Origin of the sequence: Pseudocitrobacter vendiensis (assembly GCF_943590815.1) — a bacterium.
GTDB classification, from domain to species: domain Bacteria; phylum Pseudomonadota; class Gammaproteobacteria; order Enterobacterales; family Enterobacteriaceae; genus Pseudocitrobacter; species Pseudocitrobacter vendiensis.
On the sequence record NZ_CALSBS010000002.1, the window covers coordinates 57,672 to 286,681 of the forward strand.

General features: G+C 53.7%; 224 protein-coding genes, 2 tRNA genes, 2 pseudogenes and 1 riboswitch (2 of these 229 cut by a window edge). Of the genes and pseudogenes, 137 read left to right on the plus strand and 91 right to left on the minus strand.

Going from position 1 to position 229,010, the window contains the following annotated elements:
• Positions 1–151 carry the 5' portion of a YmjA family protein gene (locus NMC31_RS02590; protein ID WP_149461614.1) on the minus strand. The gene continues 95 nt to the left of window position 1, outside the view, so 151 of the gene's 246 nt are visible here — the first part of the coding sequence; the start codon lies at positions 149–151; the stop codon falls past the left edge of the window.
• Positions 152–197: 46 nt separating this feature from the next.
• Positions 198–1,091: a LysR family transcriptional regulator gene (locus NMC31_RS02595; RefSeq protein ID WP_253896863.1), complete on the minus strand. Its 894-nt coding sequence runs from the start codon at positions 1,089–1,091 to the stop codon at positions 198–200.
• Between the two features lie 91 nt (positions 1,092–1,182).
• Here NMC31_RS02595 and NMC31_RS02600 point away from each other — a divergent pair, with 91 nt between their 5' ends.
• Positions 1,183–1,923: a pirin family protein gene (locus tag NMC31_RS02600; RefSeq protein ID WP_253896864.1), complete on the plus strand. Its 741-nt coding sequence runs from the start codon at positions 1,183–1,185 to the stop codon at positions 1,921–1,923.
• 77 nt (positions 1,924–2,000) lie between these two features.
• On the plus strand, positions 2,001–2,639 hold the full coding sequence (locus tag NMC31_RS02605) for an ECs1377 family protein (RefSeq protein WP_253896865.1): 639 nt from the start codon (positions 2,001–2,003) through the stop codon (positions 2,637–2,639).
• Between the two features lie 90 nt (positions 2,640–2,729).
• Here NMC31_RS02605 and puuP read toward each other — a convergent pair whose 3' ends face one another.
• From puuP to puuA, 3 genes are all read right to left on the minus strand, one after another.
• On the minus strand, positions 2,730–4,115 hold the full coding sequence (puuP, locus tag NMC31_RS02610; protein ID WP_253896866.1) for a putrescine/proton symporter PuuP: 1,386 nt from the start codon (positions 4,113–4,115) through the stop codon (positions 2,730–2,732).
• Positions 4,105–4,269, minus strand: a complete 165-nt coding sequence (locus NMC31_RS02615; protein ID WP_253897114.1) for a YmjE family protein — start codon at positions 4,267–4,269, stop codon at positions 4,105–4,107. The genes puuP and NMC31_RS02615 overlap by 11 nt, the downstream gene beginning before the upstream one ends.
• A gap of 150 nt (positions 4,270–4,419) precedes the next feature.
• Complete coding sequence (gene puuA, locus NMC31_RS02620; RefSeq protein ID WP_088542052.1) at positions 4,420–5,838, minus strand: glutamate-putrescine ligase; 1,419 nt, start codon at positions 5,836–5,838, stop codon at positions 4,420–4,422.
• A 212-nt stretch (positions 5,839–6,050) separates the two neighbouring features.
• Between puuA and puuD the strand changes: the two genes are divergently transcribed.
• The 5 genes from puuD to puuE all read left to right on the plus strand — a co-directional run bounded on the left by puuD (position 6,051) and on the right by puuE (position 11,634).
• A complete protein-coding gene (gene puuD, locus NMC31_RS02625) occupies positions 6,051–6,815 on the plus strand; it encodes a gamma-glutamyl-gamma-aminobutyrate hydrolase (RefSeq protein WP_088542051.1) in 765 nt (254 codons plus the stop codon).
• Between the two features lie 25 nt (positions 6,816–6,840).
• Positions 6,841–7,398, plus strand: a complete 558-nt coding sequence (gene puuR, locus NMC31_RS02630) for an HTH-type transcriptional regulator PuuR (RefSeq protein ID WP_253896867.1) — start codon at positions 6,841–6,843, stop codon at positions 7,396–7,398.
• Between the two features lie 163 nt (positions 7,399–7,561).
• Positions 7,562–9,049 carry an aldehyde dehydrogenase PuuC gene (gene puuC / locus NMC31_RS02635; RefSeq protein ID WP_253896868.1) on the plus strand — a complete coding sequence of 496 codons (1,488 nt, stop codon included), beginning with the start codon at positions 7,562–7,564 and terminating at the stop codon, positions 9,047–9,049.
• Position 9,050: 1 nt separating this feature from the next.
• Complete coding sequence (puuB, locus tag NMC31_RS02640) at positions 9,051–10,331, plus strand: gamma-glutamylputrescine oxidase (RefSeq protein ID WP_253896869.1); 1,281 nt, start codon at positions 9,051–9,053, stop codon at positions 10,329–10,331.
• A 37-nt stretch (positions 10,332–10,368) separates the two neighbouring features.
• Complete coding sequence (gene puuE, locus NMC31_RS02645) at positions 10,369–11,634, plus strand: 4-aminobutyrate transaminase (RefSeq protein WP_253896870.1); 1,266 nt, start codon at positions 10,369–10,371, stop codon at positions 11,632–11,634.
• 34 nt (positions 11,635–11,668) lie between these two features.
• Here puuE and NMC31_RS02650 read toward each other — a convergent pair whose 3' ends face one another.
• Together NMC31_RS02650 and NMC31_RS02655 are read right to left on the minus strand one after the other, a co-directional pair.
• Positions 11,669–12,103: a universal stress protein gene (locus tag NMC31_RS02650; RefSeq protein WP_149461623.1), complete on the minus strand. Its 435-nt coding sequence runs from the start codon at positions 12,101–12,103 to the stop codon at positions 11,669–11,671.
• Positions 12,104–12,396: 293 nt separating this feature from the next.
• Positions 12,397–12,714, minus strand: a complete 318-nt coding sequence (locus NMC31_RS02655) for a putative quinol monooxygenase (RefSeq protein ID WP_015964967.1) — start codon at positions 12,712–12,714, stop codon at positions 12,397–12,399.
• Between the two features lie 200 nt (positions 12,715–12,914).
• On the opposite strand from NMC31_RS02655, the gene NMC31_RS02660 reads away from it, so the two are divergent.
• From NMC31_RS02660 to uca, 7 genes are all read left to right on the plus strand, one after another.
• Positions 12,915–14,015, plus strand: coding sequence for an alkene reductase (locus NMC31_RS02660; RefSeq protein WP_253896871.1), 1,101 nt, complete (start codon positions 12,915–12,917; stop codon positions 14,013–14,015).
• 189 nt (positions 14,016–14,204) lie between these two features.
• Positions 14,205–14,303, plus strand: a riboswitch (guanidine-I (ykkC/yxkD leader).
• Between the two features lie 57 nt (positions 14,304–14,360).
• Positions 14,361–15,419, plus strand: a complete 1,059-nt coding sequence (locus tag NMC31_RS02665) for a putative urea ABC transporter substrate-binding protein (RefSeq protein WP_253897115.1) — start codon at positions 14,361–14,363, stop codon at positions 15,417–15,419.
• Positions 15,420–15,443: 24 nt separating this feature from the next.
• Positions 15,444–16,259, plus strand: a complete 816-nt coding sequence (locus NMC31_RS02670; RefSeq protein ID WP_253896872.1) for an ABC transporter permease — start codon at positions 15,444–15,446, stop codon at positions 16,257–16,259.
• Entirely contained in the window at positions 16,256–17,077 is an 822-nt protein-coding gene (locus tag NMC31_RS02675; protein WP_253896873.1) for an ABC transporter ATP-binding protein, read from the plus strand. The genes NMC31_RS02670 and NMC31_RS02675 overlap by 4 nt, the downstream gene beginning before the upstream one ends.
• Entirely contained in the window at positions 17,040–17,768 is a 729-nt protein-coding gene (locus NMC31_RS02680) for an urea amidolyase associated protein UAAP1 (protein ID WP_253896874.1), read from the plus strand. The genes NMC31_RS02675 and NMC31_RS02680 overlap by 38 nt, the downstream gene beginning before the upstream one ends.
• Positions 17,769–17,778: 10 nt before the next feature.
• On the plus strand, positions 17,779–18,414 hold the full coding sequence (locus tag NMC31_RS02685; RefSeq protein ID WP_149461629.1) for an urea amidolyase associated protein UAAP2: 636 nt from the start codon (positions 17,779–17,781) through the stop codon (positions 18,412–18,414).
• A 163-nt stretch (positions 18,415–18,577) separates the two neighbouring features.
• Positions 18,578–22,180, plus strand: a complete 3,603-nt coding sequence (uca, locus tag NMC31_RS02690) for an urea carboxylase (protein ID WP_253896875.1) — start codon at positions 18,578–18,580, stop codon at positions 22,178–22,180.
• Between the two features lie 22 nt (positions 22,181–22,202).
• Here uca and NMC31_RS02695 read toward each other — a convergent pair whose 3' ends face one another.
• Positions 22,203–22,394, minus strand: coding sequence for a hypothetical protein (locus NMC31_RS02695; protein ID WP_436649357.1), 192 nt, complete (start codon positions 22,392–22,394; stop codon positions 22,203–22,205).
• A 255-nt stretch (positions 22,395–22,649) separates the two neighbouring features.
• On the opposite strand from NMC31_RS02695, the gene NMC31_RS02700 reads away from it, so the two are divergent.
• From NMC31_RS02700 to NMC31_RS02715, 4 genes are all read left to right on the plus strand, one after another.
• The gene (locus NMC31_RS02700) at positions 22,650–23,648 is read left to right on the plus strand and encodes a Csu type fimbrial protein (protein WP_253896876.1); all 999 of its coding nucleotides are present in this window, start codon (positions 22,650–22,652) and stop codon (positions 23,646–23,648) included.
• Between the two features lie 343 nt (positions 23,649–23,991).
• Entirely contained in the window at positions 23,992–24,477 is a 486-nt protein-coding gene (locus tag NMC31_RS02705; RefSeq protein ID WP_149461634.1) for a Csu type fimbrial protein, read from the plus strand.
• A 2-nt stretch (positions 24,478–24,479) separates the two neighbouring features.
• Positions 24,480–25,244 carry a fimbrial biogenesis chaperone gene (locus tag NMC31_RS02710; protein ID WP_253896877.1) on the plus strand — a complete coding sequence of 255 codons (765 nt, stop codon included), beginning with the start codon at positions 24,480–24,482 and terminating at the stop codon, positions 25,242–25,244.
• Entirely contained in the window at positions 25,168–27,465 is a 2,298-nt protein-coding gene (locus NMC31_RS02715; RefSeq protein WP_253896878.1) for a fimbria/pilus outer membrane usher protein, read from the plus strand. The genes NMC31_RS02710 and NMC31_RS02715 overlap by 77 nt, the downstream gene beginning before the upstream one ends.
• Positions 27,466–27,486: 21 nt before the next feature.
• Here the strand turns inward: NMC31_RS02715 and NMC31_RS02720 are convergent, their stop codons facing one another.
• Together NMC31_RS02720 and NMC31_RS02725 are read right to left on the minus strand one after the other, a co-directional pair.
• On the minus strand, positions 27,487–28,377 hold the full coding sequence (locus NMC31_RS02720) for a LysR family transcriptional regulator (protein WP_253896879.1): 891 nt from the start codon (positions 28,375–28,377) through the stop codon (positions 27,487–27,489).
• Between the two features lie 563 nt (positions 28,378–28,940).
• A complete protein-coding gene (locus NMC31_RS02725) occupies positions 28,941–29,180 on the minus strand; it encodes a DinI family protein (protein WP_015964953.1) in 240 nt (79 codons plus the stop codon).
• A 214-nt stretch (positions 29,181–29,394) separates the two neighbouring features.
• Here NMC31_RS02725 and NMC31_RS02730 point away from each other — a divergent pair, with 214 nt between their 5' ends.
• From NMC31_RS02730 to NMC31_RS02750, 5 genes are read left to right on the plus strand one after another with little or no spacing between them, the layout of a single operon-like run.
• Positions 29,395–30,369, plus strand: coding sequence for an aliphatic sulfonate ABC transporter substrate-binding protein (locus tag NMC31_RS02730; RefSeq protein ID WP_253896880.1), 975 nt, complete (start codon positions 29,395–29,397; stop codon positions 30,367–30,369).
• A 4-nt stretch (positions 30,370–30,373) separates the two neighbouring features.
• On the plus strand, positions 30,374–31,186 hold the full coding sequence (locus tag NMC31_RS02735; protein ID WP_253896881.1) for an ABC transporter permease: 813 nt from the start codon (positions 30,374–30,376) through the stop codon (positions 31,184–31,186).
• A gap of 2 nt (positions 31,187–31,188) precedes the next feature.
• Positions 31,189–31,422 (plus strand): ATP-binding cassette domain-containing protein, encoded by a 234-nt coding sequence (locus NMC31_RS02740; protein ID WP_253896882.1) that lies wholly within the window; start codon positions 31,189–31,191, stop codon positions 31,420–31,422.
• A gap of 55 nt (positions 31,423–31,477) precedes the next feature.
• Positions 31,478–32,875 carry an LLM class flavin-dependent oxidoreductase gene (locus NMC31_RS02745; protein WP_253896883.1) on the plus strand — a complete coding sequence of 466 codons (1,398 nt, stop codon included), beginning with the start codon at positions 31,478–31,480 and terminating at the stop codon, positions 32,873–32,875.
• Positions 32,872–34,089 (plus strand): acyl-CoA dehydrogenase family protein, encoded by a 1,218-nt coding sequence (locus tag NMC31_RS02750; RefSeq protein ID WP_253896884.1) that lies wholly within the window; start codon positions 32,872–32,874, stop codon positions 34,087–34,089. Before NMC31_RS02745 ends, NMC31_RS02750 begins: the two co-directional genes overlap by 4 nt.
• Positions 34,090–34,938: 849 nt before the next feature.
• On the opposite strand, the gene NMC31_RS02755 is transcribed toward NMC31_RS02750, so the two are convergent.
• Positions 34,939–35,106 carry a hypothetical protein gene (locus NMC31_RS02755; RefSeq protein ID WP_253896885.1) on the minus strand — a complete coding sequence of 56 codons (168 nt, stop codon included), beginning with the start codon at positions 35,104–35,106 and terminating at the stop codon, positions 34,939–34,941.
• 250 nt (positions 35,107–35,356) lie between these two features.
• Between NMC31_RS02755 and NMC31_RS02760 the strand changes: the two genes are divergently transcribed.
• The 5 genes from NMC31_RS02760 (at position 35,357) to agp (ending at position 39,813) form a co-directional block, all read left to right on the plus strand.
• On the plus strand, positions 35,357–36,184 hold the full coding sequence (locus NMC31_RS02760; RefSeq protein ID WP_253896886.1) for an ABC transporter substrate-binding protein: 828 nt from the start codon (positions 35,357–35,359) through the stop codon (positions 36,182–36,184).
• Between the two features lies 1 nt (position 36,185).
• Entirely contained in the window at positions 36,186–37,004 is an 819-nt protein-coding gene (locus NMC31_RS02765; RefSeq protein WP_253896887.1) for an amino acid ABC transporter ATP-binding protein, read from the plus strand.
• Positions 37,001–37,789 carry an amino acid ABC transporter permease gene (locus NMC31_RS02770; protein ID WP_253896888.1) on the plus strand — a complete coding sequence of 263 codons (789 nt, stop codon included), beginning with the start codon at positions 37,001–37,003 and terminating at the stop codon, positions 37,787–37,789. The genes NMC31_RS02765 and NMC31_RS02770 overlap by 4 nt, the downstream gene beginning before the upstream one ends.
• Positions 37,779–38,468 carry an amino acid ABC transporter permease gene (locus NMC31_RS02775; protein ID WP_149461644.1) on the plus strand — a complete coding sequence of 230 codons (690 nt, stop codon included), beginning with the start codon at positions 37,779–37,781 and terminating at the stop codon, positions 38,466–38,468. The genes NMC31_RS02770 and NMC31_RS02775 overlap by 11 nt, the downstream gene beginning before the upstream one ends.
• A 103-nt stretch (positions 38,469–38,571) precedes the next feature.
• A complete protein-coding gene (agp, locus tag NMC31_RS02780; RefSeq protein ID WP_253896889.1) occupies positions 38,572–39,813 on the plus strand; it encodes a bifunctional glucose-1-phosphatase/inositol phosphatase in 1,242 nt (413 codons plus the stop codon).
• A 173-nt stretch (positions 39,814–39,986) separates the two neighbouring features.
• Here the strand turns inward: agp and NMC31_RS02785 are convergent, their stop codons facing one another.
• From NMC31_RS02785 to NMC31_RS02800, 4 genes are all read right to left on the minus strand, one after another.
• Positions 39,987–40,214, minus strand: a complete 228-nt coding sequence (locus tag NMC31_RS02785) for a YccJ family protein (protein ID WP_015964936.1) — start codon at positions 40,212–40,214, stop codon at positions 39,987–39,989.
• 20 nt (positions 40,215–40,234) lie between these two features.
• Positions 40,235–40,831, minus strand: coding sequence for an NAD(P)H:quinone oxidoreductase (gene wrbA, locus NMC31_RS02790; protein WP_015964935.1), 597 nt, complete (start codon positions 40,829–40,831; stop codon positions 40,235–40,237).
• 529 nt (positions 40,832–41,360) lie between these two features.
• Positions 41,361–42,863, minus strand: a complete 1,503-nt coding sequence (gene lysS, locus NMC31_RS02795) for a lysine--tRNA ligase (protein WP_301544320.1) — start codon at positions 42,861–42,863, stop codon at positions 41,361–41,363.
• A 110-nt stretch (positions 42,864–42,973) separates the two neighbouring features.
• Positions 42,974–43,504: a helix-turn-helix domain-containing protein gene (locus NMC31_RS02800; RefSeq protein WP_253896890.1), complete on the minus strand. Its 531-nt coding sequence runs from the start codon at positions 43,502–43,504 to the stop codon at positions 42,974–42,976.
• A 192-nt stretch (positions 43,505–43,696) separates the two neighbouring features.
• Between NMC31_RS02800 and NMC31_RS02805 the strand changes: the two genes are divergently transcribed.
• From NMC31_RS02805 to rutR, 6 genes and pseudogenes are all read left to right on the plus strand, one after another.
• Positions 43,697–43,957, plus strand: coding sequence for a helix-turn-helix domain-containing protein (locus NMC31_RS02805; protein WP_149461678.1), 261 nt, complete (start codon positions 43,697–43,699; stop codon positions 43,955–43,957).
• A gap of 103 nt (positions 43,958–44,060) precedes the next feature.
• Complete coding sequence (gene potE / locus NMC31_RS02810; RefSeq protein ID WP_253896891.1) at positions 44,061–45,386, plus strand: putrescine-ornithine antiporter; 1,326 nt, start codon at positions 44,061–44,063, stop codon at positions 45,384–45,386.
• A 4-nt stretch (positions 45,387–45,390) separates the two neighbouring features.
• Positions 45,391–47,535 (plus strand): annotated as a pseudogene (gene cadA / locus NMC31_RS02815) (lysine decarboxylase).
• Positions 47,536–47,828: 293 nt separating this feature from the next.
• The gene (locus NMC31_RS02820; protein WP_015964929.1) at positions 47,829–48,005 is read left to right on the plus strand and encodes a con-10 family general stress protein; all 177 of its coding nucleotides are present in this window, start codon (positions 47,829–47,831) and stop codon (positions 48,003–48,005) included.
• Positions 48,006–48,165: 160 nt separating this feature from the next.
• Positions 48,166–49,089, plus strand: coding sequence for a DMT family transporter (locus tag NMC31_RS02825; protein ID WP_253896892.1), 924 nt, complete (start codon positions 48,166–48,168; stop codon positions 49,087–49,089).
• Positions 49,090–49,154: 65 nt separating this feature from the next.
• A complete protein-coding gene (rutR, locus tag NMC31_RS02830) occupies positions 49,155–49,793 on the plus strand; it encodes an HTH-type transcriptional regulator RutR (protein WP_253896893.1) in 639 nt (212 codons plus the stop codon).
• Here rutR and NMC31_RS02835 read toward each other — a convergent pair.
• The gene (locus NMC31_RS02835; RefSeq protein WP_253896894.1) at positions 49,790–50,191 is read right to left on the minus strand and encodes a lysozyme inhibitor LprI family protein; all 402 of its coding nucleotides are present in this window, start codon (positions 50,189–50,191) and stop codon (positions 49,790–49,792) included. The two genes, rutR and NMC31_RS02835, sit on opposite strands and share 4 nt — an antisense overlap.
• A gap of 209 nt (positions 50,192–50,400) precedes the next feature.
• On the opposite strand from NMC31_RS02835, the gene NMC31_RS02840 reads away from it, so the two are divergent.
• On the plus strand, positions 50,401–51,741 hold the full coding sequence (locus tag NMC31_RS02840) for an MATE family efflux transporter (RefSeq protein ID WP_253896895.1): 1,341 nt from the start codon (positions 50,401–50,403) through the stop codon (positions 51,739–51,741).
• Positions 51,742–51,848: 107 nt separating this feature from the next.
• A complete protein-coding gene (locus tag NMC31_RS02845) occupies positions 51,849–52,586 on the plus strand; it encodes a C40 family peptidase (protein WP_253896896.1) in 738 nt (245 codons plus the stop codon).
• A 161-nt stretch (positions 52,587–52,747) separates the two neighbouring features.
• Here NMC31_RS02845 and flhA read toward each other — a convergent pair whose 3' ends face one another.
• The 7 genes from flhA to NMC31_RS02880 are packed head-to-tail and all read right to left on the minus strand — an operon-like array spanning position 52,748 to position 58,977.
• Positions 52,748–54,841, minus strand: a complete 2,094-nt coding sequence (flhA, locus tag NMC31_RS02850) for a flagellar biosynthesis protein FlhA (protein WP_253896897.1) — start codon at positions 54,839–54,841, stop codon at positions 52,748–52,750.
• Positions 54,825–55,964: a flagellar type III secretion system protein FlhB gene (gene flhB / locus NMC31_RS02855; RefSeq protein WP_253896898.1), complete on the minus strand. Its 1,140-nt coding sequence runs from the start codon at positions 55,962–55,964 to the stop codon at positions 54,825–54,827. The genes flhA and flhB overlap by 17 nt, the downstream gene beginning before the upstream one ends.
• Positions 55,954–56,736, minus strand: coding sequence for a flagellar biosynthetic protein FliR (gene fliR / locus NMC31_RS02860; protein WP_253896899.1), 783 nt, complete (start codon positions 56,734–56,736; stop codon positions 55,954–55,956). The genes flhB and fliR overlap by 11 nt, the downstream gene beginning before the upstream one ends.
• A 1-nt stretch (position 56,737) precedes the next feature.
• Complete coding sequence (locus NMC31_RS02865; RefSeq protein ID WP_000958538.1) at positions 56,738–57,010, minus strand: flagellar biosynthetic protein FliQ; 273 nt, start codon at positions 57,008–57,010, stop codon at positions 56,738–56,740.
• A gap of 2 nt (positions 57,011–57,012) precedes the next feature.
• Complete coding sequence (gene fliP / locus NMC31_RS02870) at positions 57,013–57,765, minus strand: flagellar type III secretion system pore protein FliP (protein WP_160530001.1); 753 nt, start codon at positions 57,763–57,765, stop codon at positions 57,013–57,015.
• On the minus strand, positions 57,762–58,133 hold the full coding sequence (locus tag NMC31_RS02875; RefSeq protein WP_253896900.1) for a FliM/FliN family flagellar motor switch protein: 372 nt from the start codon (positions 58,131–58,133) through the stop codon (positions 57,762–57,764). Before NMC31_RS02875 ends, fliP begins: the two co-directional genes overlap by 4 nt.
• A complete protein-coding gene (locus tag NMC31_RS02880; RefSeq protein WP_253896901.1) occupies positions 58,126–58,977 on the minus strand; it encodes a FliM/FliN family flagellar motor switch protein in 852 nt (283 codons plus the stop codon). Before NMC31_RS02880 ends, NMC31_RS02875 begins: the two co-directional genes overlap by 8 nt.
• A gap of 386 nt (positions 58,978–59,363) precedes the next feature.
• On the opposite strand from NMC31_RS02880, the gene NMC31_RS02885 reads away from it, so the two are divergent.
• Genes NMC31_RS02885 through NMC31_RS02920 form a run of 8 tightly spaced genes read left to right on the plus strand, consistent with a single transcriptional unit; the run spans position 59,364 to position 66,272 of the window.
• Positions 59,364–60,350 carry a sigma-54 interaction domain-containing protein gene (locus NMC31_RS02885; protein ID WP_253896902.1) on the plus strand — a complete coding sequence of 329 codons (987 nt, stop codon included), beginning with the start codon at positions 59,364–59,366 and terminating at the stop codon, positions 60,348–60,350.
• 14 nt (positions 60,351–60,364) lie between these two features.
• Positions 60,365–60,706 (plus strand): flagellar hook-basal body complex protein FliE, encoded by a 342-nt coding sequence (gene fliE / locus NMC31_RS02890; protein WP_000029088.1) that lies wholly within the window; start codon positions 60,365–60,367, stop codon positions 60,704–60,706.
• A gap of 4 nt (positions 60,707–60,710) precedes the next feature.
• A complete protein-coding gene (gene fliF, locus NMC31_RS02895) occupies positions 60,711–62,357 on the plus strand; it encodes a flagellar basal-body MS-ring/collar protein FliF (RefSeq protein WP_253896903.1) in 1,647 nt (548 codons plus the stop codon).
• Positions 62,335–63,345: a flagellar motor switch protein FliG gene (locus NMC31_RS02900; RefSeq protein WP_001293121.1), complete on the plus strand. Its 1,011-nt coding sequence runs from the start codon at positions 62,335–62,337 to the stop codon at positions 63,343–63,345. The genes fliF and NMC31_RS02900 overlap by 23 nt, the downstream gene beginning before the upstream one ends.
• Positions 63,346–63,348: 3 nt before the next feature.
• Positions 63,349–64,059: a flagellar assembly protein FliH gene (gene fliH / locus NMC31_RS02905; RefSeq protein ID WP_253896904.1), complete on the plus strand. Its 711-nt coding sequence runs from the start codon at positions 63,349–63,351 to the stop codon at positions 64,057–64,059.
• Positions 64,052–65,389, plus strand: coding sequence for a flagellar protein export ATPase FliI (gene fliI / locus NMC31_RS02910; RefSeq protein ID WP_001279401.1), 1,338 nt, complete (start codon positions 64,052–64,054; stop codon positions 65,387–65,389). Before fliH ends, fliI begins: the two co-directional genes overlap by 8 nt.
• Before the next feature lie 2 nt (positions 65,390–65,391).
• Positions 65,392–65,826 carry a flagellar export protein FliJ gene (gene fliJ, locus NMC31_RS02915; RefSeq protein ID WP_001248921.1) on the plus strand — a complete coding sequence of 145 codons (435 nt, stop codon included), beginning with the start codon at positions 65,392–65,394 and terminating at the stop codon, positions 65,824–65,826.
• A 2-nt stretch (positions 65,827–65,828) separates the two neighbouring features.
• Entirely contained in the window at positions 65,829–66,272 is a 444-nt protein-coding gene (locus tag NMC31_RS02920) for an FAD synthase family protein (protein WP_253896905.1), read from the plus strand.
• A 1-nt stretch (position 66,273) separates the two neighbouring features.
• Here NMC31_RS02920 and NMC31_RS02925 read toward each other — a convergent pair whose 3' ends face one another.
• The 8 genes and pseudogenes from NMC31_RS02925 to flgA (NMC31_RS02960) form a co-directional block, all read right to left on the minus strand.
• Complete coding sequence (locus NMC31_RS02925) at positions 66,274–66,717, minus strand: hypothetical protein (RefSeq protein ID WP_253896906.1); 444 nt, start codon at positions 66,715–66,717, stop codon at positions 66,274–66,276.
• Between the two features lie 86 nt (positions 66,718–66,803).
• The gene (locus NMC31_RS02930; protein WP_253896907.1) at positions 66,804–67,370 is read right to left on the minus strand and encodes a hypothetical protein; all 567 of its coding nucleotides are present in this window, start codon (positions 67,368–67,370) and stop codon (positions 66,804–66,806) included.
• A gap of 114 nt (positions 67,371–67,484) precedes the next feature.
• Positions 67,485–68,621: pseudogene (locus tag NMC31_RS02935) on the minus strand (ISAs1 family transposase).
• A gap of 545 nt (positions 68,622–69,166) precedes the next feature.
• The gene (locus NMC31_RS02940) at positions 69,167–71,611 is read right to left on the minus strand and encodes a glycosyltransferase (protein ID WP_253896908.1); all 2,445 of its coding nucleotides are present in this window, start codon (positions 71,609–71,611) and stop codon (positions 69,167–69,169) included.
• A 190-nt stretch (positions 71,612–71,801) separates the two neighbouring features.
• The gene (locus NMC31_RS02945; protein ID WP_253896909.1) at positions 71,802–72,731 is read right to left on the minus strand and encodes a lysine-N-methylase; all 930 of its coding nucleotides are present in this window, start codon (positions 72,729–72,731) and stop codon (positions 71,802–71,804) included.
• Between the two features lie 127 nt (positions 72,732–72,858).
• Complete coding sequence (flgN, locus tag NMC31_RS02950; protein WP_104917912.1) at positions 72,859–73,287, minus strand: flagellar protein FlgN; 429 nt, start codon at positions 73,285–73,287, stop codon at positions 72,859–72,861.
• 12 nt (positions 73,288–73,299) lie between these two features.
• Positions 73,300–73,578, minus strand: a complete 279-nt coding sequence (gene flgM, locus NMC31_RS02955; RefSeq protein ID WP_000705397.1) for a flagellar biosynthesis anti-sigma factor FlgM — start codon at positions 73,576–73,578, stop codon at positions 73,300–73,302.
• 79 nt (positions 73,579–73,657) lie between these two features.
• Complete coding sequence (gene flgA, locus NMC31_RS02960) at positions 73,658–74,395, minus strand: flagellar basal body P-ring formation chaperone FlgA (protein ID WP_253896910.1); 738 nt, start codon at positions 74,393–74,395, stop codon at positions 73,658–73,660.
• An 81-nt stretch (positions 74,396–74,476) separates the two neighbouring features.
• Here flgA (NMC31_RS02960) and NMC31_RS02965 point away from each other — a divergent pair, with 81 nt between their 5' ends.
• The 12 genes from NMC31_RS02965 to NMC31_RS03020 all read left to right on the plus strand — a co-directional run bounded on the left by NMC31_RS02965 (position 74,477) and on the right by NMC31_RS03020 (position 85,171).
• Positions 74,477–74,812: a flagellar basal body protein gene (locus NMC31_RS02965; RefSeq protein ID WP_000512950.1), complete on the plus strand. Its 336-nt coding sequence runs from the start codon at positions 74,477–74,479 to the stop codon at positions 74,810–74,812.
• Between the two features lie 2 nt (positions 74,813–74,814).
• Positions 74,815–75,246, plus strand: coding sequence for a flagellar basal body rod protein FlgC (gene flgC, locus NMC31_RS02970; RefSeq protein WP_000010945.1), 432 nt, complete (start codon positions 74,815–74,817; stop codon positions 75,244–75,246).
• Positions 75,246–75,959, plus strand: a complete 714-nt coding sequence (locus NMC31_RS02975; RefSeq protein ID WP_253896911.1) for a flagellar hook capping FlgD N-terminal domain-containing protein — start codon at positions 75,246–75,248, stop codon at positions 75,957–75,959. Before flgC (NMC31_RS02970) ends, NMC31_RS02975 begins: the two co-directional genes overlap by 1 nt.
• Positions 75,960–76,338: 379 nt before the next feature.
• The gene (flgE, locus tag NMC31_RS02980) at positions 76,339–77,541 is read left to right on the plus strand and encodes a flagellar hook protein FlgE (protein ID WP_253896912.1); all 1,203 of its coding nucleotides are present in this window, start codon (positions 76,339–76,341) and stop codon (positions 77,539–77,541) included.
• A complete protein-coding gene (locus NMC31_RS02985; protein WP_253896913.1) occupies positions 77,541–78,278 on the plus strand; it encodes a flagellar basal body rod protein FlgF in 738 nt (245 codons plus the stop codon). Before flgE (NMC31_RS02980) ends, NMC31_RS02985 begins: the two co-directional genes overlap by 1 nt.
• 178 nt (positions 78,279–78,456) lie before the next feature.
• Complete coding sequence (flgG, locus tag NMC31_RS02990) at positions 78,457–79,242, plus strand: flagellar basal-body rod protein FlgG (protein WP_000990540.1); 786 nt, start codon at positions 78,457–78,459, stop codon at positions 79,240–79,242.
• 330 nt (positions 79,243–79,572) lie between these two features.
• A complete protein-coding gene (gene flgH, locus NMC31_RS02995) occupies positions 79,573–80,238 on the plus strand; it encodes a flagellar basal body L-ring protein FlgH (RefSeq protein WP_253896914.1) in 666 nt (221 codons plus the stop codon).
• Between the two features lie 14 nt (positions 80,239–80,252).
• Positions 80,253–81,353, plus strand: coding sequence for a flagellar basal body P-ring protein FlgI (locus tag NMC31_RS03000; RefSeq protein ID WP_253896915.1), 1,101 nt, complete (start codon positions 80,253–80,255; stop codon positions 81,351–81,353).
• Positions 81,353–81,652, plus strand: a complete 300-nt coding sequence (locus tag NMC31_RS03005; RefSeq protein ID WP_253896916.1) for a rod-binding protein — start codon at positions 81,353–81,355, stop codon at positions 81,650–81,652. The genes NMC31_RS03000 and NMC31_RS03005 overlap by 1 nt, the downstream gene beginning before the upstream one ends.
• A gap of 204 nt (positions 81,653–81,856) precedes the next feature.
• Entirely contained in the window at positions 81,857–83,233 is a 1,377-nt protein-coding gene (gene flgK, locus NMC31_RS03010; RefSeq protein WP_253896917.1) for a flagellar hook-associated protein FlgK, read from the plus strand.
• Positions 83,234–83,247: 14 nt separating this feature from the next.
• The gene (gene flgL / locus NMC31_RS03015; RefSeq protein WP_088542296.1) at positions 83,248–84,177 is read left to right on the plus strand and encodes a flagellar hook-associated protein FlgL; all 930 of its coding nucleotides are present in this window, start codon (positions 83,248–83,250) and stop codon (positions 84,175–84,177) included.
• 16 nt (positions 84,178–84,193) lie between these two features.
• Positions 84,194–85,171 (plus strand): flagellar biosynthesis protein FlhF, encoded by a 978-nt coding sequence (locus NMC31_RS03020; protein ID WP_253896918.1) that lies wholly within the window; start codon positions 84,194–84,196, stop codon positions 85,169–85,171.
• A gap of 58 nt (positions 85,172–85,229) precedes the next feature.
• Here NMC31_RS03020 and NMC31_RS03025 read toward each other — a convergent pair whose 3' ends face one another.
• Positions 85,230–86,078 (minus strand): winged helix-turn-helix domain-containing protein, encoded by an 849-nt coding sequence (locus NMC31_RS03025; protein WP_253896919.1) that lies wholly within the window; start codon positions 86,076–86,078, stop codon positions 85,230–85,232.
• 459 nt (positions 86,079–86,537) lie between these two features.
• Here NMC31_RS03025 and lafA point away from each other — a divergent pair, with 459 nt between their 5' ends.
• The 9 genes from lafA to lafU all read left to right on the plus strand — a co-directional run bounded on the left by lafA (position 86,538) and on the right by lafU (position 93,739).
• On the plus strand, positions 86,538–87,452 hold the full coding sequence (gene lafA / locus NMC31_RS03030) for a lateral flagellin LafA (protein ID WP_113858560.1): 915 nt from the start codon (positions 86,538–86,540) through the stop codon (positions 87,450–87,452).
• Positions 87,453–87,626: 174 nt separating this feature from the next.
• On the plus strand, positions 87,627–88,943 hold the full coding sequence (gene fliD, locus NMC31_RS03035; RefSeq protein ID WP_000609687.1) for a flagellar filament capping protein FliD: 1,317 nt from the start codon (positions 87,627–87,629) through the stop codon (positions 88,941–88,943).
• Positions 88,944–88,965: 22 nt separating this feature from the next.
• The gene (gene fliS / locus NMC31_RS03040) at positions 88,966–89,358 is read left to right on the plus strand and encodes a flagellar export chaperone FliS (protein ID WP_000285319.1); all 393 of its coding nucleotides are present in this window, start codon (positions 88,966–88,968) and stop codon (positions 89,356–89,358) included.
• 4 nt (positions 89,359–89,362) lie between these two features.
• A complete protein-coding gene (locus tag NMC31_RS03045) occupies positions 89,363–89,674 on the plus strand; it encodes a flagellar protein FliT (RefSeq protein ID WP_253896920.1) in 312 nt (103 codons plus the stop codon).
• Positions 89,671–90,735, plus strand: a complete 1,065-nt coding sequence (locus tag NMC31_RS03050; RefSeq protein ID WP_253896921.1) for a flagellar hook-length control protein FliK — start codon at positions 89,671–89,673, stop codon at positions 90,733–90,735. Before NMC31_RS03045 ends, NMC31_RS03050 begins: the two co-directional genes overlap by 4 nt.
• 7 nt (positions 90,736–90,742) lie before the next feature.
• The gene (locus NMC31_RS03055) at positions 90,743–91,210 is read left to right on the plus strand and encodes a flagellar basal body-associated FliL family protein (protein ID WP_000725253.1); all 468 of its coding nucleotides are present in this window, start codon (positions 90,743–90,745) and stop codon (positions 91,208–91,210) included.
• A 19-nt stretch (positions 91,211–91,229) separates the two neighbouring features.
• The gene (locus tag NMC31_RS03060; protein WP_000938717.1) at positions 91,230–91,946 is read left to right on the plus strand and encodes a FliA/WhiG family RNA polymerase sigma factor; all 717 of its coding nucleotides are present in this window, start codon (positions 91,230–91,232) and stop codon (positions 91,944–91,946) included.
• Positions 91,947–91,958: 12 nt separating this feature from the next.
• The gene (gene motA, locus NMC31_RS03065) at positions 91,959–92,822 is read left to right on the plus strand and encodes a flagellar motor stator protein MotA (protein ID WP_001169517.1); all 864 of its coding nucleotides are present in this window, start codon (positions 91,959–91,961) and stop codon (positions 92,820–92,822) included.
• Between the two features lie 2 nt (positions 92,823–92,824).
• On the plus strand, positions 92,825–93,739 hold the full coding sequence (lafU, locus tag NMC31_RS03070) for a putative lateral flagellar export/assembly protein LafU (RefSeq protein WP_253896922.1): 915 nt from the start codon (positions 92,825–92,827) through the stop codon (positions 93,737–93,739).
• A gap of 148 nt (positions 93,740–93,887) precedes the next feature.
• Here lafU and putA read toward each other — a convergent pair whose 3' ends face one another.
• On the minus strand, positions 93,888–97,850 hold the full coding sequence (putA, locus tag NMC31_RS03075; protein WP_253896923.1) for a trifunctional transcriptional regulator/proline dehydrogenase/L-glutamate gamma-semialdehyde dehydrogenase: 3,963 nt from the start codon (positions 97,848–97,850) through the stop codon (positions 93,888–93,890).
• Positions 97,851–98,269: 419 nt separating this feature from the next.
• Here putA and putP point away from each other — a divergent pair, with 419 nt between their 5' ends.
• The 5 genes from putP to phoH all read left to right on the plus strand — a co-directional run bounded on the left by putP (position 98,270) and on the right by phoH (position 104,693).
• The gene (gene putP / locus NMC31_RS03080) at positions 98,270–99,778 is read left to right on the plus strand and encodes a sodium/proline symporter PutP (protein ID WP_253896924.1); all 1,509 of its coding nucleotides are present in this window, start codon (positions 98,270–98,272) and stop codon (positions 99,776–99,778) included.
• A gap of 246 nt (positions 99,779–100,024) precedes the next feature.
• Positions 100,025–100,858, plus strand: coding sequence for an iron uptake transporter permease EfeU (efeU, locus tag NMC31_RS03085; protein WP_149461658.1), 834 nt, complete (start codon positions 100,025–100,027; stop codon positions 100,856–100,858).
• A 35-nt stretch (positions 100,859–100,893) separates the two neighbouring features.
• Positions 100,894–102,009, plus strand: a complete 1,116-nt coding sequence (gene efeO, locus NMC31_RS03090; RefSeq protein ID WP_253896925.1) for an iron uptake system protein EfeO — start codon at positions 100,894–100,896, stop codon at positions 102,007–102,009.
• Positions 102,010–102,014: 5 nt separating this feature from the next.
• Positions 102,015–103,274 carry an iron uptake transporter deferrochelatase/peroxidase subunit gene (gene efeB / locus NMC31_RS03095; RefSeq protein ID WP_253896926.1) on the plus strand — a complete coding sequence of 420 codons (1,260 nt, stop codon included), beginning with the start codon at positions 102,015–102,017 and terminating at the stop codon, positions 103,272–103,274.
• A gap of 630 nt (positions 103,275–103,904) precedes the next feature.
• Entirely contained in the window at positions 103,905–104,693 is a 789-nt protein-coding gene (gene phoH / locus NMC31_RS03100; protein WP_253896927.1) for a phosphate starvation-inducible protein PhoH, read from the plus strand.
• A 69-nt stretch (positions 104,694–104,762) separates the two neighbouring features.
• Here the strand turns inward: phoH and NMC31_RS03105 are convergent, their stop codons facing one another.
• The 3 genes from NMC31_RS03105 to NMC31_RS03115 form a co-directional block, all read right to left on the minus strand.
• Complete coding sequence (locus NMC31_RS03105; protein WP_253896928.1) at positions 104,763–105,422, minus strand: hypothetical protein; 660 nt, start codon at positions 105,420–105,422, stop codon at positions 104,763–104,765.
• 556 nt (positions 105,423–105,978) lie between these two features.
• A tRNA-Ser gene (locus NMC31_RS03110) sits at positions 105,979–106,066 on the minus strand.
• Between the two features lie 171 nt (positions 106,067–106,237).
• Entirely contained in the window at positions 106,238–107,098 is an 861-nt protein-coding gene (locus tag NMC31_RS03115) for a pirin family protein (RefSeq protein WP_253896929.1), read from the minus strand.
• Positions 107,099–107,212: 114 nt separating this feature from the next.
• On the opposite strand from NMC31_RS03115, the gene NMC31_RS03120 reads away from it, so the two are divergent.
• Positions 107,213–108,115 (plus strand): LysR family transcriptional regulator, encoded by a 903-nt coding sequence (locus NMC31_RS03120; RefSeq protein WP_253896930.1) that lies wholly within the window; start codon positions 107,213–107,215, stop codon positions 108,113–108,115.
• Between the two features lie 261 nt (positions 108,116–108,376).
• Here the strand turns inward: NMC31_RS03120 and NMC31_RS03125 are convergent.
• Positions 108,377–108,464 (minus strand) — tRNA-Ser (locus tag NMC31_RS03125).
• Between the two features lie 267 nt (positions 108,465–108,731).
• Here NMC31_RS03125 and ghrA point away from each other — a divergent pair.
• The 4 genes from ghrA (at position 108,732) to NMC31_RS03145 (ending at position 111,655) form a co-directional block, all read left to right on the plus strand.
• A complete protein-coding gene (gene ghrA / locus NMC31_RS03130; protein WP_149465117.1) occupies positions 108,732–109,670 on the plus strand; it encodes a glyoxylate/hydroxypyruvate reductase GhrA in 939 nt (312 codons plus the stop codon).
• A gap of 93 nt (positions 109,671–109,763) precedes the next feature.
• Positions 109,764–110,501: a phosphatase gene (locus NMC31_RS03135; protein WP_188016912.1), complete on the plus strand. Its 738-nt coding sequence runs from the start codon at positions 109,764–109,766 to the stop codon at positions 110,499–110,501.
• Positions 110,502–110,521: 20 nt separating this feature from the next.
• Positions 110,522–111,076 (plus strand): TorD/DmsD family molecular chaperone, encoded by a 555-nt coding sequence (locus tag NMC31_RS03140; RefSeq protein WP_253896931.1) that lies wholly within the window; start codon positions 110,522–110,524, stop codon positions 111,074–111,076.
• A 96-nt stretch (positions 111,077–111,172) separates the two neighbouring features.
• On the plus strand, positions 111,173–111,655 hold the full coding sequence (locus NMC31_RS03145) for a DUF1097 domain-containing protein (RefSeq protein WP_149465120.1): 483 nt from the start codon (positions 111,173–111,175) through the stop codon (positions 111,653–111,655).
• Positions 111,656–111,699: 44 nt separating this feature from the next.
• Here NMC31_RS03145 and NMC31_RS03150 read toward each other — a convergent pair whose 3' ends face one another.
• Positions 111,700–112,104, minus strand: coding sequence for a curli assembly protein CsgF (locus NMC31_RS03150; RefSeq protein WP_253896932.1), 405 nt, complete (start codon positions 112,102–112,104; stop codon positions 111,700–111,702).
• A gap of 381 nt (positions 112,105–112,485) precedes the next feature.
• Here NMC31_RS03150 and NMC31_RS03155 point away from each other — a divergent pair, with 381 nt between their 5' ends.
• Positions 112,486–112,983, plus strand: a complete 498-nt coding sequence (locus NMC31_RS03155) for a hypothetical protein (RefSeq protein ID WP_253896933.1) — start codon at positions 112,486–112,488, stop codon at positions 112,981–112,983.
• Between the two features lie 41 nt (positions 112,984–113,024).
• The gene (locus NMC31_RS03160; RefSeq protein WP_253896934.1) at positions 113,025–114,290 is read left to right on the plus strand and encodes a hypothetical protein; all 1,266 of its coding nucleotides are present in this window, start codon (positions 113,025–113,027) and stop codon (positions 114,288–114,290) included.
• A gap of 105 nt (positions 114,291–114,395) precedes the next feature.
• On the opposite strand, the gene NMC31_RS03165 is transcribed toward NMC31_RS03160, so the two are convergent.
• The 3 genes from NMC31_RS03165 to csgD form a co-directional block, all read right to left on the minus strand.
• Positions 114,396–115,358 (minus strand): CsgG/HfaB family protein, encoded by a 963-nt coding sequence (locus NMC31_RS03165; protein WP_253896935.1) that lies wholly within the window; start codon positions 115,356–115,358, stop codon positions 114,396–114,398.
• 164 nt (positions 115,359–115,522) lie between these two features.
• Positions 115,523–115,906 carry a CsgE family curli-type amyloid fiber assembly protein gene (locus NMC31_RS03170; RefSeq protein WP_253896936.1) on the minus strand — a complete coding sequence of 128 codons (384 nt, stop codon included), beginning with the start codon at positions 115,904–115,906 and terminating at the stop codon, positions 115,523–115,525.
• Between the two features lie 2 nt (positions 115,907–115,908).
• Positions 115,909–116,559 carry a biofilm master transcriptional regulator CsgD gene (gene csgD / locus NMC31_RS03175; protein WP_015964902.1) on the minus strand — a complete coding sequence of 217 codons (651 nt, stop codon included), beginning with the start codon at positions 116,557–116,559 and terminating at the stop codon, positions 115,909–115,911.
• A gap of 513 nt (positions 116,560–117,072) precedes the next feature.
• Between csgD and csgC the strand changes: the two genes are divergently transcribed.
• The 3 genes from csgC to ymdB all read left to right on the plus strand — a co-directional run bounded on the left by csgC (position 117,073) and on the right by ymdB (position 118,614).
• Positions 117,073–117,405, plus strand: a complete 333-nt coding sequence (gene csgC, locus NMC31_RS03180; protein WP_253896937.1) for a curli assembly chaperone CsgC — start codon at positions 117,073–117,075, stop codon at positions 117,403–117,405.
• A 248-nt stretch (positions 117,406–117,653) separates the two neighbouring features.
• Positions 117,654–117,977: a YmdA family protein gene (locus NMC31_RS03185; protein WP_253896938.1), complete on the plus strand. Its 324-nt coding sequence runs from the start codon at positions 117,654–117,656 to the stop codon at positions 117,975–117,977.
• 94 nt (positions 117,978–118,071) lie between these two features.
• Positions 118,072–118,614, plus strand: a complete 543-nt coding sequence (gene ymdB, locus NMC31_RS03190) for an O-acetyl-ADP-ribose deacetylase (RefSeq protein ID WP_253896939.1) — start codon at positions 118,072–118,074, stop codon at positions 118,612–118,614.
• Positions 118,615–118,659: 45 nt separating this feature from the next.
• Here the strand turns inward: ymdB and mdoC are convergent, their stop codons facing one another.
• Positions 118,660–119,811: a glucans biosynthesis protein MdoC gene (gene mdoC, locus NMC31_RS03195; RefSeq protein ID WP_253896940.1), complete on the minus strand. Its 1,152-nt coding sequence runs from the start codon at positions 119,809–119,811 to the stop codon at positions 118,660–118,662.
• A 252-nt stretch (positions 119,812–120,063) separates the two neighbouring features.
• Here mdoC and mdoG point away from each other — a divergent pair, with 252 nt between their 5' ends.
• The 3 genes from mdoG (at position 120,064) to NMC31_RS03210 (ending at position 124,431) form a co-directional block, all read left to right on the plus strand.
• Positions 120,064–121,617, plus strand: a complete 1,554-nt coding sequence (gene mdoG, locus NMC31_RS03200; protein ID WP_188016900.1) for a glucans biosynthesis protein MdoG — start codon at positions 120,064–120,066, stop codon at positions 121,615–121,617.
• Complete coding sequence (gene mdoH / locus NMC31_RS03205) at positions 121,610–124,138, plus strand: glucans biosynthesis glucosyltransferase MdoH (protein WP_253896941.1); 2,529 nt, start codon at positions 121,610–121,612, stop codon at positions 124,136–124,138. The genes mdoG and mdoH overlap by 8 nt, the downstream gene beginning before the upstream one ends.
• 65 nt (positions 124,139–124,203) lie before the next feature.
• The gene (locus NMC31_RS03210) at positions 124,204–124,431 is read left to right on the plus strand and encodes a YceK/YidQ family lipoprotein (protein WP_149464665.1); all 228 of its coding nucleotides are present in this window, start codon (positions 124,204–124,206) and stop codon (positions 124,429–124,431) included.
• Here the strand turns inward: NMC31_RS03210 and NMC31_RS03215 are convergent, their stop codons facing one another.
• The 3 genes from NMC31_RS03215 to NMC31_RS03225 all read right to left on the minus strand — a co-directional run bounded on the left by NMC31_RS03215 (position 124,432) and on the right by NMC31_RS03225 (position 127,193).
• Positions 124,432–124,806, minus strand: coding sequence for a MysB family protein (locus NMC31_RS03215; protein ID WP_253896942.1), 375 nt, complete (start codon positions 124,804–124,806; stop codon positions 124,432–124,434).
• Between the two features lie 121 nt (positions 124,807–124,927).
• Positions 124,928–126,154, minus strand: a complete 1,227-nt coding sequence (mdtG, locus tag NMC31_RS03220) for a multidrug efflux MFS transporter MdtG (RefSeq protein WP_253896943.1) — start codon at positions 126,152–126,154, stop codon at positions 124,928–124,930.
• Between the two features lie 118 nt (positions 126,155–126,272).
• Entirely contained in the window at positions 126,273–127,193 is a 921-nt protein-coding gene (locus NMC31_RS03225) for a Kdo(2)-lipid IV(A) acyltransferase (protein WP_149464668.1), read from the minus strand.
• Positions 127,194–127,414: 221 nt separating this feature from the next.
• Between NMC31_RS03225 and trhO the strand changes: the two genes are divergently transcribed.
• A complete protein-coding gene (gene trhO / locus NMC31_RS03230; RefSeq protein ID WP_149464669.1) occupies positions 127,415–128,464 on the plus strand; it encodes an oxygen-dependent tRNA uridine(34) hydroxylase TrhO in 1,050 nt (349 codons plus the stop codon).
• Here trhO and NMC31_RS03235 read toward each other — a convergent pair whose 3' ends face one another.
• From NMC31_RS03235 to mdtH, 7 genes are all read right to left on the minus strand, one after another.
• The gene (locus NMC31_RS03235; protein ID WP_015964890.1) at positions 128,465–128,578 is read right to left on the minus strand and encodes a DUF2770 family protein; all 114 of its coding nucleotides are present in this window, start codon (positions 128,576–128,578) and stop codon (positions 128,465–128,467) included. It abuts the gene before it with no gap.
• Positions 128,579–128,709: 131 nt separating this feature from the next.
• Complete coding sequence (gene solA, locus NMC31_RS03240; protein WP_253896944.1) at positions 128,710–129,828, minus strand: N-methyl-L-tryptophan oxidase; 1,119 nt, start codon at positions 129,826–129,828, stop codon at positions 128,710–128,712.
• Positions 129,829–130,097: 269 nt separating this feature from the next.
• Positions 130,098–130,352 (minus strand): biofilm formation regulator BssS, encoded by a 255-nt coding sequence (bssS, locus tag NMC31_RS03245; protein WP_015964888.1) that lies wholly within the window; start codon positions 130,350–130,352, stop codon positions 130,098–130,100.
• 399 nt (positions 130,353–130,751) lie between these two features.
• On the minus strand, positions 130,752–130,994 hold the full coding sequence (gene dinI, locus NMC31_RS03250) for a DNA damage-inducible protein I (RefSeq protein ID WP_253896945.1): 243 nt from the start codon (positions 130,992–130,994) through the stop codon (positions 130,752–130,754).
• A 71-nt stretch (positions 130,995–131,065) separates the two neighbouring features.
• Positions 131,066–132,112, minus strand: a complete 1,047-nt coding sequence (gene pyrC / locus NMC31_RS03255) for a dihydroorotase (protein ID WP_253896946.1) — start codon at positions 132,110–132,112, stop codon at positions 131,066–131,068.
• Positions 132,113–132,258: 146 nt separating this feature from the next.
• The gene (locus NMC31_RS03260) at positions 132,259–132,819 is read right to left on the minus strand and encodes a lipoprotein (protein WP_149464674.1); all 561 of its coding nucleotides are present in this window, start codon (positions 132,817–132,819) and stop codon (positions 132,259–132,261) included.
• A 171-nt stretch (positions 132,820–132,990) separates the two neighbouring features.
• Positions 132,991–134,199, minus strand: coding sequence for a multidrug efflux MFS transporter MdtH (gene mdtH / locus NMC31_RS03265; RefSeq protein WP_253896947.1), 1,209 nt, complete (start codon positions 134,197–134,199; stop codon positions 132,991–132,993).
• Positions 134,200–134,429: 230 nt separating this feature from the next.
• On the opposite strand from mdtH, the gene rimJ reads away from it, so the two are divergent.
• The 4 genes from rimJ (at position 134,430) to murJ (ending at position 138,275) form a co-directional block, all read left to right on the plus strand.
• Positions 134,430–135,014: a ribosomal protein S5-alanine N-acetyltransferase gene (gene rimJ / locus NMC31_RS03270; RefSeq protein WP_108475757.1), complete on the plus strand. Its 585-nt coding sequence runs from the start codon at positions 134,430–134,432 to the stop codon at positions 135,012–135,014.
• 9 nt (positions 135,015–135,023) lie between these two features.
• Positions 135,024–135,671, plus strand: coding sequence for a YceH family protein (locus tag NMC31_RS03275; RefSeq protein WP_253896948.1), 648 nt, complete (start codon positions 135,024–135,026; stop codon positions 135,669–135,671).
• 2 nt (positions 135,672–135,673) lie between these two features.
• Positions 135,674–136,597: a Gfo/Idh/MocA family protein gene (locus NMC31_RS03280; RefSeq protein ID WP_253896949.1), complete on the plus strand. Its 924-nt coding sequence runs from the start codon at positions 135,674–135,676 to the stop codon at positions 136,595–136,597.
• A gap of 142 nt (positions 136,598–136,739) precedes the next feature.
• Complete coding sequence (murJ, locus tag NMC31_RS03285; protein ID WP_253896950.1) at positions 136,740–138,275, plus strand: murein biosynthesis integral membrane protein MurJ; 1,536 nt, start codon at positions 136,740–136,742, stop codon at positions 138,273–138,275.
• A gap of 48 nt (positions 138,276–138,323) precedes the next feature.
• Here the strand turns inward: murJ and flgN (NMC31_RS03290) are convergent, their stop codons facing one another.
• The 3 genes from flgN (NMC31_RS03290) to flgA (NMC31_RS03300) all read right to left on the minus strand — a co-directional run bounded on the left by flgN (NMC31_RS03290) (position 138,324) and on the right by flgA (NMC31_RS03300) (position 139,800).
• Entirely contained in the window at positions 138,324–138,749 is a 426-nt protein-coding gene (gene flgN / locus NMC31_RS03290) for a flagella biosynthesis chaperone FlgN (RefSeq protein WP_253896951.1), read from the minus strand.
• 4 nt (positions 138,750–138,753) lie between these two features.
• Complete coding sequence (gene flgM / locus NMC31_RS03295) at positions 138,754–139,047, minus strand: flagellar biosynthesis anti-sigma factor FlgM (RefSeq protein WP_149464680.1); 294 nt, start codon at positions 139,045–139,047, stop codon at positions 138,754–138,756.
• A gap of 93 nt (positions 139,048–139,140) precedes the next feature.
• Positions 139,141–139,800: a flagellar basal body P-ring formation chaperone FlgA gene (flgA, locus tag NMC31_RS03300; protein ID WP_149464681.1), complete on the minus strand. Its 660-nt coding sequence runs from the start codon at positions 139,798–139,800 to the stop codon at positions 139,141–139,143.
• A gap of 157 nt (positions 139,801–139,957) precedes the next feature.
• Here flgA (NMC31_RS03300) and flgB point away from each other — a divergent pair, with 157 nt between their 5' ends.
• The 11 genes from flgB (at position 139,958) to flgL (NMC31_RS03355) (ending at position 149,872) form a co-directional block, all read left to right on the plus strand.
• Positions 139,958–140,374, plus strand: a complete 417-nt coding sequence (flgB, locus tag NMC31_RS03305) for a flagellar basal body rod protein FlgB (protein WP_253896952.1) — start codon at positions 139,958–139,960, stop codon at positions 140,372–140,374.
• Between the two features lie 3 nt (positions 140,375–140,377).
• Positions 140,378–140,782: a flagellar basal body rod protein FlgC gene (gene flgC, locus NMC31_RS03310; protein WP_149464683.1), complete on the plus strand. Its 405-nt coding sequence runs from the start codon at positions 140,378–140,380 to the stop codon at positions 140,780–140,782.
• 11 nt (positions 140,783–140,793) lie between these two features.
• Complete coding sequence (flgD, locus tag NMC31_RS03315) at positions 140,794–141,483, plus strand: flagellar hook assembly protein FlgD (RefSeq protein ID WP_108475748.1); 690 nt, start codon at positions 140,794–140,796, stop codon at positions 141,481–141,483.
• A gap of 14 nt (positions 141,484–141,497) precedes the next feature.
• On the plus strand, positions 141,498–142,751 hold the full coding sequence (gene flgE / locus NMC31_RS03320) for a flagellar hook protein FlgE (protein ID WP_253896953.1): 1,254 nt from the start codon (positions 141,498–141,500) through the stop codon (positions 142,749–142,751).
• A gap of 18 nt (positions 142,752–142,769) precedes the next feature.
• Positions 142,770–143,525, plus strand: coding sequence for a flagellar basal body rod protein FlgF (locus NMC31_RS03325; protein WP_253896954.1), 756 nt, complete (start codon positions 142,770–142,772; stop codon positions 143,523–143,525).
• A gap of 8 nt (positions 143,526–143,533) precedes the next feature.
• Positions 143,534–144,316: a flagellar basal-body rod protein FlgG gene (gene flgG, locus NMC31_RS03330; RefSeq protein WP_015964871.1), complete on the plus strand. Its 783-nt coding sequence runs from the start codon at positions 143,534–143,536 to the stop codon at positions 144,314–144,316.
• 136 nt (positions 144,317–144,452) lie between these two features.
• A complete protein-coding gene (gene flgH / locus NMC31_RS03335) occupies positions 144,453–145,151 on the plus strand; it encodes a flagellar basal body L-ring protein FlgH (RefSeq protein WP_149464686.1) in 699 nt (232 codons plus the stop codon).
• 11 nt (positions 145,152–145,162) lie between these two features.
• Entirely contained in the window at positions 145,163–146,260 is a 1,098-nt protein-coding gene (locus NMC31_RS03340; RefSeq protein WP_253896955.1) for a flagellar basal body P-ring protein FlgI, read from the plus strand.
• Complete coding sequence (gene flgJ, locus NMC31_RS03345; RefSeq protein WP_253896956.1) at positions 146,260–147,207, plus strand: flagellar assembly peptidoglycan hydrolase FlgJ; 948 nt, start codon at positions 146,260–146,262, stop codon at positions 147,205–147,207. The genes NMC31_RS03340 and flgJ overlap by 1 nt, the downstream gene beginning before the upstream one ends.
• Before the next feature lie 73 nt (positions 147,208–147,280).
• On the plus strand, positions 147,281–148,921 hold the full coding sequence (gene flgK / locus NMC31_RS03350; protein ID WP_253896957.1) for a flagellar hook-associated protein FlgK: 1,641 nt from the start codon (positions 147,281–147,283) through the stop codon (positions 148,919–148,921).
• A 15-nt stretch (positions 148,922–148,936) separates the two neighbouring features.
• The gene (gene flgL / locus NMC31_RS03355; protein ID WP_253896958.1) at positions 148,937–149,872 is read left to right on the plus strand and encodes a flagellar hook-associated protein FlgL; all 936 of its coding nucleotides are present in this window, start codon (positions 148,937–148,939) and stop codon (positions 149,870–149,872) included.
• 43 nt (positions 149,873–149,915) lie between these two features.
• Here flgL (NMC31_RS03355) and NMC31_RS03360 read toward each other — a convergent pair whose 3' ends face one another.
• Positions 149,916–151,118: an MFS transporter gene (locus NMC31_RS03360; protein WP_253896959.1), complete on the minus strand. Its 1,203-nt coding sequence runs from the start codon at positions 151,116–151,118 to the stop codon at positions 149,916–149,918.
• Between the two features lie 109 nt (positions 151,119–151,227).
• Between NMC31_RS03360 and NMC31_RS03365 the strand changes: the two genes are divergently transcribed.
• Positions 151,228–152,157, plus strand: coding sequence for a LysR family transcriptional regulator (locus tag NMC31_RS03365; RefSeq protein ID WP_253896960.1), 930 nt, complete (start codon positions 151,228–151,230; stop codon positions 152,155–152,157).
• 42 nt (positions 152,158–152,199) lie between these two features.
• Here the strand turns inward: NMC31_RS03365 and rne are convergent, their stop codons facing one another.
• Positions 152,200–155,421, minus strand: a complete 3,222-nt coding sequence (gene rne, locus NMC31_RS03370; RefSeq protein WP_253896961.1) for a ribonuclease E — start codon at positions 155,419–155,421, stop codon at positions 152,200–152,202.
• A gap of 820 nt (positions 155,422–156,241) precedes the next feature.
• On the opposite strand from rne, the gene rluC reads away from it, so the two are divergent.
• Positions 156,242–157,201, plus strand: a complete 960-nt coding sequence (rluC, locus tag NMC31_RS03375) for a 23S rRNA pseudouridine(955/2504/2580) synthase RluC (RefSeq protein WP_253896962.1) — start codon at positions 156,242–156,244, stop codon at positions 157,199–157,201.
• Positions 157,202–157,246: 45 nt separating this feature from the next.
• Here the strand turns inward: rluC and NMC31_RS03380 are convergent, their stop codons facing one another.
• Complete coding sequence (locus NMC31_RS03380) at positions 157,247–157,831, minus strand: Maf family protein (RefSeq protein WP_253896963.1); 585 nt, start codon at positions 157,829–157,831, stop codon at positions 157,247–157,249.
• A 142-nt stretch (positions 157,832–157,973) separates the two neighbouring features.
• Here NMC31_RS03380 and yceD point away from each other — a divergent pair, with 142 nt between their 5' ends.
• The 14 genes from yceD (at position 157,974) to ptsG (ending at position 170,533) form a co-directional block, all read left to right on the plus strand.
• Entirely contained in the window at positions 157,974–158,495 is a 522-nt protein-coding gene (gene yceD / locus NMC31_RS03385; protein WP_253896964.1) for a 23S rRNA accumulation protein YceD, read from the plus strand.
• A gap of 16 nt (positions 158,496–158,511) precedes the next feature.
• Entirely contained in the window at positions 158,512–158,685 is a 174-nt protein-coding gene (gene rpmF / locus NMC31_RS03390; RefSeq protein ID WP_002440227.1) for a 50S ribosomal protein L32, read from the plus strand.
• Positions 158,686–158,765: 80 nt separating this feature from the next.
• Positions 158,766–159,824: a phosphate acyltransferase PlsX gene (gene plsX / locus NMC31_RS03395; protein ID WP_253896965.1), complete on the plus strand. Its 1,059-nt coding sequence runs from the start codon at positions 158,766–158,768 to the stop codon at positions 159,822–159,824.
• 60 nt (positions 159,825–159,884) lie between these two features.
• Complete coding sequence (locus tag NMC31_RS03400) at positions 159,885–160,838, plus strand: beta-ketoacyl-ACP synthase III (protein ID WP_253896966.1); 954 nt, start codon at positions 159,885–159,887, stop codon at positions 160,836–160,838.
• 16 nt (positions 160,839–160,854) lie between these two features.
• A complete protein-coding gene (fabD, locus tag NMC31_RS03405) occupies positions 160,855–161,784 on the plus strand; it encodes an ACP S-malonyltransferase (protein WP_149464702.1) in 930 nt (309 codons plus the stop codon).
• An 11-nt stretch (positions 161,785–161,795) separates the two neighbouring features.
• On the plus strand, positions 161,796–162,530 hold the full coding sequence (gene fabG, locus NMC31_RS03410; RefSeq protein WP_149464703.1) for a 3-oxoacyl-ACP reductase FabG: 735 nt from the start codon (positions 161,796–161,798) through the stop codon (positions 162,528–162,530).
• Between the two features lie 209 nt (positions 162,531–162,739).
• On the plus strand, positions 162,740–162,976 hold the full coding sequence (gene acpP / locus NMC31_RS03415) for an acyl carrier protein (protein ID WP_003857954.1): 237 nt from the start codon (positions 162,740–162,742) through the stop codon (positions 162,974–162,976).
• A gap of 88 nt (positions 162,977–163,064) precedes the next feature.
• Entirely contained in the window at positions 163,065–164,306 is a 1,242-nt protein-coding gene (gene fabF, locus NMC31_RS03420) for a beta-ketoacyl-ACP synthase II (protein ID WP_253896967.1), read from the plus strand.
• A 141-nt stretch (positions 164,307–164,447) separates the two neighbouring features.
• Positions 164,448–165,257 (plus strand): aminodeoxychorismate lyase, encoded by an 810-nt coding sequence (pabC, locus tag NMC31_RS03425; RefSeq protein ID WP_253896968.1) that lies wholly within the window; start codon positions 164,448–164,450, stop codon positions 165,255–165,257.
• Position 165,258: 1 nt separating this feature from the next.
• Positions 165,259–166,281: a cell division protein YceG gene (gene yceG, locus NMC31_RS03430; RefSeq protein ID WP_253896969.1), complete on the plus strand. Its 1,023-nt coding sequence runs from the start codon at positions 165,259–165,261 to the stop codon at positions 166,279–166,281.
• Entirely contained in the window at positions 166,271–166,912 is a 642-nt protein-coding gene (gene tmk / locus NMC31_RS03435) for a dTMP kinase (RefSeq protein WP_253896970.1), read from the plus strand. Before yceG ends, tmk begins: the two co-directional genes overlap by 11 nt.
• Entirely contained in the window at positions 166,909–167,913 is a 1,005-nt protein-coding gene (gene holB / locus NMC31_RS03440) for a DNA polymerase III subunit delta' (RefSeq protein WP_253896971.1), read from the plus strand. Before tmk ends, holB begins: the two co-directional genes overlap by 4 nt.
• A gap of 10 nt (positions 167,914–167,923) precedes the next feature.
• Positions 167,924–168,718 carry a metal-dependent hydrolase gene (locus tag NMC31_RS03445; RefSeq protein ID WP_253896972.1) on the plus strand — a complete coding sequence of 265 codons (795 nt, stop codon included), beginning with the start codon at positions 167,924–167,926 and terminating at the stop codon, positions 168,716–168,718.
• 381 nt (positions 168,719–169,099) lie between these two features.
• Complete coding sequence (gene ptsG, locus NMC31_RS03450) at positions 169,100–170,533, plus strand: PTS glucose transporter subunit IIBC (RefSeq protein WP_253896973.1); 1,434 nt, start codon at positions 169,100–169,102, stop codon at positions 170,531–170,533.
• Positions 170,534–170,639: 106 nt separating this feature from the next.
• On the opposite strand, the gene mfd is transcribed toward ptsG, so the two are convergent.
• Both mfd and NMC31_RS03460 read right to left on the minus strand, forming a co-directional pair.
• Positions 170,640–174,086: a transcription-repair coupling factor gene (mfd, locus tag NMC31_RS03455; protein WP_253896974.1), complete on the minus strand. Its 3,447-nt coding sequence runs from the start codon at positions 174,084–174,086 to the stop codon at positions 170,640–170,642.
• A 143-nt stretch (positions 174,087–174,229) separates the two neighbouring features.
• The gene (locus NMC31_RS03460) at positions 174,230–175,297 is read right to left on the minus strand and encodes an acyltransferase family protein (protein WP_253896975.1); all 1,068 of its coding nucleotides are present in this window, start codon (positions 175,295–175,297) and stop codon (positions 174,230–174,232) included.
• Positions 175,298–175,596: 299 nt separating this feature from the next.
• On the opposite strand from NMC31_RS03460, the gene lolC reads away from it, so the two are divergent.
• From lolC to cobB, 5 genes are read left to right on the plus strand one after another with little or no spacing between them, the layout of a single operon-like run.
• Complete coding sequence (lolC, locus tag NMC31_RS03465; RefSeq protein WP_253896976.1) at positions 175,597–176,796, plus strand: lipoprotein-releasing ABC transporter permease subunit LolC; 1,200 nt, start codon at positions 175,597–175,599, stop codon at positions 176,794–176,796.
• Positions 176,789–177,490 (plus strand): lipoprotein-releasing ABC transporter ATP-binding protein LolD, encoded by a 702-nt coding sequence (gene lolD / locus NMC31_RS03470; protein WP_253896977.1) that lies wholly within the window; start codon positions 176,789–176,791, stop codon positions 177,488–177,490. Before lolC ends, lolD begins: the two co-directional genes overlap by 8 nt.
• Positions 177,490–178,734, plus strand: a complete 1,245-nt coding sequence (gene lolE, locus NMC31_RS03475) for a lipoprotein-releasing ABC transporter permease subunit LolE (protein ID WP_253896978.1) — start codon at positions 177,490–177,492, stop codon at positions 178,732–178,734. Before lolD ends, lolE begins: the two co-directional genes overlap by 1 nt.
• A 60-nt stretch (positions 178,735–178,794) precedes the next feature.
• Positions 178,795–179,706 (plus strand): N-acetylglucosamine kinase, encoded by a 912-nt coding sequence (gene nagK, locus NMC31_RS03480; protein WP_253897117.1) that lies wholly within the window; start codon positions 178,795–178,797, stop codon positions 179,704–179,706.
• Positions 179,707–179,720: 14 nt separating this feature from the next.
• Positions 179,721–180,542, plus strand: a complete 822-nt coding sequence (gene cobB, locus NMC31_RS03485; protein ID WP_149464716.1) for a Sir2 family NAD+-dependent deacetylase — start codon at positions 179,721–179,723, stop codon at positions 180,540–180,542.
• A 38-nt stretch (positions 180,543–180,580) separates the two neighbouring features.
• Here the strand turns inward: cobB and bglX are convergent, their stop codons facing one another.
• Together bglX and NMC31_RS03495 are read right to left on the minus strand one after the other, a co-directional pair.
• Positions 180,581–182,800, minus strand: a complete 2,220-nt coding sequence (bglX, locus tag NMC31_RS03490; RefSeq protein WP_253896979.1) for a beta-glucosidase BglX — start codon at positions 182,798–182,800, stop codon at positions 180,581–180,583.
• Complete coding sequence (locus NMC31_RS03495; protein ID WP_253896980.1) at positions 182,800–184,068, minus strand: PTS sugar transporter subunit IIC; 1,269 nt, start codon at positions 184,066–184,068, stop codon at positions 182,800–182,802. Before NMC31_RS03495 ends, bglX begins: the two co-directional genes overlap by 1 nt.
• A 214-nt stretch (positions 184,069–184,282) precedes the next feature.
• Here NMC31_RS03495 and NMC31_RS03500 point away from each other — a divergent pair, with 214 nt between their 5' ends.
• Positions 184,283–184,996, plus strand: a complete 714-nt coding sequence (locus NMC31_RS03500) for a GntR family transcriptional regulator (protein WP_253896981.1) — start codon at positions 184,283–184,285, stop codon at positions 184,994–184,996.
• Positions 184,997–185,030: 34 nt separating this feature from the next.
• Here NMC31_RS03500 and potD read toward each other — a convergent pair whose 3' ends face one another.
• The 4 genes from potD to potA form a co-directional block, all read right to left on the minus strand.
• Positions 185,031–186,077 carry a spermidine/putrescine ABC transporter substrate-binding protein PotD gene (gene potD / locus NMC31_RS03505; protein ID WP_253896982.1) on the minus strand — a complete coding sequence of 349 codons (1,047 nt, stop codon included), beginning with the start codon at positions 186,075–186,077 and terminating at the stop codon, positions 185,031–185,033.
• A gap of 67 nt (positions 186,078–186,144) precedes the next feature.
• Positions 186,145–186,936, minus strand: a complete 792-nt coding sequence (potC, locus tag NMC31_RS03510; RefSeq protein ID WP_231827651.1) for a spermidine/putrescine ABC transporter permease PotC — start codon at positions 186,934–186,936, stop codon at positions 186,145–186,147.
• Positions 186,933–187,790 (minus strand): spermidine/putrescine ABC transporter permease PotB, encoded by an 858-nt coding sequence (gene potB / locus NMC31_RS03515; RefSeq protein ID WP_149464722.1) that lies wholly within the window; start codon positions 187,788–187,790, stop codon positions 186,933–186,935. The genes potC and potB overlap by 4 nt, the downstream gene beginning before the upstream one ends.
• Positions 187,774–188,910 carry a spermidine/putrescine ABC transporter ATP-binding protein PotA gene (gene potA / locus NMC31_RS03520; RefSeq protein ID WP_149464723.1) on the minus strand — a complete coding sequence of 379 codons (1,137 nt, stop codon included), beginning with the start codon at positions 188,908–188,910 and terminating at the stop codon, positions 187,774–187,776. The genes potB and potA overlap by 17 nt, the downstream gene beginning before the upstream one ends.
• 263 nt (positions 188,911–189,173) lie before the next feature.
• Between potA and pepT the strand changes: the two genes are divergently transcribed.
• Positions 189,174–190,403 carry a peptidase T gene (pepT, locus tag NMC31_RS03525; protein ID WP_188016901.1) on the plus strand — a complete coding sequence of 410 codons (1,230 nt, stop codon included), beginning with the start codon at positions 189,174–189,176 and terminating at the stop codon, positions 190,401–190,403.
• A 129-nt stretch (positions 190,404–190,532) separates the two neighbouring features.
• Here pepT and NMC31_RS03530 read toward each other — a convergent pair whose 3' ends face one another.
• From NMC31_RS03530 to rluE, 9 genes are all read right to left on the minus strand, one after another.
• Positions 190,533–191,654, minus strand: a complete 1,122-nt coding sequence (locus tag NMC31_RS03530; RefSeq protein WP_149464725.1) for a ribosomal protein uL16 3-hydroxylase — start codon at positions 191,652–191,654, stop codon at positions 190,533–190,535.
• Between the two features lie 75 nt (positions 191,655–191,729).
• The gene (phoQ, locus tag NMC31_RS03535) at positions 191,730–193,193 is read right to left on the minus strand and encodes a two-component system sensor histidine kinase PhoQ (protein ID WP_253896983.1); all 1,464 of its coding nucleotides are present in this window, start codon (positions 193,191–193,193) and stop codon (positions 191,730–191,732) included.
• Positions 193,190–193,864, minus strand: coding sequence for a two-component system response regulator PhoP (gene phoP, locus NMC31_RS03540; RefSeq protein WP_015964830.1), 675 nt, complete (start codon positions 193,862–193,864; stop codon positions 193,190–193,192). Before phoP ends, phoQ begins: the two co-directional genes overlap by 4 nt.
• A 101-nt stretch (positions 193,865–193,965) precedes the next feature.
• Positions 193,966–195,498, minus strand: a complete 1,533-nt coding sequence (locus NMC31_RS03545) for a cyclic di-3',5'-guanosine monophosphate phosphodiesterase PdeG (protein ID WP_253896984.1) — start codon at positions 195,496–195,498, stop codon at positions 193,966–193,968.
• 140 nt (positions 195,499–195,638) lie between these two features.
• Positions 195,639–197,009, minus strand: coding sequence for an adenylosuccinate lyase (purB, locus tag NMC31_RS03550; protein WP_149464728.1), 1,371 nt, complete (start codon positions 197,007–197,009; stop codon positions 195,639–195,641).
• 3 nt (positions 197,010–197,012) lie between these two features.
• Positions 197,013–197,654, minus strand: coding sequence for a high frequency lysogenization protein HflD (gene hflD / locus NMC31_RS03555; protein WP_253896985.1), 642 nt, complete (start codon positions 197,652–197,654; stop codon positions 197,013–197,015).
• Positions 197,655–197,735: 81 nt separating this feature from the next.
• Positions 197,736–198,842, minus strand: coding sequence for a tRNA 2-thiouridine(34) synthase MnmA (mnmA, locus tag NMC31_RS03560; RefSeq protein WP_149464730.1), 1,107 nt, complete (start codon positions 198,840–198,842; stop codon positions 197,736–197,738).
• Positions 198,843–198,895: 53 nt separating this feature from the next.
• On the minus strand, positions 198,896–199,357 hold the full coding sequence (locus NMC31_RS03565; RefSeq protein ID WP_253896986.1) for an NUDIX hydrolase: 462 nt from the start codon (positions 199,355–199,357) through the stop codon (positions 198,896–198,898).
• Between the two features lie 12 nt (positions 199,358–199,369).
• Complete coding sequence (gene rluE / locus NMC31_RS03570) at positions 199,370–200,020, minus strand: 23S rRNA pseudouridine(2457) synthase RluE (protein WP_253896987.1); 651 nt, start codon at positions 200,018–200,020, stop codon at positions 199,370–199,372.
• A gap of 214 nt (positions 200,021–200,234) precedes the next feature.
• On the opposite strand from rluE, the gene icd reads away from it, so the two are divergent.
• Together icd and NMC31_RS03580 are read left to right on the plus strand one after the other, a co-directional pair.
• Positions 200,235–201,485 carry an NADP-dependent isocitrate dehydrogenase gene (gene icd / locus NMC31_RS03575; RefSeq protein WP_253896988.1) on the plus strand — a complete coding sequence of 417 codons (1,251 nt, stop codon included), beginning with the start codon at positions 200,235–200,237 and terminating at the stop codon, positions 201,483–201,485.
• Positions 201,486–201,532: 47 nt separating this feature from the next.
• Positions 201,533–202,234, plus strand: coding sequence for a serine acetyltransferase (locus NMC31_RS03580; protein WP_253896989.1), 702 nt, complete (start codon positions 201,533–201,535; stop codon positions 202,232–202,234).
• A gap of 283 nt (positions 202,235–202,517) precedes the next feature.
• On the opposite strand, the gene NMC31_RS03585 is transcribed toward NMC31_RS03580, so the two are convergent.
• From NMC31_RS03585 to NMC31_RS03595, 3 genes are read right to left on the minus strand one after another with little or no spacing between them, the layout of a single operon-like run.
• Positions 202,518–202,700 carry a DUF1869 domain-containing protein gene (locus tag NMC31_RS03585; protein WP_015964818.1) on the minus strand — a complete coding sequence of 61 codons (183 nt, stop codon included), beginning with the start codon at positions 202,698–202,700 and terminating at the stop codon, positions 202,518–202,520.
• Between the two features lie 5 nt (positions 202,701–202,705).
• Positions 202,706–203,059, minus strand: a complete 354-nt coding sequence (locus NMC31_RS03590) for a TehB family protein (RefSeq protein WP_253896990.1) — start codon at positions 203,057–203,059, stop codon at positions 202,706–202,708.
• 31 nt (positions 203,060–203,090) lie between these two features.
• The gene (locus NMC31_RS03595) at positions 203,091–203,417 is read right to left on the minus strand and encodes a TehB family protein (RefSeq protein ID WP_253896991.1); all 327 of its coding nucleotides are present in this window, start codon (positions 203,415–203,417) and stop codon (positions 203,091–203,093) included.
• Positions 203,418–203,601: 184 nt separating this feature from the next.
• On the opposite strand from NMC31_RS03595, the gene NMC31_RS03600 reads away from it, so the two are divergent.
• Both NMC31_RS03600 and NMC31_RS03610 read left to right on the plus strand, forming a co-directional pair.
• Entirely contained in the window at positions 203,602–203,865 is a 264-nt protein-coding gene (locus NMC31_RS03600; RefSeq protein ID WP_015964815.1) for a DUF2534 family protein, read from the plus strand.
• Positions 203,866–204,315: 450 nt separating this feature from the next.
• Positions 204,316–205,800, plus strand: a complete 1,485-nt coding sequence (locus NMC31_RS03610; protein WP_253896993.1) for a GGDEF domain-containing protein — start codon at positions 204,316–204,318, stop codon at positions 205,798–205,800.
• Between the two features lie 88 nt (positions 205,801–205,888).
• Here the strand turns inward: NMC31_RS03610 and NMC31_RS03615 are convergent, their stop codons facing one another.
• Together NMC31_RS03615 and NMC31_RS03620 are read right to left on the minus strand one after the other, a co-directional pair.
• Positions 205,889–205,993, minus strand: a complete 105-nt coding sequence (locus tag NMC31_RS03615; RefSeq protein ID WP_149464738.1) for a YoaK family small membrane protein — start codon at positions 205,991–205,993, stop codon at positions 205,889–205,891.
• 44 nt (positions 205,994–206,037) lie between these two features.
• Positions 206,038–207,054, minus strand: a complete 1,017-nt coding sequence (locus tag NMC31_RS03620) for a GGDEF domain-containing protein (protein ID WP_253896994.1) — start codon at positions 207,052–207,054, stop codon at positions 206,038–206,040.
• Between the two features lie 292 nt (positions 207,055–207,346).
• Between NMC31_RS03620 and NMC31_RS03625 the strand changes: the two genes are divergently transcribed.
• Both NMC31_RS03625 and NMC31_RS03630 read left to right on the plus strand, forming a co-directional pair.
• A complete protein-coding gene (locus NMC31_RS03625; RefSeq protein WP_253896995.1) occupies positions 207,347–207,595 on the plus strand; it encodes a putative hemolysin in 249 nt (82 codons plus the stop codon).
• Between the two features lie 71 nt (positions 207,596–207,666).
• The gene (locus tag NMC31_RS03630) at positions 207,667–207,972 is read left to right on the plus strand and encodes a hypothetical protein (protein ID WP_253896996.1); all 306 of its coding nucleotides are present in this window, start codon (positions 207,667–207,669) and stop codon (positions 207,970–207,972) included.
• 32 nt (positions 207,973–208,004) lie between these two features.
• Here the strand turns inward: NMC31_RS03630 and NMC31_RS03635 are convergent, their stop codons facing one another.
• Complete coding sequence (locus tag NMC31_RS03635) at positions 208,005–208,349, minus strand: DUF488 domain-containing protein (protein ID WP_149464741.1); 345 nt, start codon at positions 208,347–208,349, stop codon at positions 208,005–208,007.
• Positions 208,350–208,488: 139 nt separating this feature from the next.
• On the opposite strand from NMC31_RS03635, the gene NMC31_RS03640 reads away from it, so the two are divergent.
• Positions 208,489–209,196: a CTP synthase C-terminal region-related (seleno)protein gene (locus tag NMC31_RS03640; RefSeq protein ID WP_253896997.1), complete on the plus strand. Its 708-nt coding sequence runs from the start codon at positions 208,489–208,491 to the stop codon at positions 209,194–209,196.
• Between the two features lie 4 nt (positions 209,197–209,200).
• Here NMC31_RS03640 and NMC31_RS03645 read toward each other — a convergent pair whose 3' ends face one another.
• The gene (locus NMC31_RS03645) at positions 209,201–210,382 is read right to left on the minus strand and encodes a CynX/NimT family MFS transporter (protein WP_253896998.1); all 1,182 of its coding nucleotides are present in this window, start codon (positions 210,380–210,382) and stop codon (positions 209,201–209,203) included.
• A gap of 99 nt (positions 210,383–210,481) precedes the next feature.
• Between NMC31_RS03645 and NMC31_RS03650 the strand changes: the two genes are divergently transcribed.
• Positions 210,482–211,270, plus strand: coding sequence for an AraC family transcriptional regulator (locus tag NMC31_RS03650; RefSeq protein ID WP_253896999.1), 789 nt, complete (start codon positions 210,482–210,484; stop codon positions 211,268–211,270).
• Here the strand turns inward: NMC31_RS03650 and NMC31_RS03655 are convergent.
• The 6 genes from NMC31_RS03655 to yeaG all read right to left on the minus strand — a co-directional run bounded on the left by NMC31_RS03655 (position 211,254) and on the right by yeaG (position 217,944).
• Positions 211,254–211,700 (minus strand): DUF441 domain-containing protein, encoded by a 447-nt coding sequence (locus NMC31_RS03655; RefSeq protein ID WP_015964805.1) that lies wholly within the window; start codon positions 211,698–211,700, stop codon positions 211,254–211,256. The two genes, NMC31_RS03650 and NMC31_RS03655, sit on opposite strands and share 17 nt — an antisense overlap.
• Before the next feature lie 122 nt (positions 211,701–211,822).
• Entirely contained in the window at positions 211,823–212,326 is a 504-nt protein-coding gene (locus tag NMC31_RS03660) for a YbaK/prolyl-tRNA synthetase associated domain-containing protein (RefSeq protein ID WP_188016903.1), read from the minus strand.
• A gap of 69 nt (positions 212,327–212,395) precedes the next feature.
• On the minus strand, positions 212,396–213,895 hold the full coding sequence (gene dgcJ / locus NMC31_RS03665) for a diguanylate cyclase DgcJ (RefSeq protein ID WP_253897000.1): 1,500 nt from the start codon (positions 213,893–213,895) through the stop codon (positions 212,396–212,398).
• Positions 213,896–213,997: 102 nt separating this feature from the next.
• Positions 213,998–214,432 (minus strand): universal stress protein UspF, encoded by a 435-nt coding sequence (uspF, locus tag NMC31_RS03670; RefSeq protein ID WP_149464746.1) that lies wholly within the window; start codon positions 214,430–214,432, stop codon positions 213,998–214,000.
• A 188-nt stretch (positions 214,433–214,620) separates the two neighbouring features.
• On the minus strand, positions 214,621–215,892 hold the full coding sequence (locus NMC31_RS03675; RefSeq protein ID WP_149464747.1) for a YeaH/YhbH family protein: 1,272 nt from the start codon (positions 215,890–215,892) through the stop codon (positions 214,621–214,623).
• Between the two features lie 117 nt (positions 215,893–216,009).
• The gene (yeaG, locus tag NMC31_RS03680) at positions 216,010–217,944 is read right to left on the minus strand and encodes a protein kinase YeaG (protein ID WP_015964800.1); all 1,935 of its coding nucleotides are present in this window, start codon (positions 217,942–217,944) and stop codon (positions 216,010–216,012) included.
• A 439-nt stretch (positions 217,945–218,383) separates the two neighbouring features.
• Between yeaG and NMC31_RS03685 the strand changes: the two genes are divergently transcribed.
• Together NMC31_RS03685 and NMC31_RS03690 are read left to right on the plus strand one after the other, a co-directional pair.
• Positions 218,384–219,130 carry a MipA/OmpV family protein gene (locus tag NMC31_RS03685; protein ID WP_149464748.1) on the plus strand — a complete coding sequence of 249 codons (747 nt, stop codon included), beginning with the start codon at positions 218,384–218,386 and terminating at the stop codon, positions 219,128–219,130.
• Positions 219,131–219,272: 142 nt separating this feature from the next.
• A complete protein-coding gene (locus NMC31_RS03690; protein ID WP_253897001.1) occupies positions 219,273–220,124 on the plus strand; it encodes an aldo/keto reductase in 852 nt (283 codons plus the stop codon).
• Between the two features lie 129 nt (positions 220,125–220,253).
• On the opposite strand, the gene NMC31_RS03695 is transcribed toward NMC31_RS03690, so the two are convergent.
• Together NMC31_RS03695 and gapA are read right to left on the minus strand one after the other, a co-directional pair.
• Positions 220,254–221,138: a D-hexose-6-phosphate mutarotase gene (locus tag NMC31_RS03695; RefSeq protein WP_253897002.1), complete on the minus strand. Its 885-nt coding sequence runs from the start codon at positions 221,136–221,138 to the stop codon at positions 220,254–220,256.
• A 73-nt stretch (positions 221,139–221,211) separates the two neighbouring features.
• Positions 221,212–222,207, minus strand: a complete 996-nt coding sequence (gene gapA, locus NMC31_RS03700) for a glyceraldehyde-3-phosphate dehydrogenase (protein WP_149464751.1) — start codon at positions 222,205–222,207, stop codon at positions 221,212–221,214.
• Positions 222,208–222,546: 339 nt separating this feature from the next.
• Here gapA and msrB point away from each other — a divergent pair, with 339 nt between their 5' ends.
• A complete protein-coding gene (gene msrB / locus NMC31_RS03705) occupies positions 222,547–222,960 on the plus strand; it encodes a peptide-methionine (R)-S-oxide reductase MsrB (RefSeq protein WP_015964795.1) in 414 nt (137 codons plus the stop codon).
• A gap of 43 nt (positions 222,961–223,003) precedes the next feature.
• Positions 223,004–223,282, plus strand: a complete 279-nt coding sequence (locus tag NMC31_RS03710; RefSeq protein WP_015964794.1) for a YeaC family protein — start codon at positions 223,004–223,006, stop codon at positions 223,280–223,282.
• A gap of 6 nt (positions 223,283–223,288) precedes the next feature.
• Here the strand turns inward: NMC31_RS03710 and NMC31_RS03715 are convergent, their stop codons facing one another.
• Positions 223,289–225,211: a sigma-54-dependent Fis family transcriptional regulator gene (locus NMC31_RS03715; protein ID WP_253897003.1), complete on the minus strand. Its 1,923-nt coding sequence runs from the start codon at positions 225,209–225,211 to the stop codon at positions 223,289–223,291.
• 275 nt (positions 225,212–225,486) lie between these two features.
• Here NMC31_RS03715 and ssuD point away from each other — a divergent pair, with 275 nt between their 5' ends.
• From ssuD to NMC31_RS03730, 3 genes are all read left to right on the plus strand, one after another.
• Positions 225,487–226,659, plus strand: coding sequence for an FMNH2-dependent alkanesulfonate monooxygenase (gene ssuD, locus NMC31_RS03720; RefSeq protein ID WP_253897004.1), 1,173 nt, complete (start codon positions 225,487–225,489; stop codon positions 226,657–226,659).
• Between the two features lie 22 nt (positions 226,660–226,681).
• Positions 226,682–228,064: an FAD/NAD(P)-binding protein gene (locus tag NMC31_RS03725; RefSeq protein WP_253897005.1), complete on the plus strand. Its 1,383-nt coding sequence runs from the start codon at positions 226,682–226,684 to the stop codon at positions 228,062–228,064.
• Between the two features lie 71 nt (positions 228,065–228,135).
• Positions 228,136–229,010: the 5' portion of an LLM class flavin-dependent oxidoreductase gene (locus NMC31_RS03730; RefSeq protein WP_253897006.1), read on the plus strand. 532 nt of this gene lie beyond the right edge of the window; the window shows 875 of its 1,407 coding nt (coding positions 1–875); the start codon lies at positions 228,136–228,138; its stop codon lies beyond the right edge, outside the window.

Here is a 229,010-nt window from a genome sequence, read left to right on the forward strand (position 1 = left end):
CGCTGATCTCTTCGTTATTCATCAGGCGGGTTAGTAGCAGTTGAAAATAGTGCGCCAGCGGGGTGCGTTCAGACTCGGCAACCGGCTCTGCGCATTCCGTCGCGTATTCATCGGCAATATCGTAATACTTCAATGGGATATCGTTGTTCATAAAAAGCCTCTGGTTAAGGTTACGCGGGTGTCTGGCCGGAATAGTATCACTCAATTGATGTACACAACACTTCGCGCAGCCACGCCATAAACGTGGTGACGCGCACAGGGGTATAGTGGCGAGTAGGGCGGATGAGCGAAAGGGGGAGTGCAGACGGCGCATGATCCTGCATTACCGGCACCAGCGTGCCTGCATGCAGGGCATCTTCGACGATAAACCACGGTAGCATAGCAATTCCCATTCCCTGGATTGCCGCTTCCCGCAGCACGTCGCCGTTATCGGTGATAAGCGGAGTATTCATTTCAGGCAGCTCTTTGCCTTCAGTAATCCCCCACTCATCTCGCGCGGAAAGCAACGAGTAGCGCAGACAGTTGTGCCCGGCAAGGTCAGCCGGTGATGCCGGGACGCCTTTTCGCGCAAGGTAAGCCGGCGAGGCGCAAAACAGCCGCGGAAGGTCTGCCAGGTGCGCGCAAACCAGCGACGAATCATTCAATGCACTGATGCGTAATGCCAAATCCAGGCCTTCTCCCACCAGATCCGACAGTCGGTCTTCCAGTTGTAACTGTACGGTAATTTGCGGATATTTCGCCATAAACACCGGCAGCAGCGGCGCCAGCTTTTTCACCCCGAAGGTTAACGGCGCCGATAGACGAATTACGCCGCTCAGCGTCTCCTGAAAGCAGTTAAGCCGCTCTTCCGCCTGTTCCAGCGATTCAAGGATCCCTTTCACATCCTTGTAAAACTGCTCCCCGGCGGTGGTGAGTTCCAGGTGTCGCGTGGTGCGGTTGAGCAGACGCACGCCCAGACTCTGTTCCAGCGAAGAGACGCGGCGGCTGATGGAGGCGCTGCTGGTTTCCAGTTGCACGGCGGCGTTATAAAAACTGCCTGTTTCGATCACGGCGACAAAACTGCGCAGGGCGATGAAATCGTATTCTTTCATTTTTCGTAACGGTGAATTGTGTGTAGCCCCATTTATCGTGGGGGGAATGGTAATTACTCTGTCCGCATTATATGAACACCGGAGAGAAACAATGACAACCCAATACCGCGTAAAAAAAGGCGAATCCCTGCATTATCTGCCAGCAAGTGATTATCACCCGGCCGATACGTACTTCCATTTTTCTTTTGCCAATTATTACGATCCTGACAACATGAATTATGGCGTATTGCGTGTGGTGAATGATGACAATGTGAAACCGCACAACGGTTTTGGTCGCCACCCGCATCAAAATATGGAAATTGTCAGCTATGTGATTGATGGTCAACTGACCCACTGGGACAGCGCAACGCAAACGGAAGAGACGCTGGGGCGCGGGCATGTGCAGGCGATTACCGCCGGAAACGGCGTTTGGCACTCAGAGTTGAACAAGCATGACGAGTGGTGCCGCTTCCTGCAAATCTGGATCCTGCCGCCAAAACAGGGGCTGGAGGTGCGTTACAACCAGCGTAAATATCAGGCGGAAGAGCGTGAAAATAAGCTCCTGCATATTGTGGGTAGCCTGAAAAATGACGATGCGCCGCTGATGCTCAATCAGGATGTGAACATGTACGTCAGCGAACTGACCAACCCGACGGCGGAAGTTGAGTATCAACTGCAGGCCGGACGCCAGGCCTATATCAATAACTTTGAAGGTGAAGTGAACGTAAAAGGTATCGCGACATTAGGTCTTAAAGATACGCTGGAAATTACCGGGCCGGCGACCCTGAAATTCAGTGCCGCTAAAGAACAGAGCCATTTTATTATTATCGAAATGCCTCAGTCTCACGCCTGATTTTTAACGCATGACGCTGTCGATTTTTCCGGACACTTGCTAAAGTAACCTGCTGATCGCAAAGGAAGGAACGCGCTGTGGCCGGAAGAATCGATTACCAAATTGAAAAGTACAGCTTTACCGAAGCGGGCGAGTCGCCGAGGCTCGCTCAACAGTGGGCGGAAGTGATTGAAGAGTGCCGTCAGTCCGGCGCGGGCGCGCAGGAGCGTTTACGCATTGCGCTGCTGAACGTTGACTACGTCACCAGCTTCGAATTGCCCTTTCGTCTGCTGTTAATCCGCGCGCCACAGCTGATCGCCGCCGTGCGTGACGAACTTCAGCTTAGTCAAAAAAATGTCCTCTTTAACGGCAAACGTTTCGGCTGTGTTTACAGCCTGAAAGCCAACATCGACACCATTCCCGATGAATACCAATACCGCTTATCCAACCGTATCCGGCGAATGGATGGCTCGCTATCAACCGCCTCGCCGTACCAGGACATTGCCAAACAGATTAAACAGCCGCGCGAGCGTTTAAAGCTGGCGCTGGAGAATGATTTGCAGGTTACCGCGCTGGATGGGCTTTTTTGGTTTGGTATTCAACGTATTGCGGCAGATGTGCAGAAGCTGCGGAAAACGGGGATGAAAATCAGCACCGCAGAGGTGGATGTGTTTGATAACCTGACCGGCACCACGCGGCGTGTGCCGTATTATCAGCAGGTTAAAAGCGGCGCGTAATGCGCCGCTTTTTGCCCGATGGCGCTACGCTTATCGGGCCTACAATTGGTGATGAGTCGTAGGTTGGATAAGCGCAGCGCCATCCAACAATTACGTCTCGCTCACCGGCGTTCTGTCACCCTCATACAACGGCACTTTGCGATAACGACGTACCAGATACCACAGATACGCGCCACCCAGCGCTGCCCATACCAGCCCCAGCGTCAGCGAGGTCGATTCGAGGTTAACCCACAGCACGCCCACCGTCAGCGCGCCAACCAGCGGCATCAGTAAATAGTGGAAGTGTTCCTTCCAGCATTTATTCATTCCTTTGCGACGCCAGAAGTGGTTGAACACCGACAAATTGACGAAGGTAAACGCGACCAGCGCACCGAAGTTAATCAGTGCCGTGGCGGTGACTAAATCGAAGAACAGCGCCGACAACGCGACAATTCCGACCATAATGACATTCAGTGCCGGAGTCCGCCATTTCGGGTGCACATAGCCAAACACGCGTTCCGGAAACACATTGTCGCGCCCCATCACATACAGCAGACGCGACACGCTGGCATGTGACGCCAGGCCAGACGCTAACGTGTTCACAAACGTCGTGCAGAGGAAAATCGACTGGAACAACTTGCCGCCAACGTACAGTGCGATTTCCGGCAGTGCGGCGTCCGGATCTTTAAAGCGGCTGATATCCGGGAAGAACAGCTGCATAAAGAACGACGCCGCGATAAAGATCACGCCGCCGTACACCGCCGTCAGGAAGATGGCTTTCGGGATAACACGCGCGGCATCCGGTGTCTCTTCCGAAAGCGTGGTCACCGCATCAAAACCGAGGAACGAGAAACAGACAATCGTCGCCCCGGTAATAATCGGGATCAGATGCGCGTTCTCGCTGATAAACGGCTGAAGCGACCAGACGGTGCCAACGCCTTCTCCTTTATGCAGCCCCTGAACCACCAGGAAGATAAACACCAACATGATGGATATCTGCACCAGCACAAACAGGGTATTGAAGTTAGCCACCAGATTGACGCTCTTCAGGTTCGCGGCAGTTAAAATGGCGACGAAGGTTACCACCCACACCCACGGCGGCACGTCGGGGAAGAGGGCGGAGAGATAGATCTTCGCCAACAGCACGTTGATCATCGGCAAAAAGAGATAATCCAGCAGCGATGACCAGCCGACCATAAATCCGACGTGCGGGTTAATTGACTTTTGCGCGTAGGTATAGGCCGAGCCCGCCTCCGGGAACTGGCGAACCAGTTTGCCGTAGCTGACAGCGGTAAACAGCACGCCCGCCAGCGCCAGCAAATAGGATGCCGGAACGTGGCCGTCGCTGATGCCGGAAACGATGCCAAAGGTATCGAACACAGTCATCGGCGTGAGATAGGCGAGGCCCATCATGACGACCTGCCACAGCTTCAGCGACTTACGCAGTTTGGTTTTGCCGGGTTGTGCGGCGATATCCAGTGAGGAATTAAAGGCCATGTTGCGAGCCTCCCCTGCGTAATCGGGTTTGCGGTCGCGTCGACCTGAAATCAAACCTGTTTAGCAGGGGAAGCAAGGGGAGCGGAGTACACTCGGTCGTGGGGAGGGCGCAAACGCAGCCTCCCTCGCCATGCGGGTATTTCATCATCGGCATCATCTCATTTCCTCGTCACAGTCTGTATCGTTAACGGAAGCCCGTTGCCGCCTGCGTTCCATAACGCGACATACGGGAAATGTCTGGATTACCAGCAAATGTCAGGCCAGGCTCCGCTCAGGCCGGTGATACATACCCCGCAAGGGGCCACTACGCGTTTTTCAACATCCACTCAATTTCGGTTTCTGTGATAAGTCTTTCAAACTGCAGCAGTTCATCGTTTTTACAGGCGTGGTACACATGGCAGAAACGCTCGCCCAAATAGTGGCGCAGGTCGTCGTTTTGCATAAACTCCCACAGCGCATCGCTCTGGCGAATCGGGAAGGGTAATCCTTCCTGTTCCAGCCCGTTGCCTTCCACTTCTTCCTGCAACGGCAACTCGTTATCAAGGCCGTGCAGAATACCGGCAAAAATCGCCGCCATTACCAGATACGGGTTGGCATCGGCTCCTGCCACGCGGTATTCCACGCGGTGGTTATGACGATCGCCGCATGGAATCCGCAGGGCGACGGTGCGGTTGTTATGGCCCCACGACGCCTGCGTCGGCACATACATCCCCGGCTGGAAGCGGCGATACGAGTTCACGTTCGGCGCCAGCAACGCCATTGATGACGGCATCAGGTCAATCATCCCGGCGAGCATCTTTTTCAGCAGCGGCGAATCTTCGCCTTCTGCGTCAGAAAGCACGTTCTCACCCCGGTTATTTTGCATACTGATATGGATGTGCATCCCGCTGCCCGCGTGCTCTTCATACGGCTTCGCCATAAAAGTGGCGTGCATCTTATGCTTTTCCGCCATCAGACGCACCAGGCGTTTCAGGGCTAATGCGTCATCGCAGGCATCCAGCACGTTATCAGTGTGGTACAGGTTGATCTCAAACTGGCCCGGCGAGGCTTCGGCGACCGCGCCATCTGCCGGGATCAGCTGTAACTGTGCCAGTTCATCAATATCATTGAGCACGTCGGCGAAATGGTTGAGGTTATCAACGGAGTAAACCTGGCTTTGCGTATTGCGGTCATCGGTGCCGGGAGCGCAGGGCGGTTGTAGGTAGCCTTCGGCGTCACGTTTGCGATCCAGTAAATAGAACTCCAGCTCTACCGCTACGACCGGGAACAAGCCGCGCTGGCGTAGCTGCTGCCACAGGCGGTTGAGAACGTTCCGCGGCTCAACGTCAAAGGGAGCGCCATCTTCATCGACCATGGTCAGGAGCATCTGACCGATATATTCCGGGTCGGCGGCGGAAGGGGTTAAGGAACCGAGTACCGGCACGCAGGTACGATCCGGTTCGCCCATATCCTGACCCAGGCCCGCTTCTTCTACGACGTTACCCAGAATATCCATCGCAAAGACGGAGGCCGGGAAGTAACACCCTTTCTCCAGCTTCTTCAGGCTGGAGACCGGGACGCGTTTTCCGCGGAAGCAGCCATTCAGGTCGGTAAGCAGTACATCAACATATTGCGTATTCGGGTAGCGCTCCAGGTAGCGTTTCACTTCCTGCGTAAAGGCGCTACCCCGCCTCTCTTCTGACTGCTGAACAAAGTTCTCTACTTCAACGATATTGGTTTCCATGATTCTTCGCCTTTGGTTTTGTTTTCCGCTCGCTATGAAAGCGTAAAATATAATGACCACTCTTCGAATTTGTATGCAAACTAAATGTTTGTCAAATGTTAAATTAAGTTTGCAAAACAGAAAATCCACTGCTAGATTGAAAAAATATTGAACAGAAAGGTCATTTTAACCGCAGTAATGGCGATAATTTAGTCCACTTTGTGAGATCGATCATGGAAAATATAATGTACAAGCCGGTTATCGGTATCGTGATGTGCAGGAACAGGCTTAAGGGTCATGAGACCCAGACCCTGCAAGAAAAGTACCTGAATGCCATTATTCACGCGGGCGGTTTGCCGATTGCGCTGCCACATGCGCTGGCGGAGCCTGAGTTACTCGCAGAACTTCTGCCGAAACTCGATGGCATTTATCTGCCAGGAAGCCCCAGCAATGTGCAGCCGCACCTATATGGTGAAAACGGCGATGAGCCTGACGCCGATCCCGGGCGTGATCTTCTGAGCATGGCGTTAATTAATGCCGCACTCGAAAGGCGCATCCCCATTTTCGCCATCTGCCGTGGGTTACAGGAACTGGTGGTGGCCACCGGCGGGGCATTGCATCGCAAGCTGTGCGAGCAGCCAGAACTGCTGGAACATCGTGAAGATCCTGAGTTGCCGGTCGAACAGCAGTATGCGCCATCGCACGAAGTGCAGGTTGAAGAGGGCGGATTATTGTCCGCATTGTTACCTGACTGTAGCAACTTTTGGGTAAACTCCCTGCACGGGCAAGGGGCGAAAGTTGTGAGCCCGCGATTGCGCGTCGAAGCCCGTTCACCGGATGGGCTGGTGGAGGCGGTGAGCGTTAATAATCACCCCTTCGCGCTGGGCGTGCAGTGGCACCCGGAATGGAACAGTAGCGAGTATGCGCTTTCGCGTATATTGTTTGAGGGCTTTATCACCGCTTGTCAGAACCATATCGCTGAAAAACAGCGGCTCTGACCCCTACAGTTAAGGAAATGCAATTATGAGTGATGACGGACTGGCACCGGGTAAACGCTTGTCGGAAATCCGCCAGCAGCAGGGACTTTCACAACGTCGTGCCGCCGAACTCTCCGGGCTGACTCACAGTGCTATCAGTACGATAGAGCAAGATAAAGTCAGCCCAGCTATCAGTACGCTGCAAAAGCTGCTGAAGGTGTATGGTCTGTCACTCTCGGAATTCTTTTCCGAGCCGGAAAAACCTGATGAACCGCAGGTCGTCATTAATCAGGACGACTTAATTGAGATGGGCAGTCAGGGTGTGTCAATGAAGCTGGTGCATAACGGTAACCCGAATCGCACACTGGCGATGATCTTTGAAACGTACCAGCCGGGCACAACCACTGGGGAAAGAATTAAGCATCAGGGTGAGGAAATAGGCACAGTACTGGAAGGTGAAATTGTTCTGACGATTAATGGTCAGGACTATCACCTCGTTGCGGGGCAAAGTTATGCCATTAATACCGGCATCCCGCACAGTTTCAGTAATACGTCGGCAGGTGTTTGCCGAATTATCAGCGCCCATACCCCCACCACGTTTTAATCTTTTGGTTTTTGTAGGCCGGGTAAGCGAAGCGCCACCCGGCTTGCTATAAAGGCTGTCATAAAGAACGTCACTGGAAATAAACGGGCTTATCGCCCGGGGATCTCTGCGCCCTGACGTTCACAAATTGCATATATCTGATAGACGTGAAACAGGAGTCATAATGAATTTTCATCATCTGGCTTACTGGCAGGATAAAGCGTTAAGTCTCGCCATTGAAACCCGCTTATTTATTAACGGTGAATATTCCGCTGCGGCGGAAAATGAAACCTTTGAAACGGTTGATCCGGTCACCCAGGCACCGCTGGCGGATATTGCGCGCGGTAAGAGCGCCGATATTGATCGTGCGGTGAGTGCGGCGCGTAGCGTATTTGAACGCGGCGACTGGTCGCAGGCTGCCCCGGCAAAACGTAAAGCGGTGCTGAACAAACTCGCTGATTTAATGGAAGCCCACGCCGAAGAGCTGGCGCTGCTGGAAACGCTCGACACCGGCAAACCAATTCGTCACAGCCTGCGTGATGATATTCCCGGCGCGGCGCGCGCCATTCGCTGGTACGCCGAAGCCATCGACAAAGTGTATGGCGAAGTGGCGACCACCAGTAGCAATGACCTGGCGATGATCGTGCGTGAACCGGTGGGCGTGATTGCTGCCATTGTACCGTGGAACTTCCCGCTGCTGCTGACCTGCTGGAAACTCGGCCCGGCGCTGGCGTCAGGGAACAGTGTCGTCCTGAAGCCGTCGGAAAAATCACCGCTTAGCGCGATTCGTCTCGCCGGGCTGGCGAAAGAAGCGGGTCTGCCGGATGGCGTGCTGAACGTGGTGACCGGTTTTGGTCATGAAGCGGGCCAGGCGCTGTCGCGTCATAACGATATCGATGCCATCGCCTTTACCGGTTCGACCCGTACCGGGAAACAGCTGCTGAAAGATGCAGGCGACAGCAACATGAAACGCGTCTGGCTGGAAGCGGGCGGCAAAAGCGCCAACATCGTTTTCGCTGACTGCCCGGATCTGCAAAAAGCCGCGAGTGCCACCGCTGCAGGTATCTTCTATAACCAGGGCCAGGTGTGCATCGCCGGAACGCGTTTGTTGCTGGAAGAGAGCATTGCCGATGAGTTCTTAGCCCTGTTAAAACAGCAGGCGCAAAACTGGCAGCCGGGCCATCCACTTGATCCCGCAACCACCATGGGCACCTTAATCGACTGCGCCCACGCCGACTCGGTCCATAGCTTTATTCGGGAAGGCGAAAGCAAAGGGCAACTGCTGCTGGATGGCCGTAACGCCGAGCTGGCTGCCGCCATCGGCCCGACCATCTTTGTAGATGTAGACCCGAATGCGTCCTTAAGCCGCGAAGAGATTTTCGGTCCGGTGCTGGTGGTCACGCGTTTCACATCAGAAGAACAGGCGCTACAGCTTGCCAACGACAGCCAGTACGGACTTGGCGCGGCGGTATGGACACGCGACCTCTCCCGCGCGCACCGCATGAGTCGCCGCCTGAAAGCCGGTTCCGTCTTCGTCAATAACTACAACGACGGTGATATGACCGTGCCGTTTGGCGGCTATAAGCAGAGCGGCAACGGTCGCGACAAATCCCTGCACGCCCTTGAAAAATTCACCGAACTGAAAACCATCTGGATAAGCCTGGAGGCCTGAAATGACCGAACATACCAGCAGTTATTACGCCGCCAGTGCGAATAAATACGCGCCATTCGACACGCTGAATGAGTCGATTTCCTGCGACGTTTGCGTGGTCGGCGGCGGCTATACCGGGCTTTCCTCCGCGCTGCATCTGGCGGAAGCGGGCTTTGACGTGGTGGTTCTTGAAGCCTCACGCATCGGCTTCGGCGCAAGCGGACGCAACGGCGGGCAGCTTGTGAACTCCTACAGCCGCGACATCGACGTTATCGAAAAAAGCTACGGCATGGATACCGCCCGTATGCTCGGCAGCATGATGTTCGAGGGTGGCGAGATCATCCGCGAACGTATCAAACGTTATCAGATTGACTGCGACTATCGCCCCGGCGGCCTGTTTGTGGCGATGAATGATAAACAACTCGCCACACTCGAAGAGCAGAAAGAGAACTGGGAACGCTACGGCAATAAACAGCTGGAGCTGCTGGACGCCAACGCTATTCGCCGCGAGGTCGCCAGCGATCGCTACACGGGTGCGCTGCTGGATCACAGCGGTGGACATATTCATCCGCTAAACCTCGCCATTGGTGAAGCCGATGCCATCCGCCTGAACGGCGGGCGCGTGTATGAGCTTTCCGCCGTGACGCAGATCCAGCACACCACGCCAGCCGTGGTGCGGACTGCCAATGGTCAGGTGACGGCGAAGTATGTGATTGTCGCCGGGAATGCGTATCTGGGCGATAAAGTAGAGCCGGATCTGGCGAAACGCAGCATGCCGTGCGGCACGCAGGTGATCACCACTGAACCACTGTCGGAAGATTTAGCCCGTTCGCTGATCCCGAAAAACTACTGTGTGGAAGACTGTAACTATCTTCTTGATTACTACCGCCTGACTGCCGATAACCGCTTGCTGTACGGCGGCGGCGTGGTCTACGGCGCGCGCGACCCGGATGACGTTGAGCGCCTTGTTGTGCCGAAACTGCTGAAAACCTTCCCGCAGTTGAAGGGCGTGAAAATTGATTACCGCTGGACGGGCAACTTCCTGCTGACCTTGTCGCGTATGCCGCAGTTCGGTCGCCTTGATACCAACATCTATTACATGCAGGGTTACAGCGGCCACGGCGTCACCTGTACCCATCTTGCCGGGCGTTTGATTGCTGAACTGCTGCGCGGTGACGCCGAACGCTTCGACGCCTTCGCCAATCTGCCGCATTACCCGTTCCCCGGCGGGCGCACGCTGCGCGTGCCATTTACCGCGATGGGCGCGGCTTATTACAGCCTGCGCGATCGTCTGGGCGTTTAATTTCCGATTAACAGTGAAGAGTCAAAAGGTGTGAAACATGAGCAACAATGAATTCCATCAGCGTCGTCTTTCTGCTACCCCACGCGGGGTTGGCGTGATGTGTAACTTCTTCGCCCAGTCGGCAGAAAACGCCACGCTGAAGGATGTAGAGGGCAACGAATATATCGATTTCGCCGCAGGCATTGCGGTGCTGAATACCGGGCATCGCCACCCTGATCTGGCCGCGGCGGTGGAGCAGCAATTGCAACAGTTTACCCACACGGCGTATCAGATTGTGCCGTACGAAAGCTACGTCACCCTGGCGGAGAAAATCAACGCCCTTGCCCCGGTGAGCGGGCAGGCTAAAACTGCGTTCTTCACCACCGGTGCGGAAGCGGTGGAGAACGCGGTGAAAATCGCCCGCGCCCATACCGGACGCCCTGGCGTGATTGCGTTTAGCGGCGGCTTCCACGGTCGTACATATATGACCATGGCGCTGACCGGAAAGGTCGCGCCGTACAAAATCGGCTTCGGCCCGTTCCCCGGTTCGGTGTATCACGTACCTTATCCGTCAGATTTACATGGCGTTTCAACGCAGGACTCCCTCGATGCCATCGAACGCTTGTTTAAATCGGACATTGAAGCGAAGCAGGTGGCGGCGATTATTTTCGAACCGGTGCAGGGCGAAGGCGGTTTCAACGTTGCGCCAAAAGAGCTGGTTGCCGCCATTCGCCGCCTGTGCGACGAGCACGGTATTGTGATGATTGCCGATGAAGTGCAAAGCGGCTTTGCGCGTACCGGTAAACTGTTTGCCATGGATCACTACGCCGATAAGCCGGACTTAATGACGATGGCGAAAAGCCTCGCGGGCGGGATGCCGCTTTCAGGTGTGGTTGGGAACGCGAATATAATGGACGCACCCGCGCCGGGCGGACTTGGCGGCACCTACGCCGGGAACCCGCTGGCGGTCGCTGCCGCGCATGCGGTGCTCAACATTATTGACAAAGAATTCCTTTGCGAACGCGCGAATCAACTGGGCCAGCGCCTGACGCAAACGCTGATAGATGCTAAAGAAAGCGTTCCGGCTATTGCTGCGGTACGCGGTCTGGGGTCGATGATTGCGGCGGAGTTTAACGACCCGCAAACGGGCGAGCCTTCCGCCGCCATTGCGCAGAAAATTCAGCAGCGCGCGCTGGCGCAGGGATTGTTATTGCTGACCTGCGGCGCGTACGGCAACGTGATTCGTTTCCTGTACCCGCTGACCATCCCGGACGCGCAGTTCGATGCGGCAATGAAAATTTTGCAGGATGCGCTGCACGACTAACGGTTATTCCCCCTGCATCCCTGCAGGGGGCCCTTTACAGGCGAATCACAAACACCGGCACACGGGCATGGCGTAAAATCCCCGAGGCTTCAGACCCCAGCAGATGCGACTGCTTTGCCGGATTGCGCGAACCAATCACCACCACATCCGCTTTCAGCTCATCTGCCAGCGTCGCGACGGCGTCACGCACTTTCCCGCTACGAATATGGTGATGAATACGGTTCTGAGGGAATGAGAGACTTCTTGCCAGTTGGGCCATTTTCTCTTCGCTGGCACACTGTAGGTATTGCTGCATTTTCTTCGCGTCGGCGATAAAACCACGGGTAAGCATGGGTGAAAATTCCGGCAGCACGTGCAGAAGGTGAATATCACCGCCAGCTTTCTCGGCCAGATATTGCGCGTGTGTTAAGGCGTTGTCGGCGAGGTCAGACTCAAAGACATCAACGGGAACCAAAATCGTTTTATACATAGTTGAAATCCCTTCATATCAATCATTTGCTGAAATAATCTTTATTGTGGATAACAACGCATAAAGGGGCCAGCGATCGCGGTCACTGATTAAGAAATATCAACAAATCAGATGGTTAATTTACAGTTTGTGACTGACGTTTGCCCGGCCTCCAGATCCCGTAGGCCTGATAAGCGAAGCGCATCAGGCAACTGCGCAGTCTCCTGCCGGGGGCGCTGCGCTTGCCCGGCCTACAAGGCTGAAGATCCGGTAGGCCTGATAAGCGAAGCGCCATCAGGCGTTATGGCACACGCCTACAGCTTGTTCAGCCGCTGAACGCTAATGTTATCCAGCTTGCCATCTAATATTTCCAGAAAGTCATCGTGATACGGCATGGCGACGTGTTTTTTCAAATCGTCCTCAGACTTCCAGCGCTCAATAAACACAAATGACACCGCGCCTTCCACCGCCAGATTACGCACGTCCGGAATGGCGCGGCTTTCGTGCAAATCATATTGCAGGCAACCCGCTTCCAGCTGCGTTGGGCCGACCATCGCCTGCGCGGCGGTGCGGATGGTATCGACATACTCTTTGCGCGGGGTCAGGGTGGCGACAATTTTCACTTCACTCATAGTGATATCCTTTTTGTTATCAATGATTAGACGAATATTAGACGCATGATCATTGAGAGTAGTGGTGAATCTGCACAATTGCCACTATTAGCAGTAATGATCTTTGCTTAAATCGCAAAAATCATTTGCCGCTATGCCCCTTAATGCAATGCGACAGCAGCGTTATCCTGCCGCCAGTGACATTAACCGGGAGAACCTCAATGTCTGACTCATTATTTGATACCTTTGCTTTTGGCGACACACAACTTGCGAACCGCATCGCGATGGCGCCGATGACCCGTTCCCGCACCTCTCAGCCGGGCGATGTGCCGAATGCGATGATGGCGACCTACTATCAGCAGCGCGCCGATGCCGGGCTTATCATCACCGAAGGAACGCCAATTTCTGCCGTGGCGCGCGGTTACTCCATGACACCGGGCATCTATACGCAAGCGCATATCGACGGCTGGAAAAAAGTCACTCAGGCTATCCACGCGGCGGGCAGCAAAGTGTTTGTTCAGCTCTGGCACGTTGGGCGTCGTAGCCACGCCAGCATTGCGGGCGAGCAGCCCGTCTCGGCTTCCGCACTGAAAGATCCGGACCAGGTATTTGGCCCGCTACCGGAAGGTGGCTTTGGCATGATTGAAACGCAAACCCCGCGCGCCATGACGCAAAAGGATATCGATAACACTATTGCTGACTTTGTGCAGGCGGCGCGTAATGCGCTGGAAGCAGGCTTTGATGGTGTAGAGATCCACGCGGCACACGGGTATTTATTTGATACTTTCCTGCGCACTTCCAGCAATCAGCGCACAGACCAGTATGGCGGTAGCCAGGAAAACCGGATGCGTTTCCTGCTGGAAACCTTACAGGCGGTGAGTGATGAGATTGGCGGACATCGCGTCGCGGTGCGCGTGTCGCCGCACGTCATGGAAGGGTTTGCAGAAAGCGACCCGGAAATTGTTGAAGTGGTGCTGAAAGCGCTGGAAAAAATGGCGCCAATGAAGCTTGCCTATGTGCACTTCTCGGAAAATATCTCACGCCATGTTGAGGTACCGGAAACGTTCCGTCAACAGGTGCGTAAAGTGTGTGATTTGCCGGTCATGGTTGCCGGGAAACTGACGCCAGAAAGTGCCCAACAGATGCTGGATAAAGGCTATGCCGACCTGTTTGCCTTTGGCACGCCATATGTCACTAACCCGGACCTGGCAACCCTATTCCGCCACGGCTGGCCGCTGGAAGGGTTTGACGCCGACGCGCGTCTGACGCTTTACGGTGGCGCCGAGCACGGCTATATCGACTACCCGGCTTACTCTGCGTAAACCACTCCCCGCGCTTTCCCGCGCGGGGTTTTTCATGACGCCCCAAATCGATGCAATGCACCGCTTTGGTTCCCCAAACAGGTGTTACTTGCCGTCTGTTTATCCCATCTTACTGATTTAAAAGCTTCTTTCTTTCTGGCATGTAGATTGCAACATTCAAGGCAGAAGGCAGCGTAAGACAATCTGGCATCAATGGCTGGCTAGGGTTCCGGTTCACGAAGGTGAGCGTCAGGTCCGAGAGCTGGCGACCTCGACGAGGTTACACGGCGGGACAAAAGCCCGGGAGACAGCAGCACCATAGGGTGTCGCGCTGCCCCCACTTTTTGTGCCAAACCGAGGTCCATGATGAAGAGATTGCCGTTTGTTCGCTCACTTGCTCTAACGCTTGCGCTGTTCGCCTGCGCACCCTCATTTGCCGCCGTCAAAAAAGAGTTCAACATCTGCTGGACTATCTACGCAGGCTGGATGCCCTGGGGCACCATCAGTAACGAAAAAATCATTGATAAATGGGCCAGCAAATATGGCATTAAAATCAACATCGTCCAGCTTAACGATTATATCGAATCCATAAATCAGTACACCGCAGGTCAGTTTGATGGCTGCACCATGACCAACATGGATGCGTTGACTATCCCCGCGGCGGGCGGCGTTGACACCACGGCGCTGATTACCGGGAGCTACTCTGACGGCAATGACGGTGTGGTGCTGAAAGGTGCGTATAAAAAGCTGAGCGACCTGAAAGGCTTGTCGGTGTATCTGCCTGAGCTGTCTGTTTCCCATTATCTGTTGGTGCGCGGGTTGGAAAAAGCGGGCCTGGCGGAACGAGATGTGAAAGTGGTCAACACTTCGGATGCGGATATCGTCTCGGCATTTTCTACCGATAACGTGCGCGCCGCCGTGGCGTGGAATCCACAGCTTTCTGTGATTAAGCAGACGCCGCAAACCACGGAAGTGTTTAGCTCTTCGCAGGTACCGGGTGAACTGATTGACATGCTGGTGGTGAACAGTGAAACCCTGCATGACAATCCGGCGCTGGGTAAAGCATTGACCGGCGCATGGTTTGAAATGATGGCAAAAATGCAGGCGGGCGATACGCAGGTTCTGAGCGCAATGGCCGCCGATTCTGGAACCGATCTCGCCGGTTATCAGGCACAACTCAAAACAACTCATCTGTTCTGGACACCCGCCGACGCGCTGGCTTTCATCACCGCGCCTGAGCTTGCAAAAACCATGCAGCGCGTGGCGCAGTTCTCTTTTGATAAAGGTTTATTGGGCGAAGGCGCAGCGAGTGCAGATTTCATCGGTATGGCGTTTCCGGGTAACACCACCCTGGGGGATACCGCTAACACCAAACTGCGTTTTGATGACCGCTATCTGAAGATGGCCGTTGCAGGCCAGCTGTGATAATTGACGATGGGAGCCTTCACCATGCGCCAGATTAACCGCCACCCCCAGCATGGCATGCGAATCATGTTAATGCTGCTGCCTTTCGTGCTGCTTATTGCCGCCTGGTTTGTGGGCTCGACCCTGCGTCTGGAGGCCAACCCGCACGACAAACTGTTGCCTGGCTTATCGCAAATGCTGTCGGCCATCGATCGGATGGCCTTCACGCCGGATCGCCGCAGCGGCGAGTATTTACTGTGGGCCGATACGCTCATTAGCCTGACGCGTTTGCTGCTTGGGTTGGCCATAGCGTCGCTCATTGGGCTCAGTATCGGCATTATCGCAGGCGTTTTCCCGATGTACAGCGCGGCGCTGTCGCCGCTGATGACCGTGCTTTCTATGGTGCCGCCGCTGGCTATCCTGCCGATTCTGTTCATCGTCTTTGGCCTGGATGAGCTTTCAAAAGTCATGCTTATCGTCATTGGCATCACGCCGATGCTGGCACGCGATCTCGAACAGCGAGCAAAAGAGATCCCGGCGGAGTTGTTCATTAAGGCGCAGACGCTCGGTGCCAATAGCTGGACAGTGGTGCTGCGGGTGGTATTGCCACAGTTGCTTTCCCGGTTAATCACCTCACTGCGCTTAATGCTTGGCTCGGCATGGCTGTTTCTGATCTCGGCGGAAGCCATTTCCGCGACCGCGGGTCTGGGCTATCGCATCTTCCTTGTTCGTCGCTATATGGCGATGGACGTCATTATTCCCTACGTCATCTGGATAACCCTGCTGGCGTGGCTGATGGATCTGGCACTACGCCAGTTACACAAACGCTGCTTCCCGTGGGCAGAAGGGGGACGGGCATGAGTTTCATCGCGGTGAACAATATCTGGCAAGAATATGGCGACCACGTCGTGCTGGAACGCATCAATCTGACGGTAAAAGAGGGCGAGTTTTGTTCGATGGTTGGCGCGTCCGGCTGCGGAAAATCGACTTTTCTACGCCTGCTGTTGGGCCAGGAGCGACCCAGCCGTGGCGAGATTTTGCTCGATGGCAAACCGCTGCCCGGTGAACCCGGCAGCAGTCGGGGCGTGGTATTCCAGCGCTATTCCGTTTTTCCGCATCTTAACGTGCTGGATAACGTTGCCGTTGGGCTGGAACTCCCTGTATCGCCGGTGCTGGGGCGACTGTTTGGCGCACGCAAACGCGCAGCCCGTGAACAGGCCGCGCAGATGCTGGAAAAAGTCGGTTTGAGCCATGCGCTGGATAAATACCCGGCGCAACTGTCGGGCGGGATGCAGCAGCGTCTCGCCATCGCCCAGGCGTTCATCATGCAACCGCGCGTCCTGCTGCTGGATGAACCCTTCGGCGCACTGGACCCCGGTATCCGCAAAGATATGCATGCCTTGCTGCTGGCGCTATGGCGTGAGACCGGGATGACCGTGTTTATGGTTACCCATGACCTGACGGAAGGTTTCAACCTCGGCACCCGTTTACTGGTGTTTGACAAGGTACGCATCGATCCGCAGGCCCCCAACGCCTACGGTGCGCGAGTGACCTACGACATTCCGCTCAATGAATCGCGGCTTTCGCAGCGTCAGGGGGCGGGGGCAGAAAACAACGTATTTTCCATAAGGAGAGAATCGGATGAAGCCATTACTTCACACTACATCGAGCCTGCGTGAAGAGCAGGTGCCGGGCGGCGGACAAGCGTCGTTTATTCTGCGGCGCGGGCAGATCCTGCGCCTGACCGATATCGACGGCGAGGCCAACGTCAGCATGATGATGCTCAACCCACATGAGAAAAGTGAGCGGCTCAATCTGCCCGATACCCTGAAAGGGCAGCACACTGCGCGTCTTACTACCGGACACTGTTTCTATTCTGATATGGGGCGCGTGCTGACGGGTATTGTGGCGGATACCTGCGGCTGGCATGACCCTTTTGGTGGCGTCTTAAATGCCGGTGAAACGGCAGAAAAATATGGTGCAGGGCGCTATCAGGAACTGCGCAACGCCTTTTATCGCAACGGCGTCGATAACCTGCTGGTGGAGCTGGGAAAATGGGACCTCGGTCTGGAAGATTTGCTGATGGTGGTGAATTTCTTCAGCAAAGTGACAGTGGATGAAAATGGTGACTTTCGTTTTGTGCGCGGGCATTCGAAGGCAGGTCAGTATGTCGAACTTTTCGCCCCGATGGACGTGTTGATCGTATTGACGGCACTGCCGCATCCGCAAAATCCTGCCACCGATTATGCCCCGCGCCCGGTTCAACTGAGCTGGTATCAGGCCGACGATGAGCAGGCTGCAACAGCCGCGCTGTTCACGCGCGATGAAAATCAGCGCGCGTTTTTGAATACGCAACTTTTCACCTGTTAAGGAGCCCGTGATGACAATGACGACCAGCCCACGCCATCCGCAAGACGCGGTGTTCCGCCACGTGATCCCGGCGGGCGAGCCCTATTTGTTTGAAGTGAAAAAAGGGCAGACCTTACGTTTGCTCGATCTCGAAGGTAATCAGGCTATCGACACACTGTTCTACAACGCGGATAACCCGCGTGAGCGCTATGACGTGCAGCGGACATTGCGCCGCCAGGGGAATGCCTATTTGACCACCGGCAGCGTGCTTTACTCTAACCTCGGTAACCCGTTGTTAACGATAGTGGCGGATACCTGCGGGCGTCATGACACCCTTGGCGGCGCTTGCGCTCAGGAGAGTAATACCGTGCGCTATTCGCTGGACAAACGCTATATGCACAGTTGTCGCGATAACTTTCTGTGCGCCTGCCTGCACGATGGCCGCCTGCATAAGCGCGACATCAGCGCCAACATCAACTTCTTTATGAACGTACCGGTGACCCCTGAAGGGGGGCTGACCTTTGAAGACGGTATCTCGGCGGCCGGGAAGTATGTGGAGCTTGTTGCTGAATGCAACGCAATGGTGCTTATTTCCAATTGCCCTCAGCTTAACAACCCATGTAATGGCTGGAACCCAACGCCTGCTGAGGTATTGGTATGGAATTGACCCGTTGGCAACGCTGGCGCAAGGTGATTTTTCACCTGTTTGCCACCCGGGCCGATCGCCTGAATCACACGCCGACGCCGAAAGCGTAAGCGCGTGCACCCTGAGGACGACCTCAGGGGAATGACTTTATCGCGGGACGACCCGCCTGAAATGAGTCATCACCATGTTTACATCACTCCTCATTGCCAATCGCGGCGCTATCGCCTGTCGAATTTTACGAACGTTGCGCACCATGCACATTAAGGGCGTGGCGGTCTATTCTGATGCTGACCTCAGCAGCCTGCATATCCGGGAAGCCGATGAGGCGATAAGCCTTGGCGAAGGCCCGGCGGCACAAACGTACCTGGTTATTGACAACATTATCGCCGCCGCCAAAAACAGCGGGGCCGGCGCGATTCACCCAGGCTACGGTTTTCTGTCGGAGAACGCGACGTTTGCTGAAGCCTGCGAGGCCGCCGGGTTGGCGTTTATTGGCCCTACGCCTGCGCAGTTACGTACTTTTGGTCTGAAGCATACAGCACGCGCGCTGGCGAAAGCGCAGGGCGTGCCGATGCTGGAAGGAACGGAACTGCTGGCGGATGCGCAGGAAGCCTGCCAGCAGGCCGCATTGATAGGATATCCGGTGATGCTGAAAAGTACGGCGGGCGGCGGTGGAATCGGGATGCGTGTGTGCCGTGATGCGCGAGAACTCAGTGAGTCGTTCGACGCAGTTGTGCGTTTGGGGCAGAACAACTTTAGCGATGCTGGCGTCTTTCTGGAGAAGTATATCGAACGCGCCCGCCATCTGGAGGTGCAGATTTTTGGTGACGGAAAAGGTGATGTCATCGCACTCGGTGTGCGCGATTGTTCCGTTCAACGTCGTAACCAAAAAGTGATTGAAGAAACGCCAGCGCCGAATCTGCCTGATGGCATGAGTGAAGCGTTGTGTGAGGCTGCGATCGCGCTTGGAAAAGCGGTGAACTACCGCAGCGCAGGCACGGTGGAGTTTGTGTATGACAGCCTGACCGCGCAGTTCTATTTCCTCGAAGTAAATACCCGTTTGCAGGTGGAGCACGGGGTCACTGAACAGGTATGGGGTGTGGATCTGGTACGCTGGATGATTGAACTGGCCGCCGGGGAACTTCCGCCCTTATCGACGCTTTATCGCCAATTAACGCCGCGCGGCCACGCTATTCAGGCACGTATTTATGCGGAAGATCCGGGGCGTCAATTTCAGCCATCGCCAGGTCTACTGACTGAGGTGGTCTTCCCACCTGCCGATGGCGCGACGCTGCGTATTGACCGCTGGATTGAAGCTGGATGTGAGGTACCGCCGTTCTTCGACCCGATGCTGGCCAAGATGATTAGCTGGCGCGACAACCGGGCAGAGGCAATCACGGTACTGAGCGATGCCCTTGCCGAAACCCGTTTATATGGGGTAGAAACTAATCGCCTTTATCTCCAGCAAATTCTGGCGTTCGAACCGTTCAGCAAAGGCGAACCCTGGACTCGCTGCCTGGACGCGTTGCAGTATCGGGCGAATACCGTTGAGGTGGTGAGCGCCGGAACGCAAACCAGCGTGCAGGATTACCCTGGTCGGCTGGGATACTGGGCCGTCGGCGTACCGCCATCGGGCCCCATGGATAACCGGGCGCTGCGTCTGGGCAATCGCCTGGTCGGTAACCCGGAAGGGGAAGCCGCGCTGGAGATAACCCTCAGCGGCCCCACCCTGAAATTTAATACGGCGACTGTCGCGGTTGTCGGCGGTGCATCCATTCCCGTCACGCTTGATGGTGTGGCACAGGAGATGAACCGAACGTTCACCATCCCCGCAGGGGCGACGCTGAAAATCGGAGAAATCAGCGGAACTGGCGTGCGAAGCTACCTGTGTCTGCGTGGCGGCATCCAGGTACCAATGTATCTCGGCAGCAAAAGTACCTTTACCCTCGGCCAGTTCGGCGGGCATGCCGGACGCGCGTTGCGCGCGGGCGATGTGCTGCATCTGGGCGATTGCCATGACGCGCAGCCGGCGACGCTGCCCGCATCGCTGGAAACGCACTTGCCGGATGTGCGCACGTTGCGCGTGATCTACGGCCCACACGGTGCGCCGGAATTCTTTGCTGAAAGCTATATCGACACGTTTTTCGCCACTGACTGGGAAGTGCATTTTAACTCCAGCCGTACAGGTGTGCGATTGATTGGCCCGAAGCCTCTTTGGGCACGTGAAAGTGGCGGAGAAGCGGGGCTGCATCCGTCGAATATTCACGATAATCCTTATGCGGTGGGGGCGGTTGATTTTACCGGCGATATGCCCGTCATTCTTGGGCCGGATGGCCCGAGCCTGGGCGGATTTGTTTGCCCGGTCACCGTTATCGAAGCCGATCTCTGGCAGCTTGGTCAGCTAAAGGCGGGAGATAAAATACGCTTTGTTGCTGTGAGTCTGGCAACGGCGCGTCAGCTTGCGCAGTCGCAGGATGCAGAGATAGACACTCTGCAAGCCATTGCGAAGGAATGGCAACCTGCCGCGTTAAACTCGCCGATCGTGATGAACGGCGGCGAGGGTGACAAGCGGTTGATTGCACGTGTATCAGGCGACACGCATTTGCTGCTGGAAGCCGGAGAACCCGAGCTGGATCTGGTGCTGCGTTTTCGCATTCACGCCCTGATGCAGGCGCTGGAGCGCGCATCACGGCCTGGCGTGATTGACCTGACGCCGGGCATTCGAACGTTACAGGTGCATTTTAATCCGGAAGCCTTGCCGCTTGATGACCTGCTGGCGTGGGTGCAAGGCGAATGGCATTCCGTCTGCGGCAGTGATGATTTACAGGTGCCCACGCGAGTGGTGCATCTTCCGCTCTCCTGGGATGATCCGGCCTGCCGTAAGGCGATTGATAAATACATGACCACGGTGCGTCCTGATGCACCCTGGTGCCCGAGCAACCTCGAATTCATCCGTCGGATAAACGATCTGCCCGATGAGCAGGCAGTCTGGAATACGGTGTTTGACGCCAGTTATCTGGTGATGGGATTAGGTGATGTGTATTTGGGCGCGCCGGTAGCGACGCCGCTGGATCCTCGCCACCGTCTGGTGACCACCAAATACAACCCGGCGCGGACGTGGACTGCGGAGAACTCGGTAGGCATCGGCGGCGCGTACCTCTGCGTGTACGGCATGGAAGGGCCGGGCGGTTACCAGTTTGTCGGACGAACCCTTCAGATGTGGAATCGCTATCATCACGTAGCCGATTTCGACGGCAAACCGTGGCTGCTGCGCTTTTTTGACCAGATTCGTTTTTATCCCGTTTCGGGGGAGGAATTGCTGCAAATTCGTCGTGATTTCCCCCTCGGGCGCTATCCGTTACGCATCGAGCACAGCACGCTGCGGCTTGCAGAGTATCAGCAGTTTCTTGAGCGGGAAGCGCAGGAGATTGACGCTTTCCGAGAGCATCAGCAGCGGGCGTTTAACGAGGAGCGTGACCGCTGGATCGCCAGCGGACAGGCGCATTTCGATAGCCAGGAGAGCGTGACGCAAGACGACGATGATATGCCACTCGGGATGGGGGAGCAGGGTGTGGAGAGCCCCATCTCCGGGAACCTCTGGCAGGTGCAAGCCGCCGCAGGAAGCCGCGTTCGTGCCGGTGACGTGCTGGTGGTTCTGGAATCGATGAAAATGGAGATCCCACTGCTGGCGCCATGTGATGGCGTGGTCCAGCATATGAGCGTACAACCCGGCTCGTCAGTGCGCGCCGGGCAGCGTGTGGCCGTGATTCTTGAGGAGATCGAGTAACCGTTACCTGAGCGAGGTCTGATTACTGCAGGTTTCCGGCAGTCAAATTTTCTGCATCAAAAGCGTGGCTGACATCGATATGATTCTGTCCAACTGAGGTATCGATGTTTGAGCCCGCTTCCACGCGGGTATTGTCGGCAGCCAGCGCATTGGTGGATAACACAGAAGCCAGTGACAGCGTCGCGATAAGGGCAAATGATTTGATAGATTTCATGATAAGACTCCTTCATACAACCAGAGGGTAAGGTCGTTGTTGTTTTGATAACCCTAAGGATAAAGTGTGACGGCGATCATGAAAATCGGAATGTTTTGCTGTTCTTGTTCAAAAAAATAGAATGACTCAGGGTCATCTTTTTCAGCAGAAATTTGACGTCTCTGGCTGACGCGTGTAAAACCCACCTACCTTATTACTTACTTTTATTTTCCTCGCCCGATAGCGATGATTATCGTGGCAGCGAAAAGTATTCCCATGCGCATTATTATATTTTTAATTTTCACCGGGTTATTATTACCGATAATGACCACGCCTGCGACAGTTCATGCCGCCAGTGGTGCAATAAGCTGTGAGTTTTCCGGCGGAAATAGTTTTTCCTTTGGCTCGCTGGCAATTGGTTCGACCGCCACGACAATCGCCAGCGCCAAATACACATGCCACCTTCAGGATTACACGCCAGGGGTTAATCACTATGCGAATATTTGTCTCAGCAGTGAAGATGCGCCGCCCTTTAAAATGCACTCAAACGGCGACGGCCAGGGTAATGTGTATACGCTGCTTTTTCGCGTCTATAACCTGAGCGATCCTGCGCAGGAATTGCAGCAAAATGATAATTTGATGCAGCAAACCATCATGCTGAACACCAATAATACAACGGTGGGGGGAACCTTTAATCTCAGGGGAATTGTTCCGGCCGGGCAGAATGATATTCCCGCTTATGCCTATTATAACTACAGCATGACGATGCGTATTCGCTGGAACACCGAGACCAGTGCGGATGCGCTGGCATCCTGTCAGTCCGGGCAGGCGCAAAATAGCGCCACCAACGGCGGTAATACGCAAAGTTCTGCGTCTGTTTCTGACAGTTGCGCGATTCAAAGCGTCTCGAATCTGGATTTTGGCCTGCTGGAGGCTTCGACGCTGCGCCAGCAACCCCTTAAAACCAGCGCGCAGGTCCAGGTACGATGCCCGTTGGGAACGGCATTTTCCCTGGGTATTGATAACGGCAGTCATGCCAATGGCGATAGCAGGCAGATGTGTAACGGTAATAACCGTTGCCTGACGTACACGCTTTGGCAGGACAGCGCTGCATCAATGCCGTGGGGCAATATCGCCAACGTCAATCGCGTGGATGTCTCCAGTGCCAGCGGATCGGCGCAATCCTTTGTTGTATACGGTGAAGTGCCCTCCGGGCAAGCGGTGAACGGGGATGGCATATTTAGTGATGATGTGGTGATAACGCTGACGTATTAATGGGGTGACTCATAAAAAGCATCAAATAATCCGCGTTTAATAATTCCTTAATAATATTAATCTGCATATCTGAATAATATTGGATTATTCATCACATGCCGATTTTTTCAACGGGAAACAGGCGTTTTTTTACGGGGGTGTTAAAGGTGTGTGTTTTTACCTGGCACCTTTTTATAACATGCAACCCAATTTGTGTGCATTTTCTTTTTCTGCTTGCTGACTCACTTTAAGATTAATCAAAATATAGCATGAAATTTATTTAGTCACGCCTTGAAACGGCAAAATAGAATGCATAACAAATCAAACTATCACTCCTGGTGATAACCCAATACGGTGCTGTATTATGAATGCGAAGCGAATCTCTTTTATTTTTGCCTTAGTGATGCCAGTGGCGTTGAGCGCACATGCGCAAGACGGCAGTACATCGGCAAATATGCACGTTACGCTGGAAGTCCTCAAATCCTGCGCAGTCTCTGCAGAAGATATGAATTTTGGTGAACATGCCTCATCAGAAACAGCCGAACTCACGGCCGATTCCACCGTGACGGTCACCTGTACCAGCGGAACGGAATATAAACTGAATGCAACCAGCGCCAATGGTGGGTCGGATAACTTTACCCTGGTGTCCGGAAGCAGCAGCGTGGCATATAACCTGTACGCGGATGACGCTAAAACGCAGCAGGTAACCTCTACCACGCCAATTGAAAATATGACCGGCACGGGCAACGAACAAGAAATAACCCTGTACGGCAAGATTGCCAGCGGCGCGCTGGCGCAGGTACCCGCAGGAACGTACGAAGACGATGTCACGTTGCAAGTGACTTACTAACGATGCTACGTCACCTCCCGTATTGTTTCACGTTATGGTTGCTGGCCGGGCTGAGTGTCAGCGCCAGCGCTGCTACGTTACAGGTCGCCCCGGTGCTTCTCACCCTGAAACCGGGCGAACAGGCCGCCGCGCTTTATCTTTCTAATACCGGGCGAGAGCCGATTCAGGCACAAGTTCGCGTCGCGTCGTGGACGCAGGTCAACGGCAAAGATACGCTCACACCCACGACAGACGTCGCCAGCAGCCCCGCAATGACGCGGATTGCTCCTGGAAATCGCCAACTGGTGCGAGTGGTGATTTTGAATCCGCATACGGACAACCGCCAGCACAGCTACCGCTTACTGATTGATGAACTGCCTGACCTGCAGGCTTCGCATGCCGAAGAGAATGCGGTCCACTTCCTGCTGCGCTACTCGATCCCGGTTTTTATCGCGGGGGAAGAAGGCACGAACCGCGAGCCGCTGACCTGCGCCTGGGATGCCCGCCGTCGCGTGCTGAGTTTCGCCAACCCAGGGCAGCAGTACGCGCGATTGAGTGACATCGCGATTCTCTCCGCCTCAGGAACGCAAATTGCCGATATCCGCGGGCTTGCCGGCTACGTGCTGGCCGGAAGCCGGGTCGACATTCCGGTTAAATATCGCGGTAACACGCCGCCTGCCACTTTGAATCTGCATCTGAACAGCCATAACGATGACTGCGTACTCTCCTCAGGCATATCGGTTTCTGCCACTGGTATGTCTTCTTCTGCCTCTTTGCGCAGAGGCTGACGAGCAGCGCGAATGGCTGGAGATCTCCCTCAATCAGGCGGTGTATTCGCGCCTGGTTGAAGTGGATATCCGCGATGGCGCATATTGGATTTCGTCACAGGATGCCAAAAAAATAGGACTCAAGCCTGCTGACTCGCCATCGGCTTGGATAGCGCTGGCTTCGCTGAAGGGCGTTGAGGTGGCCTATGACGCCATGAACCAACGGCTCAATATCCATGCGGCGCAGGAAGCCCTGGGAGGTAAGCAAAGGCTTCACCCGCAGGCGCAAGACCCGCTGACCTATGCGCAGGCTCAGCCACTCAGCTCCCTGATGATGGCGTATACCCTCAATTACGCCACAAGTCAGGAGGTTAAACAGACCAGCGCACAAACCCGTTTCAGCGCTTCAGGCTGGCTACCCGGTACGCTGACCAGCAGTTTTAATGCGCTGCATCGGCAAACCGCGACGGCATCGACCCGCCGCAATACACGCTTAATGAGCACCTGGCAGTTCGACAGTCCGACACATCTGGCGTCATTGAGCGTGGGCGATAACATCACAACGGGCGTTGGCTGGAGCCGTCAGGTGCGCTTTGGCGGTGTTCATCTGGCGCGAAATTTCGGCCTTGACCCGCAGCTCAACACCCTGCCGCGCCAGACGTTCAGCGACACCGTGGCGCTGCCTTCGACGGTGGATCTCTACGTTGATGGCCTGAAGCAGAGTTCCGGCCACGTCACGCCGGGGCAATACATCCTGGAAACGACGCCGACATTTACCGGAATGGGGCAGGCGCAGGTGGTGGTAACCGATATTAACGGCAATCGCAAAACCGTTTCCCTCGATCTCTACGGCACGCCGCGCATGCTGGCGCAGGGGCTCAGTAGCGGTTCGCTGGATATGGGCTGGATGCGCAAGCACTACGGTACGCGCTCTGCCGATTATGAATCACCGTTGCTGACTGACGCAGGCTGGCGTTACGGCGCCACGCAGCAGCTTACGCTGGAGGCCCACGCCGAACAGCAGCAGGCTATGTACAACGGTGGGCTCGGCGCATACTGGATGCCGATAATGGGGCTGGGGGTGATAAATGGTTTTGCTGTCGCCAGCCAGGGCCCGGACGGCGCAGGGACAAAATATGGCGGAGGCTACCAGTGGAGCGGCTACGGTGTCTCTTTTGCAGCAACGAGCACCATCAACAGCGCACGTTTTGCGGATAACGCATCGTTAAGCGGTTCCACTCCGCTGCGGCGTAGCGACGCTGTTTGGCTTAGCGGCAACGTACCGCAACTGGGCACTTTCGGCGCGGGCCTGGTCCGTCAGAGTGCCGATTCACTACAAAGCCGTTATCTTAATCTCTCCTGGTCGAAAAGTCTGGGGCGAGGCTATTTCACCAGCCTCAGCTATACCCGGGAGCTAAGGGATCATGCTCAGCAGTTGACCTTCACGCTGACCGTTCCCTTCGGCCGCGAGGATCTGGTGAACGTGCAGGCTCAGGCGCAAAACCGCCAGTGGAACTATCGCCACCAAACGGAAAATAATAACGATGGCTGGCGCTGGCAGGTAGGGCAAAGTAGCGGCAGTTCCGGCACACGTTACGCTGATATCGGCAATGTTAGCCCCAGGGGAGAATGGCATATTGGAACCAATCAGTATGGTTCTGACAAGAGTTGGTACGCCAGTAATGAAGGCAGTATTGCACTGCTCGGCAAGCAGTTCTTTCTGCTACGTCGCACTGATTCCGGCTTAGCGCTGGTGTCGACCGACGGGTTTGCTCATGTCCCGGTGCATCTGGAAAATCGTCTGGTGGGGGAAACCGATGATAAGGGCTATCTCTTGCTGACGGATATTCCTGTGTGGAACAACAGTAAAATCACGATCGATCCCTTAGGCCTGCCGCCATCTGTGCCTGCTACCAATGTCGATATGAACGCGCTGCCGGGCAAAACGCAGGCGGTGCTGGCCGATTTTGGCCTGAAAGCGACGGTCTCGGCGGTGGTTTATCTGCATGATGAACAGGGAAATGCTGTGCCAATGGGCAGCCGGGTTGCCATTAAAGGCATGGCGGGTTATCAGATGGTCGGGCGGGAAGGCGGGGTATGGCTGGAAAACCCGCCGTTACCGGCCGATATTACCGTCTTTATGGGGCGCGAGTCGTGCCATCTTAGGCTGCCACCGATTACCGGTAAGCAATATATTCAATATGGCGTAAAAATCTGTAGCCGTACTCACAAAGGCCCTTAATCGATAAGGGCCCCGTTGGCGCTACACTGTCTGATGGGTATTTTCGTGAATAAAATTGATAAAGGTGGATAACGCTTGAGAGGTGTTATTTTTCATCCAGTTAATCATGATATCGAGCTTAAATGACGGGACGTTAATATCTTTCATCACCACCCGATTCGCCGGTAAAATTGAGCGAAAAGAATCCGGTACAATCGCAATTCCTAAACCCGCACTGACCAACGAGGGGAGCAATAGCGGGTGCGATGTTTGATGATGCACATCTGGAGTAAATCCGCATAACGTTTTGATGGCATCGCTGGTGGTATAATCTGCTGTTGCATAAACGATAAAGGGCTCTCCCGCCAGTTGCGTAAAACTCAGTGATGATTTATCAGCCAGACGATGGTTGCGTGGCATAATCACTTTTAACGGATCGGAGGACAACCATAAGCAAGACGTTTCGACATCATGCGGAACATCCAGATTAGTGAAAAACCCAACGTCGATTTCGCCCTCAATCAGCCGTTTACTTTGGTGGAAGTCACTGTGCTCAATCATATTGATATTAATTTCCGGATACCTTATCTGGAACCGGCTAATTAATCGGCCCATAATATCGCTGTGCGCGGTAATACTGGAATAAAATATATTTAATGTCCCAGAGATCCCTTCCGCCAGATCGCTTGCTGCTTCAAGAAAGCTTTCTGACGCCGTTAAGGCAGTGCGAGCCTTGCCCAGCAATAATGCGCCCTGTGTGGTGAGCTGCACGCTGCGTGTGGTACGGATAAAAAGCGGCGTGCCTACTTGTTCTTCAAGTGACTTTATCAATGCGCTTAATAGTGGTTGGCTAATGTTGAGTTTCTCTGCAGTTCGTCGAAAATGTAATTCTTCAGCGAGGCAAACGAAAGCACGTAAATATTTCGTATCCATTGTTTAACATTTCATCATTATAATAACTAATTGCGTGAATGTATGTTGCAAGCGTTGAATGTGTGCTAGAAGAGAATATGACTCGGTATAATAAGGAAACAACATTATCTGTTTTTTATTTTACTGTCTATTCAATAATAAAAGATATTCTAATAACCGTTAAAATATATTATAAAAAGTTAATAAATGTCAATATAGGTTTTTTCTGTGTTTTGCATTAACAGGAGTTGGAAAACGCTGTAGGGTGTTGTAATTCGGAGGAAAAAAGACTTTATTTGTAATGTCTGATCAATCCAATATTATTAATTAAATAGTACCAATAATAAATAAAAGAATCATATCAAATGTGTCTTTGAACGCATTATGGCAAAAACCAGCATGAACAGAAGATAGCGTTTAATGGCTAACGGAGAAAGTGAAGAAGGTATGTTGATAGATCAAATTAAATGCCCGACGGAGTGGTGTGAATACGAGTACCATAAGCCGGAGATCAAATTTTCCCGTTTCCGCGTTGGGTTTCACAGACAGAGCCCGCAGGGCTCTGCCCGTCGAATGCCGGGGCTTTATTCTGCCACCATCCACATATCGGCTTCTTCAAACATCTCTTCCAGCATTCGGTTAAGTTTTTCACGATCGCTTTTGCTGGCGTCGCTGTTCAGGCCATTGGCCTGCATCGGTTTTACGCGCACATCGGCATCAGGGAAGAGGCGATGTACCCGTTTAGTCAGCTCCGCTAAGATGATTTCACGCGCATCAGGTAAACCTGCAACGTTACGTTTATCGTAAACCAGTTCTACAAACATACTGTCTCCAAATACTGAATGTTTATACAGTATTATGCGCTATAACCGGGGGCGGACGTCAACAGATTTGTCACGCGTATCCCGCAAATCGCGCACCATATTTCAAAAATGTTAATAACCTTCTGCGTAATTGTTATTTTGTGGCTCTAAGGCTTTCCCCTACAGTGGCGAAACAGAAACAACAATAATCACATCGCACATTTGGGGCCGCACCATGCACGTTAAAAAAACCTTTTTCGCCAGAACCGCATCTGCGCTGGTGCTAACGTTCGCCGCGTTTTACAGCCAGTCAGAAGCGTTACCGACATTAAGCCTTGATTATGCTTACTACGCCCCGGAAAGCCTGATTGTGAAGAAAAATCACTGGCTGGAAGATGAATTAAAACCGCAGGGGACGGAAGTGCGCTGGGTATTATCGCGTGGCTCGAATAACTCGCTGGAGTTCCTGAACAGCGGCTCAACGCAGTTTGCGCTCACCTCCAGTATTTCGGCGTTTGTCAGCCGCACCAACGGCCAGCCGGTGAAAGCGGTATACAGCTATCTCTGGTACGTTCCGAGCCTACTGCTCATTCTAAAAGATTCACCGCTGAAATCGATCGATGAACTGAAAGGCAAGAAAATAGCGGCGACCAAAGGTACCGATCCCTATTTCTTCCTGCTGCGCGCACTGGAAGCCAACCAACTGAAACCGAGCGATGTGAACATTGTTCATCTTCAGCATCCTGATGGTCGTACCGCTCTGGAGCAGGGGCGCGTTGACGCCTGGGCCGGGCTGGACCCGCATATGGCGGCGGGGCAACTGGCAGGAGATAAAGTGCTCTACAGCAACGACACATTTGGCGTTGCGGCATTCCTTAATACCAACGAGAAATTCCTTGCGGAACATCCTGACACGGTAAAACAAGTGATTGCCGCTTACGACAAAGCGCGCCAGTGGATCATCGCCAATCCGGACGAAGCAGTGAAAGTGATTGCCGCAGAAACCAAACTGCCGGAGCCGGTTATCAAGCTGCAGCTCAGCCGTTATGACCTGACCAAACCGATCCCTGGCGAAGCACATCTGAATGCTATCAAACCGGTGATTCCTCTGCTACAGCAGGACAAAATTTTGCGTTCCGGCACCGATCCTGAAAAAGCGTTGAACACGCTGGTGGATAGCACGCAGGCCAGGCAGGTAGTGGGGGAATAAGCCTATGTCCGATATCTTGCGGGGGACGAAGGTTAAACCGCCACGACGATTTACTATTAAGCGCTATAACCTGCGCGGTTGGGCGCTGCCGATTCTGGCGGCGCTGGCCGTGGAGGTAATCGTGCGGCTGGGGATTATCCCGGCATGGGTGATGCCGCCCCCGGAAGAGCTTTTCTACAGCTTTGTCGAGCTGGCGCAAGGAGAACTCTGGCAGCATATTCTGGCCAGTTCTCTGCGTGTACTGGCAGGCTTTACCCTCGGTGCGTCGTTGGGCGTTCTGGTGGGATCGCTGGTGGGATTGAGCCGCAGCCTCGAAAGCTGGCTTGACCCAACATTTCAGGCGTTGCGCGCGGTCCCAAGCCTCGCATGGGTGCCGTTGCTGCTTATCTGGATGGGCATCGACGAAAGCGCCAAAATCACGCTGATTGCCATTGGCGCATTTTTCCCGGTATATCTCAACCTGGTGGCGGGTATTCGCAACGTTGACCGCAAACTGATTGAGCTCGGCACACTCTATCGCCTGAGCGGGGCGCAGCTAATCCGCCGTATTATCCTTCCCGCCGCACGGCCTTACCTGTTTACCGGGCTGCGCAGTGGGCTTTCAATGTCCTGGCTTTGCGTGGTGGCGGCAGAATTGCTGGCGGCGACGCAGGGTGTCGGCTATCTGCTGACCGATGGTCGCGAAAATTCGCGTCCGGACCTGGTGCTGGTGGCGATAATTACGCTTGCGATGATGGGCAAACTTTCCGATAGCCTGCTGAAAAAACTGGAAAACCGCATGATGGCCTGGCGGGATAACTATGAAGGAGGTCGTTAATCATGGGGGCAATTTTACGGCTGGCGTACATTGAGAAAAGCTTTGCCGAACGCACAATTCTGCGCGATATCCACATTCGCCTGGACGAGGGCGAAATCGTCAGCCTGTTGGGTGCCAGCGGCTGCGGCAAAAGTACGCTGCTGCGCATCGCAGCCGGGCTGGACACCGATTATCGCGGGCGTTGCCTGTACGGCGAAGAGCAGAGCACCCGCCAGGATCACCACGCCGTTTCCTGAATTCTTTTCATGCATTTTTTACCTTTTATCGCCGCGTGGCGAGGGGAGCCCCTTGATGAAAAAACAGATACGACTGAACGCCTTTGAGATGAATTGCGTCGGGCATCAGGCTTCCGGGCTGTGGCGACACCCGCGCGATCGCTCATGGCAATATAAGGATTTGTCCTACTGGACTGAGCTTGCCCGTTTGTTGGAGCGCGGGCTTTTTGACGGCCTGTTTATCGCTGATGTGATTGGTTATTACGATGTTTACGGCGGCAATACAGAAGCAGCGCTGCGCGATGCCGCACAGATCCCGCTTAACGATCCCTTACAACTGATAGCGCCTGTTGCAATGGTCACCGAACATCTCGGGATTGGCGTAACTATTTCCACCAGTTATGAGCATCCGTACACCTTTGCCCGACGTCTGGCGACGGCCGATCATCTTTCCGGGGGGCGCGTGGGGTGGAATATCGTGACCTCTTATCTCGACAGCGGGGCGCGCAACACCGGGCAACAGGCCCTGCTGGAGCACGATGCGCGTTACCAGCGCGCCGCAGAATACATGGAAGTGGTGTATAAGCTGCTGGAAGGCAGCTGGGAGCAGGCTGCGGTAGTGCGCGACAAGGAAAAGGGCATTTTTGCCCATCCCGAAAAAGTGCATCCCATTCGCCACCACGGTGAACATTTCCGCGTGCCGGGCGTGCAGATGAGTGAACCCTCGCCCCAGCGCACGCCGCTGCTCTTTCAGGCGGGGTCGTCCGGAGCGGGCGTTAACTTTGCATCTCGCCACGCCGAGAGCGTGTTTGTGAACTCTCACACCCTGAGCGGTTTGAAGAGTTATGTCGCGTCCCTGCGCGAACAGGTTATCGCCAACGGGCGGCAGGGAAGCGATGTGCTGGTCTACACCCTGGTGACGGTGATTGTGGAAGAGACCGATGAAAAAGCACAGCAAAAATATGAGGAGTATCAGCGCTATATCTCTCGCCCCGGCGCGCTGGCGTTAATCTCGGGCTGGACGGGGCTTGATCTCGCTGCGCTACCGCATGATGTGCCGTATCCACAATTACCGGAACCGGCATCCGGGCTGGTGGCGCGTTTTGCGGCGGGCGATACCTCGTGGACGCTGAACGATCTTGCTGATTATGGCGCCATTGGTGGCCTGGGCCAGGTGTTTGTGGGATCGGCCTCAACCGTCGCGGACAAGCTTCAGCAATGGGTAGAGGAGAGCGACGTGGACGGCTTCAACCTTTCGTATGTTGTGGCGCATGAAACCTTTAATGATGTGGTGAAGTGGCTGGTGCCGGAACTGCAACGGCGCGGCGTTTACCGAACCCATTATCCACAGGGAAAAACGCTGCGTGAAAAAATGTTTGGCCGGGGGCCGCTGCTGCCGGAAAGCCATCCGGCGAACGCGTACCGCGATCCTGCCCGCTATACCGACGATTTCAAACAAGAGGTAAAACTATGACCGCAGTCTGGGCGCTACACAGCAATGATAACGATCTGCAATATACCGCGCTGGCAGAAACCTTTCGCCCTGTGTTTGCGCGCATCCGTGAAGGCGCGCAGGCCCGTGAGCAGCAGCGAGAACTGCTTTTTGAACCGCTCCAGTGGCTTAAAGCTGCGCGATTCGGTGCGCTGCGCGTGCCGGTTGCGGCAGGTGGCTATGGTGCCAGTTTGCCGCACTTTTTTGCGCTACTGACCGAGCTTTCTGCCGCTGATTCCAATATCACCCAGGCGTTGCGTGGTCACTTTGGTTTTGTCGAAAGCGTACTGGCGTCTGCGGATGTCGAAAAGCAATCGCGCTGGTTTGCCCGACTCGCCGAGGGGGATTGGGTAGGCAATGCGTGGAGCGAACCGGGGGACGCGAAGCAGGGAACGTTTACCTCACAGATCGTGCGCGAAGGGGAACACTATCGACTAAACGGTAAAAAATATTATACCACCGGGTCGCTGTATGCCGACTGGATCAACACTGGCGTCAGCGATGAACAGGGGGTATGGGTCAATGTGGTGGTGAATCGCTACGCTGAAGGGGTAACGGTAGAAGATGACTGGGACGGATTCGGTCAGCGCCTGACAGCCAGCGGCACGACGCTGTTTGTTGATGCGCCTGTGCAGGCGGAAGAGTTGACGCGCCATGAATCAGCGACGTCCTACGATCCTGCGTTCTATCAACTGGTGCATCTTGCGACCTTAACTGGCATTGGTCTTGCCGCGGCACAGGATGTGGCACAGGCGGTGCGGACCCGCACGCGCAGCTACTCCCACGGCAACGGACCGCGCGCGGCGCACGACCCGCAAATCTTACAGGTCGTAGGTGAGGTCTACAGCGCGGTGTATGGCGCGAATGCGATTGTGGAGCAGGGTGCCCGTACCTTGCAGCAGGCGTTTGACGCTATCGGCCAGGCCGAGGCGGCGGATCGCGCCAATCAACAGGCGGAACTGGCTATTGCCCAGGGGCAAACCGTGGTGTCAGCGTTAATTCTGGATGCGGTGACGCGTCTTTTTGATGCCCTTGGCGCATCGGCCACGTCCTCTGCGCAGGGATTGGATCGCTACTGGCGCAATGCCCGCACACTGGTCTCGCATAACCCACGCGTTTACAAGGCGCGCATCGTGGGGGATTACGCCGTGAACGGCACGCCGCCGGGATATCAGTGGCGAATTGGTACGGTGTGATTGATTGCCGGTGGCGCGGCTCAAACCCGTAGGCCTGATAAGCGCAGCGCATCAGGCAAAGTTTGGCACCGATGCCGGGGGCGCTTCGCTTGCCCGGCCTACAGGGCTCAAAACCCGTAGGCCTGATAAGCGCAGCGCCATCAGGCGAAGTTTGTCACCGATGCCGGGGGCGCTTCGCTTGCCCAGCCTACAGGGCTCAAAACCCGTAGGCCTGATAAGCGCAGCGCATCAGGCGCAGTTCGGCGGCATTGCCGGGGGCGCTTCGCTTGCCCGGCCTACAGGGCTCAAAACCCGTAGGCCTGATAAGCGCAGCGCCATCAGGCGCAGTTCGGCGGCATTGCCGGGGGCGCTTCGCTTGCCCGGCCTACAGGGTTCAAAACCCGTAGGCCTGATAAGCGCAGCGCATCAGGCGCAGTTCGGCGCCATTGCCGGGGGCGCTTCGCTTGCCCGGCCTACAGGGTTCAAAACCCGTAGGCCTGATAAGCGCAGCGCATCAGGCGAAGTTTGTCACCAATGCCGGGGGCGCTTCGCTTGCCCAGCCTACAGGGCTCAAAACCCGTAGGCCTGATAAGCGCAGCGCATCAGGCGACGTTCGGCGCCATTGCCGGGGGCGCTTCGCTTGCCCGGCCTACAGGGCTCAAAACCCGTAGGCCTGATAAGCGCAGCGCATCAGGCGCAGTTCGGCGCCGATGACGCGGGAGCTGTTGCGTCTGGCGGAGCAAGTAGCGGACAGGATTGCTATTCACGAATAGCGCGAAATTGACCGTCGTCTCAGGAGGAGGCGCGGTTAATCAGTTAGCATGGTGAGCGCACAGTTCATTCCAGTAGGTTTCGCGGATAAGACGTTTCTCAGCGTGCCTGGTCACGGAACCACTCCGGCTCAATATTGGCGACATCCACACCATACAGGCTGGCGACGGGTAACACAGACTCGATAACGCGTTCAGCACTATGTTCATCCGTCCCCAGCCATATTTGTTGCAGACGTTTTAAAAGCGCAGTCAGCATCGTTTTCATTCTTTACCCCAGACTATTTTTGACGGAATAAAATCAGTAAAACCGCTTCTGAATAAAAGATGAAATAACAATATTGGCTGACCTTTTGCAAAAACTGGCATTAGGCTTTGTTAATTTATTCACCTTCATACAACAATGTTTTCACTAATATTTTTTTGCTCTTGATAATAAAGATTCGTTATTTGGTGAGAACGAAAGCTTATGGGAGCGTAACAGCACACAACAAAAACAGGGATATCGGAGAAAAACTATGGCACTGAAATTATACACCGCACAGAAGCTGGCAATATTCGTGGGGCTGGCCGTTAGTACGCTGGCGGTTATTCCGGCGCAGGCCGATCAACTGGCGGATATTAAAGCCAAAGGCGTGGTGAAAGTGGCAACTTTCGACGCCAATCCGCCGTTTGGCTCAGTCGATGCCAAAACGCATGAGCTGGTGGGGTATGACATTGACTTTGCTAAAGCCCTGGCAAAATCACTGGGCGTGAAACTGGAACTGGTGGCGACCAACCCGGCTAACCGCATTCCGCTACTGCAATCGGGCAAGGCGGACCTTATCGTCGCGGATATCACCATCACCCCGGAGCGTGCTCAGGTAATTGATTTCTCGACGCCTTATTTTGTGACCGGGCAGCAGTTCCTGGTGCCAGCGGCGTCTGGCGATAAACTGGATGATTACAGCAAAGCGCGCATTGGGGCGGTAAAAGGCACCACCGGCGAACAGACGCTACATCAGCGTTATCCGCAGGCGCGGGTGCTCTCCTATGACGATATCCCGCTGGCGCTCACCGCCTTGCGTAATGGCAACGTGCAGGCGATAACCCAGGACAGTACCATTCTGGCCGGCCTGCTTGGCGAAGCGCCGGATAAAGCGAAATTCAAAATCATCCCGGATTTACTGAGTAAAGAAGAAATTGGCGTCGGTGTGAAAAAAGGCGAACCCGCACTATTAAAAGCGGTGAATGATGAACTGGTAAGCCTGGAAAAAACGGGCGAAGCAGCAAAAATTTACGACGCCTGGTTTGGCCCCGCGACCAAAGCGCCGCAGCCACGTTCATTCACCATTGAAGCAAAATAGTATGTTGTCGGCATTATTTCCGCGTTCCGCGGCAAAGGCCGCGGATTTCTCCCATCTTCAGCAGGCGAGCGTGCAATTTCGTCATGCAGTGAAAAGCTATGGCGACCATCGCGTGCTGAACGGTATCAATTTGACGATTCACTCCGGTGAAGTGGTGGCGATCCTGGGCCCATCGGGTTCAGGGAAATCCACGTTGATTCGCCTGATTAATCAGCTGGAAAGCCTGAGCGAGGGTGAAATTCTGATTGACGGTAAAGCGACTTCTCAACTTACGGGTAACGCGCTAAGGCAGTTACGTAGTCGTATTGGCTTTGTTTTTCAGCAATTTAATCTCTACGCGCACCTAACGGCTCGACAAAATATCATGCTGGCGCTGGAGAAAGTTCATGGCTGGACACACGCTAAAGCCGAAATCAGGGCGCTGGAGCTGTTGCGTAAGGTCGGGCTGGAAGAGAAAGCTGACCATATGCCCTCGCAGCTTTCCGGCGGCCAGCAACAACGCGTTGCGATTGCCCGCGCGCTCTCATCCTCACCGCAGATAATTTTGTTCGACGAGCCTACGTCGGCGCTGGATCCTGAAATGATCGGCGAAGTGTTACAGGTCATGCAGACGTTAGCGCACAGCGGCATCACGATGATTGTGGTGACGCACGAAATGCAGTTTGCGCGTGAAATCGCCGACCGGGTGGTGTTTATCGACGGCGGTGATGTGCTGGAAGTTGCGCCGCCTGCGACGTTCTTTACGAGGCCGCAGCATCCCCGCGCCGTGCGGTTCTTGCAAAAAGTGCTCGACCCGCTGCATCAGGAGCGTGCTGAGTGACACACTTATTTGACTGGCAGGGCGTGCTGAGCGGGCAGCCGTTGCAATGGATCTTCTCAGGGTTCCTGACCACGCTGTGGGTAACGCTGGCAGGTATTGTGCTGGCGAGTCTGCTGGCGATTCTTTTTCTGGCGCTACGTCTGGCGGGCGGACGCGTGGGGCGAGGCTTCACCGCCGCGTGGGTGTCTTTGTTTCGCAATACGCCACTGCTGGTGCAGCTTCTGTTCTGGTATTTCGCCGCGTGGAATCTGCTGCCGCAGGGCGTGCGGGATTTCGTCAATGACGACCACGGCTGGTCTATTCTGCCGGGCGATGTCTGGTGGCTAACGCCGGAGTTTCTCTGTTCTGCATGGGGGCTCGGCGTGTTTACCTCGGCGTTCTTGATTGAAGAAGCGGCCTCGGGCCTGCATAGCGTCTCGAAGGGTCAGCGGGAAGCGGCGCTGGCACAGGGTTTTAGCACGTGGGGAATGTTGCGACATATTTTGCTACCACAGGGGCTGGCGAACGCCTGGCAACCGATCGTGGGGCAGTATCTCAATCTGATGAAACTCTCCTCCCTCGCAAGCGGTATTGGTTTCGCCGAGCTGACCTATCAGGTGCGCCAGATTGAAAGTTATAACGCCCATGCGCTGGAAGCCTTTGCGGTCGGCACGGGGCTGTATCTTCTCACCGGGATCGTGTTGGGTTTACTGTTCACGCGCTTCGGCCCATCGCCAGTGGGCAGCGCGAAACGGGTGAAAAACGTCACGCTGAAGAGAGCAAGGAGCGTTGAAGATGGACGCTAATCTGGCGGTCATTATTGATAACCTGGATTATTTACTCTGGGGCCGCCTGATGGACGGCGAACCCGGCGGCGTAGTATTGACGCTGATGATGGCATTAGGGGCTGGGGCGCTGGCGCTGCCTGGCGGTATTGTTCTCGCCTGCCTGGCCTGGCGCTACGACGGTGTGGTACGCAAGCTACTCTATTTGTGGGCGGAAATTATTCGCGGTATTCCGCTGATTTTCGTCATCTTCTGGCTCTGGTATCTGTTGCCGATGTTGACCGGCAGTGATTTACCCGGCGCATTGACGGTCACGCTGGCCCTGGCCTGGTTCACGGCCGCATCGGTGATGCATTCGGTACTGGCGGGGCTGCGTTCCCTCTCCGAAGGGCAATATGAAGCTGCACTGACGCAAGGTTTTAGCGCCGGGCAGAGCCTGCGTTTTATCCTGCTGCCGCAGGTGCTGAAAAACGTCATGCCGTCGCTACTGGGGATATTCATCGGCCTGCTGAAAGATACCTCGCTGGCGTTTATCGTCAACGTGCCGGAACTGACCACCGTCGCCGGGCAGGTGAACAATCGGGTGCAAATCTATCCGATGGCGATATTTATCTTTGTCGGCCTGGTGTACTACCTGTTGTGCGCCGCGCTGGGGCTGCTGGCGAAACGCTGGCAGCCTGGTCGTTATTCATCAACGTGATGAAATTACGCGCTTAATCCCAGCTTTGCGAGCTAACCCCCGGAAAATTGTCACATCACTGTCACAATCAAGCGGTGGGTTATCACGCAAAGAGGATTGAGGGATGAAAAAAGCCGTACTGGCCGTCGCGGTGGCGACGACACTATTAACCTCCATTGCCGCACAGGCGGAGACCTCCCCGGAGGGATACAAGCTCCAGCAAGTGTTGATTATGAGTCGGCACAACCTGCGCGCACCGCTCGCCAATAATGGCAGCGTGCTGGAACAATCCACTCCGCAAAGCTGGCCGGAATGGGATGTCCCTGGTGGGCAACTCACCACCAAAGGCGGCGTGCTGGAAATCTATATGGGCCATTACATGCGTGAATGGCTGGCGCAGCAGGGGATGGTGACCTCTGGCGAGTGCCCAACAGATAACACGGTTTATGCGTATGCAAATAGTCTGCAGCGTACGGTGGCGACGGCGCAATTCTTTATCACGGGTGCGTTTCCGGGGTGTGATATCCCGGTTCATCATCAGGCTGAAATGGGGACCATGGACCCGACTTTTAACCCGGTGATCACCGTCGATTCTGCGCAGTTCAGCCAGCAGGCCGTACAGGCGATGGAAAAAGAGCGCCAGCAGATGCATCTCGACGAGAGCTATAAGCTGCTGGAGCAAATCGCCGATTACCGCCAGTCTCCGAGCTGCAAAGAAAAACAGCAATGCGACCTGAATGGAGCGAAAGACAGTTTCAGCGCGCAATACCAGAAAGAGCCGGGCGTTTCCGGGCCGTTGAAGGTGGGTAACTCGCTGGTGGACGCCTTTACGTTGCAGTACTACGAGGGCTTCCCGCAAGATCAGGTGGCGTGGGGTAAAATCAAAACCGACCAGCAGTGGCGCGTGTTGTCGCAGCTGAAGAATGGTTATCAGGACAGCCTCTTTACCTCTAAAGAGGTGGCGCAAAATGTCGCTGCGCCGCTGGTGAAATATATCAATAACGCGCTGGTTGCGGATGCGGACAAATCCGCCAAAGTGACGCTGATGGTGGGGCATGACTCCAATATCGCCTCGCTACTGACTGCGCTCGATTTCAAACCTTACCAGTTGCACGATCAGTATGAACGCACGCCGATTGGCGGAAAGATTGTTTTCCAGCGTTGGCATGACGCGAAGGGCAATCGTGATTTGATGAAGATTGAGTATCTGTACCAAAGCACGAAACAAATTCGCGACGCGCAGGCATTAACGCTGCAATCGCCACCACAGCGCGTGACGTTGGCGCTGAACGGTTGCCCGGTCGATGCCAACGGTTTCTGCCCGATGGAGACGTTTAAAGCGGTGATGAAGGACGCGGTGAAGTAGGGCGTTCGGTTGTTTTCCCCTCTCCCCGAAGGGGCCAGGGGACTTCCCGCGCGCTCCAGATTTTCTCCCTCTCCCTGTGGGAGAGGACTGGGGTGAGGGCATCAGCACGAACGCACTCACCTATAACGAAAAGGCTCCCATCGGGAGCCTTTGTCATTCACACTGCAATTTCATTAAACGTTTTTACGTTCAATGGTTTGCTCGCCCCAAAAGAGGGAATCTTTATCGGTTTTACTGAACGCCAGGGCGAGGACTTCATCACTGCCTTCTTCCCAGATCTGTTCGGCCAGTTTTTCATCATATTTGGCCACCTCAAAAATCGCCTGAGCGATTTCCGGTGAGGTGTTGCGCAAGCTCGCCCATTCGTTTACGTGATGAGCTTTTGCTTCTTGTGTAGGCATAGAAATCCTCCTGCTGAAGATTAACCTTTTAACTTAACCGCAAGCCCGGCGACATGTTCACCCTGATAGCGGGCAATCGCGAGTTCTTCTTCGCTCGGCTGACGTGAGCCGTCGCCGCCCGCGATGGTGGTCGCGCCATATGGCGTACCGCCGCGAACCTGGGAGACATCAAACAGTTCCTGCGCGCCGTAGCCGATAGGAACAATCACCATCCCATGATGAGCAAGAGTAGTCCATGTTGAGGTAATCGTCTGCTCCTGACCGCCGCCGGTACCCGTAGAGCTGAATACGCTACCGATTTTGCCGTACAGCGCACCAGAGGCCCAAAGGCCGCCAGTTTGATCAAGGAAAGTTCTCATCTGCCCGGACATATTACCGAAGCGAGTCGGGGTACCAAAGATGATGGCATCGTACTCTGCCAGTTCTTGTGGCGTGGCAACCGGTGCGGTGTGCGTTTTACCGCCCGCTTTAGCGAAAGCTTCCGGTGACATGGTTTCCGGTACGCGTTTGACGACAACCTCTGCACCCGAAACCTTATTTGCACCCTCTGCGACGGCTTTGGCCATCGTCTCAATGTGTCCATACATGGAATAATAAAGCACCAGAACTTTTGCCATCTGCAACACTCCTCGGTTTATCGTTACACAGCTTTTCGCTGTCCTCCTTTAAAGATAAGCCGTGTCGACAGGAGTGCAAACTTTAGAGCCATTTCTTTGATTTGTAACAATGACGCATGTGATTGAATGTAAAATAAAGATTCTCTGTTAATGTTTTGAAATCTTCTGTTTAATAGATGTGCAACAAGAGCACCCGAACCTGACTGTCAGAGTCGATTCGCGGGCAAAAATGCCCGCGTTTTTGTTAGAGTGTTACACCGCGTGTTTTAAGCCAGTGACGGGCGCACACTTCCGAGCAAGTACGAAAGTGAATATCCATTGTGAACCTGCTGTCCCGGGTGACGTTGAACACACGGGCAGGCCCATTGGCGTTATGATCGCTGACCAACAGATCGCCCGAAACGGGTTTTTCACCGGATATCAATGTGCCAATGATGAACTCTCCATGCTCGTTAAGGCTGCAAATACACCCGGTTCTGGCGCTGAAATGCAATACCACATTGCACAATTCGCATCCTCCTGCGACAGCTCAGTTAACTGGACGCAGGGTAGGGAAGAGAATGACATCGCGGATAGTTGGCGAGTCTGTGAAGAGCATTACCATCCTGTCGATACCAATCCCCAGCCCTGCCGTGGGCGGTAATCCATATTCCAGTGCCGTGACATAATCCGCGTCGTAGTACATCGCTTCATCATCGCCTGCATCGCGTGATGCAACCTGCGCCATAAAACGTTCAGCCTGATCTTCAGCATCATTCAGTTCCGAGAAGCCATTGCCAATTTCTCGCCCACCGATAAAGAATTCGAAGCGATCGGTAATCTCGGGATCGCTATCGTTACGCCGCGCCAGTGGTGAAACTTCGGCCGGATATTCGGTAATGAAGGTGGGTTGAATCAGATGGCTTTCCGCCACCACGTCAAAGATTTCCGTGATGATGCGCCCGTGTCCCCAACTCGCCTCGGGTGTAATCCCCAGACGTTGCGCCAGCGCACGCGTTGACTCAGGTGAATCCAGTGCTTCAGCCTGGATATCGCTGCCATATTTCACGATAGCTTCTTTCATCGTCAAACGGGTAAACGGTTTGCCAAAGTCAAAGGACCACTCGCCATACGTCACTTCTGTGCCGCCCGTAACGTCCTTTGCAATCTGGCGGAACAGCGCTTCTGTCAGCGCTATCAGATCGTTGTAATCGGCATAAGCCATGTAGAGTTCCATCATCGTGAACTCAGGGTTATGGCGCGGTGAAATACCCTCGTTGCGGAAGTTTCGGTTGATTTCGAATACGCGCTCAAAGCCGCCTACCACCAGGCGTTTGAGGTAAAGTTCGGGAGAAATACGCAGGAACATATCCTGGTTTAACGCATTATGACGCGTAATAAATGGCCGAGCCGATGCGCCGCCTGGAATGAGCTGCATCATGGGCGTTTCGACTTCCATAAAATGGTGCGCATTCATAAAGTCGCGAATCACGGACATGATTTGTGAACGCACTTTGAAAGTATTGCGCGTTTTTTCATTGGCGATCAGATCCAGATAACGTTGACGATAGCGACGCTCCTGGTCAGTGAGGCCATGAAATTTATCCGGTAAGGGTTTAACGGCCTTGGTGAGGAGGCGTAAGTCTTTGCAGTCGAGGGTAAGCTCACCGGTTTGGGTTTTAAACAACACGCCCGATGCACCAAGGATATCACCCTGATCGATGAGTTTGAGAAGCGCGTCGTAGCGGTCGGCGTTAAGGCCCTTAGCGCTTATATAGAGTTGAATTCTTCCCCCCATATCTTGCAGCGTAAGGAATGCCGCCTTTCCCATCACCCGGCGGGTCATCAGCCGCCCTGCGACAGAAACGCTTATTTTATGTTCGGTAAGTGCTTCTGCGCTGAATGCATCATAAAGATGATGCAGAGATTGCGATGTCGCATCACGGCGAAAGTCGTTAGGAAAAGCATTCCCGGATTGACGAAGCTGTGCGAGCTTCTGTGATCGAACGCTAAATTCATCTTGTAGTGTTTGCTCGTTATCTGAAGTTTCCATACTCGTAGCCTCCTGGGCAGTGGTCGCTATCGCGTACTGTACTGCCAGGGTGAGCGTTATTGCAAGTGAAATGATCTCCATAGAGATCATTTCACTTTTAATCTTCTCTGCTACTTTTCAGATTTTAGTGCTGTCGCCAATGCGAGTGCCTGAGTATAGAAATCGTTTCGTTGGGCCTCGTCGAGTTGGGAGATGGCCTGCGCCAGAGAATGACGTTGATCCGACTCACGCAAAATGCCTTTTATCCCCTCTTTGTGAATCAGTCTTAACAGCGCTTCTTGCTCAACATTGTCGAGCGAATTGAACACCATCATCCAGGCCATCTGGAGCGGTTCATTTCGTGCTTGTTCAGGCCTGTTGACGTGGTAAATAGCCGGTTTTTCTTCTGTTTGCACTGAGGCGTCTTCACGGTATCCCCAGGCAAGCCATTCTATCGAAACGCCCTCAAGCTCGGCAATTTTGGCCGCCACACTGAGAGAAGGTTCTGTGCCGCGTGTCATGTAGTTGTTAAGCGTAGAGTAGGAGAGTTGCCAGGCCTTTGCTGCAGCACGGGTGCTTCGATTGCCAATCAGGTACCGCAACCTGTCTGCTAAAGAAATCAGGTCATCCTTCTCATCAATATGCCGCTCTTCATTACTCATTTTTATCCGTCCATCGTCATTGAGCTCTGCGAATGACTCATATAGAGATCAGTAAAGTACGATTTAACTCACAAAAATCGCGTTTAGTCCTTTCTGTTATCTCAAAAGAGATCAATGCTAGTGCCAGCATCATCATATTGAATTCACCTCATGGGGTTAACCCATGGGGTAATAGAAGAGGGTAATCCAAATATGGTCACAAATGAAGATCGTGCTGACTGGCACAGGGTAGATATTGTTGCAGCACTTCATAAACAGGGCGTTTCTATTCGCGAACTTTCTGTTCGCTCAGGCCTCAAGCCAGACACCCTTAAGAACGCGCTCTCACGTGCCTATCCCAAAGCGGAACGCATTATCGCCGACGCGTTGGGTCTTACGCCGGAAAAAATCTGGCCCAGTCGCTATCCCAATACCGTGAACACTGCCGCGAATCCCCCTTCCTTAATGAATTAATCCCTTCTCACAAGGAGCGTTTTATGACGTAGCGAAACTGTTGGCGTAAATAAAATGTGTCGTATTCAAGGAAATTATAATTTCATTATAAAGAGAAGTCATTATGAGTAATCCCGGGAATAAAATGGGTGTAATGCATCTGACCATATTAACCGCAGTGAACATGCTGGGGTCAGGCATCATTATGTTACCGACAAAGCTTGCGGAAGTGGGGACAATGTCAATATTGTCCTGGCTGGTAACGGCGTTTGGTTCGCTTGCTCTCGCATGGGCATTTTCGAAGTGTGGTTTATTTAGTACGAAAAGTGGTGGGATGGGAGGATACGCCGAATATGCGTTTGGGAAATCGGGTAACTTTATTGCTAACTATACCTACGCAATAAGTCTATTAATTGCCAATATTGCAATTGCTATCTCTGCTGTAGGTTATGGGACGGTTTTATTTGGTGTTGAGCTTACGCCTGTCCAGGTTTGCATTGCGACCATTGCCGTACTGTGGATTACCACCGTGCTTAATTTCGGCGGGGCAAAAATTACGGGGCAGATTGGTTCCATTACCGTGTGGGGCGTCATTATTCCTGTTGTTGGGCTATGTGTGATCGGTTGGTTCTGGTTTAGTCCATCACTTTATATTAGCGCCTGGAATCCTAATAATATGGATTTCTTTTCTGCAATATCAACGTCAATCTCCATGACGCTGTGGGCATTTCTTGGCCTTGAGTCAGCCTGCGCGAATATGGATGCCGTTGAAAATCCGCAGAAAAACGTGCCTATCGCCGTATTTGGCGGTACGTTGGTTTGTGCCGTAATCTATATTTTATCTACAAACGTTATCGCCGGAATTGTTCCAAACCTTGATCTCCTGCACTCGACGGCGCCGTTTGGTTTGGCCTATGCCTCGATGTTTACGCCCGTAGTTGGAAGTGTGGTGATGTTCCTGATGGCGCTGGCCTGTATTGGTTCGCTATTGGGGTGGCAGTTTACCGTCGCTCAGGTCTTTAAATCTTCCGCAGATATTGGTTATTTCCCGGGGGTGTTCTCGCGTGTAACGGCGAAAGATGCGCCAGTTATTGGCATGATTATCTTAGGGGGTGTGCAAACACTATTAGCATTAATGACGATTAGCCCTTCGTTGAATAAACAATTTAATAGCTTAGTTAACCTGGCGGTAGTAACAAATTTAGTGCCTTATGTACTCTCAATGGCCGCATTAATACCGATGCAAAAGCTGGCCGGTATTCATGGTGGGCAGATGAAAACCAATACTATCATTGCACTGCTGGGCACCATTTATAGCTTTTACGCACTCTATGCCTCGGGGGAAGAGGCCATGATGTTAGGTGCGTTAGTGACATTCTCCGGCTGGACATTCTGGGGAATGTTTATACAGAAAAAGGATGAAAGTTCAGTAACGGCTTATCAGGGATAAGAAAATGAAAATAATCGCGATTATGAATCATTTTGGCGTGTTGGCAAAAGAAGCACCTGTAGAAGAATTACATAAAAAACTCGTGTCAAAAGATTATCGTATTATCTACCCAGAAGATGTAGATGATCTCATGGAACTGGTCGAAAATAATGCAAAGGTTTGTGGCATTATTTTTGACTGAGATACCTGGTCAGTACTCTTACCCAAAAATATTTCTGGCTTAAACGAGCAGCTGCCGATGTATGCATTTTCGAGTCAGCGCAACCCGTTCGAAATAGATGTGGATGCTCTTGGCCTTAATCTTCATTTCTTCGAGTACGCCTTTGATGCCGTCGAAGAGATTGCTGCCCGTATTCAGCGAGGCACTGATGCCTATTTTGACGCGATTCTTCCGCCTTTTACTAAAGCGCTATTCCGCTACGTTGACGAAGGGAAATACACGTTTTGTACGCCAGGCCATATGGGCGGAACGGCTTTCCAGCAAAGCCCGGTAGGCAGCCTGTTTTACGACTTCTTTGGCGCAAATACCATGAAGTCAGATATCTCGGTCTCCGTCTCTGAACTCGGTTCGCTTCTTGATCACTCAGGCCCACACCGCGAGGCAGAGAATTATATCGCTGATGCCTTTAACGCGGACCGTAGCTACATGGTGACAAATGGCACATCGACGGCTAATAAGATTGTAGGCATGTACGCCGCACCTGCGGGCAGCACTATTTTAGTTGACCGCAATTGCCATAAATCACTGACCCATTTAATGATTATGAGCGATGTCACGCCAATCTATTTCCGTCCAGCGCGAAATGCGTGGGGGATATTAGGTGGGATACCGCGCAGTGAATTTACACGTGAAACGATTGAAGCGCGTGTAAAACAAACCCCCGGCGCCACCTGGCTGGTGCATGCAGTCATCACAAACTCCACCTATGACGGCTTGCTTTATAACACCGACTACATCAAACAGACCCTGGATGTAAAATCCATCCACTTCGATTCAGCCTGGGTACCCTATACCAACTTTAGCCCCATCTACAAAGGCCTCTGTGGTATGAGCGGCGAGCGCGTACCAGGTAAAGTGATATACGAAACGCAGTCTACACACAAATTGCTGGCCGCCTTTTCCCAGGCATCCATGATTCACATTAAAGGTGAAGTGGAAGAAGAAACCTTCAACGAAACATTTATGATGCATACGTCCACGTCACCTCATTATGGCATCGTGGCGTCTATTGAAACTTCTGCGGCAATGATGAAAGGAAATGCGGGAAAACGGTTGATGGAAAATTCTATCCTGCGCGCAGTTCGCTTCCGTAAAGAGATTAAAAAGATTAAAGCGTCCTCCGAGAGCTGGTTCTTCGACGTCTGGCAGCCAGAAGGAGAAGCATTAGCACCATGCTGTTGGAATCTTACGCCTGGTGCAGAGTGGCATGGTTATAAAAATATCGATGAAGGGCATATGTTCCTCGACCCCATCAAAGTCACTCTGTTAACGCCGGGAATGGATAAACAGGGCAAAATGGAAGAGCGGGGGATTCCGGCATCCATCGTGGCGAAATATCTCGATCAGCATGGCATTATTGTAGAGAAAACCGGGCCCTATAACCTGTTATTCCTCTTCAGTATTGGCATCAATAAAACCAAAGCGTTGAGCCTGCTCCGGGCACTGAATGATTTCAAACGCGACTACGATAGTAATGCGTTCGTTAAAGATATGCTGCCATCCGTCTATGAGCAGCAGCCTGGTTTCTACGCAGGTATGCGTATTCAGGAACTCTCGAACGGTATTCATCAGCTTATTCGCCAGCATCAATTGCCGGAACTGATGTTCCGCGCTTTTGAAACCTTACCGACAATGGCGATGAACCCTCATGCAGCTTTCCAGAAAGAACTGCATGGTGAAATTGAGGAGGTTTATCTCGACGAGATGATTGGCCGAGTTAGCGCAAACATGATCCTGCCTTATCCTCCTGGCGTGCCGTTAGTGATGCCTGGAGAGATGCTGACTGAAGAGAATCGCCCTACGCTCGAGTTTATTCAGATGCTTTGCGAAATTGGTGCCTGGTACCCGGGTTTCGAAACAGATATCCACGGCGCTTATCGACAGGCCGATGGGCGTTATACGGTTAAAGTGATTAAGAACATGCAGTAAGTTTATCTGGCAACCTGCCCCTTATCTTTGAGGGGCAGGCAGAAGCATCGTGACACACTTTCAGTTATGCATTTTTCTTCTGCGATAAGAGTTAATTATGGCCCGCACCCATCGTGACGGTACGCTTCGGCCATAAACCCATTACAAAATGTTACCTTCCTGCCCATAACTGAGCGTAGTCCACTAAGCTTAATCCCACGCAGCATAAAAAATGGTCAACGCCAGTGCTGCGGGGGAATGACTCCCTGATTTCACGTAATGCAATATGATGTCTAATCAACTGGAGGTCAGAAATGGCAAATCATCGTGGTGGTTCAGGTAACTTTGCTGAAGACCGGGACAGAGCATCAGAAGCAGGTCGTAAAGGTGGCCAGCATAGCGGCGGTAATTTTAAAAATGACCCGCAGCGCGCCTCCGAAGCAGGTAAAAAGGGAGGGAAAAACAGCCATGGTAGCAATCGCAACAGCTAACCTCTTACAGGGCTGAGTTAATCCGTAGCGAGTGTTTATACACTCTGTAACCCCTCTCCGCCGCCGATGGATTCGGCGGCTTTTTATTTTCCCTTCATTGGGTTGAACTGTGACCTTGCTCACTGCACACTGTGAGGCTGTTTGATTTTCGGGCGGCATCATGTCTCTTTTCTCACGCTACGCATTTTCGGTTAAACCTCAGGAAGCTATCCTGATCCTCATCACCATGTTCTGGGGCGGAACCTTTCTCGCAGTACAGTACGCCGTCACCCTTAGTGGCCCATTCTTCTTCGTGGGCGTGCGCTTTGCGATGGCTGCGGTCGCTGTTGGGCTACTTTGTGCCCGCTCATTGCGCGGCCTGACCCGGCTTGAACTGAAAGCGGGCGTCGTGATTGGTGTCGCCATTGCGCTGGGCTACAGCCTGCAAACCTGGGGGTTACAGTCGATTCCCAGCAGTAAATCCGCGTTTATTACCGCGATGTATGTGCCGCTAGTGCCGCTGTTGCAGTGGCTTTGTTTAGGGAGAATGCCGGGGCTGATGTCCTGCGTGGGCATTGTACTGGCTTTCATCGGGCTGATTTTTCTTGCCGGGCCAAATGGCGATTTGCTGGCGCTCGGGCAGGGGGAGCTGATTACGCTTGCCAGCGCGGTGGCGATTGCGGCTGAAATTATTCTTATCAGCGCCTGGGCGGGGAAAGTCGATGTGCGGCGAGTCACCGTTGTTCAACTGGCGACGGCGTCGATTGTGGCATTTGCCATGATGGTACCTGCCGGTGAAAGTGTGCCACCGGTATCGCCTGGCTTGCTGATAGTGGCCCTGGGGTTGGGGATTTTCAGCGCCATTATTCAGGTGACCATGAACTGGGCGCAGCGTAGCGTGTCGCCGACGCGCGCGACGGTTATCTACACCGGTGAACCGGTATGGGCAGGGATTTTTGGCCGACTGGCTGGAGAACGCTTACCGGCGCTGGCACTGCTGGGCGCGGCCTTTATCGTGGTTGGCGTGTTGGTCAGTGAACTTAAGTTTAAGCGTAAAAAAAAGTCACAACTGACTACGGAAGCATCACTTAATCATGAGCCGTAAGTATCACGCCTGTGTATGCCTCCCGCTTTTGCTATGCTGTGGAGGCTAATAACAGGAGAGGGCGTATGGCTCAGGACGCAACAAAGAAAAGCGGAAAACGCTCGCAGGCAGTCAGTGCAAAAAAACAAGCCATTCTCTCGGCTGCGCTCAATACTTTTTCCCAGTACGGCATTCACGGTACGCGCCTTGAGCAGGTCGCAGAGCTTGCCGGCGTGTCAAAAACCAATCTGCTTTACTACTATCCGTCGAAAGAAGTCCTTTATGTTGCCGTGATGCGGCAAATTCTGGCTATCTGGCTGGCGCCATTGAAAGCGTTTCGCGAAGATCTCGCCCCGCTGGTGGCGATTAGAGAGTACATCAGGCTGAAACTTGAGGTCTCGCGCGACTATCCACAGGCTTCGCGACTCTTCTGCCTTGAGATGCTGCAAGGCGCGCCGTTGCTGATGAACGAACTGACAGGCGATCTTAAAGCGCTGGTCGAGGCAAAATCTGCGATTATCGCCGCGTGGGTGAATGCGGGAAAACTCGCGCCGGTTGACCCGCATCACCTCATTTTTATGATTTGGGCGACCACCCAGCACTATGCGGATTTTGCCACCCAGGTGGAAGCGGTTACGGGCGCGACATTGCAGGATGAAGCCTTCTTTCAGCGCACGGTCGACAATGTGCAGCAGATGATTATCGAAGGCATTCGCATCCGTTAATTAGTATTGGCTGGCGGCAGCGGGCAGCTCAGGTCACCCTCTTCGCACTGTAAAAGGGAAGAGAGAAAGGCTTCGCGCTCGGCGGTTTTATCCGTCAGGCATTGGTTATGCACCATTGGTTGAACGCTACCGCCTTCGCTGCTGGAGCTGAGCAGTTCGCAATCGGCGTCACGGGAAGCAATCCATGCTGTCTGCGCTTTTTTCAGCTGCTCACGCTGCGGTTCCTGTGCCCGCTTTTGTGCCGCCTGATATGTCTCGTTTAACTTTTTGTCCGCCGCCTGATACTGAGCAGCAGTGCATTGATTCAGCTCGCTTTGGGTGCTGGCGTCTTTGCATTCATCCGCCAGCGCCAGGCCACTCATTGTCAGGGCGATCATTGCCAGCAAGGTACGTTTCATCTGTTCACTCCCTTAAAAAAGATGTCGTTGAATATAGTACGAATCGCCGTCTGTGTGAAAGGATCGTTATTGCTCTGTACGGACACTTATCTCCTCCAACCAGCGTTCGCTTTTCTGATTTTTGACCCTGCCGTAGACCGCGCCAACAAAGATGGTTGATCATCATCTACTGCTAATTAAAAAATGTTCAATAACAGGGATGGCGGACGATGTCAGGCGAGGAAAATACCTTCAGGCTCGGGCTATATACATTGGCCTGGCCGATATTTATCGAACAGTTGCTGCGATTGCTGATGAACTACGTCAGCGTGTTTATGCTGGGGCATTACTCGGATGAAGCGGTGGCCGCCACCGGTGTTGCCAGTCAGATTTTGGCTATCTCGGTTATCTTTTACGGCTTTTTAACGGTGGGTGTACAAATTGTCGTGGCGCAGCTTATCGGCGCGCAAAAATTTCATCGCGTGGAGTACGTCATCACTAACGGACTGGTGGTGGCGTTTATCATTGGCGTAGTGATGAGTTTTATCTTCATCATTTTTGGAGAGGGGTTCCTGCGCGCACTGGGGTTGAGTGAACAGTTGGTCAGCGTGGGTGCACCGTTTATTCAGATTATCGGCGGCAGTTCGGTGATTATTGCGCTTTATTCCTCAATGCTGCCGATTCTGCGTACCCACGGTCACGTGCGTCAGGCGATGGTCGTGCCGATTACCGTGAGCGTGATTAACGTGATCCTCAACTACATGTTCCTCTACGGGCCGCTCAGCTTTCTGGATATGGGCGTTACCGGCGTGGGGATCGCCAGCAGCATCGCCAACATTGTGGGGATGGCGCTGAGCGTCTGGTTGCTGAATAAGTACATTGGTTATCGATTCCGCTGGCAGAAACTGAAACAGTGCTCACGCAAAATGCTCGGTTCTATTTTGCAATATGGCCTACCGTCCGCGGGAGAGAACTTATCCTATGCGGGTTCCCAACTGGTGGTAACCGCCATTATCGCATTGCTAGGCACCGAAGCGCTGACCACCAAAATCTACGCCTCCAGCATCAGCCAGTTTGTGGCGCTGTTTGCCATATCGATAGGCCAGGCTTCGCAAATCATCATTGGCCGGGCAATTGGCGCGCGGGAACTGGATACCGCGTATCGCCAGGGCATCCGCAGCTGGCGAATAGGCTTGTTGATTGCCTTGCTGGTCAGTGCGCTGCTGGCGACGTTTGCCAGGCCGATTATGGCGCTGTTTACACCCAGCGAAACGATTATTGAAATGGCCAGGGTGCTGTTTATGTACTCCATTTTGCTGGAACTGGGGCGTGCCACCAATATCATCGTGATCAGCTCGTTAAACGCGACCGGGGATGTGCGTTTCCCGTTTATCTGCGGGATTATTGTGATGTGGGTTGTCAGCCTGCCGTTTTCGTATGTGCTGGGGATCTCCGCCGGGCTGGGGCTGGTGGGGGTATGGCTGGCGTACATTATTGATGAGGGCGTGAGGGCCGCGTTGATGTACCGCCGCTGGCAGAGCCGAATCTGGACGACGAAATCGCTGTTTTAATCGTCGGCGAACTGGGGTTAATAATGTATTAATAAGCCATTATTAACCCCGCCTTCTGTATTGGTTGGGTAAACTCAGCGCCTGTTTTTTACCCGGTTTTGCTTGCTATGTCTTCGGTCTCCCTCCCGCAATGGCTTTTTACGTTGTGTATTCTGCTGCCTGCTGTTTCGTTTGCTGGTGCACAACATACCTCTCTCAGCTACGCCGCCCGCCAGCGTATGCAAAACCGTGCCAGACTGCTAAAACAGTACCAGGTGCATCTAAAAAAACAGGCGAGCTACATTGTGGAAGGCAATGCCAAAAGCAGAAGGGCGCTGCGCCAGCACAACCGGGAGCAGATAAAACAGCATCCTGAATGGTTCCCTGCACCGTTGAAGTTGAGCGATAAACATTGGCAGGCGCTGGCGGAAAACAACCATTTCTTAAGCAGCGACCATCTGCATAACATCACCGAAGTAGCGATTCACCGTCTGGAGCAGCAGCTTGGTAAGCCTTACGTCTGGGGAGGTACGCGGCCTGATAAAGGCTTCGACTGTAGCGGGTTGGTTTTTTATGCCTACAACAAGATCCTCGAGGCGAAGCTCCCGCGTACGGCCAATGAGATGTACCACTACCGCCGGGCAACGATTGTGGCGAACAACGACCTGCGCCGGGGCGATTTGCTGTTTTTCCATATCCACAGCCGCGAGATTGCCGATCATATGGGGGTTTATCTGGGCGACGGACAGTTTATCGAGTCACCACGCACGGGGGAAACCATTCGGATAAGCCAATTAGCCGAACCTTTCTGGCAGGATCACTTTTTGGGCGCACGCAGGATTTTGACGGAAGAGACGATTTTGTAGGGCGGCAATACTGCGAAAAAGTTAAAGTCGTACACGTTTTTCTCCCTCGCCCCTTTGGGGAGAGGGCCGGGGTGAGGGGCTCAGCGCGCACTTTCCCCTCACCCTAACCCTCTCCCCAAAGGGGCGAGGGGACAGTCCGAGACCTTATATAGTCTCCCCCATCAACTCAACGCCCCCATAATCTTCAACTCCAGCTCGTCCGGCACTTCGTTATACGACAGCACATGCAACCCCGGCGCAAACAACTTCGCATAACGCGCCAGCAACGGGCGCAGCTGCGGCGGCACCAGCAGCACCGGGTCTTTACCTGCGGCTTTCATCTGCTCCTTCACCTGCGGCATCGTGTTCTGGAACTGGTTGAGCATATTCGGGTCCACCGGCACGCTATCGAGCATCACTTTGCCAGCCTGTTGCGCCTGATTCACCACGTTGGTCAGCAGGTTTTCCAGCTCATTATTCAGCGTATACACCGTCAGCTCCTGCTTGCGAACGAACGGATGGGTAATGCTCCGCCGCAATGCCAGGCGCACATCGGCCGCCAGCAGAATATGATCTTTGGTGACGGTGCTACTGGCGACCAGCACGGTGGCGATGGTGACGATATCGCGCAGGGAAACGCCTTCGGTCAGTAGCGCCCGGTACACTTTCAGCAACTGGCTGTAATTCAGCGCCGCACTCAAATCCTCTGCCAGGCGCGGTGCCATTGACGACAAACGGTTATGCAACTGCGTGATGTCGTCATAGTTAAACAAATCAGGAATATAGCTGCGCACAATCTTATTAACATGGGTAGCAATCACGCTGGCGCTGTCGATCACCTGATACCCCATATTCAGCGCCTTCGCCTTCTGCGCGGGCTGAATCCAGGTGACCGGCATCCCGTACGCCGGGTCGTTCCCCAGCACGCCGTCTATCTCGCCGTAGGTTTCGCTGGAGGGCAACGCCATCAGTTTATCCGCCGGAATATCAGCTTCATCAGCCTTAATGCCGTTGATGAAAATGGCGTACTGGCTGGGCTTGAGGCGGAAGTTTTCGCGAATACGGATTTCCGGCAGCAGCACGCCGTTGCCGTCGGAAATCACCTGCCGCACGCCGCGAATCCGCTGGGTGAGCGGATTACCCTGCGCTTTGTCCACCAGCGCCACCAGCTTGTAACCGAGGCTTAAACTGATGGGCTCGATCAGCGGAATGGTTTCCCAACTGACCTGTTGCTCGCTGGTTTCGGTGATGGTGCGGGTCAGCGTTTCGAGGCTTTTCTCTTCCGCCTCCGCCGCCTGCGGGCGTTTGCTCATTCGCCAGCCGGTAAAACCAAGCAGGGCGCTGAACATCAGGAACGGGAAGTGCGGCATTCCCGGCACCACCGCCAGCACGAACATAATCCCGGTGGCGGTGTAGAGCACCGACGGGCTTGCCAGCAGCTGGTGGCGCACGTCATGGGCGATATCGCCGTTATCGCTGACGCGGGTGACGATAATCGCGGCCGCGGTGGAGAGCAGCAGGGAAGGGATCTGCGCCACCAGGCCGTCGCCGATGGTCATCAGCACATACTGCTGGAAGGCGGCATCGGCGCTCAGGTTATATTTGAAGATCCCGATACAGACGCCGCCGATCAGGTTGATCGCCAGAATCATCATCCCGGCGATGGCATCCCCGCGCACAAACTTCGACGCCCCGTCCATAGCGCCGTAGAAATCGGCCTCGCTGGCAACATCTTTACGCCTGGTCTGCGCCTGCGCCTGATTGATCAATCCGGCGTTAAGATCGGCGTCAATCGCCATCTGTTTGCCGGGCATCGCGTCCAGGGTAAAGCGGGCAGAAACCTCGGAGATACGCTCGGCCCCTTTGGTGACGACAATAAAGTTGATGATCATCAGGATGATAAACACCACGAAACCGACGACAAAGTTGCCGCCAATCACCACCTGACCAAACGACTCAATCACCTTACCCGCCGCGCCCGCGCCGAGATGCCCGTGCAGCAGCACCACGCGCGTAGAAGCAACGTTGAGCGTCAGGCGCATTAAGGTGGTGATCAGTAAAATGGTCGGGAACAGGCTAAATTCCAGCGGTCGTTTCGCCGACACCGCCACCAGCAGCACCATCACCGCCAGCACAATGTTGAAGGTGAACAGAATATCCAGCAGCGCAGGCGGCAGCGGCAAAATAACCATCGCCAGAATACAAAGTATAACCAGCGGCACGCCGAGATTGCCGCCGCGCAGCAGCGCGAGGAACGATTTAGTTGTTTTCGCCATCCAGTTTAAGCACCTCTTTGGGAATGGAAATATGTCTGTTCAGAGCCGGGCGCGGCTGTGCGCCGTCGCGCCAGTGTTTCATTTGCAGGACGTAGGTCAGAACGTGGGCGATGGCCCGGTAAAGCTGAAACGGAATTTGCTGATTCACCTGGGTGGTGTAGTAAACCGAGCGCGCCAGTCGCGGGAACTCGACCACTTCCACCTGATTTTCAGTAGCGACCTGGCGAATATAGAGGGCGATTTCATCGGTACCTTTTGCCACCACAAACGGCGCGGCGGCGCGCGACTGGTCATACTGCAACGCCACGGCGTAGTGGGTCGGGTTGGTGATCACCACGTTGGCTTTCGGCACCACTTTGCGAATTTGCCCCATCGCCAGTTGCCGTTGCAGACGCCGCACGCGCGCCTTCACTTCCGGCTTGCCTTCCTGATTTTTGTACTCTTCTTTCAGCTCTTGTTTGGTCATTTTTAGCCCTTTGGTGAACAGGGCTTTCGCCAGCGGCACGTCGATAAGCGCGAAGAAAATAAACAGGATGACAAAGTTGCGCATCACGCTGGCGTAGAGCGACAAACCCTCATTCATCGCCAGTTTGAACGGCAGCGCCTGCAGGCCGAGGAAGGCGGCAAAGTTATTGCGCAGGCTAATCCACAGCATCACCAGCACCACCACCGACTTCACTGTCATCTTGCCTGTTTCCGCCAGATGTTCACTGGAAAACAGCCGCCCAATCCCTTTTAACGGACTGATTTTGCTGAAATCCGGGAGGATTTTTTTCGGCAAGAACAGCCAGCCGCCAGGCACCAGTGAGGAGAGCAGTGCGGCGGCGGGCATCGGCAGCAAGGTGAGAATAAACTTGCCGAGAATTAACAGGTGATGGCGCAGAAACTGGCCGATAACGTCCGGGTTATTAATCTCCTGCGCGTACTGATGCACGCTGATAAAACTCTCGCGCACAAAATCGGCATACCACGGGAAGCTGCTGGAGATCACCACAAACGCCGCAAACAGGCTCGCCGCCAGCCCCATATCCTTCGAGCGCGGCAGTTGCCCCTCTTCACGCGCTTTACGCAGCTTTTGCGCCGAGGGTTTCTCTGTTTTTTCTTCGCTGCTGCTATCCGCCATAGTGACCTTTCAGCGCGTCGAGCTGCTGCAACACAAAATTCGCCAGATGCAGATAGTGATCCGGCAGGTTGTAGAGCAGGGTGGCAAAACAGACCAGCCCTGCCAGCATGTTGATGGGAAAGCCAAGTGAAAAGAGATTCAGCGGCGGCGCAATGCGGTTGAGCAGGCCAAAGCAGCCCTGCACAATCAGCATGATAAAAGTGGTCGGCAGCGCCAGCAGCGATGCCGACGCCAGCACCCAGCTAAAGGCCAGCGCGATGGTGCGCAGGGTTTGCGGATGTAGCGCGTTGCCAATCGGCCAGTAGGTGAAGCCCTTATACAACACGCTCACCAGCAGCAGATGTCCGTCCATGGCAAAAAACAGCAGGATCGCGTAGACGTTGATAAGCTCCGCCAGCACGGTGGTCGATGCGCCGCTGCTCGGGTCGTTCATCACCGCCATGCTCATCCCCATATTGAACGAGAGAATTTGCCCGGCGAGTTGCAGCGCCAGAAACAGAAACTGAAACATCAGCCCGAATAACATGCCCCATAAGATTTGCTCCACCGTCAGGATCAAACTGTTGAGCGAGAGCAAATCATGGGGAATGGGATGGGGGATCAACGGCGTGATAATGATTGCCAGCGCCAGCGACAAAATAATCCGCACGCGCATGGTCAGGGCGCTGTTATCCAGCACCGGCACATAGCGCAGAAACGCCATAATGCGCACGAAGGGAAACCACAGCCCCAGCGCCAGATCCATCAGTTGCGTAACGTCGCTTGTGCGCATCTTAATGCACCAGCAACGCGGCCTGGCTAAACAGGTGAATGCACAGGTCATGCAACTGGATAATCATCCATTTGCCGCATATCCCCAGCACCACCAGCGTGACAATCAGCCTCGGCAAAAAGCTCAGGGTCTGTTCGTTAATCTGCGTCACCGCCTGGAACACGCTCACCAGCAGACCAACTAGCAGGCTTGGCACCACCAGCACCGAAACCAGCAAAATCACCACTTTTATGCCGCTGGCGACAATGTCGGCGGCTACATCTACGGTCAACATAATCAGCCCAGCCCCAGCCCGCGAATGCTGGTGGTGAGCGTGCCGATGGTCAGCGACCAGCCGTCGATCAGCACAAACAGCATCAGTTTAAACGGCAGCGAAACGATCAGCGGCGACAGCATCATCATCCCCATCGCCATCAATACGCTGGCGACAATCAGGTCGATAACCAGAAACGGGATGTAAATCATAAAGCCAATCTGGAAAGCGGTTTTCAGCTCGCTCAGCACATAGGCGGGCACCACGATGGAGAGATCCTGGTCGGCGGCATTGCCCTTCGCGCCACCGATGGTCATGATTTGCGCCATCGCTTTTTTGTCGGTCTGCGCCAGCATAAAGCGTTTCAGCGGCGTCGCGGCGGTGCTTAGCGCATCGGTCAGGGTAATCTGATCATTTTCGAACGGCACCACCGCGTGGTCGTAGATATTCAGCCAGACAGGGCGCATCACCAGCAGGGTGAGGGAGAGCGCAATGCCAATCAGAATGCGGTTTGGCGGTGTTTGTTGCAGCCCCAGCGCCTGGCGCAGCAGCGACAACACGATAATAAAGCGCGTAAAGCAGGTCATCATCAGCACCATCGTCGGCAACAAACCGACGAGGGTCATCAGAATCAGTACCTGAATTTTGACGCTGTACTCCTGAGTGTTGCCGTGGGTGACCACGTTAAGCAGCGCAATATCGCCGCCCTGGGCGATTGCCAGCGGCGCGAGCGCCAGCAGTGCCAGGCCCAGCGTCAGTTGAGTGCGGCGTTTCATGGCGCCAGGTCGTTGATATCGCGGGTATTAAACTCCAGCACGCGCAGGCCGTACTTCTCGTTGACCACCACCACTTCCGCTTTGCCCAGCAGGATATTGTTCACTTTGATATCCAGCGGCTCCCCGGCGAGTTTATCCAGTTCAATCACCGTGTCGTCGTCGATGTTCAGCAGGTCGGCTAACATGATTTCCACCGACGACACTTCCAGCGTTAAGGTCACCGGAATGCGTTTCAGCAGCGTCATCGAGTCGGAAAAGCGGTCCTCCAGGCGAGTGACCAGCGTGTCGGCGTCGGCGGGTTTCGTGACAGGCGCAACGTCATCGGTGAGGCCAAAATCCCCGGCTAAAATATCTTCTTGCTTACTCATGGCTATTCTCATTTTTGCCCGCCAGCTCCGACAAAAACAGTTTGTCTTTGTCTTCCACTATCAGGGCGCTAAATAATTCAGATTGCCCAATCGCCACCGGGAATGTTTCTCCCAGCGAGATGGGTAAAATATCTCCGGCTTTTATCTGCGCCAGATCGGCGACATTTAGCGACAGCTCGGCGATTTTGACGTTCAGGGTCAACGGCAGAGAGCGGATGATCTCTTTAATTAATGCCGGTTTATTGACCGATTTCCCCACCTGCTGCGGTTTACTGTGCTCACTGTGGCGAATCAGATTTAAAATAAAATCGGTGTGGGCATCGTCGAGCAAAATACGAAAACGGCTCTCTTCATCGCCCGCGAGGGTAAAGGTTAATTGATACGCCCAGTGGGTAATTACCGTGCTGCTGTCCAGCTTTAACTTCAGCGCAATACCGGAGGTTTGCAGATTAAATATCAGCGTGCAGATATCCAGCGCGAGTCGGTTCTTTAATCGTGTTTCGGTTTTGGTCGGCAGGCCGTTATGCGCTTTCGCCTCTTCAAGAGAAGACTCCAGACCATAAAAATTGCCCAGCAGCATTAACAATAAGGAGCGATCGATATCAAATGCCAGATGCCCGACTTGGGAAACCATCAACTCGGCGTTTTTATTAATAATATCCATTTCGCAGCCAATCTTTTTTAAAGTGATATTGCTGCGATGCTTTTTGAGAAAGTAGCTGCCGAGATGCGAATCAATCACATCAAAATTCCCCGTAAACAGGGTCGGCAGGCGATGGTAGGGGCGTCCGAGCCGATTACCTTCTAATTTAAAGATGCCTGGCGTTTTACTGTACTTCAGCATGGCTTACTTTCTCTGCTGTAATGGTATGGGCGTTTTTGTGCACGCAATTCCGGCAGTGACACAAGGTGAGGTATTAAATAGACGGGGCGTGAAAGGGGCAAATTATTAATAGGGTGAAAAAATAATTAAATTATTAAAGGGTGAGATATCGGGCATCGTCATAAAACATTGCACGCCCTGTAGGCCTGATAAGACGCGCAGCGTCGCATCAGGCACCGGTGCACAATTGCCGGATGCGGCGTAAACGCCTTATCCGGCCTACATGGATAACTCGTTGTTTATAAACAAATAATATTTTTATTATCGTTTAATTCAAACTTGTTAATCCCGCCGGTGATACGCTTCAGAACATCCTGATTATTGTCGCTACTTATATTGTTCACCCTATGTCTGAACTTATTGCAACTGCCGCCTCCAGCATTAACGCTTTTACTCTGGCAAAGCGTGTCGCCGCCTTTAACGTGCCGGTCCTGATTCAGGGCGAAACCGGTGCGGGGAAAGAGTGCGTGGCGAAATATATTCACACCGTAGCCTTTGGTGAAAATGATAACGCGCCCTATATCGGCGTGAACTGCGCGGCGATCCCGGAAAATATGCTGGAATCGACGTTATTTGGCTACGACAAAGGTGCATTTACCGGCGCAATTGCCAGCGTGCCAGGAAAAATGGAACTGGCAAATAACGGCACCTTATTACTCGATGAAATTGGTGAAATGCCGCTGGCGCTACAGGCCAAAATATTACGCGTGTTGCAGGAACAACAGGTTGAGCGATTAGGCAGCAACCGACAAATCAAACTCAATTTTCGCCTGATTGCCTGCACCAATAAAAACCTGGGGCAGGAAGTTGCCGCCGGACGTTTTCGTGAAGATCTCTATTATCGTCTGGCGGTTATTCCTATTACCATGCCGCCACTACGTGAACGCCTGAACGATATTATTCCGCTGGCAGAGTCATTTATTAAAAAATACTCAACGGTACTCGTGAAAAATATCACCCTGTCCGAATCCACCCGCCGCGCGCTGCTTAATTACCGCTGGCCCGGTAACGTGCGTCAACTGGAAAACGCCATTCAGCGGGGAATGATTTTAAATCGCGACGGCGTAATTTACCCGGATGCATTAGGCCTGCCGGACACCGATATTGCTGACCACAGTGAACTGCAATGGCCTGTTCAGCCCGCCGTCCACATTGCCGAAACCGGCGATTTAGGCCAGCACGGACGAAGCGCGCAGTATCAATATATCGCCGACCTGATGCGCAAATATCAGGGCAACCGCAGCAAAATCGCCGACTTGTTAGGCATTACCCCACGCGCCCTGCGCTATCGACTGGCCTCCATGCGCAAGCACGGTATCGAAGTTTTCTCCTGACCCGGAAGTTAAAAATGAGCATTACCACAATCAACAGCACCATGCAGGCGCAAATCATGCAGGACGTGCAGCGGATGCAGGCCAACGCCCAGGCGCCGGTGCTGCCCGCCATGACCTTCAGTTCCACCGACCCGGACGTTTCGTTTAACCGCATTATGTCCGGCGCACTCGGTCACGTTGACCAGTTCCAGCAGGTGGCGGAGCAGCAGCAAACGGCTGTCGATACGGGCAAAAGTGATGACCTCGCCGGGGCGATGATCGCCAGCCAGCAGGCGTCGCTCTCTTTCTCCGCGCTGGTGCAGGTGCGCAACAAAATCGCCACCGGATTTAACGATCTGATGAGTATGTCGATCTAACCCTATGAATGCACAAATAAAGAAGTTAACCCAGGCCTTTCCGGCGTTTCGACTGCGGCTCGCAGATAACAAACGCTGGGCGTTGATGGCGGGAGTGGGGCTTGCCGTTGCGGCGACGGCGATTATCGTCAGCGTGCTATGGACGGGGAATCGCGGCTACGTCTCGCTCTACGGACGCCAGGAAAATCTGCCCGTGTCGCAGATTGTCACCGTGCTGGACGGCGAAAAGCTCACCTACCGCATCGACCCGCAAAGCGGGCAGATACTGGTGCCGGAAGACGAACTGTCGAAAACGCGCATGACCCTTGCCGCGAAAGGCGTGCAGGCGATATTGCCCAGCGGTTACGAGCTGATGGACAAAGACGAAATGCTCGGCAGCAGTCAGTTCGTGCAGAACGTGCGCTATAAACGCAGCCTCGAAGGGGAGCTGGCGCAGAGCATCATGTCGCTGGACGCGGTGGAGAGCGCGCGGGTGCATCTGGCGCTCGACGAAGAAAGCTCGTTTGTGGTCAGCGATGAGCCGCAAAACAGTGCCTCGGTGGTGGTGCGCTTGCATTACGGCGCGAAACTGAATATGGACCAGGTGAACGCCATTGTGCATCTGGTGTCCGGCAGTATTCCGGGGCTACAGGCCAGCAAAGTCAGCGTCGTCGATCAGGCGGGAAATCTGCTGACCGACGGCATTGGCGCGGGCGAGGCGGTTTCTGCCGCGACCCGTAAACGCGATCAGATCCTCAAAGATATTCAGGACAAAACCCGTGCCAGCGTGGCGAACGTGTTGGATTCGCTGGTTGGCATGGGGAATTACCGCGTCAGTGTGATGCCGGATCTCGACCTCAGCACCATCGACGAAACCCAGGAACACTACGGTGACGCGCCGAAAATCAACCGCGAAGAGAGCGTGCTGGACAGCGACACCAATCAGGTGGCGATGGGCGTGCCCGGTTCACTCAGTAATCGTCCGCCGATTGCAGCGAATCAGATGACCAATGGTGCGGAAGAAAACCGCTCGCCGGAAGCGCTTTCCAAACACAGCGAAAGCAAGCGCGACTACTCTTACGACCGCAGCGTCCAGCATATTCAGCACCCCGGCTTTGCGGTGAAACGCCTCAACGTGGCGGTGGTGCTCAATCAAAACGCCCCGGCGCTGAAAAACTGGAAGCCGGAGCAAACCACGCAACTGACCGCGTTGCTGAACAATGCCGCCGGAATCGACGCCCAGCGTGGTGACAATCTCACCTTATCACTGCTCAACTTTGTGCCGCAGGCGGTGCCTGTCGAACCGGTTATTCCACTGTGGAAAGATGACAGTGTACTGGCGTGGGGGCGGCTGATTGGCTGCGGCCTGCTGGCGCTGTTGCTGCTGTTCTTTGTGGTGCGCCCGCTGATGAAACGACTGACGGCGGTACGTGCGCCGGTTATCACACCAGAACCGGAAGCCATCAGCGAACCGTGGATCGCCGTGCCGGAAGAGGAGCGTAAAAATGTCGACCTGCCGTCGCTGCCTGGCGATGACAGCCTGCCGTCCCAGAGTTCTGGCCTCGAAGTGAAACTCGAGTTCCTGCAAAAACTGGCCATGAGCGACACCGATCGCGTTGCCGAAGTTCTCAGACAATGGATTACCAGCAATGAGCGAATTGACAATAAATAAGAGCAACAGCTACCTCGAACAGGCGGCGATCCTGCTACTGTGTCTGGGCGAAGAAGCAGCGGCAACGGTGATGCAAAAACTCAGCCGCGAAGAAGTAGTGCGCCTGAGCGAAAACATGGCGAGGCTTTCCGGCGTCAAAACCAGCATGGCGCGCAAGGTGATCAATAACTTCTTTGATGAGTTCCGCGAACAGAGCGGGATCAACGGTGCGTCGCGCTCCATGTTGCAGGGCATTCTTAACAAGGCGTTGGGCACCGAGATCGCCAGCAGCGTGATCAACGGCATCTACGGCGATGAGATCCGCTCGCGGATGGCGCGCCTGCAATGGGTGGAACCGCGCCAGCTGGCGATGCTGATCTCCGAAGAACATCTGCAATTGCAGGCGGTATTCCTCGCGTTTCTGACGCCGGAAATCTCGGCGGCGGTGCTCTCTTATCTCAACGAATCGGTGCAAAACGAAATTCTTTACCGGGTAGCAAAACTCAACGACGTCAACCGCGATGTGGTGGATGAACTGGATCGTCTGATCGAACGCGGCCTGTCGGTGCTTTCAGAGCATGGCTCGAAGGTGAAGGGCATCAAACAGGCGGCGGATATTGTCAACCGCTTCCAGGGAAACCAGCAGGTGATCCTCGACCAGATGCGCGAGCGCGACGAAGACGTGCTGGAGCAGCTCCAGGATGAGATGTACGACTTCTTTATTCTCAGCCGCCAGAACGAAGAGGTGCGCCGTCGCCTGCTCGACGAAGTGCCAATGGAAGACTGGGCGGTGGCGCTGAAAGGCACCGAAGCTCTGCTGCGTCGCTCCATTTACGCGGTGATGCCAAAACGTCAGGTGCAGCAACTGGAAGCAATTACCGCGCGCCTGGGGCCGGTGCCGGTCAGCCGTATCGAACAGATCCGCCGCGAAATCATGGGTATCGCCCGTGAACTGGAAGAGGCGGGCGAACTTCAGCTACAGCTCTTTGCGGAACAGACGGCGGAGTAACCCATGACCATTGAAACACTGCGCGGGCGCTATCGCCTGCACCGTTTCCCGCCGCGTCAGCGTGCGGTGACCGGAGAACCGCTCACTGCCAGCATTAGCGCCGCCGATTACCAGCGCCAGTTAATGGACGGTTTTCAGGAGGGGCTGCAAAAAGGGTTTGCTCAGGGCATGACCGAAGGCCAGGAGCAGGGCTTTAGCGAAGGTCATCAGCAAGGTTTTGCCGAGGGGCGACGTCAGGGCTACACCGAAGGGAGCCTCGCCGGGCAGCAGGAAGGGCGCAAGCAGTTTATTGAGGCGGCGCAGCCGCTGGAAGCCATCACTGGAAAAGTGAACGACTTCCTCGCCCATATCGAACGTAAACAGCGGGAAGATTTGCTGCAACTGGTGGAAAAAGTCACCCGCCAGGTGATCCGCTGCGAACTGGCGCTGCAACCGACGCAGTTACTGGCGCTGGTGGAAGAGGCGCTGGCGGCCTTCCCGGCGATGCCGGAAACCTTGCAAGTGATGTTGAGCACGGAAGAGTTTAACCGCCTGCGCGACGCGGTGCCGGAAAAGGTCAGCGAATGGGGGCTGACGCCTTCGCCAGATTTGCCGCCGGGGGAATGCCGGGTGATCACCGATAAATCAGAACTGGATATCGGCTGCGAGCATCGCCTTGAACAATGCATGACCGCACTGCAAGAGACGCTGACGCCGGAGTCGCAGGGTGAGTGATTTTTCTGCTTTCGATAACGCCCTGCGCTCGCTGGAGTCGATCCCGCTGGCTCGCGTCGCCGGACGGCTGGTGCGCCTTAACGGCATTCTGCTGGAGAGCGTCGGCTGCCCATTAATGACCGGGCAGTTGTGCCGCATCGAAAGCGCTAACCACACGCTAATTGATGCGCAGGCCGTGGGCTTCAATCGCGACATCACCTACTTAATGCCATTCAAACAGCCAGTTGGCCTGATGGCGGGGGCACGTGTCTTCCCGGAAGAAAAAGCCCACGACATCCTGATAGGCGAAAGCTGGTTAGGCCGCGTGGTGAATGGCCTCGGCGAACCGCTGGATGGCAAAGGTCGCCTGAACGGCAACGACCTTCTGCCGCCGCTACCGCCTTCGGTCAATCCCTTAACCCGCCGTTCGGTGGACGAACCCTTAGATGTGGGCGTGAAAGCGATCAACGGCCTGCTGACCATCGGCAAAGGCCAGCGCGTCGGGCTGATGGCGGGTAGCGGCGTCGGGAAAAGCGTGCTGCTGGGGATGATCACCCGCCAGACTAAAGCCGACATCGTGGTGGTTGGGCTGATTGGCGAACGCGGGCGTGAAGTGAAAGAGTTTATCGACCATTCCTTGGGCGCGGACGGGCTGGCGAAGTCTATCGTCGTCGTCGCGCCCGCCGATGAATCGCCGCTGATGCGCCTGAAAGCCACCGAACTGTGCCACTCCATCGCCGCCTGGTTTCGCGACCGCGGGCATCACGTTTTGCTGCTGGTGGATTCCCTGACCCGCTATGCGATGGCGCAGCGTGAAATTGCGCTCTCGCTTGGCGAACCGCCCGCTACCAAAGGCTATCCGCCGTCGGCATTCGGCATGATCCCAAAACTGGTCGAAAGCGCAGGCAACAGCGAAAGCGCGGGATCGATGACTGCCATCTACACCGTGCTGGCGGAAGGCGACGACCAGCAAGATCCCATCGTCGACTGCGCCCGCGCGGTGCTGGACGGGCATATCGTATTAACCCGCAAACTGGCGGAAGCGGGGCACTATCCGGCCATCGATATCGGCCAGTCGATCAGCCGCTGCATGAACCAGGTCACCCGCCCGGAACATCAGCAATCCGCTCGCGCGTTAAAGCAAAACTACGCCGCCTATATGGAGATCAAACCGCTGATCCCACTCGGTGGCTACGTGGCAGGCGCGGATGCCAGCGTCGACAAAGCGGTGAAAATGTTCCCGGCCATCGAGCGGTTTTTACGCCAGGAGATGCGCGAACCCGCCTCCCTCGAACTGGTACAAAGCCGTCTGCAAATCCTCTTTCCTGGTGCCAAAAAGGCAGAACAGTAACTATGCGACAAATCATCGACACCCTCGCGCAATTGCAGCGCCTGCGGGATAAATCGGTCAAAGATAAAACCGTCGAGCTGGCAAAGCAAAAACAGATTTGCGCGGGCTATGACAACAATATCAAAGCGTTAGGCTACCTGGTGGAGAAAACATCTGCGGGCGCGGCGGCGTCGGTGGAATCGCTGAAAAACGTCAGCGGCTACAAAGGCACCTTGCGCAAAGTGATCGCCTGGCAGGAGCAGGAAAAAACGCTGGCTAACATCAAGGCTACGCGAATGCAGAAAAACCTGACGGCGGCGGCGTGCGAAGAGAAAGTGGTGGCCCTGACGCTGGACGACAAACGCCGCGAGCAGCAAGAAAGTGCCACGGCGAAAGCGCAAAAAGCGGTGGATGATATCGCCGTTCAGTGCTGGCTACGGCAAAAATTAGCGGAGTAGACATGAAAACGGTCATCACCTTCGGCACCTTCGATGTGTTCCATGTCGGTCATCTGCGCCTTTTACAACGCGCCCGCACGCTGGGCGAGCGGCTACTGGTTGGCGTGTCGTCCGACGCCTTAAATATTGCCAAAAAGGGCAGGGTACCGGTTTACCCTCAGGATGACCGCATGGCGATTATCGCCGGGCTGGCGTGCGTGGATGGCGTATTTCTCGAGGAATCGCTGGCGCTGAAAGCGGAATATCTGCGCGGTTACAGTGCGGATGTTTTGGTGATGGGCGATGACTGGGCGGGGAAGTTTGACAGCTTCGCGTATATTTGTGAGGTGGTCTATTTCCCCCGCACGCCGTCGGTGTCGACGACGGGAATTATTGAGGTGATTAGGGGTATTCCTGATAACACCCCTTTGAGAACGACAAAAAATAGTGACAAGCATTACGCATAGATTATTTTGTCATTTTCCGGATTGAATATGACAGTGCCGGTATATTTTCAAAAAAAGTCATTAACTCGATAATGTAATCCGTATGTGCATATTCAGGTGCCGGGTCAGCCTTTGTTAAAAAAACTATTCTTCGTGTCATTTTACTGATAGCGATCGCTCTTTCATGATTCACACATTTGTGGGCAATATGTTCAATATCTTGTTTGATATTTTCATTAGTATCAATAGTTTCAAAATAAATACTTATCCACCATGTATCTGACCATCTCAATATCAGAGAATCATAATTGCTACGAGGACCAAAGGGAACACGAGAGTATTCCATGGAAGGTCGTTCACCTAACCATGTTTTTAAATATTCCTTTACCAGTATTTCCTTAAAGCAATAAATATCCATATCCGGGTTGTATTCATTATCTAATAGTATGTGCATATGATATGACATTAAGACTACTCTTTTTTATCTGTATGGTATGAATAATGGACTGAAATTCGATAACTGATATACGAACTCAACAGCAGTAAATTATATTATTTCTCACTACGTAGCAATTCATGATGTATTTCCGTTATGCATTCGTAAGACTCATTTTTATTCGGAAGGTGTGCTATCATGCGAGCATAAGTTGGTTTATCATCTTTGAAATAATTTACCATAATTGGATTATTAAGGATTACCAACAACTGCTGTGGGTCACTACTCTTTTTTTGATAGATCTCAGCTCTTATGGGACTCCTAAATCGATCACCAAGAAATGCAGTTTTTTCTGCTACATTTAGCAACTTCTGAAAGGTTCCTTTAGCGGGAGGCGTTTCATTTAGTCGAACTGTTCCAACACGAATTAAGAGCCTCGAATTATTAGAAGTAAAATTATTATTTTCACACGTACCTAATTCTGTTTGCCAATAATATTCACCAATATCCTCACTCTGATACCACTCCCATATTGGTTTGTTTTTTAAAACTGGGAATGCGGAAAAAACAACGCCCTTAGTGAAAACGGTAAAGCAATCATAATTTTTAGTTTGTATTTCACAATCAGTTATGGCACGAAAACCAATGAACATTACCAGCCAAAAAAACCAATATTTTTTCATTATCTAATACCTTCTGAGATTTATGTGACAAGGAATTTTTCAGTCTAACATCGTAAAGCAGGGCAAGATTACGAAAGCCCTTACCCTGCAAGGACTGATGATACCAGGGAAAGATTACGAAAGCCCGCTCCCCGCAAGGACTGACGCCAGATACTTTCTGTCCATGGCTGCTTTTCGCATCTTACGTCTTAACCCTGCCTTGAATACCTTATCATTCGTCAAAATATTAATAGCGATGTGCCGTATCACTGAAAATAATTCTGCTGCATTTCCTCTTCTTATTTTGCAGTCGTCTTCATTCATTACCACGTCCAGACGCCAGTGCAGCTTATTCTCCACGTGCCAGTGGTTTCGGATTGCTGTGGCGAACTTCCCTACGGTTAAATCAGCAGAACTGATATAATATCTGACCGTCATTTCTGGCTCTTTCTTTTGTTCTGCTATTATTGACCGAAAGGAGACAGCCACGCATAATTTCTTCAGATCTTTCCATTCAAACGTGAAATCAATAAGTTCATCAGGGACATCGCAAACAATGTGAAGACGGATTTCTTCTCTCCTGTGACTCTTTTCACTAATTGCGTAACTGTCATGCTATGGATTATTTAATTCTTTCAGCGGAAATTTTTCCTCGAAGGTTTTATTTAGCCGCCCCTGGTTTCCTTTTACAGCGAATAAATAATCACCTCCCTGTTTTTGTATCTTCTCTGCAATATCTTTCTGGCAACCCATCGCATCAGTTGTGATGATTTTTCCTTTAATATCCAGCATGTTAAGAAGTTCTGGGATAGCTGTAATCTCATTGGATTTCTCATCCGTCCTGATCTGTCCGATGACCAGACTGTGCATTGTTGAGAACGCACTAATGACATGAATCGCTCCCTTGCGGCGACTCTTGTCATAAGAATGCCGGAGTGTTTTTCCATCAATTGCGATGACGTCTTTATCATCTGAAGAATGGCAGTCACGCATCCAGTTAATAAAGCACTCGTGAAATTTTGCAGGACTGATACAGGATACAACTCTGGCAATGGTATCGTGAACAGGAATACCATTATCAAAATCACCATGTTGCTTCAAAAAATCGAGATGTGTTTCCCCAAAATCCTCTATATCTTCCCAGCCTTCTGCACCCGAAATAACGGCACAAATAGTCAACAGTAGAATATCAGATAATTTATGTTCTACTTTTCAGGCTTGTCTGTAATCGGGAATAACAGAAATATGTTCCATCAATTTTTTAAGTTCCATTTTGTTCTCCTTAATTATGTAAGGAGTATTTGATCATGTATAAGCAATAAAAAACAGCTTCAGGTAATGAGGAATATCTCAATTTTTAAACATAAAATGCGAATTGTTTAGTACAAAAAAACAGCGTTACGTGATCTTTCCTTGAGCCCCAGGGTAACCATTAGCTCAGAAATACTGAAACATCCCATATCAGAAATGCTACCGCCCTCCCGTTTCTTATTACGCGGACCTGCAGCCCGTGAAGTGCAACGCCTATTTCACGGGTGTGGTATGTTGCTGCCAATACCGGTAAAAAAGAATGGTTATAGGGGGAAGAAAGGTGCTTTTCGGAATTCATAAAGACCACAATTCCCGCTATTGAAATGTGCAACCTTACCGACTCACCACTCAAGAAGCGGTATGTTTAAAATCAGAGGGTAGATAAGTGCGCTGTTCGTGCCGGATGCGGCGTAAACGCCTTATCCGGCCTACAAATCATCACAGATTCAAACTATTGCAGCGGCGAGTAGGCCTGATAAGCGAAGCGCATCAGGCACTTCTGTGATTTAACCCAATGCCTCCACAATCACCATCGCCGCCCGTTCTCCCGCCTTGCCACCCATAAACGCATCGCAATAGTGATGACGAATCTCAGTAAACTGTGCCTGTACCGCCCCCCAGTCAAACGCCTCTGACAATAAGTGACGCAGCTCAGCCATATCATGAGCCACCGGTAATATTTCGCGGATTCGCTGGTCGGCGCTCTCCGGCGTGGAGTAGCTTTTCTCGCCGTCGAGCAGTTCCGTCATGCCCGGAAAGTCGAGCAGGATCACTCGCTTATCAACGTGGATAGCATCGAAAATAAAGCCGCTGTTATCGGTGAGCACGTAATCGGCCTTTGCCAGCAGCGCCAGTGTGTGCTGGGCTGAGTTGGTGCACTGTTTTAAATGCCTGCGTGCCAGGGTCAGCGATGCGGCTTCTTCCGGGCGCGAGCAGGTACCGTGGTGCAGTTTGCAAATCAGATTCACATCACCGCTTAAGCGCCCCAATTTTTCTGCCCAGTGGGGCAGGGAGCTTAATGCGCCAAACGTTGGGGCGTAGAGCACCGTAGGTTTACGGGAATCGGGTTGGATATTTTCCGGCAGGGCGCGGTCAAACGTGCCGTTATGCCAGGCGTCGAAGCGCGGGTTGCCGACCACTTTTGTGCTGCCGAAATGTTTCAGTGCCTGCTGGCTGTAGTGGCTGTAACACAAAATGCGCTGATAAAAACGGTTCCAGTCGGCGTGGTTCCACGTCTCTTTGGCTAAGCCGTACATGGCGCGAACGTTCACGGGTGAAATGCCATTGAGCGCGGGCGTGTGGTAGGGGCTGACCAGGCATTTCACCCGCTGACCGTGTGCCTGCATCTCAGACAAGCGCATACCTTTGAGCTGCGGATCGTCGATGGTTTTTAGCGTCTCCAGCATTTCATCCAGAAACGGTTTAAACACGCGGTCGTTGATCACCAGCGTGCAGCTCTGCCCCTGCGCCTGTAGAGCGGTGATGATTGGACGATACAGCGCGTAGTGGAATGAGGTTTCCATAAAAAAGCCGATGGTGTCGGCGATGGGTAATGTAGATGGCTTGGTGGCTACGGGTAACTTATTGAAGTAGTGGTTAATGTTATCAGTCGCTTTTTTCTCGATATCACTAAAGCCCGGTCGCTGGTAACAAAGGCTCGGGTAACAGGCCAGCCATTTGTCGGTGCGCAGCAGTGGCTGCCAGCCGTCTTCCAGCGAGTGCTCATCGTTACTCATCTGCTGCGCCAGTTGTGGGTAGTACCGGCTGTTCACCAGATAAGCGCACACTTTGCGGCAGTCCTGCGCGTGCACCAGCCCCGGCAGGCTTTTTAGCATTGTTCCTTGCGAAATTTCGCCTCCGAGGATCATCACCTGCCAGGGAATTTTCGCCAGGCTGCCTAGCAGGGTGTTCAGCACCTGAATATGTTTCTCCTGCTTGAGAATAACCGCGTCATCTTCCAGCAGCAGATAGTTTTGCCAGCCGTGCTGTTGCGCCAGGCGTAGCGCCTGCAAGTGCGACAGGCGGCGGCCCCGTTGACCGTTTTCATCTTCACAGGCGGCAAGGCGGGTAATTTTTTCAGGCGGAATATGCAGCAATGCCAGCTCTTCACGGATCTGCCGTAAACGATCCGGGCGTTTATCCAGATTCACAACAACTATCTGATCGATCGCCTGATGGTTGATCCCCTGGTGATGCGTGGCGTTATGCAGACTCAGATAAGCATTGCGTAGCAGCGGATCGCTGACGATATCGCTCAGTTCGGCATTTACAGGCGTGCTGGCCCCGAGAATAAAGTCTTTATCAAAGGTGTTGTGGCTATGCGAGATACACAAAATGGTGCGTTCGCCGGGCAGTTGCAGCGGGTTAACGCTGAAATTGTCGGTGAAACTTTTCTCTTCGCCTAAATTGCAATCGTCATCGTAACGGTGCTTTTTCAGGTAGTTACGGTGATAACAAAAAGTGCCGTTGAGGATGTTACGCGGGCCAAAACTGCGGCTTTGAAAGATGCGGTTGATATGGCTGTACCAGATGGGGATCTGGTCGGAACCGGAGATTAGCGCCCGGTGTTTTTGCATCATGGCGATGGTGTAAGAGATTTTATCTGCCGGGTAGTAGTCGTCATCGTCCATGCAGAGGATGTATTCGCCGCGCGCCAGTTCGTTGAGCATGTTGCGTTTTTTGCCCAGCGGTAGTTTTTCCGGGTGATGGATGTAGCGGATGTTAAAGGCTTCCGGCGTGCCATTGGTCAGACGGTCGATGATGTGTTGATGGCTTTGCGGCGAGTCGTCGAGGATGACCAGTTCGCGGCGATCTGCCGGGTAATCCTGATAGCGGTACATATAAAGCAGGTACGGCAGGAATGCGGCACGATTCCAGGTTGGCGTGACGACGCTGACGAACGGTTTTTCGCGGTGAGTGGCGAGTGTTTTGATGATGGTTGGTGTTGGCATGGTGTTCAGGTGAGTTAGTGGGTGAATGTGATGGGTTAGGGGGCGCTGTGCGCGCTTTGCCCCTCACCCTAACCCTCTCCCCGAAGGGGCGAGGGGACCGATCGAGCGTGGTGCTGAATTGGGCGCAGGTTTTCTCCCTCTCCCTGTGGGAGAGGGCCGGGGTGAGGGGCATCAGCGCGCACAGAGCGACTCACGTCAGCAGCGAAAACGCTGAAAGCAGCGGGTCGGCGGCACATAACGACTGAATTTGCTGGCGAATCAGCACGGCATTTTCACTCACTCGCCAGCGTTCAAACACCGCGAAGAGGGCGAAAATATCCTCCTGCCGCAGCGGTGAATCATCCAGCGTCCATAAACTGATTAACGTGCGGATGAGGTAAAAATCGCACACAAGCGGGCAATAATCCGCCCCGTCATCCTGCCCGATCGCGTCGTGATAAACCCGGTAAATTAGCCAGTTACGCATCATCCACGGAGCGGTGGCAAAATGCTGTTGCCAGGTAGTTTGCCACTGTGTCTGTAGCTGCTGTTGTAACAGGGCTTCGCTGTTGGCGTCGTGCAGCGTTAGCAAGGTTACCTGCAACGGCAGTGAGGCTTTGCGCGGGCTTTTCGGCAGAATCGACCAGTCAAACGCAAAACTCCCGAGCAGCGTCACCAGTTGGCGCGCCAGCTGGGGCACAGGCGGTAGCTGTGCGAACTGTGCCTGTAACGTGCCTTTTTGTGCGTGATCGGCCAGCGCCTGCGGCAGTGCTGTCAGCCGGGCGAGAGTGTCGCCGTCTCTGCCCGGCATTTTATTGGCGCGGGAGAGCAAAATCCCGACGGCATACAGTGAAAGCTCTGGGGTTAAATCAGGGAGCGTAAGGGTGCTTAAAATGATCTGGTTTACTATCGCATCGCGCGCAGATAGCGCTGCGGCATTTTCTTCCACAGGGCGATAGGTAAGCTGTAATTCAAAGGCCCTGGCATCGTTGAGCACTGCTTTGCAACTGGCAATATCGGTCAATACCAGGCTCTGGCGAATCTCATTTTTCCACGCCTTGCGGACGTATAAAGGCGAATCGGGGTATTGCGCCATAAAATTGCGCACATATTCCGGTTCGTAACATTCAATAAAACTCATAGGTGGCTTCCAGTCTTTAATGCTGTGCAGGATGTGCAATAAGCGTGCCGGGATTTTTTGTAATCAAAAACAAGGGGTTGGAAATCAGGCGGAAAATCCATTTCCGCTATGGGGGAAGGTATTGTCGTTATTCCTGGTACAGAAAATCCGCTTCGTTACCTAAAAACGACTGAATAAATTCATACTGACGAATCAACAGCTCGCCGTTTTTATCGTTATAGGCTTTGCAGCGTTCCGCTTTTTGCTCCAGGCGTTGCCACAACTGTTGTGCTGCCGCTTTTTGTACCGCCGGAAGCCAGGCGAAAACCTGCGCCAGACCGTCACGATTTACGCTGACACCCAGCAGTTGCAGCAGGCTGTGCCGCTGATGGCTATGCCCATGCAACTGCTCATAGTGCTGCGTTATCTCGTCGTTTACCGCCAGCAACTCTTCGCTGGCGCGGCGAATCATGCAGATCCGCTGACGCTGGAGAAGTTCGCGCAGGGAATCGTACAGTGCGTCGTCGTCACGAATGCCCTGCAACAACGCCTTCACCTGTTGTAACCGGATACTCACTTCATCGGCCTCTTAGTTCTGGAAAAAACTCAGCATGTCGCTGGCTAACTGTTCGGTGTCCACTTGCAGGCTGCCGGAGGCCAGCATCGCCTGCATTTGCGCCACTTTGTCGCTGTCGATATCGCTCTCTTGCTGGTCGTTCAGCGTTTGCTGGGCAGACTGCAATCCCGCCTGGGTAATGTCGTCGGCACTCAGCGTCGTGGTGGTGGTCGCCGTACTTTTACGCGGCTGGCTGGAGCCTGCCGTTGTGGCTGTCGGGCGATTGCCTGGCATAGTCGGGGTGATTTTCATCGCAACCTCGTCTCGGTATTGGGTGGGTTACTCCGGTAAAGCGGTTAACAGGCGGCAAAACTTTAATCGCCTGCGCAAATTACTCCGCGCTTACCGTTGTCACCACGCCGCTTTCCGCCACTATTGCGCTAATGACCCGCTGGCTGCTGGCGTTACGTACTTTCACTATTTCCCCTTTGCGACCATTTTTCAGCGCCACGCCGGGCATTGAGGCGGTGATCCCCGCGCTCTGGTAAACAATCATCACCGGCTGATCGCGCTCGATCAGCACTGGCGAAACCAGTTCTTCTTTGGTAAGCGGCCTGCCTGGTTGCAGGGCATGTTTGCTGCTTAAACCAATCGCATCATTGAGATCCATCAGCACATCCCGCCGCTGGGCGCTGACGTTGTAGGGCTTCAGCTCCACATCATTTGCTGTGAGCGGCGTATCGCGGGCAACCAGTGACTTTGCCATAACCACTGGCACCAGTACATCCGGGCGCACCGCGACGTTCATCTGCCAGCTTTGCGGGCAACTGACGGTGAAGTTCATCCGGTTAAGGGCGATTTCCGCAGGCGACGTCAGCGTGACGCCGGGGGCCGTAGCGCAGGGCGAGGCGGTCGCAATCTGCGAGGGAATGTAGACCTTAAAGGTGTAGCGATAGTCATGCCACTGCCGCTGTTGCGCCAGTGATTCAATCTGCTGGCTCGCGGTATTTAGCACCTGGGCGTTGACTTGTTCCCGCGCGCTGTGTTGCACGGGATGGACGGCGGCGTAGCCCGGTAAGGCCAGCGCCAGGAGGAAATAAAACTTCCGCCTGCAAAATTGAAAACTCATAAACCCTTTCTCATCAGTCACTTAAAAATTGGCACAGCGATTGCTTAGCGTATGCGGATTGAAGCGGGAGTGACGCAAGAAATGGGGATCAGTTTTCAACAAGCATTGGGAGTACATCCGCAGGCAGTGAAGTTACGTCTTGAGAGGACCGAGCTACTGACTGCGAATCTGGCGAATGTCGATACGCCAAATTTCAAGGCTAAAGATATTGATTTTGCCAGGGAGATGCAACGGGCAAATAACGCGGCGGTGGATGTCCAGTATCGCGTACCGATGCAGCCGTCGGAAGATGGTAACACCGTGGAACTGAACAGCGAACAGGCGCGGTTTTCACAAAATAGTATGGATTATCAAAGCAGTCTGACCTTTCTGAATCTGCAAATCAGCGGCATCAGAGAGGCCATTGAAGGGAAATAAGCATGTCATTTACTGATATCTATCAGATTTCCGGCTCGGCGATGACGGCGCAAACGCTACGTCTGAATACCGTTGCCAGTAACCTGGCAAATGCCAATGCGCCCGCTGGCAGCGAGGCGCAGGCGTATAAAGCGCGCAGCCCGGTGTTTGCTGCGGTGTATCACCACAGCTTGCTGGCGGGAACGCATCGCCATGCGATCGACGGCGCCAGCGTACAGGTGCAGGACGTGCTGCAAACCGGCGGGGCGGTGAAACGCTATGAACCGCATTCGCCGCTGGCGGATGCCAACGGTGATGTCTGGTATCCCGACGTCAACGTGGTGGAACAGATGGCGGACATGATGTCGGCCTCGCGCGATTTTGAAACCAATGTCGATGTGCTCAACAACGTGAAAAGTATGCAGCAAAGCCTGCTGAAACTGGGAGAAGCCTGATGAATACCCTGGCGCTGAATGCGCAATCGCCGCAGCCGACCGCCACGGCGGAAAGCAACACTGTGGCGGCCAGCGACACGACAAGCAGCAGCGATAGCTCGCCTGTTGATACGTTTCTGACGCTGTTTGTCGCTGAGATCCAAAACCAGGACCCGACCGACCCGACCGACGCCACCGAATATATCGACCAGCTTTCGTCGATGGCGCAGGTGGCGATGATGGAAGAGATGAGCGTGCAGGCCAACACCAACGCGGTGCTGATGAGCAACATTCAGGTGATGGCGCTCGGCAACCTGGTGGGCGACGACATTATGGTGCAGACCACCGCCTTGCAGGTGAGTGACCAGACCATTAACGGTCGCGCCACGCTGGACGACGCTTGTACCACCGCCGATCTCCACTTTACCGATGCTGCGGGCGATGACTACACCGTCTCGCTGATCCCGGAAGGGAGTTCGTCCGTCGGGCCAGGCCAGGTTGATTTCTCGATTAATCCGGCGGATTACGGCATCCCGCCGGGTGATTACGACGTTTCGGTGGTGACCAACACCGGGGAAGAAGAGGTACCGATTGAAGTCTCCGGCGAAGTGGAAGATGTGCGCATCCCGCTCGACGGCAGCTCTCCGGTGCTTAACGTTGCCGGTGTAGGCGAAGTGCCGTTCACCATGATTAGCCAGTTTGGCGTACCCGATGCCGACAGTGATGCGGCGTGATGTCTGGTGCCAAATTGCCTGATGCGCTTCGCTTATCAGGCCTACATGAATCTGCATGGTTTTGTAGGCCGGATAAGGCGTTCACGCCGCATCCGGCGTTCGGTGCACAGTGCCTGATGCGACGCTGGCGCGTCTTATCAGGCCTACGAATTCGCGCATATTTTTGAGTATGTGCCTGTTTGTAGGCCGGATAAGGCGTTTACGCCGCATCCGGCGTTCGGTGCACAGTGCCTGATGCGACTCTGGCGCGTCTTATCAGGCCTACGAGTTCGCGCATATTTTTGAGTATGAGCCCGTTTGTAGGCCGGATAAGGCGTTCACGCCGCATCCGGCAAAACAACGGGCACGCTGTCAAAATTTGAATTAACAGGACGAAACAATGAGTTATGAAATTGCCGCAACGGGGCTGAATGCCGTTAACGAACAACTGGACGGGATCAGTAACAACATCGCTAACGCCGGAACGGTGGGGTATAAGTCGATGACTACCCAGTTTTCAGCCATGTATGCCGGAAGCCAGGCAATGGGCGTCAGCGTGGCGGGCACCGCGCAAAGTATTTCGCGCGGCGGTTCGCTGGTCTCCACCAGTAATGCGCTGGATCTGGCGATTAACGACGACGGCTTTTTTGTGATGTGTGACAGCGCGGGCAACATCTCTTATACCCGCGCCGGATCGTTTGAAACGGACAAAGACGGCTATATCGTCAACGCCTCGGGCGCTTATTTGCAGGGCTATCCGGTCGATGACAGCGGCACCCTGCAAACCGGCACGGTGACGGATATCCAGATCAAAACCGGCAATATCCCGGCGCAGGCCAGCAGCAGCCTGACCTTTACCGCCAACTTCAACGCCAGCGATGCGGCTATCGACCGCACCACCGTACCGTTCGACCCGGCCAATAGTAGCTCGTACACCGACAGCTACACCACCACGGTGTATGACTCATTAGGCAACGAACACTCGGTATGCCAGTACTTCACCAAAACCAGCGATAACACCTGGGAAGTGCAGTACACCTTCGATGGTCAGCAGCAGACCGGCGTTCCGGCGACGACATTAACCTTCGACCCGAACACCGGGAAACTGACTTCGCCCACCACCCCGCAGACCATTGAGTTTCAGACCGACGCCGCCGCGCCCATCGATTTGACCGTCGATTACTCGACCTGTACGCAATACGGTTCTGAATTTTCTGTCACCACCAACGCCGCCGATGGCTACGCCTCCGCGACTCAGAACGGTGTGCAGGTTGATGACGATGGCAAAGTTTACGCCACCTACAGCAACGGCGAGCGCATGTTGCAGGGCCAGGTGGTGCTGGCGACGTTCCCTAACGACGACGGCCTGCAAGCCGTAAGCGGCACCGCGTGGGTACAAACCGGGGAATCCGGCACGCCACTGATTGGTGTTCCCGGTTCCGGCACCTGCGGCACGCTCACGTCGGGAGCGCTTGAGAGCTCTAACGTCGATATCACCAGCGAACTGGTTAACCTGATGACCGCCCAGCGTAACTATCAGGCCAACACCAAAGTGATTGCCACCAGCACGCAGCTCGATGACGCGCTGTTCCAGGCAATGTAATGGATCGCTTGATTTATACCGCCCTGAGCGGGGCTTCTCAGACGTTGTACGAGCAGCAAATTAGCGCCAACAACCTGGCGAACGTCAACACCAACGGTTTTCGCGCCGATATGGCGATGGCGACCAACGACAAGGTGAAAGGCAGCGGCTTCGACACGCGCTATATGGCGCAGGAAGGGGCCAGCGGCGTGAACGACAGCACAGGTGTGGCGGAGAAAACCGAACGCCCGCTGGACGTGGCGATTCAGGGGGCGGGTTACATTGCGGTACAGGATAAAAACGGCAACGAAGTTTATACCCGCAATGGCAACATTCAGCAGGACGACCAGGGGCAACTGACCATCGACGGCAATCTGGTGCTGGGGGATAACGGCCCGATCATTCTGCCGCCGAACGCCATTGCCTCGTTTGGCAGCGACGGCACGCTGTCGGTGACGCCCGATGACGGTGACGTGACCGCCACGATGGATATCGACCGCCTGAAGCTGGTGGATATCCCGGTTGCTAACCTGGCGAAAAATCCTGAAGGGATGCTGGTGACTAGCGACGGCGTTCCGGCCCAGCGTGATGAAAACATCAAAGTCAGCGGCGGTTTTCTCGAGGGCAGCAACGTCTCGGCGGTGAGCGAAATGATGTCGTCCATCGCCATGAACCGCCAGTTTGAAGCGCAGATCAAGATGATGAAAACCGCCGAAGATATCAGCGACGCGGGCAACCGCTTATTGCGCGGCTCGTAACCGCACATCGTAGGCCGGATAAGGCGTTCACGCCGCATCCGGCAACTATGCGGCGGTGCCTGATGCGACGCTTTGCGTCTTATCAGGCCTACAAGTTTGTGCCCAAATCGTAGGCCGGATAAGGCGTTTACGCCGCATCCGGCAACCGCGGCCCAAAAACAACACGGAATTTACCACCATGAACGCAGCATTATGGATCAGCAAAACCGGCCTCTCGGCGCAGGATGCTGAAATGAGCGCGATTGCCAACAACATCGCCAACGTTAACACCACCGGCTTCAAGCGCGACCGGGTGATGTTTCAGGATCTGTTCTACCAGACCCAGGAAGCGCCGGGCGCGATGCTCGACCAGAACAACATCATGCCGACCGGGCTGCAATTCGGTAGCGGCGTGCGCATTGTCGGCACTCAGAAAACCTTTACCGAAGGCAACGTCGAAACCACCGACAACGCAATGAATGTCGCCATTATGGGGCAGGGGTTTTTGCAGGTGCAAAAGGCCAACGGCGATATCGCCTATACCCGCGACGGCAATTTGCAGGTGAATGCCGACGGCGTGCTAACCAACTCGCAGGGCTTGCCATTGCAGCCGGAAATCGACGTTCCGGCGGGGGCGACGAATGTTGCGTTTGGTGAGGACGGTACGGTGACGGCTATCTTACCCGGCGACAGCGACGTGACCGAGTTAGGGCAACTGACGCTGGTGAACTTCGCCAACCCGGCGGGGCTTTCCGCCGAGGGCGACAACCTCTATCTGGAAACCGCCGCCAGCGGTCAGCCGACCGAAGGCGTACCGGGCGAAGATGGGCTTGGCACCTTGCAGGACAATGCGCTCGAAGGCTCGAACGTGGATATTGTCAACGAAATGGTGGCGATGATTACGGTGCAACGCGCGTACGAGATGAACGCCAAAATGGTGTCGGCGGCGGACGATATGTTGCAGTACATCAGCCAGACGCTGTAAGGCGTTAAGGGCGGTGCGGCCTGATGCCCTCACCCCGGCCCTCTCCCACAGGGAGAGGGAGAAAAGCGGAGCACGATGTAAAAACGCGCTCGATCGGTCCCCTCGCCCCTTTGGGGAGAGGGTTAGGGTGAGGGGGAACGTGCGCGCTGATGCCCTCACTCCGGCCCTCTCCCACAGGGAGAGGGAGAAAAGCGGTGCACAATGTAACAACGCGCACAGGTCAGTCCCCTCTCCCTCGAGGGAGAGGGCTAGGGTGAGGGGGAACAAACCCGCTCCAACCCACCAAACAACCGGCCACCCCCGTGGCCTGCAACACTAAACAGGCAGAACGTGAAAAATTATCTCTGGCTGGTGGCGCTGCTTCCCCTGCTTAGCGGGTGTGAATCACAGGCCATTCTGGTCAAAAAAGACGACGCATACTTTGCGCCACCGAAAACCGAAGCGCCGCTTCCGGCAGACGGGCGTGCCGGGGGCGTATTTGAAACTGGATATAACTGGTCGCTAACCGCCGACCGACGCGCTTACCGCGTGGGCGATATCCTGACGGTGATCCTCGAAGAATCCACTCAGTCGAGCAAACAGGCGAAAACCAACTTTGGCAAAAGCAACAGCGTCGATATCACCGCGCCAACGGTATTTGGTCACACCAAAAATAACCTTTCCGGCTCCATCGACGCCAACCGCGATTTTGACGGCAGCGCCACGTCCCAGCAGCAGAACAGCCTGCGCGGGGAGATCACCGTTTCCGTTCATGCGGTGCAGCCCAACGGCATCCTGGAAATTCGCGGCGAGAAATGGCTCACCCTCAATCAGGGCGATGAGTACATCCGCTTAAGCGGCCTGGTGCGCGCCGACGATATCCAGAACGACAACTCGGTTTCTTCCCAGCGGATCGCCGACGCCCGTATCTCCTATGCCGGACGTGGCGCATTAAGCGACGCCAACGCCGCAGGCTGGCTGACCCGGCTGTTTAACCATCCTCTGTTCCCGATTTAATGCCGGAGAGTGCAATGCAAAACTGGATAAAAACGGTGATGATAGCCGTAAGCCTGGCGCTACCCGGCGTGGCGCTGGCGCAATCGCTGGAGTCGCTGGTCAACGTACAGGGCGTGCGTGAAAACCAACTGGTCGGCTACAGCCTGGTGGTCGGCCTCGACGGTACGGGCGATAAAAACCAGGTCAAATTCACCAACCAGACCATCACCAATATGCTGCGCCAGTTTGGCGTGCAGTTGCCGAATAAAATCGACCCGAAGGTGAAAAACGTCGCCGCGGTGGCGGTGAGCGCCACGTTGCCGCCGATGTACTCGCGTGGGCAGACTATTGATGTCACCGTCTCGTCGATTGGCGATGCTAAAAGTATTCGTGGCGGCACCTTGCTGTTGACCCAGTTGCACGGCGCAGATGGCGAAGTGTATGCCCTGGCGCAGGGCAGCGTGGTGGTGGGCGGGATGAACGCTACCGGGGCCAGTGGTTCGAGCGTAACGGTTAATACGCCGACCGCCGGGTTAATCCCCAATGGCGCGACGGTGGAGCGCGAAATTCCCAGCGATTTTCAGATGGGCGACACCATTACGCTCAACCTGAAACGCCCGTCGTTTAAAGACGCCAACAACATTGCGGCGGCGATCAACGCCTCGTTTGGCGGCATTGCCACGGCGCAGAGTTCCACCAACGTCACCGTGCGTGCGCCCACCAGCCCCGGCGCGCGGGTGGCGTTTATGTCACAACTGGATGATGTGCAGGTGCAGGCGGAGAAAATCCGCGCACGCGTGGTGTTTAACTCGCGTACCGGTACGGTGGTGATGGGCGATGGCATCGCGCTGCACGCGGCGGCGGTGTCGCATGGCAGCCTGACTGTCTCAATTAACGAAACCAGCAACGTCAGCCAGCCGAATGCCTTTGCGGGCGGGCGTACGGCAGTAACGCCGCAGAGCAATATCGCGGTGAATCATGCCCGTCCGGGCGTGGTGAGTTTGCCGGAATCGAGCAGCCTGAAAACGCTGGTCAATGCGCTGAACAGTTTAGGCGCAACGCCGGACGACATTATGTCGATTTTGCAGGCGCTGCATGAAGCGGGCGCGCTGGATGCCGACCTGGAGGTGATCTGATGAAAGTCAACGCCAGCGGCGGGATTGACGGCAGCGACGCATTAATGGGGCCAAAAGTTCAGGCCAATGATATCAAGCAGGCCGCAGAGCAGTTTGAGGCGATTTTTTTACGCAACATGCTCAAAGAGATGCGCAAAACCAACGAATTGTTTGATTCGAAAGATAACCCGTTTAACAGCGATTCGGTGCGCATGATGCAGGGGTTTTATGACGATGAGTTGTGTAACACCCTGGCGCAGCAGCATGGGATAGGGATCGCGGCGATGATTGTGAAGCAGTTGTCGCTGAAGCATAGGTGAGGTGCGCGCTGATGCCCTCACCCCGGCCCTCTCCCACAGGGAGAGGGAGAAAACCGGCACCCTGTTCAATACCGCGCTCGATCGGTCCCCTCTCCCTCAGGGAGAGGGTTAGGGTGAGGGGGCAATGCGCGCACTCTCTCCCACTTAAGAATCCCCAACTTCACGCCGCTTTTAACCGGCACGATTTACCGGTAAGGATCCAACATGGACATGATTAACATCGGCTACAGCGGCGCATCAACCGCGCAGGTGGAGCTGAACGTCACGGCGCAAAACACCGCTAACGCCATGACCACGGGCTACACCCGCCAGGTGGCGGAGATCAGCACCATCGGTGCCAGCGGCGGTTCGCCGAACAGCGCCGGAAACGGCGTACAGGTGGACAGCATTCGTCGCGTCTCCAACCAGTATCAGGTGAATCAGGTGTGGTATGCCGCCAGCGATTACGGCTATTACAACACCCAGCAAGGGTATCTCACGCAACTGGAAGCGGTATTGAGTGACGATAACAGCAGCCTGAGCGGCGGCTTCGATAACTTTTTCGCGGCCCTCAACGAAGCGACCACCAGCCCCGATGATTCTGCCCTGCGCGAACAGGTGATCAGCGAAGCCGGGGCGCTGTCGTTGCGTATCGATAACACGCTGGATTACATCGACTCGCAAAGCACAGAAATCATCAGCCAGCAGCAGGCGATGGTGTCGCAAATCAATACGCTCACCAGCGGCATCGCCAGCTATAACCAGCAAATCGCCCAGGCCGAAGCCAACGGCGATAACGCCTCCGCGCTGTATGATGCCCGCGACCAGATGGTGGAAGAACTCAGCGGAATGATGGATGTGCAGGTCAATATCGACGACCAGGGCAATTACAACATCACCCTGCAAAACGGTCAGCCGCTGGTGAGCGGGCAGCAAAGCTCGACCATTGCGCTGGAAACCAACGCCGATGGCACGCCAACGATGACACTGACCTTTGCCGGAACGACCTCGACCATGACCACCGACACCGGCGGTTCATTAGGCGCACTTTTTGATTATCAAAACGACGTCCTGACGCCGCTGACCGACACCATCAACAGCATGGCGTCGCAGTTTGCCGATGCGGTCAACAACCAGCTGGCGCAGGGCTACGATCTCAACGGTAACCCCGGCGAGCCGCTGTTTATTTACGATGCCAGTAATGCCGATGGCCCGCTGACCGTTAACCCGGATATCACCGCCGATGAACTTGCGTTCTCCAGTTCGCCGGACGAAAGCGGCAACAGCGACAACCTGCAGGCGCTGATCAACATCTCCACTGAGCCGCTGGAGATAGACAACATCGGCAGCGTGACGGTCGGGCAAGCGTGCTCGTCAATCATCAGCAATATCGGCATTTACACTCAGCAAAACCAGACCGAAGTGACCGCTGCGTCCAATGTCTATTCTGAGGCGCAAAACCAGCAGAGCAGCGTCAGCGGCGTCAGCATGGACGAAGAGGCGGTGAACCTGATCACCTATCAACAAATTTATGAAGCCAATCTGAAAGTCATTTCCGCCGGGGCCGAGATTTTCGATTCGGTGCTGGAAATGTGCAGCTAAGCGGGAGCGCGAAAATGCGAGTAACCACTCAACAAACCTACGTCTCGATGACGCAAAGCTTTAATAATCTTTCTGGCGAACTGGCGCACGTGGTCGAGCAGATGGCAACCGGCAAGGAAATTTTGCAGCCATCGGATGATCCTATCGCCGCCACACGCATCACCCAGTTGAACCGCCAGCAGTCGGCGATTGAGCAGTATCAGAGCAATATCGACTCCGCGTCGGCGGGCTTAAGCCAGCAGGAGTCGATTCTTGATGGCGTCAACAACAGCCTGCTGGCGGTGCGCGACGACCTGCTGGAAGCAGCGAACGGCACCAATACCGCCGATTCGCTGGCAAGCCTTGGGCAGGATATTGAGTCGCTCACCGAATCGATGGTGGCGGCGCTCAATTATCAGGATGAAGACGGGCATTACGTCTTTGGCGGCACTATCAACGATCAGCCGCCGATTGTGGCGGTGGACGATGACGGTGATGGCGTGACCGATAGCTACAGCTATCAGGGTAACAGCGACCATCGTCAGACGACGGTGTCGAACGGCGTTGAAGTGGATACCAACGTGGCGGTGAGCGATTTCTTCGGCAGTAATTTAGATGTGCTCAACACGCTCAATTCGCTCTCTCAGGAGTTGCAAGACCCTAACGTTGACCCGGCAGATCCGCAGGTACAAAGCGATATTCAAAACGCCGTTAATGTGGTGGACACCGCCTCGGACGACCTCAACGCCTCGATTGCGTCGCTCGGCGAGACACAAAACACCATGTCGATGTTAAGCGATGCGCAGACCGATATCTCTACCTCTAATGATGAGTTGATTGGTTCATTGCAGGATCTCGATTACGGCCCGGCGTCGATCACCTTTACCGGACTGGAAGTGGCAATGGAAGCTACCCTCAAGACTTACTCGAAGGTGAGTGAGTTGAATTTATTCAGCGTTCTCTAACTCTTTCAGGAACAGTATGCAGGTCGGACTTACATCTTCGTCACTCGCCACCGGCGGCGCGCATAGCGCTGCGGTATCGTCGTCAACCGTTGCGCCCACTCAGGCGGTGCGGCAAAAGCTCCCGGCGACGGCGAGTGAATATCCGGCCTCGCCGCTGATTACCACTCGCCCGCAGCGTTACAGCGTGCAGCTTAACGATCAGCTCACCACGTTGCAGCAGGCGGATCACTATCTCGGGCAACTGGAGCAGCAATTGCTCGATTATCGTCATAGCCAGCGTAAGGGCGGGCAGGCGCAGAGTACGGCGCTGATGCAGATGCTGGACAAACGCACCGCGCTTTCCGGCGGCGCGGTGGACCGCCAGTTGCAGCCGGTGTTGCAGGGGGAAGCGCGGGTGAGCTTCCACTCGCCGGATCTGGCAAATCTCGTCAACAACCCTACACCGGGAACGCGGATGTTCAGTGTCTCTGACGGGCGGCAGACCCAGCTTTCAGCGGTGATGCTGTCTGAGGATGATAACGCCAGGCAGTACCAGACACGGCTGACCAACGCCCTGCGCCGCGTAGGCGTGCAGCTGCATCAGCAAGCGGATGGCATCAGTTTCTCCACCACTGAAAAACAGTGGCCCCATATCGAGCGCACCTTAAGCGTGCGCACCGATGGCGATAAGTCGGCGTTTATGCCGCTAAAAACCTTTGCCGAACCCTCTGAAGCCGAGCGGTTAGCGCAAAGCCTGCAGCAGGGCGGGGCGGGGATTTCTCAGATGTTAGAAAACATTAATCAGCAGCGCGCGAAGATGGCTATGCAGCAGGAAAAGGCCCGCCAGTTGATCGACGGCATGTCCCGCTTCCCGCAGACAGAAAGTGCGGTACAGGCGTCGGAAAATCTCGGCGGTGTGCTCGACAGCGCCAATCATAACTATCAGGTTTTATTGCAGGCGGTGAACGGCCAGGCGCGAATTTCCAGCCAGACGGTGAGGAATTTATTGGGGTAATTATGGGTATGCCGGATAAGACGCCTTTAGCGTCGCATCCGGCATATATTCGTATTCATCAGCACTTCTGCACAGTATTTAACAATTTCTCTAAACTCTGATACATCGCACTCGTAATATCGCTATTTTGCCAGTTTTCCATATTAAAGGTTAATTGCCAGCTGTCGTTGCACTGGTTGCGTAATACCAGATCGCTTTCGAGTCGATTATGAACGTATCGATAATACATCGTCATTGTCACATCATGGGCAGATAATAATGTTGCTAACTTCTGTTGGCCTGGCGTAAGGACACTGGCGAGTGTAGGTGTGGTGCTCTTTTTCCCCGATGCGCTCAGATGGTAAATTTTTATTCGCGGGTTGTTTACCGATTCTTTAATCAACTGTGGCGTGTCATCACTTCTGTTGTACACAAAAAAGGTTGCGCCGGATATCGCCAGAACTAAAGATAAAACAAGGCTAAGCAGATTTTTAGTCCTAAAAGATCTACGTTGCACTGGCGTGCCGGGAATCACATCAGGGGCGACTTCGGGCAGAAGCGCTTCTGCAGCTGGTTTTGCGGTTTCAGTCTCATTGGGTAAAACATCCTCTGTGAGTAAAACATACTCTTTACTACACAGATAACCTTTTTTCGGTACGGTTTTAATAATATTTTGATGCTTTCCATCATCGTCTATCGCCGCGCGTAGGGCGTGAATTGCCGTCGGCAGGCTGTTGCCGCCAACGATTCTGTTTTTCCACACTTCCGCGCACAAATAGGAACGCGATAATACTTCATCCACATTTTTTGTTAATGTTTCCAGAAGAAGAAAATGATACTCACCGAGGCGTCGCATTTCTCCCGTTTCACGATGAATTAACGCATTCTGTGACGGATCCATACGCCAGTTGTTGATAATGATGTTCATGGTCAGGTTTACCTGTTTAAAATAGAATATTGAGTTAAGTCTATGCTATGCCACTTTCCTGATGATAATGCATAGGTATCAATTCCTGTCGATGGGATTATTCTTAGCAGCCAGATGGCAGAGGAATGTAACCAAATGGAGGGGTGTCCACAATAGGCTAAAGTGTGCCATTTGCAACGCAATGTAAATTTTAACGTCAATTTAAAAATTATTAAATTTAAATAATGGATAAAATATCAGTTTATTCAGTTGGTTAAATGGGGTTGAGTGATTCGCCTGGCCGTGGGAGCAATATTGCTAATAATCATTTAATCCAAATTTAAGTATAACTAAATTGACCCTGTTTCATTACTGAATAAGAGCGCGAAATTTTTTTTATTCGTTTTTTAAGTTTGCTGATGGGGCTGTCGTTTTTACAGGGTATCGAAACGAAATCGATTAATCCCAAGGAGCAGTATCATGTTATCTATTAATACAAACAACGCCTCAATGGCAGCCGTTAACGCAATCAGCAAAAGCAGCGCTTCTCTTTCTACATCTATGGAACGCCTGGCAACAGGTAACCGGATTAACTCTTCTGCCGATGACGCAGCGGGCAAACAAATTGCTAACCGTCTGACTGCACAGTCCAGCGGTATGGGCGTGGCACTGAGCAACATTAATGATGCAACGGCGATGCTGCAAACCGCTGACAGCATGTTCGACGAAATGTCTGATGTGCTGGGTCGTATGAAAGACCTGTCAACGCAGGCAGCGAACGGCACCTACAGCGACGATGACCTGCAGGCGATGCAGGACGAATACGACGAACTGGGCCAGCAGATGTCTGACATGCTGCAAAATACCACCTACGGCGGCACTAACCTGTTCGGTGTTTCCGGCACCAGCAACACCGGTACTGACGGCCTATTCCAGAGCGCGGTGACTTTCCAGGTGGGCGCGGAATCTTCCGACACCATGACCGTGAACATTTCAAGCCAGTTGAACACGCTGGTGACGGATCTTTCTGCTATCAGCAACTCCTTTAGTGCGGATCAGGCTGACACCACTGGCACCGCAGGCGTGTCTGGCGGTACTGAACTGACTGCGTCTGGCTCGGCGAACCAGATGATCACTAGCATTTCTACGGCGATGGATGATGTTTCGCAGATCCAGTCCAAGCTGGGTGCGTCTATCAACCGTCTGAACGACACCGCAAACAACCTGACCAGTATGCAGGACAACACCGAAGTCGCTATCGGCAACATTATGGATACCGACTACGCGACGGAAGCGTCCAACATGACCAAACAGCAGGTGCTGATGCAGACCGGTATCACCATGCTGAAACAGTCCAACAGCATGTCCAGCATGGTTTCCAGCCTGCTGCAGTAAGTTCGGGCCTACAAACAACACCGCCTGCGGGCGGTGTTGTGCTTTTTGCGGCAGGCACTTTTCCGCCGAACCGGAAACACGCTTTCCGCCCATTTTTCAATCTATTGATTATTCACATAAAAATTATTGGCACGCCTTTTGCCAATAACCTGACATCGTTAACCGGAGTCATCAATGATTAACCCAAGAACTATTGCCCAGGAAATCGCTTATGCGGATGTCGCCACTCAGGCGGCAAATTTGCAGGAAAAGCAAACGGAGCTGGATGCCGAAAGCAGCGGCCTGGATACGCTCAGCTCGGCGTTGAGCGATTTTCAGAGCGCCGTCGATGCGCTGAACAGCGATACCGACGGCCCGGTAACGTTTGCCGCCACCAGCAATAATGACTCAGCGACCGTTTCCGCTAACTCGCAGGCACAGGCGGGAAGCTACTCATTTTTCGTTGAGCAACTGGCGCAAGGGCAGCAGACCACGTTCAGTATGGGCGACGACGCCTTTTCCGCTACCGGCACCTTCGAGCTGACGATGGGCGACAGCACCATGGATATTGATCTGGCGGCAGCGGATCAGAACGGTGACGGCGACGGTTTTATCGACGCCAGCGAGCTGGTGAATGCGATTAACGACTCTGACGATAACCCCGGCGTTTCAGCGGCGCTGGTAAAAACCGATGGCACCACCACCATTATGCTCACCTCGGACAGCACCGGGGCGCAGAGCGCATTTTCGGTGAGCGTAACGGGGCATGACGCCAGCAACGACAGCGCCAGCGCGCCCGTTGCTACGGATGTTTCCTCCGCTCAGGACGCGATTATTCATCTCGGCAGTGCCACGGGGCCCGCCATCACCAATAGCAGCAACACCTTTGATGATGTGATCCCCGGCGTCACCATGACTTTTACCGAAGTCAGCGATTCTGACAGCGATCTCACTACCTTTAACATCAGCGAAGATTCCAGCGCCAGCCAGGAGAAAGTACAGACCTTTGTTGATGCCTATAACACCTTGATTGATACGGTTGATTCATTGACCACCCACGGTGATGACAGTACCAGCGCCGGGGTATTTGCGGGTGACGCCGGACTCAGCTCACTGGCGAACCAGCTCGATGATATCGCCCATGCCAGCTACAACGGGGTGTCGATTGTTGACTATGGCATCACGCTTGATTCTCACGGCCACTTACAGATTGACTCCGACCAGTTCAACGACGAAATGGCGAAAAATCCTGACGGTCTGACCTCTATTTTCGTTGGCGACAACAGCATGGTGGCGCAGATGGACGATCTGATTAACACCTACACGGACTCCAGCAACGGCATCATCACCCTGCGCCAGCAGAACATTGACGATCAGATGAGCAAAATTCAGGACGAAGGCGATCAGCTTACCGATACCTATAACGCCAACTACGACCGTTATCTGGAGGAGTACACCAACACGCTGGTTGAGGTGTACACCATGAAAGCCAGCATGGCGGCATTCGCGTAACTCAGAAGGAATATCCCTAAAGATGTACCAAGTACAGGATGGCTATTCGCAATATAAAGAGATCGATCTCGCGGCGCGTACAGCGGCGGCATCGCCTTTGGAACTGGTGCTGGTGCTGTTTTCTGGCCTGATGGACGAGCTGGAACGCGCCAAAAGTCATATTGAAGGGCGGCGTTTCGAGAAGAAAGCCCAGAGCATCAATAAATGCATCGACATTCTCAATGCACTCACCAGTTCGCTGGAATTTGAAACCGGCGGCGAGCTGGTGGTGAATCTTTCGCGCCTCTATGACCACTGCGTTTATCGCTTGTATGAGGCCAGCGGCGAGCTGTCGGCGGAGAAAATCGATGAAGTGATGCTGATTTTAAGCAACCTGCGTGAAGGCTGGGAAGGGCTTTCGGGCAAGCTGGGTTAAGACGATGGAAAAACAATGCAGGCAACTTTTCGCGCTGATTGAGGCGATGAATGAAGCGCTGGATAAACAACGCTGGCGACGCCTTCCGGCACTGCATAAGCAGTTGATGTGCCAGTTTCACGATTACGCAGCGGCGGAAACCGATGCGGCGCAGTTGTGTGCGGTAAAAGCACATTTATACGGCGCGTTTAATGCCCTGATTAAACGGCGCGAGCAGCGTGCAGAAGTGTTGAAGGCGCGTATGGAACAGCATCAGCGCCATCAGGAAGGCGTGCTGGCCTACTCAATTGTTAATTTACTTTCGGAGAAGTCATGAATCCGGCATTGCTTGCCACGCTCGGAACGCTTGCGGAAACGGCGTCGCTGAAAGCGGATATTTTACCGCCGGTGAGCGGTGAAAACGCGCCCGCGTTTACCCTGCCGAAAATGGCGGTCGCGGCGGTGGCGGAGCGCGTTCATAGCGCTAAAACCAGCCAGCAACAGGCGACGCGCCCGCAGGAGAACGATCCGGTGGCGATGCAGGCGCTACTGGCACTGTTACTTCCGCAACCTGCCGCGCTGCATCAGGACACGCCGCAGCCGCGAAATGTCGCAACATCGCCGGTTATCCAGCACTTGACGAAAGCGGTGGCGCAAAACGCGCCGCAGCGCTCGACGCAACAGCAGGAGCCCACACCGTTGCCGCTGCAGTTGCAGGCGCTGGTCGGCCAGTTGCCACAGGCGAAACCGGAGCAGCAGGCCAGACTGGCGACTTACGCCAGTGAAGATTTACATGCCATTGCGCCGATGCAGTCGCGCGTATCGGCACAGCCCGTTCGTCCGAAACCTGAGCCAAACCGCGTGACCGCGCGCCCGCAGGTCGAGCGTAAAACGGAAAAAGTAGCAGACAGCGAGCCGGTTATTGCGCGGGCCGTGTTGCAGGTTAAGACGCCGGAGCTGGTCAGCGATCATCAGGAGATTGTCGCCAAACCAGCCACGCTTTCGATGGACGAACTGGGCGAAAAGCTGACGACGCTTCTGAAAGATCAGATCCATTTTCAGCTCAACAAACAACAGCAGATCTCCACGATACGTCTTGATCCGCCGTCGCTTGGCAAGCTCGAGATCGCCGTGCAACTCGACAACGGCAAACTGACGGTGCACATCGGCGCGAACCAAAGCGAGGTTTGTCGCGCGTTACAGCAGTTTAGCGACGATCTCCGCCAGCATCTGACGGCGCAAAATTTTATGGAGGTGAACGTACAGGTTTCCTCCGAAGGGCAGTCGCAGCAACAGCAACAACAGTCGGGCCATCAGCAGGAAGAGGTGAGTGCCGCCTTACTTCTTGACGATGCGCCTCAATTTCCACAGAACGAATCCGTTTTAATCAAAGTGTAAAGGCAAGATGAAGAAAATCGTGGTGGCGGGCGTGGTCAGCGCCGTGCTGGCGTTAGTGGTAGGGGCCGGAGCAGGATGGGGAGTCTGGCATCATTATGCCGGAAAAGGAAAACCGACTGCCGCCGCGCAGACGGAATCCGTGGAAACTCTGGATGAGAGCAAAAGCGTATTTGTGACCTTACCGGAAACCATTGTCACGCTGCATGATAAAAATGGCGCGGATCATTATTTGTCGGCGGAGTTAGTCATGGTGGTCGCCAATGATAAAGAAGCGGAAAAAATAAAACATCAGGAGCCGCTGTATCAAAGTATTGCAGTTGAATGCCTGACGGAAATGAAATTTGAAGATTTGCGCGGCATGAAAATATCTGCCATCCGCAAACTGATTTCTGACGCGCTAAAGCAAGATCTTCAGCGTCGCAAAATGAGCGCACCGTATAAGGATTTACTGGTGAAAAAAGTGGTCTTCCAGTAATCACCAGGCGGATATAAACATGCTACAGGATGTATTCGAGTCAGAAGAATTTGCTGCCGCGCCGGTATTAACCGCGCAGCAGGAGAGCCACTATTTGCAGGCCTATTTACCATTGGTGCGTAAAGTGGTGCGGCAACTTGCCCCGCAATGTAACTGCATTATTGACCGTCAGGATATGGAACAAACGGCGTTAATGGGGCTGCTTAACGCCATTCGCCGCTACGGGCTGCCGGACGAAGGTTTTGCGGGCTATGCCGTGCACCGTATTCGCGGTGCGATCCTGGATGAGCTGCGCGCTCTCGACTGGCGACCGCGCCAGCTGCGGCAGAAATATCATCAGATGAAGGACCTGATACGCGAAACGCGTAAGAAACTGGGGCACGAACCGGAGTGGTCAGAACTGGCTGTGGAAGGGATCTCGCATGAAGATTATCTCGAATATCAGCAACTGGAAGGAGCGGAAACGCTCGCCAGCCTTGACGAACTGCTGAACGGCGAAGGGCCTGGCATTCCGCTTGCTGGCAGGGAACTGGAAGATCAGTTTATTACTCAGCAAATGCTGCAACAGGCGCTTTCACAATTAAGTGAAAAAGAGCAACTGATCCTCGCCATGTATTACCAGCATGAGATGAATCTCAAAGAAATTGCGCTGGTATTAGGGCTAACCGAGGCCCGAATTTGTCAACTGAATAAACAGATCGCGCAGAAAATTCGTGATTTTGTCTATCCGAATTAAAGTGAAGAAATCATGCAAAAAATATTAGGTTTACTGGTGGTGCTCGGCTGCGTATTTGGCGGATATTTTGAAGCCGGTGGACAATTAGTCGCTATCTGGCAACCGGCGGAAATGATCATTATTTTAGGCGCGGGTTTCGGGGCGATGATTATTGGTAACCCAAAACATGTGCTGAAAGAGATTGCCCATCAAATTAAAGGCGTGATCAGTAAAAAACAGCTCGGGCCGGAGTTTCAGCGTCAGCTTTTAATGTGCCTGTATGAGTTGCTCGAAATGGTGCAAAACGGCGGTCTGCGCATGTTGGATCAGCATATCGAGCAGCCGGAAGAGAGCACTATTTTCCAGAAATACCCGCTGATATTAACCCAGAAGCGGCTGGTGACTTTTATTGCCGATAACTTTCGCCTGATGGCGATGGGCAAAATCGACGCCCATGAACTGGAAGGCATTCTCGATCAGGAGCTGGACACCGCCGAAGAGTCGCTGCTCACGCCGTCGCGCTCATTGCAACGTACCGCCGAAGCGATGCCGGGGTTTGGCATTTGCGCGGCAGTGCTCGGCATCATCATCACCATGCAGTCGATTGACGGCTCTATCGCCCTGATTGGCCTGAAAGTGGCGGCGGCGCTGGTGGGAACGTTTTTGGGCGTCTTTATCTGCTACTGCCTGATGGACCCGCTCGCCAACGCCATGGAACAGCAGGCGCGGGCGGAACATTCGCTGCTGGAGTGCGTGCGTACCGTGCTGGTGGCGCAGGCGGGCGGCAAACCGACGCTGCTGGCGGTGGATGCCGGGCGTAAGCTGCTGCATCTGGCGTCCAAACCGACTTTCGCCAACCTCGACGCGTGGGTGAATGCGATGCTGGAGCAAGAATAAGCATGAGGAAGACGGGCAACCGCCGCGAGCGAGGGGCAAAAACCACCATCGTCCGGCGGCAGATCAAAAAGAATCATGCCGGGCATCACGGCGGGGCGTGGAAGGTGGCGTTCGCTGACTTTACCCTGGCGATGATGGCGCTGTTTATGACGCTGTGGATTGTCAACAGCGTCAGTAAATCCGAGCGTGAAAGCATTATCGCCGCGCTGCACGGGCAGTCGATTTTCAATGGCGGCGGGCTATCGCCGTTAAATAAAATCAGCCCTACGCATCCGCCGAAACCTGCCACTGTGGCGGTGCCGGAGGAGACGGAGAAAAAAGTGCGCGATGTGAATGAGAAAACAGCGCTACTGAAGAAGAAGTCCGCTACTGAGCTTGGCGAGCTGGCGACCAGTATCAACACCATCGCCCGCGATGCGCATATGGAAGCCAATCTGGAGATGGAGATTGTCCCGCAGGGATTACGCGTGCTGATTAAAGATGACCAGAACCGCAATATGTTTGAACGCGGCAGCGCGAAGATTATGCCGTTCTTTAAAACGCTGCTGGTGGAGCTCGCGCCGGTATTCGACTCGCTCGATAACAAAATTATTATTACCGGGCATACCGATGCGATGGCCTATAAAAGCAATATCTACAACAACTGGAACCTTTCGGGTGACCGCGCGCTTTCGGCCCGTCGGGTGCTGGAAGACGCCGGAATGCCGGAAGATAAAGTGATGCAGGTAAGCGCGATGGCGGACCAGATGCTGCTGGACGCCAAAAATCCGCAAAGCGCGGGCAATCGGCGCATTGAGATTATGGTGCTGACCAAAAGCGCGTCCGATACGTTGTATCAATATTTTGGTCAGCATGGGGATAAGGTGGTGCAGCCGCTGGTGCAAAAGCTGGATAAGCGGGAAGGGAAGAGGGGGTAATGGTGCGCGCTGTGCCCCTCACCCCGACCCTCTCCCGTAGGGAGAGGGAGAAAACCGTACATTCTTAACCTCTCTTAACCTCTGGCGCGGTCAGTTCCCTCTCCCTTGAGGGAGAGGGTTAGGGTGAGGGGGAAAATACCGCACCAACTTAACCAATCGTCATCAGACTCGCATTCCCACCCGCCGCCGCGGTGTTCACACTCAGCGAACGTTCGTGATACAGGCGTTCCAGCAGCAGATTCGTTTCGCCGCGCGCAAAGCCCTGCACTGAAATAATCGCGCCGTCGCGGGCCGCAACCTGTTCACACAGTTTGCGCAGTTGATCGGAATCGCCGTGGTAAATCACCGCATCGAAGAACTGGCTCATAAGCACATCCGCTTTGGCGAAGCGAATACGCTCGCTCACCTCTTTCGGCAGCTTTTTCGCCAGTTCGCGCTGGAGTGGGGCATCCGGCCACAGCACTTCGCTACCGACAGCCATGACGGCCGCCAGTTGGGTCAGCGCATCCTGCTCGTCATCGGCGACGCAAAGTACGCGCTCGCGCGGCATCAGCGTCCAGGTGTTACGTTCACCGGTCGGGCCCGGTAGCACGCGCTGGGTTCCGGCTTGCGCCAGTTCGCCATACTGCTGGCACAGCGCGCTCAGCGAGGCGTTACCGTTGCCCCAGTTCTTCAGCGCGGTGAGCGGTTTTTCCAGCAGCGCTTTCAATTGTGCGTCTACCGGATATTCCGCGTCCTGACGTGCGAGCGTCGTGCCCAACGCCGTTTCCGGGCGGCTGGTCAGCAGGCGATAGAGATAGAGCGGGCCGCCCGCTTTCGGGCCGGTGCCGGATAACCCTTCACCACCGAAAGGTTGCACGCCTACCACTGCGCCGACCATGTTACGGTTGACGTACAGGTTGCCGACCTTCGCGCTACCCGTAACCTGAGCGATGGTTTCGTCGATGCGTGTATGCACGCCCAGCGTCAAACCGTAGCCAGAGGCGTTAATTTGCTCAATCAGTTTGTCCAGGTTATTGCGGTTGTAACGCACCACGTGCAGTACCGGGCCGAACACTTCTTTCTTCAGTTCATCAAAACATTCCAGCTCGATAAGCGTCGGGGCAACAAAGGTACCGGACTGCCATTCGCGCGCGTCCTCGCTGTTTTCGCGTGCCGCCTGGAAGACGGTGCGGCCTTTGGCGCGCATTGCCTGAATGTGGCGTTCGATATTGGTTTTGGCTTCGTCATCAATCACCGGGCCGATGTCGGTGGTCAGACGGCCTGGGTTGCCCATGCGGCATTCACTCATCGCACCGCGCAGCATAGTGAGGGTGTGATCGGCGATATCGTCCTGCAGGCAGAGTACACGCAGGGCGGAACAACGCTGGCCCGCACTGTCGAAGGCGGAGGCGACGACATCCACAACAACCTGCTCGGTGAGTGCGGAAGAGTCGACGATCATCGCGTTCATCCCGCCCGTCTCGGCGATAAGCGGCGTCGGGCGACCCTGTGCATCCAGGCGGGTGGCGATGTTGCGTTGCAGCAGGGTAGCGACTTCCGTCGAGCCAGTGAACATCACGCCACGTACACGGTTGTCAGAGGTGAGTTGTGCGCCCACGGTTTCGCCACGGCCCGGCAGCAGTTGCACCACGCCAGGCGGTACGCCGGCTTCCAGCAGAATGGCAATGCCCTGTGCGGCAATCAGCGGCGTTTGCTCGGCGGGTTTTGCCAGTACGCTGTTCCCCGCGGCGAGAGCGGCGGCAATTTGCCCGGTAAAGATGGCCAGCGGGAAGTTCCACGGGCTGATACACACCACCGGGCCGAGCGGGCGGTGAGTTTCGTTATCGAAATCATGACGTACCTGACCGACGTAATAGTGCAGGAAATCGACCGCTTCGCGCACTTCGGCAATCGCGTTGCTGAAGGTTTTTCCGGCTTCACGCACCAGAATGCCAATTAACTGCTGCATCTGGCCTTCCATCAACACGGCGGCGCGTTCCAGAATGGCGGCACGTTCCTGCGGCGGCGTGGCAAACCAGATGGGCGCATTGTTCACCGCGCTGGTCAGCGCCTGTTCCACTTCGTTTTCGCTAGCTTCGCGCACGTAGCCAACGATATCTTTCGGCTCCGCCGGGTTAAGCAGCGGCGTCATTTCACCTTCGACGACCGGGTGTTCCAGCATCGGCAGGGCACGCCATTTTTGCAACGCACTGTTTAGCAGCGAAGAAGAGAGCGAGGCCAGTCGGTGTTCGTTAGCGAGATCGAGGCCCGCGGAGTTGGCGCGGTCTTTCCCGTAGAGATCGCGCGGCAGGGGGATTTTTGGATGCGGCAGCCCTGCAGCACCTTCCTGAATAGCCATTTTCTCAACGGCTTCAACCGGATCGGCCACCAGTTCATCAAGCGGTAGCGTGGTATCGGCGATACGGTTAACGAAGGAGGTGTTAGCACCGTTTTCCAGCAGACGACGCACCAGATACGCCAGCAGCGTTTCATGCGTACCCACCGGGGCGTAAATACGGCACGGACGGTTTAATTTGCCGTCAGCGACTTTACCCACCACTTGTTCGTACAGCGGTTCACCCATGCCATGCAGACACTGGAACTCATACTGACCCGGATAGTAGTTCTGCCCGGCCAGTTGATAAATGGCCGCCAGCGTGTGGGCGTTGTGGGTGGCGAATTGCGGATAAATCAGGTTTGGCGCACCCAGCAGTTTCTTCGCGCAGGCGAGGTAAGAGACGTCGGTGTACACCTTGCGGGTATAAACCGGGTAACCTTCCAGTCCGTCCATTTGCGCACGTTTGATTTCGCTGTCCCAGTATGCGCCTTTCACCAGACGAATCATGAGGCGACGACGGCTGCGGGTGGCGAGGTCGATCAGGTAATCAATGACGAACGGGCAGCGTTTCTGATACGCCTGAATAACAAAGCCAATGCCGTTCCATCCCGCCAATTCTGGCTCGAAGCACAGTTTTTCCAGCAGGTCGAGTGAGATCTCCAGACGGTCCGCTTCTTCAGCGTCGATGTTAATGCCGATATCGTACTGGCGCGCCAGCAACGTCAGCGATTTCAGGCGCGGATAGAGTTCGTCCATCACACGATCATATTGTGCGCGGCTGTAGCGCGGGTGAAGGGCGGAAAGCTTAATCGAGATGCCCGGGCCTTCATAAATGCCGCGCCCGTTAGAGGCTTTACCAATCGCATGGATCGCCTGTTGATAAGAGACCATATAGGCTTGCGCATCGGCGGCGGTCAGCGCCGCTTCGCCCAGCATGTCATAAGAGTAGCGGAACCCTTTCTCTTCCAGTTTACGCGCATTCGCCAGCGCTTCGGCAATGGTTTCGCCGGTGACGAACTGCTCGCCCATCAGGCGCATCGCCATATCCACGCCTTTGCGGATCAGCGGTTCGCCGCTTTTACCGATAATGCGGTTGAGCGAGCGAGAAAGGCTGGCTTCATTGTGCGTAGAGACCAGTTTACCGGTAAACAACAGGCCCCAGGTCGCCGCGTTGACAAACAGCGATGGGCTACGGCCAATATGCGACTGCCAGTTGCCGTTGCTGATTTTGTCGCGGATCAGCGCGTCACGCGTCGCTTTATCTGGAATACGCAGCAGCGCTTCGGCCAGACACATCAGCGCCACGCCTTCCTGAGAGGAGAGGGAAAACTCCTGCAACAGGCTCTGCACCATGCCCGCGCGTCCGCTGGCGGTTTTTTGATTACGCAGCTTTTCCGCCAGTTTCCATGCCAACTGGTGAGCCTGAGCGGCGATATTTTCCGGCAGACGCGCTTGCTCCATTAACATAGGAACCGCATCGGTTTCGCTGCGGCGCCAGGCGGCAGTGATGGCAGCACGACTCACGGACTGCGGCAGGATCTGTTCGGCGAACTCAAGGAACGGCTGGTGTGACTCTTCCTGGGCGGTGACGATTTCATCACTTTCATTAGCAGCCCCGGCGAGCAGTGCCGGCAATTCCGGCAAGACTTCATCGTTTTCCAGCTTTTCCAGGTAATTAAAGATTGCCTGCTTAATTAACCAGTGTGGGGTGCGATCAATTCGTGTGGCCGCACTTTTAATTCGCTCGCGCGTGGCTTCGTCCAGCTTAACACCCATGGTGGTGGTGCCCATGCCATCTACTCCTGTTGTTTTGTCGTCATATTTTAGGCGTAGCAAGAATATCTACTATGTTGCAACTTTGTGCAACCGTGTTAAATGTGACATCAATTGCAACCTGAGAAATGAATTTATTGTTAAAAGAAAAAGTGATGGTATGGAATGTAACCGATGTATCCGAAAGCTTGATTTTGAGGGCTGGTTAACAGTTCTAAAGGGTGCAACCCTAAAAAGCGTGAGGGAGTGCAACCTATAGGAAAATGGTATTACGACAGGGATGCATTCGATGTGAATGCAGTGTTAAATCGTTTGTGAAAAAACTTCGCTTCCGTCAGGATACGGTCGCCTGAATAACAGAACAGGCCTTTACCTCGTTCCGGTAAGGGAATAACGACAAGTCGGATTGGGTCGACGAATAAATCTGGAGAGTTTTAATGAATATAAGCACACCGATGCTGGTGACTTTTTTTGTCTATATCTTTGGCATGATATTAATTGGGTTTTTCGCCTGGCGATCGACGAAAAACTTCGATGATTATATCCTCGGGGGACGAAGTCTTGGGCCATTTGTGACCGCGCTTTCTGCGGGCGCGTCGGATATGAGCGGCTGGCTGCTGATGGGCCTGCCAGGTGCGATTTTTATCGCCGGTATCTCGGAAAGCTGGATTGCTATCGGCCTGACCGTCGGCGCATGGATCAACTGGAAACTGGTTGCCGGTCGTCTGCGTGTACACACCGAGGCCAACAATAATGCACTGACGCTGCCGGATTACTTTACCGGTCGTTTCGAAGATAAGAGCCGCGTGCTGCGTATTATCTCCGCGCTGGTGATTCTGCTTTTCTTCACCATCTATTGTGCGTCCGGCATTGTGGCCGGGGCGCGTCTGTTCGAAAGCACCTTCGGCATGAGTTATGAAACGGCGCTGTGGGCCGGTGCTGCCGCGACCATCATTTACACCTTTATCGGCGGCTTCCTGGCCGTGAGCTGGACCGACACCGTACAGGCCAGCCTGATGATTTTCGCGCTGATCCTGACACCAGTAATGGTTATCCTCGCCGTGGGCGGTCTGGATAATTCGATGGAAGTTATCAAGCAAAAGAGCATTGAGAATATCGATATGCTCAAAGGGCTGAACTTCGTCGCCATCATTTCTCTGATGGGCTGGGGGCTTGGTTACTTCGGTCAGCCGCACATTCTCGCGCGTTTCATGGCGGCAGATTCCCACCACAGCATCGTGCATGCGCGTCGTATCAGTATGACCTGGATGATCCTGTGTCTGGCGGGGGCGGTCGCGGTTGGCTTCTTTGGTATCGCCTACTTCCAGAATAACCCGGCAGTTGCGGGCCCGGTCAGCCAGAACGCCGAACGCGTGTTTATCGAACTGGCGCAAATCCTGTTTAATCCGTGGATTGCCGGTATCCTGCTTTCTGCAATCCTGGCGGCGGTGATGTCGACCCTGAGCTGCCAGTTGCTGGTGTGCTCCAGCGCGATTACCGAAGATCTGTACAAAGCGTTCCTGCGTAAAAATGCCAGCCAGAAAGAGCTGGTGTGGGTAGGGCGTTTGATGGTGCTGGTGGTGGCGCTGGTGGCGATTGCACTGGCAGCAAACCCGGAAAACCGCGTGCTTGGTCTGGTGAGTTACGCCTGGGCTGGTTTTGGTGCAGCGTTTGGCCCGGTAGTGCTGTTCTCGGTACTGTGGTCACGTATGACACGTAACGGTGCGCTGGCGGGGATGATTATCGGTGCGGTAACCGTGATCGTCTGGAAACATTTCGAGCTGCTGGGTCTGTACGAAATCATTCCGGGCTTTATCTTCGGTAGCCTGGGTATTGTTATCTTCAGCCTGCTGGATAAAGCACCGTCTGCGGCAATGCGTAAACGCTTCGAAGTTGCGGACGCACATTACCATTCTGCACCGCCGCCGCGTTTACAGGCGGAGTAAACACGTTGCCGGATGCGCTGCGCTTATCCGGCCTACAGGAGGATTTGTAGGCCGGATAAGGCGTTAGCCGCATCCGGCATTTTATCATCCGAATTTTCCCGTCAGCACATCTTACTGCTTTTACATTTGCTTATCATTTCCGACATATTTCACTTGAATTTCGTCTTTGCGTAATGATAATCGCTATCACTCACATTTACTTTTCTTTGCATGTGTTGACTGCGATTCACATTTAAGGACGTTCGTATGTTTGTGCCTTTCCTGATTATGCTGCGCGAAGGATTAGAAGCCGCGCTGATTGTTAGCCTTATCGCCAGCTATTTGAAACGCACACAGCGTGGCGACCTGATAGGTGTTATGTGGATTGGCGTATTTCTGGCCGCGGGGCTTTGTCTTGGGCTGGGCATCTTTATCAACGAAACCACCGGCGAGTTCCCACAAAAAGAACAAGAACTGTTTGAAGGGATCGTGGCGGTCATTGCCGTCGTTATCCTCACGTGGATGGTGTTCTGGATGCGCAAAGTGTCGCGCAACGTAAAACAGCAGCTGGAACAGGCGGTGGATAACGCGCTGGCGCGGGGCAATCACCACGGCTGGGCACTGGTGATGATGGTCTTTTTCGCCGTGGCGCGTGAAGGGCTGGAATCGGTGTTCTTTCTGCTGGCGGCATTCCAGCAGGATCTCGGTATCTGGCCACCGCTGGGCGCGGTGCTGGGGCTGGCGACCGCCGTCGTGCTGGGCTTCCTGCTCTACTGGGGCGGCATTCGCCTGAACCTTGGCGCGTTCTTCAAATGGACCAGCCTGTTTATTTTACTGGTTGCCGCAGGGCTTGCCGCCGGGGCTATTCGCGCGTTCCACGAAGCCGGGCTGTGGAACCACTTCCAGGATGTCGCGTTTGATTTCAGCGGCACGCTCACCACCCACTCACTGTTTGGCACATTAATGGAAGGCATTTTTGGCTACCAGGAAGCGCCAAGCGTCAGTGAAGTGGCGGTCTGGTTACTCTATTTACTGCCTGCGCTGGCGCTCTTTTTTTGGCCAGCGCGCGCGCCGAATGCAGCATCACGTATCGCCCCGTAAGGCAAATGGCTTTTACTCATTGAAAGGGATGGACCATGAACACTATTTTTCGCCGTAGCGTGCTTGCCGCGCTGTGCTCTCTCGCATTCTCTGCGCAGGCTGCTGACATTCCGAAGGTCAATGTCACGGTAAACGACAAACAGTGTGAGCCGATGACGCTCACCGTCAATGCCGGTAAAACACAGTTTATCATTCAGAACCATAGCCAGAAGGCGCTGGAGTGGGAGATCCTCAAGGGCGTGATGGTGGTGGAAGAGCGTGAAAATATCGCGCCGGGCTTTACGCAAAAAATGACCGCCAACCTGCAACCGGGTGAATATGAGATGACCTGCGGTCTGCTGACCAACCCGAAAGGCAAGCTGATTGTTAAAGGTGAAGCCACGAAGGATGCAGCGAAAGCCGATGCGGTTTTAAGCCTGGGCGAGGCGATTACCGCCTATAAAAGCTATGTGACGGCACAGACCGCAGAGCTGGTCAAAGCCACTAAAGCCTTTACCGATGCGGTGAAAGCAGGGGATATCGAAAAAGCGAAATCCCTGTACGCACCTACGCGTCAATACTACGAACGTATTGAACCTATTGCAGAGCTGTTCTCTGACCTCGACGGCAGTATTGATGCCCGTGAAGATGATTATGAGCAGAAAGCCGCTGACCCGAACTTCACCGGCTTCCACCGTCTTGAGAAGGCACTCTTTGGCGACAACAGCACCAAAGGAATGGATAAGTATGCCGAACAGCTTTACAGCGATGTGGTTGACCTGCAAAAGCGTATTGCAGAATTGGCCTTCCCGCCGTCAAAAGTGGTCGGCGGTGCTGCCGGGCTGATTGAAGAAGTGGCGGCCAGCAAAATCAGCGGCGAGGAAGATCGTTACAGCCATACCGACCTGTGGGATTTCCAGGCCAACATTGATGGCGCGCAGAAGATTGTTGACCTGCTGCGTCCGCAACTGCAAAAAGAGAACCGTGCGCTGCTGGCGAAAGTGGATGCCAACTTTAAGAAAGTCGATGCGATCCTCGCCAAATATCGCACCAAAGACGGTTTTGAGACCTACGACAAACTGACCGATGCGGACCGCAACGCGCTGAAGGGGCCAATCACCACTCTGGCGGAAGATTTAGCGCAGCTACGCGGGATTTTGGGGCTGGATTAAGCATCATGGCAGAGCAACATAAAACCGGCGTGAATGAACCTTCACGCCGTCGCTGGCTGAAGGGCGTAGGCGCGCTGGCGCTGGCGGCAGGTTGCCCGGTGGCGCACGGTGCGAAAGCCGTTGCGCCAGCGGTGACCGGGCGCGATGAGAAACAGCCTTTTTACGGCGTGCATCAGGCGGGCGTGCTAACACCGCAGCAGGCATCGATGATGCTGGTGGCGTTTGACGTGCTGGCCTCCGATCGCGCTGATCTGCAACGTTTGATGCGTCTGCTGACCACGCGGATTGCCTTTCTCACTGAGGGGGGACCGGCGCCAGAGACGCCAAATCCGCGTTTGCCGCCGATGGATTCCGGTATTCTTGGGGCGTGGATTGCCCCGGATAACCTGACCATGACCGTATCGGTCGGGCAGTCACTGTTTGATGAGCGCTTCGGGCTGGCAGCGCATGCGCCGAAAAAGCTGCAAAAAATGACGCGCTTTCCGAATGATTCATTGGATGCGGCGTTATGCCACGGTGACCTGTTGCTGCAAATCTGCGCCAATACGCAGGACACGGTGATCCACGCTCTGCGCGACATCATCAAGCACACGCCGGATCTGCTGAGCGTGCGCTGGAAGCGGGAAGGGTTTATCTCTGACCACGCCGCACGCAGTAAAGGTAAAGAGACACCGGTTAACCTGCTGGGGTTTAAAGATGGTACCGCGAACCCGGATAGCAGCGATAACACACTGATGGACAACGTGGTGTGGGTGACAAAGGATCAACAGGAACCCGCGTGGGCAGCGGGGGGCTCGTATCAGGCGGTGCGCATCATTCAGTTCCACGTCGAGTTCTGGGATCGAACGCCGCTCAAAGAACAGCAGACCATTTTTGGCCGCGATAAGCAGAGTGGTGCGCCGCTCGGTATGCAGCATGAGCATGATGTACCCGATTATAGTCGCGACCCGGACGGTGAGGTGATTGCGTTGGATAGTCATATCCGGCTGGCTAACCCGCGTACCACTGAAACACAGTCCAGCCTGATGATGCGTCGGGGATACAGCTATTCTCTCGGCGTGACCAATTCGGGGCAACTGGATATGGGGCTGTTATTTGTCTGCTACCAGCACGATCTGGAAAAGGGATTTCTCACGGTACAGAAACGGCTGAATGGTGAAGCACTGGAGGAGTATGTTAAACCCATCGGCGGCGGCTACTTCTTCGTGCTGCCGGGTGTGCCGTCATCGGCATCCTATCTTGGACAAACGCTACTTGAAGCCTGAACCATGCCAAACTTGCCTGATGGCGCTGCGCTTATCAGGCCTACAAAATGCCTGCAAAAATTTCTAGGCCGGATAAGGTGTTTACGCCACATCCGGCATTAACCAGGCGCACGTTGTCAATAATCTGAAAAATACCTACCTCTTTGGGTAGGTGGCGTATCCACTCTTTTTTCTTGTTTCTATCCCATTGATATAATTCTGTAATATAAATAGAAGAGACTGTCTGTGAACGTATGGGATCTAATTTGTTACTTTTAGGTAAAATTTAAATTGCATTCTTAATTATTTATGATGTATTTAATAAGTAGTAGCGGTAGTTCCCGGTTGTGATGTAGCTCACTATGGAGATCGCGAATGGTAGCGTCCTTTATCGGACAAGGTAAAAACAGTCACCGCACCACTCCGCGCGGAGGTTCAGCTTCCGGCAGCGATTTCGTCACCTCAAAAATATCTCATTCTGAAAACAACACTTCCTTTCCCGATGTGGAACGCGATGCGCGTAGTCGTGCTTTCACGTCAGTTCGACAGGCAAGCAATGGCTTACAAGGAAGCCAAACCTCAGACGTTCGTGCGCATAATCGTGCTGCCAACGGCACGTGTGATGTAAACCTACAACTCAAGGTGCTATCCATGGGAAGACAAAAAGCAGTGACTAAAGCTCGTCGTGAAGCAAAACGTGTGCTGAGACGGGATTCACGCAGCCATAAACAGCGTGAAGAAGAATCGGTCACCTCGCTTGTGCAGATGAGTGGCGTGGAATCTATCGGCATGGCGCGGGACAGCCGCGATAATTCGCCGATTAAGGCCCGCAATGACGCTCAGGCGCATTATTTGAATGCGATTGAAAGCAAACAGCTGATCTTCGCCACCGGCGAAGCAGGCTGCGGGAAAACCTGGATAAGTGCGGCAAAAGCGGCTGAAGCTCTGATTCATAAGGATGTGGAGAGGATAATCGTTACCCGTCCGGTGTTGCAGGCCGATGAAGACCTCGGCTTCTTGCCTGGCGATATCTCTGAGAAGTTCGCGCCTTACTTCCGGCCCGTTTATGACGTGCTGGTGAGACGGTTAGGAGCGTCCTTTATGCAGTACTGCCTGCGCCCGGAAATCGGCAAGGTGGAAATCGCGCCGTTCGCCTATATGCGCGGACGTACATTTGAAAATGCGGTGGTCATTCTCGACGAGGCCCAGAACGTCACCGCTGCGCAAATGAAGATGTTTTTGACGCGCCTCGGAGAAAACGTGACGGTTATCGTCAACGGCGATATCACCCAATGTGATTTGCCGCGCGGCGTATTATCGGGGTTAAGCGATGCGCTTGAACGTTTTGAGGAAGATGAGATGGTTGGGGTGGTGCGCTTTACCAAAGAGGATTGCGTGCGCTCGGCGCTGTGCCAGCGAACGCTGAAAGCGTACTACTGATGCGGTAAGGTTTGTGGCAAAGCCCGGGTAACCGGGCTTTGGTGTTTATATGAATCTATAATTATGCAACTATAGTGTTGGAACATGTTTACTGTTTTGAGTCATGTTGCTAATAAGCCAGGGTTTTTCGACACCCAGAGCAATACTGGTAATATAGCTATCGATCAAATTTTTAGTTTGTTTGTTAAATTCGTAAAATGCTTGAAGTGGACAGATAATATTTGACTCCATAACTTTAATTACAGTTATATATTCAGGAACGAAGTTTAAATTGCGACCAGTTAACGTCTTGATCAGCACTTTTTTACCAATTACAGGATCTTTTTTATAGAGATTGATACCAATTTCAAGAGTGTCTTCTGCAGGGATGTGAAGAACATACCATTGATATTTATGGTGATCTTCAATCAGTTTGTTGATTAAATTGGTAGGTGAAGAATACTTCATTAACTTAACGACTGATTTAAAATACTTTTCAATCAGGTACAGATTGATAAAACCAAAACAGACAAATGAAACGATGTTAAATGCCATTGCTGCCAGTATTGTAAGTATTAGCCACACGCCTCCAGGAGCAGGGAAGGAGAGAGATAGCAGGTGTCCACATATTATTAAGGAGAAGATAAGTGTCAGACTTTTCCATTTATACTTATCTTTGATAAATGTAATGAAGAAATATAATAAAAATCCACCCCATATAAAATAAAAAAACAATAATGAATTTTCCATATGTATTTACCAAGGTTCCTTTTTGTCCTGGAAGCTTTCGCTGCGAATGAGTTTAAGTTTCATTGGCCGAGAAAGTAAAGGAGGAATTCTTGAATGATTGCGCCAGTTGTCGAACCCCGGTCCGGGCTTCTCACCCCGCCTGGCTGTGCAACAGGCGAAAAAAAAGCCCGTACTTTCGTACGAGCTCTTTCTCGAATATGGCGGTGAGGCGGGGATTGACTCGCTGCGCTCGCCCTGCGGGCAGCCCGTTCCCTGCGTTCACGGTCTGTCCAACTGGCTGCGCCAGTTGTCGAACCCGGTCCGGGCTTCTCACCCCGCCTGGCTGTGCAACAGGCGAAAAAAAAGCCCGTACTTTCGTACGAGCTCTTCTTAAAATATGGCGGTGAGGCGGGGATTGACTCGCTGCGCTCGCCCTTCGGGCAGCCCGTTCACTGCGTTCGCGGTCTGTCCAACTGGCTGCGCCAGTTGTCGAACCCGGTCCGGGCTTCTCACCCCGCCTGGCTGTGCAACAGGCGAAAAAAAAGCCCGTACTTTCGTACGAGCTCTTCTTAAGATATGGCGGTGAGGCGGGGATTCGAACCCCGGATACGTTGCCGTATACACACTTTCCAGGCGTGCTCCTTCAGCCACTCGGACACCTCACCATATTGTTTTGCTGCCGAACTGCTTGGGTGGCAACGGGGCGCTACTATAGGGAGTTGCCCTAAAACGGTCAAGCATAATTTCTTAATTATCTTTCGTTCGGTTAAGCATTGAACATATTCCCCGTCCGGATGCGAACGGGGAGGTAATTAGTGTTGTGAATCGAGCAGTTTTTAGATTTGGCCGAAGCGGCCAGTATTAAAATCGTCAATCGCTTCGGCAATTTGCGCCTTGCTATTCATTACAAATGGCCCGTAACCGACAATCGGTTCGTTTAGGGGTTCACCTGCCAGTAACAGTACGCTGGAATCCGTTTGTGCCTGAAGATGTATCTCTTCACCCTGCTGGTCGAAAACCACTAACTGGCCCTCCAGCGCAGGTTTCTCACCGTTAAGGGTCACTTCGCCTTTTAGCACGACCAGCGCGGTGCTCCAGCCATTGGGCTGCTTAAATTCAACGTCATGCCCGCGTTTTAACTGCATATCCCACACATTCAGCGGCGAGAAGGTGTGCGCCGGGCCGTTTGTGTCCTGATAGCGGCCTGCAATGACGCGCAGAGAGCCACTACCATCGGGTAATGCGATGTGCGGAATATCCTCTGCGCGGATACTCTGGTAGCCTGGCGGGGTCATCTTGTCTTTTGCCGGCAGGTTGACCCATAGCTGAATCATCTTGAGTTCACCGCCGGTTTGGCTGAAGGCTTGAGAATGAAACTCTTCGTGCAAAATTCCCGCGCCTGCTGTCATCCACTGGACATCTCCTGGGCCAATCACGCCGCCTTTACCCGTTGAATCGCGATGTTCCACTTCGCCATCGTACACCAGCGTGACGGTTTCAAATCCACGGTGCGGATGTTCACCGACACCGCGCTTCTCGCTTCCCGCCGGAAAAGTGAAAGGCCCGGCATAATCGAGGAGCAGGAAAGGGCTCAACTGCTCACCGTGGCTCTGATACGAAAACAGTGAACGTACCGGGAAGCCATTACCCACCCAATGTGGGGCGGGGGCGGTATACACGCCTGTAATCTTTTTCATCGTAATCTCCTGCATTTCTGTTTCTGATGTTATTAAGCTTACTTTTGGCGTTAATATCCCGGTATAGGGCAAAATAGCGCTACACTGTTCTGAAAATAGAACGGTGAGGTAGATATGCAGGATCTCAATGATTTCGCATGGTTTGTGCAGGTGGTGGATCACGGAGGATTTGCTGCAGCCGGGCGGGCGCTCGATCAGCCGAAGTCGAAACTGAGTCGGCGTATTGCGCAACTTGAGGCGCGGCTTGGGGTGAGGTTAATCCATCGCACCACCCGGCATTTTACGGTGACAGACGTTGGGCAGACGTTCTATCAGCACTGCAAAGCCATGCTGGTAGAGGCGGAGGCAGCACAGGACGCGGTGGCGACGTTACAATCAGAACCGCGCGGTACGGTGAGGATCGTATGCCCTGTCACATTACTGCATGTGCACGTTGGTCCGATGCTGGCGCGATTTATGGTGCGTTATCCGGGCGTGAATGTGCAGCTCGAGGCGACCAACAGACGTGTGGATGTGGTGGCGGAAGGGGTAGATGTCGCGATACGCGTGCGTCCTCGGCCCTTTGAAGATAGCGATCTGGTGATGCGCGTGCTGGCGGATCGTGGCCATCGGCTGGTCGCGAGTCCCGAGCTGGTTGCGCGTATGGGTAAGCCGTTGGCGCCCGCTACGTTGAGCGGTTGGCCTGGTTTAAGCCCTGGCGCGGGTAAACAGCATCGCTGGGAATTGAGTGGACCAGATGGCGCGCGTGCTGAAGTCTGGTTTACGCCGCGCATGGTAACAAGCGACATGCTGGCACTGCGTGAAGTTGCGATAGCGGGTGTAGGCATTGTGCAATTACCTCTGCTGATGGTGAGAGATCAGTTGGCGTCAGGGGCGCTTGTATCAGTACTTGATGAGTGGCAACCGCGTCGCGAGGTGATCCATGCGGTGTTTGCATCCAGGCGTGGATTACTGCCTTCGGTGAGAGCATTGGTCGATTATCTGGCTGAGGAGTACCAGAAGATGGAGGAGGAATAAAAGGGGAGGGACCCGCTGCACTGCGGGCTGTGCAACATGCAAAAAAAAGCCCGTACTTTCGTACGAGCTCTTCTTAGAATATGGCGGTGAGGCGGGGATTGACTCGCTGCGCTCGCCCTTCGGGCAGTCCGTTCACTGCGTTCGCGGTCTGTCCAACTGGGTGCGCCAGTTGTCGAACCCCGGTCCGGGCTTCTCATCCCGCCTGGCTGTGCAGCATGCAAAAAAAAAGCCCGTACTTTCGTACGAGCTCTTCTTAGAATATGGCGGTGAGGCGGGGATTCGAACCCCGGATACGTTGCCGTATACACACTTTCCAGGCGTGCTCCTTCAGCCACTCGGACACCTCACCATATTGTTTGTTCCGTTGCTGCTGGAACGGGCGCTAATTTAGGGAAATCCGCTGCTTGCGTCAATAAACTTTTTTAAAAAAAGGTTCGTTTAGACAAACTTCAAGCAACTTGCTTTTAAATCAGTCATAAATCGCCTTTTTTGCCACCACAATGCTTTTTACGGGAGTGATAAGATAATTTTGCTATGCTGAGGATCCGCTAAAAAAATCAATCAATACCGCGCCGAAGAGATAAAAATACGATGGCGCTTTATGTCAGGAGTAGTTATGGAGATCATCTTTTACCATCCGACCTTTGATACCCCGTACTGGATTGCCCAACTGAGCAAGCAACTGCCGGGCGCGAACGTTCGCGAGTGGAAAAAGGGCGACAATCAACATGCCGACTATGCGCTGGTCTGGCATCCACCGGTAGAAATGTTGCAGGGCCGCGATTTAAAAGCCGTGTTTGCGCTGGGGGCGGGCGTCGATTCCATTCTCAGTAAGTTAAAAGCGAACCCGGAAATGTTGCCGGAGTCGATTCCGCTGTTTCGCCTCGAAGACACCGGTATGGGCCTACAAATGCAGGAATATGCCGTAAGTCAGGTGCTGCACTGGTTCCGCCGCTTTGATGATTATCAGGCGCAGCAGCAGAAATCGGAGTGGCAGCCTCTGGCCGACTATCATCGCGAAGATTTCACTATCGGCATTATGGGCGCTGGTGTGTTGGGCGGTAAAGTGGCTGAAAGCCTGCTGGCGTGGGGCTTCCCGGTACGTTGCTGGAGCCGTAGCCGTAAAACGTTACCCGGTGTGCAAAGTTTTGCCGGAACTGAAGAACTGGGCGATTTCCTGCGTGAAACGCGTGTTTTAATCAACTTGTTGCCGAATACGGCGGAAACTGTTGGGATTATTAATCTTAATCTGCTGAATCAGTTGCAGGATAACAGCTATCTGCTGAATCTGGCGCGCGGCGTGCACGTTGTGGAAGAGGAACTGTTACAGGCGCTCAATAACAATAAACTGAAGGGCGCGATGCTCGACGTCTTCAGTCGTGAACCGCTACCGCAGGAAAGCCCGTTGTGGCAGCATCCGCGCGTGGTGATGACCCCGCACATCGCCGCGGTCACCCGTCCACAGGAAGCCATTGCGTATATCGCCCGAACAATTACCGGGTTGGAGCGCGGCGACCACGTGAGTGGCCAGGTTGACCGCCAGCGCGGTTATTAATCGCCTTCACAAACCCGGCTTCTGCCGGGTTTTCGCTAATAAAAGGCCAGATTTCCTGCTATTCTTGGCGCTAAGACGTTAGAGGAGAATGTGATGTATCCCGTTGACCTGCATATGCACACTGTTGCCAGTACGCATGCTTATAGCACGCTGCATGACTATATTGCCGAAGCGAAACGTAAAGGCATCAAACTCTTTGCTATTACCGATCATGGCCCGGATATGGCCGACGCACCGCACGCCTGGCACTTTATTAATATGCGTATCTGGCCGCGTATCGTTGATGGCGTGGGGATCCTGCGCGGTATCGAAGCGAACATCAAAAATACCCAGGGTGAAATCGACTGTACCGGGCCCATGCTGACCTCGCTAGATTTCATTATTGCAGGCTTCCACGAGCCGGTTTTCCCGCCGCAAGATAAAGCCACGCACACGCAAGCGATGATTGCCACGATGGCCAGCGGTAACGTGCATATGATTAGCCATCCGGGGAACCCGAAATTCCCGGTTGATATCCAGGCCGTGGCCGAGGCAGCTGCCAAATATCAGGTGGCGCTGGAGATCAATAACTCATCTTTCCTGACTTCGCGCGTGGGCAGCGAAGATAATTGCACAGCCATAGCAGCGGCGGTTCGCGATGCCGGAGGCTGGCTGGCGTTGGGCTCGGATTCCCACACGGCGTTCACGCTGGGCGAATTTACGGAGTGTCGGAAGATCCTTGATGCCGTCAATTTCCCGGAAGATCGTATTCTGAATGTTACCCCACGCCGTTTCCTGAATTTCCTGGAGTCACGCGGCAAAGCTCCGGTTCCTGAATTTGCCGAATTTTAATGAATGAGATGGATTAATTAATGAACGAGTTTTCAATTCTCTGCCGGGCGCTGGGCTCACTGTACTATCGTCAGCCGCAGGACCCGCTGCTGGTGCCGCTGTTCACCCTGATCCGCGAAGGGAAGCTGGCGGCGAACTGGCCGCTGGAGCAGGATGAACTGCTGACCCGTCTGCAAAAGAGCTGTGATATTCAGCAAATTGCCGCAGATTATAATGCCTTGTTTGTGGGCGAAGAGTGCCGGGTTTCCCCATACCGTAGCGCATGGGTTGACGGTGCGACAGAAACCGACGTGCGCGCGTTTCTGACTTCGCGCGGCATGCCGCTGGGAGAAAATCCAGCCGACCATATTGGGACGTTACTGCTGGCGGCTTCGTGGCTGGAAGATAATGCGGCAGAGGATGAAAACGAGGCACTCGAGACGCTGTTCGAAACATATCTTCTTCCCTGGGTCGGCACTTTCCTTGGCAAAGTGGAAGCCCATGCAGCAACCACCTTCTGGCGTACCCTGGCGCTCCTGACCCGCGAAGCGATTAGCGCGATGTGGGATGAGCTGCAGGAAGAGGAAGAAGAGTGATATAAATCACGTTTGTGATGCAATCGATGTAATTGTATTGTGTAAAACGTGTTCACGATCTCACTAACTCGGCGGGCATCTGCTAAAATGCCCGCCATGAACATACTTCTCTCTATTGCAATCACCACAGGCATTCTCTCCGGCGTTTGGGGCTGGGTAGCGGTGTCGTTGGGATTATTAAGCTGGGCCGGCTTCCTTGGCTGTACCGCTTATTTTGCCTGCCCACAAGGTGGGCTGAAGGGCCTGCTGATTTCCGCATGCACCACGATGAGCGGCGTGCTGTGGGCGCAGGTGATCATTTACGGCAGCGCAATGGCGCCGCACATGGAAATCGTCGGCTACCTGATGACGGGCGTGGTGGCGTTTCTGATGTGTATTCAGGCGAAACAGCTGTTGCTGTCGTTCGTTCCCGGTACGTTTATCGGGGCCTGCGCAACGTTTGCCGGGCAGGGCGATTGGCGTCTGGTGGTGCCTTCACTGGCCGTTGGGTTAGTTTTCGGTTTCGCAATGAAAAACAGTGGGCTATGGCTGGCAAAGCGACGAACTTCCGCCTCAACGCAACATGCAGTTGAAGAATAAAAATCGGCGGCCTTGTGGTCGCCGATTTTTTTCCCAGAGGCGATTCAGTTGCTCATGCCGCTAATTTCAATTTGCGAGGTTTGATTGGTTTTTCTGTCGGTAATATTCATCACCAGCTGACCATCTGTATTGGTCACATTAACGATAAAATCTTCCGTCACCAGCTTGCCGGGTTTCCCCTGGCTGACATTACCCATCAGGCTCCCCAGTAGCTGAGACTGGATTGATGACGTAAAGGCGCTGAGTGCAGAAGTTTGATCAAACGAATCATCGGAGTTCGGCGCAGAGTAGCCGTTTTGCGCCTGTGCTTCGGAAAGTAGAGTGGAGCCATTTAATGGGTTACCACCAAAATTTGGGTTTATCGGGGTGTAGACAAGCTGCCCCGCGATACAGACGTTCGCCAGCATAATGCCTGCCAGACCCAACAGCACTTTATGACGTTTTAACATGGTGTGCCCTCAATCAAATACTGCGATATTGTTTTTTGAGAACGCGTGGTATCACGACGCTTTTATCATAGTTTCCTGTACAAAGATTTCCACGGTATTTAATGTAAACGCTCTGAATAACTACAGTACAAAATAATATAGTGAGAAAAATCAATCTGATTCTTTATTTGCGGCATAATACCTTGTCGGAAAAATAGCACTTTTTTCTGACTATAACGGACAAATCCTGTTTTTGTATGAGTACGAAATAACCTCAGGGGAATAATATTATTACCATATGTGAAATTTTGTATATGCCTGGCAATGTGCCGGGATGCAGTAACACATTCATTTCTTAAAAGGGGTATTCAATAGTTTCATTACATCGACTGGAGGTATTCTATGAGAGGCTATGTCCTCGCAGCACTACTGACTTTTACTCCTATGGGTGTTCATGCACATTCTAATTCAAATGAACATCCTGATTTGTCCTCCCCGTCTGCTGAAGATTACGCGTTACCCGATAAATTGAACTTACCTCGCAATGCGACCAACGCATGGATCAAACAGAATGGTGATGGGCTCCGGGCTGATATTAATCAATATCATACAGGTAGAAATACCAACGCAATTATTCAACAACAAGGTGGAGGGCATACGGCTGATATTACACAACTTTATGGCAATAATGATCTAGCTATTATTAGTCAGGCGGGTTGGGGTAATGATGCTGAGATAATACAAAAAGGTTCTGGGAATGCAGCGGCTATTTCCCAGGACGGTTATTCGAACTATGCGAAAATTGTTCAGGTTGGAAATAACCTGGCAGGTATTAAGGTAAGTCAAACTGGAGTAGGTAAAACTATCACCGTAAAAGTCACCCATGGCTATACGAGGTAGCTCATTTAACCCGTTACGTTAACGACATAATAGGTACTACTATGAATCTCTGGAAATTGACAGCAATCGCATCATTAGTTATTTCTGGAAGTGCCTTCGCGCAATATACCGGACCTGCGGTAACCGACGGTGGTAATTCCGAACTCACCACAACTGCTGGGCTTGCTAACGACGCGGTTGCCGCACACAGCAGCGAATTACCCGGCTTCGGGCCGAATGCGGGTAACAACAGTGAACACGTCGCCATCTACCAGGGGGGCTCAAGCGGCAGTGGTCATGGTGGCCACGGCGGACATGGCGGTTGGGATGATAAAGGCGGCTCGGGTTATGGCAGCGGCAATAATCTGGCTAACGTCGAGCAGGATGGAGCAAAAGGCTCCTCAACGCTGATTTATCAGGAAGGGGGAAATAACTCCCTGAGCACCCTGCAAACCGCCAAAAACAGCCTGCTGTATATCCGCCAAAGTGGGGGTAAAAACAACACCATTGGTACTGGTCTACTCGATTCGAAAGGTGGCTCTTCCGGTAATACCTTCACCCAAAGTGGTTCCGATAACCAAATGGTGATTAACCAGTATCAGAGTGATAACCACATTTACAGTCCTGGTCAATCGGGTACGCATAACAAGGCGGTAATTTACCAGAAAGGTAAAAATGACCTGACGGCAAACCTTTCCGGTAACTTTAACGAAGCCTATATTAGCCAGAATGGGCAAGGCAACGGCGCAACCGTGAATCAGTCTGGTAGCTTCAACGACCTGACACTGAAACAGAAAGGCAACTACAACACCGCAGACCTGACGCAAACCGGCGGCGGCTTCTACGACGGTAAAAACGATCGTAAAGGCGGCAGCGGTCACAGCAGCGGGGGTAATGTGCTGGATGTGACTCAGCTTGGTTTCAAAAACGAGGCTACGGTTAACCAGAATGGTAGCAGCAACACCATTACGCTTGAACAGAACAGCAGTAATGGTATCGCGACTATCGATCAAAGCGGCGGGACCAGTCGTAACACTGTTACCGCGACCACCAACGTCAATAATGGTCTGGTGGATGTCGATCAGACCAGCGGCACCAAAGACAGCGATGTTGTTATTAATCAAAGTGGCGGCAGCAACTGGGATAAATCGTTCGATGATGATAAACACGGTGGCGGCTACGGCACCCTGGTGGCAGCCGCTAAAGTGCTACAAACCAGCGCCAATGGCAGCAGTGTGAACATCAATCAAACCGTCGCAGGCATTTCAACCACGGCATATGTGAAACAGACTGGGTCTGGCAACACAGCAATTGTGAATCAACACTAAGTGATGTTTTGCCCGATGAGCCGCCACGATTGTGGCGGCTTTTCTATGCGCAGAATAGAGGAACAAATCCGGCTGCGCAGAGCAGACAGCCGGCAAGGAACGCTATCAGGAGCTGCTTTCGCTCGCGGCTTTTGGTAACGGTGAGTGCGGTGGGGCGAGACTTTGTTGCGGTGCCTGTGCTGACACGTTCGGGCGAACCGTTTGTGGCGGCGGCGATTGCGTGAGTTCATCGGGCATCAGCAAACCTTCTACGGCCTCTTTGCGATAGCGCGTCAGGACTTCGGAGTTGATGTCCGCGGCATTACTCAACGCCCACAGCTTCTTGTTGATACCATCGTTAATCAGGTGAATGACGCCTTCTTCAATGGCCGACATCAGGCAGGTCATCACCGGTTCGTTGGTGGTAAAGCCCGCTTCGCCTTCTAACAGACGCTGATAATCAATAAAGCGGAAGACGCCCGCCTGAATTTCATAAGAGAGAATCGTTTTGCTGGTATTCACTGAAGAGAGCACTTCGCCAGTATGGACATTCACGATACGTAAGTTAACGGCCACCTGATCTAATTGATACTGAGTGCTGCCGCCAATACCAAAATAGCGCGCGCCGAAGCCACCGGTTTTCACGTTGCTGGCATAGCCAATAATCGACCCTTCAACAATCACGTTAGCTGAATAGAGCGAAGGAAGGGGGCTGGCGTTATTATCGCCGACGGTACCATTTTGCTGAGCGGCACGAATAATTTTTCGTTCATTAAGCAGGTTATTCAATCCCTGACGCTCCAGAGGAACAAACCAGCGAGAGTCTTTCAGAGAGGAAACCAACATTGCCGTGGCGCTTTGTGGTACCGATGTTGAAAAGTTACTGGCTGGATAAGGCTGGAACTGGCCCGTCTCATCCTGAATATTATAGACAGCAACATATATTTTCCCGCGTGGCTGAGGGAGCGAAACCAGATCTTTATAGGTCGCATCACGCGGAAGTAATGTAGGTTTGGCGGCTTCTTGTGGCGGTGTTGTAATGCACCCAGACAAGAGTCCAGCTACAACTGCCAGAGTAACAATACGCATTTTGTTCTTGCCTCTCTGAATGGTGACATTTAAATACCCCTCTGTGAAATATTTACGCAAGAAGTCGTGAGCACAATTAATAATAATTAATTGCGCTACGACTATTTTCCGGATTGTAAATTACAACAGCACAAAAGGACTATTTCTGTATAATATATTTCAAATTAGTATTCGTCGGAGGAAAGGTCTCCAGTTTGCAATAACGTTTGATTTATAATCCTTTTTTGTATTTCTTCCTGAACTGATGCGACGGCATGTGTAATCACCGCATCATAATTTCGCATGACAGGCGAAACTATTGTCTGGAAGACAATATCTTGATTATAGCGAATGGTCATAATACTGCCCCAGCGTGCGCTGGGGCGTTCAACAATAATCAGGTTAATTTTATTATCTGTCCAGTGCTCACTAAAATCTCGGCAGAACTTTTGTCCCACCGAGGTCACAGCGCGAGTGATAATCAACCCAGGAACTTCAAGTTCTGCCGCCGGCGCCGGCGTAAATTGTAAAAGCAGAATTGTTGCCACCACAGGAACGGTTTTCATCATAGTCACCGTAGGTATTTGTTGGCCCAAAACACGGCCTGAGTTCGGTTCTTTACTGAGAGCTTTTTAAAGAGGTTGTAGATATGCGTTTTGACCGTGTTCTCACTGATGAAAAGTAGATGAGCAATCTCGATGTTAGAGGCGCCTTGTCGAAGTTTACTCAGGATCTGTTTCTCGCGATGTGTCAGGTCAACGGTTTCATTCCACTGCGGGTGCGACAAATTTAGCTGCTGTGTAAGATAGTCATTAATCGACTTCGGAAAGAATTTTTCACCCCGGCATACGGTTCTGATACCTTCGATTAAATTTTCTTCGCCGGTTTCTGTATGGAATATACCGCTAATCATCGGCCATTCGACAATGTCGCGATGATGATAATGTGGCGGAATATTAAAAAGCAGTGTTTTAAACTTTTTCTGACAGTGTTGCAGGTCCTGGCACCACTGTCGTGAAGTCTGTTCTTCAAGAGACATCATATCGAATAAAAGCAGGTCACCATCTTCAATTGTTGAACTGTCGATGACATCACAATGTTTAAGTGTCACTTCATTATAGAACCGCTTCTTAAGTGCCTGTAACAAAAGCGTTGATTGCAATGACGGCTTGGTTATCAGAAACAAAAATCGGGGCTCAGACGGATTCTTATTCGTTCTCATGGTTCGCTCCAGAGAGATATATGCCATTTTTATATAGTTGAAATATAGGGTTAAACAGCAACAACACGCACGCTCAGGCGACCGCAGGAATCGCGGCAATGCCAATGGACTACGAAATATGAATTAATCTAAAATTTAGGTAGGCAGAAATAATTAAACAAGTTTATATAATGTAACAAAATGTAAATTTGGGTTATGTTTATTTTTTGATTTTTGTTTCGTATGATGAATGTCAAACATTAAAAACGGCACTAATACATATCATGTTGATATTGAAGTCTTTTAAAAAAATAATAAAAAAGCATTAGTTACACGACATGCGCACATAAGATAGATTTCAATTTAATTCTGTTAACGTTTTTCATTGTATTATAAATAATATTTCAAGCAGATTTAACGAGCGGTAATAATAACTTAGGATAATTCTTATTGAGAGAATTGAGATGGATGCTTAAAGGCGTATTTCGTTGACTCGGCCCTGTTTCTGACACTCTCAGAGAGGTAAATTACACGATGACCGCTCTCATTCTTGCTGCAATGGTTATTGGAACGCTGAGCTTTGAGTCAAAAAGAGAGGGCGATCAGGTCACGGTGATCCCGATGGTGACGCTACCCGTAGAGTGCCAGTGTGAAGTCAGTATGGATACCGAACGGCAGGGCGCATCGGGATCAAGCCGAAGTCGACAAAAAAGTGTGCTGGTAATACAGGCGCGCAGACCCCAGGCGCTGGCAACGCTAATTTTGACACCTTCACCGGGTGACAATGTGGTGGTGACTGTTCATGTGTCTGATGGCCGCAATATCGATCTCACGCAAACCTGGACCCTTGACCCGCCACAAATCTGAATGCCTCTCTGTCTAAAGTATCTTCCCCCACTGCCGATAGCTTCTCTGTTGGTAATCGCTGTCTGAATTGCTAATAGCGAGTCATTTAACTCTCTGAAAATAAATGACGTATTGATCAACACAACATTTAATTTCATTCGCTGATTGCTGATGCCCCCAAAACTTCTTATGTGCTGCTAGCCTGAGAAGATGCACAGATGACAACCAGTAATCAACAATCAGGGATGAAGCTTTGTTAAGAGGCTTACATGAAAGCATTTTTCGGTAATGCGTTGTTGATACTCTGTTTTACTCCCGCCCTCTGTTTCGATGCGCTGGCGGAATCCGAGCGATTAGGCCAGGGAGGCGTTATTCACTTTCGCGGCCAGATCGTGGAAGGCGGATGCTCGGTGGTTCCCTCGACGCGCAATGTCAACGTTTCTTGCTACCGCGACGGCGCTCATCATCAAAATACGATTCCCGTCACGTCGCTTTCTCACGGAGAAACACAACACCTGAAGGAAGCCACGCTGGATCTGCAGTGGCTTAACAAACAGAAAACGCTTGCTGTGATTAGTGTGCAGTATCAATAATGGCAACCCCGCAGAGGGTTTCTATTATTTGTCAGTAAGCTCACCACCTCTATTGTCTAACGGATAACAGATTTGTGGTCGGCAGGAGGTCAGCATGACAGCACGTATTCAGGTGGTGCAGGGAGATATCACTCAACTTGATGTGGATGTTATCGTGAATGCGGCAAACCCATCGTTGATGGGCGGTGGCGGCGTTGATGGTGCCATTCATCGTGCCGCAGGTCCCGCGTTAGCAGAAGCCTGCGCGGTTGTGCGCCAGCAACAAGGGACATGCCCACCGGGTCATGCGGTGATTACCCATGCAGGTAATCTGAAGGCGAAAGCGGTCATCCACACGGTCGGGCCAGTATGGGAGGGTGGCAATGCGCACGAAGCCTCGCTGCTGGAGCAGGCCTATCGCAATAGCTTGCAACTGGCGCTGGATAACGGCTATCAAAGCGTTGCCTTTCCGGCAATCTCGACCGGCGTGTACGGCTACCCGAAACCCGCCGCCGCAGAAATCGCTTTTCATACGGTTGAGCGTTTTCTGACGTTTCACCGCACGCCGGAGAAAGTCTGGTTTGTCTGTTATGACGAAGAAAACGCCCGGCTGTATAAACGTTTATTAAGCCAGCAGGGCGACGACGTCGAGGCATAAAAAAACGCCTGATACCACAACGTATCAGGCGTTTTTGTTTGGGTGTTAGCCGCGTGAAGGCTGCACTTTTTCAACCTTCTGCTGTGGTTTACCTGAGAACAGGAAACGCAGTAGCGGAATACGCAGGTGGATCTCGTAGAGCACCAGTGCAACCCCAATCACAAAGACCAGTCCGGTGATAAAGCCCACGATATTAGAGCTAATATTCGGCGTGATCCACGCGCCATAAAACAGCGTCAGCGGATGGTGCACCAGATAGATAAACAGCGAGGCGTTAACGAAGTAGGTCACGCGTGCAGACTGAAAATTCAGCAGGCGGTGGCCCAGAGAAAACACCACATTAACCATCCACAGACCCAGCACCATAGTAATCACTGACTCGGTTTCATACATCCACGCATCGCCGGAACCATATTGTTGATTCAGACGATAGGCGAGGAAACCCGCGATGGCGGCAATGACACACGGCCAGGAGGTGGTGGTAAACAGCGCTTTTACGCGTGGGTGAATAAATGCCAGCGCCCCCAGCACGAAGAAGGGCACATAGAAAAGCGTTTGCATCACCACGAAATTAAAAAGACCATCGCTGAGAATTGGCGGGTAAACGATAAACAGCGTGCGTCGGATAGCGGCGTACAGTATGCCCAGCAGCAAGAACCCGAACGTCAGTTTGCCCATGGTGAGGTTATCTAAACATCCTGGCGTTTGGCGGCGCTTAATCACCTTAAATGCCCAGATGCCAAGTGTGGTCAACACCACAAGAACCAATAAAAACCACAGATGCGACACCAGTTCCCAGGCCAGCGTATTATATTTGTCATAGAGCGACAGCGTGTGCCAGCTTTCCGTCTTGCCTTTGACGTGTTGCAGCATCAGAAACTGCGGCAGCGTCAGCAGAGGGATCGCGGTCAACATGGGGATCCCGACGCGCTCTACACGCACTTTCCACCATTTCTTCAGCGGATAACGCAAAAACAGCATGTAGGAGAAATAGCCGGAGATGACAAAAAACACCTGCATGCGGAAGGCATGAATAAAATCATTAAATAGTGTGAGCCACCATGAAGGTTCAACGCTGTTAACATGCCAGGTGTGACTGGAGTAAATCAGAGAAATGTGGAAAGGGATACCCAGGAGCATCAGCCATGCGCGGATGGAATCGAGGAAATACTCGCGCTGTGCAGGTACATTATTCATAGAGTTAGCTAAATTCTCAGACTATTCGTCTTATCGCACGCGGCGATAACGTTTACATTCGACGCAACCCTACACGAAGTCCGGGTACCTGTCTCCAGGATAAGCACGCAAAGTGCAAAAAGCAGTTAACGGTTGCTTATTCCCTGAGCCGCTATGCTGAACAATATGGGGATTATGTTGTCGGATTGCTTGAGTTTCCAGTAAAATGGATCGGATCGATTTAAGCACACAAAGGGGGAAGTGCTTAGCTATATGAACAATAAACCACAGATGATGAAAATGCGCTGGATTGGCGCTGCCGTAATGTTGTCCCTGTGTACTTCATCTGCATGGGCGTTTAGCATTGATGACGTTGCAAAGCAGGCGAAATCACTGGCCGGGAAGAGCTATGAAGCGCCGAAAAGCAACCTGCCTTCCGTATTCCGCGAGATGAAATACGCGGACTACCAACAGATTCAGTTCAACCACGATAAGGCCTACTGGAGCAACGTTAAGACCCCATTTAAGCTCGAGTTCTACCACCAGGGTATGTACTTCGACACGCCGGTTACCATTAACGAAGTTACCGCTACGTCCGTACGCAAAATTAAATACAACCCGGACTACTTTAACTTTGGTGATGTACAGCACGATAAAGACACGGTAAAAGACCTGGGCTTTGCCGGTTTTAAAGTGCTTTATCCTATTAACAGCAAAGGCAAAAACGACGAAATCGTCAGCATGCTGGGTGCCAGCTACTTCCGTGTACTGGGCCAGGGGCAGGTGTATGGCTTATCCGCACGTGGTCTTGCTATCGACACCGCTTTACCGTCCGGTGAAGAGTTCCCGCGTTTCCGTGAATACTGGATCGAGCGTCCAAAAGCCACCGACAAGCGCCTGACCATCTACGCACTGCTGGATTCTCCTCGCGCTACAGGGGCTTACCGTTTTGTCATCATGCCAGGTCGTGACACGGTTGTAGATGTACAAACCAAAATCTACCTGCGTGACAAAGTCGGTAAACTGGGTGTTGCGCCGCTGACTAGTATGTTCCTGTTTGGGCCGAACCAGCCGTCGCAGGTCACTAACTATCGTCCGGAACTGCATGACTCAAACGGTCTGTCTATTCATGCGGGCAATGGTGAGTGGATCTGGCGTCCGCTGAATAACCCGAAACATCTGGCGGTCAGCAGCTACGCTACTGAGAACCCGCAGGGCTTTGGCTTGCTGCAACGTGGCCGTCAGTTCTCCCGTTTTGAAGATCTCGACGATCGTTATGACCTGCGCCCAAGCGCCTGGATCACCCCGAAAGGTGACTGGGGTAAAGGGACCGTTGAACTGGTTGAAATTCCGACCAACGATGAAACCAACGATAACATCGTCGCTTACTGGACGCCGGACCAGCTCCCGGAAGCCGGTAAAGAGATGAACTACAAATACAGCATCACCTTCAGCCGTGACGAAGACAAACTGCATGCGCCGGATAGTGCGTATGTTGTGCAGACCCGTCGCTCTACCGGTGATGTGAAACAGTCCAACCTGATTCGTCAACCGGATGGCACGATAGCCTTCGTGGTGGATTTCTCCGGCGCGGACATGAAAAAACTGCCGCAGGATACGCCTGTTACTTCACAAGCCAGCATTGGCGATAACGGTGAAATCGTTGAAAACAGCGTACGTTATAACCCGGTCACCAAAGGCTGGCGCTTGACGTTGCGCGTTAAAGTGAAAGATCCGAAGAAAACCACTGAAATGCGCGCGGCGCTGGTCAACGCTGACCAAACGCTGAGTGAAACCTGGAGCTATCAGCTGCCTGCCAATGAATAAGACAACGAAGTACATTGACGCGCTGTCGCTCACGGAGGCGGAAAAATCGGCGCTGCCCGATTCCAGCCTGCGTGCCGTGCACGAAGCGCTGGATACCGAGCATCAAACGTTTGAACGCGATGACGATACCCCGCTCGCATCCGTGAAAGCGCGTCTTGAGCAAAACTGGCCAGACTCTCTGGCCGGTGACCAGCTCATAAAAGATGACGAAGGTCGCACTCAGCTTCAGGCGATGCCGAAAGCGAAGCGATCTTCCATGTTCCCGGACCCCTGGCGCACCAATCCGATTGGTCGCTTCTGGGATCGCCTGCGTGGTCGTGATGTTACCCCGCGCTATGTCTCTCGTCTGACGAAAGAAGAGCAGGAGCACGAGCAAAAATGGCGTACGACTGGTTCGATCCGCCGTTACATTCTGCTGATCCTGACGCTGGCGCAGACGGTCGTAGCGACCTGGTACATGAAAACCATTCTGCCGTATCAGGGATGGGCATTTATTAACCCTGCCGATATGGTCGGCCAGGACCTGTGGGTCTCTTTCATGCAGCTGCTGCCGTATCTGCTGCAAAGTGGCATCCTGGTGCTGTTTGCTGTGTTGTTCTGTTGGGTCTCAGCCGGTTTCTGGACTGCCCTGATGGGCTTCCTGCAACTGCTGATTGGCCGGGATAAATACAGTATTTCCGCGTCCACGGTGGGCGATGAGGCGCTGAACCCGGAGCATCGCACTGCGCTTATCATGCCTATCTGTAACGAGGACGTCGATCGCGTCTTCGCGGGCCTGCGTGCAACCTGGGAATCGGTGAAAGCGACCGGTCAGCAGAAACACTTCGATGTGTACATTCTGAGCGACAGCTACAACCCGGATATCTGTGTTGCAGAACAGAAAGCGTGGATGGAGCTGATTGCCGAAGTGCAGGGCGAAGGGCAGATCTTTTACCGTCGCCGTCGTCGTCGCGTGAAGCGTAAAAGCGGTAACATCGATGACTTCTGCCGCCGCTGGGGTAGCGAATATAGCTACATGGTGGTGCTGGATGCCGACTCCGTGATGTCCGGCGATTGCCTGACCAACCTCGTGCGTCTGATGGAAGCGAACCCGAACGCCGGGATCATCCAGTCTTCACCGCGCGCGTCCGGTATGGATACGCTGTATGCCCGTTGTCAGCAATTCGCCACGCGCGTCTATGGCCCACTGTTCACCGCCGGCCTTCACTTCTGGCAGTTGGGTGAATCCCACTACTGGGGGCATAACGCCATCATCCGTGTGAAACCGTTTATCGAGCACTGCGCGTTAGCGCCGCTGCCGGGCGACGGTAACTTCGCCGGGTCGATTCTGTCGCACGACTTCGTAGAAGCTGCGTTAATGCGTCGTGCAGGGTGGGGCGTGTGGATTGCCTATGACCTGCCGGGCTCCTATGAAGAACTGCCACCGAACCTGCTCGATGAGCTTAAGCGTGACCGTCGCTGGTGTCAGGGTAACCTGATGAACTTCCGCCTGTTCCTGGTAAAAGGGATGCACCCGGTTCACCGTGCGGTGTTCCTGACCGGCGTAATGTCTTACCTTTCTGCGCCGCTGTGGTTCCTGTTCCTGGCGTTGTCAACGGCGCTTCAGGTGGTGCATGCGCTCACCGAGCCGCAATACTTCCTGCAACCCCGTCAGCTGTTCCCGGTGTGGCCGCAGTGGCGTCCTGAACTGGCGATCGCGCTGTTTGCTTCAACCATGGTGCTGCTGTTCCTGCCGAAACTGCTCAGTATTATTCTGGTGTGGTGTAAGGGGCCGAAAGAGTACGGCGGCTTTATCCGCGTAACGATTTCTCTGCTGCTGGAAGTGCTGTTCTCCGTGCTGCTGGCGCCGGTGCGTATGCTGTTCCACACCGTATTCGTGGTCAGCGCGTTCCTTGGCTGGGAAGTGGTCTGGAATTCGCCGCAACGTGATGATGACTCTACGCCGTGGGGCGAAGCGTTTATGCGTCACGGCTCTCAGTTGCTGCTGGGGCTGGTGTGGGCTGTTGGAATGGCATGGCTGGATCTGCGTTTCTTGTTCTGGCTGGCGCCGATTGTCTTCTCGCTGATTCTTTCGCCGTTCGTCTCGGTTATTTCGAGCCGTTCAACGATCGGTCTGCGCACCAAGCGCTGGAAACTGTTCCTGATCCCGGAAGAGTACAACACGCCGAAAGTGCTGGCGGATACGGATGCTTACCTGCAACTGAACCGCAACCGCACACTGGATGATGGCTTTATGCACGCGGTGTTTAACCCATCATACAACGCGCTGGCGACGGCTATGGCAACCGCACGTCACCGTGCCAGCCATGTGCTGGAAATTGCGCGCGACCGCCACGTTGAGCAGGCGTTGAACGAAACGCCGGACAAACTCAACCGCGACCGTCGATTAGTTCTGCTGAGCGACCCGGTGACCATGGCGCGTATGCACTATCGCGTATGGGCTGCGCCTGAGAAATACACATCCTGGGTGGATGAGTATTCGAAACTGGCGATCAACCCGCTGGCGATGAAAGCCAAATAAGCCGTAATAAAAGGAAAATACCGGCGTTAAAGCCGGTATTTTTTTGTCTGACGTTGAGGTGTTGCATGAAAATTGTACTGGTCATCGCCATGACGCTGCTATTGAGCGGATGCGGCAGCATAATCAGCCGCACCATTCCAGGCCAGGGGCACGGAAATCAATACTATCCCGGCGTACAGTGGGACCTAAGGGATTCCGCTTGGCGTTGGCTGACGATTATAGACCTGCCATTTTCGCTGATCTTCGATACGCTCCTGCTGCCTATCGACGCCAGCCACGGCCCTTACGAATAATCAACGCTCATCCCATTCATCTGCCGCCGCCTGGCCCTCTTCGGTATCCAGCGGGGGTTCAAGCTGAAATTCCCCCTCATCCCACTCATGCAGCGTATTTTCTTCCAGCCACTCCTGGCGTAACTCAATTTCGTCATAATCGCCATCAAAGACGCTCTGGGCCGCTTCCCCACTCAGGACTGGCAGGCATTCACCTTCTTCGCTGTCGTCGGCAAAGAATTCAGCCTGCCACATGATGTCGCCGTCCTGCAAAACATACTTCTGGATATTCAACTGCTGAACATCCGCATCGCTCTCTTCAACAGAGGGGTTATCGGCGAGGAATTCTTCTCGCGCCGCGTCAATAGCTTCTTCAAGCGTGGCATACATAGTCATCTTATTCTCCCTGCGATTTGACGTGGTCTCAGGCGTTGCCCGATGAGACGGGCAACATTCCGGGTATATTCAGGGAAAGAATAGCTTAAGATTGGAACGGGCAAGAAAAAATGGCTGAAATTCACCCGACAGTCTTAGCTGGAGCGCGACGGCGCAGGCTAAAGCCGGTATAAATCGCATTGCACAGCACCACCGCAGCGGTAATGCAGAACACCGCGCGAAAACCGTAGGTCGCCGACACCGCCGAGCCAATCAACGGACCGGTTACGTTGCCAATATCGCGGAACGACTGGTTATAGCTAAACACTCGCCCGGCAATCTGGTTGCTGGCGTTATACACCAGTAGCGTTTGCACTGCGGGCAGTAAAGCGCCATCGGCGGCGCCGAGCAGAAAACGCAGAATGCCAAGCTGCAACGGATTTTGTACAAACGACATGGGGATCAACAGCAGCACCGAGAGAATCAGTGCGGTGATAAGTATTTTTTCCGGGCCAATTCTGTCGCCCAGTTTGCCCAGCCTGGGCGCGCTAAGCAGCGCGGCGACGCCAGGTACGGAGGCAATCATCCCGCTGATAAATGCAATGTTGCTGACGTTGCCGGCGAGATCGCGCACGTAAAGCGTCAGGATCGGCGCAATAGAGCCGGTGGCAACCTGAATAATCAGGGTGGTGACAAACAGGCTGAGCACCAGTTTGGGATTCTTCAGCGAGCTGATTACCTCGCGGGCGTGCAGCATCTCTTTTTTATTTACCGGAGTGAACTGTTCGCGTATCAGCAGCAAGGTCAATACAAAGCACAGGAAGAGCACCGAGGCGGTAATGATGAAGACGGGCCGTAAACCATAGCTATCGGCCAGTAAACCGCCCGCAAGCGGCCCGAGGAGCGCGCCGCTGACGCCACCTGTGGAGAGAGTCCCCAACGCCCAGCCGCTTTTATTTCGCGGCACCTGGGTGGCAATCAGCGCATTGGCATTCGGCACAAAACCGCCCAGCACGCCAAGTAGCGCGCGCAGCACTAAAAACTGCCAGATATTCTGTGCCAGACCCATTAGCAGCATGACGATAGCCATTCCCAGCGCCGAGCGAAGCAGCATGATTTTACGGCCTTTTCGATCGGCCAGACCGCCCCAGAATGGCGAAGCAATAGCGGAAAACAGGAACGTAATACTGAAGACAATGCCTGACCACAGATTAAGTTCACTGTGACCGGTGACGCCAAGTTGCTCGACGTAGAGGGGGAGAAAGGGCATCACCAGACTGAATGCCGCGCCGGTCAGGAAGCAGCCAAGCCAGGCGATGGTAAGATTACGTTTCCAGTTTATGGGAGCATCAACATCAGAAGCAGGCATAAAATTCCAAAAGTGAGCAGGGGGGAACAGAGAATTCAATAAGCCTGCTAATTATGCGCTTGTGTGATTGTAACTGCAATGCCAGGCATCAGCGCAGCCGTGAAGGCTGCGCTAACGTTCAGTAGCGGGAAGGCATCCCTTTCGGGCGCGTCTTGAAGCGACGGTGTAGCCACATATACTGCTCCGGGGCCATCATAATGCATTTTTCGACAATCTTGTTCATCCAGGCGGCGGTTGTTTCGGCATCATCCAGCGGCGGGGAGAGTTCCGGCTCAAGGATAATCAATTCGTAGCCTTTCCCGTCAGGTTTGCGGCGCGGCACAAAGGGCACAATACTGGCTTTCGACATTCTTGCCAGCATCCATGTGCCTGATGTTGTGGCCGCTTGCTCGACGGCAAACAGCGGCGCAAATACGCTGGCGCGTGGGCCGTAGTCGTGGTCAGGTGCATACCAGACGATTTCGCCGTTTTTCAGCGCGCGGATCATGCCTTTTAAATCTTTCCGGTCAATCATCGATTTATTGGAACGCATCCGTCCCCAGGTTTGCAGTAAATCGATAACCGGATTGTCGTTGGGGCGATAGACGCCAATGCCTGGGTTAAAGAAACCAAACATTCGTGCCCCCATTTCCAGTGTCAGAAAATGAATACCGATCAGCAAAATGCCACGTTTTTGTTCCTGCATGGCGGAGATATGCTCCAGACCGCTGGCGTCCGTCCAGCGATCGATACGACGATCGGGCCAGAACCACGCCATCCCGGTTTCCATCAGGCCCATACCAACCGATTCGAAATTCTTCACAACGTGCTGATGACGCTCAGCTTCACTCATTTGTGGGAAGCATAGCTCGAGATTGCGATAGGCGATTTTTGAACGACGCTTCATAAAACGCATCGCCACACGACCTATGGCATTACCGAGGCGATAAATGATCGGGTAGGGCAATTGTACGATGAGCCATAGCAGGCCAATTCCCAGCCAGGTTAGCCAGTAACGTGGATGCAGCAACGCCGCGGTAAATTTGGGTAACTGGGTCATGTCTTTCCTGTTTTATCGAGCCACTTCCGCTATTGTCGCACTATTTTTCCGTCAGCCAAACCTAACCAGAGTACGAGTGTCGATAATTCGTGCAAATGTTTCATTCGATGTTTTGATGGAGAGACAAATGTAGCGCAAAATGTGTGGATGTAAATTATCGATGATTGCTATATCATCCGTCCGATTTATAAATTCATTCCCTTTTGCAGGATTAGAGCACCATGCCAGTGTTACATAACCGCATATCGAATGAGACTCTGAAGGCGCAGATGCTCGCTGAAACCGAGCCACGCACGACAATCTCATTCTATAAGTATTTCACCATCGTTAACCCGAAAGCGACCCGTGATGCACTTTACCTCGCACTTTCCGAACTGAACGTGTTTGGTCGCATTTATCTCGCCCATGAAGGGATCAACGCGCAGATTAGCGTTCCCGCAAGTAATGTCGATGCGCTGCGCGAGTTGTTGTACCGTTTTGACCCTGCGCTGGACGGGCTGCGCTTTAACATCGCGCTGGATGACGACGGCAAATCATTCTGGGTGCTACGCATGAAAGTGCGTGACCGCATTGTGGCGGACGGCATTGACGATCCCTCGTTTGATGCGAACGATGTCGGCGCTTATTTAAAAGCGGCGGAGGTCAACGCCATGCTGGATGACCCGGATGCGGTGTTCATCGATATGCGCAACCACTATGAGTATGAAGTCGGCCATTTCGAACGCGCGATGGAGATCCCGGCAGATACGTTCCGCGATCAGTTACCGAAAGCCGTCGAGATGATGCAGGAACATAAAGACAAGAAGATTGTGATGTACTGCACCGGGGGGATTCGCTGTGAAAAAGCGAGCGCCTGGATGAAACATAACGGCTTTAAGCAGGTGTGGCACATTGAGGGCGGTATTATTGAATATGCCCGCCGCGCACGTGAGCAGGGGTTACCGGTGCGCTTTATCGGCAAGAACTTTGTGTTTGACGAGCGGATGGGAGAGCGTATTTCTGACGAGGTGATTGCCCACTGCCACCAGTGCGGTACGGCCTGTGACAGTCACACCAATTGCCTGAACGACGGCTGCCATCTGCTCTTCATTCAGTGCCCGACCTGCGCGGAAAAATATGACGGATGCTGTAGCGAAGCCTGCCAGGAAGAGCACAAACTGCCGGAAGAGGAGCAGCGTAAACGCCGCGCCGGACGTGAAAATGGCAACAAGATTTTTAATAAATCACGTGGTCGGCTGAATACTAAACTGGGTATTCCTGACCCAGAGTGATCAGGCGAAGAAAATCCAGATAAGATCGATCAGGGCCAGCAGCAGACAGAGCGCGACGTAAATCATAAAGTGTTCGCGCAGGTTGTTGACCAGGTAGTGATATAGACGCTGCATCATTATTCTCTTTAAAGGCACATCATCGCATGTGCCTGCGTTTTTGTCAGGTGGCGCCGCGCGTACCTGACCTACAGTTGCTTTCGAGTGAAGGCCTGATAAGCGTAACGCCATCAGGCAAACCGCACTCATTAATCGTCAAAACGGGAAAGCGAGAAGGGCGCCAGGTTAAATGTCTCTGGCTGTGACTGCGCGAACCGCGTGGCGATTTCACCTAATACCGTCGCAAACTTGAACCCATGACCACTCAATCCGCCAATCAGTAACGTATTTGGCTGACCGGGCAGTGTATCAATAATAAAATCTTCATCCGCTGTGTTGTCATAGGTACAAGCCGCGCCGTGTAAACAGCCGCCAATACCGGGCAGAATATTGCGCAGGAAGCTAAAAGCCTCAGAGCCATCGGTCGCGACGCTACCGAACGGTTTGCGTCCTTGCGGCGTATTGATTAGCTGGCCGCCATTATGCTTGCCGATTTTAAGTTCATTCTCAACCGCCGGGAAACCGTAGAATTGATCGCCATTCGGCAATTCCCCCGTAAACGCCGGGAAGTTATTTTTGCGGCTGTAACGGCCATCGGCCTGGAACCAGGCAAACACTTTACGCACCGGCTGTATTGGCAATTGCGGGTAGAGCTGTTTAGCCCAGGTACCGGCGCTGAGCAGCAGTTTTTTCCCTTCAAAGCGGCCTTCTGACGTTTCTATCGCGACTCCGTTAGCGTGATGTTCAATGGCGGTGACCGGGCAATTGAAGAGCTGCGCGCAACCCGCTTCCTTTGCGAGCGCAATCAATGTTTTGACCGCAAGCTCACTTTTCAGCACGCCGGACGCTGGCTCAAAGATGGCCTGGTAGTCATCGGGCACCTGAATTTCCGGCCAGCGTGCCATCACACCTGCGGCATCCAGGCGTTCTACATCAAGGCCGAATTTTTCCGCGCTCTGCACTACGGTGGCAAGAAAGTTGGAATCCGCTGGCCCAAGATTGACCACGCCGCTACGTTCAAACAAATCTTCACCGCTGGCGGCGGCCAGTTCATCCCACAGTTGCTGCGCGCGCAGCACCAGCGGGACATATTTTTCGCCTTCACCATACGCGTGGCGAATCAGTCGTGTATCGCCGTGGTGGCTGCCTTCGGTATGCGGCGGCATGTGGGCGTCGGTCATCAGGACATTAAGGCCCGCTTTACGGGCGTAGTATCCGGCAGCCGCCCCAACGGAGCCACTGCCGACAATGATCAGGTCATATTGCATAGCGCTTCCTGGAATTGTTTTTTGTTAAGCCGCATCAGCATGCAGGATGATGTTTATACACAAAATCATTCAAGCTGTATCAAGGCGGCAAGTGAGCGAGTCCCGATGAACTTACTCACGTAAGTGATTCGGGTGAGTGATCGCAGCCAACGCAGAGACAGCTTGAATGATGACGTGTATAGCAGGGTAATTAACAAGCCAGCCTGATACAAGCCTGAAAATAAAGAAGGCACCCGAAGGTGCCTGTTTGATAATTATTCGTATCAGCACTAATGCCTGCGATACTCATTCGCCTGGTAATCGCCGGATTCAATTTTGGCGATGCCCGCCTCTAATATAGAAATAAATTGACGAGCGACATCGGTGGTCAACCAAAGCGTTTGACCTATTTCAGCTTCTTTCTTGCTCGATTCATTGGGGTCTTGGTAGTGCAGGCGCAGCATCAGCGCATCGTAGCTATCAACGGTGCTGATGTCCCATCCAACGAGGGGATGGGTCTGGATGACTTCATTATTCTTTTCCATCATAACCCCTTATATCTTTGTTAAAAGGCAACAACTCTCGAGGTTCAATGCAGGTTTTTTTCGAAGCTTTTTCAGTATACCAACAACTTACTTAATATTCGAGATTTTAAATAAAATGCAACACAAATTCCTAAATAGCGCGTTTTGTTGCGCAATAAATCACCATTATGGCTGAGATTTTATTAATGGAATCAGAATAGGGCCAAAAAGAAGTGGCCGGCGAGAAATAAAAAAGCCGGGGCGACCCGGCAAAGAACACAATGAGGGAGCAAATTAGTCGGTTATACCCGTCATACTTCAAGTTGCAGATGCGTTGGCTGCGTTCGTTCACCCCAGTCACTTACTTGAGTAAGCTCCTGGGGATTCTCTCACTTGCCGCCTTCCTGCAACTCGAATTATTTAGGGTATGAACCAGTCATCCGCGCTTTCCCAGGTCTTCTGGAGAATTTCGCTGATCCGGTCTTTATCTTCTTTAATGCCACCGATAACCGAAAGGTTATTTGCCGATGCGTAGCGTACCGAAACGGTGCCGCCGCTATCTGGAAACTGATCGTTAATTCGTCGGGAGAGTTCACCCGCCAGTGCGTCAAGCGCCCCAGCGGGGAGGGTTGTGGATTTAGCAATAGTCACTTCAATGCGCATGGTTGCCCCCTGTATGTGTACTGTATATTTATACAGTTAAAGCGAAAAACTTACAACAGGGAGCGTGCGATTTATTTTTTGACCGTCCAGCGTACGGTTTCACCGGCGAGGAAGGGGATCAGAGTATCGTCAGAAAGGGCAATACTCTCAACCACCTGGCTCTCTTCTCGTACCAGCTCAACGGTAGATTCATTCACCGGCAGGCCATAGAAGCGCGGGCCATTCAGCGAGGTGAAGGCTTCGAAGTGCTGTAATGCGTTCATCTCTTCAAAGACGGTGGCATAGCTGCCAAGCGCAGTGGGCGCATTAAAGCAGCCCGCGCAGCCGCAGCTGGCTTCTTTGCGATGACGCGCATGCGGCGCGGAGTCAGTCCCGAGGAATGCGCGCCCGAAGCCGCTGGCGACCAGTTCGCGCAGCGCCTGCTGGTGGATATTACGTTTGAGTATCGGCAGGCAGTAAAGATGCGGGCGAACGCCGCCTACCAGCATGTGGTTGCGGTTGAACATCAGATGCTGCGGGGTGATTGTCGCAGCCAGCAGTTCATTACCCTCGCGGACATAATCGGCGGCATCTTTAGTGGTGATGTGTTCAAACACCACTTTCAGCCCCGGCAGTCGCTGGCGCAATGGCTCCATAACCGTTTCGATAAAGCGTGCTTCGCGGTCGAAAATATCGATGTCGGCATGAGTGACTTCACCATGAACCAGCAGCGGCATTCCGAGTTTTTCCATTCTTTCCAGCACCGGCATTATTGCATCGATACTGGTGACGCCGTGGCTGGAGTTGGTTGTCGCATTTGCCGGATACAGTTTGGCTGCCGTAAATACGCCTTCCTGAAAACCGCGTTCCACTTCATTTGGATCGAGGGAGTCGGTGAGATAACAGGTCATCAGCGGAGTGAAATCGTGGCCTGCCGGAACGGCATCCAGAATGCGCTGGCGGTAGTTGATTGCCGCTTCCACGGTGGTGATAGGCGGTACCAGATTTGGCATGATGATCGCACGACCATAGAGCTCACTGGTATAAGGCACGACGGTTTTCAGCATCTCGCCATCACGCAGATGGATATGCCAGTCGTCTGGGCGGCGAATTTTCAAAACTTGCGGTAATGCGGTCATGGGTGTGCTCCGGCCTGGTGGGAAATCAGTCATTAGGGCTGTTTTTTGCCGGGCACTAAGGATAAACGTAAACGTTTTCCTTTGCACTCCTTTCTGTAAAAAAAGACGCCCGGCGAAAATATCCGCCGGGCGTCTTTTTTACGATGTTAATCCGTAAACGGGATAATAATTTGTCCTGGTTTTACCTCAATGCCCTTCGCATATTTTTTGGCCAGTGCTTCGCCTTTGCTGGCATCTTCTTTCAGCACGTAAGCCGGTTGCTGATTAAAGTAATTACGCAGCGACTGGTTCAGATAAGGCACCAGCGTTTGCACCACCGATTGCATTTTTTCCGGCGTCACTTTGGCATCGACCACTTCCATCTCTTGCAGGAATATCGCACCTTTCTCTTTGTTGAAGACCGGTAACGCTTTCAGTTTCAGGTCGATGGTCGCTTTCTGGCTGCCAAACAGCGAGTTTAAATCGAGTTTAGCGTCACCGGTGAGGGTGACTTTATTCGGCTCTTCACGGCCTATGGCGCTGGTGAGATTATTCAGCACGATGTGCGCGTCGGCCACGCCGGGCAGGCCTATATCTTTCGAGAAATTATTGTGCTTTTGCAGCGCCTGATTAATTTCCTGTTCACTCACTGTGTATTGCGTCAGTTGATTACAACCCGCCACCAGGCCGCCAACGATCAGTGCGGCAATGACAAAAAATTTCTTCATGAAGTTCCTCAATATGATGCTGTGCTGTAATCCTGTCCGCAGGCAGCTTGCGCTTTCAGTCGTGATTATGACAGCGGAAAATACTGAAAGTGCCATATCTTCTTTCTTAGGATGAGATTTTACTGATGGTCTGCGTAATTTGCAGACCATCAATGATGCAGAATAAAAGGGTTAATGGCGGGGTTCAAGCATGCCGGAGGCGGCGCGTTTAGGGCTGAACTGCCACCATAATGCAACAAACGTGATGATGCCGATAAGCCCCAGCATCGCCCACGGCAGTTCCGGCTGGTTCAGCGCTTTCCCGCTGTCGAATAGCCAGCCGCCACCGGTGTAGCCGAGGGCGCCGCCAAAGGCCAGGCCCAGACGGCTAAAGCCCATATAGCTGCCGCGCGCGCGGGCATTTGCCAGATGTGCGCTCAGGGTTTCACGCGCTGGCTCCGCGATAATCGAACCGATATAGAATGTACAAATTAACGTGAACAACTGCTGTAGCGAGGTGGCCAGGCCAATCGGCAGCATGGAGACCGTCATGAGAAGCAAGCCCGCCATCAGACGCTGCTCAAGGCGAAAACGTTTTTCGCTCCAGCGCGCGATAGGGTAGAGCAGGGTAAGCGACAGCGCGGCTTCAATGGCGTACATCCATTTCACGGCAGAAGGCGAGCCCGCAATATCATTCACCATGATTGGCAGCATCAGCATCACCTGCACCGCCAGCATGTAGTAACCCGTGAGGGTTAACACGTAGGTGACAAAACGTTTATCACGCAGCACCTGCGCAAGCCCTTCACGTACTGGCGTTCTCACAGTAGAGAGTTTCCATGCCGGAAGGTAGCAGGCGTTGAAAATGGCGCACAGAATGAACAGCACCGCACCCGCGCTACATACCAGTCGGAAGTCATATTGCAGCAGCCAACTGCCCATCAGCGCACCGATGACCGCGCCGGCGCTGTCCTGCATCATCAATAGTGAGAAAAAGCGGCCTCGATGCGCCGGACGCACCAGCTTCACCACCAGTGCGGAACGCGGGGGATCGAACAGCGTGCCGCCAAGCCCAGAAAGCAAACAGGAGAGCCACAGCACCCAAGGCTCGTGCGCGACTGCCATGATGGCAAAACCGCCCGCGCGCATCAGCATGCCGGTTACAATCATCGGTTTGGCGCCGAAACGGTCAGCTATCGCCCCGCCAAAAATACCCAAACCTTGCTGAATTAACTGACGCAGACCGAGCGCAATCCCGACCATTAATGCCGCCCAGCCCATCTGGTCGACAAAACGAATGGAGATCAGCGGAAAGACGACAAAAAAGCCCAGCACAACCAGCATGTTATCGACTAAAAGGAAGTATTTACCCAGGCTCCTTGCCTGCGATACGCGGGACATTTCCCCTCCAGGGGAATAAAAGAGATGAACCTCTCCATTCTGCCGGGTCGCTTCACCTTTTCCCATATTGCCAGCGACAATATTTTTTTATCAAAATGGTGCTTTGATTGAGCTTGTTTATCGAAATCGCGATCGGGGTATGAAAAAAGGTATGTTGCTGTTTTCACAGACCCCCTGTGGACAGGTATAGTGAGTTAACCCGGGTTATTATTCAGGTACAGGAGTAAGAGATGTTTGGCTATCGCAGTAACGTACCGAAAGTGCGTTTGACAACCGATCGTCTGGTTGTGCGTCTGGTCCATGACCGTGATGCATGGCGTCTTGCCGATTATTACGCAGAAAACAGGCAGTTTTTGAAACCCTGGGAGCCCATCCGTGACGATAGCCACTGTTATCCTTCCGGCTGGCAGGCTCGCTTGTCGATGATTAATGAGTTCCATAAGCAGGGAAGCGCGTACTATTTTGCGCTGCTCGACCCGGAGGAGAAAGAAATCATTGGCGTCGCCAATTTCTCTAACGTGGTGCGCGGATCGTTCCACGCCTGCTACCTTGGTTATTCGATTGGGCAAAAGTGGCAAGGGCAGGGGCTGATGTTTGAAGCCCTGACCAGCGCTATTCGTTATATGCAACGCACCCAACATATTCACCGCATTATGGCGAACTATATGCCACACAATCAGCGCAGCGGCGACTTACTGGCGCGGCTGGGGTTTGAAAAAGAGGGTTATGCCAAAAACTATTTGCTGATTGACGGCGAATGGCGTGACCACGTCTTAACCGCACTCACTACACAAGAATGGACAGCCGGTCGCTAAGGAGAAGAGATGAAATATGAATTAACCCCGCTGGAAGCGCGCGTGATTGGCTGCCTGCTGGAAAAGCAGGTCACGACACCCGAGCAGTATCCGCTGTCGATTAACGGCGTGGTGACGGCCTGTAACCAGAAAACCAACCGTGAACCGGTGATGACGCTCAGCGAGCCTGACGTGCAGGATCTGCTGGATACGCTTGTTAAACGTCACTACCTGCGTACGGTCAGCGGCTTTGGCAATCGCGTGACCAAATATGAACAACGTTTCTGCAATTCTGAGTTCGGCGATTTGAAGCTTTCCAGCGCCGAAGTGGCACTCATCACCACGCTGCTCCTGCGCGGTGCGCAAACGCCGGGTGAGTTACGGGGCCGTGCGCAGCGCATGCATGAATTCAGCGATATGGCGGAAGTGGAAGCCACGCTTGAACGCCTGGCTACGCGCGATGATGGCCCGTTTGTGATGCGTTTGCCGCGCGAGCCAGGCAAGCGCGAGAGCCGCTATATGCACCTTTTCAGCGGTGAAATGGAGGTGCTGGCCCAGGTCGCCGATGATGTCGCCCCGGCGGATGACGATCTCCGCGCGCGCGTTGATGCACTGGAAGGCGAAGTGGCGGAGTTGAAACAGCGCCTGGATTCCCTGCTGGCGCACCTCGGAGAATAACGATGGCAAAATTACGCGTAGGCGTGGTTGGGCTGGGTGGGATCGCGCAGAAGGCGTGGCTTCCGGTCCTCAGCGCCGCCACCGACTGGACGTTGCAGGCGGCCTGGTCGCCGGGTAAAGAGAAGGCGCTGAAAGTGTGCGAAACCTACCGCATGCCGTATGCGGACTCGTTAGCCTCACTGGCGGCGCAGTGCGATGCTGTGTTTGTCCACAGCGCAACGGCGTCGCACTATTCGGTGGTCAGCGAACTGCTGAATGCGGGCGTGCACGTCTGCGTCGACAAACCGCTGGCGGAAAAACTGAGCGATGCCGAGCGTCTGGTCGAACTGGCCGCACGCAAGAAATTAACACTGATGGTGGGGTTTAATCGCCGTTTCGCGCCGCTGTATCGTGAGCTGAAAGGCAATCTCGCCAATGCGGCGTCGCTGCGAATGGATAAACATCGCACTGACAGCGTCGGCCCGCACGATCTGCACTTCACCCTGCTGGATGATTATCTGCATGTGGTCGACACCGCGCTGTGGCTGGCGGGCGGTCATGCGCCCTTAAGCAACGGCACGCTGCAAACCACAGACGATGGCGAGATGCTCTACGCTGAGCACCACTTCAGCCATCCTACGCTTAGCGTGACAACCAGCATGCATCGCCGCGCCGGTAGCCAGCGCGAGTGGGTGCAGGCGGTGACGGACGGTGCGTTGTATGACATTACCGATATGCGTGAATGGCGAGAAGAGCGGGGCGCAGGCGTGCTGACCCGCCCCATACCTGGCTGGCAGACCACGCTTGAGCAGCGTGGATTCGTCGGCTGTGCGCGCCACTTTATTGAATGCGTGCAAAATCAGACGGTTCCGGAAACCGCCGGCGACCAGGCGCTGATGGCGCAACGTATCGTAGAAGCGCTGTGGCGCGAGGCCGTTGATGAATAACCTGCTGTAACATCTGGCAGTAGCAATTCATCCCGAACCCGGTAGACTAACGCCTCTTCAGGCTCCTGCCTGTAAACCGCAGCCCGGCCATCGCGCCGGGCTGTTGCAGGCATTTTGCTTCCGGTTGTGGAATAACACGTTAATGAATCTATTAAAATCGCTGGCAGCTGTCAGCTCGATGACCATGTTTTCACGCGTGCTGGGTTTTGCGCGTGATGCCATCGTGGCAAGGGTTTTTGGTGCGGGAATGGCGACAGATGCCTTCTTTGTTGCGTTCAAGCTGCCTAACCTGCTGCGCCGTATTTTTGCCGAAGGCGCGTTTTCTCAGGCTTTTGTGCCGATTCTCGCGGAATACAAAAGCAAGCAGGGTGAAGACGCGACCCGGGTATTTGTTTCCTATGTTTCCGGTTTATTGACGCTGGCGTTAGCGCTGGTGACGGTCATTGGTATGCTGGCGGCACCGTGGGTTATCACGATCACCGCGCCGGGCTTTGCCGATACGGCGGATAAATTTAACCTCACCTCGCAGCTGCTGCGCATTACCTTCCCCTATATTTTGCTGATTTCACTCGCCTCGCTGGTGGGGGCCATTCTTAATACCTGGAACCGCTTCTCGGTGCCGGCGTTTGCGCCCACACTGCTTAACGTCAGCATGATTGGTTTCGCGCTGTTTGCCGCACCCTATTTTAACCCTCCAGTGCTGGCGCTGGCGTGGGCGGTGACCGTGGGCGGCGTGCTCCAGCTGGCGTATCAGCTACCGCATCTGAAGAAAATTGGCATGCTGGTGCTGCCGCGCATCAATTTAAAAGATGCGGGCGCGATGCGCGTGGTGAAGCAAATGGGGCCGGCTATCCTTGGTGTCTCCGTCAGTCAGATTTCCCTGATTATCAACACCATTTTTGCCTCTTTCCTGGTTTCCGGTTCCGTTTCGTGGATGTACTACGCTGACCGTCTGATGGAGTTCCCGTCCGGCGTGCTGGGTGTGGCGCTGGGGACGATCCTTCTGCCGTCGCTGTCGAAAAGCTTTGCCAGCGGTAATCATGATGAATATTGCCGTCTGATGGACTGGGGGCTGCGCCTGTGCTTCCTGCTGGCGCTGCCGAGCGCCGTGGCGCTGGGTATTCTGGCGAAACCGCTGACCGTATCCCTGTTCCAGTACGGTAAATTCACCGCGTTTGATGCGGCGATGACGCAGCGTGCGCTGGTGGCCTATTCCGTCGGCCTGATAGGGCTTATCGTCGTGAAAGTACTGGCGCCGGGATTCTACTCGCGTCAGGACATCAAAACGCCGGTGAAAATCGCGATTGTAACGTTGATTATGACGCAGCTAATGAACCTCGCGTTTATCGGCCCACTGAAACACGCGGGTCTGTCGCTGTCGATTGGTCTGGCGGCCTGCCTGAACGCCAGCCTGCTCTACTGGCAGTTGCGTAAGCAGAAAATCTTCACCCCGCAGCCGGGCTGGAGCAAATTCCTGGTGCGTCTGATTGTCGCGGTGCTGGTGATGGCTGCAGCGCTGCTGGGGATGATGCACGTTATGCCAGAGTGGTCGCAGGGGGCCATGCCGGTGCGCCTGTTACGCCTGATGGCGGTGGTTGTGGTGGGGATTTTTGCCTACTTCGCCACGCTTGCGGTGTTGGGTTTCAAAGTGAAAGAGTTTACACGCCGGACGGCGTAATAAGATGCGGCGGCGGGAGCGTGATGTTTCCCGCCGTCCTGATTGCAGTTAGACGGTAAATTTCTTGCCGCTGCGCGGTTGTCCCGCCGTTTGCCCATCCTTGCCATACAATCCCGTCTCCTGAAAAGGCTTCAGCACGTCCAGTGCCTGCTGGTTACGGGCGATTTGGCCTTCCAGCAACCAGCCGTTGTGCTGATTGAGATCACGCAGTTGCTGCGTTTTCTGCGTAATGTTCAGCCAGCGCGAAGTCACGTCATCGTCATTGGCGCAACGCTGCGCTTCCTGCTCCATGCGACGCTGTTGTTCCAGATAATCGAGCGCCGCCAGCAGCGAGCTTTTATCTTCGGTTATGCGCTGCAGCAGGCTTCCGTTCACGCTTCCGGCAGAAAGCTGCTGTTGCTCGGCATCCATCACCTCTTTCAGCGAGTTCAGGATAGCGGTCATTTGATCCAAAATATCGGGCAGACGACTCATGCGGTTAGTTACTCTGTAGATAATTCTGCGTTTCCTGAATCAACGCATCAGCAATTTTACCGGTATCCATTTTTAGCTCACCGTTGCGAATAGCGGTTTTCAACGCTTCCACGCGATCCAGATTGATATCACGGGTATCTGATTGCGTCAGGGTTGTTTGGGCGTCACTCAGTTTGACGCTGGTGCTGTTAATCTCAGCGTTTTTTTCCACACGCGCTTTCGGCGTTTGGGTCTCGTTTGGTTCGCGAGCCTGTACCGCGTTAACAGGATTCAGAGGCGATGTACGTTCAATGCTCATGTGCTTTCCTCATGGAGGCTTATGATGGCGCAGGGATTGCCATTTTCATTTGTTAATACTTTATCGGCAATCGCCGTACTTTCTTTATTAAGATTATAAGTTAATCAGAACATTCCCATCCGCATTCACTTCGCCGCTAACCACCTGGCCTGAGGACATACGCACGCGTGCGTTTTGCGCCACGGCGGCGTTATTCAGCGCCTGACCTTCACTGTTGACGCTAAAACCGTCGCCTTTCGCGATGACCTGGACGCGTTGCCCGGCTTTTACCCGCCAGGCGGCGCGGATCATGGTCAGCTGTAACGCTTGCCCGGCGGCAACATCGCGCAGGCTGACTGCATCCTGTGCCTGATTGATATCCAGCATCGTGCGCGGCGGCAATTGGTCCAGACGGCCACGCTTCAGCGTGACCGACTGTGCATTCAGCATGGTGCCACGCGCAATCGGCCCGGCGGCGACCACATAATTGCCTGTGGCCTGCACCGTTACCTGCAAATAACGTTTTTCATTGCCACAGCGTGCCACCACGTTCAGGTTCCCCCACAGCCGGGCATTACCTGGCGTACTGAGCACCGGTTGCTCACAGGAGGGCTGCATCGCGAGCGGGCTACGCAGTTGTACCACAACCTCATCACTTAACCCTTCCAGCCTTTGGCTGAAAAACGACGACAGCTGACTTTGCAGGTCCAGAGCGTGGGCGAACGGGCTGGCGAGCAGTAAACACGCGGCCAGTGAGGTAGTGAGCTTCAGCATCGAACACTCCGTCAGAGAGGGTAGTGTGAGTATTTTACGCATCTGCTACCGACTTCAACGGAATAAATAGCGACGCATATTGTGTTTATTCCGGCGATAACGCGCGCATAAGGCGAATTAAGCTGTCGGCTGGAATTTTGTCATCTGCGGAGGAGCCATGCTCGATAAACTCGACGCCGCGCTGCGTTTTCAACAGGAAGCGCTGAATCTGCGCGCTGAGCGCCAGGAGATTCTGGCCGCTAATATCGCCAACACCGATACCCCGGGTTATCAGGCGCGCGATATCGATTTTGCCAGTGAAATGAAAAAAGTGATGGAACGAGGACGGGCTGGCACCAACGGTGTGGCGCTGTCGCTCACATCCGTTCGTCACATACCCGCACAAAATCTCTCATCTGCCGCCACCGATTTGCTTTACCGCATTCCCGATCAGCCCGCACTCGACGGAAACACCGTTGATATGGATCGCGAGCGCACGCAGTTCGCCGATAACAGTTTGCAGTATCAGACCGGGCTTACGGTCCTGGGTGGGCAAATCAAGGGGATGATGAGCGTCCTCCAGCAGGGGAATTAATGTATGGCCTTACTGAATATTTTTGATGTGGCGGGCTCAGCGCTCACCGCGCAGTCCAAGCGGCTGAACGTGGCCGCCAGTAACCTGGCAAACGCCGACAGCGTCACCGGCCCGGATGGTCAGCCGTATCGTGCAAAACAAGTTGTTTTTCAGGTGGACGCGCAGCCGGGGGCGGCAACGGGCGGGGTAAAAGTGAGCGATGTGATTGAAAGCCAGGCGCCCGATAAGCTGGTCTTCCAGCCGGGTAATCCGCTGGCGGATGCAAAGGGTTATGTGCGCATGCCAAACGTTGATGTGGTCGGCGAGATGGTTAATACCCTGTCGGCCTCGCGCAGCTACCAGGCCAACGTCGAGGTGATGAACACCGTGAAAAGCATGATGCTCAAGACCCTCACGCTGGGTCAATAACGGAGAGAACAATGTCCATTGCAGTGAACGTCAATAGCACCAGCGCGACCAGCGCAACCAGCAACAGCGGGTCGCTGACCAGCAGCAGCGCGGATGATTTACAGAACAGTTTCCTGACACTGCTGGTGGCGCAGCTGAAAAATCAGGACCCCACCAACCCGATGGATAACAGCCAGCTCACCAGCCAGCTGGCGCAAATCAGCACCGTAAGCGGTATTGAGAAACTCAATACGTCGCTGGGTTCCATTTCCGGGCAAATCGACAGCAGCAAATCATTGCAGGCGTCATCGCTGATTGGTCACGGCGTGATGATCCCCGGCACGACAGTGCTGGCGGGCAAAAACAGCGATGGCGACGGCACAGATACCACGCCGTTTGGCGTTGAGCTTGAGCAGGCGGCCGACAAAGTGACCGCTACGATAACCGACAGTAACGGCAATGTCGTCAAAACGCTGGATATCGGCGCACTGACCGCAGGCGTGCACACCTTTACCTGGGACGGCACCGGCACGGACGGCGCGGCGGTGGCGGATGGTGCGTACAACGTCAGCATTACCGCCAGCAGCGGCACCACGCAGCTGGTGGCGCAACCGCTGAAATTTGCGCTGGTGCAGGGGGTAACGCTGAGCGGCAATGGCAACCAGTTGGATCTTGGCACCTACGGCACCACCACGCTCGACGAAGTTCGTCAGATTATCTAATTCAGGAGTGAAACATGGGCTTTTCTCAAGCAGTCAGCGGCATGAATGCCGCGTCCAGTAATCTCGATGTTATCGGCAACAACATTGCTAACTCCGCAACCTACGGCTTTAAATCAGGCACCGCCTCGTTTGCCGATATGTTTGCTGGTTCGAAAGTGGGGCTGGGGGTGAAAGTCGCCGGGATCACCCAGGACTTTACTGACGGGACCACCACCAGTACCGGGCGCGCGCTGGATGTCGCCATCAGCCAGAACGGTTTTTTCCGTCTCACCGACAGCAACGGTTCCGTTTTCTATAGCCGTAACGGCCAGTTTTCCCTCGATGCAAACCGTACACTGGTGAACACTCAGGGCTTGCAGGTGACCGGTTATCCGGCGTCCGGCACGCCGCCGACCATTCAGCAGGGGGCGAATCCGACGGCGATTACCATCCCGAACTCGCTGATGTCGGCAAAAGAGACCACCACCGCGGCGATGCAGGTCAACCTCAACTCGACGGATGCTAAACCGAGCGTTGCAACGTTCGACCCGACCAACGCTGACAGCTACAACAAAAAAGGCACGGTAACCGTATATGACAGTCAGGGTAACGCCCATGACATGAATATCTATTACGTAAAAACCGATGACAACAAATGGGATATCTATACCCAGGACACCAGCGTAAGCGGTGCGGCTGCGAAAAAAGCGGCGCAGATGTCCTTTAGTAACAATGGCACGTTGAGCGGGATCCGCAATTATGACAATGCGGGTGTCCTCGCAACCGATGCTAACGCCAATCCTGAAGTTCAGATAGCGATTGATCCGCTTAACGGCTCCGCCGCCGGTTCTTTCTCCCTGAGTTTCCTCAATTCTATGCAGCAGAACACCGGCGCCAACAACATCGTCGCCACCTCGCAAAACGGTTACGCGCCGGGCGATTTAGTGAGCTATCAGATTAACGAAGATGGCACCGTGGTTGGGAACTATTCCAACGAGCAGAGCCAGTTACTCGGTCAAATCGTACTGGCGAACTTCGCCAATAACGAAGGCCTGCAATCAGAAGGCGATAACGTCTGGTCTGCCACACAGTCCTCCGGCGTGGCGCTGTTGGGCACCGCGGGCAGCGGTAACTTTGGCAGCCTGACCAACGGCGCGCTGGAAGCGTCTAACGTCGATCTCAGCAAAGAGTTGGTCAATATGATTGTTGCCCAGCGTAACTATCAGTCTAACGCCCAGACCATCAAAACCCAGGATCAGATCCTGAACACGCTGGTTAACCTGCGTTAATCCCGATAAGGCAGCTTTATGGATCACGCAATATATACGGCGATGGGCGCGGCGAGCCAGACAATGGAGCAGCAGGCGGTCACCGCCAGCAACCTGGCTAACAGTTCGACGCCGGGCTTTCGCGCCCAGCTTAACGCCATGCGCGCGGTACCGGTCGACGGAATGTCAGTGCCGACGCGAACGCTGGTAACGGCCTCCACGCCGGGTGCGGATATGACGCCTGGCCAGCTCGACTACACCTCGCGTCCGCTGGACGTGGCGCTACAACAGGATGGCTGGCTGGCGGTGCAAACCGCGGATGGCGGGGAAGGGTATACCCGTAACGGCAACATTCAGGTAGGGCCAACCGGGCAACTGACCATTCAGGGCAATCCGGTAATGGGCGATGGTGGCCCGCTCACCGTGCCGGAAGGCGCGGAAATCACCATCGCGGCGGACGGCACGATTTCGGCACTCAACCCTGGCGATCCGCCGAATACGGTCGCGCAGGTGGGACGGCTGAAAATGGTGAAGGCGGATAACACGGAAATCGTGCGCGGCGATGATGGCGTATTTCGCCTGACCGCAGAAGCGCAAGCCACCCGTGGCCCGGCGTTACAGGCCGATCAGTCTATCCGTTTGCAGTCCGGTGTGCTGGAAGGCAGTAACGTCAAACCCGTGGCGGCGATGGCCGATATGATTGCCAGCGCCCGCCGATTCGAAATGCAGATGAAGGTTATCAGCAGCGTGGATGAAAACACGCAGAAAGCTAACCAGTTGCTGTCAATGAGCTAAGGAAAATCATGATCAGTTCATTATGGATCGCCAAAACCGGCCTCGACGCGCAGCAGACCAATATGGACGTTATCGCCAACAACCTGGCGAACGTCAGTACCAATGGTTTTAAGCGTCAGCGAGCGGTTTTTGAAGATCTTCTTTATCAAACGGTACGTCAGCCGGGGGCGCAGTCTTCAGAACAAACCACGCTGCCGTCCGGTTTGCAGATTGGTACAGGTGTGCGCCCGGTTGCCACCGAACGTCTGCACAGCCAGGGCAACCTGTCGCAGACCGATAACAGCAAAGACGTGGCGATTAAAGGCCAGGGTTTCTTCCAGGTGCTGCTGCCGGATGGTACTTCCGCCTATACCCGCGATGGTTCATTCCAGGTCGATCAGAATGGTCAACTGGTAACGGCGGGCGGTTTTCAGGTGCAACCGGCGATCACCATTCCGGCGAATACGCTGAGCATCACCATTGGCCGCGATGGCATTGTCAGCGCGACTCAGCAGGGGCAGACCAACCCGGTGCAGGTGGGACAGCTTAACCTGACCACCTTTATGAACGACAGCGGGCTGGAAAGCATTGGCGAAAACCTGTACGTCGAAACGCAGGCATCCGGTGCGCCGAATGATTCCACGCCGGGGTTGAACGGCGCGGGGTTGCTTTACCAGGGGTATGTTGAAACGTCCAACGTTAACGTGGCGGAAGAACTGGTCAATATGATTCAGGTACAGCGCGCCTACGAAATCAACAGTAAAGCGGTATCGACCACCGACCAGATGCTGCAGAAACTGACGCAACTGTAACGGCTGTGTCGGATGGCGCTGCGCTTATCCGACCTACAAACGGATAGGCGTAACGCCATCTGGCAAACACCTTACCAATACTACCTCCAGGCCGGATAAGCGCAGCGCATCCGGCGCAAACCAAAAGATGAGAACCATGCAAATAACCGCAGCGTTTCGCTATCCGCTTTTAACGGCACTGGCGCTCTCCATGACCGGGTGTGCTTTCATTCCCAGCAAGCCGCTGGTGGAAGGCGCAACCTCGGCACAGCCGATCCCCGGCCCGGTACCGGTAGCGAACGGCTCAATATTTCAGACGGCGCAGCCGATCAACTACGGTTATCAGCCGCTGTTTGAAGACCGTCGCCCGCGCAATATTGGCGATACGCTCACCATCGTACTGCAGGAAAACGTCAGCGCCAGCAAGAGTTCTTCGGCCAACGCCAGTCGCGATGGCAAAACCAACTTTGGCTTTGACGTCGTACCGCGTTACCTGCAAGGTCTGTTTGGCAACGCGCGCGCGGATGTTGACGCCTCCGGCGGTAATACGTTCAACGGTAAAGGCGGCGCGAATGCCAGCAACACCTTTAGCGGCACATTAACCGTCACTGTCGATCAGGTTCTGGCGAACGGCAATCTTCACGTGGTGGGGGAAAAACAGATTGCCATTAATCAGGGCACCGAATTTATCCGCTTCTCGGGCGTGGTTAACCCGCGCACCATCAGCGGCAGTAATACCGTGCCGTCCACCCAGGTGGCGGATGCGCGTATTGAATATGTGGGCAACGGCTATATCAACGAAGCGCAGAATATGGGCTGGTTGCAGCGTTTCTTCCTGAATTTATCGCCGATGTAATGAGGTGCAATATGTTTAAAACCCTGATTAGCGTGGCGCTGATTCTGGTAAGTACTTTGGTACAGGCCGATCGCATTCGCGATCTTACCAGCGTGCAGGGCGTCAGGGAAAACTCCCTGATTGGCTACGGTCTGGTGGTGGGGCTGGACGGTACGGGCGACCAAACGACGCAGACGCCGTTCACCACCCAGAGCCTGAACAACATGCTGTCGCAACTGGGGATCACCGTTCCGGCAGGCACCAACATGCAGCTGAAAAACGTGGCGGCGGTGATGGTCACCGCCCAGTTCCCGGCGTTTGCGCGTCAGGGGCAAACTATCGATGTGGTGGTCTCCTCAATGGGTAACGCCAAAAGCCTGCGCGGCGGCACGCTGTTGATGACGCCGCTGAAAGGGGTTGATAGCCAGGTGTATGCGCTGGCGCAGGGTAACATTCTGGTGGGCGGCGCAGGCGCGTCGGCGGGCGGCAGTAGCGTGCAGGTCAACCAGCTTAACGGCGGGCGCATTACCGGCGGGGCCACCATTGAACGCGAGTTGCCGACACAATTTGGCGCGGGGAACACCATTAACCTTCAACTGAATCAGGACGATTTCACCATGGCGCAGCAGATTGCAGACACCATTAATCGTCGCAGTGGTTTTGGTAACGCCACCGCGCTGGATGCCCGCACCGTGCAGGTTCGTGCGCCGCAGGGCGGCAGTGGTCAGGTGCGTTTGCTGGCGGATATCCAGAATCTGGAAGTGGGCGGCGTACCGCAGGATGCGAAGGTGATTATTAACTCGCGTACCGGTTCGGTGGTGATGAACCGTGAAGTGACGCTGGATACCTGTGCCGTGGCGCAGGGCAACCTCTCCGTTACTGTGAACCGACAGGCGCAGGTCAGCCAGCCGGATACGCCATTTGGCGGCGGCCAGACGGTAGTAACACCGCAAACACAAATCGATTTACGTCAGAGCGGCGGCTCGCTGCAAAGCGTGCGTGAAAGTGCCAATCTGAACAATGTAGTGCGCGCCCTGAACGCGCTGGGCGCGACGCCGATGGAGCTGATGTCGATTCTGCAATCAATGCAAAGCGCCGGGTGCCTGCGTGCGAAAGTAGAGATCGTCTGATGCTGGGCGACAGCAAATTAACTGCCAGCGCAGCGTGGGATGCGCAATCGCTTAACGAACTCAAGGCGAAAGCCGGGCAGGATCCGCAGGCTAACCTGCGGCCTGTCGCCCGTCAGGTGGAGGGTATGTTCGTGCAGATGATGCTGAAGAGTATGCGCGAGGCGCTGCCGAAGGATGGTCTCTTCAGCAGCGATCAGACCCGGCTCTACACCAGCATGTACGATCAGCAAATTGCCCAGCAGATGACCGCCGGGAAAGGACTGGGGCTGGCGGAAGAGATGGTGAAGCAGATGCAGACGCAGAAGGAACCGTCCGCTGCGGTGGGGCAGGTACCGATGAAGTTTGATCTGCAAACGGTCACTCGCTTTCAGAACGATGCGCTGACTCAGATGGTGCGTAAAGCGCTGCCGAAAACGTCGGGCGGGAGCGATGCGCCGCTCTCCGGCGACAGCAAAGATTTCCTCGCGAAACTGGCGCTTCCGGCGCAGGTGGCAAGCGAGCAGAGTGGTATTCCGCACCACCTGATTCTGGCGCAGGCCGCGCTGGAGTCGGGCTGGGGCCAGCGGCAAATTCGCCGTGAAAACGGCGAGCCCAGTTATAACCTTTTTGGCGTGAAAGCCTCGGGTAGCTGGAAAGGACCGGTGACGGAAATCACCACCACCGAATATGAAAACGGTGAAGCGAAGAAGGTGAAAGCGAAATTCCGCGTCTACGGTTCGTATCTGGAAGCGCTGTCGGATTATGTGGGTTTGCTGACGCGCAATCCACGCTATGCCGCGGTCACCAACGCGTCAACCGCCGAGCAGGGGGCGCAGGCGTTGCAGAATGCCGGATACGCCACTGACCCACAGTACGCGCGCAAGTTAACCAATATGATTCAGCAGCTTAAAGCTTTAAGCGATAAAGTCAGCAGCGCGTACCGAAATGATATTGAAAATCTCTTCTGATACACCTCAAGTTTGCCAGGCGGCGACCGATAACGATTAAAGGCCACGCGTCTGAACGTATAAAAGGAAGAACATGTCCAGTTTAATCAATAGCGCCATGAGTGGGTTGAGTGCGGCACAGTCGGCACTGAATACCACCAGTAATAATATTGCCAGCTACAACGTCTCGGGCTATACCCGCCAGACCACGGTACTCGCTTCGGCGAACAGTACGTTAGGTGCGGGAGGCTGGGTCGGCAATGGCGTCTACGTTTCTGGCGTTCAGCGCGAATACAACGCATTTATTACTAACCAGCTGCGTACGGCGCAGAGTCAGAGCAGCGGGTTGACCACGCGTTATGAGCAGATGTCGAAAATCGACGATATGCTTTCCGGCACCACTAACTCCCTCTCCACCACGCTTCAGGATTTCTTCTCCAGCATGCAAACGCTGGTGAGCAACGCTGAAGATCCCGCCGCGCGTCAGACCGTTCTGGGTAAAGCGGATGGTCTGGTCAATCAGTTTAAAGTCGCCGATCAGTATCTCCGCGACCAGGATAAACAGGTGAACCTTTCTATCGCGACAACCGTTGATCAAATCAACAACTACGCGAACCAGATTGCCAGCCTGAATGATAAAATCTCGCGTCTGACCGGCGTGGGGGCAGGGGCTTCTCCGAACGACCTGCTGGATCAGCGCGATCAGTTAGTCAGTGAGTTAAATAAGCTGGTGGGCGTAGAAGTCAACGTGCAGGACAGCGGAACGTTCAACGTCACCATGGCGAACGGTTATACGCTGGTGCAGGGCAGTAATGCGCGTCAGCTCGCCGCCGTACCGAGCAGCAGCGACCCGACGCGTACCACCGTGGCGTATGTGGATAACGTCGCGGGGAATATTGAAATTCCGGAAAAACTGCTCAACAACGGCTCACTGGGTGGCTTGTTGACCTTCCGCTCGCAGGACCTTGACCAGACTCGCAATAGCCTTAACCAAATGGCACTGGCCTTTGCGGATGCGTTTAATGCCCAGCATGCACAGGGTATTGACGCGAATGGCGACAAAGGAAAAGACTTCTTCACCATCGGCGCCCCGTCTGTTGTGGCGAACAGTAAAAATAGCGGTAAGGCGTCGCTGACGGCGGAGGTGACGGATGCCTCTAGTGTACAGGCCACGGATTATCGCGTGAGCTATAAAAACGGTGAATGGCAGGTGACGCGTCTTTCCGACAACACTACGGTGAAAGCGGAGCAGAAGGATGGCGCATTAAACTTTGACGGGCTCTCCGTCACGGTTAGCGGCACGCCAGCGGAGAACGACAGCTTTACCGTGAAGCCAATCAGTGATGCGATCGTCAATATGAGTGTGGCAATAAGCGATGAATCTGAGCTCGCACTGGGTATTGATGACGCTGAAAATGGCGAAAGTGATAACCGTAACGGCCAGGCTTTGCTGGACCTGCAAAACGCGAAGCTGGTGGGAAATTCGAAAACCTTCAACGACGCGTATGCAGCCATGGTCAGCGATATCGGGAATAAAACCTCAACGCTTAAAACCAGCAGCACCACACAAAGCAATGTCGTCACCCAGCTCAGCAAACAGCAGCAATCCATTTCCGGCGTGAACCTGGATGAAGAGTACGGCAACCTGCAGCTCTTCCAGCAGTACTATCTGGCGAATGCCCAGGTGCTGCAAACGGCAAGCACCCTGTTTGATGCCCTGATTAATATTCGCTAAGGAGAGGAATAACGCATGCGTGTCAGTACCCTGATGATGTATCAGCAGAATATGCGAGGGATCACCAGTTCCCAGTCAGAATGGCTGAAATACGGTGAACAGATGTCGACCGGCAAGCGGGTTAACCGCGCATCCGACGACCCGGTGGCGGCATCGCAGGCAGTGGTGCTGTCTCAGGCGCAGGCGCAAAACAGCCAGTTTGCCACCGCCAGGACATTCGCTACCCAGCGCGTATCGATGGAAGAAAATACGCTGGCGCAGGTGACTACCGCGATTCAGTCGGCGCAAGAGAAAATCGTTTACGCCGGGAACGGTACATTGAGCGATGACGACCGGGCCTCGCTGGCAACCGACCTGCAAGGGATCCGCGATCAGCTTCTCAATCTGGCGAACAGCCAGGACGGGAATGGTCGCTATATTTTTGCCGGTTATAAAACTGACACGGCGCCGTTTTCTGACGAGGGTAAGTATGTCGGCGGCACTGAGAACGTAGCACAGCAGGTCGATGCGTCGCGTTCAATGGTGATTGGTCATACGGGTGACAAGATTTTTGATAGCCTGACAAGTAATGCGAAACCGGACACGGACAGCAACCTGTTTGCGATGCTGGATAGCGCCATTGCCGCGCTAAATACGCCGGTGAGCGATGACGAAGACGCGCAGGCTCTTGCCAGTGCCGCTATCGACAAAACCAACCGTGGGCTAAGCAACTCGCTTAACAATGTGCTGAGCGTGCGTGCTGAACTGGGCACGCAGCTTAATGAGCTGGATAAACTTGACGCCCTGGGCGATGACCGTGCGTTAAGCCAAACGCAGCAGATGAGTAACCTGGTGGATGTGGACTGGAATGAGACTATCTCTAACTACGTGATGCAGCAAACCGCGCTACAGGCATCCTATAAAGCGTTTAGTGATATGCAGGGAATGTCGCTGTTTCAGTTGAATAAATAACGTTTAAGGCCGGAGGAGGGTTCTCTCCGGCCCATCAGGATTCTCATTCTGTTAGCAATTGTGCTCGGCGCATACGATGGGTTTCCACTTTACGCACTATCCACGCACAGCCACCGGCAACGGTCGCCAATCCGACTACGCCTTCCCAACCCGCCAGCGCATACAGCTGACTCCCCAGCACTGACCCGAGCGCCATGCCAATAAAGACGACGGTAAACAGCAGCGCGTTCAGGCGACCGCGGGCCTGAGGTTCGAGGCTATACACCAGATTCTGGTGCGCAACCAGGCTTGATTGCAGTCCCAGGTCGAAGCCAATGGCGGAGAGGGCGATTAACGCCAGTTGGGCCATCGGTGGCAAAACAGGCAGAATAAACATCAGTGCAAAGGAAACCGTGACCAGTGCAGCGCCTAACTGCGTGACTTTCTCGGCGCCAACTTTATCTGCCAGCCCACCGGCCAGCGGCGCGGCGAGAGCGCCTGCTGCCCCGGCAATCCCGAAACCACCGGCGACGGCGCTGCCCATATGGTGATGTTCCAGCAGCATCACCGCGAGCGTTGACCAGAACGCGCTAAACGCAATTGAAAGTAGCCCCTGCGCCAGCGCGGCACGACGTAAGGTGGGATAACGCTGCCACAGATGTACCAGTGAAACCATTAATGCCGGATAGCTCAGGCTGGAGTGCGCGGTAAAGCGTGGCAGTACGCGCCACATCAGCACGCCAATCAGCGCGATACTCACTGCCGCGGCCTGATACACCACCCGCCAGCCAAAGAGTTCGCCAATCACGCCGCTCACGGTTCGCGACAGTAAAATTCCCAGTAATAACCCCGTCATTACCGTGCCGACCATTTTCCCTTGTTTCCCGGCCGGGGCGAGAATAGCGGCGGCAGGCACGATATCCTGCGCCATTGTTGCCGCCATACCGATCAACAGGCTGACGACTAACAGTGGATGAAAATGCTGCGTCACGCTGCACAGCAGCAGAAGGGCTGCCAGCATGACGCTTTTCAGCAGGATCAGCGTACGACGATCGTAGCGGTCGCCGAGCGGTAACAGAAATAAAATCCCCAACGCATAGCCCGCCTGGGTGAGGGTAGGGATCAGCCCCATTCCTTCAACATTCAGATGTAAGCTGTCGCCCATCAGTGGTAGCAGCGGCTGGGCATAGTAGATGGCGGCGACGCTAAACCCTGCGCCCAGCGCAAGGATAAAGATAAGCCAGCCCGGATTAACATGTGTTTTCATCAGGTATTCCTCAGATTCGGTATGGCGCTATTTTTCCCCGAAGCGCGCTGGCGCGGTAGCCAGCGTGGTGGTAAAACAGTTATACGTTTGACGTATAGGTAAGTGGTTAATGAAGAAGCAGGAGCGTATAGATAGAGTTGAGCTGATGCGGACTTTTATTCGCATTGTTGAGTCGGGTTCGCTATCGGCTGCCGCCCGTCAGCTGGAGACCACGCAGGCCACCATCAGCCGTCGTTTACAGTCGCTGGAATCACTGCTGGGGGCAAAATTGATTCTGCGCTCCACGCATGCGATGAAACTCACTGACGATGGCGAGCGCTGTTATCAGCACGCGCGTCAGGTCGTGGACGCCTGGTTAGCGCTGGAAGATGAATTACAGCTCACGGACGATCAGCCCGTCGGTACGCTGCGGGTGCGCGCGCCGCATGCGTTCGGTCAGAAGCAGCTATTGCTGCCGCTGATTGGTTTTCTGGCCGATCATCCACAGCTGTCGGTGGAGTGGATGCTCAATGATAAAAACGTCGACTTTATGAGTGACAATATTGATTGTGCGATCCGCGTTGGGGCGGAGGTTGACCCGGCTACCGTCTCTGTACTGCTGGCAGAGGTGCCGCGCTGTACGGTGGCCTCTCCTGAACTGCTAGCAAAGTTTCCTGAAATTACCCATCCGCAGATGATGTCCGCGTTGCCGTGGATTGCGATCAGTACGTTCTATCAGCATGATGTCACGCTGCATCGTCAGGAAGAGAGCGTGACGTTTTCACTGGTGCCGCGTCTGAGCACCGACAGTCTCTACGTCGCCAAAAATGCTGCGCTGGCGGGTCTGGGTATTGCTATCGTATCAAGCTGGACGGTAGAAGAGGACCTGGCGCAGGGGCGGCTGGTTGAACTGTTGCCGGACTGGCAGGCGGCAGCGCTACCTGTTCATCTGGTCTATCCGTGGGCGCGTTATTATCCGACCCGCTTACGTAAGTTTCTTGATTTGATGCGCGAAGTCATGCCGAAAATTGCCGGGATGCAGTTGCCAGGAAAAGCATAAAAAAACCGGCCTCAGGGGCCGGTTTGCTTTTTAGCGTGTAAGTTACTCAACAGGCTGCGGACGCGTCGGTGCCGCAGAGGCCTGATGGGTTGCGCTATGGCCACCCGCAGCACCTTTACCGTCGAAGCCGAACGCCGGGCGAACCCAGTCGCTATGGCGCGGCGCTTCCGGCACATAAGCCGGAGCCGGTGCGCGAGTCATCGGTGCGCTGGCGTGATGCGCCGCAGCAGGTGCTGCTTCAACGTCAGGCTTAGCCACCACTTCTGGTTCAGCGACGGCAACCGGTGCTTCTTCGGCCACTGGCGTTTCCACCGGGGCAGCGGTTTCTGCCATTACTTCTGCAACCGGTGCTTCCGGCTCAACCACGGCAGGCTGTACTTCTTCAACCACTTCCTGGGCAACCACAACATCTTGTTCGGCAATGATTTGCGGCTGTTCAGTTACTGGTGCTTCAATCACTTCCGGATGAGTGGTTTCAACGACAGGCTCAGCGACTTCAGCAACAGGCTGCGGTTGAGCTTCAGGTTCAACGGTTTCTACCGCTGCTACCGGCGCGTCGGTAACGACAGTTTCAGCCACTACTGGTTCAGCGGCCGCGACTGGCGCAACAACCTGCTCAATGGTTTCCTGAACCACGACGTCCTGCTCGCGTTGTTCTTCAACAACCTGATCCTGCGGACGGGTTACCGGGTAACGGATCCACACTTTACCTGACGCCAGTTCCGGCGATGCGCACGCGACGGTCAGCGGCATCGGAGACTGGGTCGGATAACGCTCATCACGATAGCGACGACGACGCTGACCGCTTACGCGCAAGTGACGAGGGGAACGGCGTGAACGACGCGGCATACCCGCGGCATCACGTGCTTCGCCATTGTCATCGTGCTCGGCCTGAACCGGTGCGCTTTCAACAACGGCTGGCAGATCGACTTTCGCCAGTTCAGTACGCGGTGCTACAGCTTCCTGCGGGATATCATCTTCGAAGGTTTCGCGCGCTGCCGTTTCTTCCGCTGTTTCAATGCGGATTTTCTGCGTCAGATGACGTTGCTTACGACGCGGCATGGTCTGAACACGTTCTTCCTGCGCGTTGTCGTCGGCAACGATATCTCCACGAACCTGCGGTTTCGCTTCCTGCTGTGTCTGACGCTTTTCGTCGTTGTTACGACGACGGTTACGTTCACGGCGCGGCTGCTGCTCGTCGCGGGATTTCGCTTTATCGCTATCTTCAGCGATGTTCTGCTGACGGTTGTCGCGCGTTTCCGCATTTTGCTGCGGTTTTTCGCGACGATTGCGACGGTTGTCTTCACGACCTTCGCGGCCTTCACGCGGTTCGCGGGCTTCGCGTCCTTCGTTATCGCCACGGTTGTTATCTCGGCGTTCGTTGCGCTCGCCACGATCGCCTCGGTCGTTGCGGTCATTACGATCGCGACGGTTGTTTTGACGCGGCTTGCGGCGCTCCTGCTGGCGAGCAGGTTTCTCTTCTTTCTTCTCCGGCTGCGGCTCGACAACCGGCTCTTCGCTACCGCCAAACAGATTTTTCAGTGCGGTAAAGAAGCGAGAAAGCAGGCCCGGTGCGGCAGGTGCAGCAGATGTCGCTGTTTTTACCGGTGCTGCCGGGGCGGCTGGTTTTTCAGTTGTCGGCGCAGGCGGAACTTCCGGCATCACAAAGGTGGCGAGAGCCGGTTGCTCAGGCAGTTTGCGCTCAGCAGGCTCATCTTCAGACGGCAGCGCCATCTCTTCTTCGTGCAGCTTCGGTAGCAGATAGCTCAGGGTTGAGGTCTCTTCACCTTTACGCACGCGCAGTACGTGATAGTGCGGCGTTTCCATCTGATCGTTCGGCACGATGATGCAGCGAACATCGCCACCCTGGCGGGTTTCGATGGCGCTCACTGCGGCACGTTTTTCGTTCAGCAGGTAAGACGCAATCGGCACAGGGACGATGGCGTGAACTTCTTTGGTGTTCTCTTTCAGCGCTTCTTCTTCAATCAGACGCAGAATAGAGAGGGCCATGGATTCGTTGTCACGCACGGTACCTGTACCGGAGCAGCGCGGGCAGACGTGATGGCTGGACTCACCCAGTGACGGGCTAAGACGCTGACGCGACATTTCCAGCAGACCAAAGCGAGAGATGTGGCTGATTTGGATACGCGCACGGTCCTGGCGCACCGCTTCACGCAGACGGTTTTCTACCGCGCGCTGGTGGCGTACCGGCGTCATATCGATGAAGTCGATAACAATCAGACCGCCCAGGTCACGCAGACGCAGCTGGCGGGCAATTTCATCGGCGGCTTCAAGGTTGGTGTTGAACGCGGTTTCTTCGATATCGCCGCCACGAGTGGCACGCGCGGAGTTGATGTCGATAGCGGTCAGGGCTTCGGTGCTATCGATAACGATAGAACCACCGGAAGGCAGGCGAACTTCGCGCTGGAAGGCGGATTCGATCTGCGATTCGATTTGATAGTGGCTGAACAGCGGGATTTCACCGGTGTACAGTTTGATTTTGCTGCTGAAATCCGGACGGCCCAGTGCGGAGATATGCTGGCGAGCCAGCTCCAGCACTTTCGGGTTATCGATGAGGATTTCACCAATGTCCTGGCGCAGATAGTCGCGGAAGGCACGCACGATAACGTTGCTTTCCTGGTGAATCAGGAACGGCGCAGGGCGGCTTTCAGCGGCTTTTTTGATGGCTTCCCAGTGTTTGAGACGGAAGCTTAAATCCCACTGCAATGCTTCGGCAGATTTGCCCACGCCTGCGGTGCGAACGATAAGCCCCATGCCATCAGGCAGCTCAAGGCTTGCCAGTGCTTCTTTCAGTTCAGTGCGATCGTCGCCTTCGATACGGCGAGAGATACCGCCCGCACGCGGGTTGTTCGGCATCAGCACCAGATAACTGCCCGCCAGGCTGATAAAGGTGGTCAGCGCAGCGCCTTTATTGCCGCGTTCTTCTTTATCAATCTGAACAATCACTTCCTGACCTTCACGCAGCACGTCTTTGATGTTCGGACGGCCATGTGCGCTGTAGTTAGCAGGGAAGTATTCGCGGGCAATTTCTTTGAGGGGGAGGAAACCGTGACGTTCAGCGCCATAGTCGACAAACGCTGCTTCAAGACTCGGTTCAATGCGGGTAATTTTGCCTTTGTAGATGTTCGCTTTTTTCTGTTCATGACCTGGGCTTTCGATATCCAGATCATACAGACGCTGCCCATCAACAAGGGCGACACGCAACTCTTCCTGCTGAGTTGCGTTGATTAACATTCTTTTCATCGTAACTTACTCATTATTCTTACATTGACGACTAAGCTGCGAGCAGAGTGATACCTTTCCGGGGTAAACCGATGGCCTCGTGACTGTTCACGTCGCCAACCTCACGGTTGTCGCTCGCTTAAGAGGCGCAGAGTGTCGGTAGCCTGTATTTCAAACGGAAACACAGCGCAATTATCAGGGGAACAGCCTGGGATAACTCTCCAGAGAAGATTCCATTTATACTCATCGTCATTCACTCAACAGACGCGTGGCTTCGCCTGCTTACCCCAGTTGCTTTGACTTAGGTAAGCTTCCGGGGACGCCCGGCTTGCCGTCATTCTGTTGGGTGAAATCCAGTAAAGTATCTACCGGTAAGGACTGCAACCCGCAGCCCGCTAACTGTCTGAAAGATCAATACGTCTTACGCCATTGCTGCGTGGATGATCGGACAGACAAAACTGGTCATTCCGTTTAATTCCTTGCACTAACAAGATGAACACGGAAAACGTCTTCATTATTCCTTGCTAACCTTGTTATAGCAAGTTGACTTTCACCTTTTATCACCCGGTTAATCACAGTTTTTTCACTTGCTCGTTGAGATTGCTCTAATAACAATCAACGTATTCAGTGAAGAAGAGTGTGAGTCAGGGCAATGATCAATATCTACTCAAAATAGTTCGAGTTGAATGAAGGCGGCAAACGAGTGACCCCCAGGAGCATACATAAGTATGTGACTGGGGTGAGCGAGTGCAGCCAACGCACAGGCAACTTGAACTATGAAGAGTATAAGCACAGAAAAATGAGTGGCGCTATCGAGCGGGGATATTTAGAATCGCCCACCATGAAAACTGAGACTCCAACCGTAAAAATGGTTGCCATCAGCGCTGACGAAGCCGGGCAACGAATTGATAACTTTTTGCGCACCCAACTGAAGGGCGTGCCGAAGAGTATGATTTACCGCATCCTGCGCAAGGGCGAAGTGCGGGTGAACAAAAAACGCATCAAACCCGAATACAAACTGGAAGCGGGTGATGAAGTACGTATCCCGCCAGTGCGTGTAGCGGAACGCGAAGAAGACGCCGTTTCACCGCATCTGCAAAAAGTGGCCGCGCTGAGCGACGTTATCCTTTATGAAGATGATCACATTCTGGTGCTGAATAAGCCATCCGGTACGGCGGTGCATGGTGGCAGCGGTTTGAGCTTCGGCGTGATTGAAGGCCTGCGCGCGCTGCGCCCGGAAGCGCGCTTCCTGGAACTGGTGCATCGTCTTGACCGTGATACATCCGGTGTGCTGCTGGTGGCGAAAAAACGTTCCGCGCTGCGCTCGCTGCATGAACAGCTGCGTGAAAAAGGGATGCAGAAAGATTATCTGGCACTGGTGCGTGGTCAGTGGCAGTCGCACGTTAAAGCGGTGCAGGCGCCATTGCTGAAAAATATTCTGCAAAGCGGCGAGCGTATTGTGCGCGTGAGTCAGGAAGGGAAACCGTCGGAAACGCGTTTTAAAGTGGAAGAGCGCTATGCGTTCGCCACGCTGGTGCGCTGTAGCCCGGTGACGGGGCGTACACACCAGATTCGTGTGCATACTCTTCATGCGGGTCATCCGATTGCTTTTGATGATCGCTACGGCGACCGCGAATTCGATCAGCAGCTCACCGAAGCGGGTACCGGGTTGAAACGTCTGTTCCTGCATGCGGCAGCGTTAAAGTTCACTCACCCGGGTACGGGCGAAGTGATGCGCGTAGAAGCGCCAATGGATAACGCGCTGAAGCGCTGTTTGCAGGTGCTGCGGAATATCAAATAAAAGAAGGGCAGCGTCAGGCTGCCCTTCCTGTCTATGATGTACGGCCTACATACTTAACGGATTATACCCTTCCCGGCGCAGCATCTGGCACAGCGCAATCAGCGGCAGCCCAACCAGCGTGTTCGGGTCGCGCCCTTCGAGGCGTTCAAACAGCGTGATGCCGAGTCCTTCGCTCTTGAAACTGCCTGCGCAATTCAGTGGGCTCTCTTTCTGCACGTAATGGTTTATTTCTTGCTCAGTCAGATGACGGAAATGGACGTCAAAAGGTTCGCATTCAGTTTGTAACTGACCATTAACAGAATTATAAAGCGCCAGTCCTGTATAAAAGGTCACAATATTGCCACTGGCTTTCTTTAATTGTTTACGCGCGTTTTCTTCGGTATGGGGTTTGCCGGTTATTTCGCCATCCAGCACGCAAACCTGATCAGAACCAATAATCAGGTGATGCGGAAAACGTTCGGCCAGCGCCTGCGCTTTCGCTTGCGCCAGACGTAACACCAGGTGGCGCGGCGTCTCGGCGGGCAGCGGCAGTTCATCGACTTCTGGCGCGGCACAGGTGAAAGGAATGCCGAGTTTCTCTAACAGCAGGCGACGGTATGGCGATGTGGAGGCTAAAATAAGTTCAGGCATATTTTTTTAGGTAAACTCTGGCGAATTAGATTGCGACATTTTAAACTACACGCCGCAATGTGTGCGAATTATTGGCAAAAGGCAACCTGAGGCTGCCTTTTTCTTTGACTCTATGACGTTACAAAGTTAATATGCGCGCCCTATGCAAAAGGTAAAATTACCCCTGACTCTCGACCCGGTTCGTACGGCTCAAAAACGCCTTGATTACCAGGGTATTTATACCCCCGATCAAGTGGAGCGCGTCGCTGCGTCCGTAGTCAGTGTAGACAGTGATGTAGAATGCGAGATGTCCTTCGCTATCGATAACCAACGCCTCGCGGTTCTGACCGGTGATGCGAAGGTGACGGTATCGCTGGAATGTCAGCGTTGCGGGAAACCGTTTACTCATCAGGTTTACACAAAGTATTGTTTCAGTCCGGTCAAAAATGATGATCAGGTTGAAGCACTCCCGGAAGCGTATGAGCCGATTGAGGTTAACGAATTCGGTGAAATCGATCTGCTGGCGGTGGTTGAAGATGAAATCATCCTCGCCTTGCCAGTGGTTCCGGTGCATGATTCTGAACACTGTGAAGTGTCCGAGGCGGACATGGTCTTTGGTGAATTGCCTGAAGAGGCGCAGAAGCCAAACCCATTTGCCGTATTAGCCAGCTTAAAGCGTAAGTAATTGAGGAGTAAGGTCCATGGCCGTACAACAAAACAAACCAACCCGTTCCAAACGTGGCATGCGTCGTTCCCATGACGCGCTGACTGCAGTTACCAGCCTGTCTGTAGACAAGACTTCTGGTGAATCCCACCTGCGTCACCACATCACTGCCGACGGTTTCTACCGCGGTCGCAAGGTTATCGCTAAGTAATCACGCGAAAGCGTGGTGAAGCTTAGTGAGGCGTTCCCTGCTTCGACAGGGAACATCCAAACCGAGCGGCGACGATAACCTTGACACATCTAACCCTGGCGTTAGATGTCATGGGGGGAGATTTCGGCCCTACCGTGACAGTGCCTGCAGCACTGCAGGCACTGAATTCCTATTCGCAACTCACACTTCTTCTGGTCGGTAACCCCGACGACATTACGCCATTACTCGCCAAAGCTGATTTTGAGACCCGTTCTCGACTGCAGATTATCCCTGCCCAGTCAGTTATTGCCAGTGATGCACGGCCGTCGCACGCTATCCGCAACAGCCGCGGAACATCGATGCGCGTGGCGCTGGAACTCGTGAAAGAAGGGCGAGCCGAAGCCTGCGTTAGCGCCGGAAATACCGGTGCGCTGATGGGGTTGGCAAAATTACTGCTCAAACCGCTACAGGGGATTGAGCGCCCGGCGCTGGTGACGGTATTACCGCATCAGCAGAAGGGAAAAACGGTGGTGCTCGATCTGGGCGCTAACGTTGATTGTGATAGCACAATGTTGGTTCAGTTTGCGGTGATGGGCTCGGTGCTCGCGGAAGAAGTGGTTGGCATTGAAAACCCTCGCGTGGCGCTGCTAAATATCGGTGAAGAAGAGACGAAAGGGCTGGACAGCATTCGCGATGCTTCACAGAGACTAAAAACATTGCCGTCTCTGAACTATATTGGCTACCTGGAAGCGAACGAATTGCTGACGGGGAAAACAGATGTTTTGGTTTGTGACGGGTTTACAGGTAACGTCACGCTAAAAACCATGGAAGGGGTTGTCAGAATGTTCCTCTCGCTGCTGAAATCGCAGGGTGAGGGGAAAAAAACGGCGTGGTGGCTGATTTTATTAAAACGTTGGTTACAAAAAAGTCTGACCCGGCGATTCAGTCACCTCAACCCCGACCAGTATAATGGTGCCTGTCTGTTAGGATTACGCGGCACGGTGATTAAGAGTCATGGTGCGGCGAATCAACGCGCTTTTTGCGTGGCGATTGAACAGGCAGTGCAGGCGGTGCAGCGACAAGTCCCTCAGCGGATTGCCGCTCGCCTGGAATTGTTATACCCGGTTGGTTTTAAGCCGCAGGATGGCGACGCAAAGTAAGCGAGCGACGTGCTGATGTGCCAGGCTGATGGGTATATTACCGGATAAGATTGAGCGTACATGTATACGAAGATTATTGGTACCGGCAGTTATCTGCCCAAGCAAGTGCGTACAAACGCCGACCTGGAAAAAATGGTGGATACGACTGACGAGTGGATTGTCACGCGCACAGGTATCCGTGAACGCCGTATTGCAGGCCCGGATGAATCCGTTGCAACAATGGGCTTTGAAGCTGCTCAACGCGCGCTGGAAATGGCGGGCGTGGATAAAAACGATATCGGCTTGATCGTTGTTGCTACCACCTCTGCAACGCACGCTTTCCCCAGCGCTGCCTGCCAAATTCAGAGCATGTTAGGCATCAAAGGCTGCCCGGCGTTTGACGTCGCTGCGGCCTGTGCGGGTTTCACCTATGCCCTGAGCGTAGCTGACCAGTACGTTAAATCCGGTGCAGTCAAAAATGCGCTGGTGATAGGCTCCGATGTGCTGGCGCGCACCTGTGATCCTACGGATCGCGGTACGATCATTATTTTCGGTGACGGTGCGGGCGCCGTGGTTCTTGGCCAGTCCGAAGAACAGGGCATCATCTCTACCCATCTGCACGCAGACGGAAGCTATGGCGACCTGCTAACGCTTCCTAACGCCGATCGCGTTAATCCTGAAAATTCCATTTATCTGACCATGGCCGGGAATGAAGTGTTCAAGGTTGCGGTCACTGAACTGGCACACATCGTTGAAGAGACGCTGGCGGCCAACAATCTTGACCGTGCTGAACTCGACTGGTTAGTGCCGCATCAGGCCAACCTGCGTATCATCAGCGCGACGGCGAGAAAACTCGGCATGTCAATGGATAACGTTGTGGTGACGCTGGACCGTCACGGCAATACCTCTGCGGCCTCTGTGCCGTGCGCATTTGATGAAGCCGTGCGCGATGGTCGTATTAAGCGCGGGCAGCTGGTGCTGCTGGAAGCCTTTGGTGGCGGGTTCACCTGGGGCTCTGCACTGGTTCGTTTCTAAGTATAAGGATAAAAAAATGACGCAATTTGCTTTTGTGTTCCCTGGGCAGGGTTCTCAAACGGTTGGGATGTTGTCTGAATTAGCGGCAACTTACCCAATTATTGAAGAGACTTTCCGTGAAGCGTCTGACGCACTGGGTTATGATCTGTGGGCATTGACCCAACAGGGCCCGGCTGAAGAGCTGAACAAAACCTGGCAGACACAGCCTGCGCTGTTGACCGCATCCGTTGCGCTGTACCGTTTGTGGCAGCAGCAGGGCGGTAAAGCGCCGGTTCTGATGGCCGGTCATAGCCTGGGTGAATATTCTGCGCTGGTTTGCGCTGGCGTCATTGATTTCGCTGATGCGGTTCGTCTGGTTGAACTGCGCGGCAAGTTTATGCAGGAAGCTGTTCCGGCAGGTACCGGTGGCATGTCCGCGATCATTGGGCTGGACGACGCGTCTATTGCCAAAGCCTGTGAAGAGTCTGCCGAAGGGCAGGTGGTTTCTCCGGTGAACTTTAACTCACCGGGCCAGGTGGTTATCGCCGGTCACAAAGAAGCCGTTGAACGTGCAGGCGCAGCCTGTAAAGCCGCTGGTGCAAAACGTGCGCTGCCACTGCCGGTCAGCGTACCGTCTCACTGTGCACTGATGAAGCCTGCCGCGGATAAACTGGCCGTCGAGCTGGCAAAAATTACGTTTAACGCACCGCAGATCCCGGTAATTAACAACGTGGATGTGCAGTGTGAAACCGCGCCGGACGCGATTCGTGATGCCCTGATCCGCCAGCTGTATAGCCCGGTTCAGTGGACGAAGAGCGTGGAACTGATGGCGGCGAAAGGTGTTGAGCACCTGTATGAAGTTGGTCCGGGCAAAGTGCTTACCGGCCTGACGAAACGTATTGTAGATACCCTGACAGCATCGGCGATTAACGAGCCGGAAGCCCTGTCAGCGGCACTTGCGCAATAAAAGAGGAACGCATGAGCTTTGAAGGAAAAATTGCCCTGGTAACAGGTGCAAGCCGCGGTATTGGCCGCGCAATCGCTGAAACTCTCGTCGCTCGCGGCGCGAAAGTGATCGGCACTGCGACCAGTGAAAACGGCGCGCAGGCGATTAGCGAGTACCTGGGTGCGAACGGTAAAGGTCTGATGTTGAATGTGACCGACCCGGCATCTATCGAATCTGTTCTGGAAAATATTCGCGCAGAATTTGGCGAAGTGGACATTCTGGTCAATAATGCCGGGATTACACGTGATAACCTGTTAATGCGCATGAAAGACGATGAGTGGGACGATATCATCGAAACCAATCTTTCATCAGTTTTCCGTCTGTCAAAAGCAGTAATGCGCGCTATGATGAAAAAGCGTCACGGTCGTATTATTACTATCGGTTCTGTGGTTGGTACCATGGGAAATGCTGGTCAGGCTAACTACGCTGCGGCGAAAGCAGGTCTGATCGGTTTCAGTAAGTCGCTGGCGCGTGAAATTGCGTCTCGCGGTATTACGGTGAACGTTGTTGCTCCGGGCTTTATTGAAACGGACATGACGCGTGCGCTGTCTGATGACCAGCGTGCGGGTATCCTGGCGCAGGTTCCTGCGGGTCGCCTCGGCGGCGCACAGGAAATCGCCAACGCGGTTGCATTCCTGGCATCCGACGAAGCAGCTTACATCACGGGTGAAACTTTGCATGTGAACGGCGGGATGTACATGGTCTGACCGCGATTTGCACAAAATGCTCAGGATGCGCGCAGTCTACGTAGTTCTGGGCATAATTAGTGCAAAATGATTTGCGTTATAGGGGGGTATGGCCTCAAAATAACGTAAAATCGTGGTAAGACCTGCCGGGATTTAGTTGCAAATTTTTCAACATTTTATACACTACGAAAACCATCGCGAAAGCGAGTTTTGATAGGAAATTTAAGAGTATGAGCACTATCGAAGAACGCGTTAAGAAAATTATCGGCGAACAGCTGGGCGTTAAGCAGGAAGAAGTTGTGAACTCCGCTTCCTTCGTTGAAGACCTGGGCGCAGATTCTCTTGACACCGTTGAGCTGGTAATGGCTCTGGAAGAAGAGTTTGATACTGAGATTCCGGACGAAGAAGCTGAGAAAATCACCACCGTTCAGGCTGCCATTGATTACATCAACGGCCACCAGGCGTAAGTGAACATCTCCAGGCGGTCATTCGACCGCCTGAGTTTTATCTTTTTTTCCCAACGAATCTTATTTATTCCCTCCCTGGAGGACAACCGTGTCTAAGCGTCGTGTAGTTGTGACCGGACTGGGCATGTTGTCTCCTGTCGGCAATACCGTAGAGTCTACCTGGAAAGCTCTCCTTGCCGGTCAGAGTGGCATCAGCCTGATCGACCATTTCGATACTAGCGCCTATGCAACGAAATTTGCTGGCTTAGTAAAGGATTTTAACTGTGATGACATTATCTCGCGCAAAGAACAGCGCAAGATGGATGCCTTCATTCAATATGGAATTGTCGCTGGCGTACAGGCCATGCAGGATTCTGGCCTTGAAGTGACGGAAGAGAACTCAACCCGCATCGGTGCCGCTATTGGTTCCGGTATCGGTGGTCTCGGCTTGATCGAAGAAAACCACAGTTCGCTTGTAAAAGGCGGACCGCGTAAGATCAGCCCGTTCTTTGTTCCATCCACAATTGTTAATATGGTGGCCGGTCATCTGACCATCATGTTTGGTTTGCGTGGGCCAAGTATCTCTATCGCAACGGCTTGTACTTCAGGCGTACATAACATTGGCCATGCGGCTCGCATTATTGCTTATGGCGATGCCGACGTGATGGTGGCGGGTGGCGCAGAAAAAGCCAGTACGCCGCTCGGCGTGGGTGGCTTTGGCGCAGCGCGTGCACTTTCTACTCATAACGAAAACCCGCAGGCGGCGAGCCGTCCGTGGGATAAAGAGCGTGATGGCTTCGTGCTGGGTGACGGTGCAGGTATGGTGGTACTTGAAGAGTACGAGCATGCGAAGAAACGCGGCGCGAAAATCTACGCTGAAGTTGTCGGCTTTGGTATGAGCAGCGATGCTTACCATATGACGTCACCGCCGGAAGACGGTGCAGGTGCTGCGCTGGCGATGGTCAATGCACTGCGTGATGCAGCGCTTGAACCGGGTCAGATTGGCTACGTTAACGCACACGGTACATCGACGCCGGCGGGCGATAAAGCGGAAGCGCAGGCTGTGAAATCTGTCTTCGGCGATGCTGCCAGCCGCGTAATGGTGAGTTCCACGAAATCCATGACCGGTCACCTTTTAGGTGCGGCGGGAGCGGTAGAATCAATCTACTCCATCCTCGCGCTGCGCGATCAGGCTGTCCCGCCAACCATCAACCTGGATAACCCGGATGAAGGTTGCGATCTGGACTTCGTTCCTCACGAAGCCCGTCAGGTAAGCGGAATGGAATACACCCTGTGTAACTCCTTCGGCTTCGGCGGCACCAACGGTTCGTTGATCTTCAAAAAGATCTAACGCTGACGGCGGGCCCGCTCGCTGACAGAAAGACCGTTTAAGAAGGCCCGCTTTGCGGGTCTTTTTTTATCTTCAGTTTTCTCTGCTTGTCCTGTACTACTCATCCTGCGACACTATCCGCCCACCGAAAAGGAGCGCCTTATGTTCTTGATTAACGGCCTGGAACAGGACACCCTCGCGGTCAACGACAGGGCTACCCAGTTTGGCGATGGCTGTTTTACAACGGCCCGCATCGAGCAGGGCCGCATATCTTTACTCTCTGCCCACCTCGCGCGCTTACAGCTTGCCTGCCAGCGTTTAAGCATCGCCTTCAATGACTGGACGCTCCTTCAAGAGGAAATGTGCCAACTGGCGGCCCAACAACAGCAGGGCGTGCTGAAAGTTATTATTAGCCGCGGCACGGGCGGCAGAGGCTACAGCGGTGCGGCGTGTGTCTCCGCTACGCGTATTCTTGCCACGTCCGCATCACCTGCTCATTACGCACGCTGGCGCAAGGAAGGCATCACCTTAGCATTCAGCCCGGTACGTCTGGGGCGCAATCCCTATCTCGCCGGGCTGAAACACCTTAACAGGCTGGAACAGGTGTTGATCCGCTCTCATCTTGAGCAGACGGACGCTGAAGAGGCGCTGGTTCTTGACAGCGAAGGGTGGGTTACGGAATGCTGTGCGGCTAACTTGTTCTGGCGCAAGGGGCAGGATGTTTTTACACCGCGTCTTGATCAGGCGGGCGTGAATGGGATCATGCGCCAGCATATTATTGCGCAGCTTGCCGCATCGCCTTACACGCTGATTGAGGTGGTCGCGCTGCCGGAAGCGTTAGCCGATGCAGATGAAGTGTTAATCTGCAATGCGTTGATGCCGTTAGTGCCGGTGCAACACTACGCCGGGTTCGATTGGCCGTCGCGCGAACTTTACCAATATTTAGCCCCATTTTGTGAGTTGTCTGATTAGCATGAAGAAATTGTTAGGCGTTATTTTGATACTGCTGGTAGTGATGGCTATCGCTGCGGGCATTGGCGCGTGGAAAGTTCGTCAACTGGCGAACAGCACGCTGTTAATTAAAGAAGAGACCATTTTCTCCCTCAAAGCTGGAACAGGCCGACTGGCGCTGGGCCAACAGCTTTACGGCGAAAAAATCATTAAACGTCCGCGCGTGTTTCAGTGGCTGCTACGGCTTGAGCCGGAGCTTTCTCACTTCAAAGCCGGGACCTATCGCTTTACGCCATCGATGACCGTACGCGAAATGCTGCAATTGCTCGAGAGCGGCAAAGAGGCGCAGTTCCCGCTGCGCTTTGTTGAAGGTATGCGGGTGAGCGATTATCTGCGTCAGCTGCGCGATGCGCCGTATGTGAAGCATACGCTGGCGGACGACAGTTACGAAACCGTCGCAAAGGTGCTTGAGCTGGAGCATCCGGATTGGGTGGAGGGCTGGTTATGGCCCGATACCTGGATGTACACCGCCAATACCAGTGATGTGGCGATTCTCAAACGTGCGCACCAGAAAATGGTGACCGAGGTCGATAAGGTCTGGGAAGGGCGTATGGAAGGGCTACCGTATAAAGACCAGAATGAACTGGTGACCATGGCATCGATTATCGAGAAAGAGACGGCCGTCGCTGAAGAGCGCGATCGTGTGGCGTCTGTTTTTATCAATCGCCTGCGTATTGGTATGCGTCTGCAAACCGACCCGACCGTGATTTACGGGATGGGTGAGGGTTATAATGGTAAATTGACGCGTAAAGATCTGGAAACGCCGACGGCTTACAACACCTATGTCATTGCCGGCATGCCGCCGGGGCCGATCGCGGCACCTGGGGAAGCGTCGTTGAAAGCAGCGGCGCATCCGGCCAAAACGCCGTATCTCTATTTTGTTGCTGACGGCAAAGGCGGCCACACTTTCAATACTAATCTGGTCAGCCATAACCGCTCAGTGCAGGACTATCTAAAAGCCCTTAAGGAAAAAAATGCGCAGTAACTATATCGTCATCGAAGGTCTGGAAGGCGCAGGGAAAACCACCGCACGCGATGTAGTGGTAAAAACCTTGCAAGAACTGGGCATCACGGATCTGGTTTTTACCCGTGAGCCGGGCGGGACCGTCCTTGCTGAAAAACTGCGTAGCCTGGTGCTGGATATCAAATCTGTCGGTGATGAAGTGATCACCGATAAAGCCGAAGTCTTAATGTTTTACGCCGCGCGCGTACAATTGGTGGAGACGGTCATTAAACCGGCGCTGGCGAAGGGGGAGTGGGTAATTGGCGATCGCCACGATCTCTCCACCCAGGCGTATCAGGGCGGCGGACGCGGTATTGATCAACACATGCTGGCGACGCTGCGCAATGCGGTGCTGGGCGATTTTCGACCGAACCTGACGCTCTATCTGGATGTTACGCCGGAAGTGGGCCTGAAACGCGCCCGAGCCCGTGGCGACCTTGACCGTATTGAGCAGGAGTCGCTGAACTTCTTCAATCGTACCCGGGCGCGCTATCTTGAGCTGGCGGCGGCAGATGATAGCATTCGCACTATCGATGCGACGCAACCATTGCAGCAGGTCATGAGCGACATCCGCCAGACGGTTATCGACTGGGTTGCGGAGCAGCAGGCATGAAATGGTATCCGTGGCTACGTCCCGCTTTTGAACAGCTGATTACCAGCTATCAGGCCGGTCGAGGCCATCATGCGCTGCTGGTGCAGGCGCGCGTTGGTATGGGCGAGGAAGCGCTGGTCTATGCGTTGACGCGCTATCTGATGTGCCAGCAACCTGATGGCCATAAAAGCTGCGGGAAATGCCATAGCTGCCAGTTGATGCAGGCCGGTACGCATCCGGACTATTACGCGCTTGCGCCAGAAAAGGGCAAGAGCACGCTGGGTATTGATGCGGTGCGTGAGGTCAGTGAGAAGCTGTACGAGCATGCCCGACTGGGCGGCGCGAAAGTGGTGTGGATTGCCGATGCGGCGATCCTCACAGAAGCCGCCGCCAATGCGTTGTTGAAAACGCTGGAAGAGCCGCCGAAAAATACCTGGTTCTTCCTCGCCTGTGAAGATCCCGCGCGTCTGCTGGCAACCTTACGCAGCCGTTGTCGTCTTTTTCATCTCGCACCGCCGTCTGAACAGTACGGTTTAGCCTGGCTGGAACGAGAAGTGACAATGTCACAAAATGAATTGCTGGCAGCGCTCCGCCTCAGCGCCAGCGCGCCTGCGGCGGCGCAAACGCTGCTTCAGGAAGAGATCTGGGCATCCCGGGCAAAACTGTGTCAGGGGCTCTCTGCTACCCTTAGCAGCGGTGACTGGCTGGTGTTGCTGCCGTTACTGAATCATGAAACGGTGGCCCAGCGTTTGCACTGGCTGGCATCGCTGCTGCTTGATGCGCTCAAACAGCAGCAGGGTATCAGCGCGATTGTGAACGTCGATTATGGCGCGTTGGTGCAGCAGATCGCCCATGCGATAACGTCAGCGCGACTCCAGGCTATCGTGGCGGATATCTGTTCCTGTCGCGAACAGTTGCTGAACGTGACGGGGCTGAACCGTGAATTGATCCTCACCGAGCGCCTTCTGCGCTGGGAACATTACTTGCAACCTGGTGCGGTACTGCCGGTATCGCATCTCTAAGAGAGACATTATGTTTTTAGTCGACTCGCACTGCCATCTTGATGGCCTCGATTATGAAAACCTGCATAAAGATGTAGATGACGTGCTGGCCAAAGCCGCCGCACGCGATGTGAAATTTTGTCTGGCTGTGGCCACTACCTTGCCCGGTTATCGTGGCATGCGCGATCTGGTCGGTCAGCGGCCTGGCGTAGTTTTCTCCTGCGGCGTACATCCCCTGAACCAGGATGAAGAATACGATGTAGAAGAGCTGCGCCGTCTGGCGGCAGAAGAGGGTGTGGTCGCCATGGGCGAAACCGGGCTCGACTACTATTACACACCGGAAACAAAACCCCGTCAGCAGATCTCCTTCCGCCAGCATATCCAGATTGGTCGCGAACTGAACAAACCGGTTATCGTTCATACGCGCGAAGCACGTGTTGATACGCTGGCGATTCTTCGCGAAGAAAAGGTGACGGATTGCGGTGGCGTACTACACTGTTTCACAGAAGACAGAGAAACCGCAGGTAAGTTGCTGGATATGGGGTTCTATATCTCTTTCTCGGGGATTGTGACCTTCCGTAACGCTGAGCAACTGCGTGATGCCGCGCGTTACGTGCCGTTGGATCGTTTGCTGGTTGAAACGGATTCGCCGTATCTGGCGCCGGTACCGCATCGCGGTAAAGAGAATCAGCCCGCGATGACGCGTGATGTTGCAGAGTATATGGCCGTTCTGAAGGGCGTTACTGTTGAAGAACTGGCGCAGCAGACGACACAAAACTTCGCCAGTCTCTTCCATATTGACCCCGCCCGCCTGCAACTTCCCTGATTTCTCAGCTTATTTTAAAGCTCGTAATTAATAATCAAAGCGAGTAAAGTTCACCGCCATTAAAATGGCGGTGGATGGAGTTTTTGTAACATTTGGCAATCAGTTATGTAAAGTTACATAAGTATTTCATCTGTCGCTCATTGAAACGTGATAGCCGTCAAACAAAGTTCAGGGTATTTATTTTACTCTGTGTAATAAATAAAGGGCGCTTAGATGCCCGTTACACGACGAGGTTACTCCCCCCTCGTTAATGCGTGAAAACGTAGAAAAAATACACAACATCATTCTTGTTGCGTCAGCTGGCACCGTAACTGCCGCTAACGCAGACGTAGCCCGAAAGGTGGTGTGTAAAAGCACAAATACTCAGGAGCACTCTCAATTATGTTTAAGAATGCATTTGCTAACCTGCAAAAGGTCGGTAAATCACTGATGTTGCCAGTATCCGTACTGCCTATCGCAGGTATCCTGCTGGGCGTCGGTTCTGCAAACTTCAGCTGGCTGCCAGCCGTCGTTTCCCATGTTATGGCGGAAGCGGGCGGTTCCGTTTTTGCCAACATGCCGCTCATCTTCGCTATCGGTGTTGCTCTGGGCTTCACCAATAACGACGGTGTTTCCGCTCTGGCTTCCGTTGTCGCCTACGGCATCATGGTGAAAACCATGGCTGTGGTTGCGCCGCTGGTCCTGCATCTCCCGGCTGAAGAAATCGCCGCGAAGCACCTGGCGGATACCGGTGTTCTCGGCGGTATTATCGCCGGTGCGATCGCCGCGTACATGTTCAACCGCTTCTACCGTATCAAGCTGCCTGAGTATCTGGGCTTCTTCGCCGGTAAACGTTTCGTTCCGATCATTTCTGGTCTGACCGCAATCTTTATGGGCATCGTGCTGTCCTTCATTTGGCCGCCGATTGGTACCGCTATCCAGACCTTCTCTCAGTGGGCTGCTTACCAGAACCCGGTTGTGGCGTTTGGTATCTACGGCTTCATCGAGCGCTGCCTGGTACCGTTCGGTCTACACCATATCTGGAACGTGCCTTTCCAGATGCAGATTGGTGAATTCACCAACGCAGCAGGCCAGGTGTTCCACGGTGATATCCCGCGTTACATGGCCGGTGACCCGACCGCGGGCAAACTGTCCGGTGGCTTCCTGTTCAAAATGTACGGCCTGCCGGCTGCAGCGATTGCTATCTGGCACTCTGCTAAACCGGAAAACCGTGCAAAAGTGGGCGGTATCATGATCTCCGCGGCGCTGACCTCGTTCCTGACCGGTATTACCGAGCCGATCGAGTTCTCCTTCATGTTCGTTGCGCCGATCCTGTACATCATCCACGCGATTCTGGCGGGTCTGGCATTCCCGATCTGTATCCTGCTGGGTATGCGTGACGGTACGTCGTTCTCTCACGGTCTGATCGACTTTATCGTTCTGTCTGGTAACAGCAGCAAACTGTGGCTGTTCCCGATTGTCGGTATCTGCTATGCGATTGTTTACTACACCATCTTCCGCGTGCTGATTAAAGCGCTGGACCTGAAAACGCCTGGTCGTGAAGATGCAACCGAAGACAGCAAAGCTGGCGCAACCAGCGAAATGGCACCGGCTCTGGTAGCCGCTTTCGGCGGTAAAGAAAACATCACCAACCTTGATGCCTGCATCACTCGTCTGCGCGTCAGCGTGGCGGACGTCGCGAAAGTTGACCAGCCTGGGCTGAAGAAACTGGGCGCGGCAGGTGTGGTTGTTGCGGGTTCCGGCGTTCAGGCGATTTTCGGTACTAAATCCGATAACCTGAAAACCGAAATGGATGACTATATCCGCAATAACTAAGCTCGGTTGAGCGACGTTGGGGAGAAGAAAAGGGGAGCCGAATGGCTCCCCTTTTTGCAACCTGAGGTGCCTGACGCGCTGTGCTTATCAGGCCTGCCATTTAGCATTATGCGATGGCGTTCTCTTCTAACTGACTCATAAACTGTCGCACCCAGTCCATACGCGCTTGACGCTCGCTCAGGTCCTGGAAGAACTTCAGCCGTGTCGGACCGTCCAGACGATAGTGCTGCGGCTGTTTCTGCAACAGACTAATCAGCCAGCTTGGGTTCACATGGTTTTTCTCCGCGAACTCAATCACGCCGCCTTTCTCGTTGCCTTCCAGCTTACGAATACCCAGTTTCTGTGCCTGTTGGCGCAGACGCGCGATATCCAGCAGCGTGCGCGCTGCATCGGGCAACAGACCAAAGCGGTCAATCAATTCCACTTTGATCTCATCCAGCTCGCTCTCGCTTTTCGCACTGGCGATACGCTTGTAGAAGGAGAGACGCGTATTCACGTCGGGAATGAAATCGTCCGGCAGCAGCGACGGCATACGCAGCTCCACTTCCGTTTGCTGGCTGGTGAGATCTTCCAGCGACGGTTCACGGCCTTCTTTCAACGCATCGACAGCGTTTTCCAGAAGTTCCATATAGAGCGAGAAGCCAATGGTTTCCATCGAACCACTCTGATCTTCGCCAAGCAGTTCACCCGCGCCGCGAATTTCGAGGTCGTGGGTCGCCAGCGCGAAGCCAGCGCCGAGATCTTCCAGCGAAGCAATGGCTTCCAGACGTTTCTGCGCATCGGTGGTCATCGCTTTTGGATGCGGTGTCAGCAGCCACGCATAGGCCTGGTGGTGTGAACGCCCCACACGGCCACGCAATTGGTGCAGCTGCGCCAGACCGAAGTGATCCGCCCGTTCAATAATGATGGTATTGGCGGTCGGAATGTCGATGCCGGTCTCGATGATGGTCGTACAGACCAGCACGTTGAATCGCTGGTGATGGAAATCGTTCATCACGTGTTCCAGTTCGCGTTCGCGCATCTGACCATGGCCTATCGCGATGCGCGCCTCCGGCACCAGTTCGGCCAGTTTATCCGCTGTTTTCTGGATGTTTTCGACATCATTGAACAGATAATAGACCTGACCACCACGCAGAATTTCACGCAGAATGGCTTCACGAACCACCAGATTATCGTATTCACGCACGAAGGTTTTGACCGCCAGACGACGCGCCGGCGGCGTGGCAATAATTGACAAATCACGCATGCCGCTCATCGCCATATTCAGCGTACGCGGGATTGGCGTGGCGGTGAGTGTCAGGATATCCACATCGGCGCGCATCGCTTTAATGCGTTCCTTGTGGCGAACACCGAAGCGGTGCTCTTCATCAACGATCAGCAAACCTAAATCCTTCAGCTTCACATCGTTTTGCAGCAGCTTGTGGGTGCCGATCAGAATGTCGATTTTGCCTTCCGCCACCTGTTCCAGAATTTGTGCCTGCTCTTTGGCGCTGCGGAAGCGGGAGAGCATTTCAATGCGCACCGGCCAGTTGGCAAAACGGTCGCGGAAGTTATCGTAGTGCTGTTGCGCCAGCAGGGTAGTCGGCACCAGCACGGCCACCTGTTTGTTGTTTTCGACGGCCAGGAATGCGGCGCGCATCGCCACTTCGGTTTTACCGAAGCCCACGTCGCCGCACACCAGACGGTCCATCGCCAGAGGCTGGCACATGTCACTTAACACAGCATTAATGGCCTGCGCCTGATCCGGCGTGGTTTCGAACGGGAAGCTATCGCAGAATAGCTGATACTGTTCACGATCGTGTTTAAAGGCAAAGCCTTCTTTCGCTGCGCGCTGAGCATAAATATCAAGCAATTCGGCCGCGACATCACGCACTTTCTCAGAGGCTTTTTGCCGGGCGCGCGCCCAGGCATCGCCGCCCAGTTTATGCAGCGGCGCGTTTTCTTCGGCACCGCCTGCGTAGCGGCTAATCAGATGCAGTGAGGAGACCGGCACATACAGTTTGGCCTCGTTGGCGTAGGTCAGCATCAGGTATTCGCCTTTGATGCCGCCGGCCTCCAGCGTGGTCATTCCCGCATAGCGCCCAACCCCATGTTCCAGGTGTACCACCGGCTGGCCGATATGCAGCTCGGCCAGGTTGCGGATCAGGGTATCCGGATTAATGGTGCGGCGGGAGTCCTGGCGACGTCGTGCCACGCGCTCGCCCAGCAAGTCGCTTTCGCAAATCAGCGCCCGGTTATTTTGCGTGTCGATAAACCCGTGCTCCGCCGCGCCAATCATCAGATAGCGCCCGGCATCCGTCGCTTCATCCAGCCGCAAAATGCGTTTTGGCGACAGCTTTATGCGCGCCAGCAGCTCGCCTAACGCTTCACGACGGCCTTCACTCTCTACGGAGAAAATCACCGGGCCGGTAAACGATTCCAGGAAGCGGCGCAGGTTATCCAGCGGCGCTTTGTTTTGCGCCTGAATGGCCAGCTCGGGTAGCGGCTGATAGCCCAGGTTGGTATTGGCGGCTTTCTCTGCCAGATGCTCTGTTTTGAGCTGAATGCGCGGCCATTTTTTCAGTTCGCTGTTAAGCTCGTCCGGGCGTAGCCACAGCAGTTCCGGCTCAAGCAACGGGCGCATCGGGTCAACGCCGCGATTCTCGAATCGCGCCTGTGCATCGGCCTGGAAACGGGTAGCGCTGGCGTCGAGATCGCCGGTGTTCACCAGCAGCGTATTGTCCGGGAAATAGCTGAACAGCGGCGGCAATGGTTCGCTAAAGAACAGCGGCTGCCAGTACTCGATCCCCGCTGGCAGCGTACCTTTACTCACCTGTTGATAGATATGCTCGGCGTCGCGTTTTACATCGAACTTATCGCGCCATTGGCTGCGGAACAGCTCGATGGCGGTTTTATCCGTCGGGAATTCGTGTGCAGGCAGAAGATTAATGGAATCGACTTCTTCCAGCGTGCGCTGGCTGTCCGGGTCGAACACGCGCAGGCTGTCAATTTCATCATCGAAGAAATCGAGACGATACGGCTGCTCACTGCCCATCGGAAAGAGATCGAGCAGCGCGCCGCGCGTGGCGTACTCGCCGTGCTCCATGACCTGATCCACGTGGCGATAACCCGCGCTATCCAGTTGCGCGCGCAGGGCATCGCGTGACAGACGCTGGCCTTTTTTCATCATCAACGCGTGGCCGTGCAGATAACTGTGTGGGCAAACGCGCTGCATCAGCGTGCTTACGGGCACAATTAACACGCCGCGCTGCATCATCGGCAACTGGTAAAGCGTTGAAAGACGGGACGATATAATATCCTGGTGCGGAGAAAAACTGTCGTACGGCAGCGTTTCCCAGTCGGCAAGGTTCATCACCAGATTATCGGTAAACTGACTGATTTCATCGTGCAGCCGCAGGGCATTCTGCATATCCGGCGCAATCAGGATAACCGGGCCGGCATGACGTTCGGAAATCTCCGCGACCAGCGTGGCGCAGGCCGCACCGGTCAGTTCCCCCAGTTGACGCTGATCGCCAGCTTTGGTGGGTAGGGCGTAACGGGCTAGTTCAGGCATAGCGGGGCACGTTCTCCAGAAACCGCAAAGTGACACGGTAAAAATATCAATTTATTACGCTTATTATCCGTGATGGCGGCGGGAGTGCAACTGCGGAAAATCGAGGAGAGAAAACGCCAGGCCCGGAAGCCTGGCGCGAGGGGTCAGGACGTCGCCAGCGCACGTTTTGCTGGCGGGCTAAACAGCAGGTCGTCCGTCAGACGGCGCGAAATCTGGCGTACTAAAAGACCAAACAGTGTGCACACGAAAAGGCTTAGCAGCGGGTAAGCAAGCAGCAGCGCCAGTTCGCTGGTCGCCGTGAGCGCATGCCCGTTTACCTGTTTGATGAGTACCAGGCTTGCACCTTCGACCAGAATACGGTGCGTGGTGTAGATGGCGATGGTGTTTGAACCGACAACGTTCAGCCAGTTATTTTCGCTCGGTGGAATAACCTGACTGGCTCGCCAGAAGAGTTTCATGATGACGAAAATCGACAGCAGCGCCATCAGCAGTGGAATGCCTTTGAAGTAGAGCGCCACGGCGGCAAGTGCGAAAATCAGAAGCGGAACAAACGCCTTACGCGGCAGCGCTGTCGTCAGCCAGGTCATCACCGCCGTGCCGTACCACGCGCCCAGCGCATAATAGATAACGTTACGCAGCACGCTGTTCATGCCCCACCACGGTAGCGGCAGGTAGTTGATTGCCACGCTGAGGACGGCTAACGCGACAAGTAGCGGCGCCTTCGCGCGCGCAAACAGTTTGCAGAACACGAAATAGACGACCAGCGCGTAGAGATACCACAGGCTGGTGCTGGCGGTGAGCATGCCATACAAAAACTCGCCGGGGTTATCGGCGTAGGCTGCGTTGGCGGCATTACCAAGGTCACGCTCAGGCGCCAGCCAGCCGTTTAACTGGCGCAGTGCCAGCCACTGCAGCAGCCCCCACAGCGCCAGCACATAGACAATATGCCAGATGCGTTTATCCACGCAGCCTTTCCACGGTACTTCGGCCACATAACGCTGAATAAGAAAGCCCGAGATAAAGAAAAACACCGGCATGCGGAACGGGGCGAGGTATAAATTAAAGTAGATCCAGCATTTCGAGAGCGTCTCTGACCCGGGATGCTGGAACGCAAAGAGATGCGGATAGAAGGTTATCACCGAGTGATACACCACCACCAGGCAGATGCATAACCCTTTTATCTGGTTGATCCATAATGTTTTTTGTTGCATGTCGCCTGTGCCTTCGTTGCCATAAAATAAGGCGTTATCCTGAAGGCCGTAAAAGGGGATGTAATGGGTAACAGTCTGTATTCAGACCATTTTCAGAAAAGGATCAGGTAACAACCAGGCGTCGTTTTCCACGTTGTTACGTAAATCAATCGTCTGTTTTATCTGCGAATCTGAAATCATTTGCTTGATTTTTAGGAATATTTTAACCCGGCAATGACGAAAACTTACTGTTTCACTCATTTACGCTCTTTGCTTTCGCTTATATACTCATGCCTCTGCTATCAGCAAAGACGGATTACATGTATCAACCTGTCGCACTATTCATTGGCCTGCGTTATATGCGTGGGCGCGCAGCGGACCGTTTCGGTCGCTTTGTTTCCTGGCTGTCGACAATCGGCATTACCCTTGGCGTAATGGCGCTGGTTACCGTGCTTTCGGTGATGAACGGCTTTGAACGTGAGCTGCAAAACAACATTCTGGGGCTGATGCCTCAGGCCATCCTGACCGCTGAAAACGGTTCCCTCAATCCTCAAACGTTGCCTGAGAAAGACGTCAAGTTGCAAGGCGTCACGCGCGTTGCGCCACTCACTACAGGTGATGTCGTGCTGCAAAGCGCGCGCAATGTCTCGGTTGGCGTGATGCTGGGGGTGGATCCCGCACAGAAAGATCCGCTGACGCCGTATCTGGTCAACGTCAAACAGAGTGCGCTGGAAGCGGGTAAATATAATGTCATTCTCGGTGAACAACTGGCGGGGCAACTGGGTGTTAACCGCGGCGACCAACTGCGGGTGATGGTGCCGTCGGCCAGCCAGTTTACGCCGATGGGCCGTGTTCCGAGCCAGCGTCTGTTTAATGTCATCGGCACCTTCGCCGCAAACAGCGAAGTCGATGGTTATCAAATGCTGGTCAACATTCAGGACGCCTCGCGCTTAATGCGCTATCCGGCGGGGAATATCACCGGCTGGCGTCTGTGGCTCGATAAACCATTACAGGTTGATACTCTCAGCCAGCAAACGTTGCCGGAAGGCACCAAATGGCAGGACTGGCGCGAGCGTAAAGGTGAGCTGTTCCAGGCCGTGCGCATGGAGAAAAACATGATGGGGCTGCTGCTAAGCCTGATCATCGCGGTGGCAGCCTTCAATATCATCACCTCGCTGGGGCTGATGGTGATGGAGAAGCAGGGCGAAGTCGCCATTCTGCAAACCCAGGGGCTGACGCCACGTCAAATTCTGATGGTCTTTATGGTTCAGGGCGCCAGCGCGGGCGTGATTGGTGCGCTGCTTGGCGCCGTACTGGGCGTGTTGCTCGCCAGCCAGCTTAACAATTTAATGCCGGTAATCGGTGCGTTCCTCGATGGTGCGGCGCTGCCGGTGGCCATCGATCCAATGCAGGTTATCGTGATTGCGCTGGTGGCGATGGCGCTGGCGTTACTCTCTACGCTTTATCCTTCCTGGCGCGCTGCCGCCACTCAACCCGCTGAGGCTTTACGTTATGAATAAGATCCTGTTGCAATGCGACAACCTGTGCAAACGCTATCAGGAAGGCTCTGTGCAAACCGACGTGCTGCACAATGTGAGCTTTAACGTAGGCGAAGGCGAGATGATGGCGATTGTCGGCAGCTCCGGCTCCGGTAAAAGTACGCTGCTGCACCTGCTGGGCGGGCTTGATACGCCGACCTCCGGCGACGTTATTTTTAGTGGTCAACCGATGAGCAAGCTCTCTTCAGCGGCTAAGGCTGAACTGCGTAACCAGAAACTCGGCTTTATCTATCAGTTCCACCACCTGCTGCCCGATTTCAGCGCGTTAGAAAATGTGGCAATGCCACTGCTTATCGGCAAGAAGAAACCAGCGGAAATCAACGCGCGCGCGTTAGAGATGCTGAACGCCGTCGGGCTTGGGCATCGTGCCCGCCATCGCCCGTCGGAACTCTCTGGCGGCGAGCGCCAGCGTGTGGCGATTGCCCGTGCGCTGGTCAACAACCCGCGTCTGGTGCTGGCGGATGAACCGACCGGCAACCTGGATGCCAAAAACGCTGACAGCATTTTTAAACTGCTGGGTGAACTGAACCAGTCCCAGGGGACCGCGTTCCTGGTTGTCACCCATGACCTGCAACTGGCGAAACGCATGGGCCGCCAGCTTGAGATGCGCGATGGCCGTCTTACCGATCAACTCTCCCTGATGGGAGCAGATTGATGGCCCCGTCACTCTCCCTTCTGATTGGCCTGCGCTTCAGCCGCGGGCGTCGCCGCAGCGGCATGGTGTCGCTGATCTCCGTGATTTCCACCGTCGGTATCGCGCTGGGGGTTGCGGTGTTGATCCTCGGCTTAAGCGCGATGAACGGTTTTGAACGCGAGCTAAACAACCGCGTGCTGGCCGTGGTGCCGCACGGACAAATTGAAGCGGTAAACCAGCCGTGGACCAACTGGCGCACCATTCTGCCGCAAGTTGAAAAAGTAAACGGTATCGCGGCTGCGGCACCTTACATCACCTTCACCGGGCTGGTCGAAAGCGGCAGCAATATGCGCGCGATTCAGGTGAAAGGTGTTGATCCTGCGCAGGAAAGTCGTTTAAGCGCGTTGCCGAAATTTGTGCAGGGCGAAAGCTGGAGCGACTTTAAGGCGGGCGGTCAGCAAATCATCATCGGCAAAGGTGTGGCGGATGCGCTGAAGGTGAAGCAAGGTGACTGGCTAACCATCATGATCCCGAACGCCAATGCGGAACACAAGCTGCTGCAACCCAAACGCATTCGTTTGCATGTTTCCGGCATTTTGCAGCTTAGCGGCCAGCTCGATCATAGCTTTGCCATGATTCCATTGCAGGATGCGCAGCAGTATCTGGAAATGGGTGACAGTGTCACGGGCATCGCGATTAAAGTAAACGACGTCTTTAACGCCAACAAACTGGTCCGTTCGGCAGGCGAAGTGACCAACAGCTATGTCACTATTCAGAGCTGGATTGGCACCTACGGCTATATGTACCGCGATATCCAGATGATCCGCGCGATTATGTATCTGGCGATGGTGCTGGTGATCGGCGTGGCCTGCTTCAACATCGTCTCAACACTGGTGATGGCGGTGAAAGATAAAAGTAGCGATATTGCGGTACTGCGCACATTGGGCGCAAAAGACGGGCTGATCCGCGCAATTTTCGTGTGGTATGGTTTACTCGCTGGCCTGTTAGGTAGCCTGCTCGGTGTGGTGATTGGCGTGCTGTGTGCGCTGAATCTGACGCCGATTATTAAGTGGATTGAAGGTGTTACTCGCCATAAATTTTTGTCTGGCGATATCTATTTTATCGACTTCCTGCCGTCAGAACTTCACTGGCTGGATGTCGTTTATGTGCTGGTCACCGCACTGTTGCTGAGTTTGCTGGCGAGCTGGTATCCGGCTCGCCGCGCCAGCCGTATCGACCCTGCGAGGGTGCTCAGTGGCCAGTAATTTAACGTCCTGACGGTGCAGTTTTGCCGCTGTGCGCGTCAGTAAGAGGAATTTACGATGATGCATTATGGATTTGATATTGGCGGCAGCAAAATTGCACTCGGCGTGTTCGATACGACGCGACAGCTAGTCTGGGAGACGCGTGTCGCCACGCCGAAAGAGAGTTATGAGGCGTTTCTTGACGCTGTTTGCGGGCTGGTGGCGCAAGCCGATGCGCGCTTCAACTGTCAGGGAACGGTGGGAATTGGTATTCCAGGCATGCCGGAAACCGAAGACGGTACGCTGTATGCGGCCAACGTGCCTGCCGCCACGGGTAAACCGCTGCGCGCAGACCTGAGCCGCTTACTGGCGCGCGATGTCCGTCTCGATAACGACGCCAACTGCTTCGCTATCTCAGAAGCGTGGGATGATGAATTCACCCAATACCCGTTGGTGATGGGCTTAATTCTTGGCACCGGCGTCGGTGGCGGCATTGTACAGAACGGCAAATCGATTACCGGCCATCGTTACATTACCGGAGAGTTCGGTCACATCCGCTTGCCGGTGGATGCGTTAGAGGTGGTGGGGCGTGATTTTCCGTTAACGCGCTGCGGCTGCGGGCAACTGGGCTGCATCGAAAATTACCTTTCCGGGCGCGGATTCGCCTGGCTTTATACACATTTTTATCACCAGCAACGCACCTCTCCGGAGATCGTCGCATTGTGGGAGCAGGGCGACGTGCAGGCGCGCGAACACGTTGAGCGCTATCTGGACCTTCTGGCGGTGTGCCTGGGCAATATTTTAACTATCGTGGACCCTGATTTAGTGGTCCTCGGTGGCGGGTTATCAAACTTTTCAGCTATCACAGATGGGCTCGCGCAGCGCCTGCCGCGCCATTTACTCCCCGTCGCCGCCGTACCGCGCATAGAACGCGCGCGACACGGTGATGCGGGAGGAATGCGCGGCGCTGCCTTCCTTCATCTCACAAACTAACACATGGAGTAGATATGCAGTCGCGCCGCTTACATCGATTGAGCCGTTTTCGTCGGAATAAACGTCAGCTGCGCCAGCGTCTGCGCCAGCGGATTTTTTTCACTGACAGGGTGATACCAGAGCATATGGATAAACCAAGAGTTCTTGTGCTAACGGGCGCCGGTATTTCGGCTGAATCAGGTATTCGTACGTTTCGCGCGGCTGATGGACTGTGGGAAGAGCATCGGGTTGAAGATGTCGCTACACCAGAAGGATTTCAGCGCGATCCGGCGCTGGTTCAGGCATTTTATAATGCGCGCCGCAGACAGCTTCAGCAGCCGGAAATCCAGCCGAATGCCGCGCATATCGCGCTGGCCAGGCTGGAAGAGGCGCTGGGCGATAATTTTATGCTGGTGACGCAGAATATCGACAACCTGCATGAGCGTGCAGGCAGCAAAAATGTGCTGCATATGCACGGTGAACTGCTCAAAGTGCGCTGCACACAGAGCGGACAAGTGCTGGACTGGACTGACGATGTGACGCCGGACGATAAATGTCACTGCTGTCAATTCCCGGCGCCGTTGCGCCCGCATATCGTTTGGTTTGGTGAGATGCCGTTTGAGATGGACCACATCTATCTGGCGCTCTCTATGGCCGATATTTTTATCGCCATCGGCACCTCCGGCCACGTCTATCCGGCGGCAGGTTTTGTGCATGAAGCCAAACTGCACGGCGCGAAAACCGTCGAGCTCAACCTCGAACCGAGCCAGGTAGGCAGCGAGTTTGAAGAGAAGTACTACGGTCTGGCGAGTGAAGTGGTGCCCGAGTTCGTCGAGCAACTGCTGCAAAAAATGTAAGTCTTTGCACCCGGTGATGTTTGCCGGGTGCCCGTTTTTCATTCTGCGATGTAGATAAATTCCCCCTCCAGCACGTCTACACTGCTGGTGCCGACAAAAATAGTGAATCTGCCGGGTTCAATAACCTGCTCGCCCTCCGCGTTGTAGAACGCGAGCATCTCCTCTTTCACTTCGAAAATCACCCGTCGCGTTTCGTAACCCTTCAAGGCAATCTGCTGGAAATCCTTCAGCATCATTACCGGACGCGCGACGCTGGCGACACAGTCGTGTAAATAGAGCTGAATCGTCTCGATACCAGTATGCTGCGTCAGATTGCGTACCGTTAGGCCTATCGTCAGCGTCTCGCCAGCGGTAAATTGCGCGGCGAGGGTTAATTCGCTGAGCTCAACGCGATGCCACGAGAGCCCGAAGCCAAACGGGAAGAGCGGCGTGGTGGGGCAATCGAGGTATTTTGAGATAAAGCGTGGGCTGTGATCGGATTTCCCGGCGGGCCTGCCGGTCGAAAGCGCGTTATAGTAAATCGGTACCTGGCCGTTTGCGCGGGGGAAGCTCATAGACAGCCGTCCGACGGGATTGCGCTTGCCGTAAAGCACATCGGCAAGCGCGTGCCCGCCTTCGCTGCCGGGAAACCACGCCTCGATAACGGCATCGACATGCCCCACAACATCACTTAATACCAGCGGGCGACCGTTGAAAAGAATCAGCACCGTTTTCTTCGCCGCCCGCGCGATCGCCTGGATAAACTCCACCTGATGACGCGGCAGATGGATATCGGTGCGGCTTGCGGCTTCACCGCTCTGCATCATATGCTCACCCATAGCCAGCAGCACCACGTCAGCCTCACGCGCGTACTGCAATGCGCGCGCCTGCTCAGTTTGCCGTTGTTCTTCGCTCATGCAGGATTGTGCATCAACCTGTGTGGTCGCGCCAAATTCACCGAGAAAGTCGTAATTAAGCAGCAGATCGCAGCCTTGCGTGGTCAGCAGTTCACCCGGCGCGACCACGTCATCCAGCGCCTGTTTAAGGGTGACGCTGTGGGATGTTTCGCCGTAAACAGCCCACAGGCCGATAATATCCGGGTTATCGGCATAGGGGCCGATCAGGGCGACTTTGGTGCCCGGTTTCAGCGGAAGCAGGGCATTATCGTTTTTTAATAGCACCAGACTGCGGGCGGCGGTTTCCCGCGCCAGCGCCAGGTGATCCGGATGATAAAACCAGGCCCGTTCTTTTTCTTCCGACGCGCCGCGAAATGGGTCGTCAAACAATCCCAGCGTTTCTTTAAGCTGCAGCACGCGCGTCACGGCCTGATCCAGCGCGTCTTCGGATATCACACCTGCTTTAACCAGCGCGGGCAGATGATTGACATAGCAGGGCGATTTCATGTCGATATTGAGCCCGGCGTTAAAGGCCAGTTGGCTGGCATGGCGCTCATCCTCTGCCACACCGTGAGGAATGAGTTCCTTCACGGCAGCATAGTCAGCGATGGTCACGCCGTCAAAATGCCAGCGCTCGCGCAGGAGGGTGTTGAGCAGCCAGCGGTTGGCGGTGGCGGGAATGCCGTCGAGTGTATTGAATGCCGTCATCACCAGCTTGCATCCGGCCTGAACCGCGGCAAGATAGGGCGGGAGATAATCATCGAAAAGCGACTGCCGCGACAGCTCGACGGTATTGTAATCGCGCCCGGCGACAGGCGCGCCATACCCTGCGAAGTGCTTCACGCAGGCTGCCAGCCCCTCACCGTGTTCCAGCTTATGCTGAAAGCCGCGTACACAGGCGCGGACTATCTGACTGTTAAGCAGCGGATCTTCGCCCGTCGACTCCAGACAGCGGCCCCAGCGGGCATCGCGCACCAGGTCAGCCATGGGGGCGAAGGTCACATGACTGCCTGCGCTGACCGCTTCTTTTGCCGCCACCTGACAGCAACGCTCGATCAGCGCGGGCGACCAGCTACAGCCCAGGGCCAGCGGAATGGGGAAAACCGTGCGATAGCCGTAAACGATATCCGCCATAAACAGCAGCGGGATTTTCAGGCGGCTGTTTTGCAGATGCTGTTCCTGAATATGACGCGTCTTTTTCGCGCCAGACACGTTCAATACTGAACCGGCGCACTGAACCTGTTGCTGGCTGATGCCGAGCTTCGCTTTTGGGCCAACGGTAAGTTGAGGTTCATCGACGAAAAACTCACCGGAAAGCTGTACCAGTTGGCCGACTTTCTCCTCCAGCGTCATCTGCGCCAGAAGCGTCGTGATTCTGCTCATCAGTGAGTTTCCTCGGTTTCACGTTTTAACGCCTCTTTTTCCGCCAGCTTAAACCACGGGAACCACAGCAACGGGGAGAGAATCAGCTGTAAAAACAGATGCAGCAGAATAATAGAAGTCGCCCCGCCAATGGAGGCAAAGAAGCCCAACGGCAGGCCGAAAATGGTTTGTGCGCCGACAATCTTCGCGACCAGCCCCATTTTGATCAGCGCCCAGGAAAGGGTTATCGCAATCGCGTTATTGGTAATAAACGGCACCATCAGGTGATAATTCATCACCAGCGGCGTTCCGAAGATAACCGGTTCGGTAATGCCAAAGAGGGCAGGCGTCAGCGCCAGACGACCGACCTGTTTAAATTGTTTACTGCGCGACAGGCACATTAGCAATACCAGCCCCAGCGCCAGGCCGCCCCAGGTGACAATATTAAAGAATGCCAGGCCCAGGACATTAGGTAACTCCTGACCATTCTGCCAGGCAGCGAGGTTTTCGAGGTCCATGGCCAGCCAGATAGGGGTAACCAGCGGCAAAACAACATTGGTGCCGTGAATCCCCAAAAACCAGAAGATTTGCATGATAAGCGTCACCAGCAGGAACGCCAGCAGGCTTCCTCCCAGCCCTTTAAGTGGCTGCTGAATCAGCGTGTAGATACACTGGTGAAAACTGCCCCAGGGCGTGTCCATAAAGGCGCGGTGGATAAGCAGCGCCACCAGACCAACGGTCAGAAACGGCAGTAATCCCTGGAAGACACGGCTAATCATGGGGGGAACGCCTTTCGGCATTTTTATCGTCCAGCCGCGCTGTACCACAAAGATGAACAACCGCCCGACGCCGAGGCCTATCAGCATGCCCGAGAAAACACCTTGCACACCAAGCCAGGTCAGTGGAATGGACGCGATATTTCCCTCTGCGTCCGCCAGCGGTGTGACAATCAAAAAGGCCATTATGGCGGCAATGCCGCAAATGGAACCATCGACGTCGATGTCATAATGACTGACCAGATGGCGTGCCATAAAAAAGGTGACGTATAGCGCCAGTATACCCAGTGTACAGGTGGCAATGCCGCTGAAAACCGGGAGCATCTTTGTCGCGATAAAGAATTGATGCACGCTATCGATGGGGAAAACGATAAGCAACACGCTGATCGAACCGATTAGTGTAATCGCGATAGTCGAAACCATTGATACAGAGATGGTTTGCAGCCAGGGGCTACGACCCAGAGCGGCAATAATGGGATCAAGTTTCTGAAAAGCTTTCTCAAATTTATTCATGGTAAATATATTTAATTGGCCAGGGTTAGCGATATTTTTGAGATTATTTAAGCGAGAAAGTGTTAAGCCCATCAATCTTTAATCACGGCAACCTGTTCTACTCTCAAGGAAAAGATGGACATCTACGATATATTTCAGCCTGAAAAAGAGTAACTAATTGAAATGATTTAAATTAAGATGTCTTATAGTTGTTCCTTTATGGATTAAACAAAAGATGATTTATAAAAATATCGTTCATGCGATTCGGGAATTAATCACCAGCAATAATATGTCTATCGGCGACCCGTTACCTCCTGAATATGAACTGGCGCAGCGCTGGAATGTCTCGCGCAATACCATTCGCAAAGCGCTGGCGGAACTGGTTGCGGAAGGTGTGGTTGAGACGCGAAAAGGGGCGGGAAGCTTTGTGTGCTATAAGAAATTTGTGCCGCAGGTCAATACCTCTATGGGGTTTAGCGAAATCGCGCGCCTGCACGGTAAGCCCTCCACCAGCCGGGTATTGAAGTTTGAAGCGTTACCTGCGACGGAGGACATCGCGGCAAAATTGAAGATTCCGGCCGGCGAGTGGGTTTATCAGGTGAAACGAATACGCTTGATCGACAATATCCCCATGCAGCTGGAAAACACCTGGCTTTCAGTCACGCGGTTCCCCCAGCTAACAATCAGTGATATGAATAAATCAAAGTTTGATTATTTTGAACGTGTGTGTGGCATAACCCTATCAGGATCGTTTGAAACGTTCTCGACCGAGCTGGCAAATCAGGATGTGGCGCGGATATTACATATTAGCGTTAAAGACCCGGTCATACGCATGGAGACGCAGGCGGTAGATATCCACCAAACAATTCTCGACTATTCTATTCTTTATAATAATAGTTATGAATTTAATGTGCAGTATTTTTGGCCAAGACAACTGACGCAGAAATAATTGTGCCGGAGGCATTCTCCGGCACAGTGGCAAATTACCGTCCCGCCTTCAACTTCTGATAATACTCTTCATAAATCGCGCTGGCCGCGCCCACGTCGTTCTGCCATTCGCCTTTGTTGATGGTATCGGCGTCAGGGTAGAGCGATTTATCGTTAGCCACGTCCGGGCTCAGCAGCTTACGTGCCGCGAGGTTTGGCGTTGGGTAGCCGATGGTTTCCGCTACCTGTTTTGCCACTTCCGGGCGCAGCAGGAAGTTGATGAGCTTGAGCGCGCCTTCCTTGTTTTTGGCATTTGCTGGAATCGAGAGGCTATCCATCCAGAAAATTCCGCCTTCTTTTGGCCAGACAACCTCAAGCGGCGTACCGTTCTGACGCGCGACCCACGCTGAACCGTTCCACACCATCCCCAGGTTGACTTCGCCTTCCATATACGGGTTGGCCGGGTTATCCGAGTTAAATGCGGCCACGTTCGGCATCAGTTTTTTCAGCTCATTGTAAGCGGCTTCAATCTCTTTCGGGTTGGTGGTATTACCGGAATAACCCAGCTTGCGCAGCGCCATCTGGAACACTTCGCGCGCATCGTCGGTTAGCAGCAGGCTGTTCTTATATTCCGGCTTCCACAGATCGGCCCAGCTGGTGATGCTTTTTGGATCAATACTGTCGCTGTTCACGCCGATAGCGGTCGCACCCCAGATATAGGGGATGGAGTAATCATTGTTCGGGTCGAACGGTTTATTGAGCATTTCCGGATCGAGATTGCCAAAGTTGGTTAACGTCGTTTTATCGATCTTCTGGATCATACCCTCTTTGCGCATTTTATCGACGTAATAGGTGGAAGGCACCACCAGGTCATAAGCGCCGTCTTTGTAGGTTTTGAGCTTAGCGTACATGGTTTCATTCGATTCATAGGTCGAATAGATAACCTTGATGCCCGTCTCTTTGGTGAACTGTTCTAACAGCCCCGGCGGAACATATTCCGTCCAGTTGTAGAAGTAGAGTGTTTTGGTGTCATCAGCGTGAGCGGCGCTCATTCCCAGTGCTAAAGCACCCGCTGCGAGCAGGTGGCGTGACCATTTTTTCATTTAACGTCCCCTGATTGAGCCCCGAAAGGCTGCTGTGTTGATTGGCCTGAATTCAGGCCAATGCCCATTATGCCTGGCGCGCCAGACCTTTCGTTTTATCGCGTGCAATAAGCTGGCTGGCGATGACCAGTACCAGTGACAGCACCAGCAAAATCGTTGCCAGCGCATTCACTTCCGGTGAAACGCCGACTTTAACCATTGAGTAAATTTTTAACGGTAAAATCTCATAGCCCGGCCCGGTAACAAATGAGGAGACGACCACATCATCCATCGAGAGCGTAAAGCTCAACAGCCAACCGGCGGCCACCGCAGGCATCGCCAGCGGCAGTATGATTTTTCGTAAAATAGTGAGCTCGCTGGCACCCAAATCTTTTGCCGCTTCCAGCATCCGAACATCAAACCCTTTCAGGCGCGAGTAAACGGTCACCACCACAAACGGCAGGCAGAAGGTGATATGCGAGAACAACAGCGACCAGAAGCCGAGCTGGATCCCCAGCAGCATAAACAGCACCAGTAGCGAGATGGCCATCACGATGTCCGGCGACATCATCACCACGAACAACATGCCGCTGACAAACGGTTTGCCGCGAAAACGGTAGCGATAGAGCGCCACCGCCGTCAGCGAACCAATCAGCGTGGCGAAGGTTGCCGAGAAAATAGCCATCGTCAGCGAGTGCTGTGCAGCCTGGAGCAAGCTGTCGTTGTTCATCAGCAGGCTATACCAGTTGGTGGTAAAACCCTGCCAGTTAATCCCGAAACGCGAGCTGTTAAAGGAGTTCACGATCAAAATAATAATCGGGATGTAGAGATAAGCGTATATGGCGGTCATAAAACCGCCGCGCAGCAGTTTACCGATCATTCCAGCTCCACCTTTTTGTTCAGCAGACGCGAGGCGCGCCAGTAAACCAGCAGCATCAGACCCATCACTATTGTCAATGTAATGCTGGTGGCTGCGCCGAACGGCCAGTCGCGAATATTGAGGAACTGGCTCTTAATGACGTTACCAATGAGCAGGTTTTTCGCACCACCCATCAGGTCAGAGACGTAGAACAGCCCCATCGCCGGCAGCATGACCAGCAGACAACCCGCGATAATTCCCGGCATTGTCAACGGAATGATAATGCGGATGAACGTTTGCAGCTTATTGGCCCCCAGATCCTTCGCCGCTTCCAGCAAAGGTTTATCGAGTTTTTCGATGCTGGAGTAGAGCGGCATCACCATAAACGGCAGCAGGATATAGACCAGGCCAATGATGACCGCGCTCGGCGTGAACATGATGCGAATCGGCGTGTCGATAACGCCCAGCCACAGCAAAAACTCGTTCAGATAGCCTTTGGTACTGAGGAAAATTTTCAGCCCGTAGATACGAATCAACGAGTTCGTCCAGAAGGGGACAATCAGCAGAAACAGCAGCAGCGGGCGCACCTTGTGCGGCAGCTTTGCCAGAAACCAGGCGAAGGGGTAGCCCAGCACCAGGCAGGCGAGCGTAGCAATGAGCGCCATGTTCAACGAGTGCAGTAGCACCTCGAAGTAAAGCGGATCGAGCAGGCGCGCGTAGTTATCCAGCGTAAAGACCATTTTGACGAAACTGGCGTCATCGCGGGTCAGAAAGCTGGTACCGATGATCATCAGGTTGGGCAGAAAGACAAATAACACAAGCCAACCGACGATTGTGGCAATCACCACATTCTGGAACTTACTTGTGTTCTTCATCAGCCAGTACGACCTCCCAGCTTTCTACCCAGTTGATCGCCATTTTTTGATCGAGCGAATGGTCGAAGTCCGGGTCATCTTCATTAAAGAATTCGCTGACCAGCACCATCTTGCCATTTTCCAGCTCGACGACGGACTCCAGCGTCATGCCCTTATAGTTGCGCTCACGCACGTAGCCAATCAAACCTTCAATGTGATCGTTGTGATTGATTTCATCCACACGCAGATCTTCCGGGCGTAGCAGGACATTCAGTTTCTGGCCGGGGGTGACCGGGAAATTGACGTCAATATTGCACTCGCGGCCCTCAACATTAGCGCGTACCCGACGTTCATCAAGACGCTCGATCACGGTCGCGTCGAAGATATTGATCTCGCCTATAAAACTGGCGACAAACAGGTTTTTCGGCTCTTCGTAAATTTCACGCGGGGTACCATCCTGCTCAATACGCCCGTCGCGCATTACCACGATGCGGTCCGACATGGTGAGCGCTTCTTCCTGATCGTGGGTGACAAAGACAAAGGTAATACCCAGCTTTCGCTGCAACGCTTTGAGTTCGTTTTGCATCTGCTTTCGCAGCTTGTAGTCGAGCGCAGAGAGTGATTCATCCAGCAATAGCAGGCTCGGTTTATTGACCACCGCACGGGCAATCGCCACGCGCTGCTGTTGGCCGCCGGAGAGCTGATGTGGCTTGCGCTCAGCGAACTCTTCCAGCTGCACCATACGCAGCGCATCGGTTACGCGAGGGGGAATTTGATCGGCAGGGGTTTTCTGCATGCGCAGACCAAATGCCACGTTTTCGAAGACGGACATGTGCGGAAAAAGCGCATAACTCTGGAAAACGGTGTTAACGTGGCGATCTTCGGCCGGAACGTTAGTAATATCCTGATTTTCCAGATGAATCGTTCCAGAGTCTACATTTTCCAGACCCGCGATAAGACGAAGGACGGTTGTTTTACCGCAGCCAGAGGGCCCAAGCAGCGTAAGGAACTCGCCGTTATTGATGGTGAGGTTCAGATCGGAGATGACCGTTTTACCATCGAAACCTTTGCGAATTCCCGCCAATTGCACCAGCGGTGAAAGCGAACGCGATTGTGTATTCAATTTTTTACTCTGTCCCATTCAGACGCACCGGATGGCTTACCGATGCGGGGTTTGTGGTTAACCACCTTTAGACGTATAGAGGCCTGACACATATTAAGGCCTGGCATTCTACGGCAATCGTGTTAAATCGCCAATCCTCTATGCATACAGATGAGCTATCTTTAAGCCTGTAAATGATTTAGCGAAAAAAAATGGGCTTTGCCGGGGTAAAAGTGACCTGACGCAATATTTGTGTTTTCTCGCTTATTGATAATGTTGTCACAAAAAGTGAGGGTGACTGCATGGATAAATTACTTGAGCGTTTTTTACAGTATGTTTCTCTGGACACGCAATCTAAGCCCGGCGTGCGTCAGGTGCCGAGTACAGAGGGGCAGTGGAAACTGTTGCATCTGCTCAAAGAACAGCTTGAAGCAATGGGGCTGGTGAATGTCACTCTGAGCGAAAAAGGCACCGTGATGGGCACGTTGCCTGCGAATATCGACGGCGATATTCCAGCGGTAGGCTTTATTTCACACGTCGATACCGCACCCGATTTCAGCGGTAAAAACGTCAATCCACAGATCGTGGAAAACTATCGCGGCGGCGATATTGCGCTGGGTATCGGCGATGAAGTGCTTTCGCCGGTGATGTTCCCGGTGCTGCATCAACTGCTGGGCCAGACGCTTATCACCACTGACGGCAAAACGCTGCTCGGCGCGGATGATAAAGCGGGTATTGCGGAAATCATGACCGCGCTGGCGGTACTGAAAGAGAAAAACATTCCTCACGGTGATATCCGTGTGGCGTTTACGCCCGACGAAGAAGTGGGCAAGGGCGCAAAACACTTTGATGTGGAAGCCTTTGATGCCCGCTGGGCTTATACCGTTGATGGCGGCGGTGTGGGTGAGCTGGAGTATGAAAACTTCAATGCGGCATCGGTGATTATCAAGATCGTCGGCAACAATGTGCATCCGGGCACTGCGAAAGGGGTGATGGTCAATGCATTGTCGCTGGCCGCGCGCATTCATGCGGAAGTACCCGCAGATGAGAGCCCGGAAAAAACAGACGGTTATGAAGGTTTCTATCATCTCAACACGATGAAAGGTTCCGTTGATCGCGCGGAAATGCACTACATCATTCGCGATTTTGACCGTAAGCAGTTCGAAGCGCGGAAACGCAAAATGATGGAGATCGCCAAGAAGGTCGGCAAAGGGCTGCATCCGGATTGCTACATTGAGCTGATCATTGAAGACAGCTATTACAATATGCGCGAGAAGGTGATGGAGCATCCGCACATCATTGATATCGCTCAGCAGGCGATGCGTGATTGCAATATCGAGCCGGATCTCAAACCGATTCGCGGCGGTACCGACGGCGCACAGCTCTCCTTTATGGGGCTGCCATGTCCGAACCTCTTCACCGGCGGCTACAACTATCACGGTAAACACGAGTTTGTGACGCTGGAAGGGATGGAAAAAGCGGTGCAGGTGATTGTGCGTATCGCGGAGCTGACGGCGAAGCGGGCGGGGTAATTCTTCCCCTCACCCTAACCCTCTCCCGCAGGGAGAGGGGACCGATTGAGCACATAGTTACGTCTAATGCAGGTTTTCTCCCTCTCCCTCTCCCTGAGGGAGAGGGCCGGGGTGAGTGAGGGGCCTCACTCACCCTTCAAAAAACCAGTACCCGCTGTTTACCAGCGCGGCCAGCATCGCGAGGAAGGACGGGTCTTCCAGCGCGTCGCCGAAATGTTCGCTTTCCAGCACCATATTTCCTGCCAGCGCATTCAGTGCCGGACGATGAGGCGAGTCGATTTTTTCGCCGTTAACGAAAACATCGTCGCCGATTTTCAGTACGCGTAACCCACCCAGACGCGCCAGTTTATCCCCCTGCTGGAGCGCATCGTAGATTTCATCTGGCTGATACGGCGGCTCTGGCGGCGCGACGTCCAGCTCGTGGCGTGACTGGCTGATAAACTCACCGAGCCATTGCTGGAACTGCTCTGGCTGATTCATTAACCCCTGCATCATGTCACGCAGACGGTCGACTTCCTGCGGCAAAATATCCGCCGGATGCGCGCGCGCAGGTACGTCCGGATCGGTATAACGCTGGCTGCCCAGTTCGCGTTGCAGGATGTAATCGGCAAAACCGCTAAACAGTTCACGGCCACTTGGCGCGCGGAAACCCACGGAGTAATTCAGCGAGTTTTCCAGCGAATAACCCTCGTGCGGGAAACCTGGCGGGATGTACAGAATATCGCCGGGCTCGAGTTCTTCATCAATGATGCCTTCGAAAGGGTCTACCTGGAGTAGATCAGGGTGCGGACAGTGCTGTTTCATCGGCACTTTCTCGCCCACGCGCCAGCGACGGCGACCCGTCCCCTGTATGATAAAGACATCGTACTGATCGAGATGCGGGCCAACGCCGCCGCCCGGTACGGAGAAGGAAATCATCAAGTCGTCAATACGCCAGTCGGGCAGGGCGCGGAAGGGACGCATCAACGCCGCGGAGGGCTCGTGCCAGTGATCGACCGCCTGAACCAGCAACGACCAGTTGGTTTCGTCGAGGTGATCGTAGCTTTCAAATGGCCCGTGGCTGACCTGCCATTTTCCGTCAAGATGACTCACCAGCCGGCTGTCGACTTCGTTTTCCATCGCCAGGCCTGCCAGCTCATCCGGTGAAATAGGGTCGACAAAGTTAGCAAACCCGCGTTTGAGGACCACCGGGCGTTTCTGCCAGTAGCGTTCGATAAAGTCGGGCCAGTTGAGCGTTAAGTGATAATCCATATGAGTATGTCCGCAGCAGGTGTTTTCTCGGATTATACACGTAATCCGGCAACCTGCCTGCTGCGCAAACCGGATTTAGCCGACGTGGTGCTCCAGGTTCTGGCGACCAAAAACCACGTCCATTTTTGCCCCGCCCAGCAGGCTGTCGGCGGTGATGATTTGCCCGTCATATTGCTCGACGATATCACGCGCGACGGAGAGCCCGACGCCCTGGCCTGGCCTGAGTGTATCGGCGCGCTGGCCGCGATCGAACACCAGATCCCGTTTACCCTGCGGAATGCCCGGACCATCATCTTCAACAATCACGTGTAGCTGGTTTTCGGCCTGATGCGCGGACACTTCCACGAATTCGAGGCAGTATTTGCAGGCGTTATCCAGCACGTTGCCCATCACTTCCATAAAGTCGTTTTTCTCGCCGACAAAGCTAATTTCGGGTGAAATGTCGAGGCTAATGCTCACGCCCTTACGTTGATAGACCTTATTCAACGCGGAAATTAAACTATCCAGCGTGGGCGCGACCGGATGAAGCTCGCGGCTCAACAGGGTATTGTCGGTACGCATGCTGGCGCGGTTGAGGTAATAGCCAATCTGCTGAGAGATGCGACTGATTTGCTCAAGCATGATGGGCTCGGCTTCGCTGACGCTGATTTTTTCACTGCGCAATGAGCGTAGCGAACTTTGCAGCACCGCCAGCGGCGTTTTCAGGCTGTGCGTGAGATCGGTAAGCGTGGTGCGATATTTATCATAACGCTCCCGTTCGCTTTTCAGCAGGCGATTCAGGTTACGCACCAGGCCGGTCAGTTCGCGGGTCGTTTCCGGGTTTAACGCTTCGCGGTTATGTTCTTCAAGCTCGCGCACCTCGCGCGTCAACGCCGCCAGCGGGCGCAGGCTCCAGTGTGCCGCCACCCACAACAGCGGAACCACCAGCAGCAGGTTGGCCGCCAGCACGTAGATAAACCAGCTCCACACCATATAAGAGCGTTTAAGCTCGATAGGGATCGTGTCAATCACTACGATCACCAACGCGGGCATCATCTTTGTTGCCGGGTAGCTGTTGACGGCAACAGAGTGCGTCATCTCTGAGTCATCATCTTCTTTACGGATTTCACTCAGTTGTTCCTGTGCTTCATGGTTATCGGTCAGCAAGGCGCTGGAGGCGTTGATATCCGCTTCTATCTCATGAAAGCCGTTACCGCGCAGCCAATCCTTCTGTATACGGTTTTTCAGCCAGGGAATATCTTTCTGCTGCCAAAGCAGATTGCCTTTGTTGTCATAGATGATGGCCATCGTCGGGCTTTGACGGATGAGATTATCGGGCATATCGACGGTTAACTTTCCGTCTTCCCATTTGGAAAAGGTGTAGAACAGATTGCTTTCGCCGCGCAGCAGACGAAAAGTGGTTTTGTCGAAGCTGACGCTGTAGCCCACCAGGGCGACCATACCGTAAGCAAGAGAAAGCACCATTACCACGGCTGCGGTCGCCAGCAAGAAGCGAACCCGCAGCGAGAGGGGCAGCATATGCCGCAATAGCTTATTCATCCGCGCAGTTCGAACAGATAGCCCTGGCCACGGACGGTGTTGATCACATCATGGGGATATTGCGCCTGTATTTTCTTGCGCAGGCGACCCATCAGCACGTCTATAGTGTGACTCTCGCGCAGTTCGGCGTCGGGATAAAGCTGAAGCATCAGAGAATCTTTGCTTACCACTTTGCCGTTATTGCGGATCAGCGTTTCAATAATGGTGTATTCGAACGCCGTCAGCTTGATCACTTCGTCGTTGATCGACAATTCGCGGCGTGAGAGATCCACCTGGAACGGTGGCAGGGAGATCACCTGCGAAGCATGGCCGCTATTACGGCGCATCAGCGCCTGCATGCGCGCAGCCACTTCTTCAATATGGAACGGTTTGGTGACGTAGTCATCAGCCCCGGCACTCAGCACCTCGACTTTATCCTGCCAGCCTTCGCGGGCAGTCAGTACCAGAACCGGTAACGAGATATCGTGACTGCGCCAACGGCGAATCAGAGAAAGGCCGTCTTCATCCGGCAAGCCGAGGTCGACAATGGCAATATCCGGCAGATGCTCGCCGAGATAGTAATCTGCTTCCTTTGCGTCTTCCGCCGCATCAACCTGATGACCCAGCTCCTGAAGCTGAACCTTCAGATGGTGACGTAACAGGGCGTTATCCTCTACCACGAGTACGCGCATGTTTTTTCTCCATATCATAATTGAAGCTAATAGTTTAACCCTGGCTGGTTATACTAAAACTAAACACCGGACAGTAAAAGAATTTGTCCTGTTCTGTTCCTTTACGTTTCAATATAGCGCTCAATTTTCTCTTTTGGTTTTGACAGCAGTATTTTTACCAGCTCGACAAACTTAACGGGCTTGTAGAAATAGTAACCTTGCAGCAGGCTGATGTTATTGCGATTGAGGTAGTTGAGCTGCGTTTGCGTTTCGACACCTTCAGCGACAATCGTTAAAGAGAGTTTCCGCGCAAGGTCAAGGACGCAGTCGAGCAATTTTGTTGAATCCTCATCTTCGTTCACCCGACCGACAAAACTCTGATCGATTTTAATGTAATCGATGTTCAGATCGTGCAGATAAGAGAGCCCGGAATAACCGGTGCCGAAATCGTCCAGTGCAATCGCAAAACCATTCGCGTGCAGCGTGTTGAGGTTACTGATGAGTTGTTCATCCACGTGCAGCGGTTCGCGCTCGGTGACTTCCAGCACCAGCGTCAACTTTTTATTCACAAAACCCGCCTGGTATTTCAGGCAATCCTCAACGAAAGACGCCGCATTGATGTGTGCGGCGCTGAAATTAATACCGACGTGAAAGCCTTCCGGCAATTTGCTGCTGATGGCATTCATATGCGTCACAACCTGCCACATGAGCGACTGCGTAAGCGGAATGATTAATCCGGATTTCTCCGCCAGTGGGATAAAAGCCGCAGGGGATATAAACCCGGCGTCAGGATGTTTCCAGCGGGCAAGGACTTCGATACCCCGTATCGAGTTATCTCGTCCATCCATCACCGGTTGGTAATAGGGGATAATTTCACCGTTGTTTATCGCGCGTTTCAGGGCATCCGCCGGGGTAATCGTTTTATTAAAATATTTATTGAGAGACCAGCCAGCAGTACAGGACATCAGCAGAACGAAAATGAGGACGCCAGCGCCCTGACGAAAAATACGTTTCAGGCTGAAGAAGGCAGGGGACGTGTACTGGACAGAAAAGGGATACATTTTGGCATCAATAATGTCTTCGCGATGGTTCTGACGCCCCACCTCGCGCACATCGCCATCCTGACCCAGTGAATATCGGCCGACAATCATCCGGAGTTGTGCATTTTTTCCGGTGCTGTTTAGCGCATCATGAATATGGGAGTCGCTGATGGTCACTAAAATGACCCCATCTGATATATCGGCGCGGTAAACGAGAGCTGGATGCTGATGGACATTATCTTTAGCACGAACCAGCGTTAATGGCGTATCAGGGAGGGACGCTGGGTTGGTTAACAAAAGACGGTTACCGGGCAGGGAGGTGCACCATGCTTTACCTTCTTTCAGGATGAGAATCGTTCTGAGGTGTGGGCTGAGTACTGCCGTCGTTCCCAGTTGATATTGCCCTTCAACGGTGCAGCCCGATGCAGCAATGGCCATGGCTGTTTTACTGGCGGTCTTAGCCTCATCAAGAATCTGGTTAATATTTTCGACGGCCTGGGTAGCGCCAGCGACATTGTCAATTTTGGCGGAATACCAAAGTTGTACATTCAGAATGAATATCCCGGCAATAAACGTCAGCACCGCGGCAATCGGCGGAATGATAGCCCTGAGCATGTGCATCTCCTGATGAGCGGCGTTATCGCTGACAGTGTGTGTTACTCAGGAGTATAGAAGATGAGAGGGGCGTCTTGTGGTCGTGAGGAAAGGAATAATCAGGGGAATCTCCCTCCCCACTCAGGGGAGGGAGTCAGCCATTATTTCAGGTCATCGACCATCTGAATTGCGCGGCCAATATAGTTGGCTGGCGTCATTGCCTTCAGGCGAGTCTTTTCGTCTTCCGGCAGGGCCAAACCGTCGATAAACTGTTTCATGCCTTCGGCATCAACGCGTTTGCCGCGTGTCAGTTCTTTCAGTTTTTCGTACGGTTTTTCAATGCCATAACGACGCATAACGGTTTGGATAGGCTCTGCCAGCACTTCCCAGTTGTGATCGAGTTCGTCCAGCAGACGGTCACGATTCACTTCCAGTTTGCTCACGCCTTTCAGGGTTGACTGGTAGGCAATCAGCGCATAGCCAATACCCACGCCCAGGTTACGCAGGACGGTGGAGTCCGTCAGGTCACGCTGCCAGCGGGACACCGGCAGTTTGCTCGCCAGGTGCTGAAGCACGGCGTTTGACAGGCCCAGGTTGCCTTCGGAGTTTTCAAAGTCAATGGGGTTAACTTTGTGCGGCATGGTGGACGAACCAATTTCACCGGCGATGGTTTTTTGCTTGAAGTGGTTCAGGGCGATGTAGCCCCACACATCACGGTCAAAGTCGATCAGGATAGTGTTGAAGCGCGCCATGCAATCAAACAGTTCGGCGATATAGTCATGTGGCTCGATCTGAGTGGTGTACGGGTTCCACTGAATACCCAGAGAAGTGACAAACTCTTCGCTGAACTGATGCCAGTCGACTTCCGGATACGCGACGATATGGGCGTTATAGTTGCCGACCGCGCCGTTGATTTTACCCAGAATTTCAACCTGGTTAAGCTGGCGATACTGACGCTCCATACGGTAAGCCACGTTAGCCATCTCTTTACCGATGGTGGACGGGGTTGCCGGCTGGCCGTGCGTACGCGACAGCAGCGGGATGTCGCGGTACTGTACCGCTAAATCTTTAATGCCGTCGATAAGCTTGCGCCAGTAAGGCAGGATCACTTCATCACGCGCGGTTTTCAGCATCAGTGCGTGAGACAGGTTGTTAATATCTTCAGAAGTACAGGCGAAGTGAATGAACTCAGAAACCGCATGCAGTTCCGGCACATTTGCCACTTTTTCTTTCAGGAAATACTCAACCGCTTTCACATCATGGTTAGTGGTGCGCTCAATGGTTTTGATGCGCGCGGCATCTTCTTCATTGAAGTCGGTAACGATTTTATCGAGGAAACCGTTTGCGTCTGCGGCAAAAGCAGGAACTTCCTTGATCGCTGCCTGCGCAGCCAGCTTTTGCAGCCAGCGCACTTCAACTTGCACACGGAATTTCAGCAAACCGAATTCGCTGAAAATGCCGCGCAGCGCGCTGACTTTATCGCCGTAGCGGCCGTCGACAGGGGAAACGGCGGTCAGTGAGGATAATTCCATAGATCATAACTCCGGGGTTAAATGAGCAAGAATTTGTTTTGCCTGAGTGGTCAGGCGATTACGGGAAAACATGAGCTGCAAGCGTCCGCCACCAACCTGGTGCCAGAGAACGGCAGCACGAATGCCAGCAAGCAGCGAGGCGCGGACTTTTGCCTGCACCTGTGGGCTTTGCAGCACAGCAGGGGAGCCGGTAACCTGAATACGTGGCCCAAGCGGGCTGATAACATCGACATAGATACCGGCCATCGCGCTCAGCAGGGTTTCAGACTGTAAATCGAAGTGGTCAAGCTGGCGCTGCAGGCCCGCGATACGGTCGCCGAGCGTATCCATCGCGCCTTTTGCGGAGGCCAGTTTACGTTCGAGCACCATTAAACTCAGCGTATAGCGGGTGAGCTCGGCGTTGAGCCCCTGGCGACTGCTGGCATTCAGTACGCCTAACAGCGTTTCCAGGCCGAGACGAAGATTTGCTTCACTGCCACCGAACACGCCCAGGGTTGAGTCCGGGTTCAGGTCGATAACGCTGTTCAGCGACACATGCAGCGCGTCGCTATCGCAGTGGCCCTGATGGGCCAGTTGTTGCACCAGGCTGGCGGACTGGCAGATACCCGCCAGCGCCAGGGTGATGTCATAGTAGTTCTTCGCCACGCTAACTCCTTGTTGATTCCCCGCGCTTGAGCGCGGCCAGGGCGTCTGGTGCCCCGGCGTTGGGGAGACGACTGCTGTTAATTATGCCGGCAGCGGTATGCGCTGTTCGATTACGCCGCCGCCAAGGCATACTTCACCGCTGTAGAACACGGCGGACTGGCCCGGCGTGACTGCGGCAACGGGCTCATCAAAACGCACTTCAATGCGCTCTTCATCCAGCGCGACGACGGTGCAGGGAATATCTGTCTGGCGGTAACGTGTCTTAACCGTACAGCGGAACGTACCCTGAACAGGTTCGCGATCGACCCAATGCAATTGCTGGGCAATTAAGCCAACGGACATCAGGCGCGGATGGTCGTGGCCCTGCGCAACGACCAGAATATTGTTTTCGACATCTTTATCGACAACGTACCACGGATCTTCCGACCCTTCTTTAGTACCGCCGATGCCGAGGCCTTTACGCTGACCCAGGGTGTGATACATCAGCCCCTGGTGTTCACCAATCTCTTCACCGTCAACGGTGACGATTTTGCCTGGCTGGGCAGGCAGGTAGCGACCTAAAAACTCGCGGAATTTTCGCTCGCCGATAAAACAGATACCGGTGGAATCTTTTTTCTTCGCGGTGATGAGATCCAGCTCTTCGGCGATTTTACGCACCTGCGGTTTTTCCAGCTCACCAACCGGGAAGAGGCTTTGGGCAATCTGTTCGTGGCCGAGGGTGTAAAGGAAGTAGCTCTGATCTTTGTTGCCATCCAGCCCGCGCAGTAACTGGCTTTTGCCGTTGACATCTTTACGGCGCACATAGTGGCCGGTGGCGATGTAATCAGCACCTAAATCTTCTGCGGCGAATTCGAGGAAGGCTTTGAATTTGATCTCTTTGTTGCACAGGATATCCGGGTTTGGCGTGCGACCCGCTTTGTACTCCTCCAGGAAGAGTTCAAAAACGTTATCCCAGTATTCAGCGGCAAAGTTAACGGTGTGCAGCTCAATGCCGAGCTTATCGCAGACCGCTTGCGCATCGGCAAGGTCGGCGGCGGCAGTACAATATTCCTCGCCGTCGTCTTCCTCCCAGTTCTTCATGAACAGGCCCTCAACCTTATAACCTTGTTGTTGCAACAGGTAGGCTGAGACGGAGGAATCAACACCGCCGGACATGCCGACGATCACTTTTTTCTGACTTTCTGACATTGGAATACTCACGACATTGAACTTCAAGGCGGCATATTCTAGCACGCAGCCCCTTACTTGACACCCTCTGTAAACGGCCAGTTAAATGCGCCGATAAGCGAAAGAGGATAACGCTCGCCGCTCTGGTAGCTATGAATGCTTTCCGCGACCAGCTTTGAACGCAGATTCGCTGCGTTAAGAATTTCCTCAGCACTGACCCACAGGCAGCGATCAATATCGCTGTCGTGCGGTTGTGTCGGACAAATATCGTCCAGCTCTATCAAAAACAGAAAGCGCAAAAAGGGCGTTTTGTCAGGCGCTATCCACTGATGCATACGGATAAAGTGCTGCGGCGTAGCGCGAATACCGGTTTCTTCCCACAATTCGCGCTCGGCAGCCTGCACTAACGTTTCGTCGGCTTCAAGGTGCCCCGCGGGTTGATTCCACAATGCTTTACCGTTGATGGTCTCTTCTACAACCAGAAATTTGTCTTTAGCATGCACAATGCAGGCAACGGTGACATGAGGTTTAAACATGTACTCTCCTTTTTATTCGGCGTCACGCCATTCGCCGTTTGCCAGCCCATCCAGACGATAGTCGCCCATCGCATAGCGAATCAGACGCAAAGTAGGGTGGCCGACGTGCGCCGTCATGCGGCGTACCTGACGGTTGCGGCCTTCGTACAGCGTGACTTTCAGCCAGGTGGTGGGGATCGACTTACGCTCACGTATCGGCGGATTTCGCGGCCACAACCATTCGGGCTCATTCACCACTTCAATACCCGCGGGCAATGTTGGGCCATCGTTGAGCGTCACGCCCGTGCGCAGCGCCGTCAACGATACCTCGCTCGGATCGCCTTCTACCTGCACATAGTAAATTTTTCCGGTGCGCTTGCCCGGTTGCGTCAGTCGCGCCTGCAACACACCGTCATTGGTCAGCACTAAAAGGCCTTCGCTGTCGCGATCGAGACGTCCGGCGGCGTATACGCCCTGCACCGGAATAAAATCTTTCAGCGTGCTGCGGCCCGCTTCGTCAGTAAATTGCGGCAAAACATCGTAGGGTTTATTGAACAGAACTACGCGTTTTGGCTGGTTATCTTTACGTTGTTTGGCAGCTTGTTTGGTGCTGAATCGCTTAACCGGGTGATTTCTAAAAGAAGTTTTCTGCATGGTATTTTCAGATGTTATGTATTCGCGCATTATAGCCTAATAACGAGTGTCTTTCATGGCGCCGAACAATAAGGTAGTATTGACACGATCATTACAAATCATTAACAAAAATGCTCTAACTCTTTGTGTTGCAGGAAGGCGATAAGACAGTGCATTCCCGGGGTTTAACCGGCATGTAGTAAACAGCGAGAACCTGTGGCGTAAAGGATGACGAGCACACCAGAAGCGCTCGAAGGAGAGGTGAATGGAAAGCAAAGTAGTTGTTCCGGCAGAAGGTCAAAAAATCACCCTGAAAGACGGCAAGCTGAATGTGCCGCACAATCCGATTATCCCATTCATTGAAGGCGACGGCATCGGTGTTGATGTAACCCCACCGATGATCAAAGTTGTGAATGCCGCAGTTGAGAAAGCCTACAAAGGTGAGCGTAAAATTTCCTGGATGGAAATCTACACCGGCGAGAAATCCACTCAGGTTTATGGTCAGGACGTCTGGCTGCCAGCTGAAACGCTGGATCTGGTACGTGAATACCGCGTTGCTATCAAAGGCCCTCTGACCACACCTGTTGGCGGCGGTATCCGTTCTCTGAACGTTGCCCTGCGTCAGGAACTAGACCTCTACGTTTGTCTGCGCCCGGTGCGCTACTACCAGGGCACCCCAAGCCCGGTTAAACACCCGGAACTGACCGACATGGTTATCTTCCGCGAAAACTCAGAAGACATCTATGCCGGTATCGAGTGGAAAGCGGACTCCGCTGACGCAGAAAAAGTGATTAAATTCCTGCGCGAAGAGATGGGCGTGAAGAAAATTCGCTTCCCGGAACATTGCGGTATTGGTATTAAACCGTGCTCCGAAGAAGGTACCAAACGCCTGGTTCGTGCAGCTATCGAATACGCAATCGCTAACGACCGTGACTCTGTGACCCTGGTTCACAAAGGCAACATCATGAAGTTCACCGAAGGCGCGTTCAAAGACTGGGGCTACCAGCTGGCACGCGAAGAATTCGGCGGCGAACTGATCGACGGCGGTCCGTGGCTGAAAATCAAGAACCCAAAAACCGGCAAAGACATCATCGTTAAAGACGTGATCGCTGACGCCTTCCTGCAGCAGATCCTGCTGCGTCCGGCAGAGTATGACGTAATTGCCTGTATGAACCTGAACGGTGACTACATCTCTGACGCCCTGGCGGCACAGGTTGGTGGTATCGGTATTGCGCCGGGCGCGAACATCGGCGACGAATGTGCCCTGTTCGAAGCGACCCACGGTACTGCACCGAAATACGCAGGCCAGGACAAAGTTAACCCGGGCTCCATCATTCTGTCCGCAGAAATGATGCTGCGTCATATGGAATGGTTCGAAGCGGCTGACCTGATTGTTAAAGGTATGGAAGGCGCTATCGCGAACAAGACCGTGACCTATGACTTCGAACGTCTGATGGAAGGCGCGAAGCTGCTGAAATGTTCAGAGTTTGGCGACGCGATAATCGCGAATATGTAATGCTCAGTTGTTGAGAACGCGAAGGAGCCGAAAGGCTCCTTTTTTATGTGATTTCTGTACACGCTTGCGTTATCTTTATCTTTTTAAACAGTGCTATTCCTCATTTGCGACTTGATTCGCAAAAGGAGATTATTATTAAAATTTTGCAATGTATTTTGTTCATTTTTTCAAGTAAATCTCATGATCTTATGGAATTCTGGCGTATAGAAGTGGTACGCAAAGAGTCTTTCTCGTGGCATCGCCTGTTGCGAAATAAAAAGAATCGCCGAAGAAATTTTCTTTTCTGGTGGCGTTTAGCGAGTGAAATGCACCGGCATGGTTCTAAATCACAGAAAAAAGCCGCATCTGCAATTGCTGCAAGGTTAAAAGATAAATACGCCTGTGATATAGCACTGGACGCAAAGATCGGCCCCTGCCTGCATATTCCGCACCATATGGGGATTGTCATCACCAGTCGGGCTCATATTGGCGAACATTGTATTATCCGCCAAAATACCACATTGGGCGGTACGGTAAGGATGCGAGACGATGAGGTCATGACCATCGGAAATAATGTCGATTTAGGGGCGAATTCCTGTCTGGTCGGGCCGATTACTATTGGCGATAATGTCGTGATTGGCGCGATGTCCTTTGTCAATAATGATATCCCGGCGGATACAATTTTTGTTAACCCCCGCATTCGAAATATGAAACCTGTTCCTGACACTTTTCAGCGGATGACTATTCCGCGTATCATTCCCCGGTCTTAGTGACGTTTTATGGCCCAGGTTATGACGTTTATCGTTAGGTAACCTGTACAGGGCTGTTACTGAAAAACGGAGCGCTTGTGCTCCGTTTTTCTGACTGGTTAGTTTTTCTTCAACATGTGACTCCTTCACGTTGTTTACCTGGCACGATACACACCTTTGCCCCCGACATGCCTACACAAACCAGCAATATCGGAACGCTGACAATAATTTCCGCGCCGGTACCCGCATTAATGACGGCGGCTGGTGATGCGCTGCGCATCAAGTTTCTCTCCCGCCGGATACGTTACCAGCCACACACTTCGTGTTCATTCTCGGTATCGTATGCACGCACGGTATTAATCAGATCTTTAACCACATCGGCAGCAACATCAGGTATCAGCAATTCCATCGGTTTATCGGTTTCATAATCCACCGAAATGCCGTTGCTGTTGTTCGTGACGGTCACCGTATAGGTTGCTTTACCCATGATGTTTACTCCTTATGTGAATTGACCACTTTGCCCAGGCCTGCGCCTTCAAGTTTGACATCCGGGTCGGCAAAGAAGTCGATATTGAAATAAGTGTCGTCAGTCATAAGCTCGATTCGGTGCCATTTTTGCGGCGGCGAAATACCGAATGACCCGGCTTCGATAACAATGTCGACGTCTGGCTCAGTGGCCTCGGCGTCAGGAAAACCAAAGTATCGCACCGCGCCCTGCATCACCGACAGGCGGCCATAAACATGTGCTTTGGTATTGTGGTGAGTGAACAGCGCTTTTGGCGCGGTGTCTTTATTCCAGAACGGTGTTGAACGGGAATGAATAAAATTGTCAGGAATACGCAGCATAATTGGCTCCTTACTGAGTCGCCTTGCGAGCTTAAAGAGATCTCAAAACATCAGCTTCCACGAAAAAATCAATTTGAAAAACAGTATCATCGGTCATCAGTTCTATCAGATGCCATTTTTCAGGTGGGAACACGCCAAAGTGACCCGCTTGAATCAGTAACTCGGCTTCAGGCTGTTCAATCGTCTCATCAGCATAGCCCAGGTATTTCACCGCCCCTTTATGCACCGACAGGCGAGGGTAGACCCCCTGGCGCGTACCTTTATCGAGATGACGCTGGAAAATACCGGCGGGTGCCGTCTCTTTGTTCCAGAACGGCGTGGAACGCGTATGAACACAACTTTGCGGAATCCGTAACATGTTTCCCCCTGTTTTGTTACGGGTTATTAGAGCACGAAGTGCAGGCCGAAATTTATCAAAAAGTGCATTTTAAATACTACTTTAAAAGGGGTAGATCACTATGGATTCACAAAAACATTCATTTATTGGCACATAAATGTTACAACTACAGTATAATATATCGCCATGAAGGGGGGCGTTGAGTATGGTGCTGGAAAAATTGCGGACAAGGAACGGCAAAAAATTTCTGCTGTGTGCCTGCACAATCTTTGTGATCGCGTTGTTTGTCGTGGGTCGGGCAACGTTTGGCGGTGTGGTACGTGAGTACAACCTGCCTTATTCAGAGTGGACAACGGGCATGTTCTTTTTGCAGGGCGCGATGGTTATGGTCTACAGCTGCATTTTCACCGTGCTGGGGTCAATTCCATTTGGTTTTATTTTCCTGGGCCCCAAAGAGAGCCACAGCTAAATTGATCAGGCGAGCACGGCTCGCCTGAATTTTCCCTGCCATCAACGATGGTGCGAGTGATGATGTCCGCCATGATGATGATGATCGTGGTCGATGATGCATCCGCTGAGTGTGCTGCTCAATACAATTAATAAAGAGAGTGCGAGCAATTTTTTCATTATAAGTGTCTCCAGTAACACGCTGTCGCTGTAAATAGTCTATGCGATTCAGCCGAGACGATTGTTATAAAAGCCCATGCATTAGTAGATAAGATTACTCCGCATTCTTTACGGTTTCCTGCGTCTTTGCGCCTAATTCTCATGCGCATAAATTAGCCAGTTGTACATTAATTTGTTAATAACCACACATTTAAGGTATGAAAAGCCTATTTTTCTGATAGGTTCTTTCTGAACAAGCTAAAAACACAAAGTGTGTTACGTTTAAAAGAATGACTTTTATGATGGTGCGCATGTGAGACGTGTTCAGGACAGTTTACGAAAGAAGCAGGCGCTGCTGGTGGCTGCAGGGATTACTGGCCTGCTAATTTTCCTGTATCTTTTTTTTATGTATCAACGCGCGATTACGCAGGTCAATGACGGCATTAATGCGCTGGAAAGCAATATGCTGGCCATCTTTAATGATAATGAATTAATTGCCGATGCCGCGGGTGTGCGTTATCAACAGCTAAAAAGTAATAACCAGTGCGGTAATTTGAGCGATTTTCGTCCGCGTAATCATAACGAATGGGGCATTAATGCTGACAGGTCGGTTCTCAATCCGGGCTACGGCACGCTCATCTCCAGAACGCAAAGTGAAGAAGCGCGCTGTATGTTTGCCGCAGGGGAGTTTGTGCGTGCCAGAATGAATACGTTGAATCCTGGGCATTACGATACTCATCGTTATATAGTGGCGCATGACGCGCACTGGTTTTATTGGTTTACCAGTAAAGATTCCGTTCGTTTCTCCTTTGATTCGTCACAAATGGCGCGCAATCCTGCCGCCTTTTTCCAGATTCCTGAATCGTTTTATGATCGTTTATTACTTAAAGATTCTCGTAAAAAAGCGCGGAGTTCGACTAATTTTTATACGGATAAAATAACCGGTGAAAAAGCCTATAGTCTGGTGAGTTATATCTACGATCTTTCTGCCGGACAGGTGAGTAATCATATCGTCGGTTATTTATTATACGATTTTTCAAAGCCCGAGTTACAGCGTGCCTTGCGCGAGTCGTTCAAAAATAACATCCCTTCTGAGCTGATGCTGAAATTTGTTAACCGTCAGGATGGTAGCCATCTTTGCTTAACGGATAACTGTAACTGGCCGACGGTTTATCAGGTTTACGATCTCTCCGATCGTTACGAGTTCCGCTATGCGCTGCCGCTTTATTTATACATCTTAAATGACCCAATGGCCTCAACTGCCGTTCTGCTGGCACCGTTGCTCTTTTTGTTACTTTTCTTTGTTATTCGCCGCAGGCTAAATAAAGGGGATAATCGCTTCTATTCTGATGCACTCACCGGCAGTTATACGCGCAATATTCTGGAACTGATTCAGAAGCATGAATTACGTTACACCACTGTTCTTCTGTTTGATTGCAATAAATTTAAAGCGATCAATGATGCCTGGGGGCATAGCGTGGGAGACCGCGCGCTGAAGATTATCGCGCAATGTATGCTGGATAACGTCCGCGCTATCCACGATCTGGTGATCCGTACTGGTGGCGACGAGTTTGTCATTCTACTGGCCAGCGCCAGTAAGGAAGATGCACGTTTTATTGCTGAACGGATTGCGACGCAGGTCGCGCAGTATACCTTCACGGTAGAGGGTGAAGCGGTGCCATTATCCGCATCATGGGGAATGTCTTCAGGAGCGGATAATCTGGATAACGCAATTCAGCAGGCAGATGCGGATATGTATCGGATGAAAAGAAGTACGCATCAGGAATCAGGCCGGTAAACCGGCCCTTGTGCGGTTTACCACCAGCCTAATTGTGTCCCGGCGACGGCAACAACCGCCACAATCAACATAATAATGGTTGTTTTTCTCATTTTGCACCTTCCGGCAGCGCATAGCCGCCAATGAAGAACCAGCCCAGAAAAATGACCGCCACAATAAAGATGACGATGGGGAAAGCGATACCTAGCCTCATTATTTTATCCTGATGTTACTTATTCATGTTGTGTAGGGTGAATCTTAACCGATGTGCCATGGAGATTGTATCTGACGGCGCATTTGTTTATCCAGATACATTGCACTGTCGGCGCTACGCAGGGCACTTTCAATGTCCGTTGTAGTGGGATCAATATCAATCAAGCCGATGCTGGTTCCGGGATAACGGAGGATTGTTTCCGCTAACAAATAATCACCACTTAGCTGCTCACGCAATGAATGGATAAACTGCGTTTGTTTGTTATATGGAGCACAGAGTATCGCAACCAGAAATTCATCGCCTCCCAGACGCCCGACGAGACAGTCTTCCGTTTTGAAGGCTAACAACCGTTGCCCAACTTGCCGTAAAAACAGATCGCCACAATGATGGCCGTAGTGGTCATTAATGGCCTTAAAGTCATCAAGGTCGATATAGGCAAGCGTAATATGGCAACCCATTTTTTGGGCATGGGAGAACATCGTCTCCAGGTTTTCAAATATCGCCCGGCGATTAGGCAACCCTGTCAAAGCATCCGTGTAGGAATGGTATATCAGCGCCGCATTTGCCGCGCGCAACTGATTTACCAGCGACTCTTTCTCAATGTAACGTGCAATAATACTGGCAAACAACTGCAGCACCTGCTCACCGTTTAGGCTAAACGGCATGGTCCGCTTACTGGAAGCGCACAGCGTTCCATACAGCGACCCGTCGGCCAGATGCACCGGGGTACTGAGAAACGTAGTGATACCAAGTTCGCGCGCACGCTCGCAATCAGCCCAGTGAACGTTAACATCATTACAGAAGAAAAAATTCTCATCCATTGCCCGTTTGCACAACGACTCTTCCCAGGGAACGGAAGCGTTTTCTGGAATGGTCATTTCACCACTGTTGCGTGCATAAACAATATGTTGTAGCTCGGCTTTCGTATCGATTTTAGTCAGATACGTTGACTCCATATTGGTGACCAGCTCTAGCATTTCAAGCAACTGGCGAACCATGCACTCCAGTGATTGTTCCGTAGCAAGGGTGTGCGATACCCGGGCAAGAATGTTGTCAGACATGAAAAAAGCTCCCGTACAACAAAAAAAATCGTCCGTACGTTGGTAAGAATTTTCTGGCTAAGTATTAAGAATACTGCCTGGATATATCAAATTTTATACATTATGGCGCGGGATTTTAAGGCTTAGAAGACAAAAAAGCCCCATCGGGGGAGATGGGGCAAAAACTCATTGATTATGGAATGATCTATTCTCTGGTCAGTTCGAGAACGAGGTGTACTTTATTGGGCAAAAGTGCAGTTAAAATGGAGAAATCATGGAGTTTAAAGTGAAACCTCATCTAAAAGGAAAAAGCATGTCGAAACAGTATCTGATTGGTGCCGCATTACTTCTTGCTGGGTGCGCACAACAACAACCCGATGTGCCACCGCCGCCAAAACAGGTGGGCATGGCTAATCCGGCATCGGTGTACTGCGTGGAAAAGGGCGGCAAACTGATAGCGCAGAAGAGCGCGCAGGGGGAGAGCAATCTCTGCCAGCTACCGGGCGGCGAGCGTGTGGATGAATGGACACTCTGGCGGCGAGATCATCCGCAGAAACAGTGACAATATCGTGGCTCTTGAGTAAACTCCGCTTAGGATAATTCTTAATCAAAGAACGCGAGTAGAAAGAGAGCATGTTTTTGCATAAACCGGGCAGCACCGCCCTGATCATTGCCGCGCGCACCACTGCCGGCCGCGCGAATATTGGTAAAGCCGTTGAGCTATTTGCGCTTTGCGCGCCGGGAGAAGGTATCTTAAATCCGGTGAATGGCGTGATGACGCAAGTCCCTGCGCAATCGCCACGCGCGTTATGGTTGGTTACCGGTGATGTGCGAGCGGCGGATGGGCAACACGGGTTTGCGTTTGTGCGCAGTGAGTATCTTTTGCCACTCACGCCGGATATGTTGCCTGAAGAAGAAAAAACGCTCAGTCTTGCGTAATGCTACGCCGTGAGGCGTAGCATTAAAGAGTCTTACAGTTTGCTCAACCAGTCAGCTAACACCCGTGCATGGTTTTGGGTGGTGTTCGTTGCGGCATAAAGTAGCGTAAGGCCCTGCGTATTGGCGATGCCTTGCAGGCGAACGCCTTCCTCGCGATGCTGGTTCAGTTCATCGCGGTAGTGCTGGCAGAAGGTCGCAAAATCGATCACCTCGCCGTGATACGCCTTACGCAGTTCGGCAGACGGCGTGAGATCTTTACACCAGTCATCGTAGACTAAATTCTCCTTTTTAATGCCGCGCGGCCACAGCCGGTCGACGAGCACGCGATAACCATCCTCGGGTGTTGCTGCGTCATAAACGCGTTTACACTGGATCATCTCCTGCCTCCTTTACGCTCATCCAGATGATAGACTTTCCACAATAACACCGCCTTTCGGGTATTGCTATTCAACGGCGACTCCACCAGGATGACACGCATAATCTTGTTTTAAAAATTGTTACGCATAAGGACCTTTCATGGAAAACCCAGCTGTCAAAAATCCCCTTCGCATTGCTCTGGTTGGCGACTACAACCCAGACGTGACAGCTCATCAGGCGATTCCACTGGCGATTGATGACGCGGCGGCGGTTCTGGAGATTCCAGTGGACTATCATTGGCTTGCGACTTCAGATATCCACTCTACCGATGATTTAGCGGAGTTTGACGCCATCTGGGTGGTACCGGCCAGCCCGTATAAGAACAGTGACGGCGCGTTTTTGGCAATTCGCCACGCGCGCGAAAACAGCCTGCCATTCCTGGGCACCTGCGGCGGTTTCCAGCACGCGGTGATTGAATACGCGCGTAACGTCATGGGCTGGGACGATGCGGCTCACGCTGAAACCGACAGCGAAGGCCGTATGGTGATTGCGCCACTGAGCTGTTCGCTGGTGGAAAAAACGGACACTATCGAACTGCGCACAAATACGCTAATTGCGCGCGCGTACGGGCGTGATGAAATTACAGAGGGATACCACTGTAATTACGGTATCTCTACGGAATTTGCGGCGGCGTTACAGGACCAACCGCTGCGAGTGACCGGCTGGGATGAAGAAGGGGAGATTCGCGCCGTTGAACTGGTGACGCATCCGTTCTTTGTGGCAACGCTTTTCCAGCATGAGCGCAATGCGCTGGAAGGGCGTCCTGCGCCGCTGGTACAGGCTTTCCTGTACGCAGCGGCAAATTAAACGCTTAGTGTATTTCCCGGTCGCGTCCGGCGAGGGCGCCAAACAGCGCCATCACCAGCGAAATGACCGCCACGGCGTAGAGCGGGATATGCCAGTCACCGCTGGCGTCGTGGATTTTCCCCATCAGAGGCGGCCCACAGGCGGCCAGCAAGTAACCCACTGATTGCGCCATGCCCGAAAGCGCGGCGGCCTGATGTGCCGAGCTGGCGCGCAGGCCGATAAAGGTCAGGCCGAGGATCATCGTCGCCCCGGAGCCGAAGCCGAATATTATCGTCCAGACAACGGCCTGCGCCGGGAAAAGCCAGTAGCCCGCTGCACTGATGGCACACATTAATGCGACGAGGATGGCGATCCCGCGCTGATCTCTGAGCCGATGGAGGATCAGCGGAATCACAAACCCCGGTGCGGCGGTCGCCAGCTGCAACAGCCCATGCAGCGACCCGGCCTGCGCTTCACTGTAGCCCTGCCCAATCAAAATGGCGGGCAGCCAGCCTATCACAACGTAATAAACCAGCGAGTTGATCCCTAAAAACAGTGTCACCTGCCAGGCCAGCGATGACCGCCAGATCCCCCGACTTTTCAACGTGCGTGAGGTGGTCAGCGTGGCGGTCTTTGCCGCGCGCCACTGCGGTAACCACAGCAGGAGCGCCAGCAGTGGAAAGGCCATCAGCCCCAGCAATGCGCCACGCCATCCGAAACCGCTCAGGGCCAGCGGCACGACCATGGCGGAGCCCAGCGCGGCGGCGGCACCCATGGTGACAGAATACGCGCCGGTCATGCGGGCGACGTTGCCTGCAAAATCGCGTTTGATTAACCCCGGCAGCAGGACGTTACCCAGCGCAATTCCGCAGCCGATGATCGCCGTACCGATGAACAGCAGGCTGACTGCCGGTAACGAGCGCACCGCAATCCCGATGCAAATCAACAGCAGGGCGACAAACAGACTGCGTTCAATGCCGAGGCGTTGTGCTATCCCCGCAGCCAGTGGGGAGACCAGCCCAAAAGCCAGCAGGGGGAGGGTCGTCAGCAAACCGGTTTGGGCCGTGGTTAAGCCATATTCCGCGCGAATAGCGTCAAGCAGTGGTGCGGCCCCGGTAAAGGTGACGCGTAGCGTCGAGGCGATCAGTAAGATGCCCACAATCAAAAGCCAGGTGTGGCGGGCGGCAGAAGGTGAAACAGTACGCATAGCATTCTCAGTAAAACGATGGGAACAAGACGATACCCTGTTTAGTCCAGGATGAAATCAAGCTAAAATGACAAATTATCGCTAAATTCGGACAAAATTATGTTGGGTCTCGGTCTTGATGGTTATCACCCCGACGGTCATCACGATGCGGCAGTGGCGTTCAGTGTTCAGGTCGCACCCGATGAGCAGTACATTCCGCAGCATCAGCATCGTAAAGGGCAGTTGATTCTGGCGTTACATGGCGCGATCACCTGTGAGGTGGAAAATGCGCGCTGGATGGTACCGCCCCAGTTTGCGGTGTGGATCCCCGGCGGGATGCCGCACAGCAATCGTGCAACGCCGCAGGCGCAGCTCTGTTTTCTATTTATCGAGCCCGGCGCGGCATTGATGCCCGATCACTGCTGTTCTTTGAAAATTTCACCGCTGGTGCGCGAATTGATTCTGGCGCTCGCGCAACGGCCTGGCAACGCGCGCGAGACGCAGCAAAAACAGCGCCTGACGCAGGTCCTGTTCGATGAGCTTCCGCAGCAGGCCGAACAGCAGCTACAGCTACCGGTATCGCCGCATCCGAAGACTCGCCTGATGGTCGAGACCATGGAGGCGGAGCCCGCGCAGCGGCAGACGCTCAGCCAGTGGGCCAGCCGTTTTGCCATGAGTGAGCGTAATCTGGCGCGGCTGGTGGTCAAAGAGACCGGGCTCAATTTTCGCCGCTGGCGGCATCAGCTGCAGTTGATTCTGGCGTTGCAAATGCTGGTGCGCGGGCTGGCGGTGCAGCAGATGGCGCTGGCGCTGGGATATGACTCTACCACCGCGTTTATCACCATGTTCCGTAAAGGGCTCGGTCAGACGCCGGGACGCTATCTGGCGAGCCTCACGACTTCCCAATAAGAATGGAAACCAGCCCGGCGGCAATTAGCGGGCCCACCGGAACACCGCGAAACAGCGCCACGCCCAGTACGGTGCCAATCAGCAACCCAGCCACCAGTTGTGGTTGGCTGCCCATCAGCACGACGCCGCGTCCGCCAAGCCACGAAACAAACACGCCAACCGCTATTGCCACCAGTGATTTCCAGTTAACGAATGAATGTAACAACGTGGAAGGCGGCAGGGTCCCGCTGGCAATGGGCGCCATGACGCCGATGGTCAGGATAATAATCCCGATGGTCAGCCCCTGTTTCTCAATCCACGGAAAAAAGGTATTTAGCGGCGTGACACGAACAATAATCAGTACCAGGATGGAGACGGCTACGGTGGTGTTATGACTGACGAAGCTGAGCGCCGCCAGACCAAGGAGGATCAGCAGGGTGGTATCGAACATGAAAGGAAATCCTTGCCAAAAAAAGTAAGCCTGCTTACTTTACGCGCAACCGTGTGAATAAGCAGGCTTTTTGTTCTTCGTATTGATATTTGTGGCATTTGCACTATGTCTATTATTTATTCTTATAGCTCGCGACGAAACGCCACCAGTTCTGGCTGTGCAATGCGTAAATAGTCTTCGGTATTGAGAATAACGGATTTTTCCAGACGGCCGGCATTAAACGCAATTTCATCAAACCGCGTGAACAATAATGGGTCTGCAATCAGACGCAGCGAGGGATGAAACGAGAATGGCGGGATGGCACCAAAAACGCAGGCGGTGAGTTGCTCCACCTCGGCTGGGCTGGCGAGGGAGGCTTTTAACCCGCCCACGTGTTCAGCAATACGCGATAAATCAGCCTGTTGATCGGCGGCGAGTACCGCCAGAATATGTTGCTTAATACCGTTGCCTTTTACTTTGCACACCAGCGCTTTGGCTCCCTGGCCCAGCGCCGTGCCGCGCATTTCAGAAACGGCTTCGCATTTACCCACCGCTTCATGGGTCATGACGCGGTATCGAGCGCGGTTTTCCGCTAACAAATCTAACAGATGCTGGTGAACATCCTGGGGCGCGGTGATTTCAGACATATCTTCTCCTTGCGACGAAAAACAGCCTTCAGGGTAGACCTTTTCGCGGCTAACTCAAGTGCTAAACCTTTAGCGAGAACGCTTCCCTTTTTTGTGCAAATACAACGCGCCATCGGCTTTCGCAAAAGCGCTGTCCAGTGATTCACCGGCTTGCATTTGATAACCGCCCCAGGAGAATTTCACCGGGAAGCCGGTATCCATCGCCGCCAGATTGTTTTCAATACGTTTCACCACCTGTTGTGCCGCGACCAGGGTATTATCAATGAGGATAATATTAAACTCGTCACCGCCGAGGCGAATGCCGTAATCACTCTTACGAATTGACTGATCGATAGCTCTTCCCAGTGCCTGAATCATACGGTCTCCCGCCTGATGGCCAAGGGTATCGTTGATGCGCTTCAGGCCGTCGCAGTCCAGAGCAATGACGCTCACGGCAATCCCTTTAACAATCAATTCATCAATTTTTGCCTGCAGGGAAGGTGAAAGCAGTTTTCTGTTGTACAGGCCGGTCATCACATCCGTGATGTTCTCCCGCGAGAGACGCGCATTACGTGTCAGATGGTAATTTGCGTAAGCGCAGAGCAAATAGGTGGTCAGGAGATAACTGAAGATCAGCCACGTATTCGAGATGACAAAATAGAGGATATCCAGGCTGATATGCAGAGAGTAGTATTGAGTGATCGCTTCTTTATGATGAATGAGCGTACGCACTCGCCAGGCAGGGTTATGGAAATTGATTTTTTTCCCGGTGGCGTTGTCTTCGATGTGCATCGACAGAAACTTCCAGATAACCGGTCTGTCGGCGGTATAGAAAGACGTTGCCAGGTCGCTGATATTTATATCGGTGATGATAATGCCTTTAAATGTGCTGTCCTTAAATACTGGCGTTAGCAGGCTAATAATATTATGGTGGGTGTAACCATCCCGGTAAACATGAGAGATAATGTTTTCTCCCATCGCCAGATCTTTCAGGCTGCTGTCATCTATGCTGATAGTTTGCGCACTTTTTTTAATATCGATTGAATTATGGTGAACAACCAGCCAGTTATTAAAGGTGTACTTATTGCTATCAACCAGTTTATTGATATAGATATAAGAATTAGACACGTCAATGTAATAGCGGATGTTATCAAACGCATATCCGGAATAGTTGGAAAACGTGTACTTTGATGTTTTTCGGGCGGGAAGTGAATTGATTAGCGGAAGATAAGCGATATCACTGATCCACTGCTCACAGGAGGCGTTGGTGGTTTGCAACGTGCCCGGTAGCGCCTGAAAATCATGGCTGGCAAGGTTAAATCCATTCACTCCGTTAAGATGCTCCAGTTGCTGACAGGCACCGGTATCGTGCTTCTTTATGTTGGCATCCGCTGAAAAAGCGCGAGATAACTGAAAGGCCAGATTCTGATTAATATACTCCTCGTGAAAAAGTGCGGAACGCCCATTCTCAGAGATATAATTCATGTAGTTATTGAGGTTGCTGTATTCTTTATACAAAAGTCCGAGGAATACGCAGGTCGATAAGATGACTATCACAAACGTTGTTTTTTTGCTGCTGAAATGTGACACGTTTATATCCTGAACTTCACTGGCGACGCTGAATTATAGCATGCCTTTTTTCAGGATAGGGCACTAAGCGGAAATAACCTTTTCCGCTTAGTGTAAAGATAATTATCGAATAACCAGAACAGAACACTCCGCGTGTCTGACCACCGCCGCAGCGGTTGAGCCCAGGAGATAAGTGGTAAAATCAGGACGATGCGAGCTAATAATAACCAAATCCGCAGGAATGGTTTTCGCCAGTTCGAGGATTTTGTCCTTTGGCGCGCCTTCCGCGAAGTGCTTGTAAACCCGATCTTCAGGTAATGAAAACTGCTTCACAATCTCATCGAGCTTTTTCATGGCATCGGTTTCGAGATCGTCCATCACCGGCAGGTCGGCCACATAGCGTGCGCCAAGGGTGGCATAGTATGGATACAAAGGGAGTACGGTCAGGAAATGGACTTCCGCATCATCCAGACTCGCTTGCGCTTCTACCTGCGCAATCACGCGCTGGGTGAGTTCAGTTTCTGAAATATCAATCGGTACAAGAATCTTCTTGGTCATAATACCTCCTTTTGTCATCACCAATTTAAAAGTAACCGTTTATGGGGTAGGGGTATATTAAAAAGTGTACGTTTCGTGAGCTATACCATTTTTTAATGATAATCACCCCGATGAATAGCGTGCTGAGAATGTGCTGATAACAAAAATGAGGAAATCAGCCAGCAAAAGGTAATGCTGGCTGATGAGTGTCAGGCATCCTGCTTATGGAACAGCTCGCGGAATACCGGGTAAATATCTTCCTGGTCGCGAATATGCTGCATCGCGAAGTTCTCAAACGTCGCCTGCAGATGCTCATACTCTCGCCACAGGGTTTGATGTGCCCGGCGGGTGATTTCGATATAGCTGTAATAACGGACTACCGGCAGAATTTTCTTCGCCAGCAGTTCATGACACAGTGGGGAGTCATCCGCCCAGTTATCGCCATCCGACGCCTGTGCGGCATAGATATTCCACTGTGCCGGGTTATAACGCTCCGTCACCACTTCATCCATCAGTTTCAGGGCGCTGGAGACTATTGTGCCGCCGGTTTCCTGAGAGTAGAAGAACTCATGTTCATCCACCTCTTTCGCCTGCGTATGGTGGCGAATATAGACCACCTCGACGTTTTTATAGGTTCGGCTCAGGAACAGATAGAGCAGAATGTAAAAACGTTTAGCCATATCTTTGGTGGCCTGATCCATCGACCCTGAAACGTCCATCAGGCAGAACATAACCGCCTGGCTGGTGGGCTCAGGCCGTTTCTCATAGTTTTTGTAACGCAGGTCAAAGGTGTCGATAAACGGCACGCGATCGATTTTTGCCCGCAGTTCAGCAATCTCTTTGCGCAGCCGCTCCTCTTCCAGCAACTGGGCCGGTTCGCTTTTGGCGACGATTTCCAGACTGGTTTCCAGTTCATGTAATTCGCGCCGTTTCCCCGCCGTCATGGCAGTGCGACGGGCCAGTGAGTTTTGCAGCGATCGCACCACGCTGATGTTGGCCGGTACACCGTTTGAGGTAAACCCCGCCCGGTGCGTTTTGTACTCGGTAAGCTGTCGCTGCTGGTTTTTTCGCAGGTTCGGCAGCGCTAAATCTTCAAATAGCAGATCCAGATATTCGTCTTTCGAAATCTGAAAGACGAATTCATCCTGCCCCTCGCCGTCAGGGCTGGCCTGGCCCTGACCGCTTCCGCCGCCACCGCCGCCCCCTTGCGGGCGCTCGATGCGGTCGTTTTGCACAAAGTGATCGTTACCGGGATGCACCCGATGGCGAAGTCCGCCGCGTCCCTGATGGAACATCGGCTCATTAATATCATCCGTAGGAATGGAGACAGACTCACCGCTGTCTATGTCGGTAACCGAACGCTTATTGATGGCCTCGGAAATCGACTGTTTAATTTGCGCTTTATAACGGCGTAAAAAGCGCTGCCGATTCACCGCGCTTTTATTTTTACCGTTAAGACGCCGGTCTATAAACCAGGTCATATTTCCCCTCCCGTACTGCCAACTTTTCGCCGTAAATCAATGCCGAATGGTGCTGCGCTTATCCGGATTACGGAACGCTGTGATATGCCCGGCAGGTAAGCACCGCCGGGCATGACATCATGACGATTTACGTACGCGCAGATACCATTCGCACAGCAGGCGTACCTGTTTACGGGTATAGCCTTTTTCCATCATGCGATCGACAAAGTCGTCGTGTTTTTTCTGCTCGTCCGTTGACGTTTTGGCGTTGAAGGAGATAACCGGCAGCAGCTCTTCGGTGTTGGAGAACATTTTCTTCTCAATCACCGTGCGCAGTTTTTCGTAGCTGGTCCAGTTCGGATTGCGCCCGTTGTTGTGTGCTCTGGCGCGCAGCACAAAGTTGACGATTTCATTACGGAAGTCTTTCGGATTACTGATCCCGGCAGGCTTCTCAATTTTTTCCAGCTCAGCGTTCAGGGATTCGCGGTCAAACAACTGGCCGGTATCCGGGTCGCGATACTCCTGATCCTGAATCCAGAAATCTGCATAGGTTACATAGCGGTCAAAAATGTTCTGGCCATACTCAGAGTAGGACTCCAGATAGGCCGTCTGGATCTCTTTGCCGATGAACTCGGCGTATTTCGGGATCAGATAACCCTTCAGGAACTCAAGATAACGTTCCGCCATTTCCTGCGGGAACTGTTCGCGCTCAATCTGCTGTTCCAGCACATAGAACAGATGAACCGGGTTGGCCGCCACTTCCGCATGGTCGAAGTTGAATACGCGCGACAGAATTTTAAAGGCGAAACGGGTTGAGAGACCGTTCATCCCTTCGTCCACGCCCGCATAGTCGCGATACTCCTGATACGACTTCGCTTTCGGATCGGTATCTTTCAAACTTTCACCATCGTAGACGCGCATTTTCGAGTAAATGCTCGAGTTTTCTGGCTCTTTCAAACGTGAAAGAATCGAGAAGCGCGACAGGGTTTCCAGCGTGCCAGGCGCGCAAGGCGCATGTACCAACTCACTGTGGTTAAGCAGTTTTTCGTAAATTTTGATCTCTTCCGAAATGCGCAGGCAATAAGGCACTTTGACGATATAAACACGGTCAAGGAACGCCTCGTTGTTTTTGTTATTACGGAAGGTGACCCACTCCGATTCGTTGGAGTGCGCGAGGATAATACCGTTGAACGGCAGGGCGGAGAGGCCCTCGGTACCGTTGTAGTTGCCCTCCTGGGTCGCGGTCAGCAGCGGATGCAACACTTTAATCGGCGCCTTGAACATCTCGACGAATTCCATGATGCCCTGGTTGGCGCGGCACAGCGCGCCGGAATAGCCATAGGCATCCGGATCGTTCTGCGCGAAGTGTTCCAGCTTACGGATATCCACTTTCCCGACCAGCGCCGAGATATCCTGGTTGTTTTCATCGCCCGGTTCGGTTTTGGCAATCGCCACCTGTTCCAGAATCGATGGCCACACTTTGACCACGCGGAATTTGGTGATGTCGCCGCCAAACTCATGCAGACGTTTTGCCGCCCACGGTGACATGATGGTGCCGAGGTAACGTGAAGGCACGCCGTATTCTTTTTCCAGAATCTGCGCGTCTTCCTGCGGGTTAAACAGGCACAGCGGATGATCGTTTACCGGACTGCGTTCGCCGTTGGCGCTCAGCACGTAGATAGGCACCCGCTGCATCAGGGATTTCAGTCGTTCCGCCAGTGACGATTTACCGCCACCCACCGGGCCCAGTAAATAGAGGATCTGTTTCTTCTCTTCCAGTCCCTGGGCGGCGTGCTTCAGGTAGGAGACGATTTGCTCAATCGCATCCTCCATGCCATAAAATTCCTCAAACGCCGGATAGCGTCCAATGACGCGGTTCGAAAACAGACGGGAAAGCCGTGGCTCCTGGGCCGTGTCGACCATTACAGGCTCACCAATAGCCATTAATAGCCGTTCTGCCGCATTAGCATAGGCACTGCGGTCTTGCCGACAAATGGTAAGAAACTCCTGCAGTGTGAACTCTTCGTCCTTGGCAGCTTCATAACGCTGGCGATAGTGATCGAATATATTCATGGCATGCCGTCCTTTCGTCTTTTTTAGCACAGGTGGTTAAGAGCCGTTCGTATGAATAGTGGAGGCTCCCGGAAGCGGTCTGCCGCACGACGCTCGCTGCAAGTCCTGCAACCGAAATCCCCGGCTGCTGCACTCTTCACGAAAACATGCCCTGCGATGACGACTTCTAAAAATAAGCGTAGATGGCATTTGCAAAACTTGCATGCTGTCAAAAACGAATTTCAATGACATATCAATAACTCATCCAAAAATACGGTCATTTATTCTTTTTATGGAGAGAAGGGATTTCTTTCTGCTGTCACGTGTTTGCAAACGTGCTGTCATTGATTTCCGAGAGAATATCGAGCCATATTGTGCTCATTCAGGTAAAAAATTTGTGATAAGCGGACCTGGCGGGTAAACTTCCGCCGCTGATAAGTTGAAAAAGGAATAAAGGATTGTGAATAAAATCAAACTTCTGACGCTGGGCGTGCTGCTGGCTACTTCTGCAACTGCCGTGCAGGCTGAAAGCAAACTGACCCTGGGGGCAGGCGTTGGTGTCATTCAACATCCCTATAAACAGTACGGCAACGACGTTGTACCGGTGCCGGTTCTGACCTATGAAAGTGAGAACTTCTGGTTCCGAGGCCTGGGCGGTGGTTACTACCTGTGGAACGACGGTACCGATCAGCTTTCCCTGACTGCGTACTGGCTGCCGATGTATTTCAAACCGAGCGATAGCGACAGCCATAAACTGCGTCGCCTCGACAGTCGTCACTCGACAATGATGGCGGGTGTCTCCTGGTTCCACCATACCCAGTACGGTTCTCTGCGTACCACGCTTTCCGGTGATACGCTGGATAAAAGCAACGGTCTGATTTGGGATCTGGGCTGGATTTATCGCTACACCAACGGCAACCTGACGCTGACGCCAGGTATCGGTGTTGAGTGGAACAGCGATAACATGAACGACTACTACTACGGCGTGTCGCACAAAGAATCACGTAAAAGCGGCCTGCGTGACTACAGCGCAGACGGTGGCTGGAACCCGTATCTGGAGTTGAGCGCGAACTACCGCTTCCTCGGCAACTGGAGCGTATACGGAACTGCTCGTTATACTCGTCTGTCGGATGAAATCACCGACAGCCCGATGGTGGACAAAAGCTGGACCGGTCTGCTCTCAACCGGTGTCACTTACACCTTCTGATCCCCGCATCACTATATCGGCCCGCCACTGGCGGGCTTTTTTTTGGCATTTTCCCGGAAACTGACGTCATAATTCAGGCAATTGACCAACATAATGGGATGTGGTTTTCCTTTAGGGTAAGAGGTAACAAAAGGAGGATGTTATGGCAGAAAAAACGGTTTCGCTTGCCGGGCAACGGTTACCCTCGATTGGCCAGGGGACGTGGTATATGGGGGAAAACGCCAGTGCGCGGCGTGAAGAAGCCATGGCGCTGCGGGCTGGCGTTGATTGCGGTTTGACGCTAATTGATACGGCGGAGATGTACGCGGAAGGCGGCGCGGAAGAGGTGGTGGGCGAGGCGATTCGCGGGCTTCGCGACCGTGTATTTTTGGTGTCGAAGGTGTACCCGTGGAACGCCGGGGGCAGCAATATGACCGCTGCCTGCGAAGCCAGTCTGCGGCGACTGGGCACCGACCATCTTGATCTATACCTCTTACACTGGCGCGGGAATTATTCTTTGCAGGATACCGTGACGGCAATGGAAAAGCTGGTGGCGCAGGGCAAAATCCGTCACTGGGGCGTGTCGAATCTCGATTATGCTGATATGCAGGAATTATGGCAGGTGAAAGGCGGGGAGGCCTGCGCGGCGAATCAGGTGCTCTATCATCTGGCTTCGCGTGGAATCGAATACGATCTTCTTCCCTGGTGTCAGCAACACTCAATGCCGGTAATGGCGTACTGCCCGCTGGCGCAGGCCGGGCGTTTGCGCAGTGGATTGTTTGCTAACCCGACAGTTGGCGCCATTGCGAATGCGCATCAGGCGACCGTCGCGCAGGTGTTGCTGGCGTGGGTTATTCGGCATCAGGGCGTAATGGCTATTCCAAAGGCGGCGACGGTGAAGCACGTTGAAGAGAATGCGGCGGCGATGGCACTGACCTTAAGCAAAGAAGAACTGGCATTGCTGGATAGCGCATTCCCGGCCCCAGGGCATAAAACGGCGTTGGACGTCGTGTGAAGAAAATGCCGGATGGCACTTTCGCTTATCAGGTCTACAGAAAATTGCGGTCAAATATGCGTTCAATTGTAGGCCGGGTAAGCACTAGCGCCACCCGGCAAAAGCCCGCACAATTGCCGGGCTAACCACTTAGCCTTTCACAACCTTAATGGTCTGGCTCAAACGGGACGGTTTATCCGCCGACGCTTTTTGCGTTTTGCTGGCGCACGCGGTTTCTACACACACGAAGGTTTTATAGCCATCGTCCGGCATGTCGCCCATGCTGACAGACAGCGCCGGGCCAGGGTTCCAGCCCACAACGTCCGGGTTATGGTGGTGAATCACGTTAATGCTGCGGTTCAGCGACGTATCGTGGATCACGCTGCAAGATTCCGGATTCAGATAAACGCGGTCGGTACGGTCCGGGAAGGTTTGTACGCCGTCGCTCAGCACGCCTTCTTTGGCGTCGTTCACTTTATCGATAAAGCGATCGCCAAGGCCGCTCACTTTTACCGCATGGATATCGCCCACGTTGAAATAGGTGTGCAGTGCGCTGGTGGTTTCGAAATCACCGTGTGCTTCGAGTTCGATTTCACAGGTTTTACCCAGTTTGAAACGGGCGAGCAGGGTGAAATCGTGCGACCAGTACTGGCGAGAAGCCTCACTGCTTTGCAGTTCAAAGGTCAGTACTACGCCGTTGTCATCTTCGTTGTGCGCTTTCAGCGCCCACGGCAGGTTACGGGCAAAACCGTGAGAAGGCAGGCCCTGCTGAGCCGCCGGGCCAAACCACGGCCAGCAAATCGGCACGCCGCCGCGCAGGGCTACGCCGTTTTTAAACGGGGTATTGTTGCTCAGCCACAGCACATCCGCTTCTCCCGCCGGTTTCCACGACAGCAGGTGAGCGCCCTGAAGCGCAACGGAAGCCTTAACGGCCGGGTGATCAACAACAATAATTTCCAGCTCATCAAGCTGACGACGGGAGAGCACAGGGGTAAGTTGTTCGATTACCGGAAGTGCAAAAATTTTATTAATCATTACGCAATCCTTCTTTTCAAACAAAAAAAAGAGCGACCGAAGTCGCTCTTTCAGATTACTGTTTCATCTCAACTTATTTGGAGATGTGAGCAATCAGGTCCAGAACTTTGTTGGAGTAGCCGGTTTCGTTGTCGTACCAGGATACCAGTTTCACGAAGTTGTCGTTCAGTGCGATACCTGCTTTAGCATCGAACACAGAAGTGCAAACTTCGCCGTTGAAATCGGTAGATACAACGTCGTCTTCGGTGTAACCCAGAACGCCTTTCATCGGGCCTTCGGAAGCAGCTTTGATTGCTTTCTTAATTTCTTCGTAAGAAGCAGCTTTTTCCAGACGAACGGTCAGGTCAACAACGGATACGTTCGGAGTCGGAACGCGGAACGCCATACCAGTCAGTTTGCCATTCAGTTCTGGCAGTACTTTACCTACAGCTTTAGCAGCACCGGTAGAGGACGGGATGATGTTCTGGGATGCGCCGCGGCCGCCGCGCCAGTCTTTATGAGACGGGCCATCAACGGTTTTCTGAGTCGCGGTGGTCGCGTGAACAGTGGTCATCAGACCTTCGATGATACCGAAGTTGTCGTTGATAACTTTAGCCAGCGGTGCCAGGCAGTTAGTGGTGCAGGAAGCGTTAGAAACGATGTCCTGGCCTTCGTATTTGTCAAAGTTAGCGCCTTTAACAAACATCGGAGTGTTGTCTTTGGACGGGCCAGTCAGAACAACTTTTTTCGCACCAGCAGTGATGTGTTTGCGAGCGGTTTCGTCAGTCAGGAACAGGCCAGTTGCTTCAGCAACAACGTCAACACCAACTTCGTTCCATTTCAGGTTAGCCGGATCACGCTCAGCGGTAACACGGATTTTTTTACCGTTAACGATCAGATGACCGTCTTTCACTTCAACGGTACCGTTGAAACGGCCGTGAGTGGAGTCATATTTCAGCATGTATGCCATGTAGTCAGCGTCTAACAGATCGTTGATTGCAACGATCTCGATGTCAGAACGTTCCTGAGCAGCACGGAAAACAATGCGACCGATACGGCCAAAACCGTTGATACCTACTTTGATAGTCATATATTCCACCAGCTATTTGTTAGTGAATAAAAGGTTGCCTGTAAAATTACAAAAACCTTACGCAGCGTCAAGCGGAATCGTGTCAATCATTGCGACAAATCAATCATCGGCACAAGCTTTGCTCGATTGAAATGCCTCACTCTCCCTTTGAGCTTGTAACCACATGGGGTCGGCGCCGCGAATTTTAAAGGTTGCAGCAGATAAAAATGTGAATTACATCACAATAAACCAGCCGCTTTTTCGCATCGAATAAGTTTAGAACAAAAGTCGATACGTCATTGTTAATGTTTTGTTAGAATCGGAGTTGAGATGTACTTTTCATAGCGAGATGTGAGCAAAATGGCGAACAAACCTACCCCCGAAGAACTCAAAAAAAATTTAAGCGAAATGCAGTTCTACGTCACGCAGAATCACGGCACCGAGCCGCCATTCACCGGGCGTTTGCTTCATAACAAGCGTGACGGGATTTACCATTGTTTAGTGTGCGATGCGCCACTTTTCCACTCCGAAAGTAAGTACGATTCTGGATGTGGCTGGCCAAGTTTTTATGAGCCGGTAAGTGATACCGCCATCCGCTATCTCAACGATTACTCTCACGGCATGCAACGTACTGAAATTCGTTGCGGAAATTGCGATGCGCACCTGGGGCATGTCTTCCCCGATGGCCCTCAGCCGACAGGCGAACGTTTTTGCGTCAATTCGGCGTCCCTGAGCTTCACGGATGGCGAGAAAGGTGAGTCAACGAAAGGTTGAAAAAACGATTCAGCAAATTATTCCTTAACAGTCGGAGTCGGACATGAGTATTGAGCAAATTATCGACAATATGACACCGGACGTTTATCAGCGTTTGATGACGGCGGTGGAACTGGGGAAATGGCCGGATGGCGTGGCCCTGACCGCAGAACAAAAAGAGAACTGCCTGCAACTGGTGATGCTCTGGCAGGCGCGCTACAACAGCGACGCCCAGCATATGACCATCGACACCAATGGGCAGATGGTGATGAAAAGTAAGCAGCAGCTGAAAGAGGACTTCGGCATTTCACCGAAGCCCATCGCCACCTTTAAGCAGCACTGAGTGTTTTCAGGCCGCAATCCACGGTTCGGCCTGTTCCACTTTCGCATTCCAGATAGCATCGCGTACTGACACGGGCTTGCTCAGCAGGCCCAGCGCGTAGAAGCGGTCGGCGATGGTTTGCTGCGCGCGGATCACTTTCAGATCCATTTCGCGGGTCTGATGGCTGCGACGGGCCAGCGCGCACTCCAGCGAGGTGATATCCAACCCCAGTTCGCTGGAAAGCAATTGCGCCGCGTCATGACGCTGCCTGTCGATAAACTTCCCGGTTCTGCCGAGCGCATCCACCACATGCGCAATGATGTCATCGTTATGCTGCGCGTAGTGACGGCGGGCGATGTAAAACTGATGATTGTTCACACGCCCCTCGCCGGTGGCGACAATCCGTAACTGACCGCTTTTTTCTGCATCACTGAGCACCGGGTCCCACATCATCCACGCGTCGGCGGCCAGATAGTCGCTGGGCGTCAGAGGATATTTAGGCGGTGCGTACACCACTTTTATATCCTCAAGGCGTAAACCCGCTTCTTCCAGAATCTGCACCAGCAGCCAGTGCACGTTGGAACCTTTATTCAGAGCAATACGTTTACCGCGTAATTGATGGATGTGCTGAATGTCGCTGTCGTTTGGCACCACCATGGCGACGCTGCGCGGTGCGGGCGGCTCCCAGGCGACGTAAAGCAGCGCGTTTTCTCGCGACTGAGCAAAGACCGGCGGCGCTTCACCCGTGGTACCAAAATCGATATCGTTGTTGCTCAGCGCCTGCAACATCTGCGGGCCTGCGGGGAATTCACTCCACAGGACGTTCACGCCGCGCCCGGCAAACTCACGCTCTAATGTTTGACGCGCCTTCAGTACGCCAAGGTTGCCGAAACGCTGATAACCAATACGCAGTTCACGTTCACGCACGGTGGGTGAGGAAGCACTCAGAAGGGTTGATTCCGGTTTGCGGCGGCTTTTTATCACCCCGAGATGCGCCAGCTGGGTACGTAAAGCGTGTCGGCTGATGCCCAGCAGCGCGGCGGCCTGGCTCTGATTATTGTCGCTTTGCGCCATCGCCGTTTGAATCATTGCGTTCATCACCCGGTCGTACAGCTGCCCGCCGTGCAGCGCTAACTGTTGACGCATAAACGCCGCCAATGTGTCTTCTTCTTGCTCATCGATCCTGGCAGGCGCGGAAGTAAAGCGCAGTTGCGCAGGCGTAATGACTTCCTCCTGGCTGAGCAATACGGCCGTATGCAGCATGTTCTCCAGCTCACGAACATTGCCAGGCCATGAGTAATCCATCATCGCGGCCAGCGTATCCGGGGCTAAGCGGCGCGAGGGTTTGCCTAAGCGCCTGGCGTAAAGCTGTAAAAAATGCTCTGCCAGCAATGGGATATCCTGGCGGCGCTGACGCAGTGCCGGAAGATTAACTGCCGCGATATTAAGGCGATAAAAGAGATCTTCCCGGAATCGGCGCTCGCGGATGGCCTGTTCGAGGTCGACATGGGTGGCCGCAATCACCCGTACATTCACCTTGATGGGTCTGCGCGAGCCCACTCGGGTGATCTCGCGTTCCTGTAGCACTCGCAGCAGTTTGACCTGCAACGCCAGGCTTAGCTCGCCAATTTCATCCAACAGCAGCGTGCCGCCTTCAGCGGCCTCAAACCAACCGGGCTGTGCCTGCATCGCACCGGTAAAGGCCCCTTTCTCATGACCGAACAGTTCCGCTTCCGCCAGTGACTCGGTTAACGCGCCGCAGTTCACCGCCAGAAACGGTGCGTGGCTGCGCGCGCTGTGGTGATGAAGGTAGCGGGCCACGACCTCTTTGCCGCTGCCGGTTTCACCAATGATGAGCACGGTGGCATCGGTCGGGGCAAAGCGGTCAAGCAAGCTTTGAAAGGCTTTGGAAGCCGGGTCAATCAGCACAGGGGTAGAGGGGTTCAGCATAGGTTTGGCTCCGCGTAATTCATATGCCGAACTTATCTTTTACCGGGGCAATACACCAGAGGGGGGTAAGGCCCGGTTTGTTGCATTTGCAGCAGGCTGTGTCCGGTAGTTGTCGCATTTGCAACAGGATGCTGAACGCGCAAAATAAGTTAAGTGATTGATATTAAGCATTTTAATTTTTTTGAAGTTCTGGCACGGATTTCGCTAATACCGTTATAACCATCTTGAAGAAACGCTTCGATAAATAGTGAATATAGTTATAAAGGAAAGAGATAATGACAGCGAAATCCGATAATAACCTGAATGTCTTCTGGTTCCTGCCAACCCACGGTGATGGTCGCTATCTGGGCACTACTCAGGGTGGGCGTCCGGTTGATTTGCCTTATCTGCAACAGGTGGCGTTGGCTGCCGATAGCCTGGGCTATTACGGGGTGCTGATCCCAACCGGTAAAAGTTGTGAAGACTCCTGGCTGGTGGCCGCCGCGCTGGCTCCGCAAACGCGTAATCTGCGTTATCTGGTGGCGGTGCGTCCTGGGCTTCAGCCGCCTACGCTTGCGGCACGCATGGCGGCAACGCTGGATCGTCTGTCAGAAGGGCGTTTGCTGATTAATGTGGTCACCGGCGGCGATCCGGTAGAAAACAAGGGCGACGGGATTTTCCTGAATCATACTGAACGCTATGAAGTCACCCAGGAATTCCTCGATGTTTATCGCCGTCTGCTGGCAGGTGAAAAGGTCGATTACCACGGCAAGCATATCAAGGTGGAAGGCGCGGAAGTGCTGTTCCCACCGGTACAGGAAAATGGCCCGCCGCTGTACTTTGGTGGTTCATCCGATGCGGCGATTGACGTCGCGGGCGATCATATCGACGCTTATCTGACCTGGGGCGAGCCGCCTGCGCAGGTGGCGGAGAAACTGGAAGTGGTAAAGGCGCGGGCGAAAGCGAAAGGACGCGAGCTGCAATACGGTATCCGTCTGCACGTCATTGTGCGCGAAACGGAAGAAGAGGCGTGGGCTGCCGCCGACAAACTGATCGCGCATCTGGATGATGACACCATCGCGCAGGCACAGCAGATCTTCTCGCGTATGGATTCCACCGGCCAGGCGCGTATGAGCGCCTTACACAAAGGCAATCGCGACAATCTGGTTATCTCGCCCAATCTGTGGGCGGGCGTTGGTCTGGTGCGCGGCGGCGCAGGCACCGCGCTGGTGGGCAATCCGCAGCAGGTGGCGGAACGCATTCGGGAGTACCAGGCTTTAGGGATTACGAATTTTATTTTCTCCGGCTACCCGCATCTCGAAGAGGCACATCGCTTCGCTGAGCTGGTCATGCCGCTGCTGCCGCTGAGTACGCGTCCGCGTAGCCAGTCCGGCAACGTGAATACCGGCCCGTTTGGTGAAACCATCGGCGGTGCGGCGCGTCCGACAAAACAGGTTAGCGCCAGTTAAACAAGGTTTGTGGAGATGTGCGATGAGTGAACCTCATATTGCGATTATTGGCGGCGGCTTCAGCGGGGCGGCGGTGGCAATTCATCTGCTGCGCGAAGCGCAAACGCCTGTGCGTATCACCCTCATTGAGCCCCGAGAACAGCCGGGGCTGGGCGTGGCGTACTCCGCCGCCGACCCGGCGCATCGCATCAATGTTCCGGCGTCCAGGATGCAGCTTTCCGGTGAGGAAGAGGGCGCGTTTGAACGTTGGTACCGTCAGCAGGCGAGTTTCCTGCGCGATGCTGACGCCCGTCGTCCCGATGGCAGCGTCTATCCGCAACGTGGCGAATTTGGTCGCTATGTCGCCCAGGCGTTTCTCACCGAGGCGCAAAAGCAGCCAGGACGCGTCTCCCATCTGCGTGATACGGCCGTGGCCTGGCAGGATAATCAGGTGATCACCGCGCAGGGGCGTAAGATCACTGCCGATCGCGTAGTGCTGGCGGTCAGTCATCCGCCGCCGGATCTCCCGAAAGAAGTGCGGGCGATTGCCGAACATCCGCGCCTGGTAGCCAATCCGTGGGTTGCCGGGGCGCTGGAAAATATCCCGCCCGAGGCCAACGTCGCGATTGTCGGTACTGCACTGAGCATGGCGGATGTCGTGGCATCGCTGACCCGCTTAGGGCATCGCGGCAAACTGCTGGCGTTCTCGCGCCACGGCTTGCTTTCACGGCCTAACGCGGCGGCGGGGCTGGCAAAATGGCAGGCGGATTATGCGCACGGCTCGCTACGCCAGCGCCTGCGGCAGATTCGCGAGGATATCGCTCGTGCCGCTGAAAACGGTTTGCCGTGGCAGGTGGTGCTTGATGAAGTCCGCAGCCAGGGGCAGTCGATTTGGCAACAGTTAAGTGAGCGCGAACAGCGCCAGTTCCTGCGTCATCTGCGCCGCTTCTGGGATGTACATCGGTACCGCATTGCGCCACAGGTGGCCGAGGCCATTACCGCGAAACAGCAGGCGGGCTTACTCACTGTGCTGGCGGCCAGGCTGAAAACGGTGACGGCGAAGGAGAATCATCTGCGTGTGCAACTGGCGGTGCGCAATGATGCACAGCAGGAATTGTCCGTCGATTATCTGATTTTAACCACCGGGCCCGCGCACGCTTCGCTCACCGAAAGCCAGCCGTTTTTACGTGATTTGCGCCGGGCTGGGGTGATTCGCCCCGATGCGCTGGGTTTAGGGATCGACGTCGATACCCATTCGCAAACACTGGACGCGCAGGGCAAGCCTTCAGCCATATTTCTGGTCTCCGGGCCTGCTGCCCGTGGCCGCTTTGGTGAACTGATGGGCCTGCCGCAGGTGGCGGATCATGCTCAGGCCGTCGCCCGCGAAGCCCTGCTGACGCTGTCAGCACGATGTCCCACCATCTAAAAAATATCCCCCTTTCAAAACTATGAAATGACATAGCGCCAGGTTCGCCCCTGGCGCGACAGGAGAGTGCTATGCCATCGCAACGTGAAATTCGTCTTAACGCTTTTGATATGAACTGTGTCGGCCATCAGTCGCCGGGCCTGTGGGCGCATCCGCGCGATCGTTCCTGGCAGTACAAAGACCTGGATTATTGGGTCGATCTGGCGCGTTTACTGGAGCGCGGTAAGTTTGACGGCCTGTTTATTGCCGATGTGCTGGGCGTTTATGACGTCCTTGACGGTAACGGCGAGGCGGCGATTCGCCAGGCCGCGCAGGTACCGGTAAACGATCCGCTGGCGCTGATCACCCCGATGGCACTGGTGACCGAACACCTTGGTTTTGGCCTGACCGCATCGCTGTCTTTCGAGCATCCGTATCCGTTTGCCCGCCGTCTTTCGACCCTTGATCATCTGACCAAAGGGCGCGTGGGCTGGAATATCGTCACCTCTTATCTGGAAAGCGGGGCGCGGAATATTGGGCATAAAGCGCAAACGGATCACGACGCTCGCTATGACTACGCCGACGAGTATCTCGACGTGGTGTACAAACTGCTGGAAGGTAGCTGGGAAGAGGGCGCGATCCTGCGTGACCGCGAACGCCGCATCTTTAGCGATCCTGGCAAAATCCACAATATTAATCACCACGGAAAATTCTTTGACGTACCGGGTTTTCACCTTTGCGAACCTTCTCCGCAGCGTACGCCGGTGCTGTATCAGGCGGGCGCATCCAGCCGGGGTAAACAGTTTGCTGCCAGCCATGCTGAGTGCGTGTTCGTGGCTGCGCCGTCAAAAGCGTTGCTTAAGAAAACCGTGGCTGATATTCGTCGCCGCGCCGTTGAAGCCGGGCGCGACCCGCACAGCATTCTGATTTTCAACATGCAAACGGTCATCGTCGGTGAAACGGACAA

Coding starts and splice junctions, on each gene's coding strand:
- NMC31_RS02595 (WP_253896863.1), bottom strand. CDS start 1,091: ATGAAAGAATACGATTTCATCGCCCTGCGCAGTTTTGTCGCCGTGATC.
- NMC31_RS02600 (WP_253896864.1), top strand. CDS start 1,183: ATGACAACCCAATACCGCGTAAAAAAAGGCGAATCCCTGCATTATCTG.
- puuP (WP_253896866.1), bottom strand. CDS start 4,115: ATGGCCTTTAATTCCTCACTGGATATCGCCGCACAACCCGGCAAAACC.
- NMC31_RS02615 (WP_253897114.1), bottom strand. CDS start 4,269: ATGCCGATGATGAAATACCCGCATGGCGAGGGAGGCTGCGTTTGCGCC.
- puuA (WP_088542052.1), bottom strand. CDS start 5,838: ATGGAAACCAATATCGTTGAAGTAGAGAACTTTGTTCAGCAGTCAGAA.
- puuD (WP_088542051.1), top strand. CDS start 6,051: ATGGAAAATATAATGTACAAGCCGGTTATCGGTATCGTGATGTGCAGG.
- puuR (WP_253896867.1), top strand. CDS start 6,841: ATGAGTGATGACGGACTGGCACCGGGTAAACGCTTGTCGGAAATCCGC.
- puuC (WP_253896868.1), top strand. CDS start 7,562: ATGAATTTTCATCATCTGGCTTACTGGCAGGATAAAGCGTTAAGTCTC.
- puuB (WP_253896869.1), top strand. CDS start 9,051: ATGACCGAACATACCAGCAGTTATTACGCCGCCAGTGCGAATAAATAC.
- puuE (WP_253896870.1), top strand. CDS start 10,369: ATGAGCAACAATGAATTCCATCAGCGTCGTCTTTCTGCTACCCCACGC.
- NMC31_RS02650 (WP_149461623.1), bottom strand. CDS start 12,103: ATGTATAAAACGATTTTGGTTCCCGTTGATGTCTTTGAGTCTGACCTC.
- NMC31_RS02655 (WP_015964967.1), bottom strand. CDS start 12,714: ATGAGTGAAGTGAAAATTGTCGCCACCCTGACCCCGCGCAAAGAGTAT.
- NMC31_RS02660 (WP_253896871.1), top strand. CDS start 12,915: ATGTCTGACTCATTATTTGATACCTTTGCTTTTGGCGACACACAACTT.
- NMC31_RS02665 (WP_253897115.1), top strand. CDS start 14,361: ATGAAGAGATTGCCGTTTGTTCGCTCACTTGCTCTAACGCTTGCGCTG.
- NMC31_RS02670 (WP_253896872.1), top strand. CDS start 15,444: ATGCGCCAGATTAACCGCCACCCCCAGCATGGCATGCGAATCATGTTA.
- NMC31_RS02675 (WP_253896873.1), top strand. CDS start 16,256: ATGAGTTTCATCGCGGTGAACAATATCTGGCAAGAATATGGCGACCAC.
- NMC31_RS02680 (WP_253896874.1), top strand. CDS start 17,040: ATGAAGCCATTACTTCACACTACATCGAGCCTGCGTGAAGAGCAGGTG.
- NMC31_RS02685 (WP_149461629.1), top strand. CDS start 17,779: ATGACAATGACGACCAGCCCACGCCATCCGCAAGACGCGGTGTTCCGC.
- uca (WP_253896875.1), top strand. CDS start 18,578: ATGTTTACATCACTCCTCATTGCCAATCGCGGCGCTATCGCCTGTCGA.
- NMC31_RS02695 (WP_436649357.1), bottom strand. CDS start 22,394: ATGAAATCTATCAAATCATTTGCCCTTATCGCGACGCTGTCACTGGCT.
- NMC31_RS02700 (WP_253896876.1), top strand. CDS start 22,650: ATGCGCATTATTATATTTTTAATTTTCACCGGGTTATTATTACCGATA.
- NMC31_RS02705 (WP_149461634.1), top strand. CDS start 23,992: ATGAATGCGAAGCGAATCTCTTTTATTTTTGCCTTAGTGATGCCAGTG.
- NMC31_RS02710 (WP_253896877.1), top strand. CDS start 24,480: ATGCTACGTCACCTCCCGTATTGTTTCACGTTATGGTTGCTGGCCGGG.
- NMC31_RS02715 (WP_253896878.1), top strand. CDS start 25,168: ATGACTGCGTACTCTCCTCAGGCATATCGGTTTCTGCCACTGGTATGT.
- NMC31_RS02720 (WP_253896879.1), bottom strand. CDS start 28,377: ATGGATACGAAATATTTACGTGCTTTCGTTTGCCTCGCTGAAGAATTA.
- NMC31_RS02725 (WP_015964953.1), bottom strand. CDS start 29,180: ATGTTTGTAGAACTGGTTTACGATAAACGTAACGTTGCAGGTTTACCT.
- NMC31_RS02730 (WP_253896880.1), top strand. CDS start 29,395: ATGCACGTTAAAAAAACCTTTTTCGCCAGAACCGCATCTGCGCTGGTG.
- NMC31_RS02735 (WP_253896881.1), top strand. CDS start 30,374: ATGTCCGATATCTTGCGGGGGACGAAGGTTAAACCGCCACGACGATTT.
- NMC31_RS02740 (WP_253896882.1), top strand. CDS start 31,189: ATGGGGGCAATTTTACGGCTGGCGTACATTGAGAAAAGCTTTGCCGAA.
- NMC31_RS02745 (WP_253896883.1), top strand. CDS start 31,478: ATGAAAAAACAGATACGACTGAACGCCTTTGAGATGAATTGCGTCGGG.
- NMC31_RS02750 (WP_253896884.1), top strand. CDS start 32,872: ATGACCGCAGTCTGGGCGCTACACAGCAATGATAACGATCTGCAATAT.
- NMC31_RS02755 (WP_253896885.1), bottom strand. CDS start 35,106: ATGAAAACGATGCTGACTGCGCTTTTAAAACGTCTGCAACAAATATGG.
- NMC31_RS02760 (WP_253896886.1), top strand. CDS start 35,357: ATGGCACTGAAATTATACACCGCACAGAAGCTGGCAATATTCGTGGGG.
- NMC31_RS02765 (WP_253896887.1), top strand. CDS start 36,186: ATGTTGTCGGCATTATTTCCGCGTTCCGCGGCAAAGGCCGCGGATTTC.
- NMC31_RS02775 (WP_149461644.1), top strand. CDS start 37,779: ATGGACGCTAATCTGGCGGTCATTATTGATAACCTGGATTATTTACTC.
- agp (WP_253896889.1), top strand. CDS start 38,572: ATGAAAAAAGCCGTACTGGCCGTCGCGGTGGCGACGACACTATTAACC.
- NMC31_RS02785 (WP_015964936.1), bottom strand. CDS start 40,214: ATGCCTACACAAGAAGCAAAAGCTCATCACGTAAACGAATGGGCGAGC.
- wrbA (WP_015964935.1), bottom strand. CDS start 40,831: ATGGCAAAAGTTCTGGTGCTTTATTATTCCATGTATGGACACATTGAG.
- lysS (WP_301544320.1), bottom strand. CDS start 42,863: ATGGAAACTTCAGATAACGAGCAAACACTACAAGATGAATTTAGCGTT.
- NMC31_RS02800 (WP_253896890.1), bottom strand. CDS start 43,504: ATGAGTAATGAAGAGCGGCATATTGATGAGAAGGATGACCTGATTTCT.
- NMC31_RS02805 (WP_149461678.1), top strand. CDS start 43,697: ATGGTCACAAATGAAGATCGTGCTGACTGGCACAGGGTAGATATTGTT.
- potE (WP_253896891.1), top strand. CDS start 44,061: ATGAGTAATCCCGGGAATAAAATGGGTGTAATGCATCTGACCATATTA.
- NMC31_RS02820 (WP_015964929.1), top strand. CDS start 47,829: ATGGCAAATCATCGTGGTGGTTCAGGTAACTTTGCTGAAGACCGGGAC.
- NMC31_RS02825 (WP_253896892.1), top strand. CDS start 48,166: ATGTCTCTTTTCTCACGCTACGCATTTTCGGTTAAACCTCAGGAAGCT.
- rutR (WP_253896893.1), top strand. CDS start 49,155: ATGGCTCAGGACGCAACAAAGAAAAGCGGAAAACGCTCGCAGGCAGTC.
- NMC31_RS02835 (WP_253896894.1), bottom strand. CDS start 50,191: ATGAAACGTACCTTGCTGGCAATGATCGCCCTGACAATGAGTGGCCTG.
- NMC31_RS02840 (WP_253896895.1), top strand. CDS start 50,401: ATGTCAGGCGAGGAAAATACCTTCAGGCTCGGGCTATATACATTGGCC.
- NMC31_RS02845 (WP_253896896.1), top strand. CDS start 51,849: ATGTCTTCGGTCTCCCTCCCGCAATGGCTTTTTACGTTGTGTATTCTG.
- flhA (WP_253896897.1), bottom strand. CDS start 54,841: ATGGCGAAAACAACTAAATCGTTCCTCGCGCTGCTGCGCGGCGGCAAT.
- flhB (WP_253896898.1), bottom strand. CDS start 55,964: ATGGCGGATAGCAGCAGCGAAGAAAAAACAGAGAAACCCTCGGCGCAA.
- fliR (WP_253896899.1), bottom strand. CDS start 56,736: ATGCGCACAAGCGACGTTACGCAACTGATGGATCTGGCGCTGGGGCTG.
- NMC31_RS02865 (WP_000958538.1), bottom strand. CDS start 57,010: ATGTTGACCGTAGATGTAGCCGCCGACATTGTCGCCAGCGGCATAAAA.
- fliP (WP_160530001.1), bottom strand. CDS start 57,765: ATGAAACGCCGCACTCAACTGACGCTGGGCCTGGCACTGCTGGCGCTC.
- NMC31_RS02875 (WP_253896900.1), bottom strand. CDS start 58,133: ATGAGTAAGCAAGAAGATATTTTAGCCGGGGATTTTGGCCTCACCGAT.
- NMC31_RS02880 (WP_253896901.1), bottom strand. CDS start 58,977: ATGCTGAAGTACAGTAAAACGCCAGGCATCTTTAAATTAGAAGGTAAT.
- NMC31_RS02885 (WP_253896902.1), top strand. CDS start 59,364: ATGTCTGAACTTATTGCAACTGCCGCCTCCAGCATTAACGCTTTTACT.
- fliE (WP_000029088.1), top strand. CDS start 60,365: ATGAGCATTACCACAATCAACAGCACCATGCAGGCGCAAATCATGCAG.
- fliF (WP_253896903.1), top strand. CDS start 60,711: ATGAATGCACAAATAAAGAAGTTAACCCAGGCCTTTCCGGCGTTTCGA.
- NMC31_RS02900 (WP_001293121.1), top strand. CDS start 62,335: ATGAGCGAATTGACAATAAATAAGAGCAACAGCTACCTCGAACAGGCG.
- fliH (WP_253896904.1), top strand. CDS start 63,349: ATGACCATTGAAACACTGCGCGGGCGCTATCGCCTGCACCGTTTCCCG.
- fliJ (WP_001248921.1), top strand. CDS start 65,392: ATGCGACAAATCATCGACACCCTCGCGCAATTGCAGCGCCTGCGGGAT.
- NMC31_RS02920 (WP_253896905.1), top strand. CDS start 65,829: ATGAAAACGGTCATCACCTTCGGCACCTTCGATGTGTTCCATGTCGGT.
- NMC31_RS02925 (WP_253896906.1), bottom strand. CDS start 66,717: ATGTCATATCATATGCACATACTATTAGATAATGAATACAACCCGGAT.
- NMC31_RS02930 (WP_253896907.1), bottom strand. CDS start 67,370: ATGAAAAAATATTGGTTTTTTTGGCTGGTAATGTTCATTGGTTTTCGT.
- NMC31_RS02940 (WP_253896908.1), bottom strand. CDS start 71,611: ATGCCAACACCAACCATCATCAAAACACTCGCCACTCACCGCGAAAAA.
- NMC31_RS02945 (WP_253896909.1), bottom strand. CDS start 72,731: ATGAGTTTTATTGAATGTTACGAACCGGAATATGTGCGCAATTTTATG.
- flgM (WP_000705397.1), bottom strand. CDS start 73,578: ATGAAAATCACCCCGACTATGCCAGGCAATCGCCCGACAGCCACAACG.
- flgA (WP_253896910.1), bottom strand. CDS start 74,395: ATGAGTTTTCAATTTTGCAGGCGGAAGTTTTATTTCCTCCTGGCGCTG.
- NMC31_RS02965 (WP_000512950.1), top strand. CDS start 74,477: ATGGGGATCAGTTTTCAACAAGCATTGGGAGTACATCCGCAGGCAGTG.
- flgC (WP_000010945.1), top strand. CDS start 74,815: ATGTCATTTACTGATATCTATCAGATTTCCGGCTCGGCGATGACGGCG.
- NMC31_RS02975 (WP_253896911.1), top strand. CDS start 75,246: ATGAATACCCTGGCGCTGAATGCGCAATCGCCGCAGCCGACCGCCACG.
- flgE (WP_253896912.1), top strand. CDS start 76,339: ATGAGTTATGAAATTGCCGCAACGGGGCTGAATGCCGTTAACGAACAA.
- NMC31_RS02985 (WP_253896913.1), top strand. CDS start 77,541: ATGGATCGCTTGATTTATACCGCCCTGAGCGGGGCTTCTCAGACGTTG.
- flgG (WP_000990540.1), top strand. CDS start 78,457: ATGAACGCAGCATTATGGATCAGCAAAACCGGCCTCTCGGCGCAGGAT.
- NMC31_RS03000 (WP_253896915.1), top strand. CDS start 80,253: ATGCAAAACTGGATAAAAACGGTGATGATAGCCGTAAGCCTGGCGCTA.
- NMC31_RS03005 (WP_253896916.1), top strand. CDS start 81,353: ATGAAAGTCAACGCCAGCGGCGGGATTGACGGCAGCGACGCATTAATG.
- flgK (WP_253896917.1), top strand. CDS start 81,857: ATGGACATGATTAACATCGGCTACAGCGGCGCATCAACCGCGCAGGTG.
- flgL (WP_088542296.1), top strand. CDS start 83,248: ATGCGAGTAACCACTCAACAAACCTACGTCTCGATGACGCAAAGCTTT.
- NMC31_RS03020 (WP_253896918.1), top strand. CDS start 84,194: ATGCAGGTCGGACTTACATCTTCGTCACTCGCCACCGGCGGCGCGCAT.
- NMC31_RS03025 (WP_253896919.1), bottom strand. CDS start 86,078: ATGAACATCATTATCAACAACTGGCGTATGGATCCGTCACAGAATGCG.
- lafA (WP_113858560.1), top strand. CDS start 86,538: ATGTTATCTATTAATACAAACAACGCCTCAATGGCAGCCGTTAACGCA.
- fliD (WP_000609687.1), top strand. CDS start 87,627: ATGATTAACCCAAGAACTATTGCCCAGGAAATCGCTTATGCGGATGTC.
- fliS (WP_000285319.1), top strand. CDS start 88,966: ATGTACCAAGTACAGGATGGCTATTCGCAATATAAAGAGATCGATCTC.
- NMC31_RS03045 (WP_253896920.1), top strand. CDS start 89,363: ATGGAAAAACAATGCAGGCAACTTTTCGCGCTGATTGAGGCGATGAAT.
- NMC31_RS03050 (WP_253896921.1), top strand. CDS start 89,671: ATGAATCCGGCATTGCTTGCCACGCTCGGAACGCTTGCGGAAACGGCG.
- NMC31_RS03055 (WP_000725253.1), top strand. CDS start 90,743: ATGAAGAAAATCGTGGTGGCGGGCGTGGTCAGCGCCGTGCTGGCGTTA.
- NMC31_RS03060 (WP_000938717.1), top strand. CDS start 91,230: ATGCTACAGGATGTATTCGAGTCAGAAGAATTTGCTGCCGCGCCGGTA.
- motA (WP_001169517.1), top strand. CDS start 91,959: ATGCAAAAAATATTAGGTTTACTGGTGGTGCTCGGCTGCGTATTTGGC.
- lafU (WP_253896922.1), top strand. CDS start 92,825: ATGAGGAAGACGGGCAACCGCCGCGAGCGAGGGGCAAAAACCACCATC.
- putA (WP_253896923.1), bottom strand. CDS start 97,850: ATGGGCACCACCACCATGGGTGTTAAGCTGGACGAAGCCACGCGCGAG.
- putP (WP_253896924.1), top strand. CDS start 98,270: ATGAATATAAGCACACCGATGCTGGTGACTTTTTTTGTCTATATCTTT.
- efeU (WP_149461658.1), top strand. CDS start 100,025: ATGTTTGTGCCTTTCCTGATTATGCTGCGCGAAGGATTAGAAGCCGCG.
- efeO (WP_253896925.1), top strand. CDS start 100,894: ATGAACACTATTTTTCGCCGTAGCGTGCTTGCCGCGCTGTGCTCTCTC.
- efeB (WP_253896926.1), top strand. CDS start 102,015: ATGGCAGAGCAACATAAAACCGGCGTGAATGAACCTTCACGCCGTCGC.
- phoH (WP_253896927.1), top strand. CDS start 103,905: ATGGGAAGACAAAAAGCAGTGACTAAAGCTCGTCGTGAAGCAAAACGT.
- NMC31_RS03105 (WP_253896928.1), bottom strand. CDS start 105,422: ATGGAAAATTCATTATTGTTTTTTTATTTTATATGGGGTGGATTTTTA.
- NMC31_RS03115 (WP_253896929.1), bottom strand. CDS start 107,098: ATGAAAAAGATTACAGGCGTGTATACCGCCCCCGCCCCACATTGGGTG.
- NMC31_RS03120 (WP_253896930.1), top strand. CDS start 107,213: ATGCAGGATCTCAATGATTTCGCATGGTTTGTGCAGGTGGTGGATCAC.
- ghrA (WP_149465117.1), top strand. CDS start 108,732: ATGGAGATCATCTTTTACCATCCGACCTTTGATACCCCGTACTGGATT.
- NMC31_RS03135 (WP_188016912.1), top strand. CDS start 109,764: ATGTATCCCGTTGACCTGCATATGCACACTGTTGCCAGTACGCATGCT.
- NMC31_RS03140 (WP_253896931.1), top strand. CDS start 110,522: ATGAACGAGTTTTCAATTCTCTGCCGGGCGCTGGGCTCACTGTACTAT.
- NMC31_RS03145 (WP_149465120.1), top strand. CDS start 111,173: ATGAACATACTTCTCTCTATTGCAATCACCACAGGCATTCTCTCCGGC.
- NMC31_RS03150 (WP_253896932.1), bottom strand. CDS start 112,104: ATGTTAAAACGTCATAAAGTGCTGTTGGGTCTGGCAGGCATTATGCTG.
- NMC31_RS03155 (WP_253896933.1), top strand. CDS start 112,486: ATGAGAGGCTATGTCCTCGCAGCACTACTGACTTTTACTCCTATGGGT.
- NMC31_RS03160 (WP_253896934.1), top strand. CDS start 113,025: ATGAATCTCTGGAAATTGACAGCAATCGCATCATTAGTTATTTCTGGA.
- NMC31_RS03165 (WP_253896935.1), bottom strand. CDS start 115,358: ATGCGTATTGTTACTCTGGCAGTTGTAGCTGGACTCTTGTCTGGGTGC.
- NMC31_RS03170 (WP_253896936.1), bottom strand. CDS start 115,906: ATGATGAAAACCGTTCCTGTGGTGGCAACAATTCTGCTTTTACAATTT.
- csgD (WP_015964902.1), bottom strand. CDS start 116,559: ATGAGAACGAATAAGAATCCGTCTGAGCCCCGATTTTTGTTTCTGATA.
- csgC (WP_253896937.1), top strand. CDS start 117,073: ATGACCGCTCTCATTCTTGCTGCAATGGTTATTGGAACGCTGAGCTTT.
- NMC31_RS03185 (WP_253896938.1), top strand. CDS start 117,654: ATGAAAGCATTTTTCGGTAATGCGTTGTTGATACTCTGTTTTACTCCC.
- ymdB (WP_253896939.1), top strand. CDS start 118,072: ATGACAGCACGTATTCAGGTGGTGCAGGGAGATATCACTCAACTTGAT.
- mdoC (WP_253896940.1), bottom strand. CDS start 119,811: ATGAATAATGTACCTGCACAGCGCGAGTATTTCCTCGATTCCATCCGC.
- mdoG (WP_188016900.1), top strand. CDS start 120,064: ATGAACAATAAACCACAGATGATGAAAATGCGCTGGATTGGCGCTGCC.
- mdoH (WP_253896941.1), top strand. CDS start 121,610: ATGAATAAGACAACGAAGTACATTGACGCGCTGTCGCTCACGGAGGCG.
- NMC31_RS03210 (WP_149464665.1), top strand. CDS start 124,204: ATGAAAATTGTACTGGTCATCGCCATGACGCTGCTATTGAGCGGATGC.
- NMC31_RS03215 (WP_253896942.1), bottom strand. CDS start 124,806: ATGACTATGTATGCCACGCTTGAAGAAGCTATTGACGCGGCGCGAGAA.
- mdtG (WP_253896943.1), bottom strand. CDS start 126,154: ATGCCTGCTTCTGATGTTGATGCTCCCATAAACTGGAAACGTAATCTT.
- NMC31_RS03225 (WP_149464668.1), bottom strand. CDS start 127,193: ATGACCCAGTTACCCAAATTTACCGCGGCGTTGCTGCATCCACGTTAC.
- trhO (WP_149464669.1), top strand. CDS start 127,415: ATGCCAGTGTTACATAACCGCATATCGAATGAGACTCTGAAGGCGCAG.
- NMC31_RS03235 (WP_015964890.1), bottom strand. CDS start 128,578: ATGCAGCGTCTATATCACTACCTGGTCAACAACCTGCGCGAACACTTT.
- solA (WP_253896944.1), bottom strand. CDS start 129,828: ATGCAATATGACCTGATCATTGTCGGCAGTGGCTCCGTTGGGGCGGCT.
- bssS (WP_015964888.1), bottom strand. CDS start 130,352: ATGGAAAAGAATAATGAAGTCATCCAGACCCATCCCCTCGTTGGATGG.
- dinI (WP_253896945.1), bottom strand. CDS start 130,994: ATGCGCATTGAAGTGACTATTGCTAAATCCACAACCCTCCCCGCTGGG.
- pyrC (WP_253896946.1), bottom strand. CDS start 132,112: ATGACCGCATTACCGCAAGTTTTGAAAATTCGCCGCCCAGACGACTGG.
- NMC31_RS03260 (WP_149464674.1), bottom strand. CDS start 132,819: ATGAAGAAATTTTTTGTCATTGCCGCACTGATCGTTGGCGGCCTGGTG.
- mdtH (WP_253896947.1), bottom strand. CDS start 134,199: ATGTCCCGCGTATCGCAGGCAAGGAGCCTGGGTAAATACTTCCTTTTA.
- rimJ (WP_108475757.1), top strand. CDS start 134,430: ATGTTTGGCTATCGCAGTAACGTACCGAAAGTGCGTTTGACAACCGAT.
- NMC31_RS03275 (WP_253896948.1), top strand. CDS start 135,024: ATGAAATATGAATTAACCCCGCTGGAAGCGCGCGTGATTGGCTGCCTG.
- NMC31_RS03280 (WP_253896949.1), top strand. CDS start 135,674: ATGGCAAAATTACGCGTAGGCGTGGTTGGGCTGGGTGGGATCGCGCAG.
- murJ (WP_253896950.1), top strand. CDS start 136,740: ATGAATCTATTAAAATCGCTGGCAGCTGTCAGCTCGATGACCATGTTT.
- flgN (WP_253896951.1), bottom strand. CDS start 138,749: ATGAGTCGTCTGCCCGATATTTTGGATCAAATGACCGCTATCCTGAAC.
- flgM (WP_149464680.1), bottom strand. CDS start 139,047: ATGAGCATTGAACGTACATCGCCTCTGAATCCTGTTAACGCGGTACAG.
- flgA (WP_149464681.1), bottom strand. CDS start 139,800: ATGCTGAAGCTCACTACCTCACTGGCCGCGTGTTTACTGCTCGCCAGC.
- flgB (WP_253896952.1), top strand. CDS start 139,958: ATGCTCGATAAACTCGACGCCGCGCTGCGTTTTCAACAGGAAGCGCTG.
- flgC (WP_149464683.1), top strand. CDS start 140,378: ATGGCCTTACTGAATATTTTTGATGTGGCGGGCTCAGCGCTCACCGCG.
- flgD (WP_108475748.1), top strand. CDS start 140,794: ATGTCCATTGCAGTGAACGTCAATAGCACCAGCGCGACCAGCGCAACC.
- flgE (WP_253896953.1), top strand. CDS start 141,498: ATGGGCTTTTCTCAAGCAGTCAGCGGCATGAATGCCGCGTCCAGTAAT.
- NMC31_RS03325 (WP_253896954.1), top strand. CDS start 142,770: ATGGATCACGCAATATATACGGCGATGGGCGCGGCGAGCCAGACAATG.
- flgG (WP_015964871.1), top strand. CDS start 143,534: ATGATCAGTTCATTATGGATCGCCAAAACCGGCCTCGACGCGCAGCAG.
- flgH (WP_149464686.1), top strand. CDS start 144,453: ATGCAAATAACCGCAGCGTTTCGCTATCCGCTTTTAACGGCACTGGCG.
- NMC31_RS03340 (WP_253896955.1), top strand. CDS start 145,163: ATGTTTAAAACCCTGATTAGCGTGGCGCTGATTCTGGTAAGTACTTTG.
- flgJ (WP_253896956.1), top strand. CDS start 146,260: ATGCTGGGCGACAGCAAATTAACTGCCAGCGCAGCGTGGGATGCGCAA.
- flgK (WP_253896957.1), top strand. CDS start 147,281: ATGTCCAGTTTAATCAATAGCGCCATGAGTGGGTTGAGTGCGGCACAG.
- flgL (WP_253896958.1), top strand. CDS start 148,937: ATGCGTGTCAGTACCCTGATGATGTATCAGCAGAATATGCGAGGGATC.
- NMC31_RS03360 (WP_253896959.1), bottom strand. CDS start 151,118: ATGAAAACACATGTTAATCCGGGCTGGCTTATCTTTATCCTTGCGCTG.
- NMC31_RS03365 (WP_253896960.1), top strand. CDS start 151,228: ATGAAGAAGCAGGAGCGTATAGATAGAGTTGAGCTGATGCGGACTTTT.
- rne (WP_253896961.1), bottom strand. CDS start 155,421: ATGAAAAGAATGTTAATCAACGCAACTCAGCAGGAAGAGTTGCGTGTC.
- rluC (WP_253896962.1), top strand. CDS start 156,242: ATGAAAACTGAGACTCCAACCGTAAAAATGGTTGCCATCAGCGCTGAC.
- NMC31_RS03380 (WP_253896963.1), bottom strand. CDS start 157,831: ATGCCTGAACTTATTTTAGCCTCCACATCGCCATACCGTCGCCTGCTG.
- yceD (WP_253896964.1), top strand. CDS start 157,974: ATGCAAAAGGTAAAATTACCCCTGACTCTCGACCCGGTTCGTACGGCT.
- rpmF (WP_002440227.1), top strand. CDS start 158,512: ATGGCCGTACAACAAAACAAACCAACCCGTTCCAAACGTGGCATGCGT.
- NMC31_RS03400 (WP_253896966.1), top strand. CDS start 159,885: ATGTATACGAAGATTATTGGTACCGGCAGTTATCTGCCCAAGCAAGTG.
- fabD (WP_149464702.1), top strand. CDS start 160,855: ATGACGCAATTTGCTTTTGTGTTCCCTGGGCAGGGTTCTCAAACGGTT.
- fabG (WP_149464703.1), top strand. CDS start 161,796: ATGAGCTTTGAAGGAAAAATTGCCCTGGTAACAGGTGCAAGCCGCGGT.
- acpP (WP_003857954.1), top strand. CDS start 162,740: ATGAGCACTATCGAAGAACGCGTTAAGAAAATTATCGGCGAACAGCTG.
- pabC (WP_253896968.1), top strand. CDS start 164,448: ATGTTCTTGATTAACGGCCTGGAACAGGACACCCTCGCGGTCAACGAC.
- yceG (WP_253896969.1), top strand. CDS start 165,259: ATGAAGAAATTGTTAGGCGTTATTTTGATACTGCTGGTAGTGATGGCT.
- tmk (WP_253896970.1), top strand. CDS start 166,271: ATGCGCAGTAACTATATCGTCATCGAAGGTCTGGAAGGCGCAGGGAAA.
- holB (WP_253896971.1), top strand. CDS start 166,909: ATGAAATGGTATCCGTGGCTACGTCCCGCTTTTGAACAGCTGATTACC.
- NMC31_RS03445 (WP_253896972.1), top strand. CDS start 167,924: ATGTTTTTAGTCGACTCGCACTGCCATCTTGATGGCCTCGATTATGAA.
- ptsG (WP_253896973.1), top strand. CDS start 169,100: ATGTTTAAGAATGCATTTGCTAACCTGCAAAAGGTCGGTAAATCACTG.
- mfd (WP_253896974.1), bottom strand. CDS start 174,086: ATGCCTGAACTAGCCCGTTACGCCCTACCCACCAAAGCTGGCGATCAG.
- NMC31_RS03460 (WP_253896975.1), bottom strand. CDS start 175,297: ATGCAACAAAAAACATTATGGATCAACCAGATAAAAGGGTTATGCATC.
- lolC (WP_253896976.1), top strand. CDS start 175,597: ATGTATCAACCTGTCGCACTATTCATTGGCCTGCGTTATATGCGTGGG.
- lolD (WP_253896977.1), top strand. CDS start 176,789: ATGAATAAGATCCTGTTGCAATGCGACAACCTGTGCAAACGCTATCAG.
- lolE (WP_253896978.1), top strand. CDS start 177,490: ATGGCCCCGTCACTCTCCCTTCTGATTGGCCTGCGCTTCAGCCGCGGG.
- nagK (WP_253897117.1), top strand. CDS start 178,795: ATGCATTATGGATTTGATATTGGCGGCAGCAAAATTGCACTCGGCGTG.
- cobB (WP_149464716.1), top strand. CDS start 179,721: ATGCAGTCGCGCCGCTTACATCGATTGAGCCGTTTTCGTCGGAATAAA.
- bglX (WP_253896979.1), bottom strand. CDS start 182,800: ATGAGCAGAATCACGACGCTTCTGGCGCAGATGACGCTGGAGGAGAAA.
- NMC31_RS03495 (WP_253896980.1), bottom strand. CDS start 184,068: ATGAATAAATTTGAGAAAGCTTTTCAGAAACTTGATCCCATTATTGCC.
- NMC31_RS03500 (WP_253896981.1), top strand. CDS start 184,283: ATGATTTATAAAAATATCGTTCATGCGATTCGGGAATTAATCACCAGC.
- potD (WP_253896982.1), bottom strand. CDS start 186,077: ATGAAAAAATGGTCACGCCACCTGCTCGCAGCGGGTGCTTTAGCACTG.
- potC (WP_231827651.1), bottom strand. CDS start 186,936: ATGATCGGTAAACTGCTGCGCGGCGGTTTTATGACCGCCATATACGCT.
- potB (WP_149464722.1), bottom strand. CDS start 187,790: ATGAAGAACACAAGTAAGTTCCAGAATGTGGTGATTGCCACAATCGTC.
- potA (WP_149464723.1), bottom strand. CDS start 188,910: ATGGGACAGAGTAAAAAATTGAATACACAATCGCGTTCGCTTTCACCG.
- pepT (WP_188016901.1), top strand. CDS start 189,174: ATGGATAAATTACTTGAGCGTTTTTTACAGTATGTTTCTCTGGACACG.
- NMC31_RS03530 (WP_149464725.1), bottom strand. CDS start 191,654: ATGGATTATCACTTAACGCTCAACTGGCCCGACTTTATCGAACGCTAC.
- phoQ (WP_253896983.1), bottom strand. CDS start 193,193: ATGAATAAGCTATTGCGGCATATGCTGCCCCTCTCGCTGCGGGTTCGC.
- phoP (WP_015964830.1), bottom strand. CDS start 193,864: ATGCGCGTACTCGTGGTAGAGGATAACGCCCTGTTACGTCACCATCTG.
- NMC31_RS03545 (WP_253896984.1), bottom strand. CDS start 195,498: ATGCTCAGGGCTATCATTCCGCCGATTGCCGCGGTGCTGACGTTTATT.
- purB (WP_149464728.1), bottom strand. CDS start 197,009: ATGGAATTATCCTCACTGACCGCCGTTTCCCCTGTCGACGGCCGCTAC.
- mnmA (WP_149464730.1), bottom strand. CDS start 198,842: ATGTCAGAAAGTCAGAAAAAAGTGATCGTCGGCATGTCCGGCGGTGTT.
- NMC31_RS03565 (WP_253896986.1), bottom strand. CDS start 199,357: ATGTTTAAACCTCATGTCACCGTTGCCTGCATTGTGCATGCTAAAGAC.
- rluE (WP_253896987.1), bottom strand. CDS start 200,020: ATGCGCGAATACATAACATCTGAAAATACCATGCAGAAAACTTCTTTT.
- icd (WP_253896988.1), top strand. CDS start 200,235: ATGGAAAGCAAAGTAGTTGTTCCGGCAGAAGGTCAAAAAATCACCCTG.
- NMC31_RS03585 (WP_015964818.1), bottom strand. CDS start 202,700: ATGGGTAAAGCAACCTATACGGTGACCGTCACGAACAACAGCAACGGC.
- NMC31_RS03590 (WP_253896990.1), bottom strand. CDS start 203,059: ATGCTGCGTATTCCTGACAATTTTATTCATTCCCGTTCAACACCGTTC.
- NMC31_RS03595 (WP_253896991.1), bottom strand. CDS start 203,417: ATGTTACGGATTCCGCAAAGTTGTGTTCATACGCGTTCCACGCCGTTC.
- NMC31_RS03600 (WP_015964815.1), top strand. CDS start 203,602: ATGGTGCTGGAAAAATTGCGGACAAGGAACGGCAAAAAATTTCTGCTG.
- NMC31_RS03615 (WP_149464738.1), bottom strand. CDS start 205,993: ATGAGGCTAGGTATCGCTTTCCCCATCGTCATCTTTATTGTGGCGGTC.
- NMC31_RS03620 (WP_253896994.1), bottom strand. CDS start 207,054: ATGTCTGACAACATTCTTGCCCGGGTATCGCACACCCTTGCTACGGAA.
- NMC31_RS03625 (WP_253896995.1), top strand. CDS start 207,347: ATGTCGAAACAGTATCTGATTGGTGCCGCATTACTTCTTGCTGGGTGC.
- NMC31_RS03630 (WP_253896996.1), top strand. CDS start 207,667: ATGTTTTTGCATAAACCGGGCAGCACCGCCCTGATCATTGCCGCGCGC.
- NMC31_RS03635 (WP_149464741.1), bottom strand. CDS start 208,349: ATGATCCAGTGTAAACGCGTTTATGACGCAGCAACACCCGAGGATGGT.
- NMC31_RS03640 (WP_253896997.1), top strand. CDS start 208,489: ATGGAAAACCCAGCTGTCAAAAATCCCCTTCGCATTGCTCTGGTTGGC.
- NMC31_RS03645 (WP_253896998.1), bottom strand. CDS start 210,382: ATGCGTACTGTTTCACCTTCTGCCGCCCGCCACACCTGGCTTTTGATT.
- NMC31_RS03650 (WP_253896999.1), top strand. CDS start 210,482: ATGTTGGGTCTCGGTCTTGATGGTTATCACCCCGACGGTCATCACGAT.
- NMC31_RS03655 (WP_015964805.1), bottom strand. CDS start 211,700: ATGTTCGATACCACCCTGCTGATCCTCCTTGGTCTGGCGGCGCTCAGC.
- NMC31_RS03660 (WP_188016903.1), bottom strand. CDS start 212,326: ATGTCTGAAATCACCGCGCCCCAGGATGTTCACCAGCATCTGTTAGAT.
- uspF (WP_149464746.1), bottom strand. CDS start 214,432: ATGACCAAGAAGATTCTTGTACCGATTGATATTTCAGAAACTGAACTC.
- NMC31_RS03675 (WP_149464747.1), bottom strand. CDS start 215,892: ATGACCTGGTTTATAGACCGGCGTCTTAACGGTAAAAATAAAAGCGCG.
- yeaG (WP_015964800.1), bottom strand. CDS start 217,944: ATGAATATATTCGATCACTATCGCCAGCGTTATGAAGCTGCCAAGGAC.
- NMC31_RS03690 (WP_253897001.1), top strand. CDS start 219,273: ATGGCAGAAAAAACGGTTTCGCTTGCCGGGCAACGGTTACCCTCGATT.
- NMC31_RS03695 (WP_253897002.1), bottom strand. CDS start 221,138: ATGATTAATAAAATTTTTGCACTTCCGGTAATCGAACAACTTACCCCT.
- gapA (WP_149464751.1), bottom strand. CDS start 222,207: ATGACTATCAAAGTAGGTATCAACGGTTTTGGCCGTATCGGTCGCATT.
- msrB (WP_015964795.1), top strand. CDS start 222,547: ATGGCGAACAAACCTACCCCCGAAGAACTCAAAAAAAATTTAAGCGAA.
- NMC31_RS03710 (WP_015964794.1), top strand. CDS start 223,004: ATGAGTATTGAGCAAATTATCGACAATATGACACCGGACGTTTATCAG.
- NMC31_RS03715 (WP_253897003.1), bottom strand. CDS start 225,211: ATGCTGAACCCCTCTACCCCTGTGCTGATTGACCCGGCTTCCAAAGCC.
- ssuD (WP_253897004.1), top strand. CDS start 225,487: ATGACAGCGAAATCCGATAATAACCTGAATGTCTTCTGGTTCCTGCCA.
- NMC31_RS03725 (WP_253897005.1), top strand. CDS start 226,682: ATGAGTGAACCTCATATTGCGATTATTGGCGGCGGCTTCAGCGGGGCG.